Annotated in this window: 224 protein-coding genes, 9 pseudogenes, 2 riboswitches and 1 other annotated feature (2 of these 236 only partly in view); of the genes and pseudogenes, 167 read left to right on the forward strand and 66 right to left on the reverse strand. The window is 38.9% G+C overall.

Features of this window, described 5'->3' with window-relative positions; genetic code table 11:
• The 3 genes from ACFX4H_RS14165 to ACFX4H_RS14175 all read right to left on the reverse strand — a co-directional run.
• Positions 1 to 116 carry the beginning of an MEDS domain-containing protein gene (locus ACFX4H_RS14165; RefSeq protein ID WP_377435668.1) on the reverse strand. Its footprint begins 481 nt before the window's first position, so the window shows 116 of its 597 coding nt (coding positions 1–116); it begins with the start codon at positions 114 to 116; the stop codon falls past the left edge of the window.
• A gap of 89 nt (positions 117 to 205) precedes the next feature.
• Complete coding sequence (locus ACFX4H_RS14170; protein WP_034310600.1) at positions 206 to 841, reverse strand: FusB/FusC family EF-G-binding protein; 636 nt, start codon at positions 839 to 841, stop codon at positions 206 to 208.
• Between the two features lie 145 nt (positions 842 to 986).
• Positions 987 to 1,250 carry a CD3324 family protein gene (locus ACFX4H_RS14175; protein ID WP_034310602.1) on the reverse strand — a complete coding sequence of 88 codons (264 nt, stop codon included), beginning with the start codon at positions 1,248 to 1,250 and terminating at the stop codon, positions 987 to 989.
• Between the two features lie 358 nt (positions 1,251 to 1,608).
• Between ACFX4H_RS14175 and ACFX4H_RS14180 the strand changes: the two genes are divergently transcribed.
• Positions 1,609 to 2,253, forward strand: a complete 645-nt coding sequence (locus ACFX4H_RS14180) for an SDR family oxidoreductase (RefSeq protein ID WP_283866650.1) — start codon at positions 1,609 to 1,611, stop codon at positions 2,251 to 2,253.
• A 42-nt stretch (positions 2,254 to 2,295) separates the two neighbouring features.
• Here ACFX4H_RS14180 and ACFX4H_RS14185 read toward each other — a convergent pair whose 3' ends face one another.
• Entirely contained in the window at positions 2,296 to 2,862 is a 567-nt protein-coding gene (locus tag ACFX4H_RS14185; protein ID WP_377435669.1) for a sugar O-acetyltransferase, read from the reverse strand.
• 357 nt (positions 2,863 to 3,219) lie between these two features.
• Here ACFX4H_RS14185 and brnQ (ACFX4H_RS14190) point away from each other — a divergent pair, with 357 nt between their 5' ends.
• From brnQ (ACFX4H_RS14190) to ACFX4H_RS14205, 4 genes are all read left to right on the forward strand, one after another.
• Positions 3,220 to 4,551 carry a branched-chain amino acid transport system II carrier protein gene (gene brnQ / locus ACFX4H_RS14190; protein WP_249598736.1) on the forward strand — a complete coding sequence of 444 codons (1,332 nt, stop codon included), beginning with the start codon at positions 3,220 to 3,222 and terminating at the stop codon, positions 4,549 to 4,551.
• A 272-nt stretch (positions 4,552 to 4,823) separates the two neighbouring features.
• Positions 4,824 to 5,690 carry an ATP-binding protein gene (locus tag ACFX4H_RS14195; protein WP_096340718.1) on the forward strand — a complete coding sequence of 289 codons (867 nt, stop codon included), beginning with the start codon at positions 4,824 to 4,826 and terminating at the stop codon, positions 5,688 to 5,690.
• 15 nt (positions 5,691 to 5,705) lie between these two features.
• The gene (locus ACFX4H_RS14200) at positions 5,706 to 7,622 is read left to right on the forward strand and encodes a vWA domain-containing protein (RefSeq protein WP_377435670.1); all 1,917 of its coding nucleotides are present in this window, start codon (positions 5,706 to 5,708) and stop codon (positions 7,620 to 7,622) included.
• A gap of 158 nt (positions 7,623 to 7,780) precedes the next feature.
• The gene (locus ACFX4H_RS14205; protein ID WP_377435806.1) at positions 7,781 to 8,473 is read left to right on the forward strand and encodes a hypothetical protein; all 693 of its coding nucleotides are present in this window, start codon (positions 7,781 to 7,783) and stop codon (positions 8,471 to 8,473) included.
• Between the two features lie 49 nt (positions 8,474 to 8,522).
• On the opposite strand, the gene ACFX4H_RS14210 is transcribed toward ACFX4H_RS14205, so the two are convergent.
• A complete protein-coding gene (locus ACFX4H_RS14210) occupies positions 8,523 to 8,642 on the reverse strand; it encodes a DUF4023 domain-containing protein (RefSeq protein WP_034310614.1) in 120 nt (39 codons plus the stop codon).
• A gap of 275 nt (positions 8,643 to 8,917) precedes the next feature.
• Between ACFX4H_RS14210 and ACFX4H_RS14215 the strand changes: the two genes are divergently transcribed.
• The 7 genes and pseudogenes from ACFX4H_RS14215 (at position 8,918) to ACFX4H_RS14245 (ending at position 16,450) form a co-directional block, all read left to right on the forward strand.
• A complete protein-coding gene (locus ACFX4H_RS14215; RefSeq protein ID WP_377435671.1) occupies positions 8,918 to 10,291 on the forward strand; it encodes a sensor histidine kinase in 1,374 nt (457 codons plus the stop codon).
• A 9-nt stretch (positions 10,292 to 10,300) separates the two neighbouring features.
• On the forward strand, positions 10,301 to 10,885 hold the full coding sequence (locus tag ACFX4H_RS14220; protein WP_034311724.1) for an ANTAR domain-containing response regulator: 585 nt from the start codon (positions 10,301 to 10,303) through the stop codon (positions 10,883 to 10,885).
• 144 nt (positions 10,886 to 11,029) lie between these two features.
• On the forward strand, positions 11,030 to 12,301 hold the full coding sequence (gene eutH, locus ACFX4H_RS14225) for an ethanolamine utilization protein EutH (protein ID WP_034310619.1): 1,272 nt from the start codon (positions 11,030 to 11,032) through the stop codon (positions 12,299 to 12,301).
• 18 nt (positions 12,302 to 12,319) lie between these two features.
• Positions 12,320 to 13,726: an ethanolamine ammonia-lyase reactivating factor EutA gene (locus tag ACFX4H_RS14230; protein ID WP_377435672.1), complete on the forward strand. Its 1,407-nt coding sequence runs from the start codon at positions 12,320 to 12,322 to the stop codon at positions 13,724 to 13,726.
• 18 nt (positions 13,727 to 13,744) lie between these two features.
• Positions 13,745 to 15,109, forward strand: coding sequence for an ethanolamine ammonia-lyase subunit EutB (locus ACFX4H_RS14235; protein ID WP_377435673.1), 1,365 nt, complete (start codon positions 13,745 to 13,747; stop codon positions 15,107 to 15,109).
• Positions 15,110 to 15,132: 23 nt separating this feature from the next.
• Positions 15,133 to 15,867: pseudogene (gene eutC, locus ACFX4H_RS14240) on the forward strand (ethanolamine ammonia-lyase subunit EutC); the annotation flags it as partial.
• Positions 15,868 to 15,970: 103 nt separating this feature from the next.
• On the forward strand, positions 15,971 to 16,450 hold the full coding sequence (locus ACFX4H_RS14245; protein WP_377435674.1) for a hypothetical protein: 480 nt from the start codon (positions 15,971 to 15,973) through the stop codon (positions 16,448 to 16,450).
• On the opposite strand, the gene ACFX4H_RS14250 is transcribed toward ACFX4H_RS14245, so the two are convergent.
• Positions 16,383 to 17,108: a DUF4261 domain-containing protein gene (locus ACFX4H_RS14250; protein ID WP_063589872.1), complete on the reverse strand. Its 726-nt coding sequence runs from the start codon at positions 17,106 to 17,108 to the stop codon at positions 16,383 to 16,385. The genes ACFX4H_RS14245 and ACFX4H_RS14250 overlap by 68 nt on opposite strands.
• 260 nt (positions 17,109 to 17,368) lie before the next feature.
• Here ACFX4H_RS14250 and ACFX4H_RS14255 point away from each other — a divergent pair, with 260 nt between their 5' ends.
• Positions 17,369 to 18,088, forward strand: a complete 720-nt coding sequence (locus tag ACFX4H_RS14255) for a YebC/PmpR family DNA-binding transcriptional regulator (RefSeq protein ID WP_249598731.1) — start codon at positions 17,369 to 17,371, stop codon at positions 18,086 to 18,088.
• A 98-nt stretch (positions 18,089 to 18,186) separates the two neighbouring features.
• Here ACFX4H_RS14255 and ACFX4H_RS14260 read toward each other — a convergent pair whose 3' ends face one another.
• Positions 18,187 to 19,593, reverse strand: coding sequence for a polysaccharide deacetylase family protein (locus ACFX4H_RS14260; protein WP_034310629.1), 1,407 nt, complete (start codon positions 19,591 to 19,593; stop codon positions 18,187 to 18,189).
• Positions 19,594 to 19,778: 185 nt separating this feature from the next.
• Between ACFX4H_RS14260 and ACFX4H_RS14265 the strand changes: the two genes are divergently transcribed.
• Together ACFX4H_RS14265 and rsiV are read left to right on the forward strand one after the other, a co-directional pair.
• Positions 19,779 to 20,294 carry an RNA polymerase sigma factor SigV gene (locus ACFX4H_RS14265; RefSeq protein WP_106027609.1) on the forward strand — a complete coding sequence of 172 codons (516 nt, stop codon included), beginning with the start codon at positions 19,779 to 19,781 and terminating at the stop codon, positions 20,292 to 20,294.
• Complete coding sequence (rsiV, locus tag ACFX4H_RS14270; protein ID WP_377435675.1) at positions 20,279 to 21,148, forward strand: anti-sigma-V factor RsiV; 870 nt, start codon at positions 20,279 to 20,281, stop codon at positions 21,146 to 21,148. Before ACFX4H_RS14265 ends, rsiV begins: the two co-directional genes overlap by 16 nt.
• 301 nt (positions 21,149 to 21,449) lie before the next feature.
• Here rsiV and ACFX4H_RS14275 read toward each other — a convergent pair whose 3' ends face one another.
• Positions 21,450 to 21,674: a hypothetical protein gene (locus ACFX4H_RS14275; protein WP_063589875.1), complete on the reverse strand. Its 225-nt coding sequence runs from the start codon at positions 21,672 to 21,674 to the stop codon at positions 21,450 to 21,452.
• Between the two features lie 339 nt (positions 21,675 to 22,013).
• Between ACFX4H_RS14275 and ACFX4H_RS14280 the strand changes: the two genes are divergently transcribed.
• The 3 genes from ACFX4H_RS14280 to ACFX4H_RS14290 all read left to right on the forward strand — a co-directional run bounded on the left by ACFX4H_RS14280 (position 22,014) and on the right by ACFX4H_RS14290 (position 24,588).
• Positions 22,014 to 23,504: a peptide MFS transporter gene (locus ACFX4H_RS14280; protein WP_034310643.1), complete on the forward strand. Its 1,491-nt coding sequence runs from the start codon at positions 22,014 to 22,016 to the stop codon at positions 23,502 to 23,504.
• A gap of 183 nt (positions 23,505 to 23,687) precedes the next feature.
• Entirely contained in the window at positions 23,688 to 24,197 is a 510-nt protein-coding gene (locus ACFX4H_RS14285) for a MepB family protein (RefSeq protein ID WP_241637379.1), read from the forward strand.
• Positions 24,198 to 24,306: 109 nt separating this feature from the next.
• On the forward strand, positions 24,307 to 24,588 hold the full coding sequence (locus ACFX4H_RS14290) for a hypothetical protein (RefSeq protein ID WP_241637380.1): 282 nt from the start codon (positions 24,307 to 24,309) through the stop codon (positions 24,586 to 24,588).
• 75 nt (positions 24,589 to 24,663) lie between these two features.
• On the opposite strand, the gene bioA is transcribed toward ACFX4H_RS14290, so the two are convergent.
• Genes bioA through ACFX4H_RS14305 form a run of 3 tightly spaced genes read right to left on the reverse strand, consistent with a single transcriptional unit; the run spans position 24,664 to position 27,313 of the window.
• Positions 24,664 to 26,046 (reverse strand): adenosylmethionine--8-amino-7-oxononanoate transaminase, encoded by a 1,383-nt coding sequence (gene bioA, locus ACFX4H_RS14295; RefSeq protein ID WP_377435676.1) that lies wholly within the window; start codon positions 26,044 to 26,046, stop codon positions 24,664 to 24,666.
• Complete coding sequence (gene bioD, locus ACFX4H_RS14300) at positions 26,043 to 26,750, reverse strand: dethiobiotin synthase (RefSeq protein WP_053536598.1); 708 nt, start codon at positions 26,748 to 26,750, stop codon at positions 26,043 to 26,045. Before bioD ends, bioA begins: the two co-directional genes overlap by 4 nt.
• Positions 26,729 to 27,313, reverse strand: a complete 585-nt coding sequence (locus tag ACFX4H_RS14305; protein WP_377435677.1) for a biotin transporter BioY — start codon at positions 27,311 to 27,313, stop codon at positions 26,729 to 26,731. Before ACFX4H_RS14305 ends, bioD begins: the two co-directional genes overlap by 22 nt.
• Positions 27,314 to 27,802: 489 nt before the next feature.
• On the opposite strand from ACFX4H_RS14305, the gene bioB reads away from it, so the two are divergent.
• Positions 27,803 to 28,768, forward strand: a complete 966-nt coding sequence (bioB, locus tag ACFX4H_RS14310; protein WP_218013321.1) for a biotin synthase BioB — start codon at positions 27,803 to 27,805, stop codon at positions 28,766 to 28,768.
• Positions 28,769 to 29,840: 1,072 nt separating this feature from the next.
• Here the strand turns inward: bioB and ACFX4H_RS14315 are convergent.
• Complete coding sequence (locus tag ACFX4H_RS14315; protein ID WP_377435678.1) at positions 29,841 to 30,026, reverse strand: hypothetical protein; 186 nt, start codon at positions 30,024 to 30,026, stop codon at positions 29,841 to 29,843.
• 977 nt (positions 30,027 to 31,003) lie between these two features.
• On the opposite strand from ACFX4H_RS14315, the gene ACFX4H_RS14320 reads away from it, so the two are divergent.
• The 11 genes from ACFX4H_RS14320 (at position 31,004) to ACFX4H_RS14370 (ending at position 40,341) form a co-directional block, all read left to right on the forward strand.
• The gene (locus tag ACFX4H_RS14320; protein WP_377435807.1) at positions 31,004 to 31,702 is read left to right on the forward strand and encodes a polysaccharide deacetylase family protein; all 699 of its coding nucleotides are present in this window, start codon (positions 31,004 to 31,006) and stop codon (positions 31,700 to 31,702) included.
• Between the two features lie 17 nt (positions 31,703 to 31,719).
• Positions 31,720 to 32,319, forward strand: coding sequence for a DedA family protein (locus ACFX4H_RS14325; protein WP_034310668.1), 600 nt, complete (start codon positions 31,720 to 31,722; stop codon positions 32,317 to 32,319).
• A 132-nt stretch (positions 32,320 to 32,451) separates the two neighbouring features.
• Positions 32,452 to 33,618, forward strand: coding sequence for an MGDG synthase family glycosyltransferase (locus ACFX4H_RS14330; RefSeq protein WP_052137369.1), 1,167 nt, complete (start codon positions 32,452 to 32,454; stop codon positions 33,616 to 33,618).
• Between the two features lie 102 nt (positions 33,619 to 33,720).
• Complete coding sequence (gene modA / locus ACFX4H_RS14335) at positions 33,721 to 34,512, forward strand: molybdate ABC transporter substrate-binding protein (protein ID WP_377435679.1); 792 nt, start codon at positions 33,721 to 33,723, stop codon at positions 34,510 to 34,512.
• 528 nt (positions 34,513 to 35,040) lie between these two features.
• On the forward strand, positions 35,041 to 35,580 hold the full coding sequence (locus ACFX4H_RS14340; RefSeq protein ID WP_377435680.1) for a GrpB family protein: 540 nt from the start codon (positions 35,041 to 35,043) through the stop codon (positions 35,578 to 35,580).
• Positions 35,567 to 36,094 carry a YdbC family protein gene (locus ACFX4H_RS14345; RefSeq protein ID WP_377435681.1) on the forward strand — a complete coding sequence of 176 codons (528 nt, stop codon included), beginning with the start codon at positions 35,567 to 35,569 and terminating at the stop codon, positions 36,092 to 36,094. Before ACFX4H_RS14340 ends, ACFX4H_RS14345 begins: the two co-directional genes overlap by 14 nt.
• 190 nt (positions 36,095 to 36,284) lie before the next feature.
• Positions 36,285 to 37,040: an AAA family ATPase gene (locus tag ACFX4H_RS14350; RefSeq protein ID WP_336865135.1), complete on the forward strand. Its 756-nt coding sequence runs from the start codon at positions 36,285 to 36,287 to the stop codon at positions 37,038 to 37,040.
• A 179-nt stretch (positions 37,041 to 37,219) separates the two neighbouring features.
• Positions 37,220 to 37,600 carry a GntR family transcriptional regulator gene (locus ACFX4H_RS14355; RefSeq protein WP_034310706.1) on the forward strand — a complete coding sequence of 127 codons (381 nt, stop codon included), beginning with the start codon at positions 37,220 to 37,222 and terminating at the stop codon, positions 37,598 to 37,600.
• A complete protein-coding gene (locus ACFX4H_RS14360; RefSeq protein ID WP_057279131.1) occupies positions 37,597 to 38,283 on the forward strand; it encodes an ABC transporter ATP-binding protein in 687 nt (228 codons plus the stop codon). Before ACFX4H_RS14355 ends, ACFX4H_RS14360 begins: the two co-directional genes overlap by 4 nt.
• On the forward strand, positions 38,280 to 39,107 hold the full coding sequence (locus ACFX4H_RS14365; protein WP_377435682.1) for a hypothetical protein: 828 nt from the start codon (positions 38,280 to 38,282) through the stop codon (positions 39,105 to 39,107). Before ACFX4H_RS14360 ends, ACFX4H_RS14365 begins: the two co-directional genes overlap by 4 nt.
• A gap of 25 nt (positions 39,108 to 39,132) precedes the next feature.
• The gene (locus ACFX4H_RS14370; protein ID WP_377435683.1) at positions 39,133 to 40,341 is read left to right on the forward strand and encodes a hypothetical protein; all 1,209 of its coding nucleotides are present in this window, start codon (positions 39,133 to 39,135) and stop codon (positions 40,339 to 40,341) included.
• A gap of 70 nt (positions 40,342 to 40,411) precedes the next feature.
• Here the strand turns inward: ACFX4H_RS14370 and ACFX4H_RS14375 are convergent, their stop codons facing one another.
• The 3 genes from ACFX4H_RS14375 to ACFX4H_RS14385 form a co-directional block, all read right to left on the reverse strand.
• Positions 40,412 to 41,611, reverse strand: a complete 1,200-nt coding sequence (locus ACFX4H_RS14375) for an MFS transporter (protein WP_377435684.1) — start codon at positions 41,609 to 41,611, stop codon at positions 40,412 to 40,414.
• A gap of 12 nt (positions 41,612 to 41,623) precedes the next feature.
• Positions 41,624 to 42,043 carry a MarR family winged helix-turn-helix transcriptional regulator gene (locus ACFX4H_RS14380; RefSeq protein ID WP_034311740.1) on the reverse strand — a complete coding sequence of 140 codons (420 nt, stop codon included), beginning with the start codon at positions 42,041 to 42,043 and terminating at the stop codon, positions 41,624 to 41,626.
• A 340-nt stretch (positions 42,044 to 42,383) separates the two neighbouring features.
• Positions 42,384 to 42,530, reverse strand: coding sequence for a hypothetical protein (locus tag ACFX4H_RS14385; protein ID WP_328138664.1), 147 nt, complete (start codon positions 42,528 to 42,530; stop codon positions 42,384 to 42,386).
• Positions 42,531 to 42,572: 42 nt separating this feature from the next.
• On the opposite strand from ACFX4H_RS14385, the gene ACFX4H_RS14390 reads away from it, so the two are divergent.
• Together ACFX4H_RS14390 and ACFX4H_RS14395 are read left to right on the forward strand one after the other, a co-directional pair.
• Entirely contained in the window at positions 42,573 to 42,788 is a 216-nt protein-coding gene (locus ACFX4H_RS14390; RefSeq protein ID WP_377435821.1) for a VOC family protein, read from the forward strand.
• Positions 42,712 to 42,966 (forward strand): VOC family protein, encoded by a 255-nt coding sequence (locus ACFX4H_RS14395; RefSeq protein WP_377435808.1) that lies wholly within the window; start codon positions 42,712 to 42,714, stop codon positions 42,964 to 42,966. Before ACFX4H_RS14390 ends, ACFX4H_RS14395 begins: the two co-directional genes overlap by 77 nt.
• Here the strand turns inward: ACFX4H_RS14395 and ACFX4H_RS14400 are convergent.
• Positions 42,963 to 43,607, reverse strand: coding sequence for a DUF6944 family repetitive protein (locus ACFX4H_RS14400; RefSeq protein ID WP_377435685.1), 645 nt, complete (start codon positions 43,605 to 43,607; stop codon positions 42,963 to 42,965). The two genes, ACFX4H_RS14395 and ACFX4H_RS14400, sit on opposite strands and share 4 nt — an antisense overlap.
• Positions 43,608 to 43,742: 135 nt before the next feature.
• On the opposite strand from ACFX4H_RS14400, the gene ACFX4H_RS14405 reads away from it, so the two are divergent.
• From ACFX4H_RS14405 to ACFX4H_RS14415, 3 genes are all read left to right on the forward strand, one after another.
• Positions 43,743 to 44,225, forward strand: a complete 483-nt coding sequence (locus ACFX4H_RS14405) for a DUF4306 domain-containing protein (protein ID WP_377435686.1) — start codon at positions 43,743 to 43,745, stop codon at positions 44,223 to 44,225.
• Positions 44,226 to 44,441: 216 nt separating this feature from the next.
• Positions 44,442 to 45,089, forward strand: coding sequence for a pentapeptide repeat-containing protein (locus ACFX4H_RS14410; RefSeq protein WP_283866623.1), 648 nt, complete (start codon positions 44,442 to 44,444; stop codon positions 45,087 to 45,089).
• Between the two features lie 168 nt (positions 45,090 to 45,257).
• Positions 45,258 to 45,947 carry a VOC family protein gene (locus ACFX4H_RS14415; RefSeq protein WP_377435687.1) on the forward strand — a complete coding sequence of 230 codons (690 nt, stop codon included), beginning with the start codon at positions 45,258 to 45,260 and terminating at the stop codon, positions 45,945 to 45,947.
• A 117-nt stretch (positions 45,948 to 46,064) separates the two neighbouring features.
• On the opposite strand, the gene ACFX4H_RS14420 is transcribed toward ACFX4H_RS14415, so the two are convergent.
• Positions 46,065 to 46,265 (reverse strand): nucleic acid-binding protein, encoded by a 201-nt coding sequence (locus tag ACFX4H_RS14420; protein WP_283866621.1) that lies wholly within the window; start codon positions 46,263 to 46,265, stop codon positions 46,065 to 46,067.
• 125 nt (positions 46,266 to 46,390) lie between these two features.
• Here ACFX4H_RS14420 and ACFX4H_RS14425 point away from each other — a divergent pair, with 125 nt between their 5' ends.
• The 5 genes from ACFX4H_RS14425 (at position 46,391) to ACFX4H_RS14445 (ending at position 52,731) form a co-directional block, all read left to right on the forward strand.
• Positions 46,391 to 47,668 carry a family 8 glycosyl hydrolase gene (locus ACFX4H_RS14425; RefSeq protein ID WP_377435688.1) on the forward strand — a complete coding sequence of 426 codons (1,278 nt, stop codon included), beginning with the start codon at positions 46,391 to 46,393 and terminating at the stop codon, positions 47,666 to 47,668.
• A gap of 45 nt (positions 47,669 to 47,713) precedes the next feature.
• Entirely contained in the window at positions 47,714 to 48,109 is a 396-nt protein-coding gene (locus tag ACFX4H_RS14430) for a VOC family protein (protein ID WP_034310729.1), read from the forward strand.
• Between the two features lie 733 nt (positions 48,110 to 48,842).
• A complete protein-coding gene (locus ACFX4H_RS14435) occupies positions 48,843 to 49,205 on the forward strand; it encodes a thioredoxin family protein (RefSeq protein WP_377435809.1) in 363 nt (120 codons plus the stop codon).
• 167 nt (positions 49,206 to 49,372) lie between these two features.
• A complete protein-coding gene (locus tag ACFX4H_RS14440) occupies positions 49,373 to 49,879 on the forward strand; it encodes an RrF2 family transcriptional regulator (RefSeq protein ID WP_034310735.1) in 507 nt (168 codons plus the stop codon).
• Between the two features lie 2 nt (positions 49,880 to 49,881).
• Positions 49,882 to 52,731 carry a YhgE/Pip family protein gene (locus ACFX4H_RS14445; RefSeq protein ID WP_377435810.1) on the forward strand — a complete coding sequence of 950 codons (2,850 nt, stop codon included), beginning with the start codon at positions 49,882 to 49,884 and terminating at the stop codon, positions 52,729 to 52,731.
• Positions 52,732 to 52,769: 38 nt separating this feature from the next.
• Here ACFX4H_RS14445 and ACFX4H_RS14450 read toward each other — a convergent pair whose 3' ends face one another.
• The 4 genes from ACFX4H_RS14450 to ACFX4H_RS14465 all read right to left on the reverse strand — a co-directional run bounded on the left by ACFX4H_RS14450 (position 52,770) and on the right by ACFX4H_RS14465 (position 54,773).
• Entirely contained in the window at positions 52,770 to 53,141 is a 372-nt protein-coding gene (locus tag ACFX4H_RS14450; protein WP_377435689.1) for an ArsR/SmtB family transcription factor, read from the reverse strand.
• Positions 53,142 to 53,570, reverse strand: coding sequence for an SRPBCC family protein (locus ACFX4H_RS14455; protein WP_377435811.1), 429 nt, complete (start codon positions 53,568 to 53,570; stop codon positions 53,142 to 53,144). It abuts the gene before it with no gap.
• Positions 53,571 to 53,689: 119 nt separating this feature from the next.
• Positions 53,690 to 54,133 (reverse strand): DUF6376 family protein, encoded by a 444-nt coding sequence (locus ACFX4H_RS14460; protein ID WP_034310742.1) that lies wholly within the window; start codon positions 54,131 to 54,133, stop codon positions 53,690 to 53,692.
• A gap of 34 nt (positions 54,134 to 54,167) precedes the next feature.
• Complete coding sequence (locus ACFX4H_RS14465; RefSeq protein WP_034310746.1) at positions 54,168 to 54,773, reverse strand: protein kinase family protein; 606 nt, start codon at positions 54,771 to 54,773, stop codon at positions 54,168 to 54,170.
• Between the two features lie 584 nt (positions 54,774 to 55,357).
• Between ACFX4H_RS14465 and ACFX4H_RS14470 the strand changes: the two genes are divergently transcribed.
• Positions 55,358 to 58,690 (forward strand): SH3 domain-containing protein, encoded by a 3,333-nt coding sequence (locus tag ACFX4H_RS14470; protein WP_377435690.1) that lies wholly within the window; start codon positions 55,358 to 55,360, stop codon positions 58,688 to 58,690.
• A 45-nt stretch (positions 58,691 to 58,735) separates the two neighbouring features.
• Here ACFX4H_RS14470 and ACFX4H_RS14475 read toward each other — a convergent pair whose 3' ends face one another.
• The gene (locus tag ACFX4H_RS14475) at positions 58,736 to 59,170 is read right to left on the reverse strand and encodes an Rrf2 family transcriptional regulator (RefSeq protein WP_034310751.1); all 435 of its coding nucleotides are present in this window, start codon (positions 59,168 to 59,170) and stop codon (positions 58,736 to 58,738) included.
• A 312-nt stretch (positions 59,171 to 59,482) separates the two neighbouring features.
• On the opposite strand from ACFX4H_RS14475, the gene ACFX4H_RS14480 reads away from it, so the two are divergent.
• The 6 genes from ACFX4H_RS14480 (at position 59,483) to galE (ending at position 67,859) form a co-directional block, all read left to right on the forward strand.
• Positions 59,483 to 60,175: a DsbA family protein gene (locus tag ACFX4H_RS14480; RefSeq protein WP_377435691.1), complete on the forward strand. Its 693-nt coding sequence runs from the start codon at positions 59,483 to 59,485 to the stop codon at positions 60,173 to 60,175.
• 2 nt (positions 60,176 to 60,177) lie between these two features.
• Positions 60,178 to 60,588 (forward strand): disulfide oxidoreductase, encoded by a 411-nt coding sequence (locus ACFX4H_RS14485; RefSeq protein ID WP_034310756.1) that lies wholly within the window; start codon positions 60,178 to 60,180, stop codon positions 60,586 to 60,588.
• Between the two features lie 530 nt (positions 60,589 to 61,118).
• Positions 61,119 to 61,760 (forward strand): NAD(P)-dependent oxidoreductase, encoded by a 642-nt coding sequence (locus tag ACFX4H_RS14490; protein ID WP_377435692.1) that lies wholly within the window; start codon positions 61,119 to 61,121, stop codon positions 61,758 to 61,760.
• A 406-nt stretch (positions 61,761 to 62,166) separates the two neighbouring features.
• Entirely contained in the window at positions 62,167 to 63,054 is an 888-nt protein-coding gene (gene galU, locus ACFX4H_RS14495) for a UTP--glucose-1-phosphate uridylyltransferase GalU (protein ID WP_034310766.1), read from the forward strand.
• A gap of 137 nt (positions 63,055 to 63,191) precedes the next feature.
• Complete coding sequence (locus ACFX4H_RS14500) at positions 63,192 to 66,794, forward strand: CDP-glycerol glycerophosphotransferase family protein (protein WP_377435693.1); 3,603 nt, start codon at positions 63,192 to 63,194, stop codon at positions 66,792 to 66,794.
• Between the two features lie 93 nt (positions 66,795 to 66,887).
• Positions 66,888 to 67,859 (forward strand): UDP-glucose 4-epimerase GalE, encoded by a 972-nt coding sequence (gene galE / locus ACFX4H_RS14505; protein ID WP_241637406.1) that lies wholly within the window; start codon positions 66,888 to 66,890, stop codon positions 67,857 to 67,859.
• A gap of 172 nt (positions 67,860 to 68,031) precedes the next feature.
• Here galE and ACFX4H_RS14510 read toward each other — a convergent pair whose 3' ends face one another.
• The gene (locus ACFX4H_RS14510; protein WP_328138648.1) at positions 68,032 to 68,856 is read right to left on the reverse strand and encodes an ATP-grasp domain-containing protein; all 825 of its coding nucleotides are present in this window, start codon (positions 68,854 to 68,856) and stop codon (positions 68,032 to 68,034) included.
• A gap of 62 nt (positions 68,857 to 68,918) precedes the next feature.
• Positions 68,919 to 69,132 (reverse strand) — a binding site (T-box leader).
• Between the two features lie 146 nt (positions 69,133 to 69,278).
• Here ACFX4H_RS14510 and ACFX4H_RS14515 point away from each other — a divergent pair.
• The gene (locus tag ACFX4H_RS14515; RefSeq protein ID WP_377435694.1) at positions 69,279 to 70,169 is read left to right on the forward strand and encodes a PhzF family phenazine biosynthesis protein; all 891 of its coding nucleotides are present in this window, start codon (positions 69,279 to 69,281) and stop codon (positions 70,167 to 70,169) included.
• A gap of 124 nt (positions 70,170 to 70,293) precedes the next feature.
• Here ACFX4H_RS14515 and ACFX4H_RS14520 read toward each other — a convergent pair whose 3' ends face one another.
• On the reverse strand, positions 70,294 to 71,013 hold the full coding sequence (locus ACFX4H_RS14520; RefSeq protein ID WP_063589909.1) for a pentapeptide repeat-containing protein: 720 nt from the start codon (positions 71,011 to 71,013) through the stop codon (positions 70,294 to 70,296).
• A gap of 16 nt (positions 71,014 to 71,029) precedes the next feature.
• The gene (locus ACFX4H_RS14525) at positions 71,030 to 71,308 is read right to left on the reverse strand and encodes a PadR family transcriptional regulator (RefSeq protein WP_377435812.1); all 279 of its coding nucleotides are present in this window, start codon (positions 71,306 to 71,308) and stop codon (positions 71,030 to 71,032) included.
• Between the two features lie 266 nt (positions 71,309 to 71,574).
• Between ACFX4H_RS14525 and ACFX4H_RS14530 the strand changes: the two genes are divergently transcribed.
• The 3 genes from ACFX4H_RS14530 to ACFX4H_RS14540 all read left to right on the forward strand — a co-directional run bounded on the left by ACFX4H_RS14530 (position 71,575) and on the right by ACFX4H_RS14540 (position 74,401).
• A complete protein-coding gene (locus ACFX4H_RS14530) occupies positions 71,575 to 72,195 on the forward strand; it encodes a class I SAM-dependent methyltransferase (protein WP_249599054.1) in 621 nt (206 codons plus the stop codon).
• A gap of 343 nt (positions 72,196 to 72,538) precedes the next feature.
• Entirely contained in the window at positions 72,539 to 73,240 is a 702-nt protein-coding gene (locus ACFX4H_RS14535) for a class I SAM-dependent methyltransferase (RefSeq protein ID WP_053536563.1), read from the forward strand.
• A gap of 327 nt (positions 73,241 to 73,567) precedes the next feature.
• Entirely contained in the window at positions 73,568 to 74,401 is an 834-nt protein-coding gene (locus tag ACFX4H_RS14540; RefSeq protein WP_377435695.1) for an STAS domain-containing protein, read from the forward strand.
• A gap of 121 nt (positions 74,402 to 74,522) precedes the next feature.
• Here the strand turns inward: ACFX4H_RS14540 and ACFX4H_RS14545 are convergent, their stop codons facing one another.
• Both ACFX4H_RS14545 and ACFX4H_RS14550 read right to left on the reverse strand, forming a co-directional pair.
• The gene (locus ACFX4H_RS14545; protein ID WP_034310793.1) at positions 74,523 to 75,179 is read right to left on the reverse strand and encodes a potassium channel family protein; all 657 of its coding nucleotides are present in this window, start codon (positions 75,177 to 75,179) and stop codon (positions 74,523 to 74,525) included.
• Between the two features lie 23 nt (positions 75,180 to 75,202).
• A complete protein-coding gene (locus tag ACFX4H_RS14550) occupies positions 75,203 to 76,537 on the reverse strand; it encodes a TrkH family potassium uptake protein (RefSeq protein WP_377435813.1) in 1,335 nt (444 codons plus the stop codon).
• 177 nt (positions 76,538 to 76,714) lie between these two features.
• A riboswitch (cyclic di-AMP (ydaO/yuaA leader) is annotated at positions 76,715 to 76,857 on the reverse strand.
• Between the two features lie 329 nt (positions 76,858 to 77,186).
• Between ACFX4H_RS14550 and ACFX4H_RS14555 the strand changes: the two genes are divergently transcribed.
• Both ACFX4H_RS14555 and ACFX4H_RS14560 read left to right on the forward strand, forming a co-directional pair.
• Positions 77,187 to 77,378 (forward strand): hypothetical protein, encoded by a 192-nt coding sequence (locus tag ACFX4H_RS14555; RefSeq protein WP_034310797.1) that lies wholly within the window; start codon positions 77,187 to 77,189, stop codon positions 77,376 to 77,378.
• Between the two features lie 333 nt (positions 77,379 to 77,711).
• Entirely contained in the window at positions 77,712 to 78,971 is a 1,260-nt protein-coding gene (locus ACFX4H_RS14560) for an MFS transporter (protein ID WP_377435696.1), read from the forward strand.
• A gap of 45 nt (positions 78,972 to 79,016) precedes the next feature.
• Here the strand turns inward: ACFX4H_RS14560 and ACFX4H_RS14565 are convergent, their stop codons facing one another.
• Positions 79,017 to 79,616: a TetR/AcrR family transcriptional regulator gene (locus tag ACFX4H_RS14565; protein WP_063589913.1), complete on the reverse strand. Its 600-nt coding sequence runs from the start codon at positions 79,614 to 79,616 to the stop codon at positions 79,017 to 79,019.
• A 118-nt stretch (positions 79,617 to 79,734) separates the two neighbouring features.
• Here ACFX4H_RS14565 and ACFX4H_RS14570 point away from each other — a divergent pair, with 118 nt between their 5' ends.
• Together ACFX4H_RS14570 and ACFX4H_RS14575 are read left to right on the forward strand one after the other, a co-directional pair.
• A complete protein-coding gene (locus ACFX4H_RS14570; protein WP_241637416.1) occupies positions 79,735 to 80,460 on the forward strand; it encodes an ABC transporter ATP-binding protein in 726 nt (241 codons plus the stop codon).
• Positions 80,457 to 81,473, forward strand: a complete 1,017-nt coding sequence (locus tag ACFX4H_RS14575) for an ABC transporter permease (RefSeq protein WP_377435697.1) — start codon at positions 80,457 to 80,459, stop codon at positions 81,471 to 81,473. Before ACFX4H_RS14570 ends, ACFX4H_RS14575 begins: the two co-directional genes overlap by 4 nt.
• Before the next feature lie 96 nt (positions 81,474 to 81,569).
• Here ACFX4H_RS14575 and ACFX4H_RS14580 read toward each other — a convergent pair whose 3' ends face one another.
• Complete coding sequence (locus ACFX4H_RS14580) at positions 81,570 to 82,019, reverse strand: GNAT family N-acetyltransferase (protein WP_241637418.1); 450 nt, start codon at positions 82,017 to 82,019, stop codon at positions 81,570 to 81,572.
• A gap of 1,873 nt (positions 82,020 to 83,892) precedes the next feature.
• On the opposite strand from ACFX4H_RS14580, the gene ACFX4H_RS14585 reads away from it, so the two are divergent.
• A complete protein-coding gene (locus tag ACFX4H_RS14585) occupies positions 83,893 to 84,591 on the forward strand; it encodes a GntR family transcriptional regulator (RefSeq protein ID WP_063589916.1) in 699 nt (232 codons plus the stop codon).
• A gap of 75 nt (positions 84,592 to 84,666) precedes the next feature.
• Here ACFX4H_RS14585 and ACFX4H_RS14590 read toward each other — a convergent pair whose 3' ends face one another.
• Positions 84,667 to 85,254 carry a TetR/AcrR family transcriptional regulator gene (locus ACFX4H_RS14590; protein ID WP_377435698.1) on the reverse strand — a complete coding sequence of 196 codons (588 nt, stop codon included), beginning with the start codon at positions 85,252 to 85,254 and terminating at the stop codon, positions 84,667 to 84,669.
• Positions 85,255 to 85,406: 152 nt separating this feature from the next.
• On the opposite strand from ACFX4H_RS14590, the gene ACFX4H_RS14595 reads away from it, so the two are divergent.
• A complete protein-coding gene (locus ACFX4H_RS14595; RefSeq protein ID WP_034310818.1) occupies positions 85,407 to 86,324 on the forward strand; it encodes an ABC transporter ATP-binding protein in 918 nt (305 codons plus the stop codon).
• Positions 86,324 to 87,928 (forward strand): ABC transporter permease, encoded by a 1,605-nt coding sequence (locus ACFX4H_RS14600; protein WP_377435699.1) that lies wholly within the window; start codon positions 86,324 to 86,326, stop codon positions 87,926 to 87,928. The genes ACFX4H_RS14595 and ACFX4H_RS14600 overlap by 1 nt, the downstream gene beginning before the upstream one ends.
• 81 nt (positions 87,929 to 88,009) lie before the next feature.
• Here the strand turns inward: ACFX4H_RS14600 and ACFX4H_RS14605 are convergent, their stop codons facing one another.
• From ACFX4H_RS14605 to ACFX4H_RS14615, 3 genes are all read right to left on the reverse strand, one after another.
• Positions 88,010 to 88,759, reverse strand: a complete 750-nt coding sequence (locus ACFX4H_RS14605) for a sulfite exporter TauE/SafE family protein (RefSeq protein ID WP_063589919.1) — start codon at positions 88,757 to 88,759, stop codon at positions 88,010 to 88,012.
• Positions 88,760 to 90,122: 1,363 nt separating this feature from the next.
• Complete coding sequence (locus tag ACFX4H_RS14610; RefSeq protein ID WP_268592114.1) at positions 90,123 to 90,500, reverse strand: hypothetical protein; 378 nt, start codon at positions 90,498 to 90,500, stop codon at positions 90,123 to 90,125.
• A gap of 46 nt (positions 90,501 to 90,546) precedes the next feature.
• A complete protein-coding gene (locus ACFX4H_RS14615; protein ID WP_377435700.1) occupies positions 90,547 to 90,843 on the reverse strand; it encodes a hypothetical protein in 297 nt (98 codons plus the stop codon).
• Between the two features lie 292 nt (positions 90,844 to 91,135).
• Here ACFX4H_RS14615 and ACFX4H_RS14620 point away from each other — a divergent pair, with 292 nt between their 5' ends.
• On the forward strand, positions 91,136 to 92,548 hold the full coding sequence (locus tag ACFX4H_RS14620) for a glycoside hydrolase family 18 protein (protein WP_377435701.1): 1,413 nt from the start codon (positions 91,136 to 91,138) through the stop codon (positions 92,546 to 92,548).
• A gap of 302 nt (positions 92,549 to 92,850) precedes the next feature.
• Positions 92,851 to 93,636, forward strand: a complete 786-nt coding sequence (locus ACFX4H_RS14625) for a PhzF family phenazine biosynthesis protein (protein ID WP_377435702.1) — start codon at positions 92,851 to 92,853, stop codon at positions 93,634 to 93,636.
• Positions 93,637 to 93,920: 284 nt separating this feature from the next.
• Here ACFX4H_RS14625 and ACFX4H_RS14630 read toward each other — a convergent pair whose 3' ends face one another.
• A complete protein-coding gene (locus ACFX4H_RS14630) occupies positions 93,921 to 94,505 on the reverse strand; it encodes a LysE family transporter (protein WP_377435703.1) in 585 nt (194 codons plus the stop codon).
• Between the two features lie 103 nt (positions 94,506 to 94,608).
• Between ACFX4H_RS14630 and ACFX4H_RS14635 the strand changes: the two genes are divergently transcribed.
• The 8 genes from ACFX4H_RS14635 (at position 94,609) to ACFX4H_RS14665 (ending at position 108,135) form a co-directional block, all read left to right on the forward strand.
• On the forward strand, positions 94,609 to 95,163 hold the full coding sequence (locus tag ACFX4H_RS14635) for a helix-turn-helix domain-containing protein (protein ID WP_095679261.1): 555 nt from the start codon (positions 94,609 to 94,611) through the stop codon (positions 95,161 to 95,163).
• A 1,469-nt stretch (positions 95,164 to 96,632) separates the two neighbouring features.
• Positions 96,633 to 99,443: a bifunctional metallophosphatase/5'-nucleotidase gene (locus ACFX4H_RS14640; protein ID WP_377435704.1), complete on the forward strand. Its 2,811-nt coding sequence runs from the start codon at positions 96,633 to 96,635 to the stop codon at positions 99,441 to 99,443.
• Positions 99,444 to 99,497: 54 nt separating this feature from the next.
• Positions 99,498 to 103,829: an endonuclease gene (locus ACFX4H_RS14645; RefSeq protein WP_377435705.1), complete on the forward strand. Its 4,332-nt coding sequence runs from the start codon at positions 99,498 to 99,500 to the stop codon at positions 103,827 to 103,829.
• A 502-nt stretch (positions 103,830 to 104,331) separates the two neighbouring features.
• Entirely contained in the window at positions 104,332 to 105,366 is a 1,035-nt protein-coding gene (locus ACFX4H_RS14650) for a PTS sugar transporter subunit IIC (RefSeq protein ID WP_241637427.1), read from the forward strand.
• 45 nt (positions 105,367 to 105,411) lie between these two features.
• On the forward strand, positions 105,412 to 106,074 hold the full coding sequence (gene sdaAB / locus ACFX4H_RS14655) for an L-serine ammonia-lyase, iron-sulfur-dependent subunit beta (RefSeq protein WP_377435706.1): 663 nt from the start codon (positions 105,412 to 105,414) through the stop codon (positions 106,072 to 106,074).
• 40 nt (positions 106,075 to 106,114) lie between these two features.
• On the forward strand, positions 106,115 to 106,990 hold the full coding sequence (sdaAA, locus tag ACFX4H_RS14660) for an L-serine ammonia-lyase, iron-sulfur-dependent, subunit alpha (RefSeq protein ID WP_053536547.1): 876 nt from the start codon (positions 106,115 to 106,117) through the stop codon (positions 106,988 to 106,990).
• 299 nt (positions 106,991 to 107,289) lie between these two features.
• Positions 107,290 to 107,436 (forward strand): YuzK family famiily protein, encoded by a 147-nt coding sequence (locus tag ACFX4H_RS26845; protein ID WP_197281894.1) that lies wholly within the window; start codon positions 107,290 to 107,292, stop codon positions 107,434 to 107,436.
• Positions 107,437 to 107,595: 159 nt separating this feature from the next.
• Positions 107,596 to 108,135 (forward strand): DinB family protein, encoded by a 540-nt coding sequence (locus ACFX4H_RS14665; RefSeq protein ID WP_377435707.1) that lies wholly within the window; start codon positions 107,596 to 107,598, stop codon positions 108,133 to 108,135.
• A 561-nt stretch (positions 108,136 to 108,696) separates the two neighbouring features.
• Here ACFX4H_RS14665 and brnQ (ACFX4H_RS14670) read toward each other — a convergent pair.
• Positions 108,697 to 110,037 carry a branched-chain amino acid transport system II carrier protein gene (gene brnQ, locus ACFX4H_RS14670; RefSeq protein WP_034310842.1) on the reverse strand — a complete coding sequence of 447 codons (1,341 nt, stop codon included), beginning with the start codon at positions 110,035 to 110,037 and terminating at the stop codon, positions 108,697 to 108,699.
• 332 nt (positions 110,038 to 110,369) lie between these two features.
• Here brnQ (ACFX4H_RS14670) and ACFX4H_RS14675 point away from each other — a divergent pair, with 332 nt between their 5' ends.
• The 7 genes and pseudogenes from ACFX4H_RS14675 (at position 110,370) to ACFX4H_RS14705 (ending at position 118,654) form a co-directional block, all read left to right on the forward strand.
• The gene (locus ACFX4H_RS14675; RefSeq protein ID WP_063589926.1) at positions 110,370 to 110,591 is read left to right on the forward strand and encodes a hypothetical protein; all 222 of its coding nucleotides are present in this window, start codon (positions 110,370 to 110,372) and stop codon (positions 110,589 to 110,591) included.
• Between the two features lie 553 nt (positions 110,592 to 111,144).
• Positions 111,145 to 112,245, forward strand: coding sequence for a GerAB/ArcD/ProY family transporter (locus tag ACFX4H_RS14680; protein WP_377435708.1), 1,101 nt, complete (start codon positions 111,145 to 111,147; stop codon positions 112,243 to 112,245).
• A 696-nt stretch (positions 112,246 to 112,941) separates the two neighbouring features.
• A pseudogene (gene speB / locus ACFX4H_RS14685) lies at positions 112,942 to 113,880 on the forward strand (agmatinase).
• A gap of 56 nt (positions 113,881 to 113,936) precedes the next feature.
• The gene (locus ACFX4H_RS14690) at positions 113,937 to 115,304 is read left to right on the forward strand and encodes an APC family permease (RefSeq protein WP_328138165.1); all 1,368 of its coding nucleotides are present in this window, start codon (positions 113,937 to 113,939) and stop codon (positions 115,302 to 115,304) included.
• 43 nt (positions 115,305 to 115,347) lie between these two features.
• A complete protein-coding gene (locus ACFX4H_RS14695; protein WP_377435709.1) occupies positions 115,348 to 116,991 on the forward strand; it encodes an amidohydrolase in 1,644 nt (547 codons plus the stop codon).
• A 111-nt stretch (positions 116,992 to 117,102) separates the two neighbouring features.
• Positions 117,103 to 117,681 (forward strand): TetR/AcrR family transcriptional regulator, encoded by a 579-nt coding sequence (locus tag ACFX4H_RS14700; RefSeq protein WP_377435710.1) that lies wholly within the window; start codon positions 117,103 to 117,105, stop codon positions 117,679 to 117,681.
• Positions 117,682 to 118,159: 478 nt separating this feature from the next.
• Positions 118,160 to 118,654 (forward strand): DinB family protein, encoded by a 495-nt coding sequence (locus ACFX4H_RS14705; RefSeq protein ID WP_241637433.1) that lies wholly within the window; start codon positions 118,160 to 118,162, stop codon positions 118,652 to 118,654.
• A 583-nt stretch (positions 118,655 to 119,237) separates the two neighbouring features.
• Here the strand turns inward: ACFX4H_RS14705 and ACFX4H_RS14710 are convergent.
• From ACFX4H_RS14710 to ACFX4H_RS14720, 3 genes are all read right to left on the reverse strand, one after another.
• Positions 119,238 to 119,768, reverse strand: a complete 531-nt coding sequence (locus ACFX4H_RS14710) for a PadR family transcriptional regulator (protein WP_063589934.1) — start codon at positions 119,766 to 119,768, stop codon at positions 119,238 to 119,240.
• Between the two features lie 46 nt (positions 119,769 to 119,814).
• On the reverse strand, positions 119,815 to 120,996 hold the full coding sequence (locus ACFX4H_RS14715) for a YhgE/Pip domain-containing protein (RefSeq protein WP_323603431.1): 1,182 nt from the start codon (positions 120,994 to 120,996) through the stop codon (positions 119,815 to 119,817).
• Positions 120,997 to 121,247: 251 nt separating this feature from the next.
• The gene (locus ACFX4H_RS14720) at positions 121,248 to 122,159 is read right to left on the reverse strand and encodes a LysR family transcriptional regulator (protein WP_377435711.1); all 912 of its coding nucleotides are present in this window, start codon (positions 122,157 to 122,159) and stop codon (positions 121,248 to 121,250) included.
• Between the two features lie 131 nt (positions 122,160 to 122,290).
• On the opposite strand from ACFX4H_RS14720, the gene ACFX4H_RS14725 reads away from it, so the two are divergent.
• The 3 genes from ACFX4H_RS14725 to ACFX4H_RS14735 all read left to right on the forward strand — a co-directional run bounded on the left by ACFX4H_RS14725 (position 122,291) and on the right by ACFX4H_RS14735 (position 123,741).
• A complete protein-coding gene (locus ACFX4H_RS14725; RefSeq protein WP_377435712.1) occupies positions 122,291 to 122,869 on the forward strand; it encodes a LysE family translocator in 579 nt (192 codons plus the stop codon).
• A gap of 119 nt (positions 122,870 to 122,988) precedes the next feature.
• Complete coding sequence (locus tag ACFX4H_RS14730; protein WP_034310870.1) at positions 122,989 to 123,432, forward strand: cell wall hydrolase; 444 nt, start codon at positions 122,989 to 122,991, stop codon at positions 123,430 to 123,432.
• 123 nt (positions 123,433 to 123,555) lie between these two features.
• Positions 123,556 to 123,741 (forward strand): hypothetical protein, encoded by a 186-nt coding sequence (locus ACFX4H_RS14735; RefSeq protein WP_377435713.1) that lies wholly within the window; start codon positions 123,556 to 123,558, stop codon positions 123,739 to 123,741.
• 124 nt (positions 123,742 to 123,865) lie between these two features.
• Here the strand turns inward: ACFX4H_RS14735 and ACFX4H_RS14740 are convergent, their stop codons facing one another.
• A complete protein-coding gene (locus tag ACFX4H_RS14740) occupies positions 123,866 to 124,228 on the reverse strand; it encodes a hypothetical protein (RefSeq protein ID WP_063574941.1) in 363 nt (120 codons plus the stop codon).
• 429 nt (positions 124,229 to 124,657) lie between these two features.
• Between ACFX4H_RS14740 and ACFX4H_RS14745 the strand changes: the two genes are divergently transcribed.
• The 12 genes and pseudogenes from ACFX4H_RS14745 (at position 124,658) to ACFX4H_RS14800 (ending at position 136,487) form a co-directional block, all read left to right on the forward strand.
• Positions 124,658 to 126,247 (forward strand): bifunctional metallophosphatase/5'-nucleotidase, encoded by a 1,590-nt coding sequence (locus ACFX4H_RS14745; protein ID WP_377435714.1) that lies wholly within the window; start codon positions 124,658 to 124,660, stop codon positions 126,245 to 126,247.
• 210 nt (positions 126,248 to 126,457) lie between these two features.
• Entirely contained in the window at positions 126,458 to 126,805 is a 348-nt protein-coding gene (locus ACFX4H_RS14750) for a VOC family protein (protein ID WP_034310877.1), read from the forward strand.
• A gap of 34 nt (positions 126,806 to 126,839) precedes the next feature.
• Entirely contained in the window at positions 126,840 to 127,280 is a 441-nt protein-coding gene (locus ACFX4H_RS14755) for an SRPBCC family protein (RefSeq protein ID WP_377435715.1), read from the forward strand.
• 161 nt (positions 127,281 to 127,441) lie between these two features.
• A pseudogene (locus ACFX4H_RS14760) lies at positions 127,442 to 128,149 on the forward strand (cytochrome c biogenesis CcdA family protein).
• Between the two features lie 366 nt (positions 128,150 to 128,515).
• A complete protein-coding gene (locus ACFX4H_RS14765; RefSeq protein WP_034310882.1) occupies positions 128,516 to 129,655 on the forward strand; it encodes an FtsW/RodA/SpoVE family cell cycle protein in 1,140 nt (379 codons plus the stop codon).
• 318 nt (positions 129,656 to 129,973) lie between these two features.
• Complete coding sequence (locus tag ACFX4H_RS14770; RefSeq protein ID WP_187050138.1) at positions 129,974 to 130,618, forward strand: YczE/YyaS/YitT family protein; 645 nt, start codon at positions 129,974 to 129,976, stop codon at positions 130,616 to 130,618.
• A gap of 194 nt (positions 130,619 to 130,812) precedes the next feature.
• On the forward strand, positions 130,813 to 131,325 hold the full coding sequence (locus ACFX4H_RS14775) for a hypothetical protein (RefSeq protein WP_034310890.1): 513 nt from the start codon (positions 130,813 to 130,815) through the stop codon (positions 131,323 to 131,325).
• A 260-nt stretch (positions 131,326 to 131,585) separates the two neighbouring features.
• The gene (locus ACFX4H_RS14780) at positions 131,586 to 132,254 is read left to right on the forward strand and encodes a DNA alkylation repair protein (protein WP_034310892.1); all 669 of its coding nucleotides are present in this window, start codon (positions 131,586 to 131,588) and stop codon (positions 132,252 to 132,254) included.
• Between the two features lie 1,050 nt (positions 132,255 to 133,304).
• A complete protein-coding gene (locus tag ACFX4H_RS14785) occupies positions 133,305 to 133,919 on the forward strand; it encodes an undecaprenyl-diphosphatase (RefSeq protein WP_377435716.1) in 615 nt (204 codons plus the stop codon).
• Positions 133,920 to 134,305: 386 nt separating this feature from the next.
• Complete coding sequence (locus tag ACFX4H_RS14790) at positions 134,306 to 134,746, forward strand: cell wall hydrolase (protein ID WP_034310898.1); 441 nt, start codon at positions 134,306 to 134,308, stop codon at positions 134,744 to 134,746.
• A 243-nt stretch (positions 134,747 to 134,989) separates the two neighbouring features.
• Entirely contained in the window at positions 134,990 to 135,232 is a 243-nt protein-coding gene (locus tag ACFX4H_RS14795; protein WP_377435717.1) for a hypothetical protein, read from the forward strand.
• A 712-nt stretch (positions 135,233 to 135,944) separates the two neighbouring features.
• Positions 135,945 to 136,487, forward strand: a complete 543-nt coding sequence (locus ACFX4H_RS14800) for a GNAT family N-acetyltransferase (protein ID WP_377435718.1) — start codon at positions 135,945 to 135,947, stop codon at positions 136,485 to 136,487.
• A 269-nt stretch (positions 136,488 to 136,756) separates the two neighbouring features.
• Here the strand turns inward: ACFX4H_RS14800 and ACFX4H_RS14805 are convergent, their stop codons facing one another.
• Positions 136,757 to 136,960, reverse strand: coding sequence for an alpha/beta-type small acid-soluble spore protein (locus tag ACFX4H_RS14805; RefSeq protein ID WP_034315006.1), 204 nt, complete (start codon positions 136,958 to 136,960; stop codon positions 136,757 to 136,759).
• A gap of 149 nt (positions 136,961 to 137,109) precedes the next feature.
• Here ACFX4H_RS14805 and ACFX4H_RS14810 point away from each other — a divergent pair, with 149 nt between their 5' ends.
• The gene (locus tag ACFX4H_RS14810) at positions 137,110 to 137,352 is read left to right on the forward strand and encodes a hypothetical protein (protein WP_241637449.1); all 243 of its coding nucleotides are present in this window, start codon (positions 137,110 to 137,112) and stop codon (positions 137,350 to 137,352) included.
• 262 nt (positions 137,353 to 137,614) lie between these two features.
• On the opposite strand, the pseudogene ACFX4H_RS14815 reads toward ACFX4H_RS14810, so the two are convergent.
• Positions 137,615 to 137,932: pseudogene (locus ACFX4H_RS14815) on the reverse strand (recombinase family protein); the annotation flags it as partial.
• A gap of 721 nt (positions 137,933 to 138,653) precedes the next feature.
• On the opposite strand from ACFX4H_RS14815, the gene ACFX4H_RS14820 reads away from it, so the two are divergent.
• The 3 genes from ACFX4H_RS14820 (at position 138,654) to ACFX4H_RS14830 (ending at position 141,363) form a co-directional block, all read left to right on the forward strand.
• Positions 138,654 to 139,169, forward strand: coding sequence for a ferritin (locus tag ACFX4H_RS14820; protein WP_377435719.1), 516 nt, complete (start codon positions 138,654 to 138,656; stop codon positions 139,167 to 139,169).
• A 75-nt stretch (positions 139,170 to 139,244) separates the two neighbouring features.
• Positions 139,245 to 140,063 (forward strand): cupin domain-containing protein, encoded by an 819-nt coding sequence (locus tag ACFX4H_RS14825; protein ID WP_377435720.1) that lies wholly within the window; start codon positions 139,245 to 139,247, stop codon positions 140,061 to 140,063.
• A gap of 388 nt (positions 140,064 to 140,451) precedes the next feature.
• Positions 140,452 to 141,363, forward strand: coding sequence for an aminoglycoside phosphotransferase family protein (locus tag ACFX4H_RS14830; protein ID WP_377435721.1), 912 nt, complete (start codon positions 140,452 to 140,454; stop codon positions 141,361 to 141,363).
• 201 nt (positions 141,364 to 141,564) lie between these two features.
• Here the strand turns inward: ACFX4H_RS14830 and ACFX4H_RS14835 are convergent, their stop codons facing one another.
• The gene (locus ACFX4H_RS14835; RefSeq protein WP_377435722.1) at positions 141,565 to 141,909 is read right to left on the reverse strand and encodes a hypothetical protein; all 345 of its coding nucleotides are present in this window, start codon (positions 141,907 to 141,909) and stop codon (positions 141,565 to 141,567) included.
• Positions 141,910 to 142,421: 512 nt separating this feature from the next.
• Here ACFX4H_RS14835 and rarD point away from each other — a divergent pair.
• Entirely contained in the window at positions 142,422 to 143,354 is a 933-nt protein-coding gene (rarD, locus tag ACFX4H_RS14840; RefSeq protein ID WP_241637455.1) for an EamA family transporter RarD, read from the forward strand.
• A 214-nt stretch (positions 143,355 to 143,568) separates the two neighbouring features.
• Here rarD and ACFX4H_RS14845 read toward each other — a convergent pair whose 3' ends face one another.
• Positions 143,569 to 143,814 (reverse strand): hypothetical protein, encoded by a 246-nt coding sequence (locus tag ACFX4H_RS14845; RefSeq protein WP_063589950.1) that lies wholly within the window; start codon positions 143,812 to 143,814, stop codon positions 143,569 to 143,571.
• A gap of 292 nt (positions 143,815 to 144,106) precedes the next feature.
• On the opposite strand from ACFX4H_RS14845, the gene ACFX4H_RS14850 reads away from it, so the two are divergent.
• The 5 genes from ACFX4H_RS14850 (at position 144,107) to ACFX4H_RS14870 (ending at position 147,384) form a co-directional block, all read left to right on the forward strand.
• The gene (locus ACFX4H_RS14850; RefSeq protein WP_241637457.1) at positions 144,107 to 144,493 is read left to right on the forward strand and encodes a DUF1259 domain-containing protein; all 387 of its coding nucleotides are present in this window, start codon (positions 144,107 to 144,109) and stop codon (positions 144,491 to 144,493) included.
• Between the two features lie 682 nt (positions 144,494 to 145,175).
• A complete protein-coding gene (locus tag ACFX4H_RS14855; RefSeq protein ID WP_377435723.1) occupies positions 145,176 to 146,036 on the forward strand; it encodes a transporter substrate-binding domain-containing protein in 861 nt (286 codons plus the stop codon).
• Positions 146,037 to 146,323: 287 nt separating this feature from the next.
• Positions 146,324 to 146,689: a DUF2089 domain-containing protein gene (locus ACFX4H_RS14860; RefSeq protein WP_034310939.1), complete on the forward strand. Its 366-nt coding sequence runs from the start codon at positions 146,324 to 146,326 to the stop codon at positions 146,687 to 146,689.
• A 13-nt stretch (positions 146,690 to 146,702) separates the two neighbouring features.
• Positions 146,703 to 147,092: an SHOCT-like domain-containing protein gene (locus ACFX4H_RS14865; RefSeq protein WP_034310941.1), complete on the forward strand. Its 390-nt coding sequence runs from the start codon at positions 146,703 to 146,705 to the stop codon at positions 147,090 to 147,092.
• Between the two features lie 10 nt (positions 147,093 to 147,102).
• A complete protein-coding gene (locus ACFX4H_RS14870) occupies positions 147,103 to 147,384 on the forward strand; it encodes a hypothetical protein (protein WP_054399329.1) in 282 nt (93 codons plus the stop codon).
• A gap of 159 nt (positions 147,385 to 147,543) precedes the next feature.
• Here the strand turns inward: ACFX4H_RS14870 and ACFX4H_RS14875 are convergent, their stop codons facing one another.
• Positions 147,544 to 147,702 carry a hypothetical protein gene (locus ACFX4H_RS14875; RefSeq protein ID WP_164468811.1) on the reverse strand — a complete coding sequence of 53 codons (159 nt, stop codon included), beginning with the start codon at positions 147,700 to 147,702 and terminating at the stop codon, positions 147,544 to 147,546.
• 611 nt (positions 147,703 to 148,313) lie between these two features.
• Here ACFX4H_RS14875 and ACFX4H_RS14880 point away from each other — a divergent pair.
• The 5 genes from ACFX4H_RS14880 to ACFX4H_RS14900 all read left to right on the forward strand — a co-directional run bounded on the left by ACFX4H_RS14880 (position 148,314) and on the right by ACFX4H_RS14900 (position 151,224).
• Positions 148,314 to 148,988, forward strand: a complete 675-nt coding sequence (locus ACFX4H_RS14880; protein ID WP_377435724.1) for a VOC family protein — start codon at positions 148,314 to 148,316, stop codon at positions 148,986 to 148,988.
• Positions 148,989 to 149,051: 63 nt separating this feature from the next.
• Positions 149,052 to 149,504, forward strand: coding sequence for a hypothetical protein (locus ACFX4H_RS14885; RefSeq protein ID WP_377435725.1), 453 nt, complete (start codon positions 149,052 to 149,054; stop codon positions 149,502 to 149,504).
• A 238-nt stretch (positions 149,505 to 149,742) separates the two neighbouring features.
• Entirely contained in the window at positions 149,743 to 149,928 is a 186-nt protein-coding gene (locus tag ACFX4H_RS14890) for a DUF3953 domain-containing protein (RefSeq protein WP_377435814.1), read from the forward strand.
• A 29-nt stretch (positions 149,929 to 149,957) separates the two neighbouring features.
• Positions 149,958 to 150,575, forward strand: coding sequence for a DUF3885 domain-containing protein (locus ACFX4H_RS14895; protein ID WP_377435815.1), 618 nt, complete (start codon positions 149,958 to 149,960; stop codon positions 150,573 to 150,575).
• 157 nt (positions 150,576 to 150,732) lie between these two features.
• Positions 150,733 to 151,224: a DUF6584 family protein gene (locus tag ACFX4H_RS14900; RefSeq protein ID WP_063589957.1), complete on the forward strand. Its 492-nt coding sequence runs from the start codon at positions 150,733 to 150,735 to the stop codon at positions 151,222 to 151,224.
• Positions 151,225 to 151,361: 137 nt separating this feature from the next.
• On the opposite strand, the gene ACFX4H_RS14905 is transcribed toward ACFX4H_RS14900, so the two are convergent.
• A complete protein-coding gene (locus ACFX4H_RS14905; RefSeq protein WP_377435726.1) occupies positions 151,362 to 152,006 on the reverse strand; it encodes a YczE/YyaS/YitT family protein in 645 nt (214 codons plus the stop codon).
• A gap of 108 nt (positions 152,007 to 152,114) precedes the next feature.
• Between ACFX4H_RS14905 and ACFX4H_RS14910 the strand changes: the two genes are divergently transcribed.
• The 7 genes from ACFX4H_RS14910 (at position 152,115) to ACFX4H_RS14940 (ending at position 155,539) form a co-directional block, all read left to right on the forward strand.
• A complete protein-coding gene (locus ACFX4H_RS14910) occupies positions 152,115 to 152,567 on the forward strand; it encodes a MarR family winged helix-turn-helix transcriptional regulator (protein ID WP_377435727.1) in 453 nt (150 codons plus the stop codon).
• Between the two features lie 26 nt (positions 152,568 to 152,593).
• Entirely contained in the window at positions 152,594 to 153,112 is a 519-nt protein-coding gene (gene paiA, locus ACFX4H_RS14915) for a spermidine/spermine N(1)-acetyltransferase (RefSeq protein ID WP_034310964.1), read from the forward strand.
• A gap of 296 nt (positions 153,113 to 153,408) precedes the next feature.
• A complete protein-coding gene (locus ACFX4H_RS14920) occupies positions 153,409 to 153,591 on the forward strand; it encodes a hypothetical protein (RefSeq protein ID WP_034310968.1) in 183 nt (60 codons plus the stop codon).
• A 68-nt stretch (positions 153,592 to 153,659) separates the two neighbouring features.
• Positions 153,660 to 153,791: a DUF6254 family protein gene (locus tag ACFX4H_RS14925; RefSeq protein ID WP_221408526.1), complete on the forward strand. Its 132-nt coding sequence runs from the start codon at positions 153,660 to 153,662 to the stop codon at positions 153,789 to 153,791.
• A 278-nt stretch (positions 153,792 to 154,069) separates the two neighbouring features.
• A complete protein-coding gene (locus tag ACFX4H_RS14930) occupies positions 154,070 to 154,417 on the forward strand; it encodes a hypothetical protein (RefSeq protein WP_237752104.1) in 348 nt (115 codons plus the stop codon).
• 154 nt (positions 154,418 to 154,571) lie between these two features.
• Entirely contained in the window at positions 154,572 to 154,910 is a 339-nt protein-coding gene (locus ACFX4H_RS14935; RefSeq protein WP_241637464.1) for a hypothetical protein, read from the forward strand.
• Between the two features lie 140 nt (positions 154,911 to 155,050).
• A complete protein-coding gene (locus ACFX4H_RS14940; protein WP_328138182.1) occupies positions 155,051 to 155,539 on the forward strand; it encodes a GNAT family N-acetyltransferase in 489 nt (162 codons plus the stop codon).
• 337 nt (positions 155,540 to 155,876) lie between these two features.
• Here ACFX4H_RS14940 and ACFX4H_RS14945 read toward each other — a convergent pair whose 3' ends face one another.
• Both ACFX4H_RS14945 and ACFX4H_RS14950 read right to left on the reverse strand, forming a co-directional pair.
• On the reverse strand, positions 155,877 to 156,362 hold the full coding sequence (locus ACFX4H_RS14945) for a DUF6198 family protein (RefSeq protein WP_377435728.1): 486 nt from the start codon (positions 156,360 to 156,362) through the stop codon (positions 155,877 to 155,879).
• 2 nt (positions 156,363 to 156,364) lie between these two features.
• Positions 156,365 to 157,060: a YjjG family noncanonical pyrimidine nucleotidase gene (locus ACFX4H_RS14950; protein WP_063589964.1), complete on the reverse strand. Its 696-nt coding sequence runs from the start codon at positions 157,058 to 157,060 to the stop codon at positions 156,365 to 156,367.
• A gap of 77 nt (positions 157,061 to 157,137) precedes the next feature.
• Between ACFX4H_RS14950 and yeiL the strand changes: the two genes are divergently transcribed.
• The 6 genes from yeiL to ACFX4H_RS14980 all read left to right on the forward strand — a co-directional run bounded on the left by yeiL (position 157,138) and on the right by ACFX4H_RS14980 (position 162,525).
• Positions 157,138 to 157,809: a transcriptional regulator YeiL gene (gene yeiL, locus ACFX4H_RS14955; protein WP_084737441.1), complete on the forward strand. Its 672-nt coding sequence runs from the start codon at positions 157,138 to 157,140 to the stop codon at positions 157,807 to 157,809.
• A gap of 681 nt (positions 157,810 to 158,490) precedes the next feature.
• Positions 158,491 to 159,066, forward strand: coding sequence for a TetR/AcrR family transcriptional regulator (locus ACFX4H_RS14960; RefSeq protein ID WP_034310982.1), 576 nt, complete (start codon positions 158,491 to 158,493; stop codon positions 159,064 to 159,066).
• Positions 159,067 to 159,178: 112 nt separating this feature from the next.
• Positions 159,179 to 160,027, forward strand: coding sequence for an alpha/beta fold hydrolase (locus ACFX4H_RS14965; RefSeq protein ID WP_063589965.1), 849 nt, complete (start codon positions 159,179 to 159,181; stop codon positions 160,025 to 160,027).
• A 14-nt stretch (positions 160,028 to 160,041) separates the two neighbouring features.
• On the forward strand, positions 160,042 to 161,100 hold the full coding sequence (locus ACFX4H_RS14970; protein ID WP_377435729.1) for an alkene reductase: 1,059 nt from the start codon (positions 160,042 to 160,044) through the stop codon (positions 161,098 to 161,100).
• A 104-nt stretch (positions 161,101 to 161,204) separates the two neighbouring features.
• Entirely contained in the window at positions 161,205 to 162,197 is a 993-nt protein-coding gene (locus tag ACFX4H_RS14975) for an NADP-dependent oxidoreductase (RefSeq protein ID WP_034310993.1), read from the forward strand.
• A 145-nt stretch (positions 162,198 to 162,342) separates the two neighbouring features.
• Positions 162,343 to 162,525: a hypothetical protein gene (locus tag ACFX4H_RS14980; protein ID WP_377435730.1), complete on the forward strand. Its 183-nt coding sequence runs from the start codon at positions 162,343 to 162,345 to the stop codon at positions 162,523 to 162,525.
• Between the two features lie 44 nt (positions 162,526 to 162,569).
• Here the strand turns inward: ACFX4H_RS14980 and ACFX4H_RS14985 are convergent, their stop codons facing one another.
• On the reverse strand, positions 162,570 to 162,776 hold the full coding sequence (locus ACFX4H_RS14985; protein ID WP_377435731.1) for a hypothetical protein: 207 nt from the start codon (positions 162,774 to 162,776) through the stop codon (positions 162,570 to 162,572).
• A 30-nt stretch (positions 162,777 to 162,806) separates the two neighbouring features.
• On the opposite strand from ACFX4H_RS14985, the pseudogene ACFX4H_RS14990 reads away from it, so the two are divergent.
• Positions 162,807 to 162,959, forward strand: a pseudogene (locus ACFX4H_RS14990) (transposase); the annotation flags it as partial.
• A 236-nt stretch (positions 162,960 to 163,195) separates the two neighbouring features.
• Here the strand turns inward: ACFX4H_RS14990 and ACFX4H_RS14995 are convergent.
• Entirely contained in the window at positions 163,196 to 163,723 is a 528-nt protein-coding gene (locus ACFX4H_RS14995) for an acyl-CoA thioesterase (protein ID WP_323597381.1), read from the reverse strand.
• A gap of 919 nt (positions 163,724 to 164,642) precedes the next feature.
• On the opposite strand from ACFX4H_RS14995, the gene ACFX4H_RS15000 reads away from it, so the two are divergent.
• The 3 genes from ACFX4H_RS15000 to ACFX4H_RS15010 all read left to right on the forward strand — a co-directional run bounded on the left by ACFX4H_RS15000 (position 164,643) and on the right by ACFX4H_RS15010 (position 166,644).
• Positions 164,643 to 164,912 carry a hypothetical protein gene (locus tag ACFX4H_RS15000; protein WP_063589978.1) on the forward strand — a complete coding sequence of 90 codons (270 nt, stop codon included), beginning with the start codon at positions 164,643 to 164,645 and terminating at the stop codon, positions 164,910 to 164,912.
• A gap of 174 nt (positions 164,913 to 165,086) precedes the next feature.
• Positions 165,087 to 165,443, forward strand: a complete 357-nt coding sequence (locus ACFX4H_RS15005; protein ID WP_095396301.1) for an MmcQ/YjbR family DNA-binding protein — start codon at positions 165,087 to 165,089, stop codon at positions 165,441 to 165,443.
• A gap of 193 nt (positions 165,444 to 165,636) precedes the next feature.
• The gene (locus ACFX4H_RS15010) at positions 165,637 to 166,644 is read left to right on the forward strand and encodes a ketoacyl-ACP synthase III (protein WP_249598997.1); all 1,008 of its coding nucleotides are present in this window, start codon (positions 165,637 to 165,639) and stop codon (positions 166,642 to 166,644) included.
• A gap of 575 nt (positions 166,645 to 167,219) precedes the next feature.
• Here ACFX4H_RS15010 and ACFX4H_RS15015 read toward each other — a convergent pair.
• Both ACFX4H_RS15015 and proC read right to left on the reverse strand, forming a co-directional pair.
• A complete protein-coding gene (locus ACFX4H_RS15015; protein ID WP_377435732.1) occupies positions 167,220 to 168,278 on the reverse strand; it encodes a YkvI family membrane protein in 1,059 nt (352 codons plus the stop codon).
• Positions 168,279 to 168,405: 127 nt separating this feature from the next.
• A complete protein-coding gene (gene proC, locus ACFX4H_RS15020) occupies positions 168,406 to 169,305 on the reverse strand; it encodes a pyrroline-5-carboxylate reductase (protein WP_377435733.1) in 900 nt (299 codons plus the stop codon).
• 495 nt (positions 169,306 to 169,800) lie between these two features.
• Between proC and ACFX4H_RS15025 the strand changes: the two genes are divergently transcribed.
• The 7 genes from ACFX4H_RS15025 to ACFX4H_RS15055 all read left to right on the forward strand — a co-directional run bounded on the left by ACFX4H_RS15025 (position 169,801) and on the right by ACFX4H_RS15055 (position 175,411).
• Positions 169,801 to 170,067 (forward strand): TIGR04104 family putative zinc finger protein, encoded by a 267-nt coding sequence (locus tag ACFX4H_RS15025; protein WP_377435734.1) that lies wholly within the window; start codon positions 169,801 to 169,803, stop codon positions 170,065 to 170,067.
• Positions 170,068 to 170,170: 103 nt separating this feature from the next.
• Positions 170,171 to 170,926 carry a class I SAM-dependent methyltransferase gene (locus ACFX4H_RS15030; RefSeq protein ID WP_241637473.1) on the forward strand — a complete coding sequence of 252 codons (756 nt, stop codon included), beginning with the start codon at positions 170,171 to 170,173 and terminating at the stop codon, positions 170,924 to 170,926.
• 84 nt (positions 170,927 to 171,010) lie between these two features.
• Positions 171,011 to 172,282 carry an MFS transporter gene (locus ACFX4H_RS15035; protein WP_241637474.1) on the forward strand — a complete coding sequence of 424 codons (1,272 nt, stop codon included), beginning with the start codon at positions 171,011 to 171,013 and terminating at the stop codon, positions 172,280 to 172,282.
• A gap of 351 nt (positions 172,283 to 172,633) precedes the next feature.
• Positions 172,634 to 173,053: a VOC family protein gene (locus tag ACFX4H_RS15040; protein ID WP_241637475.1), complete on the forward strand. Its 420-nt coding sequence runs from the start codon at positions 172,634 to 172,636 to the stop codon at positions 173,051 to 173,053.
• Positions 173,054 to 173,265: 212 nt separating this feature from the next.
• Positions 173,266 to 173,748, forward strand: a complete 483-nt coding sequence (locus tag ACFX4H_RS15045) for a DinB family protein (RefSeq protein ID WP_034304673.1) — start codon at positions 173,266 to 173,268, stop codon at positions 173,746 to 173,748.
• Positions 173,749 to 174,035: 287 nt separating this feature from the next.
• Positions 174,036 to 174,854, forward strand: a complete 819-nt coding sequence (locus ACFX4H_RS15050; protein ID WP_034304657.1) for an alpha/beta fold hydrolase — start codon at positions 174,036 to 174,038, stop codon at positions 174,852 to 174,854.
• Between the two features lie 173 nt (positions 174,855 to 175,027).
• Positions 175,028 to 175,411 (forward strand): YkvA family protein, encoded by a 384-nt coding sequence (locus tag ACFX4H_RS15055; protein ID WP_241637477.1) that lies wholly within the window; start codon positions 175,028 to 175,030, stop codon positions 175,409 to 175,411.
• A gap of 203 nt (positions 175,412 to 175,614) precedes the next feature.
• Here the strand turns inward: ACFX4H_RS15055 and ACFX4H_RS15060 are convergent, their stop codons facing one another.
• Both ACFX4H_RS15060 and ACFX4H_RS15065 read right to left on the reverse strand, forming a co-directional pair.
• A complete protein-coding gene (locus ACFX4H_RS15060; RefSeq protein ID WP_241637478.1) occupies positions 175,615 to 176,268 on the reverse strand; it encodes a Vat family streptogramin A O-acetyltransferase in 654 nt (217 codons plus the stop codon).
• A gap of 25 nt (positions 176,269 to 176,293) precedes the next feature.
• Complete coding sequence (locus tag ACFX4H_RS15065; RefSeq protein WP_283866543.1) at positions 176,294 to 177,181, reverse strand: Vgb family protein; 888 nt, start codon at positions 177,179 to 177,181, stop codon at positions 176,294 to 176,296.
• A gap of 424 nt (positions 177,182 to 177,605) precedes the next feature.
• On the opposite strand from ACFX4H_RS15065, the gene ACFX4H_RS15070 reads away from it, so the two are divergent.
• Both ACFX4H_RS15070 and ACFX4H_RS15075 read left to right on the forward strand, forming a co-directional pair.
• The gene (locus tag ACFX4H_RS15070; RefSeq protein WP_063589985.1) at positions 177,606 to 178,706 is read left to right on the forward strand and encodes a CotS family spore coat protein; all 1,101 of its coding nucleotides are present in this window, start codon (positions 177,606 to 177,608) and stop codon (positions 178,704 to 178,706) included.
• Positions 178,703 to 179,836, forward strand: a pseudogene (locus ACFX4H_RS15075) (glycosyltransferase family 4 protein); the annotation flags it as partial. The gene ACFX4H_RS15070 and the pseudogene ACFX4H_RS15075, both read left to right, overlap by 4 nt.
• A 553-nt stretch (positions 179,837 to 180,389) precedes the next feature.
• Here the strand turns inward: ACFX4H_RS15075 and ACFX4H_RS15080 are convergent.
• Positions 180,390 to 181,730, reverse strand: coding sequence for a nucleobase:cation symporter-2 family protein (locus ACFX4H_RS15080; protein WP_034304640.1), 1,341 nt, complete (start codon positions 181,728 to 181,730; stop codon positions 180,390 to 180,392).
• 246 nt (positions 181,731 to 181,976) lie between these two features.
• On the opposite strand from ACFX4H_RS15080, the gene ACFX4H_RS15085 reads away from it, so the two are divergent.
• On the forward strand, positions 181,977 to 183,164 hold the full coding sequence (locus ACFX4H_RS15085) for a PucR family transcriptional regulator (RefSeq protein WP_377435735.1): 1,188 nt from the start codon (positions 181,977 to 181,979) through the stop codon (positions 183,162 to 183,164).
• Between the two features lie 110 nt (positions 183,165 to 183,274).
• Here the strand turns inward: ACFX4H_RS15085 and ACFX4H_RS15090 are convergent, their stop codons facing one another.
• Positions 183,275 to 184,465, reverse strand: coding sequence for a PucR family transcriptional regulator (locus tag ACFX4H_RS15090; RefSeq protein ID WP_377435736.1), 1,191 nt, complete (start codon positions 184,463 to 184,465; stop codon positions 183,275 to 183,277).
• Positions 184,466 to 184,704: 239 nt separating this feature from the next.
• Between ACFX4H_RS15090 and uraD the strand changes: the two genes are divergently transcribed.
• The 9 genes from uraD to ACFX4H_RS15135 all read left to right on the forward strand — a co-directional run bounded on the left by uraD (position 184,705) and on the right by ACFX4H_RS15135 (position 191,968).
• On the forward strand, positions 184,705 to 185,202 hold the full coding sequence (gene uraD, locus ACFX4H_RS15095) for a 2-oxo-4-hydroxy-4-carboxy-5-ureidoimidazoline decarboxylase (protein WP_377435737.1): 498 nt from the start codon (positions 184,705 to 184,707) through the stop codon (positions 185,200 to 185,202).
• A gap of 13 nt (positions 185,203 to 185,215) precedes the next feature.
• Positions 185,216 to 186,199 carry a factor-independent urate hydroxylase gene (gene pucL / locus ACFX4H_RS15100; RefSeq protein ID WP_034304631.1) on the forward strand — a complete coding sequence of 328 codons (984 nt, stop codon included), beginning with the start codon at positions 185,216 to 185,218 and terminating at the stop codon, positions 186,197 to 186,199.
• Entirely contained in the window at positions 186,199 to 186,558 is a 360-nt protein-coding gene (gene uraH / locus ACFX4H_RS15105) for a hydroxyisourate hydrolase (RefSeq protein WP_095395474.1), read from the forward strand. The genes pucL and uraH overlap by 1 nt, the downstream gene beginning before the upstream one ends.
• A gap of 30 nt (positions 186,559 to 186,588) precedes the next feature.
• Complete coding sequence (gene tpx, locus ACFX4H_RS15110) at positions 186,589 to 187,128, forward strand: thiol peroxidase (RefSeq protein ID WP_095395476.1); 540 nt, start codon at positions 186,589 to 186,591, stop codon at positions 187,126 to 187,128.
• A gap of 750 nt (positions 187,129 to 187,878) precedes the next feature.
• Positions 187,879 to 188,286 (forward strand): DUF1259 domain-containing protein, encoded by a 408-nt coding sequence (locus tag ACFX4H_RS15115; protein WP_034304624.1) that lies wholly within the window; start codon positions 187,879 to 187,881, stop codon positions 188,284 to 188,286.
• A gap of 277 nt (positions 188,287 to 188,563) precedes the next feature.
• Complete coding sequence (locus ACFX4H_RS15120) at positions 188,564 to 189,418, forward strand: hypothetical protein (protein ID WP_034304621.1); 855 nt, start codon at positions 188,564 to 188,566, stop codon at positions 189,416 to 189,418.
• A gap of 43 nt (positions 189,419 to 189,461) precedes the next feature.
• Positions 189,462 to 190,373, forward strand: a complete 912-nt coding sequence (locus ACFX4H_RS15125; protein WP_241637484.1) for a VanW family protein — start codon at positions 189,462 to 189,464, stop codon at positions 190,371 to 190,373.
• A 156-nt stretch (positions 190,374 to 190,529) separates the two neighbouring features.
• Positions 190,530 to 191,204 carry a carbon-nitrogen hydrolase family protein gene (locus tag ACFX4H_RS15130; RefSeq protein WP_377435816.1) on the forward strand — a complete coding sequence of 225 codons (675 nt, stop codon included), beginning with the start codon at positions 190,530 to 190,532 and terminating at the stop codon, positions 191,202 to 191,204.
• A 344-nt stretch (positions 191,205 to 191,548) separates the two neighbouring features.
• Positions 191,549 to 191,968 (forward strand): VOC family protein, encoded by a 420-nt coding sequence (locus ACFX4H_RS15135; protein ID WP_034304617.1) that lies wholly within the window; start codon positions 191,549 to 191,551, stop codon positions 191,966 to 191,968.
• Between the two features lie 378 nt (positions 191,969 to 192,346).
• On the opposite strand, the gene ACFX4H_RS15140 is transcribed toward ACFX4H_RS15135, so the two are convergent.
• Together ACFX4H_RS15140 and dapA are read right to left on the reverse strand one after the other, a co-directional pair.
• Complete coding sequence (locus tag ACFX4H_RS15140) at positions 192,347 to 193,309, reverse strand: D-2-hydroxyacid dehydrogenase (protein ID WP_377435738.1); 963 nt, start codon at positions 193,307 to 193,309, stop codon at positions 192,347 to 192,349.
• Between the two features lie 128 nt (positions 193,310 to 193,437).
• Positions 193,438 to 194,334 carry a 4-hydroxy-tetrahydrodipicolinate synthase gene (dapA, locus tag ACFX4H_RS15145; protein WP_377435739.1) on the reverse strand — a complete coding sequence of 299 codons (897 nt, stop codon included), beginning with the start codon at positions 194,332 to 194,334 and terminating at the stop codon, positions 193,438 to 193,440.
• Between the two features lie 133 nt (positions 194,335 to 194,467).
• Positions 194,468 to 194,646: riboswitch (Lysine riboswitch) on the reverse strand.
• 348 nt (positions 194,647 to 194,994) lie between these two features.
• Here dapA and ACFX4H_RS15150 point away from each other — a divergent pair.
• From ACFX4H_RS15150 to ACFX4H_RS15160, 3 genes and pseudogenes are all read left to right on the forward strand, one after another.
• Positions 194,995 to 196,471: pseudogene (locus ACFX4H_RS15150) on the forward strand (spore germination protein).
• Between the two features lie 21 nt (positions 196,472 to 196,492).
• Positions 196,493 to 197,578 carry a GerAB/ArcD/ProY family transporter gene (locus ACFX4H_RS15155; protein WP_377435740.1) on the forward strand — a complete coding sequence of 362 codons (1,086 nt, stop codon included), beginning with the start codon at positions 196,493 to 196,495 and terminating at the stop codon, positions 197,576 to 197,578.
• A complete protein-coding gene (locus ACFX4H_RS15160; protein ID WP_377435741.1) occupies positions 197,575 to 198,663 on the forward strand; it encodes a Ger(x)C family spore germination protein in 1,089 nt (362 codons plus the stop codon). The genes ACFX4H_RS15155 and ACFX4H_RS15160 overlap by 4 nt, the downstream gene beginning before the upstream one ends.
• Positions 198,664 to 199,390: 727 nt before the next feature.
• Here the strand turns inward: ACFX4H_RS15160 and ACFX4H_RS15165 are convergent.
• Positions 199,391 to 199,828 carry a hypothetical protein gene (locus tag ACFX4H_RS15165; protein ID WP_283866533.1) on the reverse strand — a complete coding sequence of 146 codons (438 nt, stop codon included), beginning with the start codon at positions 199,826 to 199,828 and terminating at the stop codon, positions 199,391 to 199,393.
• A gap of 255 nt (positions 199,829 to 200,083) precedes the next feature.
• Between ACFX4H_RS15165 and ACFX4H_RS15170 the strand changes: the two genes are divergently transcribed.
• Positions 200,084 to 200,875, forward strand: coding sequence for a phosphotransferase (locus tag ACFX4H_RS15170; RefSeq protein WP_249598882.1), 792 nt, complete (start codon positions 200,084 to 200,086; stop codon positions 200,873 to 200,875).
• Positions 200,876 to 201,068: 193 nt separating this feature from the next.
• On the opposite strand, the gene ACFX4H_RS15175 is transcribed toward ACFX4H_RS15170, so the two are convergent.
• A complete protein-coding gene (locus ACFX4H_RS15175; protein WP_249598883.1) occupies positions 201,069 to 201,557 on the reverse strand; it encodes a hypothetical protein in 489 nt (162 codons plus the stop codon).
• A 28-nt stretch (positions 201,558 to 201,585) separates the two neighbouring features.
• A complete protein-coding gene (locus ACFX4H_RS15180; protein WP_249598884.1) occupies positions 201,586 to 201,999 on the reverse strand; it encodes a thiol-disulfide oxidoreductase DCC family protein in 414 nt (137 codons plus the stop codon).
• A 279-nt stretch (positions 202,000 to 202,278) separates the two neighbouring features.
• Here ACFX4H_RS15180 and ACFX4H_RS15185 point away from each other — a divergent pair, with 279 nt between their 5' ends.
• The 4 genes from ACFX4H_RS15185 (at position 202,279) to ACFX4H_RS15200 (ending at position 205,127) form a co-directional block, all read left to right on the forward strand.
• Positions 202,279 to 202,812, forward strand: coding sequence for a DinB family protein (locus tag ACFX4H_RS15185; protein WP_377435742.1), 534 nt, complete (start codon positions 202,279 to 202,281; stop codon positions 202,810 to 202,812).
• Between the two features lie 455 nt (positions 202,813 to 203,267).
• Entirely contained in the window at positions 203,268 to 203,939 is a 672-nt protein-coding gene (locus ACFX4H_RS15190; RefSeq protein ID WP_377435743.1) for a hypothetical protein, read from the forward strand.
• Positions 203,940 to 203,985: 46 nt separating this feature from the next.
• Entirely contained in the window at positions 203,986 to 204,234 is a 249-nt protein-coding gene (locus ACFX4H_RS15195; protein WP_377435744.1) for a hypothetical protein, read from the forward strand.
• Between the two features lie 218 nt (positions 204,235 to 204,452).
• Positions 204,453 to 205,127: a hypothetical protein gene (locus tag ACFX4H_RS15200; RefSeq protein WP_095679802.1), complete on the forward strand. Its 675-nt coding sequence runs from the start codon at positions 204,453 to 204,455 to the stop codon at positions 205,125 to 205,127.
• 327 nt (positions 205,128 to 205,454) lie between these two features.
• On the opposite strand, the gene ACFX4H_RS15205 is transcribed toward ACFX4H_RS15200, so the two are convergent.
• Positions 205,455 to 205,910 (reverse strand): YfmQ family protein, encoded by a 456-nt coding sequence (locus tag ACFX4H_RS15205; protein WP_283783754.1) that lies wholly within the window; start codon positions 205,908 to 205,910, stop codon positions 205,455 to 205,457.
• A 1,033-nt stretch (positions 205,911 to 206,943) separates the two neighbouring features.
• Between ACFX4H_RS15205 and ACFX4H_RS15210 the strand changes: the two genes are divergently transcribed.
• From ACFX4H_RS15210 to ACFX4H_RS15240, 7 genes and pseudogenes are all read left to right on the forward strand, one after another.
• Positions 206,944 to 207,696, forward strand: coding sequence for a DeoR/GlpR family DNA-binding transcription regulator (locus tag ACFX4H_RS15210; protein WP_377435745.1), 753 nt, complete (start codon positions 206,944 to 206,946; stop codon positions 207,694 to 207,696).
• 547 nt (positions 207,697 to 208,243) lie between these two features.
• The gene (locus ACFX4H_RS15215) at positions 208,244 to 209,224 is read left to right on the forward strand and encodes an ABC transporter substrate-binding protein (RefSeq protein ID WP_377435746.1); all 981 of its coding nucleotides are present in this window, start codon (positions 208,244 to 208,246) and stop codon (positions 209,222 to 209,224) included.
• Between the two features lie 80 nt (positions 209,225 to 209,304).
• Positions 209,305 to 210,870 (forward strand): sugar ABC transporter ATP-binding protein, encoded by a 1,566-nt coding sequence (locus ACFX4H_RS15220; protein WP_377435747.1) that lies wholly within the window; start codon positions 209,305 to 209,307, stop codon positions 210,868 to 210,870.
• On the forward strand, positions 210,867 to 211,853 hold the full coding sequence (locus ACFX4H_RS15225; protein ID WP_098186659.1) for an ABC transporter permease: 987 nt from the start codon (positions 210,867 to 210,869) through the stop codon (positions 211,851 to 211,853). The genes ACFX4H_RS15220 and ACFX4H_RS15225 overlap by 4 nt, the downstream gene beginning before the upstream one ends.
• A 55-nt stretch (positions 211,854 to 211,908) precedes the next feature.
• Positions 211,909 to 212,535, forward strand: a pseudogene (locus ACFX4H_RS15230) (glycoside hydrolase family 32 protein); the annotation flags it as partial.
• Between the two features lie 1,407 nt (positions 212,536 to 213,942).
• A complete protein-coding gene (locus tag ACFX4H_RS15235) occupies positions 213,943 to 214,956 on the forward strand; it encodes a glycoside hydrolase family 32 protein (protein ID WP_377435817.1) in 1,014 nt (337 codons plus the stop codon).
• Positions 214,957 to 215,072: 116 nt separating this feature from the next.
• On the forward strand, positions 215,073 to 216,038 hold the full coding sequence (locus ACFX4H_RS15240) for a carbohydrate kinase family protein (protein WP_283866525.1): 966 nt from the start codon (positions 215,073 to 215,075) through the stop codon (positions 216,036 to 216,038).
• A gap of 525 nt (positions 216,039 to 216,563) precedes the next feature.
• Here the strand turns inward: ACFX4H_RS15240 and ACFX4H_RS15245 are convergent.
• Positions 216,564 to 216,761, reverse strand: a complete 198-nt coding sequence (locus ACFX4H_RS15245) for an IDEAL domain-containing protein (protein WP_034304560.1) — start codon at positions 216,759 to 216,761, stop codon at positions 216,564 to 216,566.
• 700 nt (positions 216,762 to 217,461) lie between these two features.
• Here ACFX4H_RS15245 and ACFX4H_RS15250 point away from each other — a divergent pair.
• From ACFX4H_RS15250 to ACFX4H_RS15270, 5 genes are all read left to right on the forward strand, one after another.
• Positions 217,462 to 217,989: an RNA polymerase sigma factor gene (locus ACFX4H_RS15250; RefSeq protein ID WP_034304558.1), complete on the forward strand. Its 528-nt coding sequence runs from the start codon at positions 217,462 to 217,464 to the stop codon at positions 217,987 to 217,989.
• The gene (locus tag ACFX4H_RS15255; RefSeq protein WP_377435748.1) at positions 217,973 to 219,343 is read left to right on the forward strand and encodes a DUF4179 domain-containing protein; all 1,371 of its coding nucleotides are present in this window, start codon (positions 217,973 to 217,975) and stop codon (positions 219,341 to 219,343) included. The genes ACFX4H_RS15250 and ACFX4H_RS15255 overlap by 17 nt, the downstream gene beginning before the upstream one ends.
• A 611-nt stretch (positions 219,344 to 219,954) precedes the next feature.
• Positions 219,955 to 220,122 carry a hypothetical protein gene (locus ACFX4H_RS15260; protein WP_328138211.1) on the forward strand — a complete coding sequence of 56 codons (168 nt, stop codon included), beginning with the start codon at positions 219,955 to 219,957 and terminating at the stop codon, positions 220,120 to 220,122.
• A gap of 264 nt (positions 220,123 to 220,386) precedes the next feature.
• On the forward strand, positions 220,387 to 220,887 hold the full coding sequence (locus ACFX4H_RS15265; protein ID WP_377435749.1) for a helix-turn-helix domain-containing protein: 501 nt from the start codon (positions 220,387 to 220,389) through the stop codon (positions 220,885 to 220,887).
• Positions 220,877 to 221,257 (forward strand): hypothetical protein, encoded by a 381-nt coding sequence (locus tag ACFX4H_RS15270; protein ID WP_377435750.1) that lies wholly within the window; start codon positions 220,877 to 220,879, stop codon positions 221,255 to 221,257. The genes ACFX4H_RS15265 and ACFX4H_RS15270 overlap by 11 nt, the downstream gene beginning before the upstream one ends.
• Positions 221,258 to 221,372: 115 nt before the next feature.
• On the opposite strand, the gene blaI is transcribed toward ACFX4H_RS15270, so the two are convergent.
• Together blaI and ACFX4H_RS15280 are read right to left on the reverse strand one after the other, a co-directional pair.
• Entirely contained in the window at positions 221,373 to 221,753 is a 381-nt protein-coding gene (gene blaI, locus ACFX4H_RS15275) for a penicillinase repressor BlaI (RefSeq protein ID WP_034304552.1), read from the reverse strand.
• The gene (locus tag ACFX4H_RS15280) at positions 221,734 to 223,545 is read right to left on the reverse strand and encodes a BlaR1 family beta-lactam sensor/signal transducer (protein ID WP_249598894.1); all 1,812 of its coding nucleotides are present in this window, start codon (positions 223,543 to 223,545) and stop codon (positions 221,734 to 221,736) included. The genes blaI and ACFX4H_RS15280 overlap by 20 nt, the downstream gene beginning before the upstream one ends.
• 231 nt (positions 223,546 to 223,776) lie before the next feature.
• On the opposite strand from ACFX4H_RS15280, the gene bla reads away from it, so the two are divergent.
• The 3 genes from bla (at position 223,777) to ACFX4H_RS15295 (ending at position 225,918) form a co-directional block, all read left to right on the forward strand.
• Positions 223,777 to 224,724, forward strand: coding sequence for a class A beta-lactamase (gene bla / locus ACFX4H_RS15285; protein WP_377435751.1), 948 nt, complete (start codon positions 223,777 to 223,779; stop codon positions 224,722 to 224,724).
• Positions 224,725 to 224,948: 224 nt separating this feature from the next.
• The gene (locus ACFX4H_RS15290; RefSeq protein WP_377435752.1) at positions 224,949 to 225,350 is read left to right on the forward strand and encodes a DUF6157 family protein; all 402 of its coding nucleotides are present in this window, start codon (positions 224,949 to 224,951) and stop codon (positions 225,348 to 225,350) included.
• 142 nt (positions 225,351 to 225,492) lie between these two features.
• Positions 225,493 to 225,918: a hypothetical protein gene (locus tag ACFX4H_RS15295; RefSeq protein WP_377435753.1), complete on the forward strand. Its 426-nt coding sequence runs from the start codon at positions 225,493 to 225,495 to the stop codon at positions 225,916 to 225,918.
• Positions 225,919 to 226,056: 138 nt separating this feature from the next.
• Here the strand turns inward: ACFX4H_RS15295 and ACFX4H_RS15300 are convergent, their stop codons facing one another.
• A complete protein-coding gene (locus tag ACFX4H_RS15300) occupies positions 226,057 to 226,791 on the reverse strand; it encodes an NADPH-dependent F420 reductase (protein ID WP_377435818.1) in 735 nt (244 codons plus the stop codon).
• A gap of 244 nt (positions 226,792 to 227,035) precedes the next feature.
• Here ACFX4H_RS15300 and ACFX4H_RS15305 point away from each other — a divergent pair, with 244 nt between their 5' ends.
• From ACFX4H_RS15305 to ACFX4H_RS15315, 3 genes and pseudogenes are all read left to right on the forward strand, one after another.
• Positions 227,036 to 227,395, forward strand: coding sequence for a winged helix-turn-helix transcriptional regulator (locus ACFX4H_RS15305; protein WP_034304541.1), 360 nt, complete (start codon positions 227,036 to 227,038; stop codon positions 227,393 to 227,395).
• A gap of 294 nt (positions 227,396 to 227,689) precedes the next feature.
• Positions 227,690 to 228,127, forward strand: coding sequence for a VOC family protein (locus ACFX4H_RS15310; protein ID WP_377435754.1), 438 nt, complete (start codon positions 227,690 to 227,692; stop codon positions 228,125 to 228,127).
• Between the two features lie 551 nt (positions 228,128 to 228,678).
• A pseudogene (locus tag ACFX4H_RS15315) lies at positions 228,679 to 229,852 on the forward strand (zinc-dependent alcohol dehydrogenase).
• 667 nt (positions 229,853 to 230,519) lie between these two features.
• Here ACFX4H_RS15315 and ACFX4H_RS15320 read toward each other — a convergent pair.
• Positions 230,520 to 230,686 carry the final stretch of a Ger(x)C family spore germination protein gene (locus tag ACFX4H_RS15320; RefSeq protein WP_377435755.1) on the reverse strand. It continues 961 nt past the right edge of the window, so 167 of the gene's 1,128 nt are visible here — the last part of the coding sequence; the start codon falls outside the window, past its right edge; its stop codon occupies positions 230,520 to 230,522.

The raw sequence follows: 230,686 nt of genomic DNA on the forward strand, positions 1-230,686 counted from the left end.
ATGTAATTTTCCATTTCATTATAGGAATATAGCACATGAACATTTTTTTGGTCTTCGAACAACTGATTCATTTTGCTTTTCAATATATCAATCCTTCTTTCATGTATCGTTTCCATTATACTAGAATTCCATAGCAGGACAAAATGAGAGTTTTTTAACAAGGGAAAAAAGCAATCCTTCTCCATTGAAGGATTGCTTTTCCGTTTTATTTCAGCCGTTCGATCAGGTCGGTCATTTTATCCAAAGTGGTTATGTTCTGGTTGCATTTCATGCTGTCCAGACAAATATAATTCCCTTTTTTAATGAATGTCCCTTGGACGGTTCCTTTTGTTTCAGACATGAACATCCCTACTTCTTCAAAGCGGCTGCATATGGCACAGATCCCTTTTTTGTTGGCAGGTTTAATGGTTCCATGCAATCCGGTGAGTTTATGATGATGGGGGGCAATGATGAATTTCTTTCCGGATCCGACATCATCCCATCCCAGGTATGAAATCTCTCTCAAATCGATGTTTTCCAACAAAGGGGTTTTTAATTTCTTTGCTTTAGGAAATAGTTTTTTTATCGTTTTTTCGGTTACTTCTTTAAATGGGATCACAAATGGCTTCACCTGTAGTAGAAAGGCTTCGGCTTGTGCGGGATCTTTGATGGTATCCACCGGGTCCAGCAGTTGTTTTTGCTCTTCGCTCAAGTCACTGAATAAGCTTAGTACCCTTTCTTTGGCGACTGTTTTCAGGGTGTTGATCACATCCTTATCGTTGGCAGTCGCGTGTCCATTTATGAGAATTTGTGTTTGGGATTTTATGAAGTTATACTGCTCGCTCCTGATAAAAGGTTCCATTTTCTTCACTCCTGTTTCTTCAAGTGTTACCGTTTCTCTTTACTTTACATAAATTGCATCTGCTTTAAAAGGGGGGAAACGACTAAGAAACATACTCGGCATACAAATAGCACTGATATCATTATCAGTGCTACCCGTGTAATCTTTATTTAGAATATACGATTTTCTTGATGGTTTCCGCGGAGAGAAAATGTTCCTCGGCTAATTGATGGATGGAATGCCCGTCTTTGAAAGCATATTTTATAGAGGCATTTCGGTCATCGATCAATTCCCTTGATCCCGAACGGGTTCCCCATTTGTGATGGGCTTTTTCGGGTTTAGGGATATATATGGTTTCACCTTGCACATACTTTTGAATTTCAACGATCAGCTTTTCAGGTAAAACGGCCGTCGCTTTTACATATTTCATTTCTGCCAGCCCCTTATTCTTTATTAAGAATGAAATAAGGTGCAAAGCCGAATATTAGAAATGATAAGGCGGGCGATTAATTTAGCTTAATTCAACCCCATGCAAAGTATCGCCTCCAATACTAGGCTTTGCATGAGACGTTGCAGAAGGTGGCATTAACATTCGTATTGCCATCTTTACACCTCCCCTTTGTGTTTCTGAAGAACACGTGTTGTTCTTATTATAAAATAGAATAGGGTGAGTTGCCAAACTTTTTCCAATGTTAAAGCTGAATCGGCGGGCTGATTGTTTGATAATGTTCTGAGTCCATGAAATAATTTGGAGGGAAACCAAACTAAACATTATGGGAGCTGACTTTATGAAAGTATTCGTAGTTGGGGCAAATGGGCAGATCGGTAAACATCTTGTAGACTTATTAAAAGACAGCCCGGATCATAGTGTACGGGCAATGGTTCGCAAAGAAGAACAAAGTGAGCATTTTAAGAAAAATGGAATTGAATCTGCAGTCGTCAGTTTAACTGGATCAGTGGATGAGATTGCGAATGCGGCAAAAGGCTGCGATGCCATCGTGTTCACAGCAGGGTCCGGAGGTAGCACCGGTGCTGATCAAACACTGTTGATTGATCTGGATGGTGCAGTTAAAACGATTGAAGCGGCAGAAAACCTGGGAATCGACCGATTCATCATGGTGAGTGCTTTTCAGGCCAATAATCGCGAAAACTGGAATGAAGCCATCAAACCGTATTATGTGGCCAAGCACTATGCGGATAGGGCATTGTTACAAAGCGATTTAAATTATACGATCATTCGGCCTGGCGCTCTGGTTAATGAACCGGGAACGGGGAAAGTGACCGCCGCCGAGGAATTGGAAAGAGGCTCGATTGCCCGTGAAGATGTGGCTCGAACGATCCTTGCTTCATTGAACGATGAAAATACCTATAAGCGTTCATTTGATTTAATCTCTGGCGATACTGCAATCGCGGAAGCCTTGAGGAAAATTTAACGTAAAACAGGGGCAGGGCCACTCAGGGGGAGTGGACTCTGCTTATTTAATTCCTTCGATATGCTTGATGACCTTCGCTGGGTTTCCACCGACAACAACGCCTTCAGGAACATCCTTTGTTACGACTGCCCCTGAGGCGACGACGGAATGACTCCCTATTGTAACGCCAGGATTGATGATGGCCCTTCCTCCAATCCATACATGATCCCCTATCGTAACCGGTTTTCCGTATTCCACTCCAGAATTGCGTTCAAAGGGATCCAGCGGATGTGTAGCTGTATAGATATGCACTCCGGGAGCCAACATGCAGTCCCTGCCAATTTTCACTTCACAAACATCCAAAATGACACAATCAAAATTAGCATAAAAATTTTCCCCGACTGAAATATTGTATCCATAGTCACAACGGAAAGTGGGTTCAATATATACATTTAGCCCAGTGGAACCTAAAAGCCGTTTCAGCAGTGCGGTCCGTTCATCCCCTTCGCTTTCCGTTGTCTGATTGTATAACCGGGTCAACCTTCTGGCATTTTCCCTATCTCTGATTAATTCCGGATCAGCGGCGATGTAAGGTTTCCCGCTCACCATCTTTTCTTTTTCAGTATTCATGTGTGCGCCTCCTGTTTCTTTTTTTTAGTTTGGAGAAATATCCAAATATTAAAACATTTTTCCTGCAAAATAAATTGCAGTACTTTTTACTCAACTTTTCTGTTGTATCTAAATGCTACTCTCGTTTTTTAAAAAAGAAGTTAGAAAAGAAAGATTTTTCCGAATAATGAATGAAATAGCTTTGACAAACGTTCCGCCGGATTTTATAGTAAGAAGAGTTATGGATGATTCATAGTTTCATGAAGGTCCATTTTAACAGATCAGTAGAATGGTTCGAAGTTCATGTCATTTTTTTTCGGAAATTGTGGACAACTCTTTTCTTGGTTAAGATAATCACAAAACAATGGAGGGCTCTATATGTCACAGAAAGCACCGCTGTCTTTCGTCATTGTAACAGGATTAATGCTTTTTGCTTTATTTTTTGGTGCAGGAAACTTAATTTTCCCTGCCATGCTCGGTCAATCCGCGGGGACCAATTTATGGTCGGCCAGTTTAGGATTCATCATTACTGGTGTTGGACTGCCATTCATTACAATATTGGCCTTTGGTTTTTCAGGAAAAAATGATGTTCAATCGCTTGCAAGCAGGGCACACCCGTTATTCGGCATCATTTTCACCGTCGTTCTTTATTTATCTTTGGGACCGCTTTTCGCACTTCCCAGAACGGGGAGTGTATCCTACGAAATAGGGATTAAACCTTTCCTATCTAATGATGTCGGTTTTTTACCATTGCTGATATTCACGATCATATACTTTGGGATTGCCTGTTTATTATCCATCAATCCATCAAAAATGCTCGATATCGTCGGAAAAATATTAACACCTTTATTATTGATTTTCATCGGGATTCTCATTGTGGTCGCAATTATTAACCCAATGGGTGAAATTCAGTCACCAGTGGCTGATTATTCAGATAATTCTTTCTTTAAGGGGTTTAAAGAAGGATATCTGACCATGGATACGCTAGCCGCATTTGCATTTGGGATCATTGTCATCAACGCGATCAAAGATAAAGGGATAACATCAAGAAAAGAAGTGTTGGGCTTCTGTCTGAAAGCCGGCTTAATAGCTGCCACCTTGTTGGTGATCGTTTATACGTCCTTAGTATATGTCGGGGCAACAAGTGTGGAAAAGCTCGGTCAACTAGGTAATGGCGGAGACGTTTTGGCTCAAGCCTCGAATCATTTTTTCGGACAGGGTGGTGCCGTGTTGTTAGGGTTGATTGTAATCGCGGCTTGCCTGACGACAAGCATCGGTTTGATAACGGCTTGTGCTACGTATTTCAATAAAATACTGCCTGCCGTATCGTATAAATCATATGTCGTCATCTTCTCCGTTTTCAGTGCGGCCGTTGCCAATGTAGGTTTGACCAAGCTGATTTCCATTACAGTTCCTGTGTTAACTGCGCTTTATCCCGTGGCGATCGTTTTGATCGTTCTTACGTTCTTCCATTCCTTATTCAAAGGGAAATCGGAGGTATATTTAGGAAGCCTATTATTAACGGCCATCATCAGCATAATGGATGGAATAGTGGCATCAGGCATTAAACTGGATGCCGTTTCGGACCTTTTCACTCAATACCTTCCACTATATAGTGTAGGGGTGGGATGGGTGATTCCTGCCATCATCGGCGGTGTATTGGGCTATATGGTATACCTATTGAAAGGTGACCCTAAGGAAGCCTATTAAGGGATACCATTCTCTAACATCGAATCTTGAAAGGAGCTGTCTTGATGACAGCTCCTTAGTTTGTCTACAAAAGTGAGTTCGGAATGCTCTCACCCGTCCCCTGTTTTGATGAGCCTTGGTTAGAGTAAGGAACGGATTTCTGAAATGAAAAACTCACTTTACTCCGGGTTTATCTACAGTCGGGGAGCTGTCTTGATGACAGCTCCTTTTCTTAGTGTTTGTTTTTAATGGGAAAGAGCCTTAAAATGTTCAGAAAGGGGTGTAGGAACATAATGATCAATCGATTACCAACAGAAATAGCAAATATATTACAAGCAAGCAAAAAGAATCCTGCTCAATTTGAGGAATTGATCAGGAGCGGCGGATATCTCCCTCCCGAGATGGAGTTGATGGTGGATGCCATCACGGCCTTGAGCATGGGGAAGAATATCCTTTTGAAGGGTCCGACAGGGGCTGGAAAGACAAAGTTTGCCGAGACTTTATCGAACTTATTCAATCAGCCGATGTTCAGCGTCAACTGCTCAGTCGACTTGGATGCAGAAAGCTTATTGGGCTTCAAGACGCTGGCTTACAAAGAGGAAAAACAAGTGATAGAATTCGTACCTGGACCAGTGACCAATTCGATGAATCACGGTCACTTCTTATATATAGATGAAATCAACATGGCAAAACCGGAGACCCTGCCGCTTATCAATGGTGTGCTTGATTACAGAAGGACGATAACGAATCCGTTCACGAATGAAGTGATAACGGCAAAAGAGGGCTTTAATGTGATTGCTGCAATCAACGAAGGGTATGTCGGGACAGTGCCACTGAATGAAGCGCTAAAAAATAGGTTTGTCGTCATTGAAGTTCCTTATATTGAAGGGGAGCAGTTAAAGCAATTGATAGAAACCAATACAAAGCTGAAGGACCCAAGAAGTATTGACTTGTTCGTTAAACTGTCGAGTGATTTGATAAATGCCGTGAATCAAGGGAAGGTGGCTGAAGATGCGGCGTCGATCAGGGCTTTGCTTGATGCTTGCGATCTGAGTGTGTTGATCCCGCCGAAACGGGCGATTCTTCGTTCCATTGTGGATAAGTTGGACGAGGAACGGGAGCGCGAGTTCGTGAAGAACTTGGCTGACACATTATTCTAACTAGGAGAATGCCTCATGAAGTATATCCGGTTCAATGATTCAATAATAGATACGGCACTTTTTTTACAGCTTCAGGATCTCTCGACTGTTTTATCCGGCATTCCTGAGCTGGAATTCGAATACAATTATGGCTCCTTCATTGATCTGATCGAGAATAAGGTCACTGCCAGCCACTTTTGGGAAAATGGCAATAAGGAAGTGAAGGAAGCGGGGCTGAAAACGGACGTGCTTCTTAGAACGATAGGCACGCTGCATCATACAACAATCCTGAGCATGAAGGAGTACCAGGACAGCATCGGGGAAAGTTCACTTCCGAAGTTTGCAGCCCAATTATTCGCTTTGCTGGAAGATTTGCGATTGGAAGAATTGGTGAAGAAAGAAAGACCAGGCACGAAAAAATGGTTTTCGGTAAGGGGGGCTTACCTTAAACAATATTTCGAAAGCCAATTGGCGACGAATGTCACAAGAAGTTTTGCACTGGATGAATTATATTGCCTCATATATTTACTGCTTCAATCCGACAGGCCGGATCCGATTTTTCCTAGGGCCAACGAAAGGCAGCTGGAAGAACTGGAGAAACTCAAACCGTTCATCCATTCGGTCTTTGATGCCACTAAAACCAGTGATATCACGAGGATTTGCGAGCAAATCGTTTTCCGTGTGAACGATGGGTACGAAGATACGATGAATGAATATTTCATTTTCCCCATTGCAAGTGTGGAAAAGTATAAAGCAAATACCCTATTTGATGAACTGACTAGAAATGATGAACTGTTGAACGATGATACAGATGATGCAGACGAAGAAAAAAGTGAGTTCATTGATGAAAAATTCTCGACTTGGCATCGGGAGAACAAGAACGGCGAAAGTAATTCGACGTTTCTCCAATTTGAATTGGAGCAGGGAACGAAAACAAGCCTGATGGGCGGAGGTGCCCGGGAAGCGGAAGATGCCGACCAAGCACTGGCTTCAATCCAGGGTTCATCAGGGGAAAGTCAACAAAAGGAATACAATCAGCAAGAAACGCTGGAAAAGAAACAAACCAATATGGGGAAAAGCGGTGAACATCCATTTGGTGAAGAAAATAAAGACGTCGTTCAGGTAATAAAAGAAGCCAAAGTACCAACACTTATGGAAGAGAAACGCTATCGAGAGTTTGTTGCAGATATCGAACCGTTCAAGAGGAAACTCTCCAGTACCATTGAAAAGACGCTGGAAAATAAAAAGAACGCACCAAGAAAAGATTTGGTTTTTGGCCGTTTATCAAAGAAATTACTCCCGCTTGTATTTGAAGAAAATCCAAGGGTCTTTTATAAAAAGAACCAGGATTCCAATGAAATGGATGCGGTATTCACATTGCTTATCGATTGCTCGGCTTCCATGCATAACAAAATGGATGAAACGAAACGAGGGGTCGTCCTGTTTCATGAAGTGCTGAAGAAATTAAGGATCCCCCACTCGATCGTGGGATTTTGGGAAGATGCCAATGAAGTGAGGGAAGGATATCAGCCGAACTACTTCCATGTGATCCAGTCCCATACCGATTCTCTTTATCTAAACTCAGGAGCTAAAATCATGCAGCTTGAGCCAGAGGAAGACAACCGGGACGGATACAGTATCAGGGTTGCCACAATGGAATTGGAAAAAAGGCGCGAAAAGAACCGTTTCTTGCTCGTATTTTCCGATGGTGAGCCGGCGGCAAGCGATTATGATCAAAATGGAATTGTCGATACACACCTTGCTGTTTCGGAAGCCAGGAAAAAGGGCATCGAAGTCATCGGCCTGTTTTTAGCGGATGGAGGCATCGATGAGAGTGAAGAGATGACGATGAAAAACATCTATGGCAAAGAACGCCTGATGATTCCGAGTGTAGCTGAATTGCCAGAGCAATTTACACCGCTGTTAAAAAAATTGCTGCTGAAGACCATTTAAGAAATATATAGATAAAGAAACGCAGTAGGATTCAAGTTTTGGATCTTACTGTTTTTTTTTTGCTTTGTCAGCTATTGGTGAAAAATTAAAATGAACGTCGAATGGGATTTCTTTTGTCGTGATTGGGGTAAACCATAGATGAGGAAGTGATCATTTTGATGAATGTACTTTTTATGCTGCTTTATTTTATAATCATTGTTCTTGTAATTGAAATATCGGTCACCTTGATGAAATTGACTGGATTAAAAGGCACAGTGGCAAGATTTCAGGTTATTTCCATGCTGACGGGCACTGGTTTTACAACTGACGAGTCAAAATCCATTATCGATCATCCCGTTCGAAGGAAAATAAGCATGTTCTTAATTTTATTTGGTGCATTCTCGCTTGCTGTCATCATTTCATCGATCAGTACATTGCTTACAGATGATCTGCGTTTGATGGAGTTAAGCATCATTATTGGAATCCTGCTGGTTTTAACCATTTTAGTGAAGGTTCCATTTTTGAATAATAGATTATCGAATAAGATGAAAAGTGAAATGTACAATCATTATGAATTATGGGAACACCCGATAGAAGAGGTCTTATTTTTAGGAGATGAAGACGTGGTCATGGAAATCGATATTTATGAGGACTCGGAGTTCATCGATGTCAAAGCCTTTGATGCCATTTCACATAGAGCCGACATCAATATTTTATTTATTGAAAGCGGAGAAGTGAAAATCAGAAAAGAGCTATATGAGTATAAAATCAAATTAGGGGATAATCTCTTTTTATATGGAAATAAAAAAGAGATAGAAGAAACATTCTCAAAAGAAATCGAAGAGATGAAGAAGAAAAGTGCATCAGACTGAAAAGATCCCAGCCTATATTAAAGCTGGGATCTTTTGAAGATTGTCTTCATTAGTGTTTTTTATTCGGTAATTTCTGAGCGGGATTCCCATTACCTTGACGGCGCATATTGCCTTCTTGCTTTTTTTGCTGCTCTTGTATGCTTTCAACAAACTCCTTTGAACTTTTCATGGAATGTACCTCCTCCGTTATTTTCTTTTTTACTATAACCAGAAGAGGTGGAATTCATGAGTATGCAAAAAGGAACGGTGGTCATATATGGACGAAAAGTGGTGATTTTGTTCCACAAGTGAGTTGAAAAGAATATGGGTCAATCGTTTTAAATATCGCTATCTAATGTTAGAATACATTACATTAGAATATTTTGAATATTGACAAAAATAAAGCCGGTATCTATAATAATCAATAATAATATCCATGAATAAACGTTTATTGGGGTTTTGCCTATGGAACGGACAATGACCGTCCGGGATTTATGTGCGTTGCATACTCATTTATTGGACAGTGATATTCAAATTCTTGAAAACCTATCAACGAATTTACCGTTGATAGCCGATTTGAATAAAGCGAATGTGTTTATTGATTGTCCGGTGCGTGAAGGGAAGCATGCCATTGTCGTTGCAGAGGCATGCGGACACTCCGTTAAATCGGTTTACGATCATCCGGTTGTCGGTAAATTTGCTTATGAGGCATTCGAACCGGCCGTATTTTATGTATTGCGCACCGGAAAGGACATGTTCGTGAATCGGGCATTGACTCAAGAGGGAGCGATGGTCCAGCAAAGTGTCGTTCCAATCAAGGGGGAATGCAATCGTGTCATCGCCGTTTTGATCATGGAAAAGGTGATTCATGAAGAACCTGAATCTTTCAATCAGTTTGATAGGCAAGATCAACAAAATTCCTTAGTTCCTGAATTTATCGAGGAGTCCATTTTCCTGATTAATAACCAAAACCGACTTGTTTATACGAATCCTGCTGCCATTAATTTAGTATCGGAAATATGTTTGACGGACTGTGTTTTAGGTGAATCGATTTTCGATTATTTTCCTGGCTTTGCCGATGTTCTTGCTTCAAAAGAGGACATTTTGATGAAGGAAATGAACATTGGTAAAAAGATTATCCAACTAAAGAAATTCCATTTGGGCAACAAGAATTCCAATGAAACGTTCATCATCATCCGGGACCTGACTGAACTGCGGGATAAAGAAAGGGAGCTGATCAGCAAATCAGTAGCGATTCGTGAAATTCATCATAGGGTGAAGAATAATTTGCAGACAGTGGCCAGTTTACTTCGGCTGCAAATGAGGTTAGGAGCCCCTGAAGAAAGCAAGCCCCATTTATTGGTCAGTTTGAACCGGGTGTTAAGCATATCGTCGGTTTATGAAATCATTTTGGCAAGCAGTCAGGTCGATCATGTGGATCTGCTGGAGCTTATTAGAAAAATAGGCGATATGATCGTTCATACGGAGGGGCAAGCTCGCCAATGCGTAAGCATTGAATATAGGGGTGAGCTTCATTCGATTGATTCCGACATTGGCATTTCGGTCGCGCTGGTGGTGAATGAGCTCATTCATAATTGTTTGAAACATGCCTTCAAGGAAGGGACGGAAGGGAATATTACCGTATCCTTGCAAAAGGACGGTCCTGAATTGGAACTTCAAGTAAGAGATGATGGCATCGGATATTCACCTGCAGTGAAACCTTCTTTGGGGCTGGATATCATCCGCATGACGGTGGAAAATGATTTGGATGGGGAGTTTTCGATTCAGCGGATTAAAGAAGGTACCCTGGCTTCTGTAAGATTTCCATACAAGAGGTAGGTGGGAGAAGTGGACAAGAGGATTTTGGTCGTGGAGGATGAATCGATTGTTCTGCTTGATATAACGATCATGCTCAAGGATGCAGGCTTCGATGTGGTTGGACATGCCCGTAATGGCGAGAAGGCGATTGAATTGGCACATGCACTGCAGCCGGATCTCGTTTTGATGGATATCAAAATGCCGAAAATGAATGGGCTTAAGGCTAGCGATGTGATATCCAATACCTTTCAGATTCCGGTCCTGCTTTTAACTGCATTCAGCCAGCGTGAATATATCGACGAGGCGAAGCGAGCGAACATCGTCGGATATCTTGTAAAGCCAATTACGGAGGCGAATCTGATTCCGGCAGTGGAGATAGCTTTGCTGCAAGCAGCCAATACAAAGAAGTATCAGGAACGAAATGCTCAATTGGATGAAACGCTCACAAATCGAAAAGTCATTGAAAAGGCAAAAGGAATCATCATGAAAAGGAAGAATGTCAGCGAAGAAATCGCTTACAATAAACTGAGAAGGCTTAGTATGGATAAGCAGCTTTCCATGGAGACGGTGGCACGTCGAATCATTGCAAATGATCAAAAACAAGTAAATAGATGAAGCAATGGCGCTTTGATGGACCAAATTGGTTGTAGGCAGGGATTTCTGCCGAAAAACCTAAGTTTGGGCTATAAGAGGCGTCTTTTTTATACCCTTTTTTTAAGTCGATAGGCCAAATCAAATCGGAATTCAGGGGGAATATGTATGGAAATGGTAGGTAAATTCGTTATTTATATCATTATGGTGTGTGCCGTTGTCGGTGCCATTGCATCGATTAAAGACAGTGAGCAGGGCTTGGGGAAACAGTTCATGGAAGGTTTGCATACCGTTGGCCATATATTTATCCCGGCAGCTGGAATCATGGCCTCGATCCCTTATTTATCTTGGTTCATCAATACAGTATGCGGCCCGGTTTTCGCTGCGATCGGTGCAGATCCAGCCCTCGCCGCAACAACAATTTTGGCGACTGATATGGGGGGTTACCAATTAGCGGCCGAGCTGAAGGAATCATATGAAGGCTGGATCATGGCGATGATTGTCGGCTTTATGTCCGGGGCAACGATTGTATTCTCGATCCCAATGGGGCTTGCAATGCTGGAAAAGCGTGATCATAAATACATGGCACTTGGTGTCATGTCAGGAATCCTGACGATTCCGATTGGCGCTTTTATCTCAAGCGTGCTGGTGGTGGCGACGAATTCGAAAATCCGCGAAGTGATTTCCACGAATGCGGATTCTACATACGAATTCGCGTTGAGCTATTTGAAAATTGCCCTGAACCTTTCCCCGCTTCTTATTTTTGTGGTCTTGCTTGCGTTAGGCCTTTATTTCCTGCCGGATTTGATGATCAAAGGTTTCATGTGGTTTGGAAAAATATTGGACGCCGCGATTAAACTAGTGCTCGTGTTTTCAATCGTGGAAATTTTCACCGGATTGTTTTCCAAAGTATTTGGTGCTTGGGGCTTCCATCCGATCATGGCCGATAAGGCAGACCAGTTCCGTGCCCTGGAAACGGCGGGGTATATCGGGATCATGCTGGCAGGTGCATTTCCAATGATTTACCTGATTCAAAAATATGCAGGCAAGCCATTGGAAGCGATGGGCGGGAAAATCGGGTTGAGCAAAGCCGGGAGTGCAGGGATATTAGCCACGGTAGCCAATATATTGGCAATGTTCAAGCTTGTTAAAGAAATGCCGCCGAAGGATAAGGTCATTAACATTTCCTTCGCTGTGTGTGCGGCCTTCCTATTGGGTGATCATTTATCATTCACAGCCAACTTTCAGCCTTCCTTAATATTACCGATCATTGTCGGGAAGCTATCTGCCGGAGCGATTGGAATCGGTCTTGCTTACTGGCTGTCCGTTCCGAAAGCTTTGGAATTAGAAGAAAAGGATCGAGCAGCAGGAGTTATCGGCATAAATGAATATAAAACGAAAAACGAGGAAGAAAACAGCAATGAAATCCAAGTGGTGTAAAACTGGGGTGTGGTTTTAATGAATGAACAGGTGGAACGAATCATCAGTGCAGGAATTGATATTGGCACCAGTACGACGAAACTTGTTATCAGCGAGCTTTCGCTTAGGAATGTGGCGGGTGGCGGACAGGTGCCAAAAATTGAAATTACCGATAAGGAAATTCTGTATCGAAGTCCCATTTTCAGGACCCCCCTTGTATCCGAGACGGTAATTGACATACCTGCTGTTCAAAGAATGGTGGAAAGTGAATACCAAAAAGCAGGAATCACGATCGAAAACATACAAACAGGGGCTGTCATCATCACTGGGGAAACGGCAACCAAACAAAATGCAGAAGAAATGGTGTACCGGTTATCTAAAGCGGCGGGGGAATTCCTTGTAGCGGCAGCCGGTCCGGATTTGGAGGGAATCATTGCCGCCAAGGGATCCGGCGCCTATCAACATTCCATCAAGACAAGAAAGACTGTAGCAAACATAGACATTGGCGGGGGGACAGCGAATATTGCCGTATACCGTTCAGGCATGCTTTGCGGAACCTGCACACTGCATATAGGAGGCCGTTTGGTGGAGTGGGAAGGAGCTAAGGCGAAGGTTGCTCCTTCAATAGGAAAATGGCTGAAATCAATAGGGCGCTCTCCTTTGAATGGTCAAGGAGCAATCATCGCAAATGAAATGGCGAAGGTGCTTTCGAGGTTTTTGGCTGGCTCCTTCACAAAAGAAGATGAACTTCTATTAGTTGGGAAGGAGCCATCCTGGACAGAACGAATAGACGTGTTGATGTTCTCGGGCGGTGTCAGTGATTGCATCTATCATGAAGAACGGGAGGACGAAAGCTTCCGGGATATCGGCATGATGCTTGCAGCCTCCATTAAGGAAAGTGAAGAATTGGCCGCATGGGAGTGGGAACAGCCTGTTGAAACGGTTCGTGCGACTGTACTTGGAGCAGGCGCACATACAACTGAAATCAGCGGAGCAACCATCGAAGTGAATGATTCTCATCTGCCAGTTCGTAATATTCCAGTCTATCGGGTCGATTTTCATGGCGGGCTTGATGATGTAACCGCGAAAATGACACAAGCTGTTCAGGATGCGATCACAATATACGATGCTTTGCAGGAGGGGCTGAATTTTGCCTTTTATTTAACGAATTTACCTTACCAATCATTTCGGGACATTCACCGGCTTGCAGTCGCTTTTACCGAGGCACTGAAGCAAAAACCGAATCGGCAGCAGCCTCTGATCATTGTCATGGATAGTGATTATGGAAAGGCACTTGGTCAGACCATTCTAGCGAACCAACCGGATCTGCCGGTCATCTGCATTGATCAGACAGAAGTGGAACATGGTGACTATTTAGATATAGGAAGGCTGCTGCGGACAGGGGTCGTTCCGGTTGTAGTAAAAACGCTAACCTTCCACAGTTAGGAAAAGGAGGATCATACGATGAAATTATCCACTCAATACTTTGGGGAAATCCATCAATTCAAATCGTTGAAAGAAGTCCTGGCCAAAGCGAATGAAGAGAAATCAGGAGATAGGCTTGCGGGAATTGCAGCAGTTTCCGTTCAAGAACGGATTGCGGCAAAAGCGGTGCTTAGCGAATTGACTTTGGCGGACATCAGGAACTATCCCCTGCTTTCCCCGGAAGAGGATGAGGTGTCGCGGATCATAGATGGTCTCATCAATGGAACCATCTATCAATCTGTGAAGAATTGGAGCGTAGCCGAACTGCGTGAATATATTTTGAGTGACGAAACGACAGGCGAGGACTTAAAGCGATTAAGCAGGGGATTGAATAGTGAAATGATTGCAGCGGCAGCCAAGTTGATGTCGAACCTCGACCTTATCCATGCAGCCAATAAAATCGAAGTGCTCACCAAGAATAATGGCACGATCGGATACAAAGGAACGCTAGCTTCGCGCCTTCAGCCTAACCACCCGACAGACAATGTGGATGGCATGCTGGCTTCTTTAAAAGAAGGCCTCTCCTATGGAATCGGGGATGCACTCATTGGAATCAACCCTGTCGATGATTCGGTCGAAAGCGTAAAGCGGCTGCTTCATGCGACACAGGATGTCATCCAGAAATGGAACATCCCGACCCAAAACTGTGTGCTTGCGCATGTGACCACGCAAATGAAGGCCGTTCAGCAGGGGGCGCCTGCTGATATGATCTTTCAAAGCATAGCCGGAACGGAAACGGCCAATCGCTCTTTTGGAATTAACGTACAATTGCTCGAAGAAGCTAATGAGATAGCGAAGGCCTATGGCACCGGCACAGGCCCGCAGCATCTTTATTTTGAAACGGGGCAAGGCTCCGAGTTATCGGCCGAGGCGCATTTCGGTATCGATCAGGTGACGCTTGAAGCCAGGAACTATGGATTTGCCCGTTATTTTGACCCATACATTGTCAATACGGTCGTCGGATTCATCGGACCTGAATATCTATATAACAGCAAGCAGGTCATCCGGGCAGGGTTAGAAGATCATTTCATGGGGAAAATGCATGGACTGCCGATGGGGGTGGATATTTGCTATACGAATCATATGAAGGCGGATCAAAATGATATCGAGGACTTGGGTGTACTTTTAACGGCGGCTGGTGTGAATTTCATCATCGCTACTCCGATGGGTGATGACTGCATGTTAAACTATCAGTCTTTGAGTTATCACGATATAGCGACTTTGAGGCAAACGATGGATAAGCGGCCTGCCCCATTATATGAAGCTTGGCTGGAGAAGATGGGGATTATGGAGAACGGAAAATTAACGAAGCTTGCCGGTGATCCAACTATATTTAACCATTAGGAGTGGATGATATGGGAATGAATAATAAGGAAGATTTGGATGCCATGATAGCGAAAACCCCTGCGCGGATAGGGGTAGGCAGGTCAGGGACCCGGCCGAAAACGGATTCGTGGCTGAAATTCCGTTTTGACCATGCAGCGGCAGTCGATGCTGTATATGGTGAAGTCAGTGATATTCTTTTGAAGCGCTTGGATTTATTCAAGGTGAAAACGAAGGCCGATGATAAGGAAGTCTATTTACGGCGTCCGGATTATGGCAGGAAGCTTTCGGATGAAGCAAAAAGGGTGATAGATGCCAAATGCATAAAGGCTCCAACGGTTCAAATCATCATTTCCGATGGCTTAAGTGCCAAGGCAATCGAAGAAAATGTCGAGGACGTCTATTTATCTTTCAAACAATCTTTGGCAGTGGCAGGTCTGGATACGGGTACACCATTTTATATTGAAAAGGGCCGAGTTGCCGTGATGGATGATATCGGTGAAATCCTTGGACCTGAGGTCATTGTCCTGTTGATCGGTGAACGGCCCGGTCTTGTCAGTGCTGAATCATTGAGCGCTTACATTTGCTATAAACCACGTTTGGGCACCATTGAAGCGGAGAGGATGGTCATTTCCAACATCCATAAAGGAGGGATCCCCCCTGTTGAAGCTGGAGCGCATCTTGGCACGGTCATACAAAAGATCCTCAAATACCAAGCGAGCGGCATGTCCCTCGTGAAGAAGGAACATGAAGAAGAAAAGCGTGAAAAACTCGGTTGAGCCCCTAGTGTCTAAAAAAGGAAGTTCGGATGGTCTCATTTGACGATCATTAAGACTAGGTCGTTGATTTCCTCTCCAGGCACTCGCTTTATATGTTTTTTTATTGTTTTATGAATCCGTTATTGGATGGAAGAAAATTGCGACACTCCTGCCGAAAAGCTGGCTAGCCAAGACCCCACAGGCGCTTGAGCCGAGGAGGCTTGGCAGACAGTCGGCGGAAAGGGAGCGGATTTCTGAAATCGACTGGAATACTTATAAAATAAAAAAACTGCAGGCACTCGCTTTATATGTATTTTTATTGTTTTATGAATACGTTATTGGATGGAAGAAAATGGCGACACTCCTGCCGAAAAGCTGGCTAGCCGAGACCCCACAGGCGCTTGAGCCGAGGAGGCTTGGCAGACAGTCGGCGGAAAGGGAGCGGATTTCTGAAATCGACTGGAATACTTATAAAATAAAAAAACTGCAGGCACTCGCTTTATTTGCCTGCAGTCTGGGGGGAGCGGATCGCTCCCCTATTTACTTGTCCCTAAATTCCATAAACCAAACGGGTTGTAGAAGGGATGTTCTTCTTCATATCTAAAGTCTTGAAGGCCCGTCAATATAAAGTCGGGTGCATCTTGCTGAATGCTAAAGGTTTCGCCATTCTTAAAGAGAGGCCGTTCACCTACATGGTAATAATTAAATGTGTTAAGCAGGGCAGCCGCCTCTTTCGGACTCATTGTGTTAAGTGTCACGGCATCCGGAAGACCAAAGGCCTTCATTCCGAAAGAACAATAATAGTCTTCCTCTCCGATGATCGTGACAAAATGGGCATATACCGAGAGAATATCCGGGCTATGATGAAGATGCTGCCAATCTTCCTTTGAATGGGCAATTCCCGCCGTTTCTATTTTCACTGCCATTCCGCCTGCCTTGAGGATCGCCGCCCCGGCATCGATCAAATCGATAACGGTTCCGGTATCGGATACATCGGCTATTATATAAACGGTAAAGGTATGGTCATTGATTTCCTCTAATGCATTCTCTGAAAAGGCGTCTTTACTGGCGTAAGAAAAGCTCTCTTTCAAAGTGGGTTCATAATCATGGATCTCCGCCTGAAACGTAATGTTCTTATCACTGTTATGAAAAACATTCCCGGCTAATAGATACCCTTCGCTTTGGGAAGCAACCGTTTGAATCAATTCTGTCCGGTCCTTCCATTTACCGGGTATCCCGATGATGATTTGGTTGTCCTTCATGGATCATCTCTCCTTTCCAATCACTTCATACTATACCACTACTGATGTTTTCCATAGCATTTCATGAAAAATGGCGCAAAGTACCGATAAATGCCAGTGAGGGATGTGCAGGACTTTTTCAAAATTATACAATTGATGTATAATATAATCTAGTAAACGTATAGCCTATCTTCAAAGGAATTCCCCTTGTGGGTTTTCTCATAGGGCCGTATCTTAATTATCTATTCGTATATATCAATGATGAAAGAGAGTGGAATATAATGGGTCGTAAGTGGAATAACATTAAAGAAAAAAAAGCGTCAAAAGATGCTAATACTAGTCGGATTTATGCTAAGTTCGGACGGGAAATATATGTAGTGGCAAAACAAGGCGAACCAGATCCAGAATCCAATCAGGCATTAAGGGTCGTACTTGAGCGTGCGAAAACGTACAATGTTCCAAGAGCGATCATTGACCGTGCGATTGAAAAAGCCAAAGGCGGTTCGGAAGAAAACTATGACGAACTTCGTTATGAAGGATTCGGTCCAAATGGTTCAATGGTCATCGTGGATGCATTGACAAACAACGTGAACCGGACGGCATCCGATGTACGTGCCGCATTTGGGAAAAATGGCGGGAATATGGGTGTCAGCGGATCTGTTGCCTATATGTTCGATGCAACGGCTGTCATCGGGATTGAAGGTAAAACGGCTGATGAAGTTCTTGAACTGTTAATGGAAGCGGATGTTGATGTACGAGACATCATTGAAGAAGAAGAAAGTGTCATCGTTTATGCCGAGCCTGAACAATTCCATGCTGTACAACAAGCATTCAAGGATGCAGGAATCAGCGATTTTACAGTGGCGGAGCTGACGATGCTTGCACAAAATGACCTAACCCTTCCGGAAGATGCACAAGCACAATTTGAAAAAATGATTGATGCATTGGAAGATCTGGAAGATGTTCAACAAGTTTATCATAATGTAGAACTTGGTGAATGATAAAATGAGCAGGCCTTTGCTATATGATCAAGGGTCTGCTTATTTCATTTGAAAGGAAAGAACCTGTTCCGAAACACGAAACAGGCTCTTTCCTTTTATTATTCACTTATGGTGATTCCGGAAAGTTCACGGTCTTTCTTTACCTTTTCCAATTCTGAAATAGTGACAAGTTGATAATCTTGGTCATGCAGTTGTTTAATGATTTTTCCTGCAGCCTGGGCGCTAGTTTGATAGATATCATGCATTAATATGACTCTGCCATCTTTGGCTTTGCTCATCACTTTGTTTACGATTTTTTTTTCATTGCGTTCTTTCCAATCCTCTGGATCGACATCCCAAAGTGAGACTTTCATATCCTCCATGTATTCCCGCACATTATGGTTAATCGCCCCATATGGGGGACGGACGAGATTTGGCTCAGTACCTGTAGCTTTTTTTACAGCGTCTTGGGTCTTTTCGATTTGATCTTCGATTTTGTTCTTGCTTAAGCGCGTCAGCTGCGGATGATCCCATGAATGGTTGCCGATCTCATTTCCTTCCTGCAGCATTTTTTGCAGAACTTCCGGATAGTGCTGTACGCGGCTTCCAAGTACGAAAAACGTCGCGTGACCATCATATTTTTTCAGGTCTTCCAGGATGGACAGTGTATGACTTGGATGCGGCCCGTCATCGAACGTCAAGGCAATGACCTTTTTTGAAGGGTCGATCCATTCATTTTGCACGGGCAGTTTGGCGACGATATGTTTTGGCTGCCATTCCTTTACACGATCCTCATTCAAATCTTGACTTTGATATGAATCTAGCAAACTATCTTTAAAAAGATCCTTATTGATGGCTATTGTATGGGTCTTAGTTGAATCATCAGTCTTAACGTAGAAAACGAGTGTATTTTTCAAGACTGAAAAAGAATTGAAGTTGGCTGCCTTCAGTTTGTTTTCCTTTTTAATGAGACTGTTTGAAATGCCTTCTTCTTCCTTCTGCGTTAACTCTTCAAAAACAATATCGGATAAAACGGATAAATAATCAGTATCCGTGGCAAAGATGTCTTCTATGGAGAGCTTTTGCTGAGATGGAATATCATAAGTGAAGATCTGGGTTCCAGACTGCTTCTTTCCTTCCACTTGCTCATATTTATCGAAGGAAATCGTAATGGTCTGTTTGCTGAAATGGAGGATCGTATAGGTGAGGTTAAGCTCGGAAGCTTTTCCGTCGGATGCTTTCCATTTCTTTTCATAATCCTTAATTTCTTTCTTTATGTAGGCTTCTAGCTGCTTGTCGATATTTTCTAAATGCAGAACGGGCCTGCTGGCTGAATACCCGCCTTTCGTATTATCTTTCACATACGTTTGAATATCGGCTTCTGGGTAATTTTTATCAGTTGTATAGGCCGAAACGGTTCTCTTCTTATCAAAAGCAAGGCTTTTAATGGCTAACCCCATCGTTCCTACAGCAGCTGTTAGACAAAATAGAAAAATAAAGACTTTTTTATAATTTAATTTCCTCATGATGCATTCCACCTCGATAATCATTCTACTATATAGACGCGCCAAAAGCCTTAAAAGTTTGTAAAAAATTTCATTTTTTTATATTTATATCTTTTCTTGCTCATTTTCAAACTTTTATGGCTGCACCAACGTCTATTCTTTGTACCCAGGATACGTAATTTAAATGTAAGGAGCTCTAACATGTAATGAAAAACCCAGAAATGAATCAATTAATCGCGGCCCGGATAACCGAAAGGCAAGAGAATTTGTACAGACTTGCTTTTTACTATGTCAAAAACCAAGAGGATGCCCTGGATATCGTGCAGGAATCAATCAGGAAAGCGCTAGCCTCCAGCAGCAAAATCAAAGACGCCGCTTCTATAGATAGTTGGTTATATAAGATCACTGTACGAACGGCACTGGATGTTTTGCGGAAGAAAAAGAAACTGACCGTCGCCGATGATGAAACAATAGAATACTTGCGCCGCGGTGAGGAGGATCACTATCCTGACCTGGATTTGCAAAAGGCCCTGGAAGGACTTTCAGTCAAGTACAAAACGGTAGTCGTCCTCCGTTTCTTTGAGGACCTGAAGCTGGACGAGATAGCGGAAGTGCTGGAAGAAAACGTAAGCACGATTAAAACGAGATTATATAAAGCGCTGCAACTATTGCGGATCAACATGACTGAAAGGGAGGAAACGAAAAGATGGAAAAAAAATTAAAAGATCTGCGGGAAGAATATCTTAAAATACCGATACCAAAGGAATTGAATGATTTCGTTCAAGCAGCCTTGATTGAAAAGCCAAGGAAAAAGCCGAGGATTGGCAGGAATATCCTCGTGTCAGCGGCAGCAGCTCTCCTGATCTTGACAGCTTCCGTAAACATCAGTCCGGCAGCGGCGAAAGCCATGAGTGATATACCGATAGTCGAGAAGGTCATCAAAGTGATTACCTTCGTCGAATGGAAAGAAGAAGCGAATAATTCTTCGGCAGTAATCAAAACGCCTGCAATATCCGGTCTCGAGAATAAACAGCTCGAAGATAGCTTGAATGATAAATACTTATCGGAAAGCAAGCAGCTTTATAAGGAATTCACGGATTCCATGTCAAAACTGAAGGAAGGGGAAAAGGGCAATATCTCGGTGGAAAGCGGATATGTGATATTGACGGATAATGAAACGATCGTATCCGTACAGCGTTATACGGATACGATTTCTGCTTCCAGTTCTACAGAAAGTCAATTCGATACAGTCGACAAGAAAAACGAAGTGCTGTTAACGCTAAATAGCTTATTTAAAGATGATCGCTATCTTCAGGTGATCAGCGAGAACATCAAGGAACAGATGAAGCGGCAGATGGCTGAAGATCCGGAAAAGATATATTGGGTGGAAGATGATGATTTTACTGCTTTTAAAGGCATCGATGAAAACCAAAACTTTTATATAAATGAAGGTGGCAAGCTAGTCATCGCCTTTAACAGCTATGAAGCTGCGCCGGGGTACATGGGGGCCGTCGAGTTCATCATTCCGACAAAGGTGCTGTCAGACCTTCTTGTTGGCGATCAATATATCCATTAAAACGGTCCTATTGTAATTCTTAGGCTGTTTTCACATACTTTGTTGCTATTTACCAAGTAGTGAGGTGTGGTTTATTTCCCCTCCAGATGCTCGCTTTCCGCGGGGCGGGCGGCGAGCCTCCTCGGCGTAAACGCCTGTGGGGTCTCACCTGTCCCGCTGCTCCCGCAGGAGTCTCGCACTTCCGCTCCAATCAACATTAAATAGTTTCGTTTAAAACAACAATTTTTACGAAAAGAGCCAATTCTTATGACGGGCGGAAGGTTTTTAAAACGGCACAAAAAAGACGAACAACGTTACTTACTTACAGTAACCTTGGTTCGTCTCTTTTTTGTTCGAATTTCATCTGGTCCAGTTCCAGCCTCATTTTTTCCGTCTCCATAAGGAAGTTTTCATGTTTAAGTTTTTCAAGCTCCAGTTCAACTTGCAGCATCTTGTGTTTGGTTTTTGACTGTTTTTCGAAATGGCTTGTCAGTATTCCGAGTATGGGGATGGAAAAAATCATCACCACGGTTATGATCCCGAACATTATGGTGCCTCCTCTTTTTTTATATCTATTATACGGTGAATATAACGGTTGTGGTGGGGATATTTCAAAATTCATCATTTCCTTTTCTCGTTAATAAGTACATGGCAACCAAAGTGATATCAAGCGTAATACCATGGATGAAGTTAGGGTAATATATCATTGATGGCCGCTTTCTATTAGATTATATGGACTGTTTTTTAGTGCGGAATCCGGACTTTTGCTTGTATGGTGGAAAGCCCACTTCTATTTATTTTGAAATTAATTATTTAAATATACTAAATATTTGTTTACAATAGTGAAATTTAAAGTTATTATACAATAATAAAAGGAGGGCTAGGTATGGCAACGATAAATAAACAGAAAATTGTGGATAGTGTACCTCAAAAAGGTTTTTTTGGAAACCCTAAAGGATTATTCACCCTTTTCTTTACTGAGTTCTGGGAGCGTTTCTCCTATTATGGCATGAGAGCCATTCTTGTTTACTATATGTATTATGAAGTTTCTAAAGGGGGACTAGGACTTGATGAAACCACAGCCCTTTCCCTTGTATCCATTTACGGATCTTTAGTTTATATGTCCGGTATAATTGGTGGATGGCTTGCCGATAGGATTTTCGGGACCTCAAAAGCCGTATTATACGGTGGTATCTTGATCATGCTCGGGCATATTGTCCTTGCTGTACCAGGCAATCTCTCCATGTTTTTTGTTTCCATGGTACTCATTGTTCTAGGTACTGGTTTATTAAAACCGAATGTTTCCAGCATTGTCGGTGAAATTTACGCGGAAAACGACGAACGCCGGGATTCCGGTTTCAGTATATTTTATATGGGTATCAACATGGGTGCATTCCTTTCACCACTCATTGTTGGTTCAGTCATGAACTACAGCTTCCACCTTGGGTTTGGTATAGCCGCAATTGGTATGTTAATTGGACTTATCGTCTTTGTTGCAACAAAGAAAAAGAACCTGGGCCTTGCTGGAACTCTTCCTGCTAACCCATTATCACAGAATGAAAAGAAAAAAGTATTCACTAAATTGGGGATAGCTGCACTTATCATTGCTGCCATAATCGGCATCACTGCTTCTGCAGGCATCTTAACGATTGAAACCTTCATTAATCTTGTAGGTATCCTAGGAATCGTTATTCCGACCCTATATTTCATTTTCATGTATCGCAGCCCTAAAACAACTTCTGTTGAACGTTCACGCTTGATTGCCTATATTCCTTTGTTTATAGCAGCCGTCATGTTCTGGGCGATTCAAGAGCAAGGTGCAACAATATTGGCAAACTATGCAGACAAAAGGACACAGTTGAATTTTGCTGGAATAGAAATAAACCCAGCATGGTTCCAATCTTTGAACCCTTTGTTCATCATTACCCTTGCACCAGTATTCGCATGGTTATGGATTAAACTAGGAAAGCGTCAGCCGACCATTCCTCAAAAATTCTCAATAGGTTTATTGTTCGCCGGTTTATCATTCCTGGTTATCCTGCTTCCTGTTTATTTCGGTGGATCAGACGCATTAGTCAATCCACTATGGCTTGTACTAAGCTATTTCCTTGTAGTACTTGGAGAGCTTTGCTTATCGCCAGTTGGACTTTCTGCCACTACTAAATTGGCTCCAGCTGCATTCTCGGCACAAACAATGAGCCTGTGGTTCCTGGCAAGTGCAGCAGCACAAGCACTGAACGCACAAATCGTTAGATTCTACACACCTCAAACCGAAATGGCTTATTTTGGAGTGATCGGTGTTGCTTCAATCGTCCTTGGACTGGCCCTGATGGCCTTATCACCAAAGATTCAAGGTTACATGAAAGGCATTCGCTAACGCATTAAAAAAGATGACCTCCGAATTAACGGGGTCATCTTTTTTATTACAATGATTTTGTGACCGTGCCAGATTGATTACATACCACTTTTACCAAAAAATTGATATGATGTTTTAGCAGCCTCATAGTTCATGCTAAAAAAACCAATGAAGCTTCATTCCAAAGTAAATAGGAGTAGCGAAATGAATGAATTTTATAGAGCTTTAACTCTTGTAAACAAAATTGTTTATGAACCTAATAATCTGTCTGTAAAATCAATCCAAGAAGAATATCAAAATTCAGAATACGGAGCTGGAACATTTCACTTAAATGCAAAATCGGTTCGATTTAGAGTCGCAAAAATAACACCCAATAAAGTGGGACAGTTTGTTGTGTTTTGGGAAAAGGACGAAAATGATAAAAATCAACCCTTTGCATATGAAAATTCTCCTGATTTATTGGTCATCAATACCTCAATGAGTAATGACCATTTTGGGCAATTTATTTTCCCGAAAGAAATTCTCGCAAAACAAAATATCCTTAAAACGCAAAATGTAAAAGGGAAAATGGCAATAAGGATTTATCCTATTTGGGATAATCCAACTAGTAAACAGGCAATAACGACTCAAAAGTGGCAACTACCTTTTTTTGTTGATCTGAGTCATGCGAATAAGTTACCGATACAAAAAATTTTAGAACTATATTCTATGTGAATCTTCCAAGTAGGAACCACTTAGCTATCTATGGTTCATGAAGAGGCTGATAGGGTGAGTTTTATATTTAAATATCTAACTCAACTTTTCAAATAGACAGGAGGTAAAAATGAAACGTTTACTTGGAATATGCTTATCCATGCAAATGACCTTCGTGCTGCTTTTCATCACCGGGATTACCCCAAAGTTGAATTCCTATGTTGGGGCAACCATTTATTTGATCATTGGGTTGGCAAGTCTGGTGATCAGCTTATATTTAGCAGGTAAGAAATTTCTCTTGGGCATTTCGTTTATTGCATTCATCTTTTCCTTGCTTATCATTTGTTTCACCATTTTCATTTATTTCTTGCCTGAAGCCGGGATGCCGCCGGAAATCCCTTTGTTTGAATAGGTGATTTCATCCAAAATTCAAGCGAAAAAAGGGCATCTCATTGAGGTGCCCTTTTTAATTCCACATCTTTTTGAATCAGTTTGCTGCTGGAATCAATCCTTTATGAATGGAGACTTCCTGAATGGCGCGGTAGACGGTTTCGACCATGAAATCGAGTTCCTTTTCTGACATGGAAAGGATCGGCATCATCGTGATGACTGGACCGAGTTCCCGGATGATCAGGCCATTTTCCCGGGCTGTATGGATGATTCCGGAAACGACATTCTCTTGGAGGGTGAACGTTTCTTTTGTTTGGCGGTCTTTAACGATTTCCACTCCAATCATGAAGCCGCGCTGGCGGATATCGCCGACTATCGGAAGTTCGTATAGCGCTTGCAGTCTTTGTGATAGGTATTTTGATTTTTCCTGGATGTCTTTAATGAGATTGCGGCTTTCCATTAGCTCGATATTCTTCAGGGCCAGGGCACAGGCAAGCTGATTTCCTGTATAGGTGTGACCATGATAGAAGGTTTTATGTTCTTCCCGTTCCCCCAGGAAGGATTGAAAGATCTGCTCGTTCATGATGGTGGCGGCGAGTGGCATATATCCCCCAGTGATTCCTTTACCCATACACATGATATCGGGTACGACGTCTTCCTGTTCGCAGGCAAACATCGTACCGGTGCGGCCGAATCCTACGGCCACCTCGTCACAAATTAAGAGGATATTGAACTTTTTGCATAATTGTTCGACCTCTTTCAAAAAGCCCTGGGGATGGGTTATGATGCCTGCTGCTCCCTGCACGAGCGGCTCGATGATCAATCCTGCAATTTCCTCGGATTGTTTCTGCAGTAACTTCTCCAGTTCCTTCAAGCAATGGTTTTTCACGGCTTCTGGATCTCCATATTCAGTCATGTGATAGGCATATGGTGAAGGGGCTGAAATCCGTTGAAATAAGAGGGGCTTAAAGATTCTATGGAATAGATCCATTCCGCCCACACTCACGGCACCGACAGTATCGCCGTGGTATGCTTCGTCAAGGGAGACGAATTTGTTTTTATTCCGATGCTTGACGGGATCGATATTCTGCCAATATTGATAAGCGACTTTAAGGGCGATTTCCACAGCGGCTGATCCCGTGTCGGAGTAAAAGACTTTTGATAAAGAACCAGGAGTGATCTCTGCCAGTTTTTTCGCCAGTAAGATCGATGGTACATTCGCAGATCCGAGCAGCGTCGAGTGCGCGACTTTATTCACTTGCTCAATTAGGGCGCCGTTTAATTCCGGCTCGTTATGCCCGTGAACATTCACCCATAATGAAGCATAGCCATCGAGGTAGCGTTTGCCATCCACATCAATCAGGTAGCTGCCTTCGCCGCGTTCGATGATAAGCGGTTTACTTTCTCGATACGTTTTCATTTGTGTGAACGGATGCCATACATATTCCTTATCCCATTGTTCTAAATCCTGACTGTTCATGCTTCGAACACCTCTTTCAGTTGTTGGGTATATTCTTGATCACCAAGCAAATCAAGGATGCAGATCCTCAAGTCTTTTCTAACATCGGCCAGTGTCGGGATGCAGGCGAGGCCATTCAGCCCAGTCAGCTTTTCAATGGTTTCGATATTGTCTTGGTGAATCCGATCTTCTGCCCGGTAATGATTATACAAAATGGTTTTCACGTTTATATCATGGACTTGGGCATAAGAATGGGTCGTCACGACATCATGAATCGCCCCTAAACCGCTTGTGGATACGAAGAGGACAGGCATCCCGCAATCCCTTATGAAATCGGCCGTCATATAGAAACCTTCCGTTCGTTCAATAAGCGGCACAGCCAATCCTCCAGCGCCCTCGACTAATACGATGTCATACATTTCCTCAAGTTCATGAACCCTTTCCACGACTTTCTTCTCATCGATGAGACTGCCGGTCAATTTAATCGCCAAATGTGGGGAGGTTTCGGGTTCCAGTGTGTAAAACCCCGATTCCTTTACACCGAGTTCCTGCTCAAACCAAGATATATCCGGGTATGTATGATTTTCCTCATTGATTCCAGTTTGAAATGGTTTGAATATCGTGACGCTTTTTCCCAATGTTTGAAGAGACAGATAGAGTGCACTCGTGACGATGGTCTTTCCAATATCCGTGCCAGTTCCGGTTATAAAGTAGGCTTGGCCCATGGATGATTCAGCTCCTTTACGTTTATATATCTTGCAATGCGCGGGCGTACTTGCTGAATGATGACAGCACATAGAATGCATAGCATTAAATCACCTGGTACAGGTAACAAGAAGCCGTATAGAATCGTTTGGCTGATGGAAATCGGCGTTTCCACAATCCACTTCATCGCACCATACAGCCAGATGCAGCCGAAAAGGTAAACGGTCAGCAAAGTGGCGGCATTAGCAAAGAATATGGAACGAATCGTGGAGAGGGAAAACCGGTTGATCAGCCATCCATTTACATAGGCTCCCAGTATATATCCGAGCAAATAGCCGAAAGTGGGTTTGAATATATAGCCGAATCCCCCGCCTTCAGCAAACACGGGCACCCCGATAAGTCCGATCAAGACGTAGCATAACTGACTGAGCATTCCAAGCCGGGGCCCCAACAATGCGCCTGCCAAATAGACTGCCAGAATTTGCAGCGTGAATGGTATGTAAGGGATAGGTATCTTAATAAAGGCGCCAATGGCAGTTAACGCGGTAAAAAGGGCCACATAAGAAATCGTCCTTGCTGTCAAGTTTTTAACCCCCTTTTTTTGAAAGTGCTGGCAGAATGCCCACTATTAGTTTGCCTGATTCCTATTTTATATGTCAACTAATTTGTTGTTTGGTTAACATATAAAGTGCCAGTTTTCTTAGGATTTAAAGGACAACTAGGAAAATATTGAAAAAAGGCCATTGAATAATATTTTGTATGTATGTTATTATTCTAACGATATGTTAACTTGTTGTATTTTAAGTTAACAAATATTATCGCTCCATTGATACTGCTAAATGTTAATTGCCCATTAAGTCTGATGGTGCACATGCAACCGGTTGGTTGGAGGGAAAAGTGGTTTAGGTAAACCCGCGGCTGGAGCAGCAGGTTGCAGGAAGCGGGTCTTTTACTGGATATCTTCCGTTTTATGTGCGGAGAACCGGATATGTTCTTTTTCAAGGAATGGCGATTCGGCACAAAATAAAAGAAAAGAGGGATAGGTTTGGAAACATTGGTAAGGGATTGGAAGATGTTAGCGGAGAACGTTATCAAAGGATATAAAGTGACGGAGGAAGAGGCATTATCCATCGTCCAAGCCCCAGACGAAGAGGTTTTGGAAATTCTGAATGCAGCCTATCTCATACGTAAACATCATTATGGGAAAAAGGTAAAATTGAATATGATCATCAATACGAAATCAGGATTATGTCCCGAAGATTGCGGCTACTGCTCGCAGTCGATCGTGTCGGAAGCCCCGATCGATAAATATGCTTGGCTGACTAAAGAAAAGATTGTCGAGGGAGCGCAAGAATCAATTCGCCGAAAAGCGGGTACTTATTGCATTGTTGCTTCTGGCCGTCGTCCGACCAACAGGGAAATCGATCATGTCATTGAAGCGGTAAAAGAAATCCGCGAAACGACGGATCTTAAAATCTGCTGCTGTTTAGGTTTCCTGAATGAGGAACATGCCGGTAAACTAGCGGAAGCAGGCGTTCATCGCTATAACCACAACTTGAATACATCACAGGAAAACTACAGTAAAATTACATCGACACATACATATGAAGACCGGGTAGATACAGTGGAAGCTGTGAAAGAAGCCGGAATGTCCCCATGCTCTGGAGCCATTTTCGGTATGGGCGAATCTGAGGCGGAAGCGGTGGAAGTCGCTCTATCCTTACGCAGCCTTGATGCAGATTCCATTCCTTGTAATTTTCTCAATGCAATTGACGGAACGCCGCTAGAGGGAACTTCCGAGCTGACCCCCACTAAATGCCTGAAATTGATTTCGATGATGAGATTCGTTAATCCTAGTAAAGAAATCCGACTGGCCGGGGGCCGGGAGGTCAATCTCCGTTCCATGCAGCCCATGGCACTTTATGCAGCCAATTCCATCTTCGTCGGCGACTATTTAACGACAGCTGGTCAAGAACCCACAGCGGATTGGGGAATCATTGAAGATCTGGGATTTGAAATTGAAGAATGTGCCCTTTAATTGATAAAGAAGATTATTGAGAGAAACTAAAAAAACACCCTTAGGGTGTTTTTTTTCAGTTTGTCGATTAAAAGGGTGGTTTGGTCCCACCCCGAACCATAATCTTAAACATAACTAGTTTATCCTTCAGAGTTTTTTACAGTAATCCTTAAAGGATGGAAGAAATTTGCGGGACTACTGCCGAATAACTGGGTAGCCGAGCCCCCGCAGGCGCTTGTGCCGAGGAGGCTCGGCAGGCAGTCGGGGGAAAGGGAGCGGATTTCCGAAAGTGGGTATGTGTAATGATTTCCACTCCAGGCACTCGCTTTCCGCGGGCGGTCCGGGGAGCCTCCTCGGCGTTCGCCTGCGGGGTCTCCCTTGGCCACGCTTTTCCCGCAGGAGTCTCGTACCTTACGTTCCAATCAGCTGGAACTTCTTTTTTTAGAGATATTGTAGGGAAACTGGCTCTTCTTCTCCAATTCGTCTACAGTCTGGCGGTTCCATCAATTTTCCGGCAAAAGGAGTTTCGAATTGCCCTTGCCCCGAACCAGGATTTTAAAAGTAAACTAGTTTATCCTTCATGTTTTTACAGTAATCCTTAAAGGATGGAAGAAATGTGCGAGACTCCTGCCGAATAACTGGCTAGTCGAGACCCCACAGCCGTTTACCGGCGAGGAGGCTTGGCAGGCAGTCGGGGGAAGGGAACGGATTTCCGAAAGTGGGTATGTGTAATGATTTCCACTCCAGGCACTCGCTTTCCGCGGGCGGTCCGGGGAGCCTCCTCGGCGTTCGCCTGCGGGGTCTCCCTTGGCCACGCTTTTCCCGCAGGAGTCTCGTACCTTACGTTCCAATCAGCTGGAACTTCTTTTTTTAGAGATATTGTAGGGAAACTGGCTCTTCTTCTCCAATTCGTCTACAGTCTGGCGGTTCCATCAATTTTCCGGCAAAAGGAGTTTCGAATTGCTCTCGCCCCGAACCAAGATTTTAAAAGTAAACTAGTTTATCCTTCATGTTTTTACAGTAATCCTTTTTAGATGGAAGAAATGAGCGACACTTCTGCCGAATAACTGGCTAGCCAAGACTTCACAGCCGCTTACGGTGAAGAGGCTTGGCAGACAGTCGGGGGAAGGGAACGGATTTCCGGAAGTGGGTATGTGTAATGATTTCCACTCCAGGCACTCGCTTTCCGCGGGCGGTCCGGGGAGCCTCCTCGGCGTTCGCCTGCGGGGTCTCCCTTGGCCACGCTTTTCCCGCAGGAGTCTCGTACCTTACGTTCCAATCAGCTGGAACTTCTTTTTTTAGAGATATTGTAGGGAAACTGGCTCTTCTTCTCCAATTCGTCTACAGTCTGGCGGTTCCATCAATTTTCCGGCAAAAGGAGTTTCGAATTGCTCTCGCCCCGAACCAGGATTTTAAAAGTAAACTAGTTTATCCTTCATGTTTTTACAGTAATCCTTAAAGGATGGAAGAAATGTGCGACACTCCTGCCGAATAACTGGCTAGCCGAGACCCCACAGCCGTTTACCGGCGAGGAGGCTTGGCAGACAGTCGGCGGAAAGGGAGCGGATTTCTGGAATCAACTGGAATGTAATTTCAAGAAAAAACTGAAGGCTCGGACACATCCCGAAGCAAGATTAAGCTAGGGGTACCTTCATGTTTTTACAGTCCCCCTTAAATGATGGAAGAAATTTGCGAGACTCCTGCCGAATAACTGGCTAGCCGAGACCCCACAGGCGCTTGCGCCGAGGAGGCTTGGCAGACAGTCGGCGGAAAGGGAGCGGATTTTTGAAATCAACTGGAATGTAATTTCATGAAAAAACTGAAGGCTCGGACATATCCCGAAGCAAGCTTAAGATAGGGGATCTTCAGAGTTTATTACAGTAATCCTAAAAGGATGGAAGAAATTTGCGAGACTCCTGCCGAATAACTGGCTAGCCGAGACCCCACAGGCACTTGTGCCGAGGAGGCTCGGCAGGCAGTCGGCGGAAAGGGAGCGGGTTTCTGGAATTAACCGGAACGGTTTTCAAAGAAAAAAACTGCAGACATTGCAGTAATAGAACTAATGTCCTTCAACCTTTACAAAAATAAAAAAATAATGATAAGTGAAAATAATGAAAAAAAAATGCTAAATTGTTAGTGAGGTTTTATAATGAATTACCTGAATACTATAACATTTGCTGCATTGTAGTAAAAGATTATGATATAGGGAAAGGAACAGTATTGGTAATATCAATAATGAGAGGATAGTTTTGTGTGATGCATATATGGCTGATTAGTTTTATTATTTTATTATTGCTATTAATATTTTATACTATTATCCCAACGGTGCTAATTCGTGTATGCAGCTTGGGAATAACCAAAAAAATACATTCGAATAATGGGATTGCGCTAACTTTCGATGATGGCCCAAACCCTGAATATACGATAAAATTACTTGATCTTTTAAAGGAATATGAGATAAAGGCCACATTTTTTGTTGTGGGCAGTAAAGTGAAAAGTAATCCAGGGATTATTAAAAGAATGCATGAAGAGGGACATACGATAGGTATCCATCATTTTCATCATGTTTCAAGTTGGGTCCTATCACCAATTCATCTGCGAAAACAGTTGGAAATGACTGAAAAGGCGATAACGGAATGCACGAATGAAAAGGTGATATTTTATAGACCGCCATGGGGCCATTTCAATATGTTCACCCCACTGTTCAGTAGGAAATATAAAGTGATTATGTGGTCCGGCATCTTTGGGGATTGGAAAGTCGAACATTGCAAAAATACTCTGCTTGATCAGCTTCGAAGCACTTCAACAGAAGGTTCCATCCTATTGCTTCATGACTGTGGTGAAACATTGGGAGCGGATAAAGAGGCACCAGGCTATATGATTGAAATGTTAAAAATTTACCTGCAGGAGAGTAAGGAAAAAGGAACACACTTTATTTCTTTAAAAGACTTATAACTAATTCTGGGGGTATTATGGATATAGATACGCTTATACATTTTATTGATTCATATGGATACCTGATCATTTTTCTTTTTTTATTCTTCGGCATCGTGGGAGTGCCTGCTCCAGAAGAATCACTTCTATTTCTAATTGGGGTGCTGGTTGTCCAAGGTAAGCTCTCTATGGGTTTAGCGATGCTGTGTGCAATTCTCGGCGCCTTTATCGGAATGCTTGCAGCTTATGCATGCGGAAAATATGTGGGGTATCCATTTATAAATAAATATGGAAGATTCATTGGGATTACGGCTGAACGCTGGGAGAAAGCAAAGAGAAACTATACGGATAATGCACGAAAAACGTTAGTATTGGGATTTTATATTCCGGGGATGAGGCAAATTAGTCCATATTTTGCAGGAATCTCTTCTATACCCTTTCGGAAATACTTCCTCTTTTCCCTATTAGGCACTATACTATGGACCGTCCCTTTTATAGTGGCCGGTTATTATGTGGGGGATGCTTTTAATGTTAATCCCAAATATGTTCCATATTTAGGTGTTGTATTTTTAGTTATTTTTGTACTCTATGTTACTATCAAATACATTAAAAAGAGAAAACAAAGATCCAAAAGTTGAGTCGGCTCCTTATTATAAAACGTCGGAAATAAAAAATCGATTTAAGGAATTTGTTCAACGATATTGTAAGAGGAAGATATCATGAACTATATATTTTGTATTTTCAGAATGATTTCTTAGGAGATGACACATATGAAGAAGATTTTGTTTTTACCTCTCTTTCGAATGCAGTCGGGACATCATCAAGTTGCAGAGGCATTGATGGATATGTTAAAAAAGCATTCGAATGGGATTGCTTATAAAAAAATCGATCTAATCAGTTATACCAATACCTCTCTAGAAAAATTCATTGCAAATAGTTATCTGACATGGATCCGTTATGCGCCGGAAACCTATAATCTTGCCTACAAGAACCTGTTTTATGTTCACTCGCCAAAGGAAAGTGTATGTAAATGGTATCAGCAATTATTCATGAATAAGATGGAACGATTGATAGCGGAAGAAAAGCCTGATTTAATTGTGTGTACACACGGTTTCCCTTCATATCTTTTGAGTCAGTTAAAGATGAAAGGAAAGTGCAGCACACCGGTAATAAACGTGTACACGGACTATTTTATTAATAATGTGTGGGGAAGCGAAGGGATAGATGCCCATTTTCTTCCTAGTCAAGAAGTGAAAGAAAAGCTGATGAGTAAGCGTCAAATACCAAAACAAACGATGATGGTCACTGGCATTCCCGTGCACGAGGAAATCACAAAAAATGCCCGTGTCCAAAGAAACACAGAACGGCCAAAAATTTTGATATCCGGAGGAAATAGCGGTCTGGGAGGGATTTTGAACTTAGGTGATGAGTTAAAGAATTCAACCGACTTTGATTATTTAGTTCTTTGCGGAAATAACAACAAGCTTTATGAAGAAATCAATACATGGAACTTACCTCATATCAAACCATTGCCCTATATCTCATCAAGGTCTGAAATGAATAAACTTTATGAAGAAGTTGACGCAATCGTTACGAAACCGGGCGGTGTCACGATCAGTGAATCATTGCGAAAAAGGCTTCCGATCTTTGTTCATTCCAGGCTTCCGGGGCAGGAGGAAATCAATCTGCAGTATCTAAAACAGCAAGGCCTTGTATTTAAACTTAATCAGAAAACCCCTTTTGAAAAACAATTGCTGAGTATATTGAAGGATCAGAAAAAAATGAAAAAATGGAACACATCCATAGAGTCCTATCATAAGGAAATAGAGTTGGAGAAACCCGAGGGAATAGTGGAGGTCATGAAATTGATCCTTGATCTTAATCAAAATGGTACGCCTTCCTATCTAGCCCGACAGCCCAAACTTCTTTATAGCTAAATGCATGGTGTTCCCGCTGGTGAGCCTAAAAGGAAGAATGGATACGGAAGGCTGCTGAATTAGCAGCCTTCCTATAATGAAAGGTCGGAAGGAAGTGTGACTTTGAAAAAAACATACCTTATGATTTTTTTGATGATGATGCTTGTGATGGCGGGGGCAGGGTGTTCAAGTGATGAAACGGAAATGAAGCCGCAAGCCGGAGGAAAAGTGGAATTGACGGTTTCCGCAGCTGTAAGTTTGCAAGATGCCTTGAATGATATAAAGAAGTCTTTTGAAAAAGAGCATGCAAATGTGGAAGTTCATTATAACTTTGGGGCCTCTGGAGCTCTTCAGCAACAGATATCCCAAGGCGCACCTGTTGACCTGTTTTTCTCAGCAGCAGAAGATAAATTTGATAAATTAATAGAGGAAGATCTTATTGAAGAGAAGAATGGAATCGATTTAGTCGGCAATGACCTGGTGCTGGTGGTGCCAAAGGATTCCAAAAAGGAAATCGGGTCACTGGAAGACCTCACAAAGGCCGATAAAATTTCGATTGGCACTCCAGAGTCTGTACCGGCAGGGCAATATGCGAAACAAACTTTGGAAAACATGAACCTTTTCAAAGAGATGGAAGATCGATTGGTATATGCCAAGGATGTGCGGCAAGTGCTTACATATGTGGAAACGGGAAATGTGGACGCAGGCCTCGTTTATAAAACGGATGCGCTCAACTCATCAAAAGTTGAGATCATTGCAGCAGCCCAGGGAGATTTACATGATCCGATCATATATCCCGTGGGAATGATCAATAACCTGGATCATGCCAAGGAAGCCAAGCTATTCTATGACTATCTCCAAACGGAAGCCTCCATGAAAATCTTTGAAAAATACGGATTTAAGAATTTGAAATAACCGCCAATCCGGTGGCTTACAGTTTAACTAGGACTTGTACAATGAACGTCGATTTCCACTACAGGCACTCGCTTTCCGCGGGCGGTCAGGGAGCCTCCTCGGCTTGCGCCTGCGGGGTCTCCCTAGACGCGCTTTCCCCGCAGGAGTCTCGCACCTTTCGTTCCAATCTTCAATTTGTTTCTAAACTTTAGGCGAAATCCTTTTGTCTACAGTTTAACTAGGACTTGTACAATGAACGTCGATTTCCAATACAGGCACTCGCTTTCCGCGGGAGATATTGGAGGTTTTAAAGAACGATTCCCTTTGTGTTGAGCATATTGGAAGTACATCCTTCATGGGGTTGGGGGGAAAGATCAAAATGTGGCTTCCATACAAAAAGCGAAATAAAACAAATGAAATGTAAGCGTTATCCAAAAAGCAACTGGGGTTATTATCCCGGCTGCTTTTTTGTGATGCATGCACATTGGTGTTAAAATAAGGAAATAGTAAAACGGAATGTAAACACGAATTCCTATCAGGGAGGCTTTCATGAGAAAGGTCGAGGTCGTACCATATAAGAAAGAATGGTCCAAGCTATTTCATGATGAATGCCAAAAATTACAGGATATTTTCGGGCCTGAAATGATGAATGTATACCATATTGGCAGTACGGCCATTCCGGCCATCCATGCCAAGCCTGTAATAGATATTTTGGCAGTGGTGAAAGATGTGGAATGTGTCGCTGACTTTAATAAAGAGATGGAAGAGATCGGGTATGATGCCAAGGGGGAGAACGGAATCGCTGGACGACGGTTTTTTCGAAAAGGCGGGGATGAGAGGACGCACCATATTCATATGTTTCAAAAAGGACATGAAGAAATTGCCCGACACCTCGCTTTTCGGGATTATTTGCGGGCACACCCTGATGAAGCAGAAGAGTATAGTAGGCTGAAGCAGCGCTTGGCAGAGGAATTCCCAGATCATATTAAAGGATATGTAAACGGGAAAAATGATTTTATCAAAAAGGTCGATGAAAAAGCGAAACATTGGGCGAAGCGTGGTGATCATCATGTTAATGAAGTGGATTAAATGCCAAGTGAATGAGGAAAACAAGCGTTCATTTTCAAAAGCACAAGAGGGATGGGGACAGTTGCGCCATTGTTCTGGCTTCATCGGTCAAATCGGAGGGTGGAATAGAAATGAACCCTGTGAAGCAGGCATTCTCTCCGTTTGGAAAGATCTCCTTTGTTATCGACGTTTCATGCAGCATCAGCATGATGAAATTTTCGCCAAGAGTGACCAGGGAAGTACGTATACAAATATTTCTGTCGATATATTCGAGAGCATATCCAATATAGGAACAACGGACATTACGGGTTTTGTTGATAAGGGAAAATTACTTCAAGTGGCTGAATGTTCTGTTGAAAATGTTAAACGAGCCGGTTTTGAGCAGGTGCTAAAAGACGCAGGGAACAGGGGGATGATACCGGGCATGCTGTCAGGCGCATTCGGTAAAAGGCAAAACGGCAGATATCTGGCCGCATCATTATGGGACAATGAAGATTCACATCAACGGTTTGGGATAAGGAATTGCCTGCATTGATAAAAGAATCGGGAGTGAAAGATTCAACCCAGCGCATTTCAGTAAGTTTAATTGAATTGCATCCAAAGTGGGCGGTCATTTAGTATTAAACATTATCAATCTATCAATTTGAACAACCAATGGCGCATTGGATTGTTGCAGTCTTAATGGAATGGCTCTAAATACATTTTCTGCAGAAGGGTGATAACAAATGAAACTAGATTATGATTCACAGTATATCAGGGGCATCTACCTCAATAGAGACCGAATATCTTCGTATGACCATTTCCCTCTTGATCTTCCGGTTATCAGGCACCTTCAGGAAGTTGCTTTTCATCCCAGTGTTACCTATGTCATCGGGGAAAATGGAATGGGGAAGTCCACCTTGCTTGAAGGTATTGCGATTGCGTATGGCTTCAATCCAGAAGGAGGAACGTTGAATTTCAATTTTTCCAATTATGATTCACATTCCAATTTGGACGAATACCTCCGTTTGAAAAAAGGCGTATACAAACCGAAGGATCATTTTTTCTTTAGGGCGGAAACCTTTTATAATTTAGCTACGAATATAGAGGAATTGGACAGGGAGTCATCGTTTGGGTCGAAAATCATCGATTCCTTCGGTGGAAAATCGCTACACCAGCAATCTCATGGGGAATCGTTTTTTTCTGCTTTTGTAGAACGATTTCAAGGCGATGGATTGTATATCCTCGATGAGCCTGAAGCTGCTTTGTCCCCATTGAGACAAATATCGATGCTGGCCAGGATAAATGAGCTTGTTCAACAAGGATCCCAATTCATCATTTCCACCCATTCCCCTATCATCATGGCCTACCCGGATGCTAAAATCCTCCAAATTTCAGATGAGGGAATGAGTGAGGTGACGTTAGAGGAGTCCAATCACTATTTGTTAATGAAACAGTTTTTTGAAGATAAAGATCGGCTGCTTCATCATCTGTTTCAATGAGATTTTAGCATCTCCAATGAAAAACCCCGTCTGCACTGCGCATTCGGGGTTTTCATTTTTTTGGAATTGGTTGTTGACAGCTTAGGTGTATTACGGGTATAGTACATCTAGAAGGTGTATGAACCACTTAGTACATACACGCATATCAGGCTTTTTTTAATAAATAGGGGGTGGTTTTAATGAACGTAAATACCCGGGAACCGGTATATCTGCAAGTCGTTAGGCATTTTAAAGAACAAATAGCCATTGGTAATTTCGTGGCGGGGCAGGAAATTCCCTCCCGAAGAGAACTGGCGGCTTCACTCAATATAAATCCCAATACCGCTCAAAAAGCGTATAAAGAAATGGAGGAACAAGGCTTGATTCATACTGAACGAAATTTCCCCAGTCAAATCACGACGAATGAAACGATTTTACAGGCTGTAAGGCAGGAATTGATTTTGGCGGCCGTCGATACATTTGTCGATGCGATTCGTCCGATTAATGTACCGGTTGATGAACTGCTTCGTGTGGTTAAAGAAAAATACTCGGAAGAAATAAGGGAGGAGGAAGAAAAATGATAGAAGTAAAAAAGATCTCCAAGAATTATGGACGGAAAAAGATCTTGGATGATGTTTCATTTACAGCCAATAAAGGGGAAGTCACTTGTCTGATCGGGATAAATGGTGTCGGTAAAACGACTACACTCAAAGCGATCATGGGCTTGACGCCATATAAAGGTGAAATCCTGATCGATGATCAAAAGATGACAAAGGACAGTTATGAAAAAATCACCTTCATTCCGGACGCACCAACCATGCTTCCGCAAATGACCATTAAACAGGCCATGGTTTTCATGTCGGATTTCTATACGTCCTGGAATCCGGAAAGAGCTAACCAGCTAATGGGATTTTTCAAGCTTAAAGAGGAGAATCGCATTTCGGAATTGTCAAAAGGGAATACAGCTAAGCTCAACCTGATGCTTGGTTTGTCCCTTGACGTCGATTATGTACTGATGGACGAACCATTTTCGGGAATCGATATGTTTAGCCGCGAGCAAATTGCCGATGTCTTTGCGAGCCACCTGATTGAAGATAGAGGAGTCATCATCACGACCCATGAAATCGGTGATATTGAACATTTGATCGATAAGGTCATTTTATTGGATAACGGTTCGGTGCTTAAAGAGTTCAATACAGAAGAAATGCGGGAAGAGGAAGGGAAATCGGTAGTCGATGTAATGAGAGAGGTGTATCAATCATGATGCGATATATAAAACTAGTGAACTTTGAAATCAACCGTTTCAGTAAAATCTATCTTAGCTTATTGTTGATCACCCTGGTTTCGCAATTTGCCGGAGTGATCATCGTAACGAAGAGCCTTCTTAAAGATGCCAGGGAGACCATTTCAAATGAAAAACTATCGGAAGCCGCTTATATTGCAAATTATGGAGGCATTGATTTTACCCATATCACAAATACCCTCTTGTTTGTAGGACCGATTGCGCTGAGTGCGGTTGCCCTTATTTTTTATATTTTCCTTATTTGGTATCGTGATTGGTTTGGAAAAAATACGTTCATTTATCGTCTATTGATGTTACCGACATCCAGATTATCGATCTACTTTTCAAAAGCTACGGCCATCTTCCTGATGGTATTAGGGTTGATTGCTTTCCAGATCATCATTTTACCTATGGAGAATGCCCTATTTCATACAAATGTTCCGGAAGCGCTCTTGAATGAAATATCAATTTCCACCATCACGAAAGCCAGTCAGGTTTTGGCATTGATCATCCCAAGCACGTTCACTCAATTCCTGATTTCCTATGGCATCGGTCTTATGATCATGTCGATATTATTCACGGCGATCATGTTTGAAAGAAGTTTCCGCATAAAAGGAATCATAATGGGCTTATTATATTGCGGAATCGCTGCTGTGTTGTTTTTAGCCCCAGTTTTAATGGAAATCGGGAATTTCTATTTCTATCCTAATGAATTATTTGGCCTGATGCTCGCAATAGGAATCATTTTGACAGGATTATCGGTTTGGCTTGGTGCCTGGTTATTGAAAAATCGCGTGACCGTATAACAACAACTTTAAAGGAGTGAACAAGGTGAAACGTTATTTATGCAGCATCATTATTGGAATGGTTGTCATCTTAAGCATCGGGACCTATTATGTCAAAGTAGCTTCCTCCGCTTCCAGCCTTCCAAAGTATACGTTCAAGACACTGGAAGGCAGCGATAAAGAACTTGATCCAGTGATCATAAATGGTACGATTCAAAATGGCAGTACTTTTTATGAACCATTAACAATTGAATCCAATACAACCACATATGCCAGTGAAAGGTCTTACTTGGAGAACTTAACTGGAAGACAAGATCAGCAAATTGAAAGATTGGTAAAAGAACATCGTTCGTTTATGCGTGGCAAGGATTCCATAAGTTCTTTATATGAAGACGATGATTTTCTCGCTTACGCTCGGGTGAATAGCGAAATTACGAATAACGGAAAGATGGAAGCAAAGTTTGATATCGGTTTACTGGAAAAGAAAGATGAAGAGGAAACCTCTTTCCAAATTGAACTTCCGCATCAAGAGAGAATCATGAATATTGATGTCAGGGATGTGCAATTGGTTCATTCAAAAATTCAGGTTTTAACGATGAATGATGTGAATTCCAACATTGAGAAGCAGACAAAAGAGGTTCATCTGTATACGATTGATGTAGCCAATAAAAAAGTCTTGAACGATAAAACCCTTGTATCTGAAACCTTTACTTACCCTAATCAAGTTGATGTCGAGTTGCCAACTGATGTTGCTCCCTCCCAGCCAAACGACATGGTATTAATTTCGTTAATTAAAGGGGTAAACCATGAGGATGGCTTTAAGGAAAATCTAAAGGAAAGCAAGCTTTTATCTTATAATTATGAAACGGAAAAATTAGAAACGGTTAAAAAAGGATCGCTTAGCCTGGACATGGAAAGATCAGGATATGCAGACGGAAAAAACCTTTATGTAGTTGAAATGAAATCAGGTAAATATCGCATTAAAACATTTGACCTCAGCAGTCAAACGTTAACGAAAGATACGGAGCTGGATTTAGCCGTTAATAAAAAGGAACATTTCGCTGCAATTAAGAACGGGCGTGTGTACTTCCTGTTAGGCAACGAAGTGGATCAAGGCTCTTTAACTTACAAGCCTGTCCAACTTCTAATTGCTGATTTAAAGACTGGAAAGACTTTATATAAAGGTGAAACAGTCATAAATAAAAAGAACAGCAAAAGTTTTGGACTTTTTATCAATGACTTGGAAGTAAAGTAAATACCTACTATCTATCAAAATCTTTAAATGAAAAAAGGGATATTCCCCAATGGGATATCCCTTTTTTCATTTAAATGGAAGCCAAGTTCGTTCTGGCTGTACGTTCCTTCTTGCCGTGCAAGAAGTAGTAAAGGACGGAGGTTAAGATGACCACAACGCCCAAGATGACATAAAGTGTGCTGTAACCTGTTACCGGAATGATGAATCCCAGAATATAAGGGCCGAATCCAAGTCCTGCATCAAGCATGATAAAGAAGGTGGACGTTGCCATCCCCATTCGGTGAGGCGGTGTCAGTTTAACGGCAATCGCCTGAGAGCTTGATTGCATATTACCGAATCCAAGGCCAATGAGGAAACCAGCTGCCAGTAAAGTGAAACTATTGGTTGTCATACTTAGAAGCAGCAAGCCGACTCCGAAAATAATGAAAGCCGGATACATAATGAAGTTCGATCCTTTCCGGTCCATCAATGGTCCTGAGAAAGGACGTGATATCAATACGGCTACTGCGTACACTACAAAGAAGAAGCTTGCCGTATTGACCAGATCGATTTCGATGGCATAGAAACTGATGAAAGAAAGGACACTGGAATAACAGAATGCCAATAACAGAGTGATGATTGAAATGGGCAGTGCCTTAGGTTCAATGAAATTGGAAAGCTTGAATCCTTTGCTTTCCATAACTTTTGCCGTCACTTTCAATGCCGGGACATACAGGAAGAATGCTGTAATCAGGGAGATCACACCTAAAGCCAGGCAGAAACTGAAAATGATTTGGAAGCTTGTATGTTGAGCCATAAACAGACCGATGAAAGGACCGATAGCCGTCGCAAGTGTTGCGCTCATGCTGTAATAGCCGATGCCTTCACCCTTTCGTGTCGGCGGAATGATCTGCGCGACGATCGTGCCTGTCGCAGTACTTGCCATCCCCATTGCCATCCCATGGATCAGGCGGTTAACAAGCAGGAAGCCGATTCCAAGGTCCACGAAATAAAGAATTGTTGTCAAAGTGAAAAAGATCAAACCTATGAATAACGTTTTCTTGCGGCCGATTGAATCAATGAAACGGCCAATGAACAGGCGTCCGATCAACGTCCCAATAATAAAAATTCCCGATATGAGTCCGGCTTCACTTGTAGAAGCATCCAATTCATTAACAGCATAGATGGCAAGTGTCACCATCAGTAAATAAAAGATTAATGTTATGAAAAAATTGATGGACGAAACGATGACAAAGTCCTTCGTCCACAGTCTGGTTCTGGATTGATCCATGTTATTATCTCCTTACTTTAAAATGTTATTTCTAATTTCGCCCATGATGCGTATGGCAGCGAGTTGTTCCTCTTCCGTGATCCCTTTCAAGATATCCTGTTCATATTGATCGATTGTCACGCGGACTTCGCTGTAGACCTTTTTGCCAAGCTCCGTAAGCCGCATCCTTTTCTCACGTTTATCTTTGCTTGGTACATGCTCGACATACCCCAGCTCTTCCAAGCGGGCAATGGTCCTCGTAATCGTGGGTTTCTCCACGCTTTGGTAATTGGCAAGCTCTACAAGCGTCGCCGAACCATAATTGTTCAAGTAATACAAAATGGACCATTGCGCCCTGTGTAAATCATGCTTGTTCAGCTGGATATTAAGATTATTTTCAAAAGGCCGGTATAGCAGCAATAATTGCTGAAAGAATTTTTGGAAAGTCTTTATCAGAAACACCTCTTATCAATATATAGTTATCATGAGTAATCGTTACCCTGAGTAACTATAATACCAAAATAAATCCATTATGTCCACTCGGATTTGTGTTGTTTGTTTGATAAAATAAGGGAGAGAACGGCAGAAATCACGAGTAAAAGCACCAAATTCACGAGTAAAAGTCGAAAACTCATGTGTAAGGCGCCAATTCACGAGTAAAACGCCAAAACTCACGAGTAAGGCGCCAATTCACGAGTAAAAGTCGGAAACTCACGAGTAAGGCGCCAATTCACGAGTAAAAGTTGGAAACTCACGAGTAAAAGCACCAAATTCACGAGTAAAACGCCAAAACTCACGAGTAAGGCGCCAATTCACGAGTAAAAGTCGGAAACTCACGAGTAAAAGCACCAAATTCACGAGTAAAAGGCCCAAACTCACGAGTAAAAGGCTCAAACTCACGAGTAAAAGTCGGAAACTCACGAGTAAGGCGCCAATTCACGAGTAAACGCTCCAAAAAGTGATCATAAGAGGAGGATTACAGGTGTCAAAGGGATTTCTTCATCATATTGAGCTGTATGTTTCAAATTTAAAGAGGAGCATTGATTTTTGGGGCTGGTTTTTGGACGAGATGGGCTATGAGCCATTTCAGGAGTGGGAAAGCGGGAGGAATTGGAGATTGGGTGAGATGTACATTGTTTTTGTACAAGCGGAAACAAGGTTTCTTGACATTCCCTATCAGGGGACGAGTGGGTCTTAACCATTTAGCCTTTCACGCCACTTCCCGGCAACAGGTTGATGAGATCGCCAGAAAGTTAAGGGGGAGAGGAGTTACCATCCTTTATGCCGACAAGCATCCATTTGCAGGCGGGAATGATCATTATGCGGTATATTTCGAGGATCCCGATTGGATGAAGGTCGAACTCGTGGCCCCTTAGCAATAGTTGGCATAGCTATAATGGCGGTTATGTCCATCCTTCCCTTTCTCAGGTTCGGGTTCTGGGTCAAGTGAAAAGGCCTCGATCAATATAAATGCACCGAAAACTTGGGTCCAGCTGCCTAGTAAAAGAATATGTTCTCCCAACCGTACTTTTTCATTTAAAATGAAAATATTTCCGACGGATTCCAAAAAAGAACCGGCTGAAATGAGGCCATTTCCCTTGATCTCAAAAGAGCGTGAAATGGTCTCCTCAGTCAGCGATGCCCCGATTGCTTCAATAGCGGCACCCAGGCCTTGGATTCCACTGCCGAGTGCATCGGTTCTAATGCCCTTCTCCACTGAACCACTTAACTGCATACCTATTCCAACTGCATCTGCGATATTGCCAATGGCCTCAAGCCAAGAACCGAATATGAAATAGGTTTCCGTACGTTCATTTTCCGGATTCAGCATTTTCGAACGGCCGATTGCTTGCAGCGAATTTCCAACGGCTTCAATGCCATTCCCTTTGAGGACGAGATCTTTTCCGAGGTCAGTGCTCGTTAAAGTTTGCCGGGTTTGCCCGATTGCACCTACAAGTGTACCGATGCCGAGTAACCATGCTCCTGAAATAAGGAGGTCATCTCCATGAGTGATCATATCTCAAACGCTCCTTAAAAGTGGTTAGATTATATTATTCAGGAAACAGTGTTTGTTTACATATTGCTTTATCACTTTGGGCTCCTGTTGAAAATCACCCATTTATTGGTATAATGACAGCTGGAGGAGATGATATTGACTTTTAACCATTTTTTGCAAATGATTATCACTGCACTTTTCTTTATGGTTTTTACGTTTTGTACCTGGTATGAAGGAAGCGAAATTGTGGATAAACCTTGGGAATGGAAGTATTCCACGCTTTTCACACACGTAAATGATGAACAGGGGATAGATGCAGTTGATATATCGAATTTCGATCATTTCGTGTATGCCGCAAAATTCAAACCGTTATTTCCACTTTTTATGGTCCTAGCCGCATCGTACATCATCATACTTTCGGGATATATCCTGTTCCAAAGAAGGGTTAAAAAGATGGCCCTATTCTTGTTGGGATTTGGAGTCATTTTTCTGTTTTCAAGCGGTTATGTATCCAATTCCCCGACTGTTGGAGGAAATGTCTTTCAAGCATTTTTTCTTATAGGCGGAATGATAGCGATAATGGCTGCAGCCCTCTATTATTATCGGATGCCAAGAGGATTCAATACGCTCATGAAGTAAGCAAAGCTGCTGATGAGGGAGCTTTTTTTTTGCAAATTGTTGACACAAAATAACGAAAAATAATAGTCATTTTCGCGAAATTCTTAGATTGAACTTCACTGTAATGTAGTTTATAGTTAAGTCGAAATTTAGTAGACCAGTTGCTATAATACCGGCGATGAACCCCTATCGATTGGATAAACCAGTCATTGAAGAATAAAGCGAAAAGGTGATAATATGTCAGGAAAAATCAAAATTGAACAGCCAAAGATCCCCCAAGACTTAACACAAGCGAACTTTCAGGAAATATATTATCAAGATGAGCCTTATCTTGAGTCCTGTATCATAACCAACTGCACGATCGATAGAGAAAAAATGGACAAAATCGTTTTATCACAGGTTGTTTTTAAAAATGTGACATTCAGTGATGTATCATTCAGGAATATCGAGCTGACGGATGTCATCTTTGATCATTGCGATTTAACGAATGCCGATTTCATGGGCGGCTCGATTCATCGTGTGGAATTCAAAGAGTCCAAACTTTTAGGCATTAACCTTTCTGACGCAAGCTTAGGGAATATCCTCTTTGAGAATTGCAACCTGAATTTAAGTGCCTTTGGTTATTCCAGTTTAAAGCAAGTGAGATTTGATCATTGCTCATTGGAAAGTGCTGATTATTATGAGTGTAAATTCATTAAAGTGAAGTTCGAAACATGCAGATTAAATGAAGTGAACTTTTCCCGGACACCGCTCAAGGGAATTGATATTAGCAGTTCTGCCTTTCAAAGGATTACCGTATCCCCGGAAGATTTAAAAGGATGCGAAGTTTCCCCGGACCAAGCGATAGTCTTTGCAGCCATGCTTGGACTGAAAATTAAAGAGTGAACCTTTCAATAAGGCTGAAGCGAGGGGCCGCCGAATTTGGCGGTCCTTTTTGAGTTATTTGTGGTGAATATAGGTAGAGTGAATAAAATGATATGTATTGAAAAGTACGGAATCTTTGCACAAATGCAGTATTTCTTTACAATATTTGTTAAGTGGAAGGGGAATTGAATGTTGATTATCAATAAGGTCACTTTGTATGGTCATGCCTGGAATGAAATGAGGAATTTTTATGTTGATGTGTTAGGATTTGAGTTACTATCGCAAACGGATGATGCTTTTGAAATTAAGGCAGGGGAAAGTGTGCTTGAAATCAAAAAATATCATCACAAAGATAAGCCCTTTTACCATTTTGCCATGAACATTCCGACCAATTTATTTATTTCGGCAAAAGCATGGGCGAAATCAAAAGTGGAATTGACCAGGGAAGAGGATGATGACGAAGTTTATTTCAGCTTTTTAGACGCACAGTCTTTTTATTTTTTAGACCCTTCAGGCAACATTGTCGAGTTCATATCGAGATATTCCGTATCACCCGAATCTGCGGCTGAGTCTTTTTCGGCTCAAAACGTCCTGTGCATCAGTGAAATAAACATTACGACAGATGAAGTCAGGGCTTTGGGGAATCGGTTGATCAGCAATGGTGTGCCAGTAAGGAATAATGAAGCGATAAGAGAAGATGGATTGAATTTCATGGGTGAACATGAAGCAGGTTCCTTTTTACTTTTAGGTCCAAGGAAACGGCGTTGGATTTTCTCGGATAAAGAGTCGGAAACCTTTCCACTTTCGCTAGTCATAAATCAGCATCTATATATTTCATTGGATGGCGAAGGATTTATGGAAATGAAAAAGGTGGAATGATGTAGATTTATATTTTGGCAATAAAGTAGAAGCAGGGCTGCCTGTCATTGTGTATATCCAAACCAGCATTTATTCTCTTTAATGATGCCAGTCCTCCAAATGTTGATTAGCTGTATATTACTTAATAAATTCACTGAAATTATCAATATAGAAAGCTACATAACCACAATTTGGGCATACAGATGCTTTAGGGTTTGCAGAAACACAATTGAAAAGTCCTTTCTTTTGGCTAATCTTAATTCCATTCATTTCGCCTAGTACATTTACTTTGCATTCATCTATCATTTCAGTTTGGCACTGATTACAAATTCTTTTCATTAAAAAACACTCCTTTTTCATTTAAAAATTACATAAACAGAAACACTCACAATTCGATTTATTTTAACATAAATATCCAAAATTCATTTTGACATTTTGAATTACATAACCCAAGGAGCAAAGCCATGAAAAAAAGAAGTTTATTGATAGCGATGGGCGTGATCGTTTTTGGGATCATTGCCTCGATAGCATTGGTTCCTCAAACCAAAAAGAAAGAGGTCGCCGGTAAGAGGGCATTTCCCCAGCATACAGTCTATCAAGCGGGGACGATAAAACCTGACAATCCGTCACAGGAGGAAATGGATGCTGCCGTGACGACTTTTTATGAAACCTGGAAAGATAACTATCTTAAGCAGCCTGCCGATAAAAATGATGAATATTATATTTTTTACAATGATAAAGGATATGCTGAGCCCAAGAATGCAGTGACCGTTTCTGAAGCGCATGGTTATGGGATGATGATAACGGCAATCATGGCAGGCAGCGAGGACAAGAGGTACTTTGATGGGCTTTATCGTTTTTATAAAGCACATGGAAGTGATAATGACCCTTCATTGATGGCATGGCAGCAAGTAAAGGATAAATCGGGTAAAATCATCAATACGCCAGGGGATGCCGATTCAGCAACTGATGGCGATATGGATATCGCCTATTCATTATTATTGGCTCACCGCCAGTGGGGAAGTGAAGGGGAAATCGACTATCTTGCGAGTGCAAAGGACATCTTGGATGCGATCATGTCGAATGAAATAAATCGGTCGCAGTCCCTTGTTAAACTAGGGGACTGGGCGGAAGATGAAGATGACGTCTACGGACAATCGACTCGCTCCTCTGACCTTCTTCTCAATCATTTTAAGACATTTGAAGCGGCGACTGGTAATGATGAATGGATAGATGTAAGAGATAAGGCGTATAAGGTCATTCAATCTATTTATAAGGAGAAAAGCGGCAATACGGGGCTCATCCCGGACTTCATTGTACAATCCAAGGGAGAATATCACCCGGCAGAATCGGACTTTTTAGAAGGGGAGAATGACGGCAATTATAGCTGGAACAGCAGCAGGACCCCATGGCGCTATACGCTCGATTACTTACTGACTGGTGATGAAAGAGCGCTGCCGCAATTAAAGAAGATGAATGATTGGATTAAAGCGGAAACGGATGGCAACCCTGAAAATATCCAATCCGGTTATACGCTAAGCGGAAAAGCCGTGGAAGAAGGGAATAGTACAAGCTTCGTCGCTCCATTCATGGTGAGTGCCATGGTGGATTCCTCCAATCAGCAATGGATTAATCGCTTATGGAACCGGACGATACAGGAAAATGATGATGATGACTATTTTGCCAATACGATAAAATTACAGACAATGATCGTGGCTTCAGGTAACTGGTGGGCGCCATGATTCAATGGAAGAAACCAATTAAAGATGAAAAGGAGTTTGATGAGGATGATGAAGGTCACACCTTTCTTGATGTTCGAAGGTAATGCGGAGGAAGCGATGAATTATTACACATCTTTAATCGAAGGATCGAAAATAACCAGCATTGTTCGGTATGGTGCAAATGAATCAGGTACAGAGGGAAGTGTCATGCAGGCTACCTTTACCTTGAAGGATCAGGAATTCATGTGCATCGATAGCAATGTTAAGCATCAATTTACATTTACACCATCGTTTTCAATTTTCCTTACATGTGATAGTGAAGAGGAAATCGACAGGCTTTATTCGAGCTTAACTGATGGCGGACAAGTGATGATGCCATTGGGTGACTATTTCTTTAGTAAGAAGTTCGGCTGGGTATCCGATAAGTTTGGTGTTTCCTGGCAGCTTACTCTCCCAATATGAATGAAATGAAAAGGCCACTGGATAGTGGCTTTTTTCAGTTTGTTGACCAAAGGGGGTCCGTAAGTGACACCCCGAACCATGAGGAGCGGACGGATCGAAAAAAGTGCGTTAACAACGAAAAAACATAAACAAGACCTGGTTGTAACTATATGATTTCCACTCCAGGCACTCGCTTTCCGCGGGCGGTCCGCCCTCGGCGCTCTTTGCGCCTGCGGGGTCTCCCTTGGACACGTTTTCCCCGCAGGAGTCTCGCACCTTCCGTTCCAATCAACTGGAATGTTTTTTTAAGAAAAAACTGTAGGCTGGCCTCATCCTGAACCTTGATTAAGTTTTTTAGTGTATTATGAATCCACCCACTAGATTGAAGAAATTTGCGACACTCCTGCCGAATACTGGCTAGCCAAGACCCCACAGCCGCTTGCGGTGAGGAGGCTTGGCAGACAGTCGGCGGAAAGGGAGCGGATTTCTGAAATCAACTGAATATTTTTTCAGACTATAGAGGCATCGATTCACATCGCCGAATCGATTCCTGACAGTGAATTGATCATTTTTGAAAAAGCTGCCACTATCTTTTCATTGATGAAAATAGGGAATTCATTTTGTGGATTTCTTCTTTCATTAACGAGGATTTGGACACAAAGAAAAGCGGGCATCGAGCAAAGCATAACCGGGCAAGAGTTTAGATGTTTGTGCTGTGAAGGAATTAATTATATATTAATCCTTGAGTACATTAATTCATGGATTAAAGTATGATGATAAGAAAAGCCCGGAGGAGACAATCATGAAAAATATCAATACAGAACAAGAATATCGTGAACAAATCAACCAAGAGGGACTGACGGTCGGGATTTTTACGACTACATGGTGCCCGGACTGCAAACGTTTAGACATGTTCATCGATGATATCACTCAAGAACATCAAGACAAACAGTGGTTTACAATCGATCGTGACGAGTTCCCTGAGATTTCCGAAGAGCAAACGGTAATGGGAATTCCATCACTTTTAGTATTTAAAAATGGGGAAAAGGTTGCGCATCTGCACAGTGCAAATGCTAAAACTCCAGAGGCGGTCAATGAATTTTTAAAAGACCTATAAAAGAAAAGGTGAACCCCATGGTGCTGTAATGAGGGGTTCATCTTTTTTTTAGAAATTTTTTCTGGAAATGACTTGATTTCTAAGGTGAAACGGGTTTTAATTATAGATACCGAATATCCATTATGGATATGTGATATCCACATACATGTTGAAAGAGGTGAAATGATTTGCAATTAACAAAAGGGGTCGAGCAAGCTATATGCATCATCGTTATACTCTCTACCCAGGATAAAAATGTCCCCCTTTCTTCAAATGAGATCAGCAGGCGATTAGAGGTGTCTCCTTCTTATTTGAAAAAAATCATAAGGAAATTGGTCGTAAAGCAGATAATCACTTCCGTTCCTGGTAATAACGGCGGCCTTACTCTTGCCAAAAGTGTAGATAAGATTAAAAACCTTGAAATTATTGAGGCGATGGAAGGTCCCATTTCGATGTTTCCGGATACAGGACTTATAGAAAAAGCGTTTAAAGATGGAGAGTATGCAGAGAAGGGAATGGACGTCCTTCGTCGAATGTTTTCTCGGGCAGATCAACTTTTAATAGAGTTCTTTTCCAGCCAAACAGTGGCGGATTTGCTTAAAGAAAGCTTTGGCACCACGGACATACCGACCCTTAATTGGAATACCGCGTCATTGAGTGATGTACTGCGTGAAAAGAAAGGTGAAAAGAAGTGAATATGCTTAAACAAGAATGGAAGCTTTTCCTTACGAATCGAAAATTGGTCGGTGTCGCATTCGTTTTACTGTTCGTCCCGATTATTTATGGGGGGTTATTCCTTAGTTCCGCTTGGAATCCATACGGAAATACAGGCAAATTGCCTGTTGCAGTCGTGAATAAGGATGTAAAGGCGGAATATGAGGGGAAAACCTTAACAGTCGGTAATGAGCTAGTCGAGCAATTAAAGGACAATGATGATTTAGAATGGCATTTCGTAACGGAAAAAGCGGCGAAAAAAGGGTTCGATGATGGTACATATTATATGGTCGTCACCATTCCGGAGGACTTTTCAAAAAATGCTTCTACCGTCATGGATGATGATCCTAAAAAAATGAATCTGACGTATGATGTGAATCCTGGACGCAGTTTCGTTTCTGAAACGGTCGGGAAACAGGCAACGAATAATTTGAAAACGGAAATTGCCGAAAGTGTCACAAAAGAATATGCGGAAGCGATCTTCTCCCAACTGGATGAAATCGGAGAAGGATTCGGCGATGCGGCAGATGGGGCATCCAAGCTGGATGACGGTGCAAAAAAACTGCATGATGGAAACAAAGAAGTGACGGGAAATCTGAATAAGTTAGCTTCGAGCACATTAACCTTTAAAGATGGAGCGAATAAACTTCAAGTGGGCGTTGGCGAGTTTTTGGAAGGAGCCAACAAGCTTGAAAGTGGCGCGTCGGAATTGAATAAGGGTATTTCACAATATACCTCCGGTGTCGGTCAGTTGCAAAAGGGTGCGAACGAACTCGCATCAGGCACAGGGGAATTAACTAATAATAGTGAAGCACTTATAGAAGGTTCTTCCCAGCTTTCCACTGGGCTGGCCAAAGTGGTTCCAGGAGCGCAAACTTTAAATTCTGGATTGGCACAAGCGCAAACAGGCAGTGCGAATTTGAATGATGGGTTAAATCAATTATCACAAAATGCAAGCCAGCTGACGGATCAATCGACAGGAATTCCAAAATTGGCAGCAGGTCAGCAGAGTTTAAATGAGGGAATCAATAAACTGGCAGGAGGAAGCCAGGCGCTAAATGACGGCCTGAAAAAAATGGATGGCCAATTGCCCGGAGAAGAACAGCTGAATCAGCTTAAGCAAGGACTGACAAGCATTCAAAGCGGTGTAAATCAATTGCAAGAAGCGGTTCCAGCAGGAAGCAGCGCGTCCGGTACCGTATCCGGCATTACCGAAGACCTCAATAACAGTCAAGCGGCGTTAACGGAACTTCAATCAACGATTGCGAATAATGGTCAGAGCACGATCAGTGCCGTTCAAAACACGGAAGCCTTCAAAAGCATGACCAGTGAACAGCAATCAGAAGTAATCGGAGCCATTCAAAATGAACTTCAAAGCCAAGCGGAGGCACAAAAACGAATTGCATCGGCTCTTGCTGCAAGTGTATCAGACTTATCAACGCAATTAACGGATAAGGTAATGCCTGTATTGAATGGATTAGGGCAGCTTCCGGAACAAGTGGCCCATTTAAATAATGCGGTGAATAAAGTCAATCCAAACGCCGTTTCAGCCTTAAACGGATATACGTCAATAAGGAACGCACTGGAAGAACAATTGATTCCTGGTGCGACCCAATTAAATGGCGGCTTGAATGAAGCTGTAGAAGGCAGCGATCAATTAACGGCGGCAACGCAAAGTTTAAATGAACGGACACCAGAATTAGTGAAGGGGATCAACCAGTTAGCACAAGGCGGTTCCTCGTTGAATAATGGCCTTTCAAAACTAACTGAGGGATCTGGTCAATTGGTTGATGGAGTTTCACAACTGCAAGCAGGTTCATCCTCCTTTGGGAGTGGTCTTGAGAAGTACGCATTTGGCGTTAGCCAAGTTGGCGAAGGGGCAAGCAAACTTGCTAATGGGGCCAATCAACTGGATGCCAACTCAGCGGCCTTGAACGAGGGCTCATCAGCACTTGTTAAAGGAACTGAACAATTGGCAGGCAATCTGCCTACTTTGAGCAATGGGGTCATCCAGCTTGCTGATGGCGCGGGTAAGATCAATGAAGGTTCATCAGCACTTGCTGAAGGTTCCGGTAAATTGGGTGAGGGAATCTCCTCACTTCAAGATGGAACGGTCGAGCTTTCGGAAAAACTCAGTGATGGTGCAAAAGAAATTAGTGAAAATAAAACAACCGATGATAATTACAGCATGATTGCTGAACCGACACAGGTCAAAGAACAAAAAAGCAGTGACGTGCCGAATTATGGTCATGCACTGGCTCCTTATGTCTTGTCTCTAGGGTTATTTGTTGGAGCCATTGCCTTCAATATGGGATTCCCGACAGGCTTGCCTTCTACTAGGCCTACATCAGGAGTGGCATGGTGGTTCAGTAAATTTACGGTCCTATTCATCCAAGCGACGCTTTCTGCATTAGTTTTGGATGCGATCATGATCTGGGGAATGGATTTACAGGTAGAGAACATGGGGCAATTCATTGGGGTTTCCATACTGACTTCCCTTACGTTCATGTTCATCGTTACCTTCTTGACCGTAGGATTTGGAAATCCAGGTCGTTTATTGGCGATGATATTCCTTGTATTACAGCTAGGTGCAAGCGGAGGAATGTTCCCTGTGGAACTGACAAATAACTTCTTCAGTCATGTTCACCCGTTCATTCCGATGACATACTCTGTCATGGGCTTCCGCCAGGCGATGAGTACGAGCCTTGGGGCGGATGCATTGATAGCAAGTATAGTGTTCCTTACTGGATGCATCATTGTCTTTAATCTGCTGCTATTGCTAACGATGGTCATCAAGAAGCGCAAAGCACATAATATTGAGATGAATGCATAAACAAAAACCCCCGGTGCAATGCGCCGGGGGTTTTCTCATTATGATGGTTCAGTCGTGTCCTTTTCTTTTTCCATGACTTTCAAGCCATTTTCCCCTGAATTTTCAATCACATGTTTAAGAATGGATAATTTGTTATCCCAGAATTGATCGTAAAAAGAAAGCCACTGTTTCAATTCCGCTAAAGGTTCCGGCTGAAGCCGAAAGCGTTTCTCTCTTCCTACCTTCCGGCCACTGACCAATTCTGCTTCAGAAAGGATATGAAGATGCTTGGCAATCGCCGTACGGCTCATGGAAAAGTGAGAAGTGATTTCTGAAATGGGTAAATCCCCTTCAGCAAGCAATTGCAGGACCTTTCGGCGGGTTGGGTCGGCGATAGCCTGGAATACATCATGTTTTTCTGATGCAGACACTTAGCCCTCAACAGCCTTTTTAAGACCTTGATTAACGATTTGTTCCCAGCCATGATTCATTCTATCGCGAATCACTGAGCTTTTTTCGTTCGGTTTCGTAAGAATCGTATCAGGCTCTTTCCAGCCGCCATGAATAAGGGTGAACTCCGTCTTGCCATCCACTTCTTTTAAAAGGAAGGAAATGAACCAACCGTCCGTATCCCAACTGAATGAAAGGCGATGAGGAGCATCTAACTCCGTTACTTTACAAGGAGATGGGCCGAAGGGTGATTGCACATGGAACTCATGTCCCACTTTCGGTTGAAAATCATTTGGCATGAACCATGAAGCTATGCCCTCTGCAGTGAAAACTGTATCCCAAACTTTTTGGATAGGTGCTTCAAGAATAACCGTCTTCTTGATATCCTGTAATGTATTTTCCATACTGATTCTCCTTTGTAAGTGAAAATATGAAACCAATTGGTTTTGCTTTGTCGATTATATAAAACCTTTTGGTTTCATGTCAATAATTTGTTTCAAGCGATTCCTTTTTATTCATTGCAGGAGGCTTAATTTCCCAACTCTTCGATTTGTTTTGCCAATCCCGTTATATTATCGATTGATTTCATTATCTCTGAATCTTCCAATGCCTTAGGATCAATTTGGCCCTTTTCAATATTATTCAGATATAATTCAATTCCATCTGAAAGCTGTTGATTTGAACTGACGATCTTCTCATGGATGCCTTCAGCGATTTTGGGTGGTTCAGTTGCATTGAATTCTTCAATCTCCGTTTTCATCAATTCCAGTTCTTTTTCAAGATTTGCCCTTGTTTCGGCATTCGTGATGGCGTCCTGTGACATGGCGGGAACCTCATTGGCAAAATCCTGAACGGTATTTACATACTCCGTCGCATCATCTGCATACTCCAATGATGAATTGACTTCTTCTAATGCTGAACATCCGCTTAATGTAAGGATGGACAGCAGAGCAATGGTCATTATTTTTTTCATATGTGCCTCCAATGTGATTTTTTTATAGTAAGGATCAGATGGGCAGAAATCTTTTTTTATAAATCGCTGCAATGGAATTCAGTATGAAGCTGGGAATCTTCTTCGGAAAAAATGACTTCGAATAGAATAGGTGAAAAGCACTTTTCAAGTCGTGCCACTGATTGCAGGATTTCACTTGCTTAAATCTTGCAACGTCAATGATCTTCACCTTTTTTTCAGAAGTGATGAAGATGTTTCGTAAGTGGATATCCGAAGGATTCAATCCCTCTTTCCTTGCCAATTGCAGCGCAAGGTCTATCTCCGCAATGTTTTCTTCCGTTATCGGGATCCCCAATGTTAAACATTCAAAAAGAGTGTTTCCTTCAATGTGATCTATAACCAGGTAATTTACCCCCGAATCATATAGGGTTGGATAGTATTCGATGGATTGGACGGTTTTGTATATTTCAGCTTCAACTTTAGCTGTATGGGTATGATCCGGGAAAAAGACTTTTAGCGCTTTATTGGTGGAATGTATTCGGAAAACATATGCGCTTCGGCCTTTTCCAATCAGTGATAAAGATGGATCGGCATCGAGCAATACATGCTTTTTATCATCGGAAATCTTAACGCTTTGAGCTAATTCATTATAGTTCTGCATACTTTTCACCTCTATTGTGCAATTTTTCGAATCAAAAAAGACGGTATAACCGATTATTGGTTATACCGTCTTAAATTAAAAGACCTCACCAAATAATCGGCAAGGTCTTGCAAACAACTAAAATCAGTTGCCAATAAAGCCGAGGATTCAATCCTGTACTGACGACTTTATTGTATAGCTACTCCCCTTAACAGAAGGATTCTTATAAGTTATATACAGTAATTATATAGGTTATTGCCTCGATCCGTCAAATATAAGGATCGCGTGCCTACCCTTTATATATATTCGATTTAGGCAGAAAGATGCTCGTCTCATTAGCAATAATTCACGTGAAAAGTAATTATATCAATATACTTAATAGTCATCATTTGCTTGTCGCATAGGCTTCATTGCAAGTATTTCTAAATAATTACTTAAATGTCTATTAATTTACCATTATGTTACAAACGATTTTATCTCCCTATAGATCTAAAGGAATATGTTATATTATAAGCGAATGAGCATATTTACCTATATCATCATACTAATTTTAACCGATATTTAAATAAATGTTAAAAATATAATTCTTTAGTAGGGAGAATGAGATGAAGAAATTAATTATACCAACTTTCTGTTTTGCAGTGTTGTCTACAGTTGCTTTCGAAGAAAAAATATCTGCAGCTCCACTACATGCCGAACAGGTCAATATCGAGGACGTCATGTTTGTGCAGGTGAATTCCGGATCGCTCAATATGAGAAAAACCGGGGCGGAAGGTGCCAGCATAGTCGCAAAGCTGGCAAATGGCACAAAGGTGACGGTGTATTCGGAATCCAAAGGCTGGGCGAAGATCAAGGCCAATGGAAAAGAAGGATATGTCAGTACCAAGTATTTATCGGCAACGAAGCCAGGGACTTTAACGAAAACTGCAGTAACCATTAAAACGACAAATAAATATGTGAATGTGAGCACAGGTTCACTTAATATGCGAAAAAGCGGGAGCGATAGTGCCAGCATAGTCGCAAAGCTGGCAAATGGCACACAGGTGAGGGTGTATTCGGAATCCAAAGGCTGGGCGAAAATCAAGGCCAATGGAAAAGAAGGATATGTCAGTACCAAGTATTTATCGGCAACGAAGCCAGGGACTTTAACGAAAACTGCAGTAACCATTAAAACGACAACAAAATATGTGAATATCAGCACAGGTTCACTTAATATGCGAAAAAGCGGGAGTGATAGTGCCAGCATAGTCGCAAAGCTGGCAAATGGCACACAGGTGACGGTGTATTCGGAATCCAAAGGCTGGGCGAAGATCAAGGCCAATGGAAAGGACGGATATGTCAGTACCAAGTATCTATCGGCAACGAAGCCTGGAGCGGTAAAAAAAGCTACGCCGACCGTTAAAACGACAACAAAATATGTGAATGTGAGCACAGGTTCACTTAATATGCGAAAAAGCGGGAGTGATAGTGCCAGCATAGTCGCAAAGCTGACAAGAGGCACACAGGTAACGGTCTATTCGGAATCCAAAGGCTGGGCGAAAATCAAAGCCAATGGAAAGGATGGATATGTCAGCACGAAATATCTATCGGCAACGAAGCCTGGAACAGTGAGCAAAGCTGAGGCAACGGTTAAAACAACAACGAAATATGTGAATGTGAGCACGGGATCACTCAATATGCGAAAAAGTGGAAAAGCTACCGCAAGCATAGTTGCCATCCTTTCAAAAGAGACGAAAGTGACGGTGTACTCGGAATCCAATGGCTGGACGAAAATCAAAGCCAATGGAAAGGATGGATATGTCAGCACGAAATATCTATCTGCTACAAAGCCAGGAACGGGATCAACGGCAATCACGCCAGAAAAAACGACGACGAAATATGTAAACGTGAGCTCTGGAACGCTCAATATGCGAAAAAGTGGAAAAGCTACCGCAAGCATTGTCGCCATCCTTTCAAAAGGAACGAAAGTGACGGTGTACTCGGAATCCAATGGCTGGGCGAAAATCAAAGCTAATGGAAAGGATGGATATGTAAGCACGAAATATCTATCTGCTACAAAGCCAGGAACGGGATCAACGGCGGTCACGCCAGAAAAAACGACGACGAAATATGTAAACGTGAGCTCTGGAACGCTCAATATGAGAAAAAGCGGATCGGAAAGCGCGAGTATAGTCGCAAAGCTGTCAAAAGGAACGAAAGTGACGGTGTATTCGGAATCCAAAGGCTGGGCAAAGATCAAAGCCAATGGAAAAGACGGCCATGTCAGTACCAAATATCTATCGACAACAAAACCAGGAACGGGATCAACGGCAGTCACGCCAGAAAAAACGACGACGAAATATGTAAACGTGAGCTCTGGAACGCTCAATATGAGAAAAAGCGGGTCGGAAAGCGCGAGCATAGTAGCAAAGCTGTCAAAAGGAACGGAAGTGACGGTCTATTCGGAATCCAAAGGCTGGGCGAAGATCAAGGCAAATGGGAAGGATGGGTATGTCAGTACTGACTACCTCTCAACGGCAAAGCCTGGAACGGACTCCAAACCATCCATACCTGAAATAACGACAACCAAATATGTAAATGTCAGCTCGGGTTCACTGAATATGCGGAATAAGCCGTCGGATAGTGCTTCCGTCATTGTAAAATTGGCAAGGGGTTTAGAGGTAGAAGTCATCTCGGAATCAAATGGCTGGTCAAAAATTAAAGCGTATGGCGGAGAAGGTTATGTCAGTACGAAATATCTATCAGCAACGAAGCCAGGTTCTGTACCGGGACTGAATCCAGATGGAGAAGTAAATACATTGGTTAAATATGTAAATGTAAGTGATGGCTCGAGTCTGAATATGCGTTCAGCAGCATCGGCTTCCGCTTCAATTATAGCCAAGCTTGTAAATAATACGACCGTAACGGTGTATTCAGAGTCTAATGGCTGGTCAAGAGTCACGGCCAATGGAAAAACCGGATATGTCAGTACGCAATATTTAACGGCCAAAGCACCGGAAGGTCCGGGAAGCTCGAATGGATCGATAATCAGGATCGATAAAGAGTATAATCTTACGATGGAAAAGATGGTTGAAATTCAAATGGCCGTAAACGGTCAGACGGATAAGAAGTATAAAACCTACATACGCGAAGATGGATTAACTTTAATCAATTCAACAAAAGGTACCGTTAAAGGAACCGGATGGCGTGTCAGGGGCGGAGCTGGATCGAATTATTGGGCAGTCGGCCCTGTAAGCAATTATCAATCATTGACCATTAAATCAAAAGTAAGGGGCTCTGACGGATATTATTGGTATGAGGTGGACTATAACAAGACATGGGTAAATGCCAGTCCGGAAGATATGGAATATAATCTTAACCCAAATAATTTCGTGAATGATCCAGTCCATTCATTCCAATTCGTCAAGCTCTCCCAAGTCACCAACATGAACGTTTCTGAAGTGAATGATAGAATCCTTTCAGGCAAAGGGATACTACAAGGCAAAGCGGCAACCTTCACTGCGGCAGGGGAAAAATACGGGGTCAATGAAATCTACCTGATTTCACATGCTTTGCTGGAGACCGGGAATGGCACTTCTCCATTAGCGACTGGCGTAAAGGTGAACGGGAAAACGGTCTATAATATGTATGGGGTCGGGGCGTTTGACGGAACGGCGCTAAGCAGCGGCGCTCAATACGCCTATAATGCGGGCTGGTTCACCCCGGAAGCGGCCATCATAGGCGGTGCTGAATTCATCGCCAAAGGATATATCTCTGCTGGGCAGGACACGCTTTATAAAATGAGGTGGAATCCTACAGCTGCAGAGAAATATGGATATGCATCACACCAGTATGCGACTGATATTGGCTGGGCAACAAAACAAGTGAAACAGATTTATAATTTATATAGTCTATTAGATTCATATAAATTGACGATTGAGGTTCCTAAGTATAAATAAGGAAATGGAAAAAAACACATGAGTCCGGCTCATGTGTTTTTTTTGCTACTCAGTTTTATCCTTTTCCAGAATCCCCTTGACGACATCCTCGATCGTCACCACTCCCAACGCCTTTTCCAAGGCAAGTTCAGCAACGGAAAAGATGGGTTCTATTGTATCTTGTATATTTCTTCCAACGGTGCATGCTGGATTAGGATTTTCATGAATTCCAAATAATTCTTTATCGGAGACAATGTTGACAGCGTGATAAACATCGAGCAAAGTGATATCCGACAATTCCTTGGCCAATGTCGCTCCGGCGATACCCGGCCGAACATTCACTAAACCTGCATTCTTCAGCATGCCAGTGATTTTTCTGATTAAGGCTGGGTTGGTGTTTACACTTTTTGCAATAAAATCGGAAGTGTTAACGCCTTCTTTGTTTATTTCTAAAAGAGATAATATATGGATTCCTACGGAAAAGCGGGTACTGATGGACATCTCTTTTTTCTCTCCTTTAAATCTCTATTCCTATATAGTATAAATTATTTAACATGTAATTCAAGTGGTTACAAGCTATAATGGCCTGTAAGAATAATATTTATCCATTAACCGTTTCCTTGTCAAGTCACGCCGTTGCTGCAAAGGCAAAAATAAAAGGTATGTGTAATTGACAAACAAGCATGGTGAAACTTATATTATAACGTGTAAATGAATCAGTTACAGGTGAAAGGTTACAGGAAAGGGGGAACTGAGATCGGCCGCCATGGCTGGATAAGGAAACGACACAACTACAAGTGATGGAGGTATATGATGGCTAATAAAAAAAAGGGTAATCAAAAACAATCTTCTGCATTCACGTTTTGGATCATCGGATTAATCGCTGTAATCATTATTGGCTTTATATTTTTAGCAAATGGGAAAAAAGACGAAGATACAGCCGTTAATGAAATCGATTATAAATCACAACCATATTTGGGAGAAAAATTGGCTCCTGTCCAAATAGTGGAATTTGGGGACTATAAATGTCCAGTCTGTAAGACATTCGAGAAGCAATTCTTCCCTTCTATACAAAGTGAATTGATTGATACAGGAAAAGCGCAATTTTATTTCATGAATTATTCGTTCATTAACGTCGATTCAACCAGATCCGCTAAATTCGCGGAAAGTGTTTATCAGGAATTAGGCAATAAGACCTTTTGGGAATTTCATGAGCTTTTGTTCGATAAGCAGCCAGCTGACTTGAAATATGAAAAGGAAGATGTCTTTACGGACAAATTCTTGGAAGAAACATTGAAAGAAATCGCAAATGAGAAAGATGTGAAAAAAGTCGTTACCTCTTTTAAAGCCAAAAAGTCCGAGGACCAGTGGAACAAGGATATGGAGTTGGCCGATGAATTGGGCGTTACTGGAACACCTTCCTTATTTGTCAATGGCAAGAAGTTTGAAGGAAATACAATCGATGATTTAGTGAAAATGGTTGATGATGCAGCGAAGGAGAAATAGTGATGAACAAGCCTCTATTATTTTCTTGGATCCTTTCCATCATCGCCACTGCCGGAAGTCTCTACTTTAGTGAGATTCTACATTATGTACCCTGCACCTTTTGTTGGTACCAAAGGATCTTGATGTACCCGCTCGTCATCTTATTGGGCCGGGCATTTTATGAACAGGACCTGAAAATCTATCGATACATCCTCCCATTATCGATTTTGGGCATGGCGGTGTCAGGGTATCACTATAGTCTGCAAAAAATTCCAGCACTACAGCATTTCGAAATGTGCCAAAGCGGTGTTCCCTGCTCAGGTGAGTATATAAATTGGCTAGGATTCATCACGATCCCGTTTTTGTCATTCATTGCCTTTACGCTCATTACAATCTGCATGGCACTACTAATGAAAAAGAAAACCAGCATGTAATGAAGCGCACCATTCTAAAAGGGATGGTGCGTTTTTAGTTATATCGGATGAAAAAACAGGATATATCAGCGAAACTGCGGATATATCATCAAAAATCGGATTATATCGACGAAAAACAGCAATATATCAGCGAAAATCAGGATATATCTCCGAAAATTGCAATATATCGACGAAACTGCGGATATATCATCAAAAATCGAATTATATCGACGAAAATTAGCGATATAACAGCGGAACATCAGGATATATCATCAAAAATTGCAATATATCGACGAAACTGCGGATATATCATCAAAAATCGGATTATATCGACGAAAATTAGCAATATATCAGCGAAAATCGGATTATATCGACGAAATTCGGCAATATATCAGCGAAAATCGAATTATATCTCCGAAACAGCGGATATATCTCCGAAACACCTCTAAATAAAAAAGTTGACAAATTATTAACCTGTAACTTATATTATTACATGTAAGTAAATTAGTTACAATTAATATTTCAAAAACAATATATAGGAGGAATGTAAAATGAAAATCGGTATTATTGGTGCGAGCGGAAAAGCTGGAAGTCTGATTTTAAAGGAAGCATTGACTAGGGGACATGAAGTTACGGCCATTGTCAGGGATGAAGCTAGAGTCCAAATTCAAGGAGCTTCCGTATTGGAAAAAGACGTATTCCATCTGAAAGCAGAAGATATTAAAGAATTCGATGTTGTAGTGAATGCATTTGGCGCTGCTCCGGGGAAAGAACATCTGCATGTGGACGCAGGAAAAATCTTGATTGAAGCAATGAAAGGCGCTCCACAAACGAAACTGATCGTTGTTGGCGGAGCTGGAAGCCTTTTTGTTGACGAAGCAAAAACGATTCGTGTCCTGGATACGCCTGAGTTTCCTAAAGAATACTTTGCAACAGCGTTTAATCAATCCAAGAACCTTGGAGATCTGCAAAACGCCACTGACATACAATGGACCTTCATCAGCCCTTCCGCCTTCTTTGATCCGCAAGGAAATAGAACAGGCGGGTATAAACTGGGTAAAGACAACCTTCTTGTAAACTCGAAGGGCGAAAGCTATGTAAGTTATGCCGATTTTGCCCTAGCAGTACTTGATGAAATTGAAAATCCGCAGCACATCAACCAGCGCTTTACCGTTGTTGCCGAAGCTGAATGATTTAGTGACGTCTCTCCTCTGGGGTGACGTTTTTTTTTTTACGATAGAAACTTCTGAATCGCGCAGACTCGCCAAGGAAGACCGTTGATGTATATTTCATCGCTGATGAGGATCAAAGAGCCGACGGTGGGCACCGATAGGGAAGAAGCCGAGTAATAGAAATTGAAGCAGGTGAGATGATCAATAATTGATAAGTCTTTTGATCTATGAGCTATAAGTAAGAAAATAAGGCCTTTTCCTTAAAAATCGGGGAAAGGCCTTAAATATTTTGGTTGCGTTTACAAATGAAGGAATTTTTTCTGTTAATATATTTACAAAAAGAGAGTCTATGTTACTATAAAAAGGATGATTCAGAAAAAAATGGGTTGTTTTGTTGATTTATCCTAATATGAAGGAGTTACAAAGAATGAAAAAAGTTAAAAAGGCCATTATACCTGCAGCGGGATTGGGAACCAGATTCTTGCCCGCAACGAAGGCGATGCCTAAAGAAATGCTGCCAATAGTCGATAAACCAACTATACAATATATTATAGAAGAAGCCGTGAAAGCGGGAATTGAAGATATAATCATTGTCACAGGAAAGAACAAACGAGCGATAGAGGATCATTTTGATAATGCGTACGAACTAGAGAATAACTTAAGTGAAAAAGGGAAATTCGATTTATTGGAGAAGGTGCGATACCCATCCAATTTGGCTAATATCCATTACATTAGGCAAAAAGAACCGCGAGGCCTCGGACATGCTGTTTGGTGTGCACGTAACTTTATTGGTGATGAGCCATTTGCCGTCCTTTTAGGCGATGATATCGTGGAAAGCGATGTGCCCTCCTTGCGTCAATTGATCAACGAATATGATGCGACAGGTTCGTCCATCATTGGTGTGCAGCCGGTGAATGAGAGCGAAACACATAGATATGGCATCATCGACCCGCTTACGCAAGATGGCAGGAGATACGAAGTGAACCGTTTCGTCGAAAAACCAAAACAAGGAACGGCACCATCCAACTTAGCCATAATGGGAAGATACATACTGACTCCGGAAATATTCGATTTCCTGGCCAAGCAGGAAACAGGGGCTGGCGGTGAAATCCAGTTAACGGATGCCATCCAAAAACTGAATGAAATCCAAAGTGTCTTCGCTTATGATTTTGAAGGGAAACGCTATGATGTCGGAGTTGTCGATGGCTTTGTGAAAACGACAATTGAATTTGCCCTGCAACGTCCCGATTTAAGAGACGACATTTTAAAAGTAATGGAAAATATCCTCGAAATGCACAAGGCAGTGGATAAGTGATCTTTTAATTTAATAGAGTAATTAGTTTAGAAAAAATCTCCAACTATTGATCATTCATAGTTGTTATTTTTGGTTACTGAAATGCAAACATAATTTTGAATGGTGAATATAAATCCATAAAAGGGGATGCCTATTTAGTGAATAAGAAGGTAATAAAAAGAAAAGTCGATTTCCTTAAACAGCCTATTGTTAATTTCCTATTAAAGGAAAATCATCAGCGTGTAAATAGATATGCAAAGTACTATGAGAAATTAAGCATTCAAAAAAACACCATTCTATATGAGAGCCGTGATGGAAACAGTATGACCGACAGTCCATACGCAATGTTTAAATATATGCTGGAAAATCAGGACTATCAAGATTTTGTGCACATTTGGTCCATCCAGGATTTCAGTGTCCTCTCAGGTGTAATGGCGAAGTATAAGGATATGCCGAATGTTCAATTTGTTCAACGTAATTCAAAGGAATATTTAAAGTGGTTGGCAACTAGTGAGTATTTAATCAATAATTCCACATTCCAGTCTTTCTTCATCCCTAAAAGCGATCAGATTTACATCAATACCTGGCATGGAACGCCCCTTAAGAATATGGGCTTTGATATACCCGGTAACCCTTCGGTCTCTCAAAACGTGGTCAGGAACTTCTTGAGTGCAGATTTCATTTTGAGCCCTAATGCCCATACTACCAACATATTTACACATAGCTATAAGTTAAATGGATTGTATAAAGGTGTAATAATAGAAGAAGGATATCCGAGGATCGATTTGACGCTGAATACGAATCCGGGGGAGTATAAGGATTATTTAAGGACCCTGGGTTTGAAAATCAGTGATGCTAAGGAAAATATTTTATATGCCCCGACTTGGAAGGGGACGAACCTTGCCAAGGTGGATAATGATCTTCTTCAAATCATTGCTGATATTCATTATTTACAAAGTCAAATCGGTGAACAATATAACTTATTAATTAAGGTGCATCCATTTCTATATAAAGAAGCGGCCAAGCATTCAGAAATCAAGGATCGGCTAATACCAGACCATGTGGATACAAATGAATTGCTTGCTGCAGTCGATTTGCTTATCACGGATTATTCCAGCATTTTCTTTGATTACCTTGTTACCGATAAGCCCATTCTATTTTACACTTGGGATACGGACGTTTATGCAGAGCAAAGGGGACAGTATCTCCAAAATGACGAACTTCCGGGACCCATGCTTTTTAACTCAAAAGAATTGGCGCTAGCCATTAAAGATATTAAAGATGTGAAATTGAGATATTCCGATAAATATAAAAAAATGCAGGAAAAGTTCACGAACCATGAGGATGGAAAAGTAACAGAGAGAATAGTCAAAAATATATTCAATAAGTCTACGAAACAACTAAACACAATTACCGGGCTTGATTCCGCAAAGGAAAAAATATTAATTTATCCGGGCGGTTTGAGGGATAACGGGATTACATCCTCTTTCCTTAACTTAATGAATAATATTGATTATGATAAATATGATGTCAGCTGTTTTACGGCCACTCCTCACTCATACGAGGTTTTGAAAAATATGGGCAAGGTTAATAAGAATGTGCGTTTTCTATTCAAACCTGGCTTGCCTGTTTATAACATATTGGAAGTCTATAAAGATAAATTCATCCATAACAGAGGGGAAAGAGGTTTCTTAGGGAAGAAGCTTTACCCGGAAAATGCCTATATTAGAGAGCATGCACGTTTATTCGGCAAAACAAAGTTTGATTTTGTTATCGATTTTAGCGGTTATAGCTATTATTGGGCTAAATATCTGCTTGCGGCGGATGCAAAAAAGAAAGTTTGTTATATGCATAATGATTTGCTTTCTGATAGTGAACGCATCATTAACGGAAAGAGACCGCACCGGATTAATCTAAGGGGGATTTTTTCGGTATACAATCGATTTGATAAACTGGTAAGCGTGTCTGAGGGAACGATGGAATTAAACCGAAAGAATCTATTGGAGTATGCAGACTTCGATAAATTTGATTATGTAATGAATTCCATCAACCCGGATAAAATCCTTCAAATCGAGTCAAATGAGCCTGAAGGTAGTGAAAATGATGAAAAGGCGATGATCACAGAAAACTTCAAAGCGAGGGCGATTTTAAGGGATGTCAAGGATAATCCTGTTTGGAATACCCTTCCGGGAATTTCGAATGCCGCTCAATTTCCATTGGAAGAACGATTTGAAGGTGCTGAAATCGTGATTTCGAGGAAAACCCATGCTGATCAAAAGACTTTTTATAAATTCAGTCATGACAATCAAATAATAGGCTGGATTAGTGAAGAAGCTGTGGAGTTGCTGCCAGACAGCATCATTTATGAAAAAGAAGTGGACAAAGTGGCAAGGCTAGTGAGACCTCGATCGAACTATATTTGGTCCTTGCCGTATAAAGTTGAAGGAACGTACAAAGTTTCCGGCAGTCATGATTTTAAAGGGATCATTGTAAAAGTCGATAGGGAAGCAAAAACCCAGCATTCGATTTATAGCAGAATATCAGTAAAAGACAAGACCATAGGCTGGATAGATAATTCGGCTTTATCCGTGCTTGAACATTGTACAATCAATGAAGACATGAGCTATAATGACAAGCTGCAAATCATGATGAAAAGAAAATATATAATATCGCGAAACTATAAAAACAATAAAAAGTTCATCGATAAGATCGAGAATAGAACGCTGAAGGAAATAAACACCGGTAATCAGAAGTACGGTAAAATAACCAACCCGGAAGATCATACAATCTGGACGAAGGCATATCCGAACTACAAGGCTAAAAGAGTGAGCAAGGCAATCGACTTTGAAGGGCAAATCGTCAGAATCATCAAGTATAATAGAACCAACAAAGGCGGCTATTACCTTTTCGAGATAGACAATAAGATAATAGGCTGGCTAAATACTAGAGCATTTGAAATGATAGAAGAGCCAATGGTGTTAAAGGAACGGGAAGTGCGCGGCACTGCCGAAATTAAATTAGGCGATTATCATATATGGGATAAGCCTTATGGGCTGCAAGATGCCATGGTCTTGGAAAATGGGCCAACTTTTAATGGCCGGATCGTTGAATTCGATAAAGAATCGGTTACTCAACTTGGTACATATGCCCATATATCATTGGATGGGGTATCTATAGGCTGGATCGATAAACAGGCGTTAATCGTACAAGAGGTCCATGGGTTGGAAGTGAATGATCAATTCGTTCCATATCCTGATAAAAATGATTTTAACTTTGTCAATATGGGAAGGTTATCCCCTGAAAAAGGGCAAGATAATTTGATTCGTGCATTCGCAGGCTTTCATGGGAAACACAAAAATAGTAAACTGTATATTTTAGGACAAGGACCTTTAAAGGGAGATTTGCAGGCAATCATTGATGAGCTGGACTTAAATCATTCCATTCATCTTTTGGGTCAGCTTGAAAATCCATTTTCGTTCATGGAAAAATGTGACTGCTTCGTTCTTTCCTCACATTATGAAGGCCAGCCTATGGTATTATTGGAGGCAATGACCTTAGGAATGAAAATCATGGCTACTGATATAGTGGCTAACCGGACCGTTTTGGAAAACGGTAAATATGGTTTGCTTGTCGAAAATAGCATAGATGGACTGGAAAAGGGCTTATCTACCATGGTTAGTGATGATAATCCTGAACTAGCGAAGTTTGATTACACCCAATATAATGGATTGGCCATGGAAACCTTCAATAAATGCTTATAAAACGGGGGAGGTCCTTATAATTAGACCTCCCACTAATGACATATGCGAGATTTAAAGATTCATTCAAGCTTAAAGTAAAAGGGGTAATACTATATGATTTTGGTCGTTGGCGGTGCAGGATATATTGGAAGTCATCTTGTAAAAGAGTTAGTGAAAACTGAAGAGGTTGTCATTCTGGATAATCTCTCAACTGGATTTCGTTCGCTGGTTGATTCGAAGGCCACCTTGGTGGAAGGGAATTTAGGGGACGAAGCGGTCTTGAATGAAATTTTCCTTAAGTATCCGATTAAAGCGGTCATGCACTTTGCCGCTAATAGCTTGGTCGGGGAGTCTGTTCAAGATCCTTATAAATACTATGATAATAATGTAGGTGCAACTCTTACATTATTGAATACCATGCTCAAGCATGATGTTAAGAATTTCATTTTTTCATCAACGGCAGCTACGTACGGGATACCAAATGTGGAGATGATTGATGAAGGTCAGCCAACGAATCCGATTAACCCATATGGCCGCTCTAAATTGATGGTGGAACAGATCTTAGGGGACTTTGCAAAGGCATATGGACTTCATTATGTCGTCTTGCGTTACTTCAATGCGGCCGGAGCACATGCGTCAGCAGAAATCGGTGAAAGCCATGATCCGGAAACACACCTGATTCCAATCATACTACAGCATTTATTAGGTCAACGTGAGAAGATTTCCGTGTTTGGTACGGACTATGACACAGAAGATGGCACATGCATTCGTGATTATATCCATGTAACGGATCTAGCCCAAGCCCATATAATCGCGCTTCAAGCCCTATTATCCGGGAAGAAGGATACGGCCATCTACAACCTTGGGAATGGAAAAGGATTTTCGGTTAAGGATGTAATCGACACTTGCGAAAAAGTCACAGGAGTTAAACCGACAGTTGAGTATGCAGACCGTCGCCCTGGAGATCCAGCCCGCCTGGTTGCTTCGGCCGACAAGATATATGAAGAACTCGGTTGGAAGGCATCGATAAATTTGGAAGAAATCATTGAAAGTGCGTGGAAATGGCATAAATCTCAAATGAATTAATGGTCCCTTGGGACTCGGTAGTCATTTCGGACTGTAGACAAACTCGAAGAAAAAAAACGAGTTTGCCTGCAGTTTTTTTATTTGAAGAATGTTCCAGCTGTTTTCAGAAACCCGCTCCCTTTCCGCCAACTGTATCGGGTCTTGGCTAGCCAGTAATACGGCAGTTTTCATTCTAAGCTTGAAGAGCTTTCCGGATTGATTTTTTCAGGGCTTTTACAAAATTTTGACGTGTTTCTTCGGTTAATTCCAGTAGGGAAAGGTACGGATTTAAATCTTCCAGCTCTACTAATAAGAGTTCACCTTGCTCATTCCGACAGGCATCTACTCGTTGGATGCCCCAATCAAGATTATTCCAATCAATAAATCGTTTAGCAAAAGCCAGGTCTGCTTCAGTAGGGACATATTCTTTTAATTCCCATCTTTTCTCTTTATCAGGCGCATAAAGGGCGTATTGAAATTCCTTATCGATAAAATAAAAAGAGACTTCATACTCAAAGTTGATAAATGGCTGTACCAATGTGTTCTTTGATTTTGTATCCATTTTATCTCCCAATTCTTCTTTCGCGGCAAATTCCAAACCGATGGAATCCGCGCCATCTTTAGGCTTCACTATATACGTTTCCACATTGGGAAGTTTATGTAAAGATTCAAGTGTATCGATGGTCGGAATGACAGGGAATTGGGCATTCGTCAGTTCAATTAAGTATTCCTTCCCGTTCATATCAGCCTTTCCAACAAATGAGTTGTATGTTTTCAAATGGCCAACAGCCACTCTATTACGGAATGCTAGATACTTGTCTTTAAAATTGGCTACTGGACCGGCATTTCGAAAGACGATCAAGTCAAAATCCTTTTCAAACGTTTCAATGTCTTCAGGATGGCAAAGTACTAACTGAAAATCCTCTCTAAGCTTCGAGGTAAGGAACAAATCCTCCTCATAATAATTTCTGCCCTTTGCCTCATAGTATAAATCCGTTACGAATAATAGTGTCTGCATGACTCCTGCACCCGCTTTCCCGATATTTTCATTGATTGGTTTACATACAAAAAATCCCGCCTCATTAAGACGAGATTTGAACTCGCGGCACCACTCTTGTTTAATAATTAAACGCACATCCCATTTAACGGGGGGGAAACCGGTAAAGCTTACTGAAGCTTCGGCTTTACTTCTCGGGGATGATTTTCGGTCAGATTCTGGACACTGGCTTTCAGCAAAGCACCAGCTCTCTTTGGAACAGAACGATAACGTACTCCTTCCCTTCATGGAATTTTACATTTGATGAATTTGAGTAATTGTATAATAGTCAGAAAATAAAATCAATGGTTGATTCACTTACTGTAGGACGAAAAGGTAATATGGATAGAGATATAGAATTACTATTCAAGAGAAGCACCATCATTTAATAGGAGATGTTAGATTTGAAAACGGTAAGGGTTTTTCATTACGATGCGTTCAGCAGTAAACCGAATAAAGGAAATCCGGCAGGTGTGGTTTTAGATGCGGATGGACTGACCGAAAGGGAAATGCAGGATATAGCGATGAAGGTGGGGTTCAATGAAACCTCTTTTCCGATGGAATCCGATATTGCCAATCTTAGGATCCGTTATTTTACACCGGGACACGAAATGAATCTTTGCGGACACGCGACAATGGCTACTATCCATGCACTGAAGACCAGGGGATTATTGGATAAAGATGAGCTGATGATTGAAACAGGAGCTGGAATATTGCCAATCAAGATCCATCCGACGGCGGGGCCTGATATATATATTACGATGAAGCAGGCCGCGCCGCAGTTTGAAGCGTTTAACGGAGATAAAGGTGGCTTAGCCAGTTCCCTTGGCCTTGATATAGAAGATCTGGTAAGTGAATTACCTATTGTTTATGGAAGTACAGGTTTATGGACTTTACTGGTTCCGGTAAAAGAAAGAAGCTCATTTAAAAGGATGAAGGCCAACAATAGCCTGTTTCCGCAATTATTAAAGGAAATGCCAAGAGCTTCCGTTCATCCCTTTTGCCTGGAAACGTACGATAATGAAGCCCATATGCATGCCCGGCATTTTTCCTCGCCCTTTTCAGGTACGCTTGAAGACCCGGTTACAGGAACGGCTTCAGGTGTAATGGGGGCTTATTATGCAAAATACATAAAGGATGATCTTGAAGATGAGGTGCATCTGTTAATCGAACAGGGACATGAAATCGGAAAGGATGGCAGAGTTCGCGTTACAGCTACCAAGAACGATGGCACATACGATATTGAAATCACCGGGAATGCTGTCTACGTTAAAGATTTTGAAGTGGAAGTCTAAAGGTTCATACTGAGATATAAGTCTGAAAAAGTATATTGAAAAACCCTGTGCTAAGACGTTACGTGTCTTAGCACAGGGTTCTTGTAAATCAGAAACACGGGGTGGAAGCGCCAATCGCTGTCCTTTAGATGAGGGTCACGCCGCTAAGATCAACCTTTGCTCCATGTAAAAAGTTGTAAGTGAGTTTATCCATCGAAGCTCCAGTAAAGTCGATTTTCTTTAAATCGGACATCCGAAATTGAACATTGATGAGGGTGGCATCGCGAAATGATGCCTTTCTCAATGAAGAGCCTTCGAAAATGGTTTGTTTGAAAGTTTCCCCATCGAATATAAGACCAGATAAATTACAGCTTTTAAAATGGGTTTTATTATAAATGCTGTTCTTGAAAGTTACGCCTTTTAAATTGGCATTTTTAAATAAGGTGCTAGTTAAATTGGCGTTTTCAAAGATGCAATGATCTAAGTTACTGTTTTTAAATGTGCTGTTCGTCAGGTCGGAATGGCTGAAGTCAGAACGGCTTAAATCGCAGGAATTGAACTTCCCATCATGGACCGAAACCGAGCGGAAGTCGGAATCCAATAAGCGATGCCTGGAATAGTCCATGCTTATCGCCTGCTCAAGGACATTGTATTGTAGGTTGAGGGATTCCATGAGCTCTGATACCTCCCCAATCGAATCAACAGTCAGCTTAAACGCTTCCTGTTCACTGGCACCATTCCTTCTATGGTCATCGTATTTTTCCAGTAAGTTTTGCAGCAGTTCTTCTTCCAATTCCGTTGCTGTTTTTGCACTTTTGTACGGGGCAAAAATGCTATGAACATGTGCATTCAGTTTTTCAATCACATTTCATCTTCCCTTCTTAGAGAAGGAGCTCAAGTATTCGCTTGGCCTGCTCCCAGTCATTTTTATTTTGGATATATGTGTTTTCCCCGATTGGGGTGATTTTGTAATATTTCCTTCTTCCGCCTTGTGTGGCATCTCCCCAATAAGAGATGATGCATCCATCCTTTTCCAGCCGTTTTAGGCTGGAGTACATCGTCGCTTCCTTAATTTCATATTGCTCGTTGGAATTCGTATATATCAGTTTGCTGATTTCATAACCATATTTATCGCCACTTTGCAGGAGTTTCAGAATCATCGTATCTACATGTCCGCGAAGCAAGTCAGAGGATAGTTGTCGTTGAACCAAATCCTCACCTCCTTTGGTATATCTTATAGTATATTACTATGACAGTCAAGGTAGTTTAGTTACTATGGATCATACAGGTTTGGAGGGTTTATGAAAAGAAACATGCCAATTTTCGTGAATCACTGCATTCACATACTTTTAATTTTCAGAGATATTATCCGCTTGGAAGGGATTTATGATGTTTCATGGAAGAAGTATGTAAGGGGGTGGGCATGTTGAATAATTCGTGGAATAAAGTGATTTATAAATTTTGGTCGCCCGTTTATGACAAAATCTTCAACTCTCATCTCTTTTTAGATGCCAGGAAAAGAATGTTTGAAGAGCTGGATTTTCATGATCATGCAAAGGTCCTGTTTGTGGGCGTAGGTACGGGGGCCGATTTGGAGTTGATCAAAAACCTTGACCTTGAGATAACGGCAATAGACCTGTCAGCGGATATGTTAAAAAAAGCGATGGGGAAATTTGATGATGCATCGATCAAGTTCCTCGAGATGGATGCACAGCATATGGAATTCACTAATGAATCGTTTGACTATGTAGTGGGAAGTTTGGTTCTTTCCGTCGTACCTGATGCCAATGAATGTCTTCGGGAAATGATCAGGGTTGTAAAAGGCGAGGGGAAAATAATACTATTCGATAAGTTTATTTCTAAAGATGAACGGCTTTCAGTGCCCAAAAAGCTTCTGAGGCCGATCATTCGATTTTTAGGAACGGATATTGGCTTGAGGTTTGAAGACCTGTTCAGTGGACATGGGGATATTATGGAAATTGAAGAAGATCGGCCGATCATGTTGAATGGAATGTATAGAAAGATAATCATCAGTAAACGGTTATGAGGACATCAGGATACCAGATAGAGCTGAGTTTTGTTTTTTTGAAGCTAAACTGGATCGCTGTAAAGAGCATGTAATATTTGACATGCATGTATAAAACCCATGTCTTCACTAACATGGTTAATGAGCTGATCATCGGGTTATTGAGTAAGAACGGATCATACCATCAGAAGGCAGTTTACATGCATCATTAATACCTTTAAATTCCAGTGAGCATTATATAAACAACAAGGTCCAATGGTGTCTCAACGTCATATGTAACGAATTTTTTATGCGGCTGTTACAGAGGCAACCGGGCGAAATCAGTATAATTAAATGGTGGGATACAAGGAAAGAGGCGATGGTTTTGTCGGAGACGATTACAACCTATGAAGATCTATTGAACATGCTGGACTCATTATTGCGTGAACCAACTGGATTCTGGAATGGTTTTTATGAAGACCGCTCAAAAGGGGTTCCCTTTTTCGAAAATTTCCCTGATGAGAATTTGGTTTCATATTTTGATGGTGGGTTAATTGGGCCAGGGAAGGTTCTTGAGCTTGGATGCGGACCTGGCAGAAATGCCATTTACCTTGCTCAAAAGGGCTGTTCCGTTGATGCGGTGGACCTTTCGAAGGAAGCCCTTGAGTGGGGAAAAGAACGGGCAGGAGATAAAAATGTCCAAGTGAACTTCATTCAAAGGAATATATTTGATTTGGATATTGCAAAAGGGCAATATGACTTCGTATATGATTCAGGTTGTTTTCACCATATTGCTCCACATCGAAGGATGAATTATTTGGAGATGGTGAAAAAGGCGTTAAGGCCTAAGGGGTTGTATTCGATTACTTGTTTTGTCGAAGGCGGCATATTGGGTGGTGCCGATATTTCAGATTGGGAAGTATATAGGCAAAGAAGCCTTAATGGCGGTTTAGGTTTTACTGAAGAAAAACTCAGAATGATCTTCAAGGAATTCGAAGTGGTGGAAATACGGAAAATGAGGAAAATGGAACAATCGGATGAAACCTTTGGGGTGCAAGGTTTATGGACGGCTTTATTTATGAAATGAGAAGGAGAAGTGGTTTTTAAACCGAAGGATCTGGGTCAGGTCCTTTTTTGCGTGGAAATTGTTAACAAAAAATAAAAATGGTAAACTATAACAACACTATAAAGTTTTGGGGACGGGTATTTACCAGAATGATAGATGAAGGCTTTTGCTGATCTTTTTTTAAAAACATGGTTTCAAAAACAGCTGGGAAGGTATATGGAAAGAGGGGGCCATCAGGAATCAGAGAGCATAAGGTTTTAAGTATGGAAGAGGTTGTCTTCGATGCTTGCTTTGTTGATAAATTAGATTTATCGATTGCTTTTTATAAAAACAAAATAGGAGGAGTTTATGCACGTAAATAAAGAATTATATGCCTTTTTATTGGGTGTGGCAGCACAATTGACTGAGGATTGGTACGCATCCTTGAATAAAAGTGATAGTGCGGGTGTATATAGCTCAACCGATCCCAAAGTGATTAAAAAACTTAAGCAGCAGAATAATGAATTCCATTTACGTTTCTTTCAGGTCTTTGAAACAGAGGAGAGGGAATTCTTTAAGCAGCTTGGTGATTGGATTGAAGAGATCGGACAGGATGAGCAGCATTTAAACACACCCATCTATTTTATATTGAGGGAGTTTTTCCGTACGCAAGAGCAATACCTGGGTTATATTGACCGTTTTGTGAAATTGCATGGAGATCAATATACACAGGAGGAAATAAACTCCTGGTATCGGATAGTGGTGAAGGTATTCAGTGAAGTGATGGAGAGGTTTACGGAAGCGAATCATAGGTATGCCAATAAAATCATGAAAGCCCAACAGGCAACAATCGATGAATTGAGCACACCCATCATTTCCCTTAAAGATAACACGGCATTGCTTCCCCTGATAGGCGATATTGACACGACGAGGGGCATGTCCTTGCTTGAAAACACCTTACAAAAGTGCGCTGAAAAAAATGTCACCAGACTTTTCATTGACCTATCCGGCGTTCATTCAATAGATAGCGGATCCGCACACCAGCTGTCTCAATTGATTGAATCCTTGCATTTGATCGGAATTCAAACAACCCTTTCAGGACTTCGGCCGGAAATAGCCATGACTGCCGTTAAGCTTCAACTTCCTTTTGATAAAGTGACGATAAAGTCCACTCTTGCCCAAGCGATCAGTACGATAAAATAATACATACATACCCTGGGCTCGGCATGTTCGTTATAAATTTCATTGAGAAGGCCTCCATATGGCGGTCTTCTCGTATGTATTAGCAATCAAAATAGGAGCAAGAGCCGGAACCTGCCGGATTTTATTCAATATTGGCAAAGACGGCCAGATCTTCTTTATTGCCAACCACTAAAAGCATATCTTTTTCATGGATATCCTGATCCGGTGACGGTGCTATGATAATTTCTCCATTACTCACGATGGCAATGACGCTGATATTATATTTTGCCCGTAAATCAAGCTCCCTGAGGCTTTTTCCCTTCATGCTCATGGGGAGGATGATTTCCTCGATATTGTATTCTTTAGAAAGCTCTATATAGTTAAGCATGTTAGGGGAAAGGAGCTGGTTCGCGACCCGTTCCCCCATATCCCTCTCAGGATAGATGACCCAGTCGGCACCGACTTTTGTGAGCACCTGACCGTGATTTTTATTAAGTGCTTTGGCAATGACCTTTTTGATCCCAAGCTCTTTTAAAAGCAAGGTAGTTAAAATGCTCGATTGCATGTCATTTCCGATGGCTACGATGACACAATCGAAATTACGGATTCCGATTGCTTTCAATGTTTCTTCTTCGGTCGTATCCGCCATGACTGCATGGGTAACGTTCAGTTCCGCATTCTCGACTCTTTCCTCGTTCACATCAATCCCCAAAACCTCTTGGCCTGCCGTATATAATCTATGGGCCACGCTGGTTCCGAATCTGCCTAAACCTATCACGGCGTATTGTCGTTTTCCCATCTTTTACACTCCTTCATTCATTATTAACCAATCATGATTTTCCCTTTTGGACGTCGGAACGGATCTGGCTTGCGCCTCATGGCGATAGCAAAGGCCAAAGTCAAAGGGCCAACACGGCCTGCAAACATCGTGAAAATGATGAGCATCCGGCCGACCGGTGATAATTCCGGGGTCAAACCCATTGAAAGTCCCACGGTGGCAAAAGCTGAAGTGGCTTCGAACAAAATCATCAAAAAGTCAGTTCCGCTTTCAGTGATGGTCAGCAGAATGGAGATGATTGAAACCATGAATACACCAATGAACGTAACGGATAATGCTTTAAAGATCGTTTCACTCACGATGCGGTGACGGAATAAGACCACATCACCCTTTCCCTTGATCTGTGACCAAACCGTTCCGACAAGCGTGGCCAATGTAGTCGTTTTAATCCCGCCGCCAGTCGATCCGGGTGAAGCCCCAACGAACATCAAGAAGATGATGAGCAGTAATGTAGGCTGGGTCAAATCAGGGATATTCAGCGTGTTGGAGCCTGCCGTCCTTGGTGAAACCGATTGAAATAAAGACGATAACGTTTTACCCATGAAAGATAAAGGCTGCAATGTTTTGGTGTTACCGAACTCGAATAAAAAGATTAAAATTGCACCTGTGATTGTAAGGATCAAGCTAGTCATCAGAACCACCTTCGTATGTACGGATAAACGATGGGTGTCACGATATTCGTATAGTTCATTCATCACGATAAAGCCTATCCCGCCAAACGTGATGAGGAAGACGACGGTAAGGGTTACGAAGGGATCCGATACATATGGGGTCAAACTCCTGAATTCCCCCATTAAATCAAAGCCGGCATTATTGAAATTCGAGATGGAATGAAAAACCCCGTAATAGATCGCTTTGCCGGTTGGCATGTCAAAAGAAAAGCGAATCGATAAGATAAGGGCACCCACACCTTCAATGATGGCCGTGAAAATTAACAGCCGTTTCACTAATCTGACTACACCCGCCATGGATAGATTATTTAAGGACTCCTGCAAGAGTAACCTGCCTTTTAAGGAAATCTTTTTGCCTAGAAGGAAAAAGAAAAACGTCGCAAATGACATGAACCCTAATCCGCCTACCTGAATCAGTGTTAAGATGACCAACTCACCAAAAGTGGTGAAGGTCGATCCCGTATCCACTACGACAAGCCCTGTTACACAAGTAGCGGATGTTGTGGTGAATAAAGCATCCAGAAAAGAAAGACCATTCCCACTTTCTGTGGAAACCGGCAGGGTCAATAAATAGGAACCGATAAGTATCAGGATGGCGAAGCCGAGTACAAGTATTTTTGGCGGATCGAACAAATTTTTTGCTTTTATCAAATTGATCATCCCTACCTATAAAAATGAAATGTGTAAAACTGTATGAATATCTTAACCATCAATCCTCATTCCGAATCTTTTTAAAAGGCATAATAAAAAGACCTGCGAAAACATCGAATAGCTGTATTGCCACAAAAAGCGTGCAAAAAAAGCTCCCGAAATAGGCGGTCTTATGACCTCCTTCGCTTTAGCCGACGAAGTTAGCTGACGGGTAGGATGGCGAAAGAGCTGATCTCATCCCTTCTGCAAGGCAGAATTAACCCCAAATGATTGGGTCCTCCGTACTCATTTACCATGAGTTTTGGCCGAAATGCATTAAATTGATAAACGTATTCTACTCCCATCATTTAGCAGTTGTAAACCCCTAAATCGTAAAAAAATATTTCTTTAATAAAACTGAAAATTTACGTTTTATTTACATTAAAAAAACGTATTGACAAATATTAGTTAGCACATTATGATAGGTTCGATTAATCCAATTATGATAACCGGCATCGATGTACTTTATTCAATAATTTCAAGCAGAACAAGCTATTGCCAATCAAAATTTGTAATAGATATATTATGTTTCTTTTGTAAAAGATAAAGGAAAAAGCAGTACATCATTAGTTAAATTCAATACATTTTATTAAAAAGGCGGGCAATTATGGAGAAGACGTTCAATAGATATGTTATTAATGCTACAGGCAAGGGTGGCCAAACATATTTAACACAATGCCAGGATAAAGATGCACTAAGGAAATGGATAGCCGATCATGAGGATCAAATCATCATGAATGAATTAAGGATAACGGATAAGAAAAAGAATCCGTTTTTAAAACTGTTTTCCCCAAGGTAAATCAACTGATTCCAACATTCATAGCGGTATTCAATTATTGTAATTCCCTGTGTTCTATCCAGGAACGGTGAGCGAAAAATCCATATCTTGTTTTGCTTTTAAACTCATTATATTTAATGAGTTTTTTTGCGTTATTTACAGTATTGAACTATTAATGTTAAAATTTAGTAATTACTAATATGGACGTAGAGAAGAGAAAAGTAAAATGAAATGAAATGAAATGACCACTTTCCGAGAGCAGCCGAGGATTGTTGGGGATGTATGGAGGCATCGCAAATTGGTCTCGTTCCTTTGGGACGGGGTTTTTTATGTACGGTCAAAGGGGGAGAAGCGATGACATTAAGAAATGCATTGGTATCCTGGAAATACCCTTCCATTCTTTTGTGCGGAATAGGTATCTCCAACTTCGGTTCTTGGGTGTATTTCATTGCCCTTAATTTAATCGTTCTGGATATGACTGGTTCAGCCTTGGCAGTAGCTGGACTTTATATTGTTAAACCGTTGGCTGCCATATTTATGAATGTGTGGGCAGGGAGTGTGATCGACCGGATAAATAAGCGGAACCTGATGGCGGCACTTGACCTATTTCGCACGGTATTCATAGTCTTGCTGCCATTGACTTCTTCTATTTGGGTCATGTATTCCCTTGTCTTCGTGATCAATATGGCAGGGACCATGTTCGGAACGACATCTAGGTCGTATATAACAAAACTAATACCCGTTGAACAGAGGAAACGGTTTAATTCATTACGAAGCTTAATGGATTCTGGAGCTTTTTTGATTGGACCGGCGCTAGCGGGTATCCTTTTCTTGATCGGTACGCCCGTTTTAGCGATTTATATTAACGCGGCTGCCTTATTGTTATCCGGTATCATCACTCTATTCATGCCTAATCTTGAAAAGGATCATCGCCTTAACCAATCCAATCATTACCTGTCTTGGACCATCATGAAAAAGGATTGGGGCATCGTCCTGGACTTCAGACGGAAATCTTCCTATATCATGCTCATTTATTTCTTATTCAGCTGCATGGTGGTGATGGAAACGGCCATCGATTCCCAAGAAGCTGCGTTTGCCAAGGCCGTGCTCCTTTTGTCGGACAGCGATTACGGATTCCTTGTAAGCGTCGCCGGGGCAGGCATCATTGCTGGTGCCATAGTCAATGCCGTATTCATCAGTAAAGTGAAAATCTCGCACATGATTGGTCTTGGATCTTTATTTGTCTCGATAGGTTATATGATCTTTGCCTTTTCGAATTCCTTTTCACTGGCCGCCATCGGATTTTTCATCATTGCTTTTTCATTGGCTTTTGCCAACACTGGCTTTCAAACCTTTTATCAAAATAATATTCCTGTGGAAATCATGGGCAGGGTCGGAAGTGTTTTTGGCTTGTTAGAAGCTTTATTGATCATCATTACTACCGCAATCGTTGGTGTTTTAGCCCATTTCATTTCGATTCGGTTCGTGGTGATTTCAGGTTCCCTGATCATGTTCGCTTTATCCATATGGTTGTCGATGCTTAGTATGAAGACCTCCAAGAGCAGGTATTATTCCGTTGGTGATGCAGAGATAGAAGCAAAGGAAAAGATGTAATACGACTTAAAGGCATGTTGATGGCACATGCCTTTGATGAATCGTTCATTGGATGAATGTGCGCAATTGGCTGATGAAGTTCAAGATTTGAAAATGGATTTTCGCCATTTCTTCCGCCGTTTGTTCTTCACAGTTTTCCAGCCACTCAGTAATCACCCCTAAAATCGCCGATGTCAGGAAGGCGTGCATATACATGCGGAATGCTTCATCTTTAGCTGCTGGATGAAGGCTGATCAAACGCTCCAACAGTACTTCCCCGAAAACCCGTTTAATTTTTTTCGCAAAAGAAGGGTCGCCCTGATCACCAAGAATGGCTCTTAATGCGTGAGCATGTTCACTGATGAATTGAAAAATCGCTATGAAAGGCGGATAAAGTTGCTGTTGATTAAGAGCCAAAAAAGCCTCTTTAGGCAAAATGGCAGTAATGCGGGTTTGAAGTTCATGTAACAATTCCTGCTGTAAGTGATCCATCAATTCATATTTATCTGTGTAGTGCAAATAGAATGTGCCCCGATTAATATTGGCACGCTCTGCGATTTTCTTCACGGATACATGTGAGAACCCCTCTGCTTCAATGAGTGCAATAAAATGATGTTGTATCTGCTTTTTCGTCTTTTGTACCATATCCTCATGAATCGATGCCATGGAATGTCTCCTTCACTGAACATTTTTCCAAATGTGTTGATTGTATTAGTCCGAATGCTACCTTAGAATGATGATACACTCAACACCGTGTTAATTAAAGAGGGAGGATGTGTGTGCAATGAAAAATGCGATTTCCATTGACGGAATTGCTAAGGGTTTTCAGCAGAAGAAGGTCATTCAGCCATTGAGCCTGAATATTGAAAAAGGCGGAATTTTTGGCTTGTTAGGTCCATCCGGATGCGGAAAGACGACCTTGATTAAAATGATTGTCGGATTGATTAAGCCCGATGCGGGTAAAGTCACGGTTCTTGATCATGAAGTGCCAAATGAAGCACTGTTAATGGATGTCGGCTATATGGCACAGTCCGATGCTTTATATACAGAACTGACGGGAGCTGAAAACCTCGAATTTTTTGCGAAGCTATACCGTTTTTCGAAAAAGGAACGAAGGGAACGCATCCAATATGCAGCTGAAATCGTACAGCTGACGAATGATTTGAACGTTCGGGTTGCCCATTATTCAGGGGGGATGAAACGCCGTATGTCACTTGCGGTTGCACTCATCCAAAATCCGGAGATTCTCATTTTGGATGAACCGACAGTAGGAATAGACCCTTTGCTGAAACAATCGATTTGGGAGGAACTTGAGCGTTTAAGAAATGAAGATGAAAAGACGATCATCATCACGACGCATGTGATGGATGAAGCGGAGCGATGCGATAAACTGGCGATGCTGCGTGAAGGTGAAATCATCGCGGCAGGAACCCCTGAAGCTTTAAAAACTCAATTTGCCGCGGAAACGCTTGATGATGTTTTTTTAAGGATTGGAGGCGGGCTAAAATGAGAATTGCCTCTCTTGTTACTCGTATTACCCAGCAGATGCGCCGGGATCGAAGGACGCTCGCTTTATTTTTCCTGGCTCCATTGCTCATTTTAACGCTCATGTATTTTATTTTCGATACAGAGGCAAGTGATTTGAAAATCGTTGTTACAGGCAGTGATGAAACGATTGTTAGAGCATTGAAAAAAGCGGATTTTCAAGTCACGGCTGCTGATGAATTCTCACAGGAAAAGATGATTGAAAAGGATACGGATGGCTGGCTGCATGTTGAAAATGGGAAAATGAAACTCACACTTTTGAACGACGAACCGACCCGGGCAAAGGCCGTTCAAATGCAAATGATGCAAGGCTTGCAAGGGAATGAAAAAAACACTCCTTCAATTGAGGAGAAATATGTTTACGGAGACGCCAATACAAAGGGGTTCGATACATTCAGTCCGATGCTCGTCAGCTTTTTCGTTTTCTTCTTTGTATTTTTAATAGCGGGGATTGCGCTTTTGAAGGAGCGTACAAGTGGTACGTTGGAACGGCTGCTTGCCACCCCGATTAAAAGATACGAAATCGTAGCGGGCTATGTGATCGGATATGGCTTATTTGCTCTAATTCAAACCATAATTGTCGTGCTATATGCTGTCAATGTATTGGATATCGTCCTTGTTGGCTCCATTTGGCTCGTTTTACTGACGAATATACTGGTCGCGCTCGTTGCATTATCGCTAGGCACATTACTATCGAGTTTCGCGACATCCGAATTCCAAATGGTACAATTCATTCCGCTGGTCATCGTGCCGCAAGTCTTCTTTACAGGGATTTTCCCATTGGATGGCATGTCAGACTGGCTCCAAAAAATCGGCAAGGTCATGCCTCTCTATTACGCATCGGATGCCATGAATGGCATTATGTACAAAGGTTTCACGTTCAATGAGGTCTTACTGGATCTGCTCATTCTCCTGGCCTTTGCCATCGTTTTCATCACCATCAATATCATTAGCTTAAAAAAATACCGTGCACTATGAAATCAACAACTTAACAAAAGAAGCCGGATTCCTGGAAAGTGAGGAACCGGCATTTTTTGTTACTGACATACTTTTAGTTGAAAAGGATCTAGATACTTACACCTTTTTGACCATGAGCCTTTCATTGTTATAATCTGATTCGCCATTGAATGCAAAGCCGAATTTCCTATACAAATGAAGGGCTGCCTGATTATCTTCAACTATGCTTAAATAGATTTCAGGACAATCATATTCTTCTATTATTCTTTTTATTAAAGCCTCCAACATGATACTTCCAAGCCCGAAACCCTGATGTGCAGCGTCAATGAAAAAGCGGTCTAACCACACTCTGCCATTTTCGCCTTCCCCAGGGAAAAATCCATACATCGCAAAGCCGACCAAGATATCATCATAATAGAGCCCAACTGGCCTGTAATATTTACATTCCTTAGCGTCTTTTAAACATTGTTCAGTCGTTTCGATGTAAGCCTTTTGCTTTTCGTTTATTCGCAATTTCAAAATATCCGTTACCTTTTCTTTCGAGACTTCAATTATTGTAGTCTTCATCAGTTATTTTCCTTCCTCATTTCACACTTGGTTATACGCTTTTTCATGATATATAAATACCCTAAGGTATATGGTTACGAACGTTTTTGATGTTAGTAAATCTGACCGTTGATTTCCACTCCAGGCACTCGCTTTCCGCGGGCGGGCGGGAGCCTCCTCGGCTCGCCTGCGGGGTCTCCCATGCCACGCTTTTCCCGCAGGAGTCTCGTACTTTCCGTTCCAATCAACTTTGTGTTTTAAAAGAAAAAACTATAGGCTGCTCTATTCGGAACCAAGTTTGAGACTAGTTTATCCTTTAAGTTTTTTTCACCTATAATCCTCATTGGATGGAAGAAATATACGACACTGCTGCCGAAATACTGTCTAGCCGAGACCCCACAGGCGCATGCGCCGAGGAGGCTTGGCAAACAGTCGGCGGAAAGGGAGCGGATTTCTGAAATCAGCTGGAATGTTTTCTAGAACAAACTGCAGGCTGGTCTAATAGGAAACAAGTATTAGACTAGTTTATCCTTTAAGTTTTTCACCTGTAATCCTCATAGGATGGAAGAAATATGCGACACTCCTGCTGAAATACTGTCTAGCCGAGACCCCACAGGCGCTTACGCCGAGGAGGCTTGGCAGGCAGTCGGCGGAAAGGGAGCGGATTTCTGAAATCAGCTGGAATGTTTTCTCGAACAAACTGCAGGCTGGTCTATTCGGAACCAAGTATTAGACTAGTTTATCCTTTAAGTTTTTCACCTGTAATCCTCATTGGATGGAAGAAATATGCGACACTCCAGCCGAAATACTGTCTAGCCGAGACCCCACAGGCGCATACGCCGAGGAGGCTTGGCAGGCAGTCGGCGGAAAGGGAGCGGATTTCTGAAATCAGCTGGAATGTTTTCTCGAAAAAACTGTAGGCTGGTCTATTTCGAACCAAGTTTAAGATTAGGTTATCCTTTAAGTTTTTTTCACCTGTAATCCTAATAGGATGGAAGAAATATGCGACACTCCTGCCGAAATACTGTCTAGCCGAGACCCCACAGGCGCTTACGCCGAGGAGGCTTGGCAGGCAGTCGGCGGAAAGGGAGCGGATTTCTGAAATCAGCTGGAATGTTTTCTAGAACAAATTGTAGGCTGATCTCACACCGAGTTATGTTTGAGACTAGTTTATCCTTTAAGTTTTTTTCACCTGTAATCCTTCATAGGATGGAAGAAATATGCGACACTCCTGCCGAAATACTGTCTAGCCGAGACCCCACAGGCGCATACGCCGAGGAGGCTTGGCAGACAGTCGGCGGAAAGGGAGCGGATTTCTGAAATCAGCTGGAATGTTTTCTAGAACAAACTGCAGGCTGGTCTATTCGGAACCAAGTATTAGACTAGTTTATTCTTTAAGTTTTTCACCTGTAATCCTCATTGGATGGAAAAAATATGCGACACTCCAGCCGAAATACTGTCTAGCCGAGACCCCGCAGTCGCTTACGCCGAGGAGGCTTGGCAGGCAAAAATCAGCTGGAATGTTTTCTAGAACAAACTGTAGGCTGGTCTATTCGGAACCAAGTATTAGACTAGTTTATCCTTTAAGTTTTTCACCTGTAATCCTCATAGGATGGAAGAAATATGCGACACTCCAGCCGAAATACTGTCTAGCCGAGACCCCACAGGCGCCACGCCGAGGAGGCTTGGCAGACAGTCGGCGGAAAGGGAGCGGATTTCTGAAATCAGCTGGAATGTTAATAAAAAAACTGCAGGCAAACTCAGTTTTCTTCAAATTTGAAGTAATAGAGGTTTCTTTACAATCGTTATAAAATAAACTATTGTAAAGAAAACCTATCATTCAGTTTAAATTATTGTTCTAAATCATTATGTATAGAGGAAGGTATATGGAAATATGGGTGTAAAGTATAGAATGGTCGTAGAACAAATGGAGAAAGAAATATTAGATGGAAAATATACATTAAATACTAAGTTACCAACTGAAGAAGAGTTGATGAAGAAGTTCGATGTCAGCAGGAACACCATTAGAAAAGCAATCAACATATTGGTTGAGCAGGGTTATCTCTATCAAGTGCAAGGAAGCGGCATATTCCTAAGGGAATTTACCAGACCGGGCTGCATTTCGATGAGGGATATGGGTGGCTTAACCAAAGTGTTTCCCAATGATGAAATGAAAAGTAAAGTGTTGAAGTTAGAGTTAATAGAAGCCGATGAAAAATTGGCCAAACAAATGAAGTGCAATGTAAAAACCAAAATCTATAACCTGAAAAGGGTTAGATACTTAAATGGTCAACCCATTGTAATAGAAGAGTCCTTTTTCAATAAAGATATCATTCCCATCATAAATAAAGAAATCGCAAATGGTTCCATTTATGAATATATAGTCGAAGATTTGAAGTTGAATATCGGGTTTGCGGATAAAATCATTTCGTGTGAAAAACTTAATGACGATGATGCTGGGCTTTTGGACTTGCAGCCAGGTGATCCGACTTTAATCGTTGAAAGTACGGTCTTTTTAAAAGCGGGAGCCGTTTTTGATTTATCAATCGAGAAATATAATTACACTTCAGCCAAATTATTAACATTGACTTAAAAAGTGCAGGGAAATTCTTGAATAAGATTTTACGGTGTGAATGGGAGATATCGATTCACACCGTTTTTTCTTCATTCATTTCTCTTTTTCCCCAACGATCCCATAAAACAAAATCTTCATAATATCCTCAGTCAAAGGCAGGATGCTTTGATAAACCTCTTCCCGTTGGATATATTCATTCATTGCTTTTATATAAAATAAAATCGCTTCATTAGATAAGTTCGGATCAACATATCCTTGTTCCTTCCCCTGGTTAAACAGATCGATAAAGCGGGGCAGGGCCTTTTCTGTATATATTTTTTCCATATAGTTGATTCCGGAAGAATATTCCTTCATTAAATATTGATAAAAATCTTCATGAATTTGTTTGGCTGTTTCCTTCTTCGTGAACATGAGCTGCTTTATTTTTTCAGGGAAGGCGATGTTGCTGGCCAGTATTTGTTCAAATTCATCCAATGCCTTATCTGTATAATAAACAAAAACCTCATGAATTAGATTATGTTTGCTTTCGAAGTAATTATATATCGTTACTTGAGATACATTTGCTTTTTTTGCTATTTCCCCAATCGAAATCTTTTGGACACCATACTCCATGAATAAAGCTAAGGCAGCCTCCAATATATTCAATTTTTTTTGTTCCCTGCGTCGTTTAAATCCGTCCATTGTTTCACCTCAATCTTAGTTTAATTAAAAATATGTAATAGAACAATTAAATAAGTTCATAAACTATTGTCAGGAATTCTTCTTTTGTATATTATGAACTAAATCAATTAAAATATTTCATATTTTTTCAATGAGGAAGAGGTGGATGAGGAATGTCAGTATTGAAAACAACGGATTTAACGAAAAAGTTTGGAAAGTTCACCGCTTTAAATGGTGTGAACATTGAAGTGAATAAAGGGGAGGTATTTGGATTCATCGGTCCTAATGGTGCTGGAAAATCAACAACGATCCGTGTGCTGCTCGGGATTTTAAAAGCGACGGATGGGGAAGCGAAGATTTTTGGCAAGGATGCATGGAAAGATGCGGTTGAAATTCACAAGCGAATCGCGTATGTTCCGGGAGATGTGAACCTATGGCCCAACTTAACTGGCGGGGAAGTTATTGATCTATTTGTTGAATTACGCGGGACGAACAATAAAAGCAGACGCGAAGAACTAATAAAAAAATTCGATTTGGATCCTTCCAAGAAATGTGGAACATATTCAAAGGGTAACAGGCAAAAGGTTGCTTTGATTGCTGCTTTCTCATCTGATGCCGACCTTTATATATTGGATGAACCAACATCAGGTCTAGATCCATTGATGGAAAGGGTTTTCCAGGAATGTGTGATGGAAGCGAAAAATGAAGGGAAAAGCATATTGCTTTCCAGTCACATTCTTTCTGAAGTGGAAAGGTTATGCGATAAAGTGGGCATCATTCGGCAAGGCCAAATAATTGAAACGGGAACATTGGATGAATTACGTCATTTAACGAGAACAAGCTTGCTTGTCGAAACGAAGCAGCCTATTCCTGCTTTAGGGAATGTAAACGGTGTTCGGGATATCGTGATGAAAGACCAGGCACTTTCATTCCAAGTGGATACAGGTGAATTGGATAATGTCATGAAGTATATAAGCCAGTTTGGAATTGTGAAATTGGAAAGCGCGCCGCCTACATTGGAAGATTTATTCATGAGCCATTATGAAGGTGTAGGGAAGACTTCAGATTCTGGGGCGGGAGGTGCGTTATAATGGCGAACCAGTCCTATCATAATACAGGAAGACTTTCCCGATTCATCGTCCGGCAAGATCGGATTCGGATCCCTGTTTGGATCATTTCCTTATCCGTCCTTTCCTTTATGGTTGCGATGGCATTCACCGATCTGTACCCGACTGGGCTAGAAAGGCAAACCATTGCAGAAACGATGAAGAACCCTGCAATGACAGCGATGGTGGGGAAAGGTTATGGCCTGGATGACTATACAAACGGAGCGATGATGGCGCATCAAATGTTACTGTTAACCGCTATGGCTGTGGGGATAATGAGTATTTTACTTGTTACACGCCATACACGCGCAGATGAAGAGGACGGCCGTATCGAAATGATCCGTTCTTTGCCGGCTGGACGATTGGCTAATTTATATGCAACCATTTCCGTATCGTTTGGAACGAATGCGTTGATCGCGATAATAATCGGTTTCGGGTTGTATGCTCTGGGAATAGAAAGCATGGATTTGGAAGGTTCCCTTATGTATGGAGCTGCTTTAGGGGCAACCGGTATTTTCTTCTCGGCAATAACGGCATTATTTGCCCAGCTTACCGAGAGTGCTCGAGGTACGATTGGTTACTCCATCACTGTATTGCTTCTCTCCTATCTTATTCGGGCGATAGGGGATGTCAGCAATGAAACACTTTCCTGGTTTTCACCATTGGGTTGGGTTTTAAGTTCAGAAGTATATGTGAATAATTATTGGTGGCCAATAATCCTTACGATCGGTGCAGCAATCATTTTGGTTACCCTATCTCTATATTTGAATGCCATCCGTGATTTGGAAGCTGGATTCATTCCGGCTAAGCCCGGCCGGAAATATGCTTCATCGTTTTTAAAAAGTCCGCTTGGGCTCGCGCTAAGGCTGCAACGTACAGGATTGATCGCCTGGGCAGCCGGGATGTACATTTTGGGTGCATCTTACGGTTCCGTTTTAGGTGATTTGGAATCCTTTTTTACAAAAAATGAAATGATGGCCGAACTATTGACGCCAGTTGAAGGCTATTCACTGACAGAACAATTCTTGACAATGTTGATGTCAGTCATCGCCATGATATGCACCATCCCGCCTTTAATGGCAATGTTAAAGCTTAAAGGGGAAGAAAAAAAGAATCATACTGAACATTTATTGAGCCGTGCTGTATCCCGTACAAGGCTTATGGGCAGCTATCTTATCATCTCCGTTATTGGCGGTTTCCTCATGCTTGCGCTTGCTGACATCGGTCTTTGGGCAGTCGGAAATTCCATGATGGATGAAGGGGTTGCTTTCGGCACTATATTTAGTGCAGCGATGGTCTACCTGCCTGCGATGTGGATCATGATTGGTATCGCCGTGCTGTTTACTGGATTTGCACCAAAATTATCCGGTTTGACTTGGCTTTACTTGACCTACTCAATCTTAGTCGTTTATTTAGGGGGAATGCTTCAATTCCCGGAATGGATGGCAAAACTAACGCCATTTGGCCATATTCCGAAACTTCCTGTTGAAGATATGGACTTCATGAAAGTATTCATGCTTACAATCATAGCTATCTTATTACTGGCTGCAGGCTTTCTCGGATATAACAAACGGGATATCCGCGGTTGATGGTTCGACTATGATTCTATTATTCCTGAAAAAAGCCTGATTTCTCGTTGTTTTAATGAGAAATCAGGCTTTTATTGGTTATCAGTCATGGGGAATCAATAATAGTACACCTAGTGCCATGATGATGAAGAATAAATAACTTTCGAATTTCTTCGCGGGAATTCGCTTATTCATGAAGATTCCGAGACCTGTCGCAAGTAATATAGCTGGAATGGAATAAGCGTAAAGAATAAGTGAATCGGCTGTCCAAAGTCCGCCTAGCGCATGACCTGTCACGACCAGGATACCGGATATCAGGAAATGGGCTTGCAATGTTCCGCGGAATCGATCTGGATTCCATCTTCGCAAAGTTCCATAGACGACGACCGGCACCCCGTTAAAGTTATAGGCGCTGCCAAGGGCTCCCGACGCAAAACCGAAGGGCCATACCCAGCCCTTCGAGTTAAGTAATGGTTTATCCACAGCCTGAAAAAGTCTTTGCTTTAGAAGAGAATATCCCCCATATGCAATCAAAAAAACACCCAGTGCAGAAGTGATGATCATAGAAGGTGCGTAATGGAGCAAAGCCAGGCCCGCTGGTATGCCGATCACCGTTGAAGCCGCCAGCCTGATTAATACCGAGCGTTCGATATGCCGCCATCCGCTAACGACGGTTAGTGAAGCGACGGTAAGACCAGCCAATCCAATCAAGGAAACCGAAGTATTAAGCGGAATGTGAAGTAAGGCAAGCAGAGGCATGCTGACAATCGCTTCACCGAACCCGAACATCGTCCGCATCAAGGCGCCGATAAAGACTGCCGCCACCACCAATATGATGCTGCTGATCGTCATTCGTTCACCTCCTAAAAGCACAATAACCCTTCTATAATTATACCATACCAATCCGGTTTTAGACCGAGAGTACTATACTTTGAAACGGGTTGTTTAAGGTGCTTCACGATCTTTATGAAGTGTTTGAATTAGTTTTTAATGGAGAGGTACACACCCTTTGTCTTTGTTTCTTAAGAGTCGAAAACAAGGCTGAAAAAGCGGGTATATATCTTGAAGTGTTAATTTATTTTGATGTGAGGGTTTTCTAACAGATTAATAGGGGTAGCACAGGATCGTTTGTTAAATTAAAAAGTTTCCTAAAAGTATTGTTTGCTTTAACTCTTGTTCCTCTACTGTAATCACTCCCTTGTTTTTCTCAATTAAGAATCCGGGCTCATATTGGGAAACAAAAATGATACGTAATTGAAAGGGACATTGATAGTTTTATTAGGGGACACAAAGGGGACATTGATGGAGTTTTCATGTACCCACAAAAACACTAGGCTTTGCCTAGTTCAACAACTTAGTTGGGGACAGTTTTTCCTTATGCTCTTTCTTCCACCAATACCTTTAAGTTATGACACTTTCCATTTAGATAAATCAAGTAATTGGCTGAAGAAACAAAGGCACAAAAAAAGGAAGAAAGACTTTTGTAGTCCCCCTTCCTTTTTTCGCTTTACTTTTTTGAAATTTTTCTTAATAAATATAAAGCGTATATGATAGCTGGTATAGCTCCAATCATTAAAATCATGTTTATTAAACCAAATATAAAATAAGAAGACGATACATTCATTTTAATTCAACCCCATTAAAAATTTTAATCTTTATATGTGTATTATTCATTTGAAAAATTTCCCTTATTTAGTAAATTAATTATGTACTAGCAAATTATAAACTAATTTAACTATCAATTGTACATATTTACCTACTAATTAGGAATGCAGTCCCTAAAATGTTTATTTACAACAAAAATTACTTTAATTGATTAAGTTGAATGTCAGATAAATTACACTCAGCATTGAACAAAATCCTGCAAATGAAAGAAACGCATAAGTTAGAGTACCTACTACCCCTATTGACGTTAACACCACAGCACTTGCCATTACCCTCAACACGTACAATGCAGGATGCAACTCACTACCTCAATAGAATGAGTGAATTAGAGATTAGATTAAGGATTAGAGTCAGGAACCTACGTGGGCCGACGTTAACCTCCGTTAAGTTATGACACTTCCCCTTTAGATAAATCAAGTAATTATTTTCCTGCATAAGAAAAGGCTGAAGTGGAAATACTTCAGCCTAAAAAACCCTATATATATATTTTAGAAGAATATCCTTTAGCATTTACGAATCAATCTCAGGTCTTTTTTTCTCAGTTAGTGAATTAATCATAAAAGATTAGATGCATATCACTGTTAGTCCTTGATTTCGCAAAAAATTCTGCTTCATTTCCTCCATCAACAAAGTTACCAATACCCCGGAAAATGCCACATTGGCCTCGATCTAAATATCTTACCCCTACATAATCATTATAACTGTCAGGATCATACTCCCATAATTCAACTTTTAACTTACCAGCTGGACCCACGTAAGAATCCCGACAAATCTTATAATCACCACCAGTAGAGGCAAACACATCACTTTCAGCACCATTAGAATAAAGAGATTGTTCTCCTAAGTAATCCCAGCCACTTGCAAATGTAGAAGAAGGGAACAACAACGCAGTGACCAATGCCACAGCACTCATTTTAAACATTTTCATGCTCATTCCTCCTCACCCGTTTTGACTTATTATTCTCCATATAATTCTAATCAATATTTTTTATATTATCATCTATCCAAAGATTCACTTTTTCATGAAGCGTTTTTGTAGTATCCACTACTTCATGCCCAATATATGGAATTATAGAAAAAAGTGAAATGTGCTCGTCATTCAGTTTTGGAATGTATTTCTGAATCATCTTTAAACTTTTAAGCCTTACCGGATCAAGTAAACTAATTACCTCTGAATCCACCATTTGTGTAGAGACGTCCCGATTTCTAATACCAGCAATCAGCAGCAGAGTTGCTGCTAAACTAACACTGCAATCCATGGAATAGGCCAATGCTGAAATTCTTTCATGCTCATAAGCTTTGATCTTAAATGAATCCTTTCCTTCAATTACTTCGGCTTCTAAATCCCCTCTAAAAACCGTATGACTGCAGTCTCATTTAAAATACATGGACGCCCACCATACATTCCCTGGAATTGATAGCTGCCATTATTATTTTTTTCCCTATATCCTTTACAGGCTTATGAACACATTCATTTAATGAGTGTTGAACGCAAAAAACATATTAGGGCTATCCAGGGAATAAAATGAAAGGGATATTTTAAAGGAAAGCGGGGCTGTGCATGTGAAAATCCATGTGGTGAATAGGGGGGATTCTTTGTGGGGAATTTCCCAGCAGTATGGTGTCAGTATCAACCGGATTGTTCGGATCAATGGCCTTGAAAATCCAGATAAGCTGGTGATTGGCCTAGCCCTTTTGATTCCTGAACCTTATCTTCAGTACAGGGTTCAGCAAGGGGATACTCTGAATAATATCGCAAATCAGTTTGGAATTACGGTACAGGAAATCATGCAATCGAATCGCATCACAAATCCTTCCGCTATCTATCCAGGGCAGAGACTAACCATCCCGGTTATTTATCATACCGTAAGGGAACGAGATACCCTTTATGATATAGCGAGACGTTATGGAACGACAGTCCAGGCCATTATGCAGATGAACAGGATTACAGATCCGTCCAATATCCATATCGGACGGATAATGAGGATTCCCCAGAAACCAAAACCCATCATTGAAGTAAATGGTTTTACAAACGTTTACGGGCAAGCCGGTGCGGAGCAAGTACGTGAAGTAGCCTACGATCTGACCTACGTAAGTCCATTTGGTTATAGAATGAGGCAAGATGGCAGCTTAGAAGTCATTGATGACATCCCGACGATCCGGGCGGCACAGTCGACTGGCGTCATACCCATGATGTGCATAACGAATTTTTCCGCGACGGAAGCGGGAACTCAGCTTGCCCATACAATACTTTCTGATTTAAATTTAGTGGAAACATTATTAACCAACGTCATAAAAACGATGAAAGATAAAGGGTACCGTGGATTGAATATCGATTTTGAAAGTGTAGCACCAGAGGACCGTGATTTCTATAATCGCTTTCTCCAAAGAGCAGTGGATCGGTTGCATCCTGAAGGCTACTTTGTGTCATCCTCCCTTGCCCCAAAAACTAGCGCCAATCAAAAGGGACCATTAGTTGAGGCACATGATTATCCAGTTCACGGACAGCTGCTCGACTTCGTGGTGCTGATGACATATGAATGGGGTTACCGAAAGGGGCCGCCGCAGGCAATCTCCCCCATTAATGAAATAAAGCGTGTCCTTGACTATGCCGTAACGGTGATACCAACAAATAAAATCTTCATAGGATTTCAAATTTATGCACGGGACTGGCTTATTCCTCATGAAGAGGGACAGGAAGCAGAGACTTTCGACATGCAGGAAGCGATCAGACGCGCCGTCCAATATAATGCAGAAATAAAATATGACGAGACAGCCCAATCTCCTTATTATAGGTACAAAGATGATCAGGGACGCACACATGAAGTTTGGTTTGAGGACGCACGCAGTGCCAAAGCCAAATTCGATCTGGTGAAGATTTACAGGTCAAGGGGTCTCAGTTATTGGGTACTTGGTTATCCGTTCCCCCAGAATTGGGAACTGCTTGGAGATACATTCATTGTACGGAAACTGTAGGGTGTTTTGTTACCGCAAGGCGTATCACACATTATTAATATAGTGATGGGCAGCTTTTTTATAAAGCTGTCTATTTTAGTATTTCGAAATGCACTACAAGAATTACCGGTTTTTTATGACAACGTTTAAAATCGTCTGGAACCTGAGTAGATAAAGGGACTTAATCGAGGACGCCATATGGTGTCCTTTTCATTTTAATGAGAACTCTTTAAAAAACCAAGGGAGTGGTCATTCAAAAAAGGAAAAGGGCTCCTCATTGTGGAATTAGGAGACTAGAATATCACTTACCGGAGGCACATTTTATGGAACTAACCATCATAAATACGTTTACTGATCAACCTTTTAATGGAAACCCTGCTGCAGTCTGCCTTCTTACCGGGGAAAGTGACAGCGAGTGGATGCAGAGCATAGCTAAAGAGTTTAATATGCCTGTTACCGCTTTTATTCAACCTCATAATGGTGAATGGAAGCTGCGATGGTTCACACCTTTCATTGAAATCCCGATTTGTGGACATGGGACGCTGGCAAGCTCTTTCTTTTTATGGGATAAAGGATACGTGCCAAGGAATCAGCCGATTGCCTATCAGACGAAAAGCGGGCTTCTCACTGCAAAATTCGTTGAAGGAATGGTTCAGCTGGAATTTCCGTCATTAAGGGAGAAGGAGACCGCTGCCCCTGATTTACTGATAAAGGCTTTAGGTGTTGTGCCTGCGTATGTTGGGCAAAACAAATGGGATTTTCTAGTCGAAGTTCAATCAGAGGAAATCGTAAGGAATTTAAAGCCGGATATAGACTCCATTGCCCAATTGCCGGTTCGGGGCGTCATCGTGACGAGTCAATCCGATAACAGTGAATATGATTTCGTTTCACGTTTCTTTTCCCCTGCGCAAGGCCTTGACGAAGATCAAGTAACCGGCTCGGCCCATTGCTGTCTGGGCCCCTATTGGAAAAGCAGGCTGGACAAAAGTATTTTTATAGCTTATCAGGCATCGGAAAGAGGCGGACTGTTGAAAGTTGAAGTAACGGAAAACACAGTTAAACTTTCCGGCCATGCCGTCACAATATTCAAAGGGAACTTAACCATCTAGATAATAAAGGAGGTTCGGAATGGTTTCATCCCAAACCATGATTTTAAAACAAGACTGGAATATCCATAATGTTTTTTTACTATAACCCTCGTTTGATGGAAGAAATTTGCGACACTCCTGCCGAAAAACTGGCTAGCCGAGACCCCACAGACGCTTGCGTCGAGGAGGCTTGGCAGCCAGTCGGCGGAAAGGGAGCGGATTTCTGAAATCAGCTGGAATTTTATTGAGGGGGTGTAAACCTTGGACGCGTTTTCCCCGCAGGAAACTTGCGCCCTTTACCCTTTTTAGTGTACAAGAATCGAAATGGCACTATACACTAATAACAAAGCCATGATTACATTAAACTGACTTCTATACTTTGATAAAAACGTTTGAAAAACAGAACCGAACATACTCCAGCAGAACGTACTCATAAAACCAACGAAAGCAAGAAATAATGAAAAGAATAGTAAGCTGAAATTTGAAGAGTGATAAGGTAGGATGAAGGTCGATATTGCCGTGATGCCATATAAGATTCCTTTTGGATTTATGAATTGTAAAAGCATGCCTGCTATAAAACTATTGTTCTTGTCATCATTATCGTCCTTCGCTTTAGTTGAACTGGAAATGATTTTTATGGCCAGATACAGCATGTAAATTGCACCAAGGATCGTCATGATAAATTCAATCTTTGGTATGAAATTTTCAAGCAAAACATTAAAATAACTGCACAATAACATGATTACAAAAAAACCGGCACCTACTCCAAAACAAAATTTAATCGTCTTTTTTAACCCGTACTTGTTCGCAAATAACATGGCCATGATGTTATTTGGACCCGGAGTGAAACTTGTAACAAAAACAAATAGCAAAAAAGATAGTAATGGCATGGTTGACTCCCCTTTGTATGCTATAATGACCAAAATTGACATTATAACGATTTCCTTTTTATTGTACAATGCCGACGTTATATTGTAAATAAGGAGCATTTTTATGGAAGAAATAAATTTTATTATTGCTAACAATTTAAAAGCCATCAGGGAAAGTAAGAAATTAAGTCTTGAAAAGGTTGCAGAATTGACTGGAGTAAGCAAAACGATGATCGGACAAATAGAAAGGGGAGGATCGAGCCCTACGATTACAACGATTTGGAAAATAGCCAATGGATTAAAGATTTCATTTTCTTCATTGATAAATAGTCCTCAGCCGGATACAAAAATTGTTTTAAAAAGTGAAATTCAATCATTATCTGAAGATAACGGCAAATATCGAGTTTATCCCCACTTTCCCTTTGAGGATGAGAAGCGCTTTGAAGTATATTCAGTCGAGATAGAAAAAGGTGGATTCCTAAGTTCCGATCCACATAGGGAAGGAACCGAAGAGTACATAACTGTTTTTGAAGGGGAAGTGACAGTACGTGTAAATAACGAAGAATATACGGTCAGGAATGGTGATTCTATCAGGTTCAAGGCTGACAGACCGCATGCCTACCATAATTCAGGGGATACAATAACTCGATTAAGCATGATCTTATATTATCCAACTTAAAAAATGGAGTAATGTAGTTCTGTTAATATATCTTAGCAAAGTGAATATCCCCTATGGATTGACTGTTGTATGGTCTGCCTGTTGGGATACTGCTTCAAGCCGATTTTCTGGTTTTCTTACAGAATCGGCTTTTTTTATTTAGTCTTCTTCAAGCCCAATTACTTGAAGTACAATATTTCACAATGTCTATAAACTATATTTAACCTTCCCCTACTAATATAGAAATGTACCTACTTATCCTCTGTAAGAAACCCTTGGAGGATTCGTCCATCCCGCAGCAAGGCGTCTCTTGATTCTCGCAATACGCCAATTTCCTATAACTCACATTGATGGAAGAAATACACTCCTGCCGAATAACTGGCTAACCAAGACCCCGGAGACGCTTGCTTTGATATGGATTGGCAGAAAGTCGGCGGAAAGGGAGCGGATTTCCGAAAGGGGGTATGTGTAATGATTTACACTCCAGGCACTCGCTTTCCGCGGGCGGTCCGGGAGCCTCCTCGGCGCTCGCCTGCGGGGTCTCCATTGGCCACGCTTTTCCCGCAGGAGTCTCGCACCTTACGTTCCAATCAACTGGAAACTTCTCTTTTTAGAAATATTTTAGGAAAACTGGCTCTTCTTCTCCAATTCGTCTACAGTCTGGCGGTTCCGCCAATTTTCCGGCAAAAGCAGTTTTGAATTGCTCTCGCCCCAAACCATGAATTTAAAAGAAGACTAGAATATCCTTAATGTTTTTTTTACTATAATCCTCATTGGATGGAAGAAATTTGCGACACTCCTGCCGAAATACTGGCTAGCCGAGACCCCGGAGACGCCTGAGTCGAGGAGGCTTGGCAGCCAGTCGGCGGAAAAGGAGCGGATTTCAGAAATCAAGCTGGAACGTCTTTTTTAAAAAAACTGCAGGTAAACTAGTTCTATATGGTTTTTTATTGTTTTAATGAACTCTTGTTGGATGGAAGAAATTTGCGACACTCCTGCCGAAAAACTGGCTAGCCGAGACCCCACAGACGCTTGCGTCGAGGAGGCTTGGCAGCCAGTCGGCGGAAAGGGAGCGGATTTCTGAAATCAGCTGGAAGTTTATTAAAAAAACTGCAGTTTCTGAGAGAGAGTTAACTTTCTCTTTTGATTAATTTAGGTATAAAGACCAAGGGTGATACCGGCTGAAACTGATGCTATTTTACTAATGAATCGTTTTATTGATATATCATCTATCTGTTACTAGGTATTTTAGGGTGACTATAATGAAAATATTCTGTTAATATTCGGTGTAGTATTGTAAATTTGTTTTAAAATTGGATTATTTTGTTGTAATATAGGAGATACACGAATCTTTAGAGGAAAAAAGTAGGGTGGATTTGTGTATGGGTAAGTAAATTTGTCGGAATTCATTTTTTGGAAAAGTGTGTCAATTATATGGATAAGTTAGCAGAATGTTATGCCAGTATAGAACTAATGGGGGGATTACGATAATGGGGAAAAAGAAAATCGTAAAAATTGCTTCAGCTACCATAATGGCTGCGACAACGATCGTAGCAGTAGCGCCGGCACCATCGGATGCTGCCACTAGCCTTAATAGTAAAATCAAAACGGCCAAGGCCGCCATCAAAAAACCATTCGATACCTATTTCTACACTTCTAAACTCGCTTCAGTGTCCACTGTTGAAAAACAAATCAAGTCTGCAAAACAAGCAAAAAAAGACATCAACTCTACCATTAAAAAATCAATGTTAAGCAAAAAAGAAAAAGATGCCAAATACAAAGAAATCGAAGCTTATGATAAGTACATCACTCGTTCGGAAGGTTATGTAAAAGGATATAGAGCGGCTGAGAAAGCAAAAGCTGCACATGGCAAATCGATTGGCAACCTTACGAATTCAATACTTGCCAAGAAATCCATTGATATCAGGAATCAATACGAGGCACTGGATAAAGCCGTGAAAAAGGCAGATAAGGATATTAAAGATACGGTTTACGGTGCGAAAATCGAAAAGCTCCTATACGATAAATTCACTAAAGCGACCAAAACAGCTTTGAACGGTGACCTGAAAGTTCCATACTACTATGAAAAAGCTGCTTACTGGGTGAAGAAAGGTGATTTGAAGACCGCGGATAAGCGCATGCAGACCGTTTCTTCGCAATTGAAGAAGGTCAGCAAAACATCCAAGCTCGGAAAAGCCATACACGCCTATGTTAAAGAAGTGAAAGGTAAGTATGATGATGCGGTATATGCAGAAAAGAAAAAAGAAGTGGCAAAGCAGGTCAATGCCTATGTAGCTCTTGCAAATGGGGAACTTAAAACGAAAGAACAGATAAAAGCGGCTAAAAAGGCCAGAGCCGACATCCATTTAAATGGGATCAAGGAGTCGGACCGAAAGGAATTCGAAACGAAAATAGCATTGGCGGATAAGAAAGTAGCTGCCGCTAAAGAAGCTTTGAAAAATCCAGCGAAAGCGATCACGCTTTCCTTGATGCATACGAATGACACGCATGCCCACTTGGACAATGTGGCCAAAAGGGTGACGGCTGTTAAGGAAGTGCGCAAGAGCAAGCCGCAAGCTCTTTTGGTTGATGCAGGTGATGTATTCTCGGGAACTCTCTATTTTAATGAATTCAAAGGGCAAGCGGATCTTCGCTTCATGAACTTAATGAAATATGACGTCATGACATTCGGGAATCATGAGTTTGATTTGGGTTCAAGCGCCGAAGGGCATCAAGCTTTGGCTGACTTCATTAAAGGGGCAAAGTTCCCGTTTGTCAGTTCCAATGTGGACTTCTCCAAAGATGATAAGTTCAAGGGACTATTCTCGGATTTGATTTCAAGTAAGCCAGAGCAAGGGAAAATATACAATGGCATCGTAAAACAAGTGGATGGCCAAAAGGTAGGGTTCTTCGGGCTTACGACTGAAGAAACGAAAGATATTTCAAGTCCAGGAAGTATAGAATTCGAAAATTATCTTGAAGAAGCCGAAAAGGCGGTCAAGGCATTCAAAGGCATGGGTGTCAATAAGATCGTTGCCGTATCCCATATCGGTTACGATGACAATGCAGCCTATGACAATGATTTGACATTAGCTGCCAAGGTCAAGGGCATCGACGTGATCGTGGGCGGACATAGCCATACGCAGTTAAACGCCCCCGTTGTTATTGATAAGGATGATAAGGGGAAAACGAAAGATCCCACAGTCATCGTTCAAGGGTATCAATATAGCGACTATTTAGGAACGATCGATGTGGAATTCGATAAGAAAGGCAAGATTGTCGGACAAGCCGGTCAGCTGATTAAGCTTTCTGAAAAACAGGATGATGCTGAAGCGGCAAAAGTGCTCGAAACATACTCCTCGAAGATTAAGGAGCTGAAGGAAACGAAGACTGGGGCAACAGCTGTAAAGGCCTTGGAAACCCCTCGTGATTCAGGTGATGAAACGAAACCGAGTGTTCGTAAAAATGAAACGGAACTGGGTAATTTAATTACGGACGGAATGCTTAGTAAAGCGAAGGAATTCAATAAGGATACGGTAATGGCATTTCAAAATGGCGGGGGAATCCGCGCTGGCATCGATCAAGGTGAGATCACTTTAGGGGAAATCCTCACCGTTTTACCGTTTGGGAATACGTTAGCGACGATGAAGCTCACGGGTGCAGAAATCAATGAAGCATTAGAGCATAGTGTAAGCCTGGCCCCTAAGGAAAATGGCGGCTTCCTGCATGTTTCCGGAATGAAATTCAGCTACGACAGTTCGAAGGAAGCAGGCAATCGTGTGACAAAGGCAGAAGTCCTGGGACAAGATGGAACATATTCCGAATTGGATGCAACGAAGGAATATACCGTGGCGACCAATGCTTTTACAGCCAAGGGCGGAGATGGATTCACCGTATTCAAGAAGGCTTATGAAGAAGGAAGAGTGACGGATATAGGCCTCGCCGATTGGGAGAATTTACGTGATTATGTAAGCGGGCTGAAAACTGTCGATCCAAGCATCGAAGGACGCATCAAGGATGTGGCTGGAAGCCATACAGAACCGACTGTGGTATTGGCTAAAGACTTTGGCGGAACGGCTGATGCGCCAAAAACACATGAAGGCAATGTAGTTGTGGATATCACGGATATTGCTTCATTGGAACATGCAGTGGTTAAAGGGAATCTTACATTAACGGGAACTCCTCCGGATGATTTTACTTTTTCAGAGGTTACAGTAGAGGGTGATTTGGATTTATCGGGACTTAACGGTAAGACCGTAAGCCTGAGCGGTGTCACGGTGAATGGCGAAACCATTCTTTAAACGGTTTTCAAATGATTGCTGAGCCAATGAAAAAAAGTTGGAGGGGTTGAGATCTTGAAGAAGAACGGGATAAGCAAGCTTTTCTTTGCCATACTGATCGTACTCTCAACGGTTCTGCCAAATGCAGCCGCAGCAAATGCCGAAGGGACAATATCGGTCGTGGAAGCGATTAATAATAATAGCGGAACGGCGACGGTGAAGGGATATATCGTCGGTACAGCTAAAAGCGGTACAAGCTATCAACAAACATCGCCTTTTACTGAAAGTACGAACATAGGCATTGCCGATAGTCCGGATGAAACGGATGTTAAGAAAATCATGCCTGTTCAGCTTCCAGCCGGAAGTATCCGAACGGCTTTGAATTTGGTCGAACATCCGGAATTACTTAAAGCGCAGGTGACGATTACGGGGAAGCTGGAAAAGTACTTTTCAGTACCCGGCCTGAAATCAGCAACGGATTTCACAATTATTACTGATGGGGGAACAACCCCTGAACAGCCTGATGTGAAGGTTCTGGATTCCATTGCCGAGGCGCGCACGAATACGGAAGATGTCGTGCAGGTCGATGGGGTGGTCACGACAGGACTTGGTTATTGGGGAGGAAAAGGTTTTTATATCCAAGATGAAACGGCAGGGCTATATGTTTATGGTTCTTCGTGGCCTGCGGAAGTAAAGCAAGGGGATAAGGTTAGATTAATCGGACAAGTATCCGCTTATAATAAGGAATTACAAATCCAACCAACTTCCCTTGAAGTCGTATCTTCTGATAATGAACTTCCTGTAATCCAAAGCATTGATGCCTCAGGGGTCAATGAGGATACACAAGGTGAGCTGGTCACCATCGATAAGGCGACCATTACAGAATTGGCCCCATCGGGCACATACGGGACATTCGAATTTAAAGCGGAAGATATTGAAGGGAAATCCGTCATCGTTCGCCATGATAACCGGACCGGTTCGAGCTATGAAGATTTCGTGAAAAGCTTTAAAACAGGGGATGTCATTTCCGTAACCGGAATCGGATCGAGGTTCAATGACACGTACCAGTTGAAGCCGCGTGGTATTGAAGATTATGAACTGGTGAACAAACCGGCCGTTTACACGGATATTTTCCCTGGTACGGTTAGTGAAAATACAAAGGTATCACTTGAATCTGGTTGGGAAGAAGCGAAAATCCATTATACGCTGGATGGATCCGCACCAACGTCCTCAAGTGCTGTGTACACAGAACCTATCATTTTAACGGAAGATACGGTCATCAAGGCAATCGCTGTCAACGACAAGACATCGGAAGTTTTCACATTTGCCTATACCGTTAACAAAACCACTGAAGTGAAGATTCGTGACATTCAGGGGATGAATCATTTTTCATCTTATGAAACTCAACTCGTCTCAGGTGTGGAAGGTGTCGTCACTTATGTAAAAGATGCGAATAACTTTTACATGCAAGATCCCAACCCGGATAAGGATTTAACGACTTCCGAGGGAATACTTGTGTATAACAAAGCGCATGGCCTAAAAGCGGGCGATCATGTCAAAGTGGCAGGTAAAGTCGCCGAATGGTATATCGAAGGATACGCTGAAATGAAAACGACGGATCTGCCGACAACTGAATTGACCAATACGACGATTGAAAAGCTTGGCACTGCATCGATGCCAGAGCCGATCGTCATCGGAAAGGATGTCATTCAGCCGTCTGAGAACATTGATGATGATAGATTGACAGATTTTAATCCGGGTGAAGACGGTATTGATTTCTACGAGAGTCTGGAAGGAATGCTTGTAGAAGTATATAACCCGAAAGTGGTTGCTCCCCAAGACTATGGTGAATTGGTCGTGATTCCAGGGAGTATGGAAACGACGACTGCAGTTGGCGGCGTCAAAATAACGGAAAGGGATTTCAACCCTGAAAGAATTACCCTGGATATAAATGATGAAACATTTACAGCCAAAACGGGTGATTTCTTTGAAGGCTCGATCACGGGTGTGATCAGCTATGGATATAGCAACTATAGGGTAGTGACGGATAAAGCCCAGCTGCCGGCGTTAAAGGATGGCGGTACGGCTCGGGAAGTGACATCTTTAGAGAAGGATGCTGATGAGCTATCGATCGCTTCCTATAATATAGAGAATTTCTCCACTCAAACCGCAAATTCGAAAGTTGAAACGATCGCAGCATCCATCATTACCAATCTTAAACAACCCGATATCATCGGGGTAACGGAGATGCAGGATAACGATGGGGCAACAGATAGCGGGACAACGGATTCTGCCCAAAGTGCCAAGAAGTTAACCGACAAAATAAAAGAGCTGGGCGGACCGCAATATCAATACATCGATATCGCTCCAGAAGATAAACTTGATGGCGGTGCACCTGGCGGGAATATCCGTGTAGGCTTTTTATATAATGCCGACCGTGTCAAATTGACTGAAGGAACGAAAGGGACGGCAACACAGTCCGTGGCTTTCAAAGATGGAAAACTTACCTTGAACCCTGGACGAATCGAGCCTGCCGATCCCGCCTTCAAATCAAGCAGAAAGCCTTTAGCGGCTCAATTCGAATTTAAAGGCGAAAGCGTAGTGGTGGTGGCCAATCATTTCAATTCCAAGGGCGGTGACCAGCCGTTATTCGGCAAAAACCAGCCACCTGTTCTTTCAAGTGAAACGCAAAGGCTTCAAATTGCCTCCATCGTCAATCGGTTTGTCAGTGATATCAAGTCACAGGATGCCAAAGCGAATATCGTCTTGCTTGGAGACTTTAATGACTTTGAATTTTCGGCTCCGCTTAAAACATTGAAGGGCAAGGATTTAACCAATATGATCGAGAAAGTCCCTTTTGAGAAACGTTATTCTTACACCTATCAAGGCAATTCACAAGTACTGGACCATATCCTGGTATCGAATAATATGGCCGCGGCCACAAAAGTCGATATTGTCCATATTAATTCATCCTTCATGGAAGTTCACGGAAGGGCTAGCGATCATGACCCTGTATTGATTTCAACCACTTTATCTGAATCAGGCGGAGTTGAAACTCCCGCTCCAGAAAAAACATATAATCTGACAAACGTTAAAACGAAAAAACTTACGATTGCTTCACCTAGTGCTTTGATCGATCTTGATGAAACATCCAGCATCGAAGAAGGTATCTGGTTAAAAGGCTCATATGCTGTACTCAAAGGCCTTGGGCTGAAGAATGCTGCTGTGACTATTAAACCGGATAAGGATGGTGCAATCATTGATTTTAGCGGCATGGCGGTGAAGGAAGTCATCATTGATAATGCCAAAGTAAAAGAAATCAGAGGCGCTGAAAATGTTCAGAAATGGTCGGTAACAGAAGGTGTCGACACATCGAATATCAAATTTGTCGATTCCAAGGGGGAAGCAATTGCTTCCCCTTTCGACCCTAAAGAAAACCATGCGCCCGTCGTAACGAAAAAACTGGAAAATCTTGAAGTGAAAGCCGGTTCAAAGGTCACCATCGATTTGAGTGAGCACTTCTCAGATCCTGATGGGGATAAGCTGACCTTTTCATCCACTATCGGTACAGTAACTGGCCAGACATTAACGCTTCCTGCAAATGAAGCTGGAACATACCTTGTCGCAATCAAGGCCGAGGACCAGCTATCGGAAACGGTTGCCCGTTTCACGTTGACCGTATCGAATGATAAGCCGCTTGAAGTTTATTACGAAACGGCGGCAGGAAAAACGGGAACGGAATTGAAAGCGGTTCTGCACTCGATAATTAAGGGCCATACGATGTTATCTTATGATCAAGTGTGGAATGCCCTTAAAGAAACGGATGAAGATCCGGTGAACAAACAGAATGTCATCTTGCTTTACTCTGGAAAATCGATCTCGGAGAACGCGAATGGGGGCAATGCCGGACAATGGAACCGCGAACATGTTTGGGCAAAGTCCCACGGTGATTTTGGGACAAGCAAAGGTCCCGGGACAGACCTTCATCACCTCCGTCCCGCTGATGTGACAGTCAATGGAAAACGGGGCCACCTTGATTTCGACGAGGGGGGTCAAACATATAGTGGATGTGAATGTAAGTTTGATTCAGATTCATGGGAGCCGCCAGACCATGTTAAAGGCGATATAGCACGGATGCTATTTTACATGGCCGTCCGATATGAAGGAAACGGCGAGTTGGATCTTGAATTATCCGATACAGTCAATACGTATCCGAAGCCGCTTCATGGAAAGCTATCGACACTCTTGAAATGGAATGAACTCGATCCAGTCGACGATTTCGAGAGCCATCGCAATGATGTCATTCAGGATTGGCAAAATAACCGCAATCCATTCATCGACCATCCTGAATGGGCATCCGAAATTTGGGGTGCCGCTGAATCCAGAGATGAAAAAAAGGCGAGTTAAATCGGAGATCGAAGGGAAAAGCAGCCTGATGGCTGCTTTTTAGTTTGTCGACAAAAAAGTTAAAACGGTAGGCAAACTCGCTTTCTTTGAATTTGTCTGCAGTCTGGAAGCAGCCTCAGGGCTGCTTTTTCATTTTAATTGTACTAAGTCATGCAATTAATTATCTTAATATACTGAAAAATCAAATATTGATCACAATTTGAAAAATAAAAATTTTAGTATGTATGCAGTGCTATATATGTTAATATGGGATATACAATGAAAGGGTTTACATTAACGAAATAAATAAAGATATTTTAATATAATATAAGAGTTATTCTATTTCTCGATTTTCGTAAGGATTCCTTAACTTATTGACCAGAACTTGACACAGCCAACTATGAAAAGGAAACGAAGGACCGATGGCGATTGTTCTTAAATCGGAAGCCCGTAATGAATTAGTTGTTCGCTTAACATATAAGTCATGAAGAATGCTAACTAATCACTAAGAGGAGAGATTTTAATGGAAATTTTAAAAGGAACGGCCTTATTATTATTGGTACTTGGTTTATTTTCATTATTCAGTTTTAAAGCTCCAAAAGGGATGAAAGCAATGGGGGCCCTTGCTAATGCAGCGGTTGCGGCTTTTCTAGTGGAAGCATTTCAACGGTATGTCGGAGGGGATTTATTTAAAATTGAATTCCTTGGAGAAGTAGGGGATGCAGCAGGTGGCATGGGAGGTGTAGCAGCAGCTTCACTAGTTGCATTAGCACTGGGCGTTTCTCCTGTATATGCGCTTTTACTCGGTGTTTCATGTGCTGGTTTAGGCTTGCTGCCTGGATTTTTTGCAGGCTATCTTGTTGCTTTTCTAGTCAAAGTGATCGAGAAAAAAGTTCCTGCTGGATTGGACTTGATTGTCACCATCATCATTGCAGCACCGCTCGTTCGGTTTATTGGTGAGCAACTAACGCCATTGGTCAATGCAACGCTACTGAATATCGGTGGAATCATCAAGGAAACGGCAAACAGTAATCCAATCTTAATGGGAATTATCCTTGGAGGAGTCATCACGGTCGTCGCCACTGCACCATTAAGCTCGATGGCATTAACAGCAATGCTTGGATTGACGGGACTTCCTATGGCAATCGGGGCCCTTGCTGTATTCGGATCCTCTTTCATGAATTTTGTTTTGTTCGATCGCTTGAAATTTGGAGACAAAAGTACTACAATTGCGGTTGCGATTGAACCATTGACACAAGCGGATATCATATCCGCCAATCCCATTCCGGTGTATTCCACCAATTTCATTGGCGGAGCGGCTGCTGGAGTGGTCGTGGCCATGTTTGGTTTAGTGAATAATGCAACAGGGACGGCAACACCGATCGCCGGGCTGGCAGTTATGTACGGTTTCAATGATCCGGTAAAAGTGACGATCACTGCTGGGATATGTGCAGTTGTTGGCGCGACGGTAGGCTTCCTTGGTTCGATCGTATTTAAGAATTATAAGATCAGGACCGTTTCACAAATTAGGGTGAATGAAGAACAAAAAGCGGCATAATAAGACAGTAAAATAAATCTTTTGCCAGAAATGGGGCATTACACGATGAAATACAGATCTGCATTCGATATAATCGGTCCCGTCATGATTGGACCTTCAAGTTCACATACAGCAGGAGCTGCCAGAATTGGCAGAGTAGCAAGGACATTATTCGGAAAGCAACCGAAGAAAGCGATTATTTCTTTATATGGTTCTTTTGCAAAAACATACAGGGGACACGGTACGGATGTTGCTGTCGTAGGCGGGATCTTGGATTTCGATACGGATGATGAACGAATCCCTGCCTCTTTAACGATAGCGGAAGAAGCCGGTATGGACGTTTCCTTTACAATCGAGGATACTGTGATGGATCATCCTAATACAGTCAAGATCAGATTGTTCGACGAGGATAAGGAATTGGAACTTGTCGGGATCTCGATTGGCGGCGGAACGATAGAAATAACGGAGCTGAATACATTCAAGCTCAAATTGTCAGGGGAAAACCCAGCCATTTTAGTCGTGCATAACGATGTGTTTGGAATCATATCTTCCGTTTCGACCGTATTGGCGAATCATGAAATTAACATTGGTCATATGGAAGTCTCACGAAAAGAAAAAGGCCAAATGGCCCTCATGGTGATTGAAGTCGATCAGAAAATCCAGAGCGATGTCATGATGGAAATTGAAGGATTGGAAAAAGTGTCGCAAGTCATAAGGATGGTTGAATGATCATCATTAAAAGTGCTGGCATAGATATGGAGGTAAAAACATGTTCCGAAATGTAGCAGAGTTGGTTGAACTTGCTGAAAGTAAAAATGTGAAAATCGCGGAAATCATGATTTTACAAGAAATGGAGTTCTCAGGCCTGTCGAGAGAACAGATCATCGAAAAGATGGACAGGAATTTGACAGTGATGGAACAAGCGGTGGAAAGAGGCCTGAAAGGTGTGCAATCCGTGACAGGCCTAACGGGCGGAGATGCCGTTCTTTTGCAAAATTATATCAAGTCGGGCAAGGCACTGGCAGGTAATTTATTATTGGATGCCGTCAGTAAAGCTGTTGCCACGAACGAAGTGAATGCAGCAATGGGAATGATCTGTGCCACTCCGACTGCAGGTTCTGCAGGAGTTGTCCCCGGTACATTATTTGCCGTGAAAGAAAAATTAAACCCGACCCGGGCAGAGATGATTGAATTTCTTTTCACTTCCGCTGCCTTCGGATTCGTGGTTGCAAACAATGCTTCCATTTCTGGAGCGGCTGGTGGCTGCCAAGCAGAAGTGGGCTCGGCAAGCGGAATGGCCGCAGCTGCGATAGTGGAACTGGCCGGCGGTACACCAAGCCAAGCGGCAGAAGCGATGGCGATCACTTTGAAGAATATGCTTGGATTGGTTTGTGACCCAGTAGCTGGATTGGTTGAAGTTCCTTGCGTGAAACGTAACGCAATGGGTGCATCCAACGCAATAACGGCAGCTGATATGGCACTTGCGGGCATTACGAGCCGCATTCCATGTGACGAAGTGATCGATGCCATGTATAAAATAGGATTGACCATGCCGGTTGCACTTCGTGAAACGGCAGAAGGCGGCCTGGCTGCGACTCCTACTGGGCGAAAATTGGCAAAGGAAATTTTCGGTTCATATAAATAAACATCCAATCCCATTAACAAGAGGTTTGTTAATGGGATTTTTTATTTGTCTTAAAAATAAATGAGGCTATTTTTGTGAATGAAAAAAGGAAATTAGAGGAAGACCGAGGGATTTGGCGTTTTTGGACACGGAGATGGAAACAGTCGTTAAAAAATCTGAATTATCAGTGAATATGGAGCCATAGCAACTTTGTGAGTTATCCCTTTCAATGATAAGATGAGTACGAAATTCACTATGGGAAGGATTGATTCTTCATTAATTTTCTCGAACTAACGTACACGTCGGCAATGGAAAAAGCGATGTTTCAGGCTCATGGAATCGGCTATGCACTATATGCTCAAAAACTGGAGCAACGCATGATGGTTGAACAAGAACGGGAACAGGATTATCTACAGGGCAGGCGTATATCAGAGGAGATGAGAGCCAATCTTTTTTTGGGGAGCTAATTTCAATCTGCGATATCGATAACATAAACGAAAAAATCTGGAAAAAGGAGCAATCGAAAAGATTGCTCTTTTTGTCCGGCCATAATGGGTATTTTTCCATTAAAAAGAAGGAAACATCACTTTTAAATAGAATGTATGTTCATGAAGAGGAGGATGGTCTTGTTGGAGAAAAGAGCATTGCTTGTATCAGCATTACCGGGATATGAAGAGGAAATTGGGCGGTGGCTATGGTGTTTAGAAGATGTTCGCCGTACGCTTATATCAGAATTGACTGGAATCAGCCAAAATATACTCGATTCGAAAATCGATGAAAGGCAAACGATTGGCTCGATGTTATATCACATCGCGCTGATAGAGGCAGATTGGTTATACGAAGAGGTCCTTGTTACGGAATGGGATTCGGAAATATCCGCGTTGTTTCCAGTAGGGTGCCGTGCTGAAGATGGCTCCCTAAATCATATTGAAGGACAAACATTGGACGAACATTTCTACCGACTCAATAAGGTACGTGAGGTATTTCTTTCAAACTTCCGCACGATGGACCTGACGGATTGGCGTAAACCGAGGGTGCTTGATCAATATGACGTCACACCTGAATGGGTCGTTTACCATTTGATTGAACATGAATCACATCATCGAGGTCAGATTTTCCAATTGCTGAAGAAATTACGGAATAAATGTGAAATTAAAGAAATATGATGTTTTATCCCTGCTATCAACATGGTCTCACCCCGAACCATGATTTTAAAACAGGACTAGATTATCCTTAGTGTTTTTTTACCGTTATCCACAGGAATGTTTAATAAATAAAGAACGCGTAGATAAACTTGCTTTTCTTTCAGTCTGGAGCTGCCTTTATGGCAGCTTTTTGTATGTTGAGTTACGGTATGGTTGGATATTTATGGTGGATTACCCATAATGAGTTACGGTTTATGGTATATTGGTTAATGTCAATCTTCAACATGGTCCAAGACAAGACGGAGGAAAAAAGAATATTTCTCGAAGTGGTGTGCTTACGTTTTTATTTGTTTTTAAATTAAAGAACAGATCCAAGCCTTCACGGATGAAAGCAGTGAGGTTTCGATCTTATGAGGTTATAGCGGTCAGTGCTATAAAAGACGGTGAAATTATGAAAACAAGACTTGGTTATGGTTTATGGGATGAAACCAACTGAGACGTTTTTTAATAAAAAAACTGTAGGCAAACTCGCTTATCTCGAGTTCATCTACAGTGTATATGCCTGGACTGATTTTATATCATTTAATCAATTTGGTGATCATGACCGAATTTCGACTTTAAGACGCTGCTTGCATACCCAATGAATCCTCCAACAATGGCAGGGATGATCCACCCAAGCCCAGCTTCATACATAGGAAGTATTGCAGTGAAGAAATCATTGATGAAAGTAATGTGTACACCTGCTCCATTTAATCCATCAAATAGACTGACGATGAATGTTAAAAGTAAGCTGCCTTGATAAACTTCAGGTCTTCCCTTAAATAAGGAATGAAGAAATGTTAGGAAGATCAAAACAATGGCTAATGGATAAATGGCTGTCATAACCGGTACTGAAATGGCAATTAACTCAGTTAGTCCAATATTGGCAATGATTGCACTGAAAATTGATAAACTTATGGCAATCGTTTTGTAAGGCAGACTTGGAAATAGTTTATGGAAGTACGTCGAGCAAGAGGTAATGAGTCCTACGCTCGTCGTAATACAAGCTACTGTGATCATTAAGCCCAATAATAGCCCGCCATATGATCCAAAGTAGTAATCCGAGACTTTCGCCAAGATAATGCCTCCATTATCCAAGCGTCCAAGTTCCCCAACGCTTGAAGCACCCATATAAGAGAGAGCTGTATAAATGGTAGCAAGGATAACCGCCGCAATGGCAGTCGCTTTTCCACAAACGATCATGATTTGTTTTTTTGTTTTGGCACCTTTTTCTTTGATGGCATTAATGATGATGATGCCAAAAACAAAAGATGCAAGAGTATCCATGGTTAAATATCCTTCTCTGAACCCGTTAAAAAATGGTTGAACCATATAGTGCTCGGCAGGTGCTTCAAAATCTCCAATAGGATTAACGAAAGCGACTACCACCAGGATTCCAATGAACGTCAACTTGATGGGTGTCAAAACTTTCCCCACAATTTCGACAATTTTCGCAGGATTGAGCGAAAGAAGGCATGAAAGTGTAAAAAAGATGATGGTGAAAATAAGTAAAGGCAATGGACCTGGATCTTCAGGCAAAAAAGGTTTTACACCGATCTCAAAAGAAACGTTTCCTGTTCTAGGCATGGCGAATAATGGACCAATGGCTAAATAAAGAATGGTTGTGAATACAATACCAAAGACTGGATGGACACGGCTCGCTAATGATTGTAAGTCATCTTTTCCAGAAAAACCGAGTGCCAGTACACCAAGTAACGGTAATCCTACTCCTGTGACCAAAAACCCTGCATTAGCCGACCAGATATTCATGCCTGCCGATTGACCAAGCATTGGCGGGAAAATTAAATTCCCTGCACCGAAGAAAAGGGCAAATAACATGAACCCAATCACTACTATAAATGAAGATGGAACCTTATTAGACAAAATAAACCCTCCGACCAAAATTTGCTATTTTAGAAAATTATTAAATTTTCTAAAAATTATATAAACAGTAATACTAAGACCGTACAGTATTATAACTAAATTAAATTGATATTTCAATATATTTTTTGTTTTTTATTATTTACCTTGATGATCAGTGGTCCGCCCTTATCTTATTTTGAACATCTAAAGGCTGCTCATACTCATGAAATTTGAAATATAAAGGAAATGAGACTGCGGAAAAAACTGCTTTGCGTCGCGCAGTTTGAGCTCACGATAAAAAGTGAGAATTTAGAAGCGGTATTAATTGTGGAAAAATAAGGAGGTGTTTTAGAATGGTTGAAAAAATACTAGGATTGTTCTTTGAAAAACGGAAACAAAACAAAAAGGATGTTTTATCACTAATTTTGATATTCGCGCTTTCCATAGTTAATATAGTAGGGTATTTCACGGATATGGACTTATTTTGGCTATCTGGCATTGTATCAATTGCAATCATCATTCTTGCGGCATCAATATATTTTGAAGGAAAAAGAAGCAGGGAAAATGATGGTTAAACTTCTGTTTTAGTTTGAGGGGGCGTTAGGCTAATTGTAGTTGTTTAATCAATAAAATAAAATGACGTTAAAATAACAATTATTACTTTTATTAGGGACTGGTACTTCAATAAGGGAGCTGCTTTGGCAGCGCTTGAGTTTGTAGACAAAAGGGGTTTATCCAAAATTTCAAAACAAAGTTGGTTGGAGCGGGTGTGCGAAACTCCTGCGGGAAATGCGCACCGAGGAGGATCCTGGACCGCCCGCGGAAAGCGAGTGCCTGTAGTGGAAATCGACATTCGAGGTTTTATAGACCCAAATAAAAACTGAGGAAAACTTAATTTTCAAAGGGTTTGTCTACATTTAGGCTGCATATGCAGCTCTTTTTTCATGGAGCGATACTTTTTAAATTAGAAATTGAATCGAAGCTCTAAGGTATCCTTTCAACGGGAGTAAAAATAACTTGTACTCAACAGGGTTTGTATAGTCTTCTTCTGTCAATAATGGTTATGGAATCAGAATTTCTGCGTTTTGTCTATAACTTACCGTTTTGTCGTGAAAGGAACTTATGAAAATGCTCGAGAAGGGTAAAATCGGAAGCCGTCAACTGTTGATATTAGTGATTCTATATACTATTGGAGATTCTATTTTAGTCCTTCCCTCCGTTGTCGCTTCCGAAGCTGAACAAGATGCTTGGATTTCGGGCATGATAAGCGTGGCAATAGCACCGTTATTGATTGTTTTGATATATGAGGCCTTAAGGAAATGTTATCCTGATTTAACATTAGTGGAATACAGCCAAAAAATTCTGGGGAAGTGGCTGGGAATGGCAATTTCTCTTCTATTTATAAGCTACTTCTTTATAACTACAGCGACTTATCTGAGTGAAATTGGTGATTTTATGATAAGTCATATTATGCCTGATACTCCAATTCAAGTGATCATGATTCTTTTTATGAGTGTCGTCCTCATGGCCGCGCGTCTTGGTTTGGAACCTTTGGCCCGAAGCGCGGAAATATTTTTCCCCTTTGTTTTATTACTGATATCAACCTTGATAATTCTTCTGCTTCCCGAGATTAAATTTCAAAACCTGCAACCCGTATGGGAGGGGGGAGTGAAACAGGTTATACGGGGTTCTATACCATTTTTTGTTTTTCCGTTTATTGAACCGGTTGCGATTCTAATGATCCTCCCGTTCGTAAGTCAAAAAGCCAAAATAAGAAAAAGCCTTTTTGTCGGTCAATTGTTGGCTGGAAGTGTTTTGATCATTATAACCATGTTAGCCATTCTTGTACTTGGTTCCGAGTCAACGATAAGACAAAATTATCCAATCTATATGTTGGCAAAGAAGATAAATATCGCTGATTTCCTGACGCGGCTGGAAGCAATAATAGCCATAATATGGTTCATCACAATTTTTATTAGATTTAGTTTGTTTTTTTATGTGACCGTTTTAGGTACGGCACAAACGTTAAAATTGCAAGATTATCGTCCTCTGGTTTTTCCGTTTGGTATCCTCTTGATTGCCTTTACTCTGATGATGTCACCGAATATTGTCCATTATAATAAATTCATTACAGAAATCTGGCCGTTTTATGCCATGACATTCGGGTTTCTGCTGCCATTGATATTACTAATAATCGCCAAAGTTCAGAAAAATGATCAACGTAACTAAGGCGGGTCTATCTGTTGAGAAACTAGTGTAAAATTCTATTAGAAGCTCAGGTGTCATTCCATTAAGGGCGAATTCTTTAATAAAGCATGCTTTCCTTAATGAACTAATGGGTGCTTTTACTTCAATAATGCAGCTCTCACTTTGTCGACAAAAGGATTTTACCTAAAATTTTAAAGTTGATTGGAACGGAGGGTGCGAGACTCCTGCGGGAAAAGCGTGTCGAGGGGAGACCCCGCAGGCGCAAGGCGCCGAGGAGGCTCCCGGACCGCCCGCGGAAAGCGAGTGCCTGTAGTGGAAATCAACTGAACTAGATTATCCTTAATGGTTTACTGTTTTATTAAACCTCTTATTGGATTGAAGAAATTTGCGGCACTCCTGCGAAATACTGGCTAGTCGAGACCCCACAGACGCTTGCGTCGAGGAGGCTTGGCAGGCAGTGGGCGGAAAGGGAGCGTATTTCCGGAATCACTGAACGTTTTTTTGTATTACTAAATAGTCAAATCGACTATAAAAAATAGTTTGACTTTTTTAACAATTATGTTTATATTTGGTTTAATACTAACTACCGTTAGTTAATATAGCACAATAAGTAGGTGTTAGACTAAAAAGTAATTCAATGAATCATGGTTTGTAAGCGATTACACATTGTATTTGTAAATCATATCAGAAGACTTTTAAAACCAGGAGATGATAATTATGAAATATCCACTTACACCAGATGTAAAGCCAGAGTTTTGTACAACAGGAACTTATATGCGTTTACCTTCTCAAAAGCATGATGCAAAGCTGGCAATTGTAGGTATGCCTTTTGATACAGCAGCATCTTTTCGGGTAGGAGCCAGGTTTGCTCCCCAAGCCATTCGCCAATCATCCATGACCCTGTTTCCTTATCATCCGATTCATAATGTATATCCTTTTGAACAAATGAACGCCATTGATATTGGCGATATCCCTGTTATTCCCCATAATATTCATCGAAGCTATGAGCTAATGAAGGAATCCATTCATGAATTGATGTCCAAAGGGGTCATACCGATTGGATTAGGGGGAGACCATTCTGTTACTTTAGCTAGTTTACGAGCTGCGGCAAAGGTATATGGACCAGTAGCCATGATTCATTTTGATTCCCATACAGATACCTGGGATACATATTATGAGGAAAAATATTGGCATGGATCTCCTTTCATTCGTGCCCACGAAGAAGGTTTACTGCAGGAAGATAAAGTGTTTCAAATAGGAATCCGCGGCACGCTAAACCACTCTGGAGATTTATAGGCAAGCCTTGATTTAGGCTATCGCCTGATTACAACTGGTGAACTTTCCAATCGTGGATTTGAAGATGTTTTGAAAGAGATTAGAAAAACGATTGGTAACACCCCTTGTTTCTTGACATTTGATATAGATTTCGTTGATCCTTCTTTTGCCCCAGGAACAGGTACACCTGAAATTGGTGGTTTTAGCAGCTATGATACATTAAAAATGATACGTTCCCTAACTGAATTTAACTTTATAGGATATGACGTGGTTGAAGTGCTGCCTTCATATGATCCAAGTCAAATCACTTCACTTTTAGCGGCAACACTTGTACATGAATTTGCCAGCCTGGCAGCATTAGGTGCGAAAGAAGATAATTAAAATCACTTTAACTTAAAAACAGCCCATTTATTTAATAAAGGAGGCAGCTCTTTGCGATGAAAGGATTACCCGAGCTTAAGCGTTCACTGAATACAAGATATGTAATTGTATTTGGACTTTCCTTTATGGCGCCTGTGACAGTCTTTAGCACATATGGCATCGCCATTGATCGTACCCATGGAATGATTCCGACAGCATACATAATCGCGTTAATTGTCATGCTATTCACTTCATATAGTTACGCAAAAATGGTTCAGGTATATCCCACTACCGGGTCAGCTTATACCTTTGTGCAGAAAGGAATTAATTCACACCTTGGTTTCCTGGTAGGATGGGTGATTTTATTGGATTATCTTTTCAGTCCTATGATCAGCGCTTTACTTTTTGGGATTATGGTGAATGCTTACTTCCCTGGTATTCCTATCGTTGCCGTTATCATTTCTTTTATCATTGCTGTGACAACGATTAATATTTTTGGAATTAAGGTCGCTGCAAATGTGAATACCTTTTTGGTGATATTTCAATTTCTTTTTATCATGATCTTCAGCCTGCTTTGCATAAATGGACTTTTAGCAGGAAAAGGCACCGGGGAGTTATTTTCTAAAGATCCTTTTTTTAGTCCAGACGTGAATATTAATAATCTGCTTTCGATTGTACCTTTATTATGTTTTAGTTTTCTTGGGTTTGATGCGGTTACTACACTTGCAGAAGAGACCAAAAATCCGAAAAAAACACTTCCTAAAGCCATTTATGCTACGACATTGATTGGAGGGTTATTATTTGTTGCAGCTACCTATTTTGCACAATCGATTTTCCCGAATTTCAATGCTTTTAAGAACCCTGATACAGTAATAGTCGATATCATGATTTATACCGGGGGCAATTTTCTGAATAGTTTGTTTGTTTCTGTCGTAGTGACATCCGCTACTGCTTCTGCGATAGCTTCAGGAGGCAGCGGAGCCCGGATTTTGTATGCAATGGGGAGAGATAATGTTCTGCCTAAGCGGATTTTCGGATATGTTTCTCCAAAATTTCAAACGCCCATATTCAATATCTTGATCATTGCTTGTGTTGCAATGAGCGCCGTATTTTTGGATATCGCAACGGCTACTTCTTTCATTAATTTTGGGGCACTGTTTGCTTTTACTTTCGTTAATCTTGCAGTGCTTATCCATTATTTTTTGAGACAGAAGCAGAGATCTCCTAAGAATATCATTTTATATTTCCTTCTTCCCTTAATAGGCACCGGCATAACTATATTGTTTATGACAAAGTTGGATATCCATTCATTAGTATTAGGAATCACATGGATGACAGTAGGGTTCATTTACTTATTGTACTTAACAAAAATGTTTAAGGAACGTCCTCCTGAACTGAATTTTGCAGAGCAAAAAGAAGAATTCGATGTGAAACTCGTGCAATGATCAGTTACTGTTTTATTATTTTGAATGAAAAGAGGTAAACTCCATGACTATTAAAAAAGCGGATATTGTCCTTTCCAGTGATGCTATTTTCACAGGGCTTACACATGAGCCAACGTCTGGGGCAATAGCTATCTTAGGTGACAAAATTTTGAGTGTAGGATCAAAAGCAGAGATTGAACCTTTTATAGGAAGTGGGACAAAAGTATTTAACTATGGCAATCAATTGATTATGCCTGGATTTCATGATTTTCATCTCCACATCATGTTCAGTGCACTAAGTTTAACTAGTATTAATTTATTTGAAGCCAGGTCAGCTCAAGAAGTGGCTGCAAAAGTACTGGAATTTTCTAAAGATTGTCCTGAGGAAGGATGGATTATCGGCATGCAATGGGATGCAGGTTATTGGCATGATAAACAAGAGCCCCATTATAGAATTCTTGACGCTGTCATTCCAGATCGTCCTGTCGTTCTTTTTCATGCTGAAGGTCATTATACATGGGTGAACAGTAAGGCCATGGAATTAGCAGGAGTTACTGAGGAAATACGTGATCCGGATTTTGGTCGCTATGAAAGAGATAAGAATGGTTTACTTACTGGAATTTTATATGAAGAAGCCCAGCAAATCGTTTTAAAAGAGGCATTACGGTTAACACAAAATAAAAAAGAAACGATATTAAAAGAGTTTTTACGATTGTTATCGCAATATGGAATTACTTCTGTAAACGATTTGTTTGCGCCAATAGATGACTTCCTTCAAGACTATGATCTTTTTGAGAAATTGGATAAGCAAGGAGAATTAACGACTAGATTTCATATCACTCCTGAATTGGATGGCAATTTGGACAAAGCTCAAATACTTAGAAATAAATATGTATCAAAGAAACTGCAATTCTCAGGATTAAAGCAATTCGTTGATGGAACAGTCACGGGTCATACCGCTTACTTCCTGAAACCTTACTCCGATCAATTGGATATTTGCGGTCATCCAGCTCTAGATCCAGAAGTATTGATCGATCGAGTTGTTAAAGCGGATGAACTCGGATTTAGAATCAGGTTTCACGCTATTGGAGATGCGGCAATTCGTTTAGCTTTAGATGCTTTTGAAGAAGCTGTACGCAAGAATGGAAAAAGAGACTCAAGGCATACAATCGAGCATATTGAAGTAATTGATTCGGATGACATTGAACGTTTTTCAAAACTGGGGGTCATTGCCTCGATGCAGCCTGATCACATGGCTGCTTCATCCAGAGAGGTATATTCTTCAATAATAGGTCCTGAAAGGGAAAAAAATGTTTTCCTGACGAAGTCGCTATTAGATACAGGTACATCTTTAGCTTTAGGAACAGACTTTCCGGTTTCCATCTCATTAAATCCAATGCGGCAAATATATACTGCGATTACTAGAGTGGATAGTAGCGGAGATCCACAAAACACATGGCATCCTGAACAAAAACTCACTTTGGCAGAGGCATTGCAAGCATATACATATGGCTCAGCCCATGGATGTTTCAGGGAGCACGAGCTAGGTACAATAGAAGAGGGGAAACTTGCTGACCTTGTGGTATTAGACAGAAATCTTTTTGATATTCCAGAAAGTGAAGTGCTCAAAACTAAAGTGGAACTTACAATAAACGATGGGAAAGTTGTGTATAAAAGCGAAGAAACTTCTTTATCAAGCATATTCTAATTCTTATCTTTTAGAGAAAGAACCATGTTCCAAGGTGTTAAATATTTAGTTTTAAAAAGGAAATGAGTTTATAATGAAATCAACTGACGTTGGATAGTTTGGAGGCTCATTATGACAAAAAATGAAATAAAAAACATTTCCTTATCACTTTTTACCAAGTACGGATACGAGGGAACTGCTTTATCGGAAATTGCCAAGAGGGTAGGTATACAAAAACCCTCAATATATAACCATTTCAAAAATAAGGATGACCTTTTCTTGTGTCTGTTTGAAGAAATCCTGGAAGAGCATATAAACCAGGTCGAACAATTTGTCGAAGAGATAAATACACTCTCTTGTGAAGAAAAGCTAAAGCACATCCTTCTAGATACTTGTAACTATTATAAAAACCATGAAGATAAAGCAACATTTTTAAAGAGGGCAATGATTTTCCCGCCGGAGCATTTGAAGCACATCTTAAATGAAAGTTTCCTTAGATCTGAAGAATCATTTTCCGCTATCTTACATGCTATCTTTGTCGAAGGAATAGACAAAAAAGAAATACGCCAAGGGAAAATCGAGAACTTAATCATGTCTTATTTCTGTTTGATTGATGGGATATTCATGGAATTTTCTTATTATGGTAAAGAGAATATGGAACCTAGAATTCAAAATATATGGGAAAATTTTTGGTATGGACTAAGTGGATGATACGTTCAAAAAGTTCATGCTCTAAAAACGATCAAATAGGAATATTTATCTGCTCATTCCGATTAAGTCTGTGGGCTGTACAGTGATTCGTTGATTGGAACGTAGGACACTCGCTTTCCGAGGGCGGTCCGCCCTCGGCGCCTATGCGCCTGTGGGGTCTCCCCCCACGCTTCTCCCGCAGGAGTCTCGCGCCTAAAATCGAAGTTTCTTCCAATACCCTGAAATTGGTAAAGTCCCATCAACATATAAAAGATAACTTTACGATTATCAGTTGTTCTTTCTCAGTCAACACAACTTATGATAAACTTATATTATCAGAATTTTCCAAATTACGGAACGTTCATTGTTCCGTTAAAGGGCCAGTTTAATTGAACAAGGAATTGGCATGACACCTTGGTTAGTTATCTAAAACACGTCGCAAATGAATGTTGACCAAAGGGATTATCTATTAAAGGGATTAAATTGGAGGGAATGGAAAATGGATGTAAAGACCCTTTTATTACAACAATGGGCAAGCTGCTTAGATGAAGAAGACTGGTTTCCACCACTTGAAAAAGTGCTAGAGGATATTACTTTTGAACAGGCAATATGGAAACCAGCTGATGGGGCAATGAATTCCATTTGGGAATTAGTTTGTCATTTACTTTTCTATGAAAAGAGATTTCTGATGAGGTTTCTTGGTGAAACAGAGAATGAACCACAGGCAGAAAATAATCAATCTACATTTCGACTACCAACTGAGACGTTAGAAAATTGGAAAGAAACAAAACAAGAATACTTTTATGTTCATCGCGAACTTGGAAAAGTACTAGCAAAATCAGAACATGAAGATTTGTATAGACAGGTCCCGGGTGAAGATAATTCATTAGTGCTTGAACTGAAGAGTTTAGCCATGCACGACGCATATCATATTGGGCAAATTGTATTCCTTAGTAAAATGCAAGGAGCTTGGCCAGAGAAACGCAGCTTTTAAAAATGCTTCATTAGCTTTACAGTAATTCGTTTATAGGGAGCTTTAATGAATAAGAACGGGAACGTCCAAATCGGACGTTCCCGTATTTTATCCTACTTTTTATAGAGAAGAAACCCTTATTGGGGAAGAAATATGCGACACTCCTGCCGAATAACTGGCTAGACGAGACCCCACAGACGCTTGGCAGATAGTCGGCGGAAAGGGAGCAGATTTCTGAAATCAACTCGAACGTTTTTGAGGGTTAGTAAACCAGATCGTTGATTTCCACTCCAGGCACTCGCTTTCCGCGGGCGGTCCGGGGAGCCTCCTCGGCAAGGCCTGCGGGGTCTCCCTTGGCCACGCTTTTCCCGCAGGAGTCTCGTACCTTACGTTCCAATCAACTGGAACGTTTTTTAAAATAAAAACTGCAGGCTGGTCTATTCCGAAACAAGTTTAGTTTATTCTTTGAATTTTTCTCCTGTACTCCTTATTGGATGGAGGAAATATGCGAGACCCCACAGACACTTGCGTCGAGGAGGCTTGGCAGACAGTCGGCGGAAAGGGCGGATTTCTGAAATCAACTCGAATTTGCCTGCAAGTAAACTCACAATTCCTTTGTCTTAATCCTTTTGATTAACTCTTCAAACCAAGATATTGTGTGATCTGTTCTGGTCGAAAAATAACCCTCCAAAAATTCACGAATATTCTCGTTGCCTTTAGGTTCTGGCTCGAAATTCCCAAGCTGCTCCCAAATAGCCTTGATGGACTTTACTTTTCTTTCTAATATATCTACTACTTTATCCCGGTCCACATACTTGATGTTGGCTAAACCAACAATCATATCCTTGATTTCATCCGCACTTTCAAATAATTTATAGATTTTTTTTGGTAGTTCTTCTCGACCCTTATCCGTAATCGCGAATACCTGTTTATCAGGCCGATGTTCTTCTTTTATCACTTCAACCGGCTCGACTAAACCTTGTTTCACCAATGATTCAAAATGGTAGTACAGTTTACTTTCCGTTAATCCGCCCAGTCGATCCAATGGAATGGGTTCTGAAAGCTGCTTTTTTAATTTATAAGGATAATTTTTATCCTCCATCAGCTTGCTCAATATAAAAATTTGAATAGACATTTTCTACGCTCCTTTAAGAAGTATTATCTCCTTATTGTAGCAAAACCTAAGCTGTGATTTCTGCCGCTTTCTTTTCAACTTCTGTTTCAGAAACCTGTACTGGCATCGGTTTGTGTAAAAACGCGACAATAGCCATGTTAATTAACATCGCAACGGCACCTACCGCAGCCATTGACCAAATATACGGACTTGGACTGATACTGCCAAATAGGTTTGCAAAGTATGCTTGCACCGAGTAATACATCGGTGAAATGTGGCTCATCCATTCATATGGTGCGTGCATCATATCACGTGTGATGGTGGCACCATTCGCTATTGTTTGCATTAATAAAATCGGTAAGTTTAAAATCATGCCGCCTTCACCAAATAAGAAGATTAAAATCGCGGTGAAATTAAAACATACCATATAGTTCAGTATTTGTTGACCTACTATACCGAAGAATAGGTCACCGCTCGGCTTATCAATTAAATAGGATACACCTACAGCGATGATTGATGAAACCACGGCAATCAATAATGCAGCCATTTGCACATAAGTGAATAAACGTGTTTTGCTTGCTTTTCCCCGGCTGGCTCTAAATGCACCTACTAATTGCATGGCCCCGATCATCGCCCCTACATAACCGGCCATTGTTAAGAACATCGGCAGCATATTATGATTCATTCCATCGGGTATTTCATTGATTGTAACGACATTTCCTACATAGGATTTCTCAATTTTTTCGGCTAATTCAGCGGCTTGCTTTTCTGGTACATTAAAATTCATCAATACACCCTGAGCTGTTTGTTGCGAGAATTGTGTGCTTAACTGATTGTTAATTTCAGTTACGACAGAATTCATGGTAGAAGAAACGACTGTTGCCCCTGCCTCATTGATTGTAAAGTCGATGCTTGATGACGCTTCACCTTTTTGAATATTTTCAGAGAAGGTTTTTGGGATGTGTACGACTAATGCTAAATCATTGTGTTCCAAATCTTTTAAGGCTTGGTTATTTGTTATATCCGTCTCGATTTCTTTAAAGGGTAAATTTTCTTGTAAATTTTCGGCGATCATTGCCCCATTTTTACCAGCATCATCATTGATGATGGCGATAGGTAATTTATCGACATTTCCTGGAATGGCTGTATACCCAGGCAAGAAGATGCCTAGCATGGCAACAGCATAGAAAATCCCCATAAAGATTGCTGCTGTTGCACCTCTTGTTTTTAAGAATGCAGTAAATTTCATATGTTGAATCCATCCTTTTGTTTTAAAGTATATTACTCAATTCTAAGTACTCAAGTTAGAGTAGTTTAAAAGAAGTACTTAGAATTTTATTTTATTTTTTACATAAAGTCAATCGAAAAATTTTATGTTTCCTTATTCAAAAGAAAAACCCCCGACACTTTGTTGAGGGGGGGGGATTTGTTATTTAGATTCCTTCCGCAACCTTGTGTGCAAAAAAAATCCTTCTCTGGCTAGAATATAGAATCTTGATTTCATTTCATTAAGACACCCATTTTCTCGGTGTTATTAAACGAGTTTAATACAACCTCGACAAAAGCCTCTACCGCAGGGGACTGCCATTTTTTCTTTTTTATCAGCATATAGGAATAAATGGGATCGAGGTTTTCAGAATGATTTAGGATTTTAAGCTTGCCGCTCTCGACTTCTTCTTTCACTGTGATATAAGGCAAAACAGAAAATCCAAGTCCGCTCATGATAATCTGTTTGATTGCTTCTATACTCCATAACTCCATGGTTTGAAAATTCTCCATTTCATTCTTTAATAGATATCTTTCAAACATGGTCCGATAACTGCAGCCTTCTTCATTTGTGATGAAAAAATGATTGGTGTTGGTACCGGCTTTTTTAAATTCATCAAAATGATCAGGACCGTCAGGACTGCTCACAAGGACGATCTTCTCCTCAATCAAAGAATGATGAATGCATTTTTCCGGGTTTATTTCCGGATAGACCATTAAAGCGACATCAACCCGCCCGCTTATTAAGTCGACTTGGTTTTGGCCGCATGGACCATTGGTTAATATGATTTTGACATTGGGATATTTCAAGGAAAAATCCCTTATTATTGGACCTAACCTTGAGATTGTTAATGACTCCGGTGCAGCCACTTTTAAAACACCTTTAACTTCATTCGTGCTACGCATGTTCTTGATCTGTTCATGAGTGGAAAGTAGATCTTCAGCTAACGGTATTAAGTCTTTGCCTAGTGCAGTAAGCTGCAAATTTCTATTAGTATAAGTAAAAAGTTCCCCGCCAATCTCATGTTCAAGCGCTTGTATATGGGAGGTTATCGTGGATTGAGTATAGCCCAACTTCGAAGCAGCCTTTGTATAACTTCCTATTTCGACAATAGTCTGAAACGTTTTAAGGTGTCTAATTTCCATATCGTTCTCCTTAAATTGGATGATGTATCGAAAGAAATGATAATGAATTTTTTATTTTCAATTTTATTTATTGTTATAGTCATCTTACAATAAAGACTGTTCGTTAGGAAATAGTGAATGAAGGTGGAATTATGAGTATAATAGCGTTTCTTTCGTATGTGATGATTACATCAATTACGCCTGGCCCAAGTAACATCTTATTGATGAATGAAGCAAGGAGGTTTGGCTTTTTTGGTTCATGGAAGTTCACGGGCGGAATTTTGGCAGGATTTGCAGTATTAGGGATCATGAGCGGAGTATTTACAACAAGCCTCTACAATTGGATTCCTATTGTAGAGCCATATTTTAAAATAGCCGGTGCCGTATATCTTCTTTACTTGGCATGGCAGATTAGTATGGCCAAAGGTTCAAAGAAGGATACCAGAGATGTGCAGTCTTCCTTTTTATCAGGATTCATTCTTCAAATCCTCAATGTCAAAAGCATTTTGTTCTATTTAACCGTGTTGAGTGCGTTTATTTTACCGTTTAATGAATCGCTTAAATTCATAGCGGTCTATTTAGGGTTAACTATTTTACTGGGGTGGATGGCATTGCTTTTGTGGTCAGGGTTCGGTTCGCTGTTCAGAGATTTTTTTGCTAAACATGACAAGTCATTTCGGTTAATCATGTGTTTGTTATTGATTTATTCTGCCGGTACAATTTTTCTGTGAATACTAAAACAGCCATTCATGCAACAATTGGTGCTTTAACGGAAGATCTGAGACTGTCATTTTCACAATGATGACATTAGTGCAGGCTGTTTTTCATACGATATATTTGGGGTGGAAAAATGCCAAGAGTAAGTTATCGAAGTTCAGACGTGGATTTAATGGCAAGGATGATGAGAGCTGAAGCCGAAGGTGAAGGACTGCAAGGAATGTTGTATGTTGGAAATGTAATTGTTAATCGCCTTAAGGCAAATTGTTTAGACTTTAAAGAGTTAAGAACAATTCCACAAGTCATTTTTCATGTACAAGGAGGAAATTATTCTTTTGAAGCCGTTCAAAAAGGTAATGTATTTTATCAAAGAGCGAGAACTGCTGAAAAAAGATTAGCAAAACAGAATTTGGATTATTGGAGGCAACACCCAGGGAAATATGCGCTTTGGTATTTTAATCCATATGCTCCATGCCCACCGACTTGGTACGATCAACCTTTTGCCGGTCAATTTAAAAATCATTGTTATTATGAACCAAAACCTGGAACATGTGAAAGTGTTTATACAGGAGGTTAGGCCGTTATTTCATTTCAAGGAGCTGATTAGCAGCTCCTTTTTTTTAGGCAATAATCGGGCACTCCAACAAGGTTTTTTTGGTAAAATAAAGGGGGAAATGAGTTGTTGTTTGGGGGATTTTTAGTGAAGGCTATAATATTTTATATTGTTGGGGGTTTCATTCTCTATATAGTTATTGAAACAGCATTGAGAAGAGGAATTAACCATTCAAATATTGGTCAATTTCTTGAAAAAAAGTATGGAATGAAGGAAGATAAAAAGTCTTTTCTTGATGATGATTTGGATAATGAAAATAAGAAGGATTATTAAAACAAGGGAGGTTGCTGCGGCAACCTTTTTTTAGAGGTTAATGTACGAACTCTTTTTATAAAAAGAATTCAACAAGACAACAATGATATTCCTCAAACAGGCTCCAGTTTGTCGGATAGCACACTTATTCAGCATCTTTCCGAGGGCGACGAAATTCGGCGTAGTAGACCTTTCTTTTCTTTGGTTCGGATTCAATATTTTCGATGAATGCTGCTTTGGCTTTCTCCAGTAACAACCCCTTTAATTCCCGAAGCTTCATTGGTCCCACTCCTGGCATCTTATCAGGTATATGTACTTCGAAATCCCCCTGGCGTTTATAAAAGCGGATGCTAGCAAGCCCCGTTCTTTCGGCTTTCCCCAAGGTATATGCAAATTCAAATCGCTGCTGAATGAATGAAGATAACTCAGGCAGCCCTAAACCTTCATAGAGGGGAGGGAATTCATGATAAACGGGAGGTTCTATGAATGATATTGAAGAAATCTTCAAATGGATACTCCTCCTTTGGCGGAATAAAGACATACATACGTTGCCTATATTATTGTGCTCTGGGCCAATTTTTTAAACATCCATACAGCGGTATTGCTTTCCTGTAACCAGGAACTGTCCAGCTTTTTAGTAGGGCTCCTCAGCACTTTTCCTATACTGCAATATCAAGATATCCAATCTATACTTATTATCAAATTAAAGTATTCTACTTAAACTAAAGCGTACTTTACTTTGAACACCTGGAACTGAGCAGCAGTTCCGGGAGCCTTTCTAAATGTTTAGCCGTATGAGTTTTTTTAAAAAGATATGCATGTACGGGGTTCATTTAATAATTATTATATAAAACATAACAAAAAATCACGGTCCCTTTATGCGAATATAAAATTCTAGAGTTATTCTTAATTTACATCTAGAGGGAGGGATCCGAAGTTGTCAAAATTTCAGGCCATAACTTCTTTGTTCATCTTGGTATTTATCATCATTTTCGTATCTTATAAAATCACAGCATTCTCATCCAATCATTCCACAACGAATCATTCCACATCCAACCGCTACATTCAACTACAATTATTAGGCGTAAATGATTTTCACGGCCAACTAAATAAATATCAAATGGTTTCAGGAACCATGGCAGGCGGTGCTGAATACTTGGCAGCCTATTTAAAAAAGTATAAACAAGAAAACACAAATACATTACTCGTTCATGCTGGCGATATGGTAGGAGGAAGCCCTCCAATCTCTTCTCAATTTCAAGACGAACCCACGATTGAATTTTTAAACCTCCTGCACTTTGATGTCGGGACACCTGGAAATCATGAATTGGACGAAGGCGTAAATGAAATGAAATGTCTTATTCATGGAGGATTCAATAAAAAAACAGGGTATTTTCAAGGTGCCAATACTGCTTACAGTTCTGCAAATATCATCGACAGAAAGTCGGGCATTCCCTTATTACCACCGTATGTTATTAAACAAATGGACGGAATTGATATTGGATTTATCGGTGTGGTCACAAAAGAGACCAACATGTATGTGTCTCCTGAAAAGCGAAAAGAAGTAGAAATTACGGATGAAGTGTCAGCTATTAACCGAACCGTAAAGATTTTAAAGGATAAAGGGATTAAAGTGATTGTTGTACTGGCACATGATTCAGCTAAATCAGATAAGGCAGGTGCAAATTCCACTGGAGCTTTAGTGGAGATGGCTCCAAAAATCGATGATGAGGTCGATGTCATTTTTGCGGGTCACAGCCATGAATATGCCAATACCGTTGCAGCCGGTAAACTGATCGTTCAAGCTTTTTCTAATGGGAAAGCCTTTTCTCAAGTAAATCTTGAAATTGACCCGCATTCTAAAATGATTGTTAAGAAACAAGCAAAGATCATTGCCACTTCACATCATCATATAAAACCGGATGAAGAAACGGTTGCCCTTCTAAATAAATATAGAAAAAAATTAGGGAGCAATTTTAATCAGGTAATAGGGGAAATGCCGGAAGAAATCAGAAGAAATCAAGATGCAAACGGTGAATCCCCATTAGCGAAAATGATTGCAGAATCTGAGCGCGAAGCCATGGGGGTGGATATTGCTTTTGTCCATCAAGGCGAAATGCGGAAAAATTTAAAAAAAGGGAAGATCACTGTAGAAGACCTTTATACAAACGTGCCTATGGGTCATAGTGTCAGTAAGTTAATTTTAACAGGAGAGCAGATAAAACTTGCTTTAGAGCAGCAGTGGGCGAAAGATCATGAAAATAGGTTACAAACGGTTGGCTTAACGTATGATTGGGAAGCCAAAGCTCCAATTGGCAGCCGTGTCGTTGTGCTGAAAGACAAGAAGGGTCAAGAGATTCAGCCAAGCAACGAATATGAAGTGGCGGTTAGTAATTATTTAGCTTCAGGCGGTGATAACTTCACTGCATTTGAACAAGGCAGACTCGTAGAATCCGGTCCGCAAGTTGTCACTGCACTTATACGTCATATCCAACAGAAGTATCCCTCCCATTCATTGAAAGAATGAAGGGGAAACATGACGGGTGCGTTTCTGTATTAAGCAGGAACGCCTTTTCCCTAATGTAAGCAGGTTAGTCCAATTTGCCTTCATCCTAGGGGAAATATAGTAATGAACTAGAGGGGCTTTATAGTTGAAGAAGGAACTTGAAATGTAAATCTCGAATATCTAATGTAATCGGATAGATGAAAATTGGATGAAGGACAGGAGTTAGATACGATGATAAAAGGTTTCGGAGGAATATTTTGGAGAACTAAGAATCTTGAATCTGTAAAAAAGTGGTACAGTGAAGTGCTGAAGCTTGAAATAGAAAATTGGAATGGGACTGTGATAAAACCGCAATTAGGAAATGAGACGATCTTTTCTTTCTTTACCGAGAATGACAGTTATTTTCCAACAGAACAACAAGTGATGTTAAATTTCGAAGTACATAATCTAAACGAGACTATTAAGCATCTTGAACATATTGGTGTACCTCTTGCAAAGAAAAAAGAGATTAGTGAATTTGGAAAGTTCATTTGGATTGAAGATCCTGAAGGTCGACTGATCGAGCTCTGGGAGAAATAACGAGTTGTCATTCACTTGAAAGGAGTTCTACTAGATGACCGAACAGCTAATTGTAAGAGATGAGATACTCATTGAAGCAAATTCTCAGAAAGTCTGGGAAGTGCTTACTAAACCCAAATACGTTGCAGAATGGGATGAACTACCAGAAAATTATCCTAATGAAGATATGACCGAGGGAAGTAAGGTGATTTGGGAGCTTCCTAATGGTGGGCAGTCAATCACTAAAATCATTAGAGCAGTTGTACAGAAAGAATTAAAAATCGCTTTGCACGTTTCAGATTGGGAAGTAAAGCCGAATGAAGGTGATGTCGCATATAATTATCAATTAAAAGAAAAAGGCGATAGTACTCTGCTAAGAATCGAGATTGGTGATTTCTCCCTGATTAAAGACGGAATAATGTATTATGATGCATCTGTGGAATTTGCATCTGATTCTAAACAAATAATTAAGAAGTTATCCGAAAATCTTGGCTGATTATTTATTATAATGATTGAGGCACACCTGGATTTCCTTCATGAACTCACGGGCGCTTTAATTCATAAGGAGTTGCTAAGGCAGCTCTTTTTCTTATGGAGCTAAAGGCAGGCATTTATGGTAAAGTTATACAATTAAAGCGGAAATTGGAGGAAATGAGATTGGGAGACTTAAATATTCTTTTATCTTTTGGTGCAGGGATACTATCTTTTATATCTCCTTGCTGTTTACCCTTATACCCGGCGTTTTTATCTTATATTACAGGATTATCGATAAGTGAATTAAAAGAAGATAATAAAAAATTAAACCGCAAACCAATGCTTCATACCTTATTTTTTTTGATCGGTTTTTCTATTATCTTTGTAATATAAGGGTTATCCACTTCTGTTATTTACGATCTATTTTATGAATACATTGATTTAATTAGACAAGTAGGGGCAATTTTGATAATTATTTTTGGTTTAATGATTGTTGGGGTTTTTCAACCTAAATTCTTGATGATGGACAGAAAAATAAATTTTAAAAATCGCCCATCTGGTTATATAGGTTCTATTTTAATTGGGATAGGATATGCTGCTGGTTGGACTCCTTGCATTGGCCCCATATTAGGTGCCATCGTAACCCTTGGTTTATCGACTGGACAAGGTTTATTATATATGATTGCTTATATTCTTGGGTTTTCCATACCTTTCTTAACAATGTCATTTTTTATAGGGAAATCAGGGTGGATAAAAAAATATAACCACAAAATAACTCAATTTGGTGGCTATATAACAATTATTATGGGGATTGTCTTATTTTTTGATTGGATGACCAAGATTACAACTTTTTTAACAAATAATGTATTTGGTGGCTTTACGGGTTTCTAATGCTTATAGAACTAACAAGTACTTTACTTCAATAAGGGAGGTTGCTGAGTGTACTAACGGGGCAGGTTAGTTTAATAAGAACTTCTTCTCTAAAGGATTATTATTGATATTAATGGATCACTCGTATACTTTTAATTACTTTTTTGTGAAATAATATGTAAATGTGGAAGTGATGCTATAAAAATTTAATCACATAACAAAAAAAAGATAACATTTTTTAGCCTTTTTATTGGTTATCCTCCATGCTTTCATTCAATTGTATACCTAGAATGTATGAACAATAAAAGTGCTTTTATTAAAAAAAATTACATTTTTAGTATAATTAAGTTAAGTTATAACATAAGAAAATATTTACAAGGGGAAAAAATGAAAAATTCAAAGTTGGATTACAACCTGATTACACTTTTACTTTTACTATTTATAACAAGTTGTATAGCTATATTAAATGCTCAAGATTTTGGTCAATATGAAGGGAATTTTTTATTTAGACAAATAACCTGGTATATTGTGGGGATCGGGATAATTGCAGGAATTATGTATTTAGATTCTGAACAGATCTTTCGCTTGAATTGGTTTATATACTCATTTAGCATCATTCTATTAATCGCCTTAATTTTGGCACCTGAATCAATAGCTCGTGAAATAAATGGAGCCAAAAGCTGGTTTCAACTTCCGGGAATCGGATCTCTTCAACCAGCTGAATTCACAAAAATATCTTTAATAATTTGTTTAAGTTTCTTAGTGCAAAAACATCATGAAAAATATTTGGATAAAACTTTAAAAACAGATTTGTTACTGCTAATTAAGATGGGAGCTGCTACAGCTCTTCCTATACTTTTAATTATGCGACAACCAGATTTAGGTACGTCTTTAGTATTAATATGTATTTTTACAGGGATTTTTATTATTTCGGGAATATCATGGAAAATTATCAGTGTTATTTTTATTATCATTTCCTTAATTTCTGGCATTCTTATATACTTAGTCTTTTTCAACCCTGAAATGCTTCAATCAATGGGTTTCGCAACCTATCAATTAGGAAGAATTTATGCTTGGATCGATCCAGAATCTTATGCATCAGGTGAAGGCTATAATCTAACCAAAGCATTATTAGCCATTGGTTCAGGAGGGGTATATGGTTATCTGGAAAAGGGTATATATGTTCCAGAAGCACATACGGATTTTATATTTAGCGTTATTTCTTCTAAATATGGTTTCTTTGGAGCTAGTATTTTAGTAACAATTTATTTTCTCCTTATTTCGAGTATAGTGAAGTTGGCTCTAGACGTAAAAAATAGTTTTGAATCTTACATATGTACCGGTGTTACTTCCATGATTTTTTTCCATGTTTTTGAGAATATCGGGATGAATATAGGCCTAGTACCCATAACAGGAATACCATTACCTTTTATAAGTTATGGAGGAAGCTCATTAATTGGTAATATGTTAGCGATGGGGTTAGTCTTTTCAATAAGCTATCGAAAAAAAACCTTTATGTTTGATTAAGATGGCTAAGTATTCCAGGATTAATTCTAGGTATGTTTTTTATTAAGAAAGCTATTTATTAGACGGTAAAACCGTCTTTTTTTTATGTCTCAATCTTTGTCAACTCAATAAAGTCTTATGCAACTAATGGGGCAGGTTAGTTGAACAAGTTTCTTAAAAAACCTAAATAGGATTTAGAGTACCTACCACCCATAGGTACGTCTTTTTGTACTTCATTGTTAATCATTTGGTAACAACTTTTGATTTGGATAGATCATCTTGTTCATTTAACCTGCTTCATCTATAGTAGATGGATATAAAAGGTGTAGAGGTGAAGAGATGGCATTGCGGTTATTACGGTATTTTATTTTTTTTCTTGGATTAACTTTCTTTGGATTAGGGAATGCGATTGCGGTGAATGTTCAATCCTTGGGGCTCCATCCTTGGGAGGTTTTAAACGTCGCCCTGTTCGAGAGGTTCGGTTTCACAATTGGAACGTGGAGTGTCATGTGTGGTTTAGTACTTGTGTTGATCGTCTTTGTCGTGGATAGGAAGTATATTAATATTGGTACATTTCTAAATGCCTTGTCAATTGGCCCGATCATGGATTTCTTTTTGCATCTCAACATTCTTCCTCATGAAACGGAGCATTGGTGGTTGAATATACTCATATTGTTGACGGGTATCATCATAACCGGAATTGGCGGAGGAATTTATGTGGCTGCGGGAATTGGGGCAGGTCCCAGGGATGGTTTCATGCTTTCCGTTTCGGAAAAAACCGGGTTATCGGTCAGTTGGGCAAGAATCGTTGTCGAGAGCATCATCTTGATTATCGGTTTCATCCTTGGAGGTCCAGTGTTTATTATGACGTTTGCATATACCTTTATTCAAAGCCCGGTCTTTCAGTTTTCCATGAAGCTGATGCGTTCCTTTATCGTTAGTTTGGAGAAGAAGCGTAAGGGACAATTTGAGGTTCCGTTATAATGGGAAGGAGGATGTCCTTTGGTCACCTCATTTCTTGCTCTATTCCACTAACCGGTGCTTTACCTGAAAATCAGAGCTGTCTTTAAGGCAGCTTTTTCTTATGCAACTAAAGGGGCAGGTTAGTGCCATAAGAAAAAGGAATAATGAAAAGTAAAATAAGAAGTTGAGAACATCACTAGAGGGGAGAAAGTAATATGGTTGATATAGATGACCGAACGGTGTTTGAAAATAACCGCATAGATTTTTGGGTTTGTGATTGTATAACAGAACCGGAGTATATGTATAGTGTTGATGGTGAATATGAAACAACTTTAATTGAATTCTGGAAAAACTACAATCGTTTTCCACTTAAGGTTATCCATAACTTTGTAAGGGAAATGGATGATTTAGATAACGATGATAAAGTGTATAGATACCAAATTGACGAGGTTCATTCGATAGATGAACTAAAACATATACTAGACGATGTTGGGTGGAAATTAACCTTGGAAGACTTTTTTATTACTAATTCGTCAAAGGAAATAAGATTTAAGAAAATTGATAGAGAAACATTAAAGGGTAAAATTCCGGCACAGTGCCCTCTATTCGAATTAGGTCCAGGCGATACTCTAACAGAAGTGATTATACACGGACATTCTTTTTTAGTTGGTACAAATGACTCTAATTTATCCACGAAAGAACAAGTCAAAAAAATTGTACTATCCTGAAAGCTATTCATAACTTTCGATGTTGAACTACCGGGTGCGTTTCTTTAAAAAGGAATGCTCTTTTCGCATCCAATTAAAAGGAAGTAAATGTTATTATTATATTAAAGATGGTTGCACTTCTATCATAGGTGAGAAAGCTTTAATAAAATATTAACTTTGGAGGCACACCACTGCATAAGACTTATAACGAAATTAAGTTCTTGATATATCCCGTCAAGGACATATTATGAAACAGTGCTTTAATAAAGGAGTTGTATAAAATGAATGAAAATAAAGGTACAGAAATAAAACGCTTTTCAAAAGCAGAAAACATTCTACCTCAGATCAATAGTAAAACTAAGCTAGGCGACTTACGAAAAATCGCGAAGGACATTAAAAAAGATCACGAACTAGCTATGGAACTTTGGTCAACCGAAGAGTTTTTGCCCAGACTATTAGCAATCTTAATTATGGACAAAAAACTTCTTTCACAAGATGTGCTAAATAAGCTTGATAAGGATATGCAGACTCACACTTTTGATGAGCGAAATAACTTAATGGATTGGTTAATGGCTAATCAGCTCACCAAAGACAAGAAGAAAATTGCATTGATGGAGTCATGGGAAAATAGTCCTTCTGCTCTTCAAAGGCGAGCTTTCTGGTATTATCAAGGGCGATTGAGATGGACTGGACAAACACCGCCTGATAACACCGCATACTTGCTATCTGCATTAGAAGCTAATATTACGCAGGAAGAACCGGAAGTTCAATGGGCTATGAATTTCACCGCAGGCTGGATAGGCGTTTATGATGAAAAGAATCGTGCACGTTGTATTAAACTTGGTGAGAAAACGGGTCTTTACAAAGATGAAATAGTAGCAAAAGGATGCACTCCCAGCTATTTGCCGGAGTTCATTACAATTGAAGTTAACAAACGACATAATAATTAGTTACCTCTGAAAAATTTATTAGGGTTTAATGCAAAAAATAAAGGAATTCAAATCCTCAATATGAAAATTGTAATAGGCTTGGACTTCATTTATAACTTTAGAGTTAAACAAGGATAGAACAGAATTAACTATCACTTTGCCAAACGAAAACCGGTCACCTACACAAAAGCAATGATGGATCCGAAAGAGTTTAATCCAGAATTTGAGAGGTGAAAAATTATCCATAAAATGGTACAAGTAGGTAGAAAAGTTAAAAAATAAGGCGTGTTTTTTTTGACGAAAAATATCGGGATTTCAGATATTTTTAAACAAGAGTAGTAAAGAGGATTTGTAAAATTAACAATATCCCCCCCAGAAACCTAAATTTTAAGTTATCGATAACCTAATGGTTATTAGTATAAAGAACCATTTAAAAGATGGAGTAGACTTAGATTGTTTTAATATTTTAAATCTGATTTACCGAATAATTGGACCATTAGGGATAAGATTCAATCAACAAATTTACCTCTTTCCAAATTCGGAAAGACTAGCTAGAGTAACTTTATCTTTTAAAAAAGAAGATTATGATGCTTTAAATAGCAAAATGAAAGAATTTTGTGAATAAATGTACTTAAGCTAACGGGTGTGTTCGTTCTATAAAAGGCTGCCAATTGGGCTTTTTTTACAACTATATAGCTCCTGGTAATTTTAAGTATCCAAAAGGTTCAGCCCTGGTTATAAATATCAAAAGGACGATGTCAACTTCCGTCATAATAAACATAGGCACAAATTGATCCCATTTCCCTTGCCAATCCGGTTACTTCATTTTCAAATTCAGTTACCCATCTGTTCGCCGCACTCAACATGAGCCCATATTCTAAATATTTCCATCAAGATAGTTTAAGGTGTGAGTGAGATATTTTAATATAAATGGAGGATTAAAACCGCCACGTTGATGATGGACTTTCTGTCTGAAAGATGTAAAATATAGGTTTAATTGAAGTTCATCTGATTTACATAATGGAGCATAATGAAGGTTTAAGTGATAATACAATCAGGAGGGATTTTTCAATGGCTTTGTCCGAAATGAATAGTAATTTGTTTAGAATGATTAATAATCTAGGTAAACAATACACGGATTTAAATCCTTTTTTTGTATTCATCGCTGAGTACATGATTTTTTTCTTAGTATTGGCAGTCCTGATGTTTTTGTTTTCTCGAAATAATAAAAATAGAATCATGGTAATCTGTGCATTTATTGCATTAGTTATCTCGGAAATATTGGCGAAAATAGCAGGGCAATTCCACTCGAATTATCAACCTTTTGCTGAGTTGCCCAACGTTAATATGTTAGTTGAAAAAGCAGTCAATAATTCATTTCCAAGTGACCATACGATCATATTTTTTTCATTTTGCATAACCTTCTGGTTGTTCAAAAGGGGTTGGGGATTTTTATGGGGAATTTTGGCTGTTCTAGTAGGCATTTCGCGAATTTGGGTAGGTGTCCATTATCCAGCAGATGTTCTTGTCGGAGCCATCATCAGTATCGTTTCTGCGATGATCGTTTACAAAATTGTTCTTAAGTTAAGTCTGACCAAGAAATTTTTGAGAAATCAAGGGGTGGGCGAACAATCCATTCTATCTGCCCTATCCAAACAAAAGAAAGGTCAGTCAAAGGACTATTAAAATAGGGTTAATTAATATACAAACCAAATCGGTCATTGCTTCACTTACATTTGTTGTTTAAGTCTTGTTTCAAGACCGAACGGAGCAGGACAAAAAATATGTATTTATCAAAAGCTGATTTACTTCTTGAAATGTAATAATTATTAAACAGTAAATTTTAAACAACGATTTTTCAACTAAAAGGTCGAAAGTATAACAAAAGGTTGCTTAGGCAGCCTTTTTCTTATGGCACAAAAGGGGCAGGTTAGTTGAATAAAAGGGAAAAAAGAATGCAATAGTTTTCATTTTACTTAAAAGCTATAAGTCATTATAACTAAGCATTTAAATTACATAAATAATGACATGACTGTAGGCTATTTTTCATACAATATTCTTGAGGTGGAAAAATGACAAGAGCAAAATACACAAGTTCAGACGTTGACTTAATGGCAAGGATGATGAGAGCAGAAGCCGAAGGTGAAGGAAAACAAGGAATGTTATATGTTGGAAATGTAATTGTGAATCGTCTTGTAGCTAATTGTTTAGACTTTAAAGGTTTAAGAACAATTCCACAAGTCATTTATCAAGTACAAGGAGGAAATTATTCTTTTGAAGCTGTTCAAAAAGGGAATGTATTTTATCAAAGAGCGAGAGGTATTGAAAGAAGATTGGCAGAACAAAATTTGAAGCACTGGAGACAGCATCCGGCTAGATATGCTCTTTGGTATTTTAATCCATATGCTCCATGCCCTCCAACATGGTATGATCAACCACATACTGGTCAATTTAAAGACCATTGTTTTTATGAACCAAAACCTGGAACATGTGATAGTGTTTATAGAGGTTAAGCTTACTCTTTGAGTAAGCTTTTTTTACATATTTAAAATATTTATACAAAGTAAAACTTTTATTAATAGTTTTATATAAAAAAGTAAGATTGTGAATTATTGTACTTAAGGCCATCCTTATAAAGGATGGTTTTTAGCTTTGAAAATTGTTGGACAATTTGTGTCAACTCCGTGAAAAGTTTTATGGAACTATCAAGGCAGAACAACTAGAATGATAAATATGGTAAAATAATGTAATAGGTGGTGACGATATTGAAAAAGTATCTTGTGTTTTTAATTAGTTTCGTAATGATATATATGGTATTTCAAATAGGATCAGGTTTGATTCTTACTGCTTCTTATACTCCCGATTTTTCTTCGATAGAGAGTAATTTAAGTCAAGAAGTAGTGTTTGGTAAGACTTCAATTCCATTACTGGTAACATTGATAACTGCTACATTAGCTTATTTTCTGTCTCAAAAGAAATTTAGAATCTTAAAAAATTAAATAAATAACGGGTACGTTAGCTTAAGATCGGAGCTGTCTTTAAGGCAGCTTTTTCTTTATGGAACTAACGGGGCAGGATAGTTGAAGAATGCTTACTCTTTAGTTTATAGAATGTTATAATTGTATTTATTGGAAATTTTTATTAAAAATAGGAGGAGAAAATGGTTGATAATAGTTATGAGAAACAACATTTGAAAAAAGTCAGGACTTTTATTTATATTACGATATCATTAATTTTTTTAATGATATTTATATTTATTAGCATTTTTCTTTTGTTTTTTTCCATGTCAGGCATTTTAGACGTTGCGTATTTCCCACCAAAACTAGCAATTTTTTCATTCTTAATTTCTATTGTATTTTCTGTTTTAGCAATAAAAAATCTCTTTGGTAAGATATTGTTAGTATTAAACATATTTCTAATGCTATTTATGGTTTTTTTTGGACCATAAATATATACAAGAAGACTACCTTAGGGTGTAATAGTCAGGCTGTTGTTTAGACAGCCTTTTTTTAACGGGGCAGGTTAGCAGGATTGTGAAGGTTTGTACTTAAACTAACGGGTGCGTTAGCTGAAGATCAGAGCTGTCTTTAAGACAGCTTTTTCTTAATGAACTAACGGGGCAGGTTAGCTCCATAATAAACAAGTGATTTATCTATTAATCATATATGGTAATATACAAAATAAACCAATAGAAAAATCAGGGGGATGAGTATGTTCTTACATAAGATTGATGAGGAGTTATCATTGAAACTGTTAGAATTAAAGGATGCAGAAAGAGTTTTCGAAATAACAGATCAATCCAGAGAATATCTACGAGAATGGCTTCCTTGGCTGGATAATACAACAAAACTTGAAGATACAAAAGGGTTCATTAATATTTGTTTAAAAGGTTGCGCTGAAAACAAGAGTTTCAATACAGTTATTATGTATAAGGGACAAATTGTTGGTGTAGCAGGTTATAACCAAATAAATTGGTCAAATAAAACTGCATATATTGGTTATTGGCTCGGAGAAGAATATCAAGGAATTGGAATTATGACAAGAGTAGCTAAGGCATTGACTGATTATGCATTTAATGAATTGAAACTAGATAAAGTTGAAATTAGGGTTGCTGAGGAGAATAAGAAAAGTAGAGGAATTCCCGAAAGATTGGGTTTTGTTAATGAAGGTTGTATAAGACAAGCAGAATGGTTGTATGACCATTATGTTGACCATATTGTTTTCGGTATGTTAGCTAAGGATTGGAATAAGTAGTAATACCTTATAGAACTAATGGGTGCTTTACTTCAATAAGGGAGGTTGCTGCGGCAGCCTTTTTTTTATGTAACTAGAGAGGTAGCTTAGTGAAAACGCTGAATGACGTTTGCTTTCACAATATGACTGTATGGATATGTGTAGTACAGTTTCCTCGTATTGCGACATAGCAAAATAACAGCAACTGATGTTTCTGTTTCTTTTTTGATTTGGAGAATTATAAATAGGGATAGTCCAATCACTATCCCTAACAATACATATGATTTCGATTAACGAGTTCTTCCGCCTAATTGTTGTTCAGCCATTTGCACTAAACGTTTTGTAATTTCTCCACCAACAGATCCGTTTGCACGAGATGTTGTATCAGCGCCAAGTGTAACACCGAATTCACTAGCGATTTCATATTTCATTTGTTCTAGAGCTTGCTCTGCACCATTAACTACTAATTGATTATTGTTGTTATTTCTAGCCATGTTGTCAGCTCCTATGAATATAATGTGTTGCTAGTCATAGGTTTTGATATTGTTAAGAGTTATATACATAGAATTTAAAATAAATTAAGGCAGCTTTTTCTTATGGAACTATCGGGGCAGTTTAGTTGTATAAGGTGAACATGTCTTTTGTGTCGTTTAAAACAAAATGTGGAGGAACAAATGAACTGGAAAGGATAAAAAAGAAATTAATACTAAAGGTATTAGTTGTTCAATTAATAGGGAAGCTATCTGGTACTGACGGAAGTAAATTAATTACCGAAAAAAGACTCCAAAGTACTATTGATGAGTTTGAAAAGAAATTTGGGAAAGGTGTTCTAAGGGAACACTTGGAAAATCACAAAATTAATCATGAGAAAAATGATAATGAATAAAGAAGGGTTGTGTATTATATTAAAACTGTAAGTAATTTAAAAATTATAGTCGCCTTAATTATTTCCATTGGACTTGGATTTGTCGTACCTATTATCTTAAACTGGGTTTTGAACACATTCGTATACTGATGAATTACTAAATGGCTTTAATTATCCCTATAAATAATACTTATGAAAAACATGAGCAATAGGCCCAGTACCAGCGTTGCTGAAACCAGGGGCAAAGTAGACATAGCTTAAGCACCTCTTGCCCCATTGGTTACTAGTTGGTCTCATTATTGTTTTGTATCTTACGATACAGAGTCATTCTAGAGATACCGGCTTTCTCTGCAGCATCCGTTCGACTCATTCCCTGTTCTATAAGATATAGAGCATATTGGATCTTTTCTTCATCTGCTTTCGGTCTTCCAGGAAGCTTTCCTCGTTTCCTTGCAGCCAAAATCCCCTCTTTTGTCCTTTCAGAGGTTAAATCCCTTTCAAATTGTGCAATCCCAGCAAAAATGGTAAACAGCATTTTTCCATGGGCTGTTGTTGTATCGAGCCAGGATTCCTTTAAACTCTTTAAATGTGCTCCCTTTTTGAGCAAAGAAAATAATTAAGGTAATGTTAAATCAAGGGATTAATATGCCAAATAAAAGAGGAGGAAAAATCATTAATAAGAACTTAATATTGGTAAGTCTAGTGTTTATGTTTTTAACTGCTTGTTCTAATACTCCTAAAGACCCAGAAATATTTTCAACAAATAAGAAAGAAAAGGAAATTGAATCATTGATTTTAAGGAGCTAGACAAGCAGAAGGTTGACGTTGTTGTAGCTTATGGAATATCCACAGAAAACAACTCAGTTAATTTGGGGATTAGAACTTCAAAAGAAGATTTCGATAGTACAAAACAAAATCTGGGAAAAATAGTGAATAAAACTCTTACTAAAAATGGTATAGAAGGTTTAGCAGTAAATATAAAAAAGAAGTAAATTAAATTTGTTGAAAACTGACCGATAAAAAACGATTTAGTGAATTTGTGAAGAAGTCTACTTAAACTAACGGGTGCGTTAGCTGAAGATCGGAGCTGTCTATAAGGCAGCTTTTTCTTATGGAACTATCGGGGCAGATTAGTTGCATAAGGCATACGTCAGTTTACTGCAAAGCTACCTTTTAAATAAATTGTGTCATTTACCTATGGGGAACATAGCTTAAATATAAGTACTCCCTTAAAACTAATAAAGAGTGATTGTATGTCTTGTGTTACTGGGATTCTGGAGGATTTGTGTGTGTTTATCAAATTATATAGGAGTGTGTTAAAAGTGAACGAAGAACTTCAAAAATTGTTTAATAATTTAATTCAAGTTGAGCATGTTTCGTCAACACTATATCTTGCAATGTCAGCGTATTTGGGTAGATTGAATTATACGGGCATGGCAAACTGGCTACTTTTACAATCAGAAGAAGAAAGAACTCATATGCTTACATTGATTGATTATGTTGTTAATAAAGACGGGACTGTAACACTCGCTAGTATCCCTGCCCAACCGAGTGACTTCGGAACACCATTGGAAACTTTTCAAAGAGTATTATCACATGAACAAATGGTTACTAACTCTTATCGTCAAGCCTTTAATTATGTAAGTCAAGTTGATCCACAAGCATCCGTTATTATACAAGACTTTCTTAGGGAGCAAATAGACGAAGAAGCTCAGAGTCTAACCATCGTTAATCGTCTGAACTTGGCTGGTAATAATCCGTCTGCCCTTTTATTGTTGGACCAAGAATTAGGGCAAAGGAAAAACGGTGCAGTTGCAGGTACACCTGCTGCTGGTTAGACAAGGGGTTTTCTTCTGTGTCATTGCCATCTAGTGCATAGGATAATTTAATAAATCTGTGAAGGGGTTAAAAAAATGTACTATGATCCTTGTATGTATCCATACCAATATCAAAATCCTTATTATGTTAATGTACCAATGTATAACTATGTAAGACAGCCCGATTATTGGAATACTAATGATGCTAACCATTTGGGTTTTGTACAATCATTAAATAGAAGAAATAACATTGAGGTAAAAGATTTTGGAAGGAAACCATATGTAGTTAATATCAATGAGGCTACGAAACAAAACAATACCTATCGAACAGCTTTATGGACAGGAAATCATTTGCAAGTTACATTGATGAGTCTAAAAGTTGGTGAAGATATCGGTTTAGAAATTCACCCTAACGTTGACCAATTTTTACGTATTGAACAAGGTCAAGGGTTTGTTCAAATGGGCAAGAGTAAAGATAACTTAAACTTTGTAAATAATGTTTATGATGATTCTGCCATCATGATACCTGCAGGAACATGGCATAATGTAACTAATACAGGTAATATCCCGTTAAAACTTTACTCAATTTATGCTCCTCCTAGCCATCCGTTTGGTACTATTCATGTAACAAAAGCAGATGCAGTGGCTTCGGAAGAAGGTTACGGTCATGGCAATAGAAATACAGTTATTTCTGGAAAGACTCCAGATGAATGGATACAGCACACGGAATTTTTGGTTAAAGAAGGTTTAGAGGATGTTAAAAGAGGAATAAATGCCACACATATTCTTCAAGAATTTATTCTGATGGGAGTTCTTGTAGGGAAAGGATATTCTCCTGAAATAGCATATAAAACAGTAGAAGAATGGGAACGTACAGGAGAATCCAAACTTCTTCAGCAAAGCAAAAATATGTAGAAATAGAGTGAAAACTATCATGCTGCAAGCTGAGGACAGTTCCCTTAGTACTTTAAAAGACCACGGGTAGAATCAGAATTATCATGGTGAACCAATCACAATTAGAAAAAGTTATTAATGTGGATAACATAAGTTTACACCTTGTTTTTAACTACGATACATTGAAAAGTCCTAACTTGTATGAGTAGGGGCTATTTTTTTGTTTAAATTCTTTTAAAGGTGTTGTTGAATTTCTTAATGAACTAAAGGGGCAGGTTAGTTCATTAAGAGAGTAATTATCTATCAAATATAATCATTTGGGATATTTATTATCAATAGTTAGATAAATAACAAATTTAGTTATATTTGTTTTATAATTTTATCTATATCGGAAAAGGGGATAGTTATTGTGGAAGGTTGTTTTTGTAATAACCACACTGAAGATACACAAACTTCAGGGACTTCAAAAGGGTTCTCTCCCGATAAAAAATATGTGGTTTATTTTGATGATAACAAATTTTTGTTACGGGTATATGATATGGTGGGGTATGAAAAGAAGAAGACAGAGTTTCAAATATTGAACAAAATGAAACAGTTTAATGTTCAATCATCACAGCCAATTGATATAGGTTTTATTGAAGCATTAAACGCCGGATATAATATTTACTCATATATTGATGGTATAGATGCAAAAGAGGCAATACATACACTTAAAGAAGAAGAACAATATAAAATTGGAATGGAAGCAGGTATACAACTATCTAGGATGCATTTATTTGAAGCACCTTCAACAGTTAAAACCTGGTATGACCGAGCGATGGATAAGCATTATAGATATCTAAATGCTTACAAATCTTGTGGTATAAAAATTAAAAATGATGAAAAGATTATTGATTTTATTGAAAAGAATAAACATCATATGAAAAATCGTTCCAATCACTTTCAGCATGATGATTTTCATCTGGAGAATATCATTGTGAAAGATAAGCAGTATGCTGGTGTAATTGATTTTAATAATTTTGATTGGGGAGCCCCCTTTCATGACTATGTAAAAGTAGCCTTATTTCAAAGGGAATTAAGCGTTCCATTTTCAATTGGAAAAATTGAAGGATATTTTGGTTGTAGTGTTCCTGAAGATTTTTGGATGCTTTATTCTATCTATACGGGAATGGTTATCTTTTCATCAGTTGTATGGTCTTTACGATTTGCACCAGACAATTTAGATGCAATGATAACAAGATTATACGTTGTATTGGAAGACCACAAAAACTTTGAATCACTAAAACCTACATGGTATGAACAAAATAAGTTATTAAGCTAACTGGTGCGTTAGCTGAAGATCGGAGCTGTCTTTAAGGCAGCTCATTTCTTATGGCATTAACGGGGCAGGTTTGTTCAACAATTGGCCATATTCTTGAATAACTAGCGAAAGTACCCTTATGAAAGGGCGTTAGAATAATGATAAGTACTTCTTATATTTATGGTTTGTCATAAGAAAGAACCTATCAAGGTAAGCTCTTTCTTATTTTCCTTTTAATAACCAAAAACCAATTAATATAATTGTGATACCAACCCCTGTTCGCCAATTGGGAATTTCTTTTAGAAAAATGTATCCAATTGCTACACTAACTAGTATCTCCATTCCTTTAGAGACAATAAGTGAGAAGGTTAAGTTATCTACAATTTTTGTTAAAAACTTCACTCCGTATCCAGTCATAATACTCGCAGATAGAAAAAAAGGTAAAAGTTTAATGTAGTACCATAAGGTGGATAAAAAATTTGAGTCAATGTGCTTGGTGTGATAAGCGTAAATAGCATTAATAATTAATAACCCGCCTAACATTAATAAAAGGGCAAGGAAAATCATATATGTTGTTCTCCAATTGAATTTGTTCCTATAATTTTGCCCAAATGCAAAATCTTTATGTAAAGTAAAAATCAAGTTACTCATTTTGCATGAACTGTAATCAGAAACGGGCGCGATTCTATAGTAAGAATCGCTTTTCTTAATCAACTACCATGAAAATAAGTTTCTTTAAAAATGAAAAATAACAATACTTAAGAAGACCCTGCTCAATCGTTTTAAAAAAAGAGGAGAGCGTTAATTAATCTATGGATTAGGGTTGACTGGATTAAGGTCAGTATCAGTATTGACACTTCCTAACCATTTTCATTCTTTGTGGTGAATCGCCGATTTTTGCGATTCATGGATGCTAACGGGGCAGGATAGTTGATGGAATATTCTAAAAAAAATTTTGCAAGTTACTGATGATATAATGATTTTTCACTAAGTATTTCATTTGTATTCAACCCGACCTTTGGTAAGTTGAAAATAAAACTAGGGTAAACTTAATCTGAATTTTAGGAAGAGGGCTCAAAATGAAATTAAATAATGAAAAAGATGGTGTTGCGTATGCGATACTTTCTTATATTATGTGGGGCATTACACCCATTTACTGGAAATTAGTTCAAAACGTATCTTCAGGAGAGATTATTGCACAACGAGTTTTCTGGTCTTTTATTTTCATGCTTGTTCTTATATTTTTTACGAAAAAATGGAATACATATGTAGAATTCGTGAAAGAAATCGTTAAAAAACCAAAATTGTTTTGGTCCCTACTTATTGCTGCATTACTGATTAGTTCAAACTGGGGTATCTTTATGTGGGCTGTGATCGAGGGGAAGATATTAGAAGCGAGTCTTGGTCAATACATTAATCCCCTAACAAGTATGTTAATCGGTGTAATTGTGTTAAAAGAGAGGTTAAGTGGTGCTCAAATTCTTGCCTTTATATTAGCTGGAATTGGTGTATTAACACTTACGATACATTATGGTGTGATTCCTTGGATTTCGCTTAGTCTGGCTCTTACCTTTGGATTTTATGGTTTAACAAAGAAAATGATTAAAGCCGATTCAACCATTGGATTAACACTTGAAACAATGGTCATTTCCCCTATTGCATTAGCCTATTTGACTTACTTGATCTTTCAATCTCAAACACAATTCTTTAATTCCATTTCAACCAGTTTACTATTAATGGGGAGTGGCATAGTAACAGCTTTACCCCTTTTGTTATTTACAAAGAGTGCCAAAAAAGTTTCATTATCTATGCTTGGTATTCTCCAATATATCTCGCCAACCTTGTCACTGATTGTAGGTGTTTTTCTCTATCACGAAGTGTTGACTAAAGCACATATTATTGCCTTTATCTTCATTTGGTTAGCTCTTGCGATCTATACTTTTTCTTCTATAACAAAATGGGGTCAAAAGAGTAAAGGACCTATAAAAAATAAAAATAAAATTGAAGCCTAACAAGAGTTAGGTTTTTTTACTAATGAGGGCCGATAATCTAAAAAAGGCATCTCTTTTTTCTGGTTCATTTCAAAATAGACTGTGAATAAATGAACTTAAACTAACGGGTGCGTTAGCTGAATAACGGAGCTGTCTTAAGGCAGCTTGTTTTTATGCAACTATCTGGGCAGGTTAGTTCCATAAGCGTTGTGTACTCGAAATACAAGGGCTTAGTTTAATTATTTTTACCCAACTTCTCGTTACCCCGTTTAAAGTTACCCGTAATTTTAGCTAACAATAACTGTAGTTCTGTTATATTATCTTCAACTTCATTGATTCTTTCTATAAGACGCAGTGCCTCACTATCCTTTAAAAATTTAATTTGTTTACCTTTGTAATAGATTACTACTGTTCCATTTTTCGTTATTCGATAAGTAAATGGTTCTTCACTTAATCTGTTTCGTTTGTCTATATCGCTCACTGCACCGTCTCCCTCCTCATTATAGTTCAAAGATTATATTCAAAAAGGCAGTTGATTTTCCTGTTTTATTTAAATATTTTTATTCACAGTCTGTGTCAAATCTGCGATAAGTCTTATAGAACTAACGGGTGTTCGTTAATTAGTGAGCTGTGACGATCGGCCCTTTTCTTACAGGATAGTTTGAATAAGATATGAGTAATCAGCATAATTCTTATTTCAAAATAGATATATATCCGTTTCGGATCTATTCATTAGTTCATATCCTATTAATACTAGGGAGGAGATGAATAGATTGGCATCTAATGATGAATTGATTTGTCAAAAGTTTGCTAGGATTATCGGCGGCCAAGAAGGATTTGCGGGTGGCAAATGTGTGGCAACCATAAATCGAAATGAACTCAAAGTGAAAATTTTAGGGAAACGTTTTAGAGTAACTTCTTCTTTCTCATTTGAATCCAGAGATAATCATACTGGACGGGCATTGTGCCTAGGCAGGGTAGCACTTTTGCAAAAAGAAGTCGAGAATTTTGTTGCTTCCATTCTTAAACAAGGAATAATAGTTTCATCCATACACAATGAGTGGCTTTTCGATAAACCGAATTTGGTTTACGTTAATATCGAAGCTGTTGATGATCCATTAGTTTTTGCAAAGAAAGTCAGAAAAGCGCTACGGAACTAACGTATTTCCCCAAATTGGTAAACTGGAGCTGGCATAAACACGGTAAAAAACGAGTTTTGTTGAACGAAGGGTGCGTTAGCTGCTGGCTGGGGCTGTCTTTAAGACAGCCTTTTGTTATGGAACCATCGGGGCAGGTTAGGGGAAGAAGGAATTTATTGATCAGCTAAAGAATAGTATTCGGTAAAGGTGAATGATTAAACAAACTTAATATCAGGAGGGAAAAATGGTTGATAATAGTTATGAGAAACAAAATTTGAAAAAACTCAGGATTTTTATTTATATCACGATAGCATTAATATTTTCAATGATATTTCTATTTATTAGCATTTTTCTTTTGTTTTTTCTATGGCAGGCATTTTAGACTTTGTGTATTTTACACCCCAAATAGCCATTTTCTCATTCTTGATTTCTATTGTATTTTCTGTTTTAGCTATAAAAAATCTCTTTGGTAAGATATTGTTAGCATTAAACATATTTCTCATGCTATTTATGATTTTTTATGGTCCATAACTAGATACCATTAAATGAGGACTGCACATTTTAGATATGACTAATATGTGTAGTCCTTTTTCTATCAATTGTGGAAAAATGTTTGTTTTTTGAAGGTGATTCTCTTATTTTGTTGTATTTTTACTAATTGATAGGTTCATTCAAAATACAGTAAAAAACGGAGGGAAATCACATGTTTAACAATTGGAAAAAAACACTGATGGCTGGATTGATCAGCTTATCCTTGCTAGGTACTGGGTATGTCAGTCATGACCTGATCTCCTCGCAAAACGTCTCGGCTGAACCGGTAGCTAATAATGCACCAGGGCATTTGAAAAAAGCGGAGTCTTCCCAGCTTGATGAAATTATCAAACGTGGATACATCCGGGTAGGAATGACGGGGGACTACAAACCATTTACCTATTTGAACCCGGAAACGAATGAGTATGAAGGCTTTGACGCGGACGCTGCCAAAGAGCTTGGCAAAGATCTTGGTGTAGAGGTGAAATTTGTCGCTACCACATGGCCTACTATGATGAAAGACCTGCAAGCGGACAAATTTGATATCGCTGTGGGCGGTGTGACCCGCAACACTGCCAGACAAAAAAGCGCTTATGTGTCCCAAGGTTACCTTTCATTCGGTAAGGTGCCTTTGATTCGCAAGGAAGATAAAGACAAGTATCTGACCATTGAAGATATTAACAAGCCTTCTGTGCGCATTGGCGTAAATCCAGGCGGAACAAACGAAGAATTTGTCCGTCAGTATCTAAGGGATGCTAACATAACGGTTGTAGAAAACAACCTTGATATCCCACATCTTGTAGCAGAAGGTACGTATGATGTTATGATCACTGACACAGTAGAAGCAATGCTATATGCAAAAGCTGATTCAAGATTGCATGCGGCTCAAACCGACAAGCCTTTCACAAACAGTGAAAAAGGTTATATGATCCCAAGAGGTGATTTCATTTATGCAAGCTACTTGGAAATGTGGATGGATGAAATGAAGCTCCAGGGTAAATTTGATGCCCTCTACAAAAAGTGGGTGGAATAGAATATTGAGGTGCTGCCCATTTATTGCACCACCTGTGTTAGTACCTTAAAAAAGGCCATCATTTGAAAACAAGCGTAACCCCGTTTAAACTTTGGGCGGGGTTACGCTTGTTTAATTTAACCATTATGGTAAATATAATACTTGGGTTGAATATATAAAATCAATTATGTTAAATAATAAATTAATATTATTGATTTTTTTGGTTTAATAATTTAATTTTAGTATTTATATTTTTAATTTATTGTTATATAATCGATTTAACTAAAAGGGAGGAATTGCATTCCATTATGGCTTATAAAGTAATCACAGAGTGTCCTGTCTGCAGTAAAACATTGAAAATTACAAAGTTGCAGTGCTCTCATTGCCACACTACGATTGAAAATGAGTTTGAATTATCTAAGCTGGCATCCTTATCGAAGGATCAGCTTCATTTTGTGGAAGTATTTTTAACATGCAGAGGGAATATCAAAGAAGTTGAAAAGGAGCTGGGGATTTCGTATCCCACGGTTCGAGGCAAGCTAACAGACATCATTTCATCCCTTGGATATGTGCAGAAGAAGAAAAATGAAGTAGACGAGAAAAAGGTTGTCACCATGTTGGAAAATGGCGAAATCACACCAGAAGAAGCCATTAAGCTCTTAAAAGAGGAATAGGGAGGAATTTATCATGAAAGAGGAAATTACAAGAGTGTTAACAATGGTTCAAGAAGGGAAAATTGACGCAGATAAAGGATCCGAACTGATTCAAGTCTTAAAAGAGAAAGAAGAGACAGGTAATAAGCTTTTGGAAAAACCGACAAAATATTTAGATAAAACATTAAAAATTCGTGTTGTATCAGCCGAAAATGATAACGTCACGGTCAACTTGCCTATAAAACTGGTCAAGGTAGTATTAATGGCTGGACACAGCATCGCAGCGAGTATTCCTCAATCGGAAAAATACGTTAAGGATGTAGACATAAGCCTTATTATGGAAGCAATCGAAAACGAATTAGATGGCCAAATTGTTGATATTAAATCGGCAAACGGGGATACCGTTTCAGTCATCATTGATTAGTGAGTTGTTTATGATGCATGTAAAAGTGAAAGCAAAAGACGTTCGGTTTACCATCCCAGTTCCATATGCCATTTTAAATATTGTTATTTCCATTTTATCTTCAAAATTTCTTCAGCAAAATGTAAACAAATGGACAAAAGAGCACTTCGAAAGAAAAAAACTGGACTTTACCTTTCCGCATATAGACAAAAATATGCTAAAGCCTATCGTCAAGGAACTGAAAAATTATAAAGGGATCGTGCTAGTTGATGTCAGAGCTAAGGACGGTACTGAGGTTAAGGTTAGACTATAATTTTATTATAGAATACACCGACCACTGCCTGGCATTTTGAAGGAAAATCCTAATTTCTCACAAAGTTATTTAATTTTAAAAGATTAAACAAGCATAACCCCGTTCTATAGGACGGGGTTAAAAATATGTTGTTGCGCCCGATTGTTGACGGGCGCTTTTTTAATCGCGCATTGCTCCTGCCTCTCGGGAAGTCATTGCACCTTGTCCTTCGCTTACATCTTTTTGAATTTGTTGTTTTACTTTTTGTGCATCAGTTCCGGCAAATTCCGGTTTCATAATGGAGCCCGAGTTCCCTTTAGCTGGTTGATTCTGCTGCATACAATTCCTCCTCAATTTATGTTTAACACTCTTATCATTTACAAAAAGGTTCAAGAGTACTAAATGATTTTAAATGAAGTTCCCAAACTAACACCTTCAACTCATCAGGTATGGTTTCTATATAAATGCTATAACAAAGTTGATTGGAGAGAAAGGTGCGAGACTCCTGCGGGAAAAGCGAGTCTAGGGAGACTCCGCAGGCGGAAGCCGAGGAGGCTCCCTGACCGCCCGCGGAAAGCGAGTGCCTGTAGCGGAAATCCGCTGCAAATTGTACAAGCCATAAAAAAAACGGGATGCATACTCGATTTCTTCAAATTTGTCTACAGTCTCAGCAATTCCTTAATAAGAAATGCTTTTCTTAATGAACTAACAGATGCTTTACTACATTATAAAGGAGCTGTCATCAGCTCCTTTTCGTATGCAGCTAAAGGGGCAGTGCCTGCAAACAATCAATAAGCGAGATTGCAAAAGCAAAAGTGAGTTGGTTTGGGATATGTAGGTAAAAATAGAATAAATTTACTTGGAATGATAATTATGATTTAATCAGAATGTCAGTACGTTTTATAGATGACTTACTTAATAATTAGATATACAAGGAAGGTGTATTATCAATGGAAATTAAATCGATTGTTTTACAGACTGAAAATTTATTGCAAATGAAAAATTTCTATATTGGAACGTTAGGTTTTTCTTTAATTAATGAAGATAAGAATAGCTTTCGAATGGCTGTTGGTACAGGTGAAATGGAGTTTACAACAAAAGAAGTAAAAGGTGACCCCTATTATCACTTTGCCTTTAACATACCGGCTAACAAATTTAATGAGGCAAAATCATGGGCAAAAGAAAGAGTGAGTTTACTTGTCGAAGATGGGGTAGATGAAGCTAATTTTACTCATTTACCTGCCCATGCTCTATATTTCTATGATCCTTCTGGTAATATAGTAGAATTTATTTCAAGATATGAAATTGCTGAAGCTAGTATGAAGCCTTTTTCGGTTAAAAGCATTTTAAACATAAGTGAAATAGGTTTAATTGTAGAAGACACTATAAGTGTGAGCGAAAAATTAAATGAAATTGGTGTGTACGAGCGCGACAATCATACAATAAGTAAAAAATCCCTTAATTTCATGGGTGAAAGAAGGAATGGAGTATTTATTATATTAGCCCAACCTGGGAGAAGGTGGATATTCTCCGATAAAACATCTGCCATATATCCTCTTGAGATTACATTAATAAATAACAATAAAATAATCATCAATTCCGATAATGAATTTCAGATATATTGAGGCAGGTTAAAACTTTCTTGATTTCGTGAGTGTATGGTTTTGATTCTTTGAGGGGGAAAGGCAATGATGAAAAAAGTTTGTATGTTACTTATATTTGTTTCTGTACTTTTATTTGGGTGTAGTAATGAAAAACAAGATCTGAAAGAAGACCCTGGGCTTTATGAATCCGAAAAGATAGAAGTATCGTCAGAAGAAAATCCAGAATTGGTTTTAAGCGTTATAGACAATCAAGATGAAGTAGGTGAATTTGTTAATACACTTGAAGTTGATAATTGGCGTATTGTAGATACTCCTCCAAATTCAACTAAGGAGTATATTTATAAGATGTACCAAGAAGATACAGTCAAACTTGGAGAGCCAAATAGCGATAAAAAGGAACTTAAACAAATCGCTACAATTATTACATATAAAGATAGCCCTTATATCGAACTTAGAACCAAGAAACTGGATTTGTATTTTAAAGTTCCAAAAGATGTAGCGGAATACCTATCTAATAAAGAGAACCAAAAACATTGACCATACAACAATTTCGTCAACAGAATGTTATTTCTTTTTATTGAATGAAATTAACTGGTAATAGGCAGCTTTTTCTTATGGAGGGGTAGGATAGTAGAATTAGTATGCCAATAAAATTGTACAGAACTTAATAGGGGGAAATATTTTCTTGAAAATGGTTTGAGTTATATTAGCAATGGTTGTTATTGTTCTAACAGGATATAATCGAATAACTGAAACCGAGTTAATTCCGTATTATATGTTTTTCCTAGGGGCACTTATATTGGTGACAGGATTATCCGAACTTCAAAAAGACAGAAAAGGCTTTTGGGGATATATGAACATTGTTATCTCTTTATTTATTTTCTTTGTTTCCATACAGGGTTTCTTACTGAACTATCGGGGCAGGTTGGTTCTTAAGGAATGGTACAATGAAGGAAAATAACGAGGTGCAAAATGCTTTTAAACGACTTTATGAATGATAATTTCCCGAACTTAGAACTTAGGCCAGCCTTGTTTTATAGTTGGAAAATTGGTATCCGATTTGAATTAGGTGTGGACTATGATAGAGATAATGATTATGAAAATAGCCCATATATACAAGGAGTATATAAAAGGGCTATCACTTTATTTAAGTCCTTGCATTCTCTTAACGATGATATGTATATAGTAATTGACGTAAACGATCATGCAGATGGTTATAAACATAAATCAAAAACTTTTCCTCGTTATATTAAAGAGAAATCGGTCTTATATGGGTTAAACCAAAAAACAATTCCTTATATTTTTCCTGACGATGATGATGAAGGAACATATAAAACACATAGATTTACTTTAAAATGTAAACCATCTGACTTCAAATACATTCCTATGTTAAAAGCAATCTGCAATAATGATATGGGTATAAAACCAAGTATTTTTAATAGAATCTATTTTATCAACATCAACAGGAAAACTATATTTCACGTTTATGATGACAGGGGTTGTGATTTATTGGCGACCACACCCGAAACAATAAGGGATGTTTATGACAAATACAATGATTGGATATTGGATTACGACAGAAATGAAATAGAAGAGATATTCAAATAATGGATGTCTTTGGTGAAATATCAGTGCGTTAGCTGAAGATCGAAGCTGTCTTAAGGCAGCTTTTTCTTATGGCAGAAAGGGGCAAGATGTTGGAGAAGGAACTATTTTGAACGATCTAGAAATAAAGAATATAAAGAAAAGATAATGGGGTGTTTATATAGAAAAGATACCTGTTAACACGATTAAGAAGATAGAAGAGGACATTGAAAAAAATGATTTAGGGAAAGCAAGGGATAGGCTACACGGGTTAATTTCGACCTATCCTAATGAGTTAGAACTGCGCAGAAAGCTGGGGGACATCTATTTTGCATTGAAATACCCTTCAATGGCAGGTCGTTACTGGTATTTAGAAAAGAATAAGACATCAGAGATGGTAAAAGCGTGTATTTTGTTCGAAAAATCTATGGGAAACGATCCTTTCAGAATAGCACGAGCTCTGAAATTTAAAGGTGATAGTGAAATTTTAATAGAACTGGAATTGGATCAGGTAATTTCACCTATACAAAATAAAGTGAAAGAGAGTCTGCTGGAACAACCTGACGATGTATTGAAAGATAATTTGGTTAGTTTGGGTTGCTTCTCAATAATCATATTAACAATTCTCTTTGCATTAATCGGAGTTTACGCTCTTTTCACCTGGATTTTTTGATCCGTAATCTTGCTTTATAAAAGAGTTTTATAGTACTTGTTCTTTACCTAACGGGTGGTTTACTTTTAAAATCTGGCTGCCATCGCTGGCAGTCTTTATAGGGGCAGGTTAATTGAGCAATAAAGATAAAAATCATTCTATATTGAATGTTTTTTATCTTTATCATTATTCGGTGATGTACTAGGGTGTGTTAATATGCGGTCTAATATTTTTTCAGTATATGGCATAAAGTAATTGAGTATTAGCCCACCTAAACAAACGGTTAATAAAGTTCCAACGCCAATTGGTCCATTTGATATCATTGCCATTATCAAGAATGCGAGGTAAATGGCTGTTCTCGAAAAAAATATATTTGTTTTCGTTAATTCTTGTATGATTAATGTTAATCGGTCAACTGGAATCGGTGCAAAATTTGTGTGTAAATATGTTGCCGTTCCTAATCCTATAACGACCAAGCCGATTCCAAAACAAATAACTTTGCTGTACCATAGTTCAGGTGTTATCAAATTGTGCAATATAAAAAGCCACATATCAATCCCGATACCCGTTATAAATGCTGTTAATAACCCCAAAACTTCTGGTCTTTGCCTTTTTAAAAATGAATTAAAACATATCAAGATCAAAGCTATTATGATTTCCCAACTTCCCACAGTAAGCCCCGCATTTATGGATAGTCCCACCAAAAGTGCATCAAAAGGTGAAGTCCCAAGATCTGATTGTATAGTGAAAGAAATACCAAGGGTTAATATTAAAATTCCTAAAACATAAAAAACATATTTCACTATACCGCCCCCCCTTTTTTTTGTTGCAAACGCAACAAAATTACGTTAAATTTAATATAGGTTATTTTTATTGCATTTGCAACAAAAATATGTGTTAAGGAGTTCATTATGAAGGAAATTCTTCGTGAAATTGGAATGATAGCAAGGGCATTAGATTCCATAAGCAATATCGAATTTAAAGAACATGACCTTACAAAAGGGCAGTATTTGTACCTTGTGCGAATATGTGAAAATCCAGGAATGATTCAGGAAAAGTTAGCTGAGATGATAAAAGTAGATCGAACAACAGCAGCTCGTGCTATAAAAAAACTTGAAATCAATGGCTTTATTGAAAAGAAAGAAGATAAACACAACAAAAAAATTAAAAAGCTCTTTCCAACGAAGAAAGGAAAAAGTATTTATCCTTTTATAAAAAGAGAAAATGATTATTCCAATACCGTTGCATTAGAGGGACTTTCGGAAAGAGAAGTAGAAACCATTTCCGATCTTCTTCAAAGAGTAAGAAAAAATGTAGAGAAAGACTGGGAATTTGTAAAAAAGGGAAACAAGAGAAATTATTGATTATTATAAAGGAGCGGCATATTTAAATGACTACAAATATTAAAAAGTGTACCCTAGACGATTCGCGCATTCTTCAAGAAATTAGTTATGAAACATTTAATGAGACATTTAAGCATCAGAATTCACCCGAAAATATGAATGCCTATTTGGAAAGGGCATTTAACTTAAACCAATTAGAAAAAGAATTAGCCAATATTTCTTCGCAATTCTTTTTTGTTTATTTTAATAATGAAGTCGCAGGATATTTAAAGGTCAATACCAATGATGCTCAGACTGAAGAAATGGGTGATGATTCACTTGAAGTCGAGCGGATTTATATAAAGAACAAATACCAAAAACATGGGCTTGGTAAATATCTGCTAAATAAAGCAATGGACATGGCGATGGAACGTAATAAAAAGAAAATCTGGCTGGGCGTATGGGAAAAAAATGAAAATGCCATTGGTTTTTATAAGAAAATTGGGTTTGTTCAAACTGGAGCCCATTCTTTTTATATGGGTGATGAAGAACAAACGGACTTTATAATGACCAAAACAATCATATAACTTATCTTGAAAGGTACATCATTCATAAATACAAAATGAAGGAAATCCAAATTCGAAACAAATGGCAGAGCTGATGATGGAAAAGAGAGTAAAAAAACCACCTATAAACCCAAAATTATTTAACCCTCAAATTCAATAATCTTTGGATGGTACTGCACGAGCGGTTAAATATTCGAACTCATTATTCACTTTATTATTTACCCGAATTACATGACGGATACATGCTACTGCCGGTTTTATTCGGAGTATATTTCTCCTTTCAGATCTCATACTAAAGATAAGAAGGAGGGGTATACATGGCAAAACGAACAAAGAAAAATGATGCAGATCAAAAAAACAAACAAGGGTTTGATTCAAGCAAAACTGATTCTGAATTCTCTAAAGAATTCGGCAGTGCAAATGCCAATCAAGCACATAAAAATAAAGCAAAAAAAGAAAAAGCATCTAAAAATCAAGGTGAGTGGAAAGGCATGCATTGATGCCTGCTCGAGTACGCTTATCGTGCTTCAAACTTTTTACTTAACTTTATGTAAAGGAGCTTATTTAGATGACTCAATCTAAGCGACAACAAGAACGCCAATGGAAAGATCGTAAACAATCTCAGAATCCACATGGTAAGGTCCCTTCATTTGAACAATTAGCTGAAGATACGGGCAAAAATGAATCTGAAACTAAGTAAAACGGTTCTCTTTTCGTTACTTAAAGGCCATAATCATCGATGATTATGGCCTTTTTAGGTATATATACGAGCTGGCTTTTTTATGGGTTGTCATCCCCTTAAGTAGATACTGTAAAAGACAAAGACTACATAAAAATGCGGAGTATTACAAAACCTTTCAGTAAGGAGTTTTTTGGAAGGGGGGAAAGATCAGATATATGTTTTCATTACGGGGAGATGCTCATAAAATTTATCTTCAATTAAAAAAAGCTTCATACAAAGACCGATCTTTCAAAGGGATGAAGAAACTGATTGAAGTGGAAGAAATTCAAAATTTTTATAGTTCGATTGATAGCGATACGTTAAAAAAAGTTTATTATTGTATGATAAAAGAGAAAAACGGATCGGGGATCATTCCTATTATAATATCCTCTGGGCCTTGGCTTTTTCTTCTGTTTTCAAATCAATTGCAAGATTTCCTTTTTAAAGATGGGAGTTTGCTTTGGGTAGTCTTTAGTATAATATATATTTCCATTCTTTCCATTAGTGTGTTTCTTCACTTTCATGAAAGATCATGGTCTTTTGTTCATATTGAAATCATTCAAGAAATTTTACATGATCGAAAAGGGATAAGGGATAAGGCCTGAGGTTCCCTCAATTTTTCGGATGATAGTTATCTACAAACTCAGCGATTCTTTAATAAGAATCGCTTTTCTTATTGAACTAATAGGATAGGTTACTTTAACAAAAGTCATGTAAAATATAATAAAAAAGCGTGTAGTAGAGGAGTCAGAAAATAATATGGAATGTTTTTGTGAACAAAAAGAAACATATGAGTTGAAAGTTGAAGGGGATATTGGGGCGGATCCTATATGGTGCAATAAATGTGGTTGTAACTTGGATATAGGTCTAATTTCAAATACGTTAACAAATGAATTGATTGAATGGGTAAATAGGTATGGTGAATGGATTGATTGGGATGAAGATAAATTGCTTCCTAATGGGATTGAACTTGAAGAAGAACACAATAAACAAGGCTTAACTTTAACGGATAAAATTAAGAAAGAACTTGAAGGGAAATATAGAATTAAATTTTCACCTTCGACAATGGCAAGAATGTATGCAAATAAAAATCATTAACCCTTATTCCTCGGAGCTGTCTTTAAGGCAGCTTTTTCTTTATGCAACTAACGGGGCAGGGGAGTTCATGAAGGACAAATGGAAGTTTATATCGAAATTAATGAAGTAAGAGCTTAATAAATCGTAAAAGAGGGATAACGATGACTGTTTCATTCAACCCCGTTTCCAAAGATGAAAAGCATATTCTTCAGAATTTATATTCCCTTTATTTACATGACCTTTCGGAGTTTACCGAGGGTTTAGACATATCAACAGATGGCTCATTTGAATTTGATTCATTTGAATTAATTTGGAAGGAGGAAGGATTAACCCCATACTTTTTGAAAAAAGATATGAAAATTGCAGGGTTTTTATTACTGTTAGAAAGGCCATTTTTAAAAAAGGACTATGATTACAGCGTTAATGATATTTTCATTTTGAAAAAATATAGAAGAAAAGGTACTGCAATATCATTATTAAAGGAATTGTTTAAACAAAAAAAAGGTAGTTACTTTGTTGTTCAATTAGCCAATAATATCCCTGCTGTTATATTTTGGAGAAAGATTTTCAGTGAGCTAAGTATAGATTTTGAAGAAAAAAAGCAAATTGTCGATAATGAAGAATGTTTGGTTCAATCCTTTCAAATTTAAACAGATAAGCAACTGGTGCGTTGGCTGAAGATCAGAGCTGTCTTTTAGGCATTTTCTTATTGCAACTATCGGGGCAGGTTAGTGTAATGTAGTGTTACAAAAAAGATTATCATTTAGAATCAAGTTCGAAAATTTTTATTAAAGTTTGATAAAAATAACCTCTTTGAATTCTCCACCGTAAGAGGTTATTTTTTAGTTATGCTATTTTTGGTTTGTGGTTTCTGTTGATAGTTTTTAGATTTCAATCGTGTATATGAAATAATGCCGGACAATAAGAAGAAGCTGATAATCGTTCCTTCACGAATATTGATTGGTAAATTGTATAGTAGTGATATTATCATTGATAGAATAAATCGACACAATATCTGTATTGAGAGAAAGGGCGCTTTGTTAATTCAGCTATTCGTAAACATAAACTTTCAATAGGAAAAGGAATAATATCTAATGATAAAATAATGCCTGTTGTTCCACCGGCTAGTATCGCACCGAAAATAAATAGTCCGATTCTTACTAAATAATTCTCTACGTAAATCGTACCGAAAATAGTATAGAGGAAAAAATTAATAACCATTCCAAAGAACAAGCTGGAAATGAACATCAAAGTGAATTTTCTAAAATCCTTTTTTTCGCATAGGCAGATATAACCGAATAGAAAAATGAGATTTGCAATGAATGTAATTGTGCCAACTTTGATGGAAGTCCATTCAGATATTGATAAATTCATCGCATTAAAACTGCTGACACCAACATCAGCTTTTAATGTAAGACTGATGCCAATAGCACTTACTATATAGAGTAGAATCGATTGAATTACTTTTTTCATGATTATTCCTCTAATAAGTCCATTATTTGCATTAAATTTGGTATCGTATATGTGCTCTTAGGTGAACATGATTTAGGCATGCTTCTCTTTGGGTTAAACCATACACAATCAATTCCGACATTGATAGCTCCTTGAATATCCGATGTTAAACGATCACCTATCATTAAAAATTCTTCTTTACTGCTTGTATGCAGGGCATCAAAAATATAGTAAAAGAAATGGGGATTCGGTTTTTCATAACCAATTTCTTCGGAGATAAAAAGTTGTTCAAAATATCCTTGTAGCTTGGCACCTAATAATCTTTTTCTTTGAGTCTTTCCTACACCGTTTGTTCCAATATATAATTTATAATCTTGCTTACTTAAAGCATTTAATAATTCATGTGCATGGGTGATGGCCTTATGTCCTTGGTTTAAATGCTCACGGTACATAGCTTCAACTTTTGCTCCGTTTTCATCTATTTGAAATTCCTTCAAAAAAAGTGAAAAACGCGTTGTCAGCACTTCTTCACGAGAAATCAAGCCTTCCTCTAATTGATGCCATAATCCATCATTAATGCGCTTATAACATGCAATTGTTTGTTTGTTATAGGGCAACTCGTACAGCGTAATAATTTGTTTTAAAGCCTTTTCTTCTGAATCTTGAAAATCAAGTATCGTATCATCTAAGTCAAAAATAATATGTTTGTATTTGTTCATCCCAATCCACCTCTTGGTAGTAATATATCGAAAGGAACAATATAATAATAGGAGATATCTCATATTGAGGTGATAAAATGGAAAAAATCAATTTGAAGGATTACGCTGAAAATTTTGTGGATATATATAATGATATTCAAGAAACTTTTCCGAAAGCAGTTTTACATCAGGCTTTTATTTGTAAGTTTTCTTCTAATGAATATATAGTGCGCTTTGATGAAGATATTCAGTACTTATTTTTATTATTGGATGGGCGGGCAAAAATATATATAGTACACGAAAATGGAAAACGTGCGCTGATTCAGTTTCTAAAGAAAGATGATTTTATTGGTGAATTATCCTTGATTGAGGTGGAAAAGAATTTAAAAGATGTTGTGGCTATAAATAACTGCACTTGCTTAGCGGTTCCACTGGCTTCATCGAAAAAGCATCTGTTAAATGACAATCGTTTCCTCCATAATTTATCAAAATATTTAGGTGATAAATTACTTAAAAGAACGGATCATTACACAGATATGCAGGATTATGAGTTCAAAAATCGATTGGCCAAATATATTCTTCAAATAGAAAACGATGGATGCTTTCAAGAGAAGCATACCGAAACAGCAGAATACGTGGGGGGAAGCTATCGACATTTATTATACACACTTAACCAATTCCAAGAAGAAGGATTATTAGAAAAAAAAGGAAGAGGATATTATATCATTAATAAAGAAAAGTTAGAAAGATTAAGTTCAAAAAAGGATTAATTTAGTATGATTTGATAACTTGAAATATAAACAAGTTGTTACACTTTTTATCACAGAAACGAATACCGTATTCGTTTTCAAATTAAAAAATAGCTAATGGAATATTTACTACCACCATTAAAATTTAAAATTAACCAAATCTTTTGCATTTTTTCATTCAACCAAAGTTTTTAACATAGCCTAATAAAATAAAATATTGATAAGATGAATTAATATTCTGTTTGTGATGTCCCTCACTTTAACTAACTAGCGCGTTAGCTGAAGATCGGGGCTGTCTTTAAGGCAGCTTATTCTTTTGGTAACTAACAGGGCAGTTTGGTTGAGTAAGGGCTCAGATGTTTTTTCTAATTGCTGTTTCTTGTTTATTTGGTATGAGTGCATCTGTAAAAGATTTTGATCCATTAATTGTACAGTGGAAGAAAACAATCCTGAAGAAACTAAACGAATAAAGAAATGCTTGGTGGTACCCCTAGGTGAAAGTTAAAGGATAACATTGTGGTATGCAGCAAATGTGTTGGGGATTATTGGGTATTTATAATTCTTTACTAATCGTTCTAAAAAGGGTATTGTTTAATCATGGTTTGAAATTCATGTGTTTATTTTAGAACGTTCATTCTATAATGGATTATGACGTTTGTTTTTGTTAGTATTGGTTCATGGATTTTTTAAAGGAGAAATATAATGGCTAGAAGTAAAGAGTTTGACGAAAAAGCTGTATTAAGAAAAGCAATGGAGCTTTTCTGGGAACAGGGTTATGAAAAAACATCCATGCAAGATTTGGTGGATCATATGGGAATACACCGCAGGAGTATATATGATACATTTGGTGACAAGCGTTCATTGTTTTTAGCTTCCCTTAATCACTATGAAGAGCTCATCGTCAATGAGATGGAAAGGATAATTAGTAGCACTCCATCCATTAAACAGACGATACGTGATGTTTTTATTTTCGTACTGAATTCCATTGAACAATACCCAAAAGGTTGTCTATCAGTAAATGCAGCCATAGAATTATCTTTACTGGACAAAGAAATTGGACGCATAGTTACAAAAATGTTTAACCGTACTGAAGATATGTTTAATAACCTTATAAAACGGGGCCAGACTAGTGGAGAGCTATCAAAAGAAATCGATTCTGATAACACATCTCGTTTCTTACACAACAATTTGGTAGGTATAAGAGTACTAATAAAAACTAATTACAATAAAAAAGAATTAGAAGGCATCATCACTCTAGCACTTTCAGTGTTGGACTAGCTTTCTTTTTTTACCCTTTCTAGAACGTTCATTCTAAAAAAGTGAACATGAAACAAACCATCATAATGCATGCTTATAAAACCGTTTTTTATTTCTAAGGAGGAACACAATAATGACTAACTTTAAAATACCAACAGAATCAGAATTTATTGAAGCAGATGGAACTCGTTACGCATATAGAAAATTTGGTACACAAGATGGTATACCAGTAGTATTTCTTGTTCACTATAGAGGAACGATGGAAAACTGGGATCCAAACATGCTTGAACCTATTGCAAATACACGCCCAGTAATCTTGTTTGACAATAAAGGGGTTGGTGAGACCGATGGACTAACGCCTACTACAATTGCTGATATGGCAAAAGATACAGCAACATTTATAAAAGCTCTTGGATTAGAACAAGTTGACATTCTTGGTTTTTCCATTGGTGGCATGGTTGCACAAGAGCTAGCTTTACAAGAGGGAGATTTAGTAAGAAAAATTATTATGGCAGGTACTTCGCCTGAATCTGGTATTAATCCAAATCCGGAGATTTTTGAAAGAATGAATCGTCACGGCGGAACGGAAGAAGATGGAATAAATGATTTTATGTTCTTTTTCTACGGACAAACCGAAACAAGTAAATCTGCAGGAATGGCTTCACTACAAAGAATTTTTAATCAGAAAAAAGTAAACAGTTCGGAACAAGTAAAAGAGGCACAATTACAAGCCATTGCAAAATGGGCTAAACAAAAGTCCAATCATGATTATGAATGGTTACAAAACATCAAACACCCTGTACTTGTTACTAATGGTGTCAATGATGTGATGGTACCGACTAAAAACAGTTATATCTTAACAGAGAAATTACCGAAAGCACAGCTGATTATATATCCTGATTCTGGTCACGGGCACCTGTTTCAATTTCCAGAACTATTTGCAGAACACGTAAATTCATTCCTTGATTCTAATTCTTACTAAAAAGGAGTATTCATATGAGCAGATTATTTGAAACAGTTCGTATCGGAAACATTGACTTGAAAAATCGTATAGGAATGGCTCCGATGACTAGAAGTAGAGCTTTACCAGATGGTACACCGAGCGATTTATTAGCAGAGTACTATGGTCAGCGTGCTTCAGTGGGTTTAATTATAAGCGAAGGAACCCAACCTTCAGATGATGGGCAAGGTTACACTTATACACCTGGTATTTATACAGAAAATCATATTAAAGGTTGGAAAAAAGTAACTTCTAAAGTTCATAGTGAAGGCGGTCATATTTTTGTTCAGCTTATGCATGTGGGACGTGTATCACACCCTGATAACACACCTCACCACCGCCAAGCAGTTGCACCGTCAGCTATTGCACCTGGTGTAGAAATTTTCACGGCAGAAGGAATGAAAGAAATTCCAACACCAAGAGAATTGAGTAAGCTTGAGATAAAAGATGTTATCCATGAGTTTCGTATAGCAGCACGTTCAGCAATTGAAGCTGGTGCGGACGGAGTTGAAATTCACGGAGCGAATGGTTATCTGATCCAACAATTCCTTAGTGAAAACTCCAACCATCGTCAAGATGCATACGGTGGTACGATTGAGGGGCGTTCTCGATTCGCTATCGAAGTAGCTAAAGCAGTTGTTGATGAAATAGGAGCAGAAAGAACAGGCATCCGTTTTTCTCCTCAAGGAACACTGCAAGGCATTGATGAGGGGGAAAATAGCCTTGAGATGTATCGTTATTTAATAAGTGAATTAAATAAGCTTAACCTTGCATATCTGCATTTAATGCACTTTGGAAACGAGCAATTCCTAAAAGATGTGCGTCAACTTTGGGATCAATCACTTCTTGTTAACCGTCCAGGTCGTCCTCTAGATCAACTTTCGTTTGATGTAGATAATAATCTTGCAGATGTTGTCACAGTAGGCACTTGGGTACTAGCTAATCCAGACTTTGCAGAACGGATTCAATCAGGTGCTCGCCTAAACGAACCTGATAAAAACACGCTCTATGCAGGAGGAAAAGAAGGTTATACAGATTATCCTTTCTTAAAATAATTTATTTAATATGAATATCCCATCTAGGGATATTCATAATCTTTTTTCTTAGGTTCGTTATGAAAAGAGTACATGTACGTTAAATAAAAATGTGGAGGATTATAATGAAAGCTTTAGCAATTGAAAACTACGGTAAAAATCCAAATTTTTTAGACTTTCCTATGCCCAAAATAAATAATGACGAGGTCTTAGTTGAGATATATGCGGCAAGTATAAATCCTCTTGATACAAAAATTCGTAAGGGTGAATTAAAATTATTATTGAAATATAAGATGCCTTTAATTTTAGGAAACGATTTTTCTGGAAAAATTGTTGAAGTAGGTACTAGTGTCACGAAGTTTAAAGTCGGTGATGAGGTATATGGTCGACCTAGAGCAAATAAAATGGGAACTTTTACTGAATATCTCTCTGTTAACCAAGAAGATATTGCATTAAAACCTAAAAATTTAAGTTTTGAAGAAGCCGCCTCCATCCCTCTAGTCGGATTGACATCCTACCAAGCTTTACATGATATTCTGCGAATTGAAAAAGGACATAAAATATTAATACATGCAGGTTCAGGGGGAGTGGGAACATTTGCTATCCAACTTGCAAAACATATGGGTGCTTTTGTAGCAACTACAGCTAGTGATGGTACTGATTTGGTGAAATCTCTTGGCGCTGACGAAGTTATTAATTACAAGAAAGAAAAGTTCGAACATTCGATTCGTGACTACAACGCAGTTCTTGATACCATTGGGGGGGCGACATTAGAGAAATCATTTGTAACATTAAAAAAAGGAGGAAAGATTGTTTCTATATCTGGAATCCCGAATGGTCGCTTTGCTAAAGAAAACGGATTTAGCTCATTTAAAAAAACCTTATTTTCCATTGCAAGTTATAAGCTTACGAAGTTAGAAAAAAAGCATAATGTCCAATACACGTTTCTTTTTATGAAGCATAGTGGAGAGCAGTTGGAAATTTTAACAGAGATGTTAGAGTCAGAAGTAATTGAGCCTACACTTGATAAAATTTTTATTTTCGAAGATGCCCAAAAAGCATTGGAGTATGCAGAGACGGGAAGAGCAAAAGGAAAAATAATACTTAAATTAAAATAATCAGTCTTATCTAACAAACCTTTCCTTAGGTAGAAAGTGTTTGTTTTTTTTACTTATCTAGGTTGCTTATATAGCTAACGGGGCAGGTTAGTTCAATAATTCATTTACTATTTTTGGTAAAATCGATAAAGGGTGGTGAGGAATTATGAAAAAGAATTATACGGTTTTCTTTTTACTTTTGTTTATTGTAGCTATTTGTGGTGGGATGGCACTTAAAAATTATTTCGACTATTCTATGATTATTGGAGTTGGTTTAGCGACAGTATCTTTATTATCTGCTGGGTTTTCGCTTAAAAAAAGGAACAAGGTAAATAATTCACATCATTAAATAGTTTATAATTGGTAGTCAGGGCAGGTGAGTTTTTTGGTAAATTACATCATTTTTATTATAGCTTTTTCGTGACTTTCATACACGTTTTTTTGAAATGGATTTCGAGATGCGGAATCCATTATTTTTTTTGCTTTTTCCCATGCCCATTCACCCGATCGGCTAGGGCAGAACTCTATTACACTCTCTGCTAGTCTACTTTCTCCGGCAGTTAATACCGCCTCTGAAGTAGGATATTCCTTTAACATCAATACTAGGGACACCTTTCTGATTTGGTAGATCGTATAGTGGCCCTGGCAAATGAAATGGAAGAATATAAAATCATCCAATCGATTCCCTGAATAGGAGAAAAAATCGCAGCAACGATTATCTCTGAAATTGGTGAAATCGATCGGTTTAATCATCCGAAAAAACTGGTTGCTTTCGCTGAAGTTAAGGAGGGGGATGTTAAATCCATTCAACTGTATCTAAAGAGAATAAGAAGGTGATGAAATGTCCCGTAAGTGTAATTGTTGGGATAATGCTCTGAACTAATTATTGAAGAATATAATGCTAATCGATATCAATAGAAGAAACTCGTCAAAAAAATCCTCTGCTCATGGGAGTAAAGACTCAGAGGATTTTTATTTTTATTTTTCGTAGATTGGTTTACCCTTATCTGTTAAGAAGCTTAGCATGAACTATATTGTTCCCAGGGATAATTTGTAGTTAAAAATGCAGCCAATTCCTTACTGTTTTGTTTCCTTTCCTTACGAATTCTTGCTCGATCAGGTGCTGTTTCATGTAACTTTCGCTCCTCTTCTGTTTCAGGAATGACTTGTGGAACACGTGTTGGCCGGTTATGTTGATCAAGTGCTACAAAAGTTAATAGTGCAGTTGCTGCGATTTTACGTTTACCGCTTTTTAAGTCTTCTGCAATAATTTTAACGAAAACCTCCATCGATGAGGTGCCTGTCCATGTTACATAAGATTCAAAGGAGACTGCATCTGTTGTTTGAATTGGATGTAAAAAATCAACTGAATCTGTTGAAGCTGTTACACATTCCCTACGGCTATGACGCGCTGCAGAAGTTGAGGATACTTGATCCAAGTGACTCATCAAACGGCCACCGAACAAAGTATTATGATTGTTTACATCATTTGGAAAAATCCGACTTGTTCTTATAACTCTTGATTCTTTACAGTATTTAGTTTCCATTAACATATCTCCCCTTTAATTTATAAACCTCTTTATATCCATTGCTATAATTATTCATTCCTTAAATAGTGAAACTTTCTCTTTCATATCGACTTGATTTTGAACAAGGAGATAATTAGCTAAAAATTCTGAATTTTAAAATCATGATCATTAAAATAAATTACTTCTGTTAGGATTTTACAACCTTGCATCCTCCTGAAAGCATCTCTAGCTTCTTTTTCAGAGTCAAACTCATATATATTAATGTTGTTCTTTGAATGAACAGTGATTACCCACATAAAAGGCCTCCAATAAAAAGTTTTTTAAATCTGTTTTTCCATTAGAATGATAAATCGACCATTAACTTTGCGCAGTTTTTCAGCAACATCTTTTTCTGAGTAGTGGATTAAAATTTTAACCAAATCCATTTTTGATTCTCCTCATTTTTAAACCTTTTTGATTAACGACATATGTGTGTACCTCCTAAGTTTTTAAATCTTTATCAATCTACAATGCAAGTATCGGGCCAACTTCTTTTCTCAAAGTAATTCGCAGCTTTAAAAGAGTTTTAGAAACTATAGAGTGCCAATTTTTTTTGCATGAATAATTTTTTTGTGTCGATTGCAAAATATTTTTGCACCCATTTGCCACCTACAGGAATAAGTTTCCATTAAATGGTATGAGTGCGATTCTTGAAGAAGTTTCGCTTTATAGAACTATCGGTGCTTTACTTCCATAAGGAGTTACCTCAGCAGATCTTTTTCTTAGAAGCTAAAGGGGCCCGATTCTCCAAGAATACCAGCCAGTGTAATCGTGCTAATTCCTTTAATTGTTGCTTCGGCAGCCCTTTTCTTATGGATCTAAAGGACAAGATACCCAAATGAAAAATACATATTTACTATATTTCGGTAAAATAGATTGAAGGAAAGGGTGGGGAATCATGAAAAAATATTTAGGGATTATTTCGTTTACTTTAATTATCTTGGTTATTTGTTTTTTTGCTGCGAATATAACACGAGTAATTGATCCTGGAGTAACAACTTTTCGTATATTAATGATATTTGGAATCATTATCTCTTTCTCTTTTTCTATTCTTAGTGAGAAAGGACTTTGGAGAAAATTTGCTTTAGGTCTTAGTATATTCGTTGGTTTAGTTTACTTTATAGCCGTCGAATTAATGAGAATAGTATTCCAGGGTAATGGATTTTAAATTGTCTATTCAACAAACAAGTGCGTTAGCTGAAGATTGGAGCTGTCTTTAAGGCAGCTTTTTCTTATGGAACTATCGGGGCAGGTTAGTGCAATAAAGCGTCCAGGGGTTATAATTAAGGATGCAGCTTTATTAAAAAACTGACAAGTTATTATGTTAGAGAAGAGGTTAACAATGAAAAATAGAGAGGGAGCTATCGGTTACTGTTTGGGAATGGGTAATACATATGAAGATTATCCATTTCGTGATAAGAATTGGACGTTAATGCGACATATAGATAACAAGAAAGTGTTTGCGTGGATATTTGAAAAAGATGGCCATATTTGGATTAATGTGAAATGTGAACCTGGTTTGTTGGATTATTGGCGTCAGATTTACCATTCGGTAGTTCCGGCATTTCATCTTAATAAGGACCATTGGAATTCGATAATTCTTGATGGTACTGTTCCAAAGGAAGACATTTACGAAATGATAAAACAAAGTTATATGTTAACTAAAAAAAATAATAGTAAAGTGAATTTCAAAAAGTGAAGGCATTGATTCAGCAGGAAGGATTTATGCCTTTTTCTTATGGAAATATCGGGGCAGTTTACTTCAATAATGAGTAAATATTTTGTTGTTATAGAAAAAAAAGGAATTTAAATTTGATTATTAACAATATAAATTGTTATAATTAGTACCAGGTATTAATACTAACTTCTAATAAAATATGTGGGGTGAGCGTATGATAGGGGCGAGAATAACAGCTATCGGGACATATGTACCTGAAAAAAAATTAACGAATTTTGAACTTGAGCAAATGGTCGAAACAAATAATGAATGGATTATTCAAAGAACCGGGATTCATGAACGAAGAATAACCCATCCTGATGAATTTACCAGTGATTTATGCGTATCTGCAGTAAAAGATTTAATGCACAGATATAATAAAGAAGTCAAAGATGTAGATATGATTATTGTGGCAACAAGCACACCAGATTTGCCATTCCCATCTGTCTCAAGTATCATACAGGACCAATTAAATATATCCCAAACAGGTGCCATAGATTTAAGTGCAGCGTGCGCAGGATTTGTTTATGCAGTACATACAGCACACAGTTTAATTTCTTCTGGGCTCCACAAAAAGGTACTAGTTATTGGAGCAGACACACTCTCAAAAATTACTGATTATACGGATAGAAATACATGTGTTTTATTTGGTGATGGTGCTGGTGCGGTATTAGTTGAAAGAGATGAACAATCAAAAAGTTTCATTGGATTCCACCTAGGAAGTGATGGAAGAGGAGCACAACATGTATATCGACCTGGACTATCAAAAAAGATCAATGGGATTGAGTTAATAGATACTCAATATCTTGTACAAAATGGTAGAGAAGTTTTTCGATGGGTTGTAAGGAATGTTCCTGAGAGTATAAGACAGATAGTAGAAAAATCGCAAACGAGTTTAGATCAAGTTGATTGGTTTATACCTCATAGTGCTAACTTAAGGTTGATAGAGCCAATTTGCGAAAAATTAGAATACCCAATGGAAAAAACGCTTTATAGCTTAGTCAACTTTGGAAATACCTCTGCTGCAACCATTCCTTTAGCTCTTGATCTTGGAATCCGTAAGGGAAAAGTCAAAAATGGAGACCGAGTTCTTATGTACGGATTTGGATCTGGATTGGTTCACGCTGGACAACTTTTAGAATTAAATTTTGACGAACAAATTAATACTCCTACACCGTTGTGATGTATACTAAGTAATCATTTAGATAAACAGAATATTTTATGACGCATAAACTTTATCCTCGAGAAAGATTGTGAAACATTCTACTTCAACTAACGGGTGCGTTAGCTGAAGTCATGTCATGGCAAAAATATACCCCATATCAGCTTCTTACGGCTTGATACAGGGCTTTGAAGTTCCCATGGAAAAGTGATCGACATTACTATATGACAGAATCGGATTTATTATTCAAACTATTGCCAGGACACATGAAACCCCCTCAATATCATTGGGGGGCTTCGTGAAAATAATACAACTATGAGTGGATTATCAAACCATCCAATACCAATCCATTTTGATCGGTATCATATTTTCATATGCAACTTTATGACGAAGAATATGTTCCTCATATTGCTTGTGAATTTGTGAATTATCTTCATAAACTGTCTTCATATTTTAACTGTAAGACCCTAAATTAATGCTGGCAACAGCTCTTAGTATGTTAGTTTGTCCGAAGTATACAGGGGAAAGGAAAGTTTTTCTTTCCTCAAAAAAACCTTTCTACACATGAGTAGAAAGGTAGTTAAACAATCCGTAATTTAATTTTCTTTCGTTAAACGACTCATTCGGAATGGAGTAATGATGAGAACGATAATAAGGACAATTCCCATATAGCCAAAGATTGGATAGAGAGAGGAAACAAGTTTAGTGAAGCCAAAAAAGCTTGCTATAAATCCGATTACCAGTGATGAAATAACGATTACTTTAAATTTTTTGGTTTGGGGATCTGAAAAGCGTGTTCCAAATGAGTAGAACATGCTGACTGCCGTATTGAAAATCATAGCGAACAGAACGAGAGAGTACAGAATACCTAGGAGAGGTGAAATACTGTTGGCGATTCCCAGCATGGGCATATCCAAACCCGATACAGTATTAATATTTGAGAAAATAGTAAGGTGACTAATTATAAGAAGTAGACCTAAAGCGATCCCTCCTGTAAGCCCTCCAATGGATGATATCCTTTCATCGGGTTCATTTCCACCCATAACAAGTGTCATGGAAGCCCCCATTGCAATGGTTATTGAAATATAGTTTATTGTAGATATAAGCCAATGTCCCGCAGCTGAATTTTGTTCCAGCGCATGTGGTTCAAGTGACGTAAACGATGAATTCATTGTAAACATACTATAAATGAATAGAAAAAGTACGACAAGAATCAGAAATGGTGTGACGGATGCAATTACCTTAATCACACGGTCGACTTTCAGCATAACTGTTATCATAACAAGAACAGTCATAAGAATGGTTCCTATAAAGGAAGGTAATCCGAATTGCTGATCAAAGATCGAGCCTGACCCCGCAATCATGACAATTCCTATACCAAATAGGATGGCGTTCAGAACATAATCAATGATACAGCCGAGAAAGCGACCACAAATCTTATAAATTACTTCCTGATGCGAATCTGTTTGTGTACGACTGCCAATCTTCATCAGAATCATTCCAAGGTATGCAAAAATAGCGACTGATATGATAGCTCCAATTGTGCCCAAGTTCCCGAAGCTTACAAAATAAAGCATGGTTTCTTGTCCTGAGGCGAACCCTGCTCCGACTAGAATTCCGATAAAAGCGCTAGCGATCTTAAGGATTCTCTTCATGTTGTCCTCCGTTTTTCTTACGTTTATATTTTTTTCTTAACTATTTGATAGGAGTGTTATTTGATAACCACATCTTTTGATACATATAATTTCCTAAGGAGGCTCCATGGTGTATTTATGGAGATGATTAACTTAGACACCGTCCTTTTATGGTACTGAAGTTCCCCAGTACTCTCGGGGGATTAGTCGATTTCCCGTACGCTACTGCCATCTCTTCATTCAGCTCTTTCGAACGTTTCGATGCATGATGAATCGCCTGTGAAATGGCTCTGCCGCCATTATTTTTCCGTAACGCATCAAGTCCGGATGCCGTCGTTCCATTTGGTGAAGTGACTTTCTCCCTGAGACTTGCCGGTGTCTCGTCGTTCACCATAATCATCTTGGCTGCGCCTAAAATCGTTTGGGCGACAATCTCACGGACCATCGCTTCATCCATCCCCTTTTTAACGCCAGCGTGTTCCATATGCTCCATTAAATAATAGAAGTAAGCAGGTCCGCTTCCTGCAATTCCTGTAAAAATATCCATATGCTCTTCTTCAATTAAGAACACTTTTCCCATACAGCCTAACAGTTCTTTCACTGCTAACACATTGTCCATGGCTGTATATCTTCCCGGACATAACGCAGTTGCCGACTCCCGGATCATGCTTGACGTATTCGGCATCAACCGCACAACCTGCTGTCCAAGCTGTAGATGATTTTCCATGAATTCAGTGGAAATGCCCGCTAAAACAGAAATTACAACTTGATCCACCCTTATTTTATCTTTGAGTGCATCAAGAGCATCTGCTGCTCCCTGGGGCTTCATTGCCAAAATGAAGAAATCAACTTCTTCATATGGTAATGCATCCTGATGGACCGCATGGACTCCATACACGTGATTCATTTCCTCGAGTCGTAATTGATTGCTGCGATTTGTCACATAAATTCTTTCTGCTGGTATGTACCCAATCTGCACAATTCCTGAAATCATCGACTCTGCCATCGAACCGGCTCCTAAAAATGCAACAGTTTTATCTCTCAACATTATGCCCTCCTAAAAGTTCATTGTTCGTAATTCCGTTCGTATTTTTTAACCTTGTTATCGTAACATGCTGAGATTTAGATTCAAGGGAAGAGAGGACATTCACAAGGAAAAGGCCGAGATAGTGAAGGGAAGCGTTATCATTTGGGGCTTACATGCCAGTCAGGTCATTTAATCAAGGATAATCGGCTTTAATCGGGGTATTTGCGGATATATTAGGAAGAAAAACGTAATAAAATTATTGAACTATATGGAGCTGAGTTGAACAAAGCAGGTAACTGCGGCACCTCTTTTTCTTATTCCAAGGTTATATTGTGAAGGATTGTACTTAAACTAACGGGTGTGTTAGCAAAAGATCGGAGCTGTCTTTAAGGCAGCTTTTTCTTTATGAAATTAAATGAGACAGGATAGTTTAGGAATAAATGATATAATTTGTAATATTGATTTAATTGAAAGGAGTTCGCTACATATGCCAACCTGTCAGCAATGTGGCTATAAATGGGTTGGAGAGAGGCTTTTTTTAAAATGTCTACCTTTAAAAAGAAGTTAAGATGTTCATCCTGTGATTCATCCCAATACGTTTCCAAGAAAACAAGAATGCTATTAAGCCTATTTATATTCATATCTTTATTGATTGTACCGTTAATATCATATGGTGTACCTAAAGGTTATGTCTTAGCTTTTGAAATAGTTGCGTATGCTTTAGTGATTATTTTGATGCCATTTATATATAAGCTAAGTAACAAGGACGAACAGATGTGGTAGTCATTTAAACAACGGGTGCGTAAGCTTAAGCTAGGAGCTGTCTTTAAGGCTGCTTTTTATTAATGCAACTATCGGGGGAGTTTAGAAGAAGGGAGGAGTTAAAGTGAATCGGAATATTGGTACAGAAGAAGCGATTAAAAGGTGGGATAGTTTCGCGGATACATATTCTGCAAATCATACCGAGCAAGGAGATCTTCATAAAGAAGTTTTTTTAAATCCAACTTTATTAACACTTATGGAAACAGTAAGGAATAAAAACGTTTTAGATGCCGGGTGTGGCGAGGGGTATTTAAGTCGAATGTTAGCGAGGTCCGAAGCGACTGTAACGGCTGTGGATTATTCATCACGGATGATAGAAATTGCTAAGGAAAGAACCCCGAATGATTTGTTGATTGATTATAGGCAGGGGAATTGTGAGGACTTGAATTCTTTAGAGGACAAAAGTTTCGATTTAATAGTATCCAATATGGTCATTCAAGATCTTGCAAATTACGAAAAAGCATTTCAGGAAATGTATCGTCTATTAGTAGATGGAGGCTGTTTTATATTTTCGATTTTACATCCTTGTTTTGTTACTCCAGAAAGTGGTTGGGAAAAAACAAAGGGCGGTAAAAAGTTGCATTGGAACGTAGATAAATATTTTTATGAAGGTGTGTATGAACAACGTTTAGGTGATAAAGAAAAAATGCTATTCTTTCATAGAACATTAACAAGTTATATAAACACTTTAATCAAAACAGGTTTTATTTTAGAAAGCATAATAGAACCTAAGCCATCAAAAGAGATATTAGAAAAATATCCTTCATTTGAAGAAGATTTTAGATGTGCTGATTTTATAGTTTTTAAACTAAAAAAGTAAAGTTATAAAAATATTAGAAAATCAACTAGAGGAAGGTGTACATGGTGGGGAGAAATTACAGAATGATGAATGAGGTCTTAACAAATGTCCAGTAAAACATATCAAATGAACCAGAGTTATGCTGATTCTCAAGAAAAACAAAAAATGTTATACAAACGTACATTAATTATTATAAGTATTTCACAAATTTTTGGCGGTGCCGGGTTAGCGGCTGGAGTTACGGTGGGGGCACTTCTTGCACAACAAATGCTTGGCACAGATGCATTTGCTGGAGTTCCATCGGGTTTATTTACTTTAGGATCTGCCGGGGCTGCTTTAATCGTAGGGAGACTTTCTCAACGTTACGGCCGCCGTACAGGTCTAACAGCTGGTTTTTTGATAGGTGGGCTTGGAGCGATAGGAGTCATAACGGCAGCCATCATAAATAGCGTTTTCCTTTTATTTGCTTCCCTGCTCATCTATGGTGCAGGAACAGCGACAAATTTACAAGCTCGTTACGCTGGTACGGACTTGGCTAACAATAAACAGCGAGCAACTGCCATCAGTATTACCATGGTGTTTACAACATTTGGTGCAGTTGCTGGTCCGAATTTAGTGAATGTAATGGGGGATTTTGCTCTTTCTATTGGCGTTCCTTCACTCGCTGGTCCTTTCATTTTATCAGCGGCAGCATTTATCTTGGCAGGTCTTGTCCTTTTCGTTTTACTTCGCCCAGACCCATTAGTTATAGCAAGAGCAATAGAAGCGTCCAAACAAGAAAGTAATCGATTAGGATTTTCGGCTGATACTGAACAAATGGCAAACAAAAGAGGAATTATTGTTGGTGCGACAATTATGGTTCTTACTCAAATTGTAATGGTGGCCATTATGACCATGACGCCAGTTCATATGAGACATCATGGACATGACTTGGGTGAAATAGGTCTCGTTATAGGATTTCATATAGCTGCCATGTATCTTCCTTCACTGGTTACAGGTGTCCTTGTTGATAAGTTTGGCCGTACTGCCATGGCTATTGCCTCTGGAGCTACGCTGCTTCTGGCCGGTTTAATATCGGCGATTGCACCAGGCGATTCTATGATTCTCCTAGTTATTGCCCTTTCTTTACTTGGATTAGGATGGAATTTCGGTTTAATAAGTGGGACGGCTCTTATTGTTGATTCAACTGACACTTCGAATCGGGCTAAAACCCAAGGTACGGTGGATGTTTTAATTGCATTATCAGGAGCCTCTGGTGGAGCCTTATCTGGAATGATTGTGGCCGGTTCAAGTTATACAACATTATCATTTATCGGAGGGTTATTATCTTTATTATTGATTCCAGTGGTTATCTGGTCTCGGGGAAGTGAGAAATAAAAAGAAGCCATATAATAAGCAAAAAAAGTCATTTCCTATCGTACAGGAAATGGCTTTTTTTGCTGCGATTTGCTTATCATACAAAATACTGCAGTTTGGCGATACCCCTTCATGGGCATTAGGAGCTTACATGGATATTTTTCAGCTACCGATTTTGTTCTTTGTAGTGTTTGGGGGGTCTTAAAAAAATATCATAAAACATATTTAAAAGGACTATTAAACTGAATCACTTAATGAACAAACGGAGCAGGATAGTTGAAAAATGAAAAAGGGTAATTATGGATAATTAAAAGGGGAAAGATATATAAGTGGAGAATGAGTTTATTCAAGTAATTAAAGGAGGCGAACAGGATGAATAAAAAATTATTAAGGGTAGGAACTACTTATATCCCAGTTTCAAATGTAGAACTTTCTTCTGAATGGTATGTAAACAAATTGGGGGCAGAGTTAAGCTATAAAGACGAAGACAAAGCAATTCTTAATTTTGCGAACCAAAGTTTTTTCCTTGTTAAATCTAAAGAAAATCAAAGCTCAAATTTCTATGATATTTACGGTGTAGAGCGTTTTTCTATAACATTTGAAGTTAATGGATTAAATGCTTTAGAAGCTATACATAGAGATTTTATCGATAAACAGATTAGAATTGGTGCAATTGAAAATAGAGGACATTCTGGAAGGAATTTTGTTTTCTTTGATTTAGATGGTAATAAATTTGATGTATGGAGTGAATTGAGTCCAATTTTCAAAGAAAAATACCTTATCTCACAATAGAAAAGACTGTTTTCTTGTTGAACTAACGGGTGTGTTAGCAAAAGATCGGAGCTGTCTTTAAGGCAGCTTTTTCTTAATGAACTAAAGGGGCAGGATTGTTGAAAAAGGAATTCAACCTATGTTTGTCTAAATAGTAATATTTAACAATGTTTAGGCATTGCTCTAATAGTATTTTAACAGTTAAATTATTTTCTAAATGGGGAGGGGCATTTTTGCAAACTTTTTTTAGATATAACTGGATGGTAAGAGAAGACTGGTATCGTTGGTGTGAAGAGTTAAGTGAAGAAGAAATTCTGCGGAACCGAACGGGTGGAATGGGAAGTATATTGCATACACTTTTCCATATTGTTGATGTCGAATGGAGCTGGATACGTCTCTTACAAGGTAAAACTGACTTTCAGGAGAGTTTCGATAGTTATAAAAGCTTGAACAAAGTTCGGAAGTTGGACGCTGAATTTCATTTAGAAGTGGAAAACTTTGTGAACAACTGGGATGCTAGTATGGAAAATCAATTATTTTATGATACCTTACAGGATGGAAGAATTGTGACGGATACTTGGGGTGAAATAATGCGACATACTATTGCTCACGAAATTCACCATATAGGGCAATTATCAATTTGGGCAAGGGAATTAGGGAAAAAGCCTGTTTCTGCAAACCTTATAGGTCGGGGTCTTTCCTCTCATTCCATATAAATAATTCAAATAGATATTAATTTAGTCGGTTTCTATATATATTGAGTGAAATCCTTCAATTAGAGATCGCCTTTTCGATGTTCTGCTGCTGGTCAGTTTTGTTAAGCAAAATCAGTTTGTGAAGAATTGTATTTAAAGTAACGGGTGCGTTAGCTGAAAAAAGCTGTCTTTAAGGCAGCTTTTTCTTACGGAATTAAAGGGGCAGAATAGTTGAAGAAGGAATTGAAGAATCAAAAAGAGAATAGGTACTGTCAGTTAAAATGATTTTTATAGAAAGAAGGATTAATATGGCATATTGCAAAGTTCGCCAAGCAGAAATTTATTATGAAGATTTGGGGGAAGGAAAACCAATTTTAATGATACACGGTTATTCTCCGGACCATCGATTAATGAGTGGTTGTATGGAACCAATATTCACCAAGAGGGAGGGGTGGCGACGTATTTATATCGACCTGCCCGGGATGGGATTAACAAAAGAATATAACGAAATAAGTAGTTCTGATGAAATGCTGGATGCTGTTTTAGAGTTTATTCAAGCTGTAATTCCTAACCAAGAGTACGTAATTGCTGGGGAATCTTACGGTGGCTATATAGCTAGGGGCATTATTGAAAAGCATCAAGAACAAATACTTGGTGCAGCATTTATTTGTCCTCTTATTATTCCTCTTCCAGAAAATAGAACAGTTGAGATACATGAAATAATGAGAACGGATGAGAAGTTCATTGAAAATTTATCAAAGGGTGAGTTAGAAGATTTTAGAAATAACAACATTGTACTTGATGAGTACACATGGTTAAGGTACAACAAAGAAATTCTAAGTGGTTGTAAAATTGGAGATGAAAAGTTTCTAAATAAGGTTAAGAATAAATATGGGTTTTCTTTTAAGATTGACCAGTCTGATTTTATTAAACCGAGTGTATTCCTGTTAGGAAGACAAGACTCTTCGGTTGGATATAAAGATGCTCTTGACATAGCAAACAAGTATCCGCGAGGGACATTTGCTGTATTGGATATGGCAGGTCACAATTTGCAAATTGAACAACCACAACTTTTTAGCACTCTATTAAATGAATGGTTGGATAGAATTGAAGAGTTCCAAAACTAATACTTAATGCAGTAATTGAAGTTTGTGAAATAATAGTGCTTAAACTAACGGTTGCTTTAGCTTAAGATCGAAGGCAGCTATTTCTTATGGAACGGGGAGTTAGTGAAATAACAATCCTTTGTAAATCTTTTATTGTTATAATGGAAATAAAAGCTTAATTATAGGAGATAAAAATGTTTGATAAAATTAAGACTTGGGCGAGGGGTCTAAAACGGCAAATTTTTATCCTTTACTTTGCTTGTAAAGATGAACGGGTGCCTTGGCATGCAAAGGTATTTACGGCTTGTGTTGTGGCTTATGCATTCAGTCCGATAGACATAATACCTGATTTTATACCCATTCTTGGCTACTTAGACGATGTAATTCTCGTTCCAATAGGGATAATGATCGCATTAAAGATGATACCAAAGAGTGTATTAACCGACTGTGAAGTTAAGGCAGAAGAAATGATGAAAAATGGTAAGCCGAAGAATTGGATAGTCGGCTCACTAATAGTAATGATTTGGGTCTTAATTATAATATGGGCTATTATATATATTTATCGTTTAATGAACTAACGGGTGCTTTACTTCACTAGGATGCACAAGAAGACCACTTATAGGTGGTCTCTTTTATTTGTTCAAAAATCAACATTAATCTTTAACAAAGCCATGGTTAAAAAGCGATCTTAATATATTCAATGGAATCATTCTATTATAAAAAGTGATTTTCCCTCCATTAATTGTGGTAAGGAATCAGATTCTCTAAAGCTCTTGCATTGTCATTTTTTATTTTTTAAGATTCTAAGACTTTCCATATCCCCATTTACTATCACATCAATATGAGCTGAAATGATAGAGGTATCCAAATCCCACCATTTAATTTCCAGCAGTTCGTTAATGATTTCTTTTGAGAAGCGGGTTTTGAGTTTCTTTTCGGGATTCCCTCCAACGATGGTGTAAGGTTCCACATCTTTGGTAACAACCGATTTAGCGGCTACAATTGCACCATCCCCGATTTTTACTCCAGGCATGATGACAGTATCCATTCCTATCCAAACATCATTTCCAATAATGGTATCGCCTTTAAACGGCAACTGATCTAACGCTGGCGTATACTTCTCCCATCCGTGTCCGAAAATGTTGAAGGGGTAGGTTGAAAAACCATCCATTCTATGGTTGGCTCCATTCATAATAAACGTTACACCAGGTGCCATGGCGCAAAATTTCCCGATGACAAGCCGGTCACCGAAGAATTCGTAGTGATATAACACTTGATCTTCAAAAGACTCCCCATTTCTTGCATCGTAATATGAATATTCACCCGCAATAATGTTTGGTCTAGTGATTGTATTTTTAATGAATTGCACGATGTGATTTCCTTTAATCGGATATTTATCTTGAGGATTTGGCCCATGTTGCTTATTTGATTCCATGGATATCCACTGCCTTTCAGGGTTTTTATAATAAACTTAGCCGGCCGATCTTATTGCATTCCTCAGCGAACCAGATGGCACCATCAGGACCTGCTGCAATTCCATGCGGCTCCGCATTTTGTGTGGAAATTGGAAATTCCGTAATTTCTCCTTGCATGGTAATGCGCCCAATTTGATTACTTCCCCATTCAGTGAACCATAAAGCGCGGTCAGGACCCGTCACTATTGCGTGTGGGCGGGCATCTGAAGTGGGGATGGTATATTCGCTTATTGTTCCAGAAGTAGTGATGCGCCCGATTTTGTTTCCGTTAATTTCCGCAAACCAGAGTGCACCGTCCGGTCCGCTTGTAATCCCTACAGGACCAGCATGTTTTGTTGGCAAAGTGTAATTAGTCACTTCTCCAAGCATCGTAATGCGCCCAATTTGATTACTCTGATTCTCAGTAAACCAAATGGCACCGTCAGTTCCAGCAACAATGAAAGAGGGGTAACAGCCGGGACTCGGTAAATCATACTGAATCATTTCACCTGATGATAAAATTCGCCCTATCCTATTTCCATTCATCTCGGTAAACCAAATGTCTCCATTGTGTCCTTCCGTTATTCCAAAAGGTGCTGAGTTCGGACTTGGGAGAGTATATTCGATGATTTCACCTGTACCTGTCAGTTTCCCAATTTTATTCGCCCTATTTTCCGTAAACCATACATCCCCCTGAGTTGTGGAGATTATAGATAGCACACCGGCGTTGGGTGTAGGAACGATGAATGGAGTAACTTCACCGTTAACGGTCATTCGCCCAATTTGATTTGCTTTATGTTGTGTAAACCATAGCGCACCATCTTTTCCGGCAGTTATTCCATATGGGCCTGAATCTTTGTCAAGAAGTTCGTATTCGTCCATTTTTATCCCCACTATATGCCTCCTCCTTTTTGTATGAAATTCTTCTAGTCATTCGTTATAAATAATTGAAATCCTGCGAAAAAGTTTTTGCACATGGGGTGAAGTCTGTCCAAGGAGAGATTTTAATTCATAGATGAAAAGGTTATTTAAGATTCTATGTTTCTAATTGGTCTCATATTTGTAGCGGAACCCAATTACCTAACAATTTGGGTGAATTGTCTGATACAAAAGTTTTTTTTCCACATAGTTTATTAAAAAGTATGGTTACTCCAGCGGTGTTGATTAATCACGGGTATTTAATAAAGAACAATATTCAACATTAGAAAATTATGCTTGTATATGGATACAATCTGATATTAGAACATAATAAATCTGTCGTGACCTTGCCCATATTTTGGCGGAAAATACTTTTATATATATCACAGGAGGGGTTTTTATGGAGAAAGCAATAATTGTGCCTTGGGAAGAAGATGAACTCACTCATGAGTTTTTTGTTCCAGAATATATTGAAAAAATGGCACTGGAAGTTCTTGAACATTACGGTTTCTCCGTTCAGGACATTCAAGTTGTTACAACAAAACCAGATAAAGGCGGCTCTATATGGAAAATGGAAACAAGTTCAGGGCCAAAGAGTTTAAAACTTTTACACAGGAGACCTACAAGAAGCATGTTTAGCTTAGGAGCTCAAGAATATTTAGTTAATGTTAAGGAAGCAAGAGTACCGCCCATCGTGAAAACCAAAGATGGAAAGGATTATGTTGAGGCTGGAGGGAAGTTATGGTTCGTCGCTGAGTGGATCGAATCATTGGCACCTGTATCAAAAGATTTGGAAGGAGCCAAACATCTTTGTAATGCTCTCGGCGAATTCCACCTTTTAAGCAAAGGGTATGTTCCGCCTAAACAAGCTGAAGTTGCATCCCGGTTATATAAATGGCCAGCGACTTATGAAAAAGTCATCAATAAAATGGATTGGTTTCGAAACATTGCTAATGCATATGAAGAAATGCCTGCAAGCTCTTATTTGCTGAGTGTTTTAAATGAATTTGAAGAACAAGCAAAAAGAAGCTTAGAAAGATTAAATGAATCAAGCTATCTAGAGCTAGCGCAACAAGGTAATGAATATTGGGGATTAGTGCATCAAGATTATGGCTGGTCAAATGGTCAAATGGGCTCTAATGGAATGTGGATTATTGACCTTGACGGTGTTGCTTATGACCTTCCTATTCGCGATTTAAGAAAACTGATTACCGGCACCATGGCGGATTTATATAGATGGGATGCAACTTGGGTAAGGGAAATGATCAAGTCCTATCACGAAGCAAATCCAATTTCATCGCAACTATATGATCTCTTAATGATCGATTTATCTGCTCCAAATGAATTTTACAAGAATGTTAAAGAAGTAGTATATGAACCTGAATTATTTCTAACTGATCAAACAACAACGATGATTCAAACAATCGTTGATACCGATCAAACAAAATGGCCAGTGTTAGAAGAGATTAAAGATGATTGGAAGGGAATGGAACAAGCATGAAAATTTTAATGATTTGTACCGAAAAGCTTCCTGTTCCTCCGGTACTGGGCGGGGCCATTCAAACCTATATCTCAGGCATCCTGCCGCATTTAAGTAAAGCCCATGATATTACGGTTTTAGGTATTAATGATCCATCACTCCCTGATCAAGAGACGATTGATGGAAACCGTTATGTACGTGTACCTGGAAAAATATTCGAAGTATATCGAGAAGAGGTTGTCAGCTATCTTGAAGCAAATCATTTCGATCTAATTCATATCTTCAATCGGCCTCGGCTAGTCCTTCCTGTCCGAAAAGCAGCCCCTCATTCAAAAATTACCCTTAGCATGCATAATGATATGTTTAATCCAGAGAAAATCAATCCGGAGGAAGCAAAAGCAGCCATAGACGAAGTTACGAATATTGTAACGGTCAGTGATTATATAGGCAATGTCATAAAAAGTTTATATCCGCAAGCTTCATCAAAGATCCGCACCATCTATTCTGGTGTTGACACCAATCGATTCCTGCCCGGCAGTCACCCGAAAATGCAAAAAATTCGTAATGAATTACGTAAAGCGAACGGTCTTGAAAATAAAACGGTCATATTATTTGCAGGAAGACTTTCAAGTAATAAAGGTGTAGATAGGTTAATTCGGGCACTGCCTGAGCTTTCAAGTAAATTTAAGGATTTGGCTTTAGTTATTGTCGGAAGTAAATGGTTCAGCCAAAATGATGTTACCGATTATGTAGCTTATGTAAGAGCATTGGCAAAAAAGCTGCCTATCCCAGTTGTTTCAACAGGTTTTGTCGCACCTAGTGAAATACAAAATTGGTTTGCTGCTGCCGATTTATTCGTGTGTACATCAATATGGCAAGAACCGCTTGCGCGCGTCCATTATGAAGCGATGGCTTCAGGGCTTCCAATCGTAACAACTGCAAGAGGCGGAAATCCAGAGGTCATTCGTATAAGAGAGAATGGGCTTGTAGTAGAGAATCCAGAAGATCCTGGATGTTTTACAGAGAAGATTACAGAAATTCTATCAAACAGGTCACTAATGAAAAAAATGGGCGAACGAGGCAGAGAACTTGCCCTTAGCTTATATGAATGGGATCGAGTAGGATCTGAAATACTTGAAGTTTGGAAAAAATAACTGTATAACCAATCAAAAGCGGATGTGAATCGCGCTTACTAATATACTTGTCACTGGTGCTGAAGGGGTTACGGATGACATTCATTTGAACCATTCCTAAAGGGTACGAAAGATAAAATGATTGGCGATGATGCATTTGCAGGACCTACCTCCATTACCCCCTAATAAGCTAAGAAGGTTAAGCTTAAAGTTCTCCAGAACCACCCCGAATTTCAATTTTATTATGTAAAAAATTTGTCAATGACACCCCGCGGAACCAGACTTTGTAAAAAAAACAATTTAAGGGACCCCTTGAATGTAGACTCGAAAAAGGTCGGGAATTTCGGGAGTGAATCCAAATTTTTGAAGGGTTATATCGCTCTCTTTTCAAATGAAACAAGTTGAAGAGCCATAATTGAGTAAAAAAAAGCACCTTGCTTACCTATTAAATAGGCTGTTGCAAGGTGCTTGTATTATTTGTTTGAAAATTCCCTGAATAAGGTTATAATTAAAAGTGTTGGAGAACCTAGCCAACTAGACACCCTTAGAGAATTGCCTTGTCCGCTACTTTCTAAGGGTGGATATTAATATTCTGGCTCATGCTTGGTTGAATTTCGGGTATGGAATGATGGTGTGTAATGGATGGATTTGTTTTTCCATTCAGGATGGCATTTAACACAACCAGTGTTATTGTACCCATCACGACTCCGTTTCCACATATTAATTGGACTGTTTCCGGGAATTTATCGAATGCTTCCGGGACCCCCTTGACTGCCAGACCGACTCCTATTCCAAGTGCAATCGTCAATTGATTGGAAGGTTTGCTTAAATCCGCTTTGGCTATCATCCCCAAAGCTGCAGAAAGAAGCATGCCGAACATTGGTATCATGGCCCCGCCCAGAACGGGTAAAGGGATCATTGTCGTAAGACCGGCAACCTTAGGCACAAAAGCTAGAAAGATTAGGATACAACCTGCCGTGACTACTACCGAGCGCTGAGTTACCTTTGTCAGCAAGACCAAGCCAACATTTTGTGAGAAGGTAGAATGGTTGAAAGAGTTGAAGATACCGCTTATGAAGCTCCCTATTCCTTCTGCACGGAGGCCCTTTTCCACATCTTTTTCGGTTATTTCCTTCCCGCATACTTCCCCGAGTGTCAAAAAGACGCCTATACTTTCCACAGCTATGATTAAAGATATGATTGTCATGGTGATAATAGATGAAAGGTCGAAGGTAGGTACCCCAAAATAAAAAGGAGTCACCATTGTAAACCAGCTGGCCTCTATAAAGCCGGAGGTATCGACCATACCTAGAAAACCAGCCAATATAGTGCCCAGAATCATGGCGAAAAGAACTGAAACCGCTTTCAAGAAACCTTTGGTAAGTGTATTCAATAAAAGGAAACTTACTAGTGTAAAACAAGCTAGCATTAGATTCATAGGATCTCCAAAGGTGGGGGAACCGACTCCGCCCGCTGCATTTTTCATGGCAACTGGCATTAATGACACGCCTATGATTAATATGACGGACCCTGCAACAATTGGTGGGAAATAGGGTATCAATTTACCGATTACTCCTGATAAAATGGCAACAATTATTCCGGATACCATAACTGCGCCTAAAACCCCGGTTATACTATGGACCGATCCTATGGCTATTACTGGCTCGACCACGATAAAAGAAACAGCCATTAAAGCAGGTAATCTTATACCAAATCCTTTACCGCCAATAACTTGAAGCAAGGTGACTATCCCGCAGGCGAGTAAATCAAACGAGATCAGGTATATGATCTGTTCTTGTGTCAAGCCGATTGCAGGACCGACGATTAGTGGAACAGCTACCGCTCCTCCATACATTACACAAACATGCTGTAAACCTAACAATAACGTGTTTAGTTTGCTCAATTTTTCCATGTTTGCCCCCTTTTAATTAGTCACGACTTTCCAATTATATAATGTAACGAAATCGCCTCCTTGTGATTTTGTAAATACTTCCTTATGGATGGTTTTGCTGTTGCTTATTAAGAAACGCTATTTACAAAATCGGTGTATTTTTATATTATCACCGCCATAATGCTAAATCAAGACTATTTTTTGGAAAAATATGAATATTCATTCAAGTTCATTCTGTATATAATTAAGAAGAATAGGGGGAGAAATATGTATTTAACGATCGAAAAAGCTTTGCAACTTCCTGCCCTAAACCAAGTGGAAGTTATTGGAGGAAGTCAAGGGTTAACTCGGGTAATTAATTCAGTAAGTATAATGGATCATCCGGATATATCATGGATTAAACGAGGGGAACTCCTGCTGACAACCGGTTATGTGTTTAAGGATGACCTGAATGCTCAAATCAATCTTGTTAGGGAATTGTCGAAAAGAGGAAGTGCTGGATTAGCTATCAAGATTAAGCGGTTTCTTTCTACGATTCCTCCTGGAATGGTGGAAGAAGCGAACAAGTACAATTTCCCATTGCTGGAGATTCCTTATGAAATGCCTTTATCCGACTTATTATTCAGCTTTACATATGAACTTGTTAATAAGGAGAAAGTGAAAAACAATGGAAAAGGAAGTGTTGAAGTTTTTCATTCTCTTTTGAATGGGGAAAATAGGAGTTCATCATTTATCCCCCAATTACAGGAATTTGGCTTTAATCCCGATAGGCCATATATTCTGCTCTTAATAGACGGAACGAAAGAAGAAGGGGATTCATTCTTTCCAGTTGGCAGAATGTTGGAGAAATTAAGCCAAACGGAAAGGGAAGATTTCAAGTATTGGAATATCGACTTGGATGGTCAATTGATTATCCTGCAAGGAAAAGGGATGGTGACTGATGAACAACTGCTTATGCAGGCTCAAAGAATTGCCATCCTTTTAGAAGGTCTTATATCCAAAGATAATCCTGGCACTTCACTATCCATGGGGTTAAGCAAGGTGAAAAAAGAAATCTACAATATGAAAGAAGGGTTTATTGAAGCTAAAAAGGCCATTCAACTGGGCTCGAGGGTCAACCCGACTAATATCAATGATTACGCAAGCGTTGAAGTTGAAGATCTAATAAACCAAATCCCTAAGGATGCCATAACTCAATACGTGCAATCCATGATTCAGCCGATTATTGCATATGATAGGGAAAATGAGGGGGAGTTGTTAAAAACGCTGGAAACCTATCTATTTTCAAGAGGGAGAATAGAAGACGCGGCACGGGCTTTGTTTGTTCATCGAAATACTGTAAAGTTCCGTTTGTCTAGAATTGAAGACTTATTAGGAGTTGATTTAAAATCGAGGGATATTGCTTTTAAATTGCAGTTTAGTATAAAAGCTGCGAAGTTATTATTACATGACTAGGTAAAGGAAGCATGATTTGAAGGAATCGGGAATCAAGTGTTACTGCACATGAAAAACTGCCAGGGAATGAAGGATCCCTGGCAGTTTTATCATTTGTATGGGCCATTTTCTTATCGGTTATCCAGCAGACGCTTGGCATATAGGGCAAGTTTTAAAGTGAACAGATCATCATTGCTTAATTCAATTCCTAATAATTTTTTTATGCTTTTAATTCGAAAATGGATAGTGTTTCGGTGTACCCCCATTATTCTGGCCGTTTCAGCAGGTCGAAGATTGCAGTGCAAATATGCCTCCAAGGTTTTGATCAGATCAGACTGGGTTTCATCGTCATGGTCCTTAAGCGGTGCTAAATTACCTGTAACAATATCCATGAGCACATTTTTTGGAGCATACTGCAAAATTTTAAATGTTATTAATTCTTTGTAGCCGTAAATTTCCTTTCCTGGGTTCAATCGTTTTCCCAAATCAATAGATTGTAAAGCTTCCTGTAAGCTATTGGCCAGGTTATTAATACCTGTATGATAGTTACCGACTCCCAGTGTAAGTTCCATTGGCAGGTGTGTAGATAAAGTAGAGATAATTTGTTGGCTTATCTGGGTGACTTGTGAATAAAAGCGGGTGTTCCCTAGGGGGATGGTATCCAGATAAATGATAACTAGACTGCCCTTGATATTCCTTATGAGCTTATCGATTTTATATTGCTCGGTTAATGTTTCAATTGTCTTGATAAGCTGTTTATAAGTAATGGAATCATTCCTTTGATTCCATTGCAGCGTTAAAGGTAAAACCGTACATATGAAGCCCCCAGTAATTTGTTGGAAGCTGGATTTGTCCTCAGTCATTCCTAAAATCCCGTAACTTAAATTTTCGGCACCAACTCCGGAAATATCCTCCATGCTATAACTTTGCCCTTTTTGTTCATTCTGTCTCGTCACTATTTCACGAAGCAGGGGAGACATGATATCTGATAGCGAAAACTCAGGGGGGATTTTGAGAATAGGCAAATTGGCCATATTGGCAATGCTGATGGTGGTTTGCGGAATTTCTTCCAGTTTGATGAACAATCCTGAACAATTCATTTTTGCCAATTCGATTACGAATTGGTCTAATTGTTGCGGATTATCTTGAAATAAGTATCCGGTTGTTAGAATCAATTCATTTGGCTTTAACCAGGAAAGCACATCAGGAGCATCAAAGCTATTGATGGATTCTATTTCTCTATTAAGTCCCTGCATGCCAGCTGCCACTTGGCATTGTTTGATCTGTGGTAATTTTAATGCATCAGTCATCGTTAAATGCATGATAGGTCCCCTTCGCTGTGCCTTTTTTCTCTAATTTAACTAATTTTTTGAATATTGGCAACAGAATCTAAGCTATTAGGATGGCCTGTTCTTTAAACGGTGAGTGCGGTAAGCACAATGGGGTTGGAAAAATATTAGCTTTTTCAGCTAATGACCTATAAATGAACGCATGTATATAATTCAATTAAGTTAAGAATGTTTTGAATTATAAAAATAATTGGAAGAAGGGAGGGCCCGTATTGATATCTGACCTTAATAGCATTAATGAGTTGAACAAGGCGGAATTCATCCAAAAGTTAGGTTGGGTATATGAACATTCTCCATGGATAGCAGAGCGTTCATGGGAGTACAAGCCATTCATTTCCTTAGAGGTCCTAAAACAGAAAATGGAAATAGTTGTGCAAAATGCCTCATTATCGGAACAGCTCCAATTAATCAAGTCTCACCCGGACCTAGCAGCTCGTATTGATATGGCTGAAGCATCAGTTAAAGAACAATCCGCAGCCGGTTTGAATTCGCTTTCTCCGGATGAATATGAAGAATTTCATGCGTTAAATAATCAGTATAAAGAAAAGTTTGGATTTCCGTTCATATTTGCTGTCCGTGGCAGCGATAAAACGGTGATAAAGGCAGAGATGAAAAGAAGGATTGGTTTGGATCAGGCAAATGAACTTAAGGAAGCCATCAAGCAAATCCACTTAATTGCCAGCCACAGGTTATCTGATTTTATAAACTAGGAGGAGGAATAATATGACAGCTCAAAATGAAAACAGAACGATGTATTACGGTAAAGGGGATGTATTTGTATACAGGACTTTTGTGCAGCCTCTTACAGGTTTGAGGAAAATACCGGAATCAAGTTTCACAGAAAGAGATAATACTATTTTTGGATTCAATTGCCAGATTTCTCTAAAAGGGGAAGCTTTTTTATCTTCATTTACGGAAGGAGATAATAGCTTGGTGGTTGCAACGGATTCCATGAAAAACATCATTCATCGTCAGGCGGCCAATTATCAAGGAAATACGGCGGAAGGATTTTTAAAGTTCATATGTGAAGTTTTCCTTGATAAGTATAGCCACATAGATGCAGTGGAACTGACAGCAACTGAAGTTCCCTTCGATCATGTACTCGTTCCAAAAGGGAAAGGACATGAAAATAGTGATGTTGTCTATCGATGTTCCAGAAATGAAAGGGCTACCACTACAATCGAAGTCAAAAGGACACCTACCGGAAGCAAAATCGTTAAGCATTCAAGTGGAATAGTTGATGTCCATTTAATCAAGGTTAAAGGAAGCTCTTTTTATGGATTTATTCAAGATGAATACACCACACTGCCAGAAGCTCAGGATCGTCCACTATTTATCTACTTGGATTTCGATTGGGAATATAGCCGCTGGGAGGATGGCACTGGAGCGGATCCAGAAAAATATGTAGCAGCAGAACAAATTTGTGATATTGCAAACACAGTGTTCCATGAACTGAATAACCGTTCGATACAGCAGCTCATTTATCATATTGGCATTAGGATTCTGGAACGTTTCCCTCAGCTGGCGAATGTTCAATTTAAAACCAATAATCGTACCTGGGAAACCGTTGTGGAAACCATTCCGAATTCAGAAGGAAGTGTTTATCAAGAACCACGTCCTCCGTATGGCTTCCAAGGCTTTGTCGTTACACAAGAAGACGTTAAACAAAAAAAGGCAGCTGATTCAACTGTAGGGGCTTCCCGATAATGGACAGTAAGCTGACCACACATGTTTTGGACCTCTCTAAAGGCCTGCCGGCAAAAGGGATGAAGATAGAACTTTGGGCCATAGCAGAACAGGGGGACCATTCTTTCATAAAAGAGGTCTGTACAAACAAAGATGGGCGAGTGGATGATCCTCTTCTTCAAGGAGATGATCTCAAACCAGGTGAGTATGAGCTTGTCTTTTATGTCGGGGAATATTTCAATGATGGAGCGAATGATCCAAATACAAGGCCATTTTTAAATAAGGTCCCACTTCGTTTTGGAATAAGAAGTAATGAAGAACATTATCATGTTCCTCTGCTTGTTGCTCCGGGAGGATATAGCACCTACCGAGGAAGCTAGTAAATCACTAAGAGAGTTGGAGGGTTCAATTTGGCACATGAGCGTACTGGTGCAGTGACTTTAGGCGGGAATCCAGTGACCTTGATTGGTCCTGAACTAAGAGTAGGGGATAAGGCCCCTGACTTCGAACTATTAACAAATGACCGCCGTAAAGCACATTTAACTGACTATAAAAATAAGACATGCATCATCACGACTGTTCCTTCGCTTGATACTGGTGTATGTGATTTACAAACAAGGCTCTTAAATGAAGAAGCAAGCAAAATGGGTGATGATGTAGCGGTGTTGGCTATCAGCGCAGACCTTCCCTTTGCTCAAGCAAGATGGTGTAAAGAAAGTAATGTCGAAGCTATAACCATTCTCTCCGATCACTTTGATTTGTCTTTTGGTACTGCGTATGGAACGTATATGAAAGAACAACGATTGGAATGCAGGGCAGTATTTGTAATAAATCAAGAAGGAACCATTAAGTATGTGGAATATGTACCGGAAGTCACAGATCACGCAGATTATGAATCCGCATTGCAGGTAGCGAAGGAAGTGATAAATAAAGCTGGTGCAGCTAAATAAACATTTTCCCTCACGAAGGGTAGTAAAAGTACATTCCATTATCCTAAGGCCGTCCGATTTTCAAAAGCTGGACGGTCTTTTGTTGATACTGAGTTAAATTAGTAGTTTTCCAGTGACTTATCCAGACCTCTTTCTAATGTCAAAATATTTTTCTAAAATTAAACATTAATTCCTTTTATTTGAAGGGTGATCATGCTATAATGAAAGTCCAATAGCTTAATATAATATGGAAGCGCTTCCTTATTCGAGGAAGTGCCTTTTTATGTTTTCACTTACTAATTAACATAACAACGCTAGAATCACCTGAAATCCGTCACCTCACCTCCTTCCACTTCAATTTCTTGATGTATAAACAGCCCCTGCAATGATATTTTCTACATCAGCGAATGGCAAAATCTATCGAGGGACAATTTCCTTTTTAAAACAACTCTTCTGCTCATATCCATTCCCACTTAAGAATGATCAGTGATTCAATAAAAGTTAAAAAGCCCTTGCCTTCTTTTATTTCTTGTTGAAGGTGAGAGCCTTTCATTGTTCCCATATCAATTTACCAATGTAAGCATCTATAGTACATGTATCATAATACTCTACAAAAATCCCTTCAGAACATAATCTGAAGGGATTTTCATGTTCATATAACCTAGGTTATTAGAAGTTGAGGATTATAAACTAATATCCCCATCAATGGATGAATATAATAATCGTGAATTTTAGCATGTGGAAAATTTCTTTTTTGAAAGGGGATTTTTCATGAGTTCGGAAAAACGAAGAAGATTGTGTCAGGAATATGCAAGAATTTTAGGCGGAGACGGAATGATTACTCCAGAAGGAGTGTGCTTGGTGCAAAAGTTTCGTAATATTAGATTCACAATACTTGATCGCAGAACGCAATCTCCACTAGTCAATCCGCAATTTTTTACGTTTGAAAATGTTGATAGTAGGGGGAATGCGTTAAATTTAGGGGAAACAGTTCTTTTACAAGAAGAAGTTAACCCGTTATTAACTGAACTTAGAAAAAGGGACATTTTAGTTACTTCTATTCATAATCACTGGTTATTTGAAGAACCTCGGGCAATGTATATGCACTTTGAATCGATTGAACCACCGCTAGATTTTGCTAAAAAAGTTAGAGATGCATTTAGAGTATTAAAAGTGTAGTCAGACTATAAGAGGCATGCCTTACATCAGTGAGATTATCAATCCCACTGATGTTTTCTTTTTTGTATATCATGTCTTTTATTTTTCCTCGGAGCAGGCCGCATGGCATCTTGTGTAGTTTCTAAGTTACCGGATAAGGAATATCAAAAGTACATATTAGAACATCATTACTAGCATGTCTGAGCCTTTTTAGCTTAATTTGAAGAATTTCCAAATTTTCAAAGGTATTCAATTTATTATGTCCTGAAATAATAAGAAAAAATGCAGGAGAGGCCAAATGGAAAACAATAAATTATATCAAGTAATTATCGCTATTTTTATATTTGTCTTAATGGTCGATCAGTCGGTCTATGCAATGGAATGGGAAGATGAAGAAGGACCCATAAGCTTTAAAATTGAGATGTTACCTTGGGAGATTGTAAATAACATTATTCCTGATAAAACAAATTTCACCATAATCGATATTGAAACTGGTTTATCATTTAAGGTACAACGAAGGGCGGGCAGCCATCATGCCGATGTACAGCCATTAACCAAAGAAGATACTCAAATCATGAAGAAAATTTATAATAATAAATGGAGTTGGAATAGAAGAGCCATCATTGTATTAATCAATAATCAAATGATTGCTGCATCCATGCACGGAATGCCACATGGTGCTGGTGCTCTTCCAAATGGTTTTTCAGGTCATTTTTGTGTTCATTTCTCTGGAAGTATTACGCATCGTTTGAAAAACGAAGATCTTTCTCATAAATTAATGATATTGAAAGCCGCTGGTAAGCTTGATGATTATATACAAACCGTAAATCCTTATGAACTTATACGTATTTTCACCATTGCCATTAATCAAGGAAATCAGGAATTATTAGCAATGACCTTATCAAATCCAAGTCACCTTACCCGTGTCAATAAACTTGTTAAAGATATTACATATTTTGGAGTAGTTGACCCTTTAAGACAACCGCCTGAACAGCTAAATGGTCTATTTCTCGTGGATGTACCCGTTCAAGTAGCTATACATAAGAAGAAAGATGGCAAAGAAAAAAAGGTTATGCATTTTATGATCCGTAAGGAGAGTTTGCCTGATCGTTGGTTTATTGATCAAGATGCAATTTATGAAGATTTGAGGTGAAAATTGTTAATGTTCAAGGAAACCAACCCAGGAGGTGCATTCAATGAGATTAACATGGATTGCCGGACTTTTGCTATTCGTTCAACCAGTGAATATTACAGAAAGCTTATTGGTAACCCACCAAGGACAAACGATTGCAAGTGTCAACCATGCTGATATTACGATGCCCTACCTGGATGTTCCTATGTTGGACGTGGATAAATACAATCAATTCGTCGAAAAAATAGACCGGCAAGTTTACCAAAAACCTGTAAATGCCACAATGGACAGACAAGGTAATATTCTACCTGGGCGGGTAGGTTACAAGCTATACCATCAAGCCTTTAAAGAACAATTTCATTCTTTTTTGTACAATAGTAGATCATACAAACTAGAAGTACCTTTGCTTGCTATTCATCCAAAGGTTGACAGCGAAATACTTGCGGAAATTCGTGAAAAAAAGATAGGTGAATATAGAACCTATTTTAATGTGAACAATAAAAATCGTTCAAATAATATCACACTTGCTACAGAAGCCATTAATAATTATGTCGTGTTTCCAGGAGAGGTCTTTTCTTTTAACCAAGTTGTTGGCAAGAGGTCAGTGGAAAAAGGATATTTGCTCGCTCGGGTTATCGTTAAAGGAGAGTTTTCTGAAGGGATTGGCGGAGGGATTTGCCAGGTTTCATCCACCTTGTTTAATGCTATCGACAATGCAGGGTTGCAAACGGTTCAACGCTATTCCCATACAAGGAGCGTTGCGTATGTTCCATCTGGCCGCGATGCTACAGTAAGCTGGTATGGGCCTGATTTTAGTTTTAAAAACAAGTACAATCAACCGATCCTGATCCGGGCCACAATCAAAGGAGGAATGGTGAGTATCATGGTTTACTCTTCAGATATGATTAATTATAAAATACGAAAGATTCCCGATGCTTCAAAGCAGATATCCAAAGAACAAATTATTCGTTCGTAAAAGTATAGGTATACGAATGGGGGCACCTTTGGCAAATTTGGTGTATATATAGAAGAAACTCGTAAAAACGGCCTTTGCTCATTAGAGCAAAGGCTTGTTTAGAGATAGGGGAGGAAACAGCTTTTTCTTTTTCGGGATAGATTACTTGAACAAGCCATTCATATTGCATCAAATAATAATGCCGAATGGATTATAACACCCGAACTATGTGTCAGCGGACTTCAATTCAATCATAAGGTTGGGACTGGGTGGATTAACAAGCAACCTGATGATTGGATGAATAATTTGGGCCGTAAACTAAAGAATTTGAAAAGCACTGTATTTTTGGGCTGCCCTGAAAAAGGCAGTGATGGAGAGTTGTATAATTCTGTGTTTGTCATAGATAAAAAAGGTCATTTAATAGGTAAACAGAGAAAAATCAGTGTTATTGATGATTGGTCAGCTTCAGGGGAAGTATTGGAGCCAATAAAAACAGACAATGTTGAGGTTGGTATTATGATTTGTGCAGACGCATATAACAAAGATATTGCTTGCACCTTATCTGAAAAAGGAGCAGAAATATTACTTGCACCGTCTTCTTGGGGTCCGGGATTACATGGTCCGGAGGGAGAATGGGAACAAAGGTCACTAGAAACAGGGCTGCCCGTAATAGTCTGTAATCGTACTGGCGAAGACGAAACGGTCCGTTTTTGGGATGCAGAAAGCATGATCATAAAAAATGGTGTACCCCTCCTGGCTCATAAATCAAAACAATCAGCCATACTTACCTTTGAATGGGATTTACAAAGCATGGATTTACTATCCACTCATTTCGAGATCAATTACATATAATGAGAACTAAACCAACTCTTGTTGGGTGTGCTAGTGAAGAAACGGAGCTGTCATTAAGGCAGCTTTTTCTTATTGCTAGAGGAAGGTTAGTCAACAATGCCGTTTGAACTTTGTTCAACAATTGGGACATTTTCTTGAAAAAGAGAAGGGTTTATTAGTAAGTAAATCGAAGTTAATCAAAGGAATAAACGTTCAACCACTTTTGATAAATATTCACCTGCACTGACATACTGTTGTCAGCATAGACGTTTACAATAGCTATCGGAACAGCAACTAGGAAATCCCCCGGTGACCTTAAAAATTGAAGTATAGTTACTTACTCAACATTGAGGAGGAAATCGATTATGAGCGAAACAAAGACATTAAGAGGACTCACCACCGTCAGTTTTTGGGCGGACGATCTAGTGGCGGCAAAGAAGTGGTACGCAGAGCTGCTGGGTACCGACCCATACTTCGAACGCCCGGGATATGCCGAGTTTCGCCTCGGGGACTACCAGCACGAGCTGGGCCTAATCGATAGCCGCTACGCACCCGGTGGTTCGTCGACCGGAGCGGCCGGGGGTGCCGTCGTGTACTGGCACGTCGACGATGTGACAGCTACTTTCGGGAAGTTGCTGTCCATGGGAGCGAAAGAACACGAGGCACCCACAGTTCGCGGTCAGGGGTTCATTACTGCATCCGTGGTTGATCCCTTTGGGAATATCCTAGGCATTATGTACAATCAGCACTATTTGGAGGTTCTGGATTCAAACAGAAAAGCGTGATCCGCACTGCCGGCATTCAAAGCATGTCCAGCTTGCACTACTCGCATCACTAGTTTGTTTATACAATTTATAGAATCGTTTACTGATCGGAGCTGTCATTTAAGGCAGCTTTTTCTTATGGAACGATACATGAGGAGATAACAAATGGATGATGGTACATCGCCACACGGTAACTCCATCGAAAAAAGCCTATCTCTTGTGAGGGTTTTTGATTTGTAAGAGGGAGATAAAGCTAAACAAATGAAAATCCACTTTCAATAATCCTTGAAAAAATCAAATTATTCACTTTTAGTTTGTAGGCAGCATTCCTCCGTTGAAGAATGCGGCCTTTTCAATAAATATTTAATTGCAAGCAAATAACAACAATTCTAATCGGGTTTAATACCCTCGGTTCCGATCTACCATTCCACTTAATGGTTGTTCACTTGAAAATCGACTTAAATTTTCTATGAAAAAGCTGCTCACTTCGTTAATCGTACTTGGTCCTGACAGGTGAGAAGTGACAAACACATTCGGCATGGACCAGAAGGCATGTTCTTTTGGCAGCGGTTCTGTCTCAAATACATCGAGGACTGCTCCCTGTAGATGTCCTGCTCGCATGACAGATAGTAAATCCCCTTCATCTATCAATGCTCCGCGGCCAACGTTGATAAGGTAAGCGTTGGGTTTCATAGCTAAAAGAAGTTCCTGGTTAATGATATGATAAGTGGAATCCGTTAAAGGAAGGGTCAGGACCAAATAATCCAGATCTCTTACAAATTCACCCCATTGATCTGGAGTAAAGTGGAGATCCACGAGTGTTGCTTGTTTTCCACTAAAGCTTAACCCATGCACATTCATATCAAATGCCCGGGCTTTACGTACAAGTTCAGCGCCAATCGATCCAAGTCCAGCCACCCCGATTGTTTTCCCCTTTAGAGTTTCAGAAATGAAAGGATCCCATCTCCGCTCCAATTGCGATTGTCTCATCCGAGGACCGTCTTTCACGATGTCCAAGAGAAACGAAAACACATATTCAGAGATGTAAGCACCAAATTGGTCAATAATTCGAGTTATTGTAATGTTTTGAGGTATTGATTTGTCTGCAATCAAATCATTGACCCCGGCTCCCATTGATTGAAACCAGCGAACAGATGAGGCAACTGGTTTACATAGTAATTGCGTCGGGAAATTCCATCCCAAAATAACTTCAGTGCCGGGTAAATATTTTTCTGCTTCCTCCAAAGTTTTCGCTGTCTTTACCGATATAAACCCACTATTCCGAATATGATCAGCATAAGCATCGACCTCTGTCTGAATAGGACTAAATACAAGAATGTTTGGTTTGTGTGTACCCCCCATTGGCTCTCTCCTTATTGATTCTTTATATATAGTATAAATTCTTCCACCTGAGTCGTACATGGATAAAAAAACAGTGCATTTCTTTCGAGTATGCACTGCTTTTTAAAATTTCTCCAGAATCATTAGTTTTATTTATTTAATAAAATGGCTTCTGCGTTACTAGGCTGTAGAACTATTTGCAGTGCTCTTTCTTCTTCATCGTTTAACGGGACCAATGGTAAGCGGACGCCTCCAACATGTAACCCCCGCATATTTAATGCTGATTTTACTGGTCCCGGGCTTGGTGCGGCAAATAATGCTTTCATGATTGGAAGAAGGGTACGATGTGCAGCGGCAGCGCCAAGGACATCACCATTTTTAAAGCTATTGATCATTTCTTGCATTTCATTACCAATTATGTGTGAAGAAACCGAAACGACGCCTGTTCCACCGATGGCTAAAACCGGTAATGTCAACCCATCATCGCCGCTGTACAAAGTAAAATCACTAGTTGTTTTGCTTATGATTTGTACCATGGCATCCAAGTCACCGCTTGCTTCTTTTACTGCCACGATATTGTTGATTTTTGAGAGGCTGACAATCGTCTCCACTGACATGTTTACAACACTTCGTCCTGGAATATTATAAAGCATTACCGGTAATGATGTTGAATGGGCTATAGCGCTAAAGTGCTGAAATAATCCTTCTTGAGACGGCTTGTTATAGTATGGGGTAACGAGCATGATTCCGTCGACTCCTGCTGCCTCCGCTTGCCTTGTCAAGCTGATGGAAGCCCTCGTGTTATTTGAGCCAGTTCCAGCTATGACTGGAACTCTTCCATCAACAACTTCTACAACAAATTTGAATAAATCCACTTTCTCTTCTTGAGTTAATGTAGGGGACTCTCCAGTTGTACCGGCTATTACCAATCCATCAGAACCATTAGCAATTAAATAGTTTACTAAAGTTCTCGTAGCATTAAAATCAACCTCTTCATTATGATTGAACGGGGTAACCATTGCGGTTAAAACTTGGCCAAAATTCATAACTTCACACCCTTTAGTATAATTTTTAAAAATATTCAGAGGTGGTTAGGGCCATTCAGGAGTAAACGCAAAAAAGCAACAACGAGGATTCGCTGCTGCATTAGAAACAATATTTACCAAAAAATGTTTCCGCGCATAAGATAGCCCTCCATATAGTTTCCTATATGACAGTCCTGTATTTATTCAATAGCAGAACCAGCTTCAAGAACATGAGATTCTTTCCGCTTCGGCAAATTCCCCTTTCCACAATAGTCATAGGATCTCATTCTCCTCAAAATGTGTACTAATGGTCTTTGCTCCTCTATCCTCACTTCAAAAAATTTGAAGTAAGAAAATATTTAATTGATTGTAATATAACAGGGAATCCATTCTGTTGCAAGCCTAATTATGAAGTTTTTTAAGAATGCTAGAAATCTATGGGAATGGTTAGAGTATTAGGGTGGATTCATCTTTATTCGTTATAAGCTGAACAAATATTCAATGGACGAGGGAGTAGTAGAAAATACAACCCCCCTTTTATGATTCCTTTTCATTTATCCGATTAAAACTCAAATTACAGTTGGCCGCTAATTTTAATCGGTAATTTAACTAAGTATTCGTGCGTATAAAATCCTACCATTCGTTAATAATATCCATATCTTACAATCAAAGGAGTGGAGTCTGTTGAAAAGATATTCATTCTTTAAAAAGCAAGAAAATCATAAATCTACAGACTTCACTGATGTACTCGAACATCTGCAAAAGTCCAAGGACTTCACAAGCTTTACACTCAATTTTGAAAATGAAATATACTGTGTATCTTTTTTCGATACATTAATTGATAAAGATATAATGCATAGAGACCTCCTTCCTTTTTTACATACAAATTCTTCAACTCTGGAGGAGCTTGTACATAACTTGCCGATAGAGGGGCTTGTTTTTACAAAAAATCCTGCTGAACTACAAAGTCAGCTGTTAATGGGTTATATAGCCATAACATTAAATAAATCTGATCAGGCAGTTTTAGTTAAAGCAGTAAATAACACTTCGAGGCAAGTTACACTGCCAGAGGTAGAGTTCAGTGTTGTCGGTCCGAAAGAGGCACTGGTCGAATCACTTGATACGAATTTATATTTAATCCGAAAACGGCTTCCAATTGCAGAACTTGCTGTTGAAGAAATTATTGTTGGGAAGTTATCCAAAACAAGAGTAGCTGTGATTCATATAGAAGGAATTGCAAATAAGGAGAATGTAGAAACCGTCATACAGCGCATATCTGATTTAAGGGTCAACCAAATAATTGATAGCTCCTATATTTCACAAATGATTGAAGATAATAAAAATTCTCCTTTTCCTCAATTTATCGATACGGAACGACCTGATCGATTGGCTGCGGTACTAGGAGAAGGCAAAGTAGTGATCTTGGTGGATGGAGCTCCACATGGCTTACTTGGGCCCTCCACATTCTTTGAATACTTTGCGGCATTCGAAGATTATTTTCTCAACTGGACGATTGCCTCATTCTTTAGGCTTATTCGTTTTTTTTGCTGTATTGTTTTCCATCCTAATGACCCCCATATATGTCGCAGTTCTCACTTATCATTATGAGTTGATCCCAAAGGATTTAGTCAGTACGCTTGTGATTTCTCGTAGCGGTATTCCATTTCCACCGATTTTAGAAGCATTAATCTTGGAATTAGCCATCGAACTTCTCAGGGAGGCAGGAGCTAGACTGCCGACTAAAGTAGGTCAAACAATAGGTATCGTAGGTGGTATTGTAATTGGGACGGCATCTGTTGAAGCAGGGCTGACGAGTAACGTATTATTAATTCTTGTTGCATTGTCGGCTCTTGGTTCTTTTACTACACCTGTTTATCAAATGGGTAATACCATTCGCTTAATTCGATTTCCTCTCCTACTCATGGCTTATTTTTTAGGATTATTGGGTATAGCTATCAGTTTTTGTTTTTTGCTTGTGCATTTACTGAGGATAACTTCCTTAGGGAGGCCATTTCTTGAACCGTTATATCCGCCAAGGATTTATGATATGCGGGATGCCTTGATTCGTTTACCATTTTTTCTTCAGGCTAAACGTCCAATTGAGGTTCAGACGGAAGACACCGTTCGGTTAGAACCCAAGGAGGAATCTAAAGAGTAAGTGAGAGTGGAGGTTTCTTACATGAACGATAAAAGTGATCAAATCTCGCCATTTCTAGTCTTTTTTTTAATCGTTAAAATTCAAGTGGGTGTAGGGGTCCTGGGATTTCAAAGGATAATTATTCAATCTGCTGGCCATGATGCTTGGATGGCGGTCATTATAAGTGGTGTAGTCTTTTCATTGAGTATTTGGGGTATGTACAAGCTATTAAATCGGCACGATATGGACTTAATAGGCATACAGAAACGACTTTTTGGAAAGTGGCTTGGCGGTTTACTAAATATCATTTGGATACTGTATTGGCTGATGGTGGGTATTTCTGTTTTAAGATCCTATCTTGAAATCGTTCAATCATGGGTATTCCCCCAAATTAACACATGGTTGGTGACCTCCATATTTGCTTTATTAATTTATTATGTGGTTTTAGGTGGGTTTAGAGTGGTCGCCGGTTTTTGTTTTTTAGGGATCAGTATCCCTTCTTATTTAATTCTAACTTTTTATTTCCCACTGGAATTCACACATTTTCGCAACCTATTGCCCATATGGGATCATTCTCTTAAAGACATGGCCCTTGCATCTAAGCAAATGTCATATAGCTATTTAGGCGTTTCCACTTTAATGATGTATTATCCATTAGTTAAGCATCGTAAAAGTTCACAAAAGTGGGCGCAACTAGGAAATCTTACTTCTGTTTTCCTTTATTTATGCCTAACGATCCTGACAATAGGGTATTACAGTGAAGGACAAATCAGTAGATATATTTGGGCAACTTTGTCCTTTTGGGGAATTGTACAAATGCCTTTTGTTGAACGGTTTGAGTACATAGGAATCGCTACATGGGTCTTAGTTTTAGTACCTAGTGTATGTCTCTATATGTGGGTTTCTGCAAGAGGGATTTCACAATACTTTAAAATGAAGCAGAAAACAATTTATGCTCTATTATTAATTTTATTGGTTGTGATGACAAATCTAATTAAAGGCAGGGAAATGATTAATCAATTTGTGGATTACACTTCAAATTTAGGATTGATTTTGGAAATTCCTTATGTCTTATTTCTGGTTTGTTTATCTACTGTCATGTCAAATAAAAAGGAAGATAAAAAATGAGAATTTTATTCGCGAAATTGGCCCTGATACTTCTTTTAATTAGTGTTCTCTCAGGCTGCATGGGGGTGGAAAGCAAAGTTCTCGATGAAATAAATTTGGCAACAGCCATCGGATATGATTATGTCGATAAGACTCATTTCGAAGCTATCGCTGTAACACCTCTTTATTATCCTGATAAAACCATTAAAAATATTACCTTTAGTTCGAAATCATCACTTAGTAAAGACGTGCGAGATGAGATGAATCAGCAATCTGAAAGACCCATCTTTAGTGGGAAATTAGAGGTGGTCTTATACGAAAAAAGGCTTGCGAAACAAGGGATATTCTATCTAATTGATACATTAATCAGAGACCCTTCAATTGGAACTACTTTAAAACTCGGCATTGTCGAAGGAAGTTCAAAGGGTGTGTTAAGCCCGCAGTTTGGCAACATAGACAAAGGAATTTATTTATCTAATACAATTGAACAAAATATAAAAATGGGTATGTTGCCTAGAACTAACCTCCATCTTTTTTTGTATGCTCATTACTCTGAAGGAATGGACCCATTCTTACCTATCGTAAAAGCATTGGATGGGAAAGTTTATGTTAAAGGAAATGCCATGTTTAATAGTAAAGGGGAATACGTGTATCAGACTAAGAGCCGTGAAAATGTTATTTTCAAAATGCTATATGAAAATACAACAAGCAAGGAAGGGTTCTCTACAAAAATTGAAGGGAGAGAATTTGCTTCCGTCAACAATATAAAAACAAAAAGGTCTTATAAGATTTCAAAGCCGATGTCAGATACTCCTATAACGATCGATCTCGAGATAAAGGCACTATTGCGAGAATATACCGGTGATGAAGTAACTCCTAAAATGATTAAAATTATAGAAGATAAAATGTCCAAAGATGTGAAGGAACGCTCGGAAAAATTAGTGCGGAATTTTCAAAAACTACATGTTGACCCTTTAGGGATTGGCGAACAAGTACGCACGAGGACTAGAAGCTGGGATAAGAAAAAATGGGATGAAATTTATACTTCTATCCCGATAAATGTGAATGCTAAAGTTAAAATTTTAGAATCGGGCGTTGTGGAATAGGAGTAAACGGAGTTGCGGTTTATTAGGGAAAATAAAGCGACAGGAGTTCTTCTTGATAGGGAGTTGGTTTTTAAAATATCAGCATCATTTACAGGATGCTTTTTTTTGTGCTGAAAATTATTTTATGAATTTCCATCTGCAGTCTATGTATCTAATTATTCTAAAAATCCCTTGAACCACCACTAGATTTTGCTGAAAAAGTAAGACGCAATTAGAGTATTAAAAGTGTAGTCAATGGCAGCCTCCATTTTACGAACCAAATGGTTCGGTGGCACCAGTTGATCTAAAGTAATCATTTCAAGTTGATCTCGCTGAATAGAGTCATGTTTAGAAAGCATCCTCATCACCTCAAGTTTTAATACTTCTATTTTAAAACAAAAATGACTTTAGGCAAAAGTGTTCTATAGACAAAGTTGATTGGAGCGGGTGTAAGAGACTCCTGCTTAGAAAAGCGCGTCTAGGGGAGACCCCGCAGGCTAAAGCCGAGGGGGCCGACCGCCCGCGGAAAGAGAGTGCCCTACGTTCCAATCAACGTCCAAATTGTACAAGCCATAAAAATAGACAAACTCGATTTTCATCGAGTTTGTCTACAGTCTGAGACAATCAATTAATTGCCTTTTTTTACCCTGCTTGGAATGGAGAAGAATATGAAGGAGTCATTCAGAACTTCCTGACCCCTATTTCCCTTAGGGGAGTTTTTGATTTTTTCCCAATCCTCTATAAAGTCTTAAGCATTAAACATCGGTTGCGTTGTAACGGGGCAAATCGTTTTAACGGAACAAATAGATGAAAGGCTAATAGTGAAATTACCCATTGCTCTGTCAGTAACTACTACTTGTCCGGTAACAGCATCAAAACTGCGTAACTCTACAAATATAGGTTTAAATGGTTCAGCGGTTGTAGTGAATCCAATGATTGAACCTATGGTAGAATTTCTTAAAAACTCACTTATTTGTTGTCGGGTCTGACATGCTTGTCCGATTGGCGAAAATCTTTTTTGTTTATGCCCTTTGTCCTTTGCTTTATCACAGCAGGATGACTTATCACAGCAGGATGATTTATCATGGCTGGATGACTTATCACAGCAGGATGATTTATCATGGCTGGATGAACTATGACCGCAGAATGGATTATGACGGCATAAAAAATCATTACTTAAATTCATAAATATCACTCCTTTTTCTACTATATATATGAGATAAAACAAAACATGCTTGTACAAATTTACTAAAATCCCTGCCTTTATCGTATCCGTCCATGAATATTTCTAAGTAATGTTTCGTAAGTCGTAAAGAGTTAAGAATGTCCTTAAAAACGGGTGCATAAGCTGAAGGTCGGAACTGACTTTAAGACAGTTTAGTTGAACAAACAGGAATTGTTATACGTGTTATAGAAAGTCATCTTAGGGAGGGATCCATGGATGTCAAACCTTGATAATGAAGAAATGCTAACAGGGGGGAATGTTTCTGATGTTTATCGTTCAGGAGATACTGTACGACGGGAATTAAAGCCTGATAGTCCCAAAATTCATAAGCTATTAAAGCATTTGGAGAATAAAGGTTTCAGTTATGCACCAAAGTTTTTAGGTATTGATGAAAAAAGAAGAGAAATATTATCATTTATTGAAGGAGAAGCTGGTAATTATCCTTTAAAGGAATACATGTGGTCAGATGATGTCTTAATGGAAATAGCGAAAATGCTCCGTCTTTATCATGATTCTGTCAGTGATTTTTCATTTGATGACAGCTGGCAACCGATTGATAACACCCCACATCAACCTGAGGTGCTGTGCCATAATGATTTTGCGATGTACAACATTATTTTTAATCATAAAAAACCAATGGGTATTATTGATTTTGATGTTGCTGGACCCGGTCCAAGACTTTGGGACATAGCTTACACACTTTATACTTGCGTTCCCTTAAGCAGATTTCATCTTTCTGAAGCAGGTGAGAAAGTTTATTACCATTCATTACAGCATGGTACCCGTATAAAACAAAGAATCAGATTGTTTCTTGAATCTTACGGTGAGGGAATAGAAGCAGACTATTTGGAAATGGTATTGCTGCGATTAGAAGGGTTATGTAAAACAATTACAAGAAAAGCCAGTGAAGGGGAGATTGCTTTTCAAAAGATGATAGAGGAAGGGCATCTTGAACATTATCAAAACGATATTAACTTCATTCGAGAACATGGAAAGGATTGGATGTAAGGGTGGGTTTTTGGTTTCAAACCTACAACATAGGCGAATAAAACCCCTTGGCCGCCAAGGGGTTTTATTTTTGATGGTTTTTTAAAGAGTGATTATGCCAACAATATTATGGATCAAGAATCTTTTTTTACAACAAAATAATAAAAACAAGATATTGAAAAGATTAAAAGTAAAAGAAGAAAATTTACTATAGTCAATTTATATTCACCTGTTTCTTAATTTTTTTAGGTTGTATCGACTCTTTACCGATAACTGGATTTGCTAAAAAGATCATTCTAAGCTTTTTATATTCAAATAATAGAAGGGAAATACTCATAAGTGTCAGTACAGAACTAATGCCGAGCGCTGGTATGCCAAAACAGTAATTAAGGATAGTGATATTTACTGTGATAGGCAGGTAAATAATATTCCCTAATGTTGCTGTTCTTGGAATTAATAATAACAAGGCTGCTGTTAATTCTCCGAATGCTATAAATAAATTATAAGTATGGGAGTAACCAAAGAAGTGCCAAGCTAATTGCATAGCGGAGTCCTTGGTGGAATCAAATATAAAATCCCCGGTGGAAAATTGTCCTGGATATATCTTGGCTATCCCATAAATGAAAAAGGTTAAAGCTAAATACCATCTAAACGCAGTAATCGTACTCATTTTAAGTTTCTTAAGGGAACTTTTCTTATTCATTATTTATCTATCCTACTTTCCATTTTAGTTATTCAATAAATCTGTTTTTTATATCTTGTGTCGGTATCATACAAGCACTTTTTTTACCAAACCAGGTATAACGGTTTTTTGCAATGAAACGGTAACCTTTATCCCGAATCAATTTAGGTATCATCCATAATGGAATGAGGCATTTTATAGGTCCTTTAAGTTTATTTAAAATGTGTAAGATAGCCGTAGATTCAGTGAATATTTGATCCTTATCAATTAAGATAATAGAATCCAACTCTTTATTAGTTAGATTGTGGCTTTCCATAATTGAGCGTGCTAACTCTGATTGAAGAGACAAAAATTTAAATATGCCATTTGGATCCCTTTTTATCACAAATTGGATCCAATGATTACACAAGTTACAAATACCATCAAACATAATTATGGGATGATTGTCTTTTTGGGCTCTCATAACATTTCCTCTCTTTAAGTATTTGTAAATATTATCTATAAAAATTATAATGTGGAAGTTAATAAAGTTCACCTAACAAAATTGTGAGATATGCTAACAATTTTGTCAGGTGAACTTCATATGTTTTAAGAAGAGTACCTAAATAAAGTCTAATCGTTTATAAACATGATGAACCGAAATCACTACTTTCTTGAATAGGGGAGAAGGGGTTATTTGTAAGTGAGTCGAAGTTAATAACATTAAGGAGAAAGAAAAATTATAAAGAAAGTGGGAGATCTATTGGATACAAAAGAGGTATTGAAGCGATTCGAACAGGTGGCTGCATACTATATTGAAGAGTTAAGTAAATATTCGCTGGATGAGTTTACGAGGAAGCCTTCTGAGGATGAATGGTCATTAGGACAAATGTACAATCATTTAATAAAGAGTACCCTTAGTCTCCATTTGAAAGCCGTTGAGCAATGTGTTAATGGCACTACTTCCGATGCCGGTGAAAAAACAGAAATAGGCGAGTCGATTTTCAAAGAAGGGACGTTTCCTCCAATCAGGTTAAAAGGTCCGGATACACCGGATTTCACACCGCCAAATCCTGCAGGAAAAGAAGAAGTAAAGGAAGGACTGCTTCAAATCGTTGAGAAAATGCAAGAAATCGAGAGAAAGCTCTCTGACATTCCGGCCAGCCAGAAAGTTCAGCACCGGAGAATGGGATATTTAAATGCAAAGGAATATTTTCAGCTAATCGAAATGCACTTCCGTCACCACTTCCGGCAAAAAGAACGTATCGATCAGTTTCTTTTAAAAGTAAGTAAGTAATCTTTATTGTTAAAGCATTTATTTGACCGTCGAGATATCAGCAGGAGCCCAGTGAGGGAGTTCCAAAGAGCTGGGAGGGTGCCATTCAAGTTAAACCAAGCAGTTTACAACGAAGGTTGATTATGAAACTGTTGAATGACGAATAGAATTATTCCGTTAAGAGTAACGAAAAAAGCCAATTTCTCAATTTTAATGCTGAGAAATTGGCTTTTTAATATCGGAATTTTCCTTAACGTTATAAATACCTCTTATAGAACTTCCCTAGTTTAATGGATAATGCTCGGAAAATTGCTTATTCGCAGGATTTCTAACCACATGGTATAGGCGGAATTTGCTTTGGCAGCTCTTTTTTCTTATGGAGCTAAAGGTTAATTTTAATAAGTAAAAGTTATTCTTTATAATGAATTAGAAATAAAAATATTGATATTTGATTCAATAGAAGGAAGGTTTTTGTATTGGATATTGAAAAATATAATTTGGTTAATCAAAATAATTGTAAAAAACCTAATTATAAAATAGATGATAAAGAAATATATTTTGATATTTATGTTAGCCCTGATAAAGAAGTGTGTATCATAGGCAGTTTAGACAACAATTATATTTGTTGGACTTCGATTACCATTCTTGATGAAAGTGATTTGATTGTTACGATTATCGATTACATATTGAAACGTAAACCTGTTATGGTTTCAAGTATCTCTTGCGCATTAGGATTTCGTTACGAAGAAGTAATGAACTGGCATAAATTTCGCATTTCCAAAAAACTGTATAGTGATGGTGAGTTTCGTTACTACTCACAAGCCAGTCCTGCCTATTTAGGAGATAACGAAATGTATCTTGCTAAATATATGTCAGGGGAAATAAACAGGTTTTATTATTTGGAGTTATCGAAGTGTAAATATCGTTTGATGGATAGCTATTATATTAAAATATTAGAAGGTTATAAAAAACTTTTAACACAGAAGGAAAATTACGAATACTATTACGAAATGAAACCTCTTATTTCCTTATTGAAAAGTGAAAGTTATCTGAAATTATCTCCGAATGAGGAAATAAGAAATATATACTTGGATTGTATGAAGGAATGTTCTAAACTATATAATCGCTATATGTCATCAGTAAGGTAAATGATTGAAATGATATATTAATTATAAATTGTTAGGGGAGATATATATGATTGAATACTTAAATGGAAAGGAATACTGGAACGGAAAGGAATGTACGGGCAATTTTGTGTATCGCACATTAGCGGATATGTTCCCTGAGGATTATGAACGATACCGAAAAGAATCAATGGAATTTAAAGAAAAGCATACTGTTTTACACTGCTCTCTTTGTTCTGATAAATGGGTTCATAATGACACCGATATGTCTACTTTTCAATGTCCTTCCTGCAAGTCCATAGAATTTGAAAAGTTATAAGCCCTTATTAAGTCTTTGTGATTGTGAATAAATGCAATTAAACTAAAGGGTGCGTTAGCTGAAGATCGGAGCTGTCATTAAGGGCGCTTTTTCTTTATGCAACAAAAGGGGCAAGTTAGTTCAACAACTGATACTTTAATAAGCCAGTGAAAACAACTTTTTTACGTGGTATATAATAAAAATGTAACTATCCGAACCTTTTAAGAGAGGCGAATAACATGAAGGTAGAAATAAGCCACTTCCCTCCAGAAGAAATAATAACTAAGCCTGGCCCAGAAGCCACTTATCCTTTTGAGATAACCGGTGAGTTCAAATATATCGTAGAGTTTTCTTGTTATATTGATGGGGATTATGCAGAAGCCCATGAAGAATTCTTTTGCAATTGGCTGGAGAGCCCAAATTATTACCCTATTTATTCACTTGCGGAAATCTATGATTTTCAACTAGAAGAGTACGAAGAGCTGTTTAAGAAGCAAAATATAGAGTTCAATTATATGAAGGGGAGTAGTAAAGACTCGTTCTTTGTAAAGGCAAATATCCGCAGCCCACAGCAATTTAAACAATATTATCCTTATTTACACGGGAATGGGAGCATGTTGAACCTATCATTATGGTCCTTAAAACAGGATGTCTTCAGACTAGAGGAAAGGGAACATGAGTCACCTTATCCCGTAAAAAGGACTAAAAATAACCGAACAAGACTTATTAAACTAAAATGGATAGCCAATACCCTGATAGCAACGTTAAATGAGAGTTCCACTATGTTTTGGGTAGGGCATGATGGCGATTATATAGCCGCATTCTCAAATGATGAAAACTTTTCAACAATAGACTCTCTTCAAAAAATAATGCCGGAAAAGGTTGAGCTGGTGACTGATTATGAATGGGAATAGTGTTTTCCCGGTGCTTTATTTCATTATCAAGAGCTGATCAGCAGCTCTTTTTCTTATGGAACTAAAGGGGCAGGGTAGTTAAACAAGAAAGTCGGGACCAATCATTTGCCTAATATAAATATATATGGATAAAGAGAGTTGAGCTTTTTAATTCAGCTAAAGTGTGCTTCGTACTGGAAAATGGTCACTGATTATCAATAACGCGATCTATATGAGCGAGCAAAAAATGAAGGCATCCTCATAAGAGAAGAAGAAGTCGTGTCAGAAAATAAATAATTCCCTATCAAAAAACCACACATCATGGTGTGGTTTTTCATTTTCTTCCTTTTATGCTTCTTTTACATCCATTTCCTTCATCATCGAACGCTCTTGGAGACTTTCGGAACGCATGCTATATGCCACGAGCTTCTTCTTGTCCTGTTTTACAACATCCACATGGTCGCCGTACACGAACACCAATAACTGAATATCCCTTTTGCCTTTTTTCGTATCAATGACCAATGGCTTCACACCACTCTTTGGCTGTAAAAATAAGGAATCGTTTCCGGGGAATATATGATTTTTCTTCAAAACCATCGCATGGTTAACATCCTGAATTACTTGGTTCTTCTCTTCCCCTTCCAATCGTTTTCCGTCCATCGTGATCACGGTATTCCCGTCACTAAGTGTTGGATGCATCTTAAATTTATTCAAAAGCCAATTGACGACATCGGTTGGAAGGCAGGTAACAACTAGTTTAAATATCGTCATAATAATGGTCAAAATCAAAACGGGTCCTGTCATTTTTTCATCATCTCCGTATGTTATAAATGCCTCATGATAAGTAGCTGCCTCTATATTACCAAAAGAATAGACATTTTTTATTCGAAAATATGTCCATTCTCGCAACGTTTTCCTTTTGGAGTGTGCGGTATAAACTAACGGACAGGGGTTGCTTCCGGAGCTCCTTTCATATGGAAAAGGATAGATTAGTTTAAGAAGCCTAGTGTATTCGTACTATGCATTAATTTCTTTTCAAATACCCACAATAAGAATACCTGTAGTAAAAGGAGTGCTACACTGGATACTTTATTTTCTTCAATTCACATAATCTTAACTGGTATTGCAGTCTTTTTCGCTGTCTATGGAAAAATCCTTATTTTTATCTTTGCTAAATTTGTAACTAGAAAAAAGGATAAAGGGATTATTCTATTATTTGTTTTCTTAGTTTATTTTAGAAAAATCCTAACTTCACAGTTTGTGTCAACTCTGAGATAATTCTTATAGAACCAACGGGTGCGTTAGCTGAAGATCGGAGCTGTTTTTAAGGCAGCTTTTTCTTTATGCATGTAAAGTGGGAAGATAATCCGATAATAAAAAAATACATATATAACGAGATTTGGTAAAATTAATTAGAGGAGAAGGGTGCTTTAATTATCTTGGTTATTTGTTTCTTTTCTGGAAATATGGCACAAGTGATTGACCCTGGAATAACAACTTTTCGTGTAGTGATGATATGTGGAATCATTATATCTTTTTCTTAGTGAGAAAGGACTTTGGAGAAAATTAGCTTTAGGTCTTAATATATTTGTTGGTTTAGTTTACTTTATGGCTGTTGAATTAATGAGAATAATATTCCAGGGTAATGGATTTTAAATTGTTTATTCAACAAACAGGTGCGTACTTCATTACCAGGAGCTGATCAACAGCTCCTTTTTCTTATGGGGATACCCTATAGTTCTCACATGTCACTGCAAAATTCTATATACTAAAATTAATTAAACTAGAATACAAGAAGAACCTTTAAATAGAAGTGTAATACGAGGAGGATCATATCATGCTTATTACGGAACGGCATCAATTAATTTTAAAGCTATTAAAAGAAAAGGAGAATGTTAAGATTCATGAGCTAGTAGAATTAACAAATACTTCAGAATCTACTTTGCGTCGTGATCTAGATCAATTAGAAAAGCAGAACTACTTAAAACGTGTACATGGTGGAGCTTCACTTTTACATAGTAAACGAGACGAACCAAGTGTGTTTGAGAAAATAACGCAGAACCTTGAGGAAAAAGCTAAGATAGCAAAATATGCGGCAGAACTAATTTTGGACGGCGACTGTGTTTATCTTGATGCTGGAACAACAACGTATCAGATGATCAAACATTTAAGACAAAAAGATATCGTTGTCATTACAAACGGAATTGATCATTTAGATGCATTACTTGAAAATGAAATATATACATATTTCATTGGTGGGTTTGTTAAAAAGATTACCAAAGCAACAGTTGGACGTTATGCATACGAAAGTATAAAAAAATACAGATTTGATAAGTGTTTCATGGGTACGAACGCTATTCATTATAATTTTGGATTGACTACCCCAGATCCAGAAGAGGCGCAAATAAAAGAAAGAGCCATCTTTTTGTCACGTGAGGCCTTTGTATTAGCAGATCATACAAAATTTGGAGAAGTATCATTTTCTAAGTTTGCAGATTTAAACCAGACGAAAGTTATTACGAATGAAGAAGGTACAATAACGTTAGGAAAATATAAGGAGAAAACGGAGATAATTATTGTGAGGGACTAAAAACTAAATTTGCTATCGTTGAAGGAAAGCTGGTATTCAAACTGTCTGATTCAGACAGTTTGAATACCAGCTTTTTTTGAAAATTCTGAAATTATTTTATTGAAAATTTTCCCCTTTGTTTTATCAATATAATAAAGAATGCTTGATTTATTGTAATGTGGCCAATTAATAATGAGGGAACATCTACTCCATGTATTAAACATTCCATTTGAAACGTTTAATATTTTATGTTATCAATATATTTTTTGTAATAATTGGAACCGTTGACAATTACAAGTAGCTCTAATATAATCAAAATCAATCAAAAACAACCAAAATCAATCAATTATAATTCTAATGTGTAAAGGGTAATTATATTGTTTGCAAGGGATGAAAGCGTTATCAATAAATAGTCAATGTGAAAAACTATCAAAATCAACCATACTTCCATTGTTTCAACCAAAAATATTCATTTAAGGAGGTGATCTAGTTTAAGAGATTGAGAGCGGTAACAATTTCTCGTTCAGTAGCTAATTATTTTCATCTTCAAAAACTAGGGGGGACTAATATGGTGAATTATGTAAAAGTAATAGGAATGCTAGTTTTGGCGTTTGTAATTGCCGCGATGACGGCATGTAGTGGGGCTAGTGAATCATCAAATGGATCAACAGACGGTAACGAAGGACAAAAAGGTAACAAACAATTAACGATCGGTGTAGCGGTGGGTAGTTTAGCAAACCCTTTCTTCGTCTCCATGGCTAAAGGTGCTGAAGAAGCAGGAAAAGAATTAGGTGCTGAAGTTCTAGTTGAAAGCGCTGAATATGATTTAGCCAAACAAGCAGCTCAAATTGAAAACTTTATTACGAAAAAGGTAGATATCATTCTTTTAAATGCTGTTGATACAAAAGGAATTGCGGCAGCTGTTCAACAGGCCAAAGCTGCTGATATTCCAGTAGTTGCTGTAGATACTAATGCTGAAGGTGGAGTCGATGCCACTGTTACTTCAGACAACTATCAAGCTGGTAAACTGGCCGGAGAATATGTGATTGAACAATTAGGTGGAAAAGGAAAAATAGTTATTATTGATGGACCTCCTGTTTCGGCTGTATCTGATCGTATTCAAGGATTTGAAGATGCAATAAAGGATTCCGAAATTAAAGTTATCGCGAAGCAAAATGGAGAAGGGAATCGCGAGAAGGCATTAACGGTGATGGAAAGCATTTTACAAGCTAATTCATCAGGCTCTATTGACGCTGTATTTGCGATTAATGATCCAGAAGCAATTGGTGTTGAAATTGCTCAAGAGCAAGCGAATCGTAAAGATGAATTTTTCATTGTCGGAGTGGACGGTGCTCCTGAAGCCACAGAAGCAATGGCAAAGGAAGGAAGTACAATTGCTGCTACTTCAGCTCAGTCACCTAGTAACATGATCAAAAAAGCTGTTGAAATCGGAATGAAAGTGAAAACTGGTGAAGAGGTTGAGGAGCTTATTAAAGTTCCAGTTGAGATTGTGACTCAAGATACATTAGATTCTTACCAAGGTTGGTAAGATTCTTTCAATAAATAGGCTGATAAGGATTCCTCCTTTAATCAGCCTATTCAAATCAATATAAGGGGTGAGATAAAGGTATGGCTGTGAATGAAATGTCCCTTAAAGGCCAACAAATTCTAAAAAAGCCAGTGTTGAATATGGAAGGGATTGGTAAGACATTCTCGAGTGTAACCGTATTGAACAATGTGAGAATTGAACTTTATCCAGGTGAAGTACATGCATTAATGGGAGAGAATGGAGCTGGAAAGTCAACTTTCATGAAAATCCTCGCAGGCATTCATACACCTGATGACAATGGTGGGAAAATCTACTTGAAAGGTCAACCAATTTTATGGAAGGACCCTACTGATGCAAGGAACAAAGGAATTAGTGTTATTCATCAGGAGTTAAACCTTTCTCCTAATTTAACAATAAGTGAAAATATCTTAATGGGTTCCACCTTTCCTAGAAATGGTTTAGGAATGGTGAAATGGGATAAGGTCCATGAACGTGCCCAAGAGGTGTTAGATTCAATGGGGTCGAATCTAAATCCACGCCAATTGGTTTCGACCTTAAGTGTTGCTCAACAACAAATGGTCGAGATCGCCCGAGCATTATCCTTTAATGCAGAGGTACTCATAATGGATGAACCAACCGCCTCTTTAACAGATAAAGAAATAAAAAAGCTGTTTGAAATTATCGATGATTTGAAAAAGCAGGGAGTTGCCATTGTATATATCTCTCACAGAATGGAAGAAATCTTTAAAATTTCTAATAGGTTCACTGTATTACGTGACGGCGAATGGATTGCAAGTGGGCCGATTGAAGAGACAAATCCTGATCATCTCGTAAAGTTGATGGTAGGACGGGATTTAAAGGACTTGTTTAATCGGTCAAAAGCCTTTGGCACAAAAAATCCAAAGGAAGTTTCACCTGTACTTGAATTGAGAAATGTTTCTGATAACACAATTGTAAAGAATGTATCTTTAAAAATTTACCCAGGTGAAATTGTTGGTTTAGCGGGGCTTGTTGGTGCTGGCAGAACAGAATTGGTTAGGGCCATTTTCGGTTTGTCCGAGTTGAAAAGTGGCGAAATATTGGTTGATGGTCAATCTGTTAAAATCAAATCCGCAATAGATGCTATTGCTAATAGGATTGCACATGTACCTGAAAGCAGGAAAGAACAAGGGTTATTTTTATCAATGTCCGTAAAAGAAAACATCATAATGGCTGAATTGAAAAAACACGCTAAAGCAGGAATTGTTAGTTGGAAGCAAGCAAATGAAAGCGCTAACCAATATATTGAAGACTTAAATATAAAAATAGCTTCCCCAGAACAGCAAGTATCAAACTTAAGTGGTGGGAATCAACAAAAGGTAGTGATCGCTAGGTGGCTATCAATTGCACCAAAGGTATTACTACTGGATGAGCCAACACGAGGGGTTGATATAGGTGCCAAGACTGAAATCCACAAGATTGTTTCAAAGCTTGCAGATGAAGGATTGGCCGTTTTAATGATATCATCTGAACTTCCTGAAGTATTGGGGGTAAGTGATCGAATACTTGTCATGAGTGAAGGAAGGTTAACAGGCGAGCTTTCGAAGGAAGAAGCTACACAGGAAACTATTATGCGTTTAGCTACCATAGGGGGAAGAGAGAAATGAGAGGGAATACGCAAACTATTACACATTCACAACGCCTAAATATAGGAAATGTCCTTTATTCTTTATGGAATAGGCTTGGCATGATCATGATTTTATTAATATTGTGTGGAGTACTTTCATTTACAGCACCAAATTTTTTAGATACAGCCAATTTATTGAATGTATTAAAACAAGTTTCCATTATTGCTATTTTAGCTGCTGGGATGACAATCGTTATTTTAACTGGTGGTATTGATTTATCAGTTGGTGCAACAGTTGCTCTATCTGGCGTTATCTCAGTCATGGTCTCTTCTGCAGGAGTTAATCCTATAATTGCGATGTTATCAGGCGTACTAGTAGGGTATGCAGTAGGACTGATTAATGGGTTTCTTACAGCCAAAGCAAAGTTACCAGCATTTATTGTTACACTAGGCAGCTTCACATATGTTCGTGGACTCGCTTATGTCATTAGTGGCGGTTATCCAATTGTTTTACAAAACGAAACATTTAAATTCATCGGTGGTGGAAGTATTTTCGGAATCCCCACTCCTATTTATATCATGTCTTTAGTATATGTCGTGATGTTTTTTGTTCTTAAATATACGATGTTCGGTCGTCATATTTATGCGATTGGTGGCAATGAAGAGGCAGCTCGGTTAACTGGAATTAAGGTTGAAAAGTCTTTAATCAATGTGTATTCGATTAGTGGTTTACTAGCTGGTTTAGGAGGAGTCGTTTTAGCGGGAAGGTTGTTTTCTGGACAGCCAACTGCTGGTCAAATGTATGAGTTAGACGCAATTGCTGCTGTTATTCTAGGAGGAACAAGTTTAACAGGTGGAAAAGGGAAAATAATAGGAACAATTATTGGGGTTTTAATTATGGGGGTAATCAGTAATGGGTTAACTCTAATGGATGTCAACTATTATTGGCAGTTAGTTGTAAAAGGTGGAGTTATTGTAGCAGCCGTTTTATTAGATCGATTGCGCGGAAATAGTCCAGCATAACGATCATATGTCATTTTAGATTTTAAAAAAGGGATGTGAAATAAAAGTGAAGAGGATCATTAGTATTCTACTAATATGTTCAACTGTCACTTGTTTACCATTTAATCGTGCATATGCAGAAGACCCTGGGTATTATAATGAACCATACCGTAATCAATTTCATTTTTCTCCTGAAGCTAACTGGATGAATGACCCGAATGGTATGGTTTTTTATAAAGGTGAATATCATTTGTTTTATCAATATCATCCGTATGGAACGACATGGGGACCGATGCATTGGGGGCATGCTGTCAGTAAAGATCTTGTTAATTGGGAGCATTTGCCGATTGCTTTATCGCCGGATGAAAACGGTCAGATTTTCTCGGGGAGTGCTGTTATTGATTGGAACAATACAGCTGGCTTTGGAAAAGAAGCAATGGTTGCCATCTTTACGCATGCAGGGGATAAGCAAGTCCAAAGTATAGCGTATAGCCTAGATAAAGGTAGAACTTGGGAAAAGTATAAAGGGAATCCCGTAATGCCAGACCCTCCTATACAAGATTGGCGCGATCCTAAAGTATTTTGGCATGAAGAATCAAACCAATGGGTTATGTCGTTAGCGGCTAAGGATAAGATCATGTTTTATACCTCACCTAATTTAAAAGAGTGGGAGTATGCAAGTGAATTCGGCGAAGATGGTGGAATACAAGCAAATAGCTTAGACAGAACTTCTTATAGCATGTCATCCCAGACAGGTGAATCATTTAGCTATGAGGGAAATATTACGCTTAATGAGAAGAATGGGAGAGAAGGAGCAGGCGGTTTAGTTTTTCGGTCAGACAGGCGTGCAAAGAACGGCTATATTGCGAGCTTAGATGCCAAAAACGATGTCATAACATTAAGTAAGAATGTAGATGGAACAAACGAGGAAATTGCGAGAAAACCTTTTACCCTCAAAACTTCAACTACCTACCATGTGAAGGTGGAAACAGATGGGGATCAAATTCAAGTCTCTGTAAACGATCAATCCGTTATAAAAAAAACAGATATAGAATTCGATTATGGATACTATGGATTGTCAGCGTGGAATTCAACGGCTGCCTTTCGAAATGTGGAGTTCAAGAATACATCTAACTTTGAAACCAATTTATCAAAATGGACAAATGTAAATGGAAGCTGGGAGAACACGATGGATGGAAAAAGTGGAACCTCTACAGAGGATGCTTTTGTAATGAGCGGTCAAACAGGGGATAACTTTTTTTATGAAGCAAACATTGAGATATCTGGGGAAAAAGGTGGCAATGGAGCCGGCTCGCTCGTTTTTCGTGCAGATCCTCATGCAACAAACGGTTATATGGCGAATATCGATGCTTTAAACGATACAATAAAAATCATGAAAATCGAAAATGGAGACAAATCCATTCTAGCTGAAAAAACAATAAATCTAGATACAGATAAAAGGTACCATTTAAAAGCAAGCACTCATGGAAAAAATATTAAAATTTTTTTAGATGGTAATCTAATTCATGATGTAAATGATTCAACTTTTTCGTCAGGACATTTTGGCTTAAATGTTTGGAATTCATCCACGTTATTCCAAGATGTTCAAGTTGGTAAGAACATCATGACAAATGAGAAGGAAGTTACTAATCATGACTTTGAGACAGGTGATCTAACTGGGTGGAGTACAATCGAAGGTAATGCTTTCACAAAAGATCATGTGACAAATGTACCATCTTACTGGGGAGGGGATTTCGGCCACCAAGGAAACTACCACCTATGGGGGTTTACTGATCTTCAAAAGGGAGATGACGCAACAGGTGAACTGCACTCCTCATATTTTAAACTAGGTGGCTCTGGAGAAATCAACTTTCTGTTGGGCGGTGGTAATGATATCAACAACCGCTATGTTTCGTTAGTTAGAGCCTCTGATGATCAAGAATTAATTCGACAAGCCAATACCAAATTTAAAGAAGAAAAATATCAAAAATACGTCTGGGATGCGTCTAAATACATTGGAGAAGTGTTATATATTAAAGCTGTAGACAAAGCTACAGGTGGTTGGGGTCATATAAACATGGATGATGTTAATGTTTATAATGAAGGGGCCATGCCAAATGAAGTAGACCAAGTTGCCAAAGAGCCTGAGAAAGGCGATTCGAAAGAAAGCGGCATCCTTACAGACTGGTCTGCTGTTTCTGGAGAGTGGATACCTTCTACTCATGGCAGTAACGGAGGGATTTGGGAATGTCCTACTCTAATCGAATTACCAATTGATGGTGACCCTTCAAAAACAAAATGGGTACTACAGGTAAGCATTAATGATGGCGCTCCTGCAGGCGGGTCAGGTATGCAATATTTTGTAGGTACCTTTGACGGGAAAACGTTTAAAAATGAAAACCCTTCCAATCAAGTGTTATGGACTGACTACGGTGCAGATTTTTATGCCGCAGTAGATTGGAGCGGAATTGAGGGTAAGAATGGCGAAAAATATTGGATTGGCTGGATGAGTAATTGGCTATATGCAAATCATACACCAACTTCGACTTGGAGAAGTTCAACGACATTGCCAAGAAAGATGGAGCTAACTCAGACAGATGAAGGTTTACGTTTAAAACAAACACCAGTTTCTTTAAAAACCATTCGAGATAAGAGTGAAAAAATTTCATATAAAAATAAAGTCATATCTGGTGAAAGTAATCTCCTATCCAAACTATCAGAAGATACATTTGAAATGATAGCTGAGTTTGATGTAGATGATATAAAAGCAACTGAATTCGGCTTTCAAGTTCGTAAAGGAGCAACTGAATATACGACTATTGGCTATGATGTTGCCACCAAACAATTATTCGTAGACCGTTCAAATTCAGGAAGCTTTGATTATGGGAACAATGTGGTCGGTAAGCATGACGGACCGTTAAATGCATTAAATGGGACTGTTAAAATGCATATTTTCATTGACCGATCTGCTGTAGAAGTGTTTGGAAACAAAGGTGAAACGGTTATTTCTGATCAAATTTTCCCGGATCCATCAAGTAAAGGATTACAAATTTATAGCAAGGGTGGAGAAGTTACATTAAAGTCTTTGAAAATATACCCTTTAAAGAGTATATGGAAAAGATAAAGACTACATTTCAATCCTATTAAAGATGGGTTGATAGTAAGAGTTTATGAAGGCTGTCGAAAATGATCGATAGCCTTTCATTTTACCTAAATCACAAGAATGGAGATGTAATGTAAATGAATAAAACAAACCGCGCAGTCATATGCGTTGGGGAGCTTTTGATCGATTTTTATTGTACAGATATTGATGTTAATTTAATGGAAGGTAATCATTTTCTAAAGAAAGCAGGGGGTGCACCAGCGAATGTCGCAGCTGCTATTTCAAAGCTAGGTGGGGAAGCGAGTCTTATTGGAAAAGTAGGAAATGACCCATTTGGATTATTTTTAATAGAAACGATAAAAGAGGTGGGGGTTGATACATCGATGATTGTTACTGATGATTTGGCACCAACTACTTTAGCATTTGTTTCTTTACAAGCAAATGGTGAAAGGGATTTTGTATTCAATAGAGGAGCGGATCGAAATTTAACAGAGGATAACTTATACCTAGATAGATTAAGTGGTGCAAAGATCATTCACTTTGGATCTGCAACTGCATTTCTGGAAGACCCTTTTAAAACAACTTATTTAAAGGCAATGGAATTTGCACAAAATAGGGGGATATTTCTATCGTTTGACCCTAACTTCCGGCATGATTTATGGAAAAATAGAGTGGCTGAATTTATTAGTTTAGCCAGAAAGGGTATATCAATGGCTGACTTTGTAAAAGTAAGCGAAGTAGAGCTTGAACTAATCACGGGAAAAATGGATAAATATGATGGAATAGCAATGCTCCATCATTTAGGGGCAAAAATAGTGGCCGTTACCCTTGGATGGGAAGGCACTCTTCTTTCAAATGGAAGTGGAATGAGTGTAATAAACAGTGTCGAAGTAAATTCAATTGACTCAACTGGTGCTGGTGATGCATTTGTCGGTGCTGCTTTATTTCAATTTGCAAATCTTGAGTCCTATGACACAATTCTTAGTGATTTTAGTAAACTTAAAGAGATCATTCTTTTTGCAAATAAAGTGGGTGCTGCCGTGTGTACGAAGGTAGGAGCGATTTCTTCTCTACCAAACGAAGAAGATATATATAAGATTTAGTCTACATCGTATTGTTTCGGATTGTGAAAAAATTGCGATAGGAGGTCTAGGTGTTTCGCGATTTTTAGAGGTATTCGAAGAGGAACTGATGCTCATGGAATTACAAAGCATATACAAGACGGAATCAATAGACAACATTCAATACCGAATCTATACGGAAAAGTCAAAACAGTATTCATTTACCGAAAAGGTAAGTATGTAACTGCGTCTTTAATTAAATTCATCAATATGAAATGTGATGAGGAGGAATTGTTAGATAATAAAAGGTTAATTTAAATGGAGTGATATTTTCTTCAATTTACAAAGATTGTGAAGGAATGTACTTAAACTAACCGGTGCTTTAGTTCAAGAAGCTAAAGGCATAAAGGCAGCAATTATTATCATTATTTTGTTCTTCCGCAATCGGGCGTTTTAATTGAACAAGCAGCTAAAAAGGATCTTCGTTTGAAGATCCTTTTTCAATGCCGATAATCAATGATTATGTTAAGTTCATTTCAAAATCATCTCGATATGCAATACAATATTTTAAGAAATATTTTTCAATTCCTCAGTTAAACGTAGAAATTCTTCTTTGTTTCGGTCCTGTAATGACTGGTCAATCTCTTTTCGGATTTGCTCTTTTCGGAAATTACGAAGGGCGTTGTTTAACACCATTTCAGCAAATTCAGAAACCTTGGCGCTTACTTCAGGTTGTGGTGTCGTATTAACCAAATTCCTTTCCATAGGAAACCAACTCCTTGACCTTTTTTTTATTATACCTAAAATTTTCAGATTATTCAAATATTTTGCTTGGTAGTTCCATAGTATCTATTGCCACTGAGTTTACATCTGAAAGTTTAAACTCAGTGAAACCTTCAGTTTTGTGACTTAAACAAGAATATTTTTAATGAATTTCAAAAACTTTTATTCTTTCAGTTTACTTAATCGTTAATCTATACTATTTCCTGATGCTACCCCTTATAGAACTAACGGGTGCTTTACTTCATCATTATCAGGAGCTGATCAGCAGCTCCTTGCAACTTAGGGGCAGTTAGTTTATAAGACTTTTAGAATCAAACTATCAGTTGAAACCTTTTTAGGGAAAATCTCGTATACAGATTTAGGAAAATGTTTTTTAGAAACAGGAGGAACAGGTTATGTTTATAGGGGATATTATATTTCAAGTTATTGTTTTCGGAGGTATAGCATTAATTTTAGGTGTTTTAGGTTATTTATTTTTAAAGAGGACCAAGAAAAGCTAATTAAATTTCTAATTCAAGTAACGGGTGCGTTAGCTGAAGATCGGAGCTGTCTTTAAGGCAGCTTTTTCTTATGGCACTATAGGTGCAGTTTAGTTCAATAAAATAAGATTCCAAAAAAACACAACTTTTATTTAGCTAATACGTCTAAGTATTGAACATTCAAGAAAAGGAGGGGTGGTAACTTGTCGGAGTACAGAAAAAAGGAAATTGCAGATTGGTATGACCAACATAGTAAATCCATTTTAAGTTTTATTTTATTGATGGTTAAGGATTATCCACAAGCAGAGGATTTGACCCATGATACCTTTGTAAAAGCGTATTTATATCATAATTCATTTAATCAGCATTCCAGTGAAAAAACATGGCTATTCAGTATCGCTCACAATTTAACGGTTGATTTTTTAAGAAAACGCAAACCTAGCAGGTTCTTTAAAGAAGTATTTCTTTTGCAAAAGGACAATAACTCATTGCCTGAAGAAATGATTCAAATAAAAGAGGAATCATTTGAACTATATAAAGCGTTAGGGGAAATCAAAGATACATATCGAAAGGTGATCGTTTTAAGAAAAATCAAAGGTTTTTCTATTGAAGATACGGCAAAGATATTGAGTTGGTCCGAGAGTAAAGTTAAATCGACTCTTTTTAGAGCTATTCCAGCATTGAAAAAACAATTAATAAAGGAGGGGTATTGGGATGAAAAAGCAATATGAAGATACTGATTTTGATAGTTCCTTAAAGAAATTAAATTCCGATCTAATGTGGAAAACAAAACAAAAACAAGAACTGAAAAACCGAATTTTAACTGATATTGAAAATTTGGAATCCCAAGAGAGAAATAAGCACCCTATCCTATTAACTCGTATTAAAAAAGGAAGTGTGATTCGGAAATTAGCATACTCTAGTATCGCTCTGGTCATATTATTTAGTTTATTTATAGGTTTAGCAAGTTCTCCAGCCATGGCAAAAGTTGCGTCTCATATTCCAATCATAGGAACCTTTTTCAATGATGCTAGTGATGAAGGCTTAAAAATAGCAGGGAAAAAGGGCTTAACTCAAATTGTAGACCAATCCTCAAGGGATAATGGGATTACCTTAACAATGAATGAAATTTTTTATGACGGAACACGCCTTACATTTGGGTATACGCAAGAATCATTGTTCGCGATTGGTGAGCTTGAACGGCCGACCATTGAAGTGAATGGAAAGGAAATTAACTTCAGTTCTAGCACTTCAGGGGATTTTGTCACACCGCAGAAATATAAGGGATTGATGGATATTAACCCAACCGAAGAACTCCCAGAGGAGTTTGATATCAAGATAAGAATTGACGCTGTCGGTCTTATTCCAGGAAAGTGGGAGTTCGAATTTCCGGTGAAGCAATCGAATGACGTGACAGTTATTCGCCCACAGGAAGTTAAAATGATTGAACAGGCACAGGTTCAAATTGCTTCTTTGAAGCTCGGCCCAGCAGGTACTGATCTTGCTGTTAAAGTAACGGCAGATGAAGAAAATAACAAACTCGATCCATATAAGTTGAATTTTTATATTATAGATGAGATAGGGAATGTGTTAGACACTGTAAGTGGAAGTGGCTATGGAGATAAAGAAAACGGTAAAGAAAAGGCTACTCTTGATTTTCTCTATACGCCTTTAAAAGAGGGAACAAAAAAGGTTAGAATTATTCCTTATTCAATTCATATGTCAGAAGGGCGTGAAGAAGTTTCTATTCAGTTAGATGATCAAAGTTTGCCTTTTATGTTAGATCAAGGTGATTTTGGGAAGGTTCTTATAACAGATATAACCTATCTAGAAGATAAGATGATTGTGCATTTTGACGTTCAAAGTGATGCCATCGTCGACAATAAACTTTTAAGAAATCCAATATGGCTAGAAGATGCTAACGGGAAAAACTTAATGGTAGAAGACAATCCATTTGCAGAAAGGATCAAGGGAAACAGTTTTAAGCAAGAATTTGCAACTGGTGAGAAAGAAGGTTTACAGCTTAAAACTGATAAATTACCAAAACCAACTATGTATGAAGAATTTGAAATTGAAATACCATAATTTAGTTTAGCCATTTCCAACTTTGAAAAGCGACTTTTTTAGTTATAAAACGGGGGCCTTTATGAAGTAACAAAAGCCTAATTTCTTATTAACGAGAAGTTAGGCTTTTGTATATTTAAATTTTCTTAACGTTGTAAATCCACCTTTCCTGACGCTACCCCTTAAAGGAGATAAGGATTTAATAACTCATTTATGAATTGATTAATTAAACGTGATGAAGAAATGTATTGGGAAATTAAAAATTCCTCTGTTTGCCTTATGGGTGTTACATCTGGTCTTTATCAAATGTTTCCTAACCTTTTTCTTGTAAATACATCTTATTTTATAAGAAATGTTGTATTTATTGGCCTAATTGGAATCATCTTTACTATATAGAAAGTACAAAAGTAAATGAAAAAAAGTCCATATTATTATTGGAATCTTGTTAATTTGTTCAGGAATTATATTTGATAATCTAATGGTGTAAGACCATCCTTAATCAGCTAACAGTGCGTTCCTTTCAATATCAGGAGCTGATCAGCAGCTCTTTTTCTTATAGTGAAAGAAAAATAAAACTTTGTTGTTCAAATTTCGTAGATGATAATACCAAGAATAAATTAGGAGTTGTTTATATGTTTGATGTTGCGTTGTTATTTATTATTGCTTTTGCTGGAGGAATTATTGCTATTATTGGTTTCATCGTAATATTAAGTCGAAGGATTTCAGAACCCAAGAAAGTACTTCAGCAAAGAATAGATAAGCTCGAAGAAGAGGTTTGGAAATTAAAAAATCAAAAATAACAATCTAAGATTTAATGAACTAACGGGTGTTTACTTCAATAAGGCAGGTTGCTGAGGTAGCCTTTTTCTTATGGAACTATAGGTGCAGTTTAGTTCAACAAGCCTTAATTAAGAAACATCTCCATTTCAAACTTATTTAGAGCAAGGTTATTTCTTGCTTTTTTATTTGTGTTTTAAAGTTGCTTTTTATTCAAAAAGGGTATTTTTTATTGAAAAATAATACTTTTAGTGTAAAATTACACTAAAAAGGAGTATTTAGTATATATGGAAAAAGAAGAGTTCATCAATTTAATATCAGAAAAAATGAAACTTGTCCGAACAGAACAAGGTTTTTCTCAAGATAAGATGTCTGAAATTCTAGGGATTTCAAAAAAAACACTAGTTCAAATTGAAAAAAGAAGAACAGAAGCCAATTGGACCACCGTTGTTGCATTTTGTGCTTTGTTTAATCATAGCGAATTGTTGATATCATCAATAGGTGACAATCCAGTAGATTTTGTTCAGTTAATTGCTAGCAAAAATGGTGGTACGCCTAAAGAAAAAACAATGGGTGGTAAGATATGGTGGAAAGAGATCGAGTATAGAGGTGATTTTCGTTTGCAACAAAATTTGATTAGTAACCATTACCGTATATTGTATCAATATGATTATCGTTGGCATAGTTCTTTTAATAAAGAAGAGAGTTTAAGTCGTTTAAATGAATTACAGGAGGCGGGGACTATCGAGATAGACAGAGGTACAGGGATGGGGAAATATGAAGAATAAGATTTTAATAACAATATTGATAATCAGTATAGGGTTTAATTTGTTTTTATTTGGAAGATGGTATATTTTTGAACATGCGTATGAACCGTCCGAAAGTGAACAGGTCATTTTAAGTGAAATGGTGCTGAAAACAATTGAGATTAAAGAGTATAAAAAGTTAGCAGAAAAAGAGAATATTATTGCTATTGATGCAAACATGGATAAAAATAAAGGGGGAAAGTTCCCCTACTATTTTGGAGTAAGTGTCCGTACTGACATACAAACTTATCTGTTTGCTTGCAGTAATGAACAATGCTCAGAAATGGAAAGCGCAGGCACGACCTATTCTCGATATAAAGACGAAGATCCCCGAATTCCATTTGGAAAATAGAGAAAAGTCAAAAATAACTCAAATAAAAGAAAGCCTCCTTCCTTACATAACAAGGATCGTAGGCTTTCTTCATTCTTATAGGTGTTTAATTTCCATATCGACTTTTTTAATAGGATTACTTTTTGGGTTTTTTATTTAAAATAGTGCGCAGTTCATTGATATCATCATCAGATAGGGTATCTTCGTGAATGAATTGGACAAGCATGGATTTCATGGTCCCTCCATAGATACGTTTGATAAATGATTCGGTCTCGGCACGCTGGCACTCTTCCTGTGAATAGAGCGGGTAAAAGGTGTAAACTCTTTGATCTTTATTGACACCTACTACATCTTTTTGAACTAATCGATCGAGAAGGGTCCGTATGGTTTTCGGTTTCCAATCGGTACTTTCCTGTAAGGAAAGTATGATGTCATTCGCTGTTTGAGGGGCTTTATCCCAAAGTACGTTCATGATTTCCCATTCTGATTCTGATATACTAGGAATGTTTTTCTCCATATTTCTCCCCTTCATTTTCATTATAGATTCCTAAATCTTTTAAAATTGATAAAGTGATTTCTCCCGCTTTGCTTCCGGATGAATCATCTTCATTTTGTATATTGGTAGCAAAGAAATAAGTGTTGTTCTTCGTCTCTACATACCCGATAAACCAACCATTGATGTTTTTTCCATTCACTGCTCCTGTGCCTGTTTTTCCTGATAGGCGAGCTTCTTCATTCTTTTCTAAGAGTAGTGCTTCCTTCACGGCTTGGATATGCCTTTCCTTATATTCAAATTGATTGTTATAAAAGGCTTGCAGCAGTTGGACTTGTTCGACAGGAGAAATTTTTAATGAGGATTCATTCCAGAATTCACTAAATTCCCCAGATACATCGGAATTCCCATAGTTTATCTCTTGTAGATTGGATTGAATTGTTTCAAATCCTGTTCGACGATCTAATTCTTGGAAATACCAGTTTACAGATTTTTGTAAAGCAGATGAGACATCCTGATCCATATTCCAAGCTTCATAGGGTTGCTCCGTCCCATCCCATGAAAGTTTGGATTCTTCGGGTGATATCACATTTGATTCTAGAGCAAATAAGGCACTATAGATTTTGTATGTGGAATCAGGTGATATCCGCAAAGTGCTTTTTTCTTCATTATAAATGCGATATTGCTGTGCGTTATGATCATATAAAACAAAGCTTCCATCATACCCTTTAAAGAATTGCTGTAAATCCTCATAAACCACTCCGTCATTTTTAAAATAGTATCGGTCGTTTTCCGTAGCAAATGCGGAAACGAAAGGTAATTGGATTGTCAAAATGATACTGGCCAACACATAAATGAAGACGCTTTTTCTTAATGATTTTTTTGCGGAATGCTTATAGGCAGAAATTTGTTCAATTCGTTTTTTGATTTGAAGCTTCGAACCGTTTAATTGTGTCACCAACTGTAGATTACTTGACCGTTTTGAAAGATCCAAAAAATTAATGATAGTATTTCCATATTCACTAATGGAATGATCATCCAGTAACTGTAAAACAGATGTATCACATGCGATTTCCCGATCCAATCTCATTTCTCTAAAAGCAAGCCAAACAAGGGGATTAAACCAATAAATGATTTGATAGAACAATATCACGTAATTTGTCAGCAAATCCTTGTTTTTATAGTGATTCAGTTCATGAAGAAAGATATACTCGTAATTTTTCAAGCTAAGCCAGTTTTCATGCTGAGAAGGTAAGACGATATATGTTTGAAAAAGCCCGAATATCATTGGAGATTGGACTCTATTCGAAATAACAATCTCTATTGGTTTTTTTATCTGCAGTCTTTTCTTGCATTCTTCGAAAAGCAGGAGAACTTCTTGATTGGAAAACGGAGAAGAATAATTCTTTATCCTTCTGATTGTGAGCCATCCACGAACCATAGTAAAGGTAAATAAAAGCATCCCTGACAACCATAAACCCATCACTCCCCTATTAAGTAAGGACAGGTCCGGCCGATTGACCGATACAGAAAAGTCTTGTATGAGGTGTAGGCCCTGCATCATATCAGTCCCAGTTTTTTTCATATTAGAGCTGGGTACATTAATCTGATTTATATCCCCGCTGCTAAAGAGAGAGCTAAAATTATATAAATCAGTAGGTATGAATGGAAGTGCTAAAGCCATAAAAAGGAACATCCACAAATGATAGTGCCATTTTGCTGTTAATTGTCTTCCAAACCATTTTCGTATAAGGAGGATAACAGTAACGGAAAATGAAGACACCAATAGACCTATTATAAAGTAGGTTAGAAACATGTCCTTCAATACCACCTCTCTTGACTTTTAAATTTTAAAAAACAGGTATATAGCAAATTTATAGTGGCTTGATGGTAAAAAAATAAAGAATTGACTTTGTTTGATTACGTATGTAATACTATACTACAGATGTAATCGGACTACAAATGTAATCTGTTGAAACTCCTTGCATGAGGTTGTTTTTTCAATCCGTACATAAGAGTCTAATCAAATAATTAGGAGGTTTATATCATGAACAAAAGATGGTTTTATCAAATACTGGCACTAATGGGCTTGGTGCTTATGGTTGCAGGCTGCTCAGATGAGGAAAAACAGGTTGTACAACAATCGGAAACAGAACAAACCGGGGGAACTAACCAAACATCGGAAAATAATACGGCAAAAGAAGCCACAATCAAGAAATTTGAACAACTTGAGAAGGAATATGATGCAAAGCTTGGGGTCTATGCCATTGATACAGGAACGAAAAAAACCGTGGAATTTCATGAGAACGAACGATTTGCGTTTACATCTACTCATAAGGCTCTGGCTGTAGGGGCACTTTTACACCAGAAATCAATAGAAGACCTTAATCAAAGAATTACCTATACCAGTGAGGATCTTGTTAATTATAATCCGATTACCGAAAAGCATGTTGATACGGGGATGACTCTTAAGGAGCTTGCTGATGCTTCGCTTCGATACAGTGACAATACTGCTGGAAACCTTATCCTTGAACAACTGGGGGGACCGGCTGGATTTAAAAAAGTACTGGAGGGAATTGGAGATAATGTTACCAACCCTGAGCGAATCGAGCCAGATTTAAATGTAGTTAATCCTGGTGAAACGCATGATACGAGTACACCAATAGCACTTGCTACTAGTCTTCAGGCTTTTACATTGGGAGATGCACTTCCAACTGAGAAACGTGAACTTTTAATAGATTGGATGAAGAGAAATACTACTGGAGATGCGTTAATTCGTGCTGGAGTGCCGAAAGGTTGGGTAGTGGCTGATAAGACTGGAGCGGGATCATATGGTACGCGAAATGACATTGCGATCATTTGGCCATCAAAAGGAGATCCTATTGTTCTTGCTGTACTTTCAAGTCGTGATGAAAAAGAGGCTGATTATAACGACGAGCTTATTGCTGAGGCAACAGAAGAAGTAATTAAGGCCCTTAAAGTCAAAGGTAAATAGAAATATGATTGTACTAAAAAAGGTTACGTTAAGTAGCCTTTTTTAGTGGATTAATTCCTATAATGATTGCCCTTCTTCAACTCCCTTTAATGAACGAAAGCCTTTCATCATCTGTATTGCTATGAAGACATAGCGAAGCGACGCTTTTTTTATAGAGCTAAAGGGGCAGGATGGCGGAGGGAAATGATGGTATGATATGGTATGTAGACTAAGGAGGTTGTTATATGAGTTATAAGAACACACTTATTACCATTTCAGAGGATTCAAAGGTTTCTTCAGCAAAGGTCCCTGTCATCAAAAACGAAAAACCCACCATTGCTTATATCGAGCATGATTTAATTAACAATAACCCCTATAAATTTACACAAGAAGACGTCCAATTCAAAACATATTTAATCAAAAATCAAATGGAAGCGGAAAATGCAGCTGAACTTCGAGAACAGTTCTTTTCAAAATCCAAGGCTTGTTTCAGGGCTTCTCCTTTAGTGAAAAATTATGGTTGGGGAATTCATTATAATAATCAAGGGAAAATTGCGATATATGATGTTAACAGTGAAATGTATAACCTGTTGCTTAAGCAAGATGACATTACAAAACTTAAAGGCATGCGCTCCAAAAGAAAATAGATGCAGGATCGTTCAAAACGTAGTGACTGGAACTGTAAAGCGATGAAGATGACGAAACGGAAACATGTTTGAAGCTAAGAAGGTATAGTCATTTTTAATCATTTTAATAATCAGTTTATTCTGATATCATAAAAGGGATAAAATGGGAGGAGGAAATAACATAAAAAACTTATTTTCAATCTTAAGTATATTTGTGTTAGTTCTGGTAGGTGGAATGGTATTAGGTAATTCTTCTGCACAAGCAAGTGTTCCTCAGTATTCTTTTCAAACAGAAGATGGAAAATGGGATGGTGAAATTGGAAATCCTAACAGAGGTAGTGACTTACAGGTAGAACTGGTTTCCCCAATCTATTTAAAGACTTCTTCTGGAAGTAAGTTGTTGACTAACTATAGCAACATATGGTCCCGTCTCTGCAATGCCAGTACTGGAAAGTGCACAGGCTATCATAGCTTAGCTGGTGGAAAGACATTATTCACAGATATGATAATTGGTAAATTTTATGTAGATGTTAAAGATGGATACTCTTCCGGAAGAGTATCTGGAAAACTGCAAATTGTTTTCAAATAACATGTAATACTAGCTACCACTCTTAATGGGTAGCTTTTTGTCATGAAAAAAAATTCAGATCGGACAGAAGGGCTTTTGTGGATTGTTTGGTGGGAATATACAAAAAGGTACACTTTAAACTGAGTGCACCTTTTTGTTTTATGAATTATATATTTCTCTGTTCATATTCACGATATCTTTATTTGCGAGGGAGGTGAAGTTAGAAGCTGATAACTTCTCTATAACCTTATCCCGTAGGAATGGGGCTTTTTCTTTATTTGCTTTTTCCAATGCTTTTGTTAGTTCTTCTTTTGTTAGTTCTGTGCAGTATGCAGGAGTTCCCGGCTGTTGTCTCCACGAATCACTTAAAGAACCACTATCCACTGTGTCGAAGCCTAGCTGGTTTACTACGTTCATGATTATTTGTTTTTGTGATACGTCATTACCAGCAATCGCCATGGCAATGCGTCCACTAGTACCTTCGGGGGTTCCCTCATTTTCTAAAGTATGGGCTAACAAGTTGTTGAAAGCTTTGATGATAGGTTTACCTAATTGATTGGAAACCCAATCACTTTCAACCATCCCGTTCTCAATTTCTGCAATTTTTTGGTCTCTGCTAGGGTAATAATTTGAAGTATCTACGACGATTACTTCCTCCCCAACTTGCTCGATAATGTTCCGAATGCTTGGCAGTGCTGTTAAAGGGAGAGATATTATAAGAACTTCAATATTGGTAATTACATCTTCTATAAGGACAGGTGTTCCAGCAAGCTCTTTTCCTTCTAAATGTTCAATTCCTCGTGCATCTGCAACTTTTACATCATGTCCATTCTTAACTAATTTTTTAGAAATGATCGACCCGATTGTTCCAGCACCTATAATTCCAAATTTCATCATTTCTCCTCCTAAAGAATTTGTATATCAAAGAGTTGTTCTGCTTAAAGTTAACAATGATATTTTTATCTGAATCAATATCACCACTTTATCAATCCGTAAACATATCTCATTAGATATTAAAAATATTGAGTGTTTTTATTACATATACTAGAATATAACCAATTCTCATTCTTTTAAAGAAGGCAATAAAAATTGCCATAGTACATTTTTTTGTACCTAACAGTAGAAAGCAGGTGAATGGATGTCTAGGATATGTAAGGATGGATTTGACAAAAAGTGTATAAAGGAACAGAGAGAAGTATATGGCATTGCCTATACCCAAAACATACTATCTGGACGTTGGAAATATCTCATTCTTTGGTTTATAAAGTCCAAAGAGCGCCGTTATAGTGAAATCAAAGCTTTTTTAGGGGATATTTCACAAGGTTCCCTTACAAAGCAACTTCGAGAACTAGAAACAGCTGGTTTAATTAATCGCAAAATTTATCCAGAGGTTCCTCCTCGTGTTGAGTATTCATTATCCTCAAAAGGGGAAGAACTCATTCCTATTATTGATTTAATGGAAGAATTCGGGAAGAAGTTTGGGGAGCAGGTAGACTAACCAAAGCTAACACATCCATCGTTTACCCCAGAATTCAAAAACTAAATGGTAGATAAAGTAAAAGTTGCGGGAAGGAAAACGTTCTAACGCAGCTTTTTCTTTTACGATAAAAATTTGACTAAAAGTAATCAGGAGCTGATCAGAAGCTCTTTTTCTTATGGCACTAACGGGGCAGGATATTGAAGAGTGCTCTTTGCCTTTCTTCAACAAGAAGGATATTTTCTGTTTTTCGAGAATTAGAAGGTAAGAATACAGGATATTACAAAATAACAGGAATAAAAGGAGGTATGAAATATGAAGATCCACAGAATAGATCATGTAGGTGTAATTGTAAATGATCTCTCTGCTGCTAAAGAGTTTTTTCTCGATTTTGGACTTGAAGTGCAAGGGGAATGGGAAATGGAGGGAGAGTTGATGGATCGGATGAGTGGGCTTAATGACGTTAAAGTAGCATGTGTAGGATTGGGGAAGCCAGACGGTCAGGCATGGATAGAGCTAATTAAATTTTATACGCCGTCAGATGAAAAAGATGGTCAGCAACCTTTTGCAAATACCCTGGGTATCCGGCATATTGCATTTGCTGTTGAAGATATTGAAGCTCTTGTTGCCAAATTGAAAAAGAAAGGTACGGAAATCTTTAGTGAGATACAACAATATGAAGATAGTTATAAGTTATGCTACTGCCGTGGACCAGAGGGAATTATTTTAGAGTTGGCGGAGAAAATCAAATAAATTAAGGGTAATTAATGGTTGTGTTGGGCTTATAAAATCATGCATAAATGGTAAAAAACGAATTGATGCCAAACTCCCTATCTGGATATATTATTTTTGATTACTGGATAGAAAAGCCACCCTCAAAAAGATGAAGATGACATTGAAACAGCCAAAAAACAAAGAGAAAAAGCGATGCAAGACTTGGCAGATCACCCGGAATTGTTTCAATTTGCAACTGAAATTGAATGAATAAATAAGGACTTCTTTATTGCAAAGGGGTTCTTTTTCTTGTTCATTTCTCTTGTTGAACTATGGGGGCAGGTCAGTTTAGTTCAGTAAGGGTTATGGAATGGTCTGTTACTAGCAAATTATTTCCCCGAATCAATTCACGCTATATACACTTACAATAACTAATTCGAAAGCTAGCACCATTACTTCGTAGTCAAAACGGTTCGGCTCCTTTAACATAAAACAATTACGCTAAAAGTGAATAAGTATATTATTTACTTTCTTTGTTGACCATAGTTAAGAGTGTTAACAGTATTAAAATTTAGGAGGGCCCTGCATTTATGAAGGCTGTAACTTATCAAGGACCAAATCATGTACAGGTTAACCAAGTAGAGGATGCAAAATTAGAAAAAAAAGACGATATTATAGTTAAGATTACTTCTACTGCTATTTGTGGATCTGATTTGCATTTATATCAAGGTAACATGCCATTACCCCCAGGATATATTATTGGCCACGAACCAATGGGTATTGTAGAAGAAGTTGGACCTGAAGTGACAAAAGTAAAAAAGGGAGACCGTGTTGTCGTTCCCTTTAATGTTTCATGCGGACATTGCTTTTATTGCCAACATGAAATGGAAAGCCAATGCGATAACTCAAACCCTCATTATGATTCTGGCGGATACTTTGGTTATACTGAGAAGTTCGGTAACCATCCAGGTGGTCAGGCTGAATATTTAAAAGTCCCTTTTGGAAACTTCACTCCCTTTGTTATCCCCGAGTCATGCGAATTGGAGGATGAGTCTCTGCTCTTTTTATCGGATGTTCTGCCAACAGCTTATTGGAGTGTGAAAAATGCAGGTGTAAAATCAGGCGATACAGTTATTGTTCTTGGATGCGGACCTGTTGGGTTAATGGTACAAAAATTTGCCTGGATGGAAGGTGCAAAGCGGGTAATAGCAGTTGATTACTTGGATTACCGAATCAATCATGCGAAAAAGATGAACAATCTTGGATTACCGAATCAATCATGCGAAAAAGATGAACAATGTTGAGGTATTTGAGTTCACAAAATACCCTGATATGGGGGAACATTTAAAAGAGATCACACATGGTGGGGCAGATGTCGTCATCGATTGTGTAGGTATGGATGGAAAGAAATCACCCCTAGAGTTTCTGGAACAAAAATTCAAACTGCAGGGCGGAACCCTTGGACCTATTCAAATTTCTACTAAAGCTGTCCGAAAGTATGGGACAGTGCAAATGACTGGTGTTTACGGAGGTAACTATAATCTATTTCCATTAGGTGCATTTTGGGTTAGAAATATTAATCTTAGAATAGGACAGGCTCCAGTCATTCATTTTATGCCAGAATTGTTTAAAAAAATAACAAATAACGAATTTGACCCAAGAGAAATTATCACACACAAAATGTCCCTTGAAGAAGCAAGTCATGGTTATCGAATTTTTAATAATCGTGAGGATGAATGTATAAAAGTCGTTTTAAAACCGTAATACTCTTCTCTTACCAAAAGGCTGTTTTCACATACTTTGTTGCTATTTACCAGGTAGTGAGTTGTGGTTGATTTCCCCTCCAGATGCTCGCTTTCCGCGGGGCGGGCGGTGAGCCTCCTCGACGTAAACGCCTGTGGGGTCTCGCCTGTCCCGCTGCTCCCGCAGGAGTCTCGCACTTACGCTCCAATCAACCTTAAATAGTTTCGTTTTAAAAACATCAATCTTTACGAAAAGAGCCTTCCAAAAAGACTTCATACTGTGTATGGAAGTCTTTTTTTTGTAAAATTTTTTATGGAAAGGCGAAAAGTGGAAGTCTGAGTCCTATCTTTGACATTGGCAGGAATCATTCATCATTAAGTATATCAATCTTTAACTAGGTGCAAATAAGGTAGGTTGCTGCTGCAACTCAACTAACGGGGCAGTTTAGTTGAACAATCGTCATTAGCCTGGTTCAACATTCGGGCCATTTAATGGAGTAAGAGGTTGGATATTACTTCACTTTTTTATGTAGCTAACATTGTTCTAAAGTAGCCGAAAAAGTTGATTTACCAGCTATGTATAAAATCCTACATAAAAAAGTTCCTTTTACTCCTTGACTCCAAAATTTAACCTATATCACGACTTAATTAGTTATGATGCAGTTAATTATTCTTTCTTTATTGTTGATTTATTTAACAATACCATGTTGGATAATCTCCACATCTACCTTTGATTTGAATTTAACATCTTTAAAATAGTTTGTCTTATTTTTTTCTTTCCAGGTATCATGATGAAAAGCGATCAGTCTTCTTCCAATACCAAACGCATCACAGTTGGCTACTTGTAGTTTTTTAA

Origin of the sequence: Peribacillus sp. YIM B13477 (assembly GCF_042787955.1) — a bacterium.
GTDB lineage: Bacteria > Bacillota > Bacilli > Bacillales > DSM-1321 > Peribacillus > Peribacillus frigoritolerans.

Coding starts and splice junctions, on each gene's coding strand:
- ACFX4H_RS15300 (WP_377435818.1), bottom strand. CDS start 226,791: ATGAAATTTGGAATTATAGGTGCTGGAACAATCGGGTCGATCATTTCT.
- ACFX4H_RS15000 (WP_063589978.1), top strand. CDS start 164,643: ATGAAAAAATATTTAGGGATTATTTCGTTTACTTTAATTATCTTGGTT.
- ACFX4H_RS14885 (WP_377435725.1), top strand. CDS start 149,052: ATGATGAAAAAAGTTTGTATGTTACTTATATTTGTTTCTGTACTTTTA.
- ACFX4H_RS14325 (WP_034310668.1), top strand. CDS start 31,720: ATGGATATAGATACGCTTATACATTTTATTGATTCATATGGATACCTG.
- ACFX4H_RS15060 (WP_241637478.1), bottom strand. CDS start 176,268: ATGGAATCAAATAAGCAACATGGGCCAAATCCTCAAGATAAATATCCG.
- ACFX4H_RS14630 (WP_377435703.1), bottom strand. CDS start 94,505: ATGCCATTACTATCTTTTTTGCTATTTGTTTTTGTTACAAGTTTCACT.
- ACFX4H_RS14170 (WP_034310600.1), bottom strand. CDS start 841: ATGGAACCTTTTATCAGGAGCGAGCAGTATAACTTCATAAAATCCCAA.
- ACFX4H_RS15160 (WP_377435741.1), top strand. CDS start 197,575: ATGAGAATTTTATTCGCGAAATTGGCCCTGATACTTCTTTTAATTAGT.
- ACFX4H_RS14280 (WP_034310643.1), top strand. CDS start 22,014: ATGGCAACGATAAATAAACAGAAAATTGTGGATAGTGTACCTCAAAAA.
- ACFX4H_RS14890 (WP_377435814.1), top strand. CDS start 149,743: ATGTTTTTCCTAGGGGCACTTATATTGGTGACAGGATTATCCGAACTT.
- ACFX4H_RS14565 (WP_063589913.1), bottom strand. CDS start 79,616: ATGGCATCGATTCATGAGGATATGGTACAAAAGACGAAAAAGCAGATA.
- ACFX4H_RS15080 (WP_034304640.1), bottom strand. CDS start 181,730: ATGGAAAAATTGAGCAAACTAAACACGTTATTGTTAGGTTTACAGCAT.
- ACFX4H_RS14465 (WP_034310746.1), bottom strand. CDS start 54,773: ATGCAGAACTATAATGAATTAGCTCAAAGCGTTAAGATTTCCGATGAT.
- ACFX4H_RS15005 (WP_095396301.1), top strand. CDS start 165,087: ATGAAAAATAGAGAGGGAGCTATCGGTTACTGTTTGGGAATGGGTAAT.
- ACFX4H_RS15260 (WP_328138211.1), top strand. CDS start 219,955: ATGTTTGATGTTGCGTTGTTATTTATTATTGCTTTTGCTGGAGGAATT.
- ACFX4H_RS15195 (WP_377435744.1), top strand. CDS start 203,986: ATGATTGAATACTTAAATGGAAAGGAATACTGGAACGGAAAGGAATGT.
- ACFX4H_RS14210 (WP_034310614.1), bottom strand. CDS start 8,642: ATGAAAAGTTCAAAGGAGTTTGTTGAAAGCATACAAGAGCAGCAAAAA.
- ACFX4H_RS14710 (WP_063589934.1), bottom strand. CDS start 119,768: ATGTCTATTCAAATTTTTATATTGAGCAAGCTGATGGAGGATAAAAAT.
- galU (WP_034310766.1), top strand. CDS start 62,167: ATGAAAAAAGTTAAAAAGGCCATTATACCTGCAGCGGGATTGGGAACC.
- ACFX4H_RS14750 (WP_034310877.1), top strand. CDS start 126,458: ATGATAAAAGGTTTCGGAGGAATATTTTGGAGAACTAAGAATCTTGAA.
- ACFX4H_RS14715 (WP_323603431.1), bottom strand. CDS start 120,996: ATGAAATTTACTGCATTCTTAAAAACAAGAGGTGCAACAGCAGCAATC.
- ACFX4H_RS15155 (WP_377435740.1), top strand. CDS start 196,493: ATGAACGATAAAAGTGATCAAATCTCGCCATTTCTAGTCTTTTTTTTA.
- ACFX4H_RS14205 (WP_377435806.1), top strand. CDS start 7,781: ATGAATGTACTTTTTATGCTGCTTTATTTTATAATCATTGTTCTTGTA.
- sdaAB (WP_377435706.1), top strand. CDS start 105,412: ATGAAATACAGATCTGCATTCGATATAATCGGTCCCGTCATGATTGGA.
- ACFX4H_RS14975 (WP_034310993.1), top strand. CDS start 161,205: ATGAAAGCTTTAGCAATTGAAAACTACGGTAAAAATCCAAATTTTTTA.
- ACFX4H_RS15175 (WP_249598883.1), bottom strand. CDS start 201,557: ATGAATAAGAAAAGTTCCCTTAAGAAACTTAAAATGAGTACGATTACT.
- ACFX4H_RS14580 (WP_241637418.1), bottom strand. CDS start 82,019: ATGAAGACTACAATAATTGAAGTCTCGAAAGAAAAGGTAACGGATATT.
- ACFX4H_RS14950 (WP_063589964.1), bottom strand. CDS start 157,060: ATGAACAAATACAAACATATTATTTTTGACTTAGATGATACGATACTT.
- ACFX4H_RS14790 (WP_034310898.1), top strand. CDS start 134,306: ATGACAAGAGCAAAATACACAAGTTCAGACGTTGACTTAATGGCAAGG.
- ACFX4H_RS14785 (WP_377435716.1), top strand. CDS start 133,305: ATGGCTTTGTCCGAAATGAATAGTAATTTGTTTAGAATGATTAATAAT.
- ACFX4H_RS14635 (WP_095679261.1), top strand. CDS start 94,609: ATGGAAGAAATAAATTTTATTATTGCTAACAATTTAAAAGCCATCAGG.
- ACFX4H_RS15070 (WP_063589985.1), top strand. CDS start 177,606: ATGGAGAAAGCAATAATTGTGCCTTGGGAAGAAGATGAACTCACTCAT.
- ACFX4H_RS15215 (WP_377435746.1), top strand. CDS start 208,244: ATGGTGAATTATGTAAAAGTAATAGGAATGCTAGTTTTGGCGTTTGTA.
- ACFX4H_RS14400 (WP_377435685.1), bottom strand. CDS start 43,607: ATGATCACTCATGGAGATGACCTCCTTATTTCAGGAGCATGGTTACTC.
- ACFX4H_RS14355 (WP_034310706.1), top strand. CDS start 37,220: ATGAACGTAAATACCCGGGAACCGGTATATCTGCAAGTCGTTAGGCAT.
- ACFX4H_RS14445 (WP_377435810.1), top strand. CDS start 49,882: ATGCTTAAACAAGAATGGAAGCTTTTCCTTACGAATCGAAAATTGGTC.
- ACFX4H_RS14965 (WP_063589965.1), top strand. CDS start 159,179: ATGACTAACTTTAAAATACCAACAGAATCAGAATTTATTGAAGCAGAT.
- ACFX4H_RS14345 (WP_377435681.1), top strand. CDS start 35,567: ATGAAGTGGATTAAATGCCAAGTGAATGAGGAAAACAAGCGTTCATTT.
- ACFX4H_RS14765 (WP_034310882.1), top strand. CDS start 128,516: ATGAAAAATTCAAAGTTGGATTACAACCTGATTACACTTTTACTTTTA.
- yeiL (WP_084737441.1), top strand. CDS start 157,138: ATGGAAAAAATCAATTTGAAGGATTACGCTGAAAATTTTGTGGATATA.
- ACFX4H_RS14860 (WP_034310939.1), top strand. CDS start 146,324: ATGGCTTATAAAGTAATCACAGAGTGTCCTGTCTGCAGTAAAACATTG.
- ACFX4H_RS15055 (WP_241637477.1), top strand. CDS start 175,028: ATGTTTGATAAAATTAAGACTTGGGCGAGGGGTCTAAAACGGCAAATT.
- proC (WP_377435733.1), bottom strand. CDS start 169,305: ATGTTGAGAGATAAAACTGTTGCATTTTTAGGAGCCGGTTCGATGGCA.
- ACFX4H_RS14425 (WP_377435688.1), top strand. CDS start 46,391: ATGAAAAAAAGAAGTTTATTGATAGCGATGGGCGTGATCGTTTTTGGG.
- ACFX4H_RS15180 (WP_249598884.1), bottom strand. CDS start 201,999: ATGAGAGCCCAAAAAGACAATCATCCCATAATTATGTTTGATGGTATT.
- ACFX4H_RS14995 (WP_323597381.1), bottom strand. CDS start 163,723: ATGGAAACTAAATACTGTAAAGAATCAAGAGTTATAAGAACAAGTCGG.
- ACFX4H_RS14420 (WP_283866621.1), bottom strand. CDS start 46,265: ATGAAAAGAATTTGTAATCAGTGCCAAACTGAAATGATAGATGAATGC.
- ACFX4H_RS14895 (WP_377435815.1), top strand. CDS start 149,958: ATGAATGATAATTTCCCGAACTTAGAACTTAGGCCAGCCTTGTTTTAT.
- ACFX4H_RS14980 (WP_377435730.1), top strand. CDS start 162,343: ATGAAAAAGAATTATACGGTTTTCTTTTTACTTTTGTTTATTGTAGCT.
- ACFX4H_RS14910 (WP_377435727.1), top strand. CDS start 152,115: ATGAAGGAAATTCTTCGTGAAATTGGAATGATAGCAAGGGCATTAGAT.
- ACFX4H_RS15035 (WP_241637474.1), top strand. CDS start 171,011: ATGTCCAGTAAAACATATCAAATGAACCAGAGTTATGCTGATTCTCAA.
- ACFX4H_RS14780 (WP_034310892.1), top strand. CDS start 131,586: ATGAATGAAAATAAAGGTACAGAAATAAAACGCTTTTCAAAAGCAGAA.
- ACFX4H_RS14555 (WP_034310797.1), top strand. CDS start 77,187: ATGGAGAAGACGTTCAATAGATATGTTATTAATGCTACAGGCAAGGGT.
- ACFX4H_RS14330 (WP_052137369.1), top strand. CDS start 32,452: ATGAAGAAGATTTTGTTTTTACCTCTCTTTCGAATGCAGTCGGGACAT.
- ACFX4H_RS14775 (WP_034310890.1), top strand. CDS start 130,813: ATGGTTGATATAGATGACCGAACGGTGTTTGAAAATAACCGCATAGAT.
- ACFX4H_RS14410 (WP_283866623.1), top strand. CDS start 44,442: ATGTCAGGAAAAATCAAAATTGAACAGCCAAAGATCCCCCAAGACTTA.
- ACFX4H_RS15235 (WP_377435817.1), top strand. CDS start 213,943: ATGCCAAATGAAGTAGACCAAGTTGCCAAAGAGCCTGAGAAAGGCGAT.
- ACFX4H_RS14415 (WP_377435687.1), top strand. CDS start 45,258: ATGTTGATTATCAATAAGGTCACTTTGTATGGTCATGCCTGGAATGAA.
- sdaAA (WP_053536547.1), top strand. CDS start 106,115: ATGTTCCGAAATGTAGCAGAGTTGGTTGAACTTGCTGAAAGTAAAAAT.
- ACFX4H_RS14755 (WP_377435715.1), top strand. CDS start 126,840: ATGACCGAACAGCTAATTGTAAGAGATGAGATACTCATTGAAGCAAAT.
- ACFX4H_RS14865 (WP_034310941.1), top strand. CDS start 146,703: ATGAAAGAGGAAATTACAAGAGTGTTAACAATGGTTCAAGAAGGGAAA.
- ACFX4H_RS14200 (WP_377435670.1), top strand. CDS start 5,706: ATGAAGTATATCCGGTTCAATGATTCAATAATAGATACGGCACTTTTT.
- ACFX4H_RS14340 (WP_377435680.1), top strand. CDS start 35,041: ATGAGAAAGGTCGAGGTCGTACCATATAAGAAAGAATGGTCCAAGCTA.
- ACFX4H_RS14250 (WP_063589872.1), bottom strand. CDS start 17,108: ATGAAGGACAACCAAATCATCATCGGGATACCCGGTAAATGGAAGGAC.
- ACFX4H_RS14375 (WP_377435684.1), bottom strand. CDS start 41,611: ATGGATCAATCCAGAACCAGACTGTGGACGAAGGACTTTGTCATCGTT.
- rsiV (WP_377435675.1), top strand. CDS start 20,279: ATGGAAAAAAAATTAAAAGATCTGCGGGAAGAATATCTTAAAATACCG.
- ACFX4H_RS15200 (WP_095679802.1), top strand. CDS start 204,453: ATGAAGGTAGAAATAAGCCACTTCCCTCCAGAAGAAATAATAACTAAG.
- bioB (WP_218013321.1), top strand. CDS start 27,803: ATGTTAGCGGAGAACGTTATCAAAGGATATAAAGTGACGGAGGAAGAG.
- ACFX4H_RS15125 (WP_241637484.1), top strand. CDS start 189,462: ATGAGATTAACATGGATTGCCGGACTTTTGCTATTCGTTCAACCAGTG.
- ACFX4H_RS15280 (WP_249598894.1), bottom strand. CDS start 223,545: ATGTTTCTAACCTACTTTATAATAGGTCTATTGGTGTCTTCATTTTCC.
- ACFX4H_RS14600 (WP_377435699.1), top strand. CDS start 86,324: ATGGCGAACCAGTCCTATCATAATACAGGAAGACTTTCCCGATTCATC.
- ACFX4H_RS14625 (WP_377435702.1), top strand. CDS start 92,851: ATGGAACTAACCATCATAAATACGTTTACTGATCAACCTTTTAATGGA.
- ACFX4H_RS14320 (WP_377435807.1), top strand. CDS start 31,004: ATGCATATATGGCTGATTAGTTTTATTATTTTATTATTGCTATTAATA.
- ACFX4H_RS14350 (WP_336865135.1), top strand. CDS start 36,285: ATGAAACTAGATTATGATTCACAGTATATCAGGGGCATCTACCTCAAT.
- ACFX4H_RS14255 (WP_249598731.1), top strand. CDS start 17,369: ATGGGTCGTAAGTGGAATAACATTAAAGAAAAAAAAGCGTCAAAAGAT.
- eutH (WP_034310619.1), top strand. CDS start 11,030: ATGGAAATGGTAGGTAAATTCGTTATTTATATCATTATGGTGTGTGCC.
- ACFX4H_RS15050 (WP_034304657.1), top strand. CDS start 174,036: ATGGCATATTGCAAAGTTCGCCAAGCAGAAATTTATTATGAAGATTTG.
- ACFX4H_RS14970 (WP_377435729.1), top strand. CDS start 160,042: ATGAGCAGATTATTTGAAACAGTTCGTATCGGAAACATTGACTTGAAA.
- ACFX4H_RS14680 (WP_377435708.1), top strand. CDS start 111,145: ATGCTCGAGAAGGGTAAAATCGGAAGCCGTCAACTGTTGATATTAGTG.
- ACFX4H_RS14595 (WP_034310818.1), top strand. CDS start 85,407: ATGTCAGTATTGAAAACAACGGATTTAACGAAAAAGTTTGGAAAGTTC.
- ACFX4H_RS14590 (WP_377435698.1), bottom strand. CDS start 85,254: ATGGACGGATTTAAACGACGCAGGGAACAAAAAAAATTGAATATATTG.
- ACFX4H_RS15085 (WP_377435735.1), top strand. CDS start 181,977: ATGTATTTAACGATCGAAAAAGCTTTGCAACTTCCTGCCCTAAACCAA.
- blaI (WP_034304552.1), bottom strand. CDS start 221,753: ATGGAGAAAAACATTCCTAGTATATCAGAATCAGAATGGGAAATCATG.
- ACFX4H_RS14360 (WP_057279131.1), top strand. CDS start 37,597: ATGATAGAAGTAAAAAAGATCTCCAAGAATTATGGACGGAAAAAGATC.
- ACFX4H_RS14720 (WP_377435711.1), bottom strand. CDS start 122,159: ATGGAAATTAGACACCTTAAAACGTTTCAGACTATTGTCGAAATAGGA.
- ACFX4H_RS15015 (WP_377435732.1), bottom strand. CDS start 168,278: ATGAAGAGAATCCTTAAGATCGCTAGCGCTTTTATCGGAATTCTAGTC.
- ACFX4H_RS15245 (WP_034304560.1), bottom strand. CDS start 216,761: ATGGAAAGGAATTTGGTTAATACGACACCACAACCTGAAGTAAGCGCC.
- ACFX4H_RS15115 (WP_034304624.1), top strand. CDS start 187,879: ATGAGTTCGGAAAAACGAAGAAGATTGTGTCAGGAATATGCAAGAATT.
- ACFX4H_RS14870 (WP_054399329.1), top strand. CDS start 147,103: ATGATGCATGTAAAAGTGAAAGCAAAAGACGTTCGGTTTACCATCCCA.
- ACFX4H_RS14480 (WP_377435691.1), top strand. CDS start 59,483: ATGGCTAATAAAAAAAAGGGTAATCAAAAACAATCTTCTGCATTCACG.
- ACFX4H_RS14525 (WP_377435812.1), bottom strand. CDS start 71,308: ATGATTCTGAAACTCCTGCAAAGTGGCGATAAATATGGTTATGAAATC.
- ACFX4H_RS14675 (WP_063589926.1), top strand. CDS start 110,370: ATGGTTGAAAAAATACTAGGATTGTTCTTTGAAAAACGGAAACAAAAC.
- ACFX4H_RS14800 (WP_377435718.1), top strand. CDS start 135,945: ATGTTCTTACATAAGATTGATGAGGAGTTATCATTGAAACTGTTAGAA.
- ACFX4H_RS14920 (WP_034310968.1), top strand. CDS start 153,409: ATGGCAAAACGAACAAAGAAAAATGATGCAGATCAAAAAAACAAACAA.
- ACFX4H_RS14475 (WP_034310751.1), bottom strand. CDS start 59,170: ATGTCCATCAGTACCCGCTTTTCCGTAGGAATCCATATATTATCTCTT.
- ACFX4H_RS14835 (WP_377435722.1), bottom strand. CDS start 141,909: ATGATTTTCCTTGCCCTTTTATTAATGTTAGGCGGGTTATTAATTATT.
- bioD (WP_053536598.1), bottom strand. CDS start 26,750: ATGGGCCAAGCCTACTTTATAACCGGAACTGGCACGGATATTGGAAAG.
- ACFX4H_RS14285 (WP_241637379.1), top strand. CDS start 23,688: ATGAATGAATTTTATAGAGCTTTAACTCTTGTAAACAAAATTGTTTAT.
- ACFX4H_RS14460 (WP_034310742.1), bottom strand. CDS start 54,133: ATGAAAAAAATAATGACCATTGCTCTGCTGTCCATCCTTACATTAAGC.
- ACFX4H_RS14960 (WP_034310982.1), top strand. CDS start 158,491: ATGGCTAGAAGTAAAGAGTTTGACGAAAAAGCTGTATTAAGAAAAGCA.
- ACFX4H_RS14725 (WP_377435712.1), top strand. CDS start 122,291: ATGAGTATAATAGCGTTTCTTTCGTATGTGATGATTACATCAATTACG.
- ACFX4H_RS14185 (WP_377435669.1), bottom strand. CDS start 2,862: ATGAATACTGAAAAAGAAAAGATGGTGAGCGGGAAACCTTACATCGCC.
- ACFX4H_RS15305 (WP_034304541.1), top strand. CDS start 227,036: ATGTCTAGGATATGTAAGGATGGATTTGACAAAAAGTGTATAAAGGAA.
- ACFX4H_RS14560 (WP_377435696.1), top strand. CDS start 77,712: ATGACATTAAGAAATGCATTGGTATCCTGGAAATACCCTTCCATTCTT.
- ACFX4H_RS14175 (WP_034310602.1), bottom strand. CDS start 1,250: ATGAAATATGTAAAAGCGACGGCCGTTTTACCTGAAAAGCTGATCGTT.
- ACFX4H_RS14855 (WP_377435723.1), top strand. CDS start 145,176: ATGTTTAACAATTGGAAAAAAACACTGATGGCTGGATTGATCAGCTTA.
- ACFX4H_RS14880 (WP_377435724.1), top strand. CDS start 148,314: ATGGAAATTAAATCGATTGTTTTACAGACTGAAAATTTATTGCAAATG.
- ACFX4H_RS15255 (WP_377435748.1), top strand. CDS start 217,973: ATGAAAAAGCAATATGAAGATACTGATTTTGATAGTTCCTTAAAGAAA.
- ACFX4H_RS15265 (WP_377435749.1), top strand. CDS start 220,387: ATGGAAAAAGAAGAGTTCATCAATTTAATATCAGAAAAAATGAAACTT.
- ACFX4H_RS14770 (WP_187050138.1), top strand. CDS start 129,974: ATGGCATTGCGGTTATTACGGTATTTTATTTTTTTTCTTGGATTAACT.
- ACFX4H_RS15240 (WP_283866525.1), top strand. CDS start 215,073: ATGAATAAAACAAACCGCGCAGTCATATGCGTTGGGGAGCTTTTGATC.
- ACFX4H_RS15270 (WP_377435750.1), top strand. CDS start 220,877: ATGAAGAATAAGATTTTAATAACAATATTGATAATCAGTATAGGGTTT.
- ACFX4H_RS15295 (WP_377435753.1), top strand. CDS start 225,493: ATGGGAGGAGGAAATAACATAAAAAACTTATTTTCAATCTTAAGTATA.
- ACFX4H_RS14695 (WP_377435709.1), top strand. CDS start 115,348: ATGACTATTAAAAAAGCGGATATTGTCCTTTCCAGTGATGCTATTTTC.
- ACFX4H_RS15210 (WP_377435745.1), top strand. CDS start 206,944: ATGCTTATTACGGAACGGCATCAATTAATTTTAAAGCTATTAAAAGAA.
- ACFX4H_RS14260 (WP_034310629.1), bottom strand. CDS start 19,593: ATGAGGAAATTAAATTATAAAAAAGTCTTTATTTTTCTATTTTGTCTA.
- ACFX4H_RS14690 (WP_328138165.1), top strand. CDS start 113,937: ATGAAAGGATTACCCGAGCTTAAGCGTTCACTGAATACAAGATATGTA.
- ACFX4H_RS26845 (WP_197281894.1), top strand. CDS start 107,290: ATGTTTCAGGCTCATGGAATCGGCTATGCACTATATGCTCAAAAACTG.
- ACFX4H_RS15120 (WP_034304621.1), top strand. CDS start 188,564: ATGGAAAACAATAAATTATATCAAGTAATTATCGCTATTTTTATATTT.
- ACFX4H_RS14290 (WP_241637380.1), top strand. CDS start 24,307: ATGAAACGTTTACTTGGAATATGCTTATCCATGCAAATGACCTTCGTG.
- bla (WP_377435751.1), top strand. CDS start 223,777: ATGAACAAAAGATGGTTTTATCAAATACTGGCACTAATGGGCTTGGTG.
- ACFX4H_RS14805 (WP_034315006.1), bottom strand. CDS start 136,960: ATGGCTAGAAATAACAACAATAATCAATTAGTAGTTAATGGTGCAGAG.
- ACFX4H_RS14180 (WP_283866650.1), top strand. CDS start 1,609: ATGAAAGTATTCGTAGTTGGGGCAAATGGGCAGATCGGTAAACATCTT.
- ACFX4H_RS15225 (WP_098186659.1), top strand. CDS start 210,867: ATGAGAGGGAATACGCAAACTATTACACATTCACAACGCCTAAATATA.
- ACFX4H_RS14605 (WP_063589919.1), bottom strand. CDS start 88,759: ATGACGATCAGCAGCATCATATTGGTGGTGGCGGCAGTCTTTATCGGC.
- dapA (WP_377435739.1), bottom strand. CDS start 194,334: ATGAATTTTGGCCAAGTTTTAACCGCAATGGTTACCCCGTTCAATCAT.
- galE (WP_241637406.1), top strand. CDS start 66,888: ATGATTTTGGTCGTTGGCGGTGCAGGATATATTGGAAGTCATCTTGTA.
- ACFX4H_RS14945 (WP_377435728.1), bottom strand. CDS start 156,362: ATGAAAAAAGTAATTCAATCGATTCTACTCTATATAGTAAGTGCTATT.
- ACFX4H_RS15090 (WP_377435736.1), bottom strand. CDS start 184,465: ATGCATTTAACGATGACTGATGCATTAAAATTACCACAGATCAAACAA.
- uraH (WP_095395474.1), top strand. CDS start 186,199: ATGGACAGTAAGCTGACCACACATGTTTTGGACCTCTCTAAAGGCCTG.
- ACFX4H_RS14825 (WP_377435720.1), top strand. CDS start 139,245: ATGTACTATGATCCTTGTATGTATCCATACCAATATCAAAATCCTTAT.
- ACFX4H_RS14930 (WP_237752104.1), top strand. CDS start 154,070: ATGAAGAAACTGATTGAAGTGGAAGAAATTCAAAATTTTTATAGTTCG.
- ACFX4H_RS14610 (WP_268592114.1), bottom strand. CDS start 90,500: ATGAAAATGTTTAAAATGAGTGCTGTGGCATTGGTCACTGCGTTGTTG.
- ACFX4H_RS14195 (WP_096340718.1), top strand. CDS start 4,824: ATGATCAATCGATTACCAACAGAAATAGCAAATATATTACAAGCAAGC.
- ACFX4H_RS14510 (WP_328138648.1), bottom strand. CDS start 68,856: ATGCAGACACTATTATTCGTAACGGATTTATACTATGAGGCAAAGGGC.
- ACFX4H_RS15010 (WP_249598997.1), top strand. CDS start 165,637: ATGATAGGGGCGAGAATAACAGCTATCGGGACATATGTACCTGAAAAA.
- ACFX4H_RS15170 (WP_249598882.1), top strand. CDS start 200,084: ATGTCAAACCTTGATAATGAAGAAATGCTAACAGGGGGGAATGTTTCT.
- ACFX4H_RS14235 (WP_377435673.1), top strand. CDS start 13,745: ATGAAATTATCCACTCAATACTTTGGGGAAATCCATCAATTCAAATCG.
- ACFX4H_RS15290 (WP_377435752.1), top strand. CDS start 224,949: ATGAGTTATAAGAACACACTTATTACCATTTCAGAGGATTCAAAGGTT.
- ACFX4H_RS14540 (WP_377435695.1), top strand. CDS start 73,568: ATGCACGTAAATAAAGAATTATATGCCTTTTTATTGGGTGTGGCAGCA.
- ACFX4H_RS14265 (WP_106027609.1), top strand. CDS start 19,779: ATGAAAAACCCAGAAATGAATCAATTAATCGCGGCCCGGATAACCGAA.
- ACFX4H_RS15025 (WP_377435734.1), top strand. CDS start 169,801: ATGGGTTGGAGAGAGGCTTTTTTTAAAATGTCTACCTTTAAAAAGAAG.
- brnQ (WP_249598736.1), top strand. CDS start 3,220: ATGTCACAGAAAGCACCGCTGTCTTTCGTCATTGTAACAGGATTAATG.
- ACFX4H_RS14705 (WP_241637433.1), top strand. CDS start 118,160: ATGGATGTAAAGACCCTTTTATTACAACAATGGGCAAGCTGCTTAGAT.
- ACFX4H_RS14875 (WP_164468811.1), bottom strand. CDS start 147,702: ATGCAGCAGAATCAACCAGCTAAAGGGAACTCGGGCTCCATTATGAAA.
- ACFX4H_RS15140 (WP_377435738.1), bottom strand. CDS start 193,309: ATGGGGGGTACACACAAACCAAACATTCTTGTATTTAGTCCTATTCAG.
- ACFX4H_RS15135 (WP_034304617.1), top strand. CDS start 191,549: ATGAGCGAAACAAAGACATTAAGAGGACTCACCACCGTCAGTTTTTGG.
- ACFX4H_RS14545 (WP_034310793.1), bottom strand. CDS start 75,179: ATGGGAAAACGACAATACGCCGTGATAGGTTTAGGCAGATTCGGAACC.
- ACFX4H_RS14485 (WP_034310756.1), top strand. CDS start 60,178: ATGAACAAGCCTCTATTATTTTCTTGGATCCTTTCCATCATCGCCACT.
- ACFX4H_RS15040 (WP_241637475.1), top strand. CDS start 172,634: ATGAATAAAAAATTATTAAGGGTAGGAACTACTTATATCCCAGTTTCA.
- ACFX4H_RS14935 (WP_241637464.1), top strand. CDS start 154,572: ATGGAATGTTTTTGTGAACAAAAAGAAACATATGAGTTGAAAGTTGAA.
- ACFX4H_RS14570 (WP_241637416.1), top strand. CDS start 79,735: ATGAAAAATGCGATTTCCATTGACGGAATTGCTAAGGGTTTTCAGCAG.
- ACFX4H_RS15165 (WP_283866533.1), bottom strand. CDS start 199,828: ATGAATTTAAGTAATGATTTTTTATGCCGTCATAATCCATTCTGCGGT.
- ACFX4H_RS14700 (WP_377435710.1), top strand. CDS start 117,103: ATGACAAAAAATGAAATAAAAAACATTTCCTTATCACTTTTTACCAAG.
- ACFX4H_RS14490 (WP_377435692.1), top strand. CDS start 61,119: ATGAAAATCGGTATTATTGGTGCGAGCGGAAAAGCTGGAAGTCTGATT.
- paiA (WP_034310964.1), top strand. CDS start 152,594: ATGACTACAAATATTAAAAAGTGTACCCTAGACGATTCGCGCATTCTT.
- ACFX4H_RS14925 (WP_221408526.1), top strand. CDS start 153,660: ATGACTCAATCTAAGCGACAACAAGAACGCCAATGGAAAGATCGTAAA.
- ACFX4H_RS15205 (WP_283783754.1), bottom strand. CDS start 205,910: ATGACAGGACCCGTTTTGATTTTGACCATTATTATGACGATATTTAAA.
- ACFX4H_RS14215 (WP_377435671.1), top strand. CDS start 8,918: ATGGAACGGACAATGACCGTCCGGGATTTATGTGCGTTGCATACTCAT.
- ACFX4H_RS14275 (WP_063589875.1), bottom strand. CDS start 21,674: ATGTTCGGGATCATAACCGTGGTGATGATTTTTTCCATCCCCATACTC.
- ACFX4H_RS15220 (WP_377435747.1), top strand. CDS start 209,305: ATGGCTGTGAATGAAATGTCCCTTAAAGGCCAACAAATTCTAAAAAAG.
- ACFX4H_RS15310 (WP_377435754.1), top strand. CDS start 227,690: ATGAAGATCCACAGAATAGATCATGTAGGTGTAATTGTAAATGATCTC.
- bioA (WP_377435676.1), bottom strand. CDS start 26,046: ATGAACAGTCAGGATTTAGAACAATGGGATAAGGAATATGTATGGCAT.
- ACFX4H_RS14575 (WP_377435697.1), top strand. CDS start 80,457: ATGAGAATTGCCTCTCTTGTTACTCGTATTACCCAGCAGATGCGCCGG.
- ACFX4H_RS14365 (WP_377435682.1), top strand. CDS start 38,280: ATGATGCGATATATAAAACTAGTGAACTTTGAAATCAACCGTTTCAGT.
- ACFX4H_RS14730 (WP_034310870.1), top strand. CDS start 122,989: ATGCCAAGAGTAAGTTATCGAAGTTCAGACGTGGATTTAATGGCAAGG.
- ACFX4H_RS14230 (WP_377435672.1), top strand. CDS start 12,320: ATGAATGAACAGGTGGAACGAATCATCAGTGCAGGAATTGATATTGGC.
- ACFX4H_RS14585 (WP_063589916.1), top strand. CDS start 83,893: ATGGGTGTAAAGTATAGAATGGTCGTAGAACAAATGGAGAAAGAAATA.
- ACFX4H_RS14940 (WP_328138182.1), top strand. CDS start 155,051: ATGACTGTTTCATTCAACCCCGTTTCCAAAGATGAAAAGCATATTCTT.
- ACFX4H_RS14650 (WP_241637427.1), top strand. CDS start 104,332: ATGGAAATTTTAAAAGGAACGGCCTTATTATTATTGGTACTTGGTTTA.
- ACFX4H_RS14470 (WP_377435690.1), top strand. CDS start 55,358: ATGAAGAAATTAATTATACCAACTTTCTGTTTTGCAGTGTTGTCTACA.
- rarD (WP_241637455.1), top strand. CDS start 142,422: ATGAAATTAAATAATGAAAAAGATGGTGTTGCGTATGCGATACTTTCT.
- pucL (WP_034304631.1), top strand. CDS start 185,216: ATGACAGCTCAAAATGAAAACAGAACGATGTATTACGGTAAAGGGGAT.
- ACFX4H_RS14640 (WP_377435704.1), top strand. CDS start 96,633: ATGGGGAAAAAGAAAATCGTAAAAATTGCTTCAGCTACCATAATGGCT.
- ACFX4H_RS14430 (WP_034310729.1), top strand. CDS start 47,714: ATGATGAAGGTCACACCTTTCTTGATGTTCGAAGGTAATGCGGAGGAA.